The sequence below is a fragment of the Asprobacillus argus genome (assembly GCF_032248395.1).
GTDB classification, from domain to species: domain Bacteria; phylum Bacteroidota; class Bacteroidia; order Flavobacteriales; family Flavobacteriaceae; genus Polaribacter; species Polaribacter argus.
Genome location: NZ_JAVTTO010000001.1, coordinates 1 through 230,686, shown reverse-complemented (window position 1 = coordinate 230,686; position 230,686 = coordinate 1). Strand labels below are relative to the sequence as shown.

At 35.3% G+C, this 230,686-nt stretch carries 200 protein-coding genes and 2 tRNA genes (1 of these 202 cut by a window edge); 102 read left to right on the top strand and 100 right to left on the bottom strand.

The window, feature by feature from the left end; all coding sequences use genetic code 11:
* The 7 genes in view from RQM59_RS01010 to msrB are tightly spaced (at most 28 nt apart) and all read right to left on the bottom strand, a layout consistent with a single transcriptional unit that may run on beyond the window.
* Positions 1-2,922: the 5' portion of a metallophosphoesterase gene (locus RQM59_RS01010; protein ID WP_349240192.1), read on the bottom strand. The gene continues 750 nt to the left of window position 1, outside the view; the window shows 2,922 of its 3,672 coding nt (coding positions 1-2,922); its start codon is at positions 2,920-2,922; its stop codon lies beyond the left edge, outside the window.
* A gap of 28 nt (positions 2,923-2,950) precedes the next feature.
* The gene (locus tag RQM59_RS01005; protein ID WP_349240191.1) at positions 2,951-4,168 is read right to left on the bottom strand and encodes a bifunctional alpha/beta hydrolase/OsmC family protein; all 1,218 of its coding nucleotides are present in this window, start codon (positions 4,166-4,168) and stop codon (positions 2,951-2,953) included.
* Entirely contained in the window at positions 4,137-4,676 is a 540-nt protein-coding gene (locus tag RQM59_RS01000; RefSeq protein WP_349240190.1) for a peptide-methionine (S)-S-oxide reductase, read from the bottom strand. The genes RQM59_RS01005 and RQM59_RS01000 overlap by 32 nt, the downstream gene beginning before the upstream one ends.
* A 4-nt stretch (positions 4,677-4,680) precedes the next feature.
* Entirely contained in the window at positions 4,681-6,237 is a 1,557-nt protein-coding gene (locus tag RQM59_RS00995; RefSeq protein ID WP_349240189.1) for a protein adenylyltransferase SelO, read from the bottom strand.
* Positions 6,234-6,476: a glutaredoxin family protein gene (locus tag RQM59_RS00990; RefSeq protein WP_349240188.1), complete on the bottom strand. Its 243-nt coding sequence runs from the start codon at positions 6,474-6,476 to the stop codon at positions 6,234-6,236. The genes RQM59_RS00995 and RQM59_RS00990 overlap by 4 nt, the downstream gene beginning before the upstream one ends.
* On the bottom strand, positions 6,476-7,012 hold the full coding sequence (msrA, locus tag RQM59_RS00985; protein WP_349240187.1) for a peptide-methionine (S)-S-oxide reductase MsrA: 537 nt from the start codon (positions 7,010-7,012) through the stop codon (positions 6,476-6,478). Before msrA ends, RQM59_RS00990 begins: the two co-directional genes overlap by 1 nt.
* Positions 7,005-7,460, bottom strand: coding sequence for a peptide-methionine (R)-S-oxide reductase MsrB (msrB, locus tag RQM59_RS00980; RefSeq protein ID WP_349240186.1), 456 nt, complete (start codon positions 7,458-7,460; stop codon positions 7,005-7,007). The genes msrA and msrB overlap by 8 nt, the downstream gene beginning before the upstream one ends.
* A 134-nt stretch (positions 7,461-7,594) precedes the next feature.
* On the opposite strand from msrB, the gene RQM59_RS00975 reads away from it, so the two are divergent.
* Entirely contained in the window at positions 7,595-8,797 is a 1,203-nt protein-coding gene (locus tag RQM59_RS00975; protein ID WP_349240185.1) for a Pycsar system effector family protein, read from the top strand.
* Positions 8,798-8,811: 14 nt separating this feature from the next.
* Here the strand turns inward: RQM59_RS00975 and RQM59_RS00970 are convergent, their stop codons facing one another.
* The 3 genes from RQM59_RS00970 to der form a co-directional block, all read right to left on the bottom strand.
* Complete coding sequence (locus RQM59_RS00970) at positions 8,812-11,196, bottom strand: GAF domain-containing protein (RefSeq protein ID WP_349240184.1); 2,385 nt, start codon at positions 11,194-11,196, stop codon at positions 8,812-8,814.
* A gap of 77 nt (positions 11,197-11,273) precedes the next feature.
* On the bottom strand, positions 11,274-14,051 hold the full coding sequence (locus RQM59_RS00965) for an outer membrane beta-barrel protein (protein ID WP_349240183.1): 2,778 nt from the start codon (positions 14,049-14,051) through the stop codon (positions 11,274-11,276).
* Positions 14,052-14,169: 118 nt separating this feature from the next.
* The gene (gene der / locus RQM59_RS00960) at positions 14,170-15,483 is read right to left on the bottom strand and encodes a ribosome biogenesis GTPase Der (protein WP_349240182.1); all 1,314 of its coding nucleotides are present in this window, start codon (positions 15,481-15,483) and stop codon (positions 14,170-14,172) included.
* An 89-nt stretch (positions 15,484-15,572) separates the two neighbouring features.
* Between der and RQM59_RS00955 the strand changes: the two genes are divergently transcribed.
* The gene (locus tag RQM59_RS00955; protein WP_349240181.1) at positions 15,573-16,082 is read left to right on the top strand and encodes an MFS transporter; all 510 of its coding nucleotides are present in this window, start codon (positions 15,573-15,575) and stop codon (positions 16,080-16,082) included.
* On the opposite strand, the gene era is transcribed toward RQM59_RS00955, so the two are convergent.
* On the bottom strand, positions 16,079-16,960 hold the full coding sequence (gene era / locus RQM59_RS00950) for a GTPase Era (protein WP_349240180.1): 882 nt from the start codon (positions 16,958-16,960) through the stop codon (positions 16,079-16,081). The two genes, RQM59_RS00955 and era, sit on opposite strands and share 4 nt — an antisense overlap.
* Positions 16,961-17,090: 130 nt before the next feature.
* Here era and RQM59_RS00945 point away from each other — a divergent pair.
* The 4 genes from RQM59_RS00945 (at position 17,091) to RQM59_RS00930 (ending at position 20,174) form a co-directional block, all read left to right on the top strand.
* A tRNA-Met gene (locus tag RQM59_RS00945) sits at positions 17,091-17,163 on the top strand.
* A gap of 233 nt (positions 17,164-17,396) precedes the next feature.
* Positions 17,397-18,800, top strand: coding sequence for a tyrosine-type recombinase/integrase (locus RQM59_RS00940; RefSeq protein ID WP_349240179.1), 1,404 nt, complete (start codon positions 17,397-17,399; stop codon positions 18,798-18,800).
* 97 nt (positions 18,801-18,897) lie between these two features.
* Positions 18,898-19,860: a hypothetical protein gene (locus RQM59_RS00935; RefSeq protein WP_349240178.1), complete on the top strand. Its 963-nt coding sequence runs from the start codon at positions 18,898-18,900 to the stop codon at positions 19,858-19,860.
* Between the two features lie 59 nt (positions 19,861-19,919).
* Positions 19,920-20,174 carry a hypothetical protein gene (locus RQM59_RS00930; RefSeq protein WP_349240177.1) on the top strand — a complete coding sequence of 85 codons (255 nt, stop codon included), beginning with the start codon at positions 19,920-19,922 and terminating at the stop codon, positions 20,172-20,174.
* A gap of 306 nt (positions 20,175-20,480) precedes the next feature.
* Here the strand turns inward: RQM59_RS00930 and RQM59_RS00925 are convergent, their stop codons facing one another.
* The 7 genes from RQM59_RS00925 to RQM59_RS00895 all read right to left on the bottom strand — a co-directional run bounded on the left by RQM59_RS00925 (position 20,481) and on the right by RQM59_RS00895 (position 33,727).
* Positions 20,481-27,080, bottom strand: a complete 6,600-nt coding sequence (locus tag RQM59_RS00925) for a DUF8693 domain-containing protein (RefSeq protein ID WP_349240176.1) — start codon at positions 27,078-27,080, stop codon at positions 20,481-20,483.
* 427 nt (positions 27,081-27,507) lie between these two features.
* Positions 27,508-28,854: a peroxiredoxin family protein gene (locus RQM59_RS00920; RefSeq protein WP_349240175.1), complete on the bottom strand. Its 1,347-nt coding sequence runs from the start codon at positions 28,852-28,854 to the stop codon at positions 27,508-27,510.
* A gap of 91 nt (positions 28,855-28,945) precedes the next feature.
* Complete coding sequence (locus RQM59_RS00915) at positions 28,946-29,827, bottom strand: phage tail-like protein (RefSeq protein ID WP_349240174.1); 882 nt, start codon at positions 29,825-29,827, stop codon at positions 28,946-28,948.
* Positions 29,828-29,914: 87 nt separating this feature from the next.
* A complete protein-coding gene (locus RQM59_RS00910; protein WP_349240173.1) occupies positions 29,915-30,796 on the bottom strand; it encodes a phage tail-like protein in 882 nt (293 codons plus the stop codon).
* A 46-nt stretch (positions 30,797-30,842) separates the two neighbouring features.
* Complete coding sequence (locus RQM59_RS00905; protein ID WP_349240172.1) at positions 30,843-31,007, bottom strand: hypothetical protein; 165 nt, start codon at positions 31,005-31,007, stop codon at positions 30,843-30,845.
* Position 31,008: 1 nt separating this feature from the next.
* Positions 31,009-32,604, bottom strand: coding sequence for a T9SS type A sorting domain-containing protein (locus RQM59_RS00900; RefSeq protein WP_349240171.1), 1,596 nt, complete (start codon positions 32,602-32,604; stop codon positions 31,009-31,011).
* A 268-nt stretch (positions 32,605-32,872) separates the two neighbouring features.
* Complete coding sequence (locus RQM59_RS00895) at positions 32,873-33,727, bottom strand: helix-turn-helix domain-containing protein (protein ID WP_349240170.1); 855 nt, start codon at positions 33,725-33,727, stop codon at positions 32,873-32,875.
* 730 nt (positions 33,728-34,457) lie between these two features.
* On the opposite strand from RQM59_RS00895, the gene RQM59_RS00890 reads away from it, so the two are divergent.
* The 17 genes from RQM59_RS00890 to RQM59_RS00810 all read left to right on the top strand — a co-directional run bounded on the left by RQM59_RS00890 (position 34,458) and on the right by RQM59_RS00810 (position 66,472).
* Positions 34,458-36,146, top strand: a complete 1,689-nt coding sequence (locus tag RQM59_RS00890) for a helix-turn-helix domain-containing protein (RefSeq protein WP_349240169.1) — start codon at positions 34,458-34,460, stop codon at positions 36,144-36,146.
* 268 nt (positions 36,147-36,414) lie between these two features.
* Positions 36,415-37,965, top strand: a complete 1,551-nt coding sequence (locus RQM59_RS00885; protein ID WP_349240168.1) for a T9SS type A sorting domain-containing protein — start codon at positions 36,415-36,417, stop codon at positions 37,963-37,965.
* Positions 37,965-38,132, top strand: coding sequence for a hypothetical protein (locus RQM59_RS00880; RefSeq protein WP_349240167.1), 168 nt, complete (start codon positions 37,965-37,967; stop codon positions 38,130-38,132). The genes RQM59_RS00885 and RQM59_RS00880 overlap by 1 nt, the downstream gene beginning before the upstream one ends.
* Positions 38,133-38,167: 35 nt before the next feature.
* Positions 38,168-39,097 (top strand): phage tail-like protein, encoded by a 930-nt coding sequence (locus RQM59_RS00875; protein ID WP_349240166.1) that lies wholly within the window; start codon positions 38,168-38,170, stop codon positions 39,095-39,097.
* A gap of 100 nt (positions 39,098-39,197) precedes the next feature.
* Complete coding sequence (locus tag RQM59_RS00870; RefSeq protein WP_349240165.1) at positions 39,198-40,550, top strand: TlpA family protein disulfide reductase; 1,353 nt, start codon at positions 39,198-39,200, stop codon at positions 40,548-40,550.
* A 393-nt stretch (positions 40,551-40,943) separates the two neighbouring features.
* Positions 40,944-41,237 (top strand): hypothetical protein, encoded by a 294-nt coding sequence (locus RQM59_RS00865; RefSeq protein WP_349240164.1) that lies wholly within the window; start codon positions 40,944-40,946, stop codon positions 41,235-41,237.
* Between the two features lie 28 nt (positions 41,238-41,265).
* Positions 41,266-42,507 (top strand): NHLP bacteriocin system secretion protein, encoded by a 1,242-nt coding sequence (locus tag RQM59_RS00860; RefSeq protein ID WP_349240163.1) that lies wholly within the window; start codon positions 41,266-41,268, stop codon positions 42,505-42,507.
* A 27-nt stretch (positions 42,508-42,534) separates the two neighbouring features.
* On the top strand, positions 42,535-44,688 hold the full coding sequence (locus RQM59_RS00855) for an ATP-binding cassette domain-containing protein (protein WP_349240162.1): 2,154 nt from the start codon (positions 42,535-42,537) through the stop codon (positions 44,686-44,688).
* A gap of 11 nt (positions 44,689-44,699) precedes the next feature.
* The gene (locus RQM59_RS00850; protein WP_349240161.1) at positions 44,700-46,952 is read left to right on the top strand and encodes an NHLP bacteriocin export ABC transporter permease/ATPase subunit; all 2,253 of its coding nucleotides are present in this window, start codon (positions 44,700-44,702) and stop codon (positions 46,950-46,952) included.
* Positions 46,953-46,964: 12 nt separating this feature from the next.
* A complete protein-coding gene (locus RQM59_RS00845; protein ID WP_349240160.1) occupies positions 46,965-48,449 on the top strand; it encodes a TolC family protein in 1,485 nt (494 codons plus the stop codon).
* A 34-nt stretch (positions 48,450-48,483) separates the two neighbouring features.
* Complete coding sequence (locus RQM59_RS00840; protein WP_349240159.1) at positions 48,484-53,493, top strand: amino acid adenylation domain-containing protein; 5,010 nt, start codon at positions 48,484-48,486, stop codon at positions 53,491-53,493.
* Positions 53,471-58,987 carry an SDR family NAD(P)-dependent oxidoreductase gene (locus tag RQM59_RS00835; RefSeq protein WP_349240158.1) on the top strand — a complete coding sequence of 1,839 codons (5,517 nt, stop codon included), beginning with the start codon at positions 53,471-53,473 and terminating at the stop codon, positions 58,985-58,987. Before RQM59_RS00840 ends, RQM59_RS00835 begins: the two co-directional genes overlap by 23 nt.
* Positions 58,988-58,990: 3 nt before the next feature.
* On the top strand, positions 58,991-60,106 hold the full coding sequence (locus tag RQM59_RS00830; RefSeq protein ID WP_349240157.1) for a zinc-binding dehydrogenase: 1,116 nt from the start codon (positions 58,991-58,993) through the stop codon (positions 60,104-60,106).
* 13 nt (positions 60,107-60,119) lie between these two features.
* On the top strand, positions 60,120-64,106 hold the full coding sequence (locus tag RQM59_RS00825) for a non-ribosomal peptide synthetase (protein ID WP_349240156.1): 3,987 nt from the start codon (positions 60,120-60,122) through the stop codon (positions 64,104-64,106).
* Entirely contained in the window at positions 64,103-64,816 is a 714-nt protein-coding gene (locus RQM59_RS00820; protein ID WP_349240155.1) for a 4'-phosphopantetheinyl transferase family protein, read from the top strand. The genes RQM59_RS00825 and RQM59_RS00820 overlap by 4 nt, the downstream gene beginning before the upstream one ends.
* A 4-nt stretch (positions 64,817-64,820) precedes the next feature.
* Entirely contained in the window at positions 64,821-65,426 is a 606-nt protein-coding gene (locus RQM59_RS00815) for a VC0807 family protein (protein WP_349240154.1), read from the top strand.
* 11 nt (positions 65,427-65,437) lie between these two features.
* Positions 65,438-66,472: a methyltransferase gene (locus RQM59_RS00810; protein ID WP_349240153.1), complete on the top strand. Its 1,035-nt coding sequence runs from the start codon at positions 65,438-65,440 to the stop codon at positions 66,470-66,472.
* Here the strand turns inward: RQM59_RS00810 and RQM59_RS00805 are convergent.
* Positions 66,467-67,234 carry a LytR/AlgR family response regulator transcription factor gene (locus tag RQM59_RS00805; protein WP_349240152.1) on the bottom strand — a complete coding sequence of 256 codons (768 nt, stop codon included), beginning with the start codon at positions 67,232-67,234 and terminating at the stop codon, positions 66,467-66,469. The two genes, RQM59_RS00810 and RQM59_RS00805, sit on opposite strands and share 6 nt — an antisense overlap.
* Positions 67,235-67,239: 5 nt before the next feature.
* Entirely contained in the window at positions 67,240-68,343 is a 1,104-nt protein-coding gene (locus RQM59_RS00800) for a sensor histidine kinase (protein WP_349240151.1), read from the bottom strand.
* Positions 68,344-68,415: 72 nt separating this feature from the next.
* Between RQM59_RS00800 and RQM59_RS00795 the strand changes: the two genes are divergently transcribed.
* Complete coding sequence (locus RQM59_RS00795) at positions 68,416-68,898, top strand: hypothetical protein (RefSeq protein ID WP_349240150.1); 483 nt, start codon at positions 68,416-68,418, stop codon at positions 68,896-68,898.
* On the opposite strand, the gene RQM59_RS00790 is transcribed toward RQM59_RS00795, so the two are convergent.
* Positions 68,899-69,420, bottom strand: a complete 522-nt coding sequence (locus RQM59_RS00790; protein ID WP_349240149.1) for a DinB family protein — start codon at positions 69,418-69,420, stop codon at positions 68,899-68,901.
* A gap of 202 nt (positions 69,421-69,622) precedes the next feature.
* Here RQM59_RS00790 and RQM59_RS00785 point away from each other — a divergent pair, with 202 nt between their 5' ends.
* Both RQM59_RS00785 and RQM59_RS00780 read left to right on the top strand, forming a co-directional pair.
* Complete coding sequence (locus RQM59_RS00785; protein WP_349240148.1) at positions 69,623-70,291, top strand: alpha/beta hydrolase family protein; 669 nt, start codon at positions 69,623-69,625, stop codon at positions 70,289-70,291.
* A gap of 207 nt (positions 70,292-70,498) precedes the next feature.
* Positions 70,499-71,473: a PorP/SprF family type IX secretion system membrane protein gene (locus RQM59_RS00780; protein ID WP_349240147.1), complete on the top strand. Its 975-nt coding sequence runs from the start codon at positions 70,499-70,501 to the stop codon at positions 71,471-71,473.
* 2 nt (positions 71,474-71,475) lie between these two features.
* Here RQM59_RS00780 and murI read toward each other — a convergent pair whose 3' ends face one another.
* From murI to RQM59_RS00740, 8 genes are all read right to left on the bottom strand, one after another.
* The gene (murI, locus tag RQM59_RS00775) at positions 71,476-72,273 is read right to left on the bottom strand and encodes a glutamate racemase (protein WP_349240146.1); all 798 of its coding nucleotides are present in this window, start codon (positions 72,271-72,273) and stop codon (positions 71,476-71,478) included.
* A 63-nt stretch (positions 72,274-72,336) separates the two neighbouring features.
* Positions 72,337-72,867: an OmpH/Skp family outer membrane protein gene (locus tag RQM59_RS00770; protein ID WP_349240145.1), complete on the bottom strand. Its 531-nt coding sequence runs from the start codon at positions 72,865-72,867 to the stop codon at positions 72,337-72,339.
* 26 nt (positions 72,868-72,893) lie between these two features.
* Complete coding sequence (locus tag RQM59_RS00765) at positions 72,894-73,667, bottom strand: OmpH/Skp family outer membrane protein (protein ID WP_349240144.1); 774 nt, start codon at positions 73,665-73,667, stop codon at positions 72,894-72,896.
* 58 nt (positions 73,668-73,725) lie between these two features.
* A complete protein-coding gene (gene bamA, locus RQM59_RS00760; protein WP_432208128.1) occupies positions 73,726-76,266 on the bottom strand; it encodes an outer membrane protein assembly factor BamA in 2,541 nt (846 codons plus the stop codon).
* On the bottom strand, positions 76,226-76,978 hold the full coding sequence (gene uppS / locus RQM59_RS00755; protein WP_349240142.1) for an undecaprenyl pyrophosphate synthase: 753 nt from the start codon (positions 76,976-76,978) through the stop codon (positions 76,226-76,228). Before uppS ends, bamA begins: the two co-directional genes overlap by 41 nt.
* A 3-nt stretch (positions 76,979-76,981) precedes the next feature.
* Positions 76,982-77,659 carry a type IX secretion system protein PorG gene (porG, locus tag RQM59_RS00750; RefSeq protein WP_349240141.1) on the bottom strand — a complete coding sequence of 226 codons (678 nt, stop codon included), beginning with the start codon at positions 77,657-77,659 and terminating at the stop codon, positions 76,982-76,984.
* 104 nt (positions 77,660-77,763) lie between these two features.
* Entirely contained in the window at positions 77,764-78,663 is a 900-nt protein-coding gene (locus RQM59_RS00745) for an NAD kinase (protein ID WP_349240140.1), read from the bottom strand.
* A 1-nt stretch (position 78,664) separates the two neighbouring features.
* The gene (locus tag RQM59_RS00740) at positions 78,665-79,324 is read right to left on the bottom strand and encodes a CBS domain-containing protein (RefSeq protein WP_349240139.1); all 660 of its coding nucleotides are present in this window, start codon (positions 79,322-79,324) and stop codon (positions 78,665-78,667) included.
* A gap of 60 nt (positions 79,325-79,384) precedes the next feature.
* On the opposite strand from RQM59_RS00740, the gene RQM59_RS00735 reads away from it, so the two are divergent.
* Positions 79,385-80,098, top strand: coding sequence for a pyridoxine 5'-phosphate synthase (locus tag RQM59_RS00735; protein WP_349240138.1), 714 nt, complete (start codon positions 79,385-79,387; stop codon positions 80,096-80,098).
* 1 nt (position 80,099) lies between these two features.
* Positions 80,100-80,864, top strand: a complete 765-nt coding sequence (locus tag RQM59_RS00730) for an alpha/beta fold hydrolase (RefSeq protein ID WP_349240137.1) — start codon at positions 80,100-80,102, stop codon at positions 80,862-80,864.
* Positions 80,865-80,866: 2 nt separating this feature from the next.
* On the opposite strand, the gene RQM59_RS00725 is transcribed toward RQM59_RS00730, so the two are convergent.
* The 6 genes from RQM59_RS00725 to RQM59_RS00700 all read right to left on the bottom strand — a co-directional run bounded on the left by RQM59_RS00725 (position 80,867) and on the right by RQM59_RS00700 (position 85,543).
* Positions 80,867-82,609 carry an aromatic amino acid hydroxylase gene (locus RQM59_RS00725; protein WP_349240136.1) on the bottom strand — a complete coding sequence of 581 codons (1,743 nt, stop codon included), beginning with the start codon at positions 82,607-82,609 and terminating at the stop codon, positions 80,867-80,869.
* Between the two features lie 86 nt (positions 82,610-82,695).
* Positions 82,696-82,983 carry a hypothetical protein gene (locus RQM59_RS00720; protein ID WP_349240135.1) on the bottom strand — a complete coding sequence of 96 codons (288 nt, stop codon included), beginning with the start codon at positions 82,981-82,983 and terminating at the stop codon, positions 82,696-82,698.
* A 19-nt stretch (positions 82,984-83,002) separates the two neighbouring features.
* On the bottom strand, positions 83,003-83,299 hold the full coding sequence (locus RQM59_RS00715) for a hypothetical protein (RefSeq protein ID WP_349240134.1): 297 nt from the start codon (positions 83,297-83,299) through the stop codon (positions 83,003-83,005).
* A gap of 63 nt (positions 83,300-83,362) precedes the next feature.
* Positions 83,363-83,770, bottom strand: a complete 408-nt coding sequence (gene mscL, locus RQM59_RS00710) for a large-conductance mechanosensitive channel protein MscL (protein ID WP_349240781.1) — start codon at positions 83,768-83,770, stop codon at positions 83,363-83,365.
* A gap of 56 nt (positions 83,771-83,826) precedes the next feature.
* Positions 83,827-84,927 carry an alanine racemase gene (gene alr / locus RQM59_RS00705; protein ID WP_349240780.1) on the bottom strand — a complete coding sequence of 367 codons (1,101 nt, stop codon included), beginning with the start codon at positions 84,925-84,927 and terminating at the stop codon, positions 83,827-83,829.
* Positions 84,920-85,543 (bottom strand): thymidine kinase, encoded by a 624-nt coding sequence (locus RQM59_RS00700; protein ID WP_349240133.1) that lies wholly within the window; start codon positions 85,541-85,543, stop codon positions 84,920-84,922. The genes alr and RQM59_RS00700 overlap by 8 nt, the downstream gene beginning before the upstream one ends.
* Positions 85,544-85,643: 100 nt before the next feature.
* Between RQM59_RS00700 and RQM59_RS00695 the strand changes: the two genes are divergently transcribed.
* On the top strand, positions 85,644-86,453 hold the full coding sequence (locus RQM59_RS00695) for a DUF8457 domain-containing protein (protein ID WP_349240132.1): 810 nt from the start codon (positions 85,644-85,646) through the stop codon (positions 86,451-86,453).
* 12 nt (positions 86,454-86,465) lie between these two features.
* Positions 86,466-86,864, top strand: a complete 399-nt coding sequence (locus tag RQM59_RS00690) for a DUF6165 family protein (protein ID WP_349240131.1) — start codon at positions 86,466-86,468, stop codon at positions 86,862-86,864.
* A 3-nt stretch (positions 86,865-86,867) separates the two neighbouring features.
* Here the strand turns inward: RQM59_RS00690 and RQM59_RS00685 are convergent, their stop codons facing one another.
* On the bottom strand, positions 86,868-87,218 hold the full coding sequence (locus RQM59_RS00685; RefSeq protein WP_349240130.1) for an arsenate reductase family protein: 351 nt from the start codon (positions 87,216-87,218) through the stop codon (positions 86,868-86,870).
* Between the two features lie 36 nt (positions 87,219-87,254).
* Here RQM59_RS00685 and RQM59_RS00680 point away from each other — a divergent pair, with 36 nt between their 5' ends.
* From RQM59_RS00680 to RQM59_RS00670, 3 genes are read left to right on the top strand one after another with little or no spacing between them, the layout of a single operon-like run.
* A complete protein-coding gene (locus RQM59_RS00680; RefSeq protein WP_349240129.1) occupies positions 87,255-87,710 on the top strand; it encodes a DinB family protein in 456 nt (151 codons plus the stop codon).
* Positions 87,711-87,714: 4 nt separating this feature from the next.
* Complete coding sequence (locus RQM59_RS00675) at positions 87,715-88,950, top strand: cation:proton antiporter (protein WP_349240128.1); 1,236 nt, start codon at positions 87,715-87,717, stop codon at positions 88,948-88,950.
* A 51-nt stretch (positions 88,951-89,001) separates the two neighbouring features.
* Positions 89,002-90,150 (top strand): cystathionine gamma-synthase, encoded by a 1,149-nt coding sequence (locus RQM59_RS00670; RefSeq protein ID WP_349240127.1) that lies wholly within the window; start codon positions 89,002-89,004, stop codon positions 90,148-90,150.
* Between the two features lie 138 nt (positions 90,151-90,288).
* Here the strand turns inward: RQM59_RS00670 and RQM59_RS00665 are convergent, their stop codons facing one another.
* The 3 genes from RQM59_RS00665 to RQM59_RS00655 all read right to left on the bottom strand — a co-directional run bounded on the left by RQM59_RS00665 (position 90,289) and on the right by RQM59_RS00655 (position 93,524).
* Positions 90,289-91,092, bottom strand: coding sequence for a THC0290_0291 family protein (locus RQM59_RS00665; RefSeq protein ID WP_349240126.1), 804 nt, complete (start codon positions 91,090-91,092; stop codon positions 90,289-90,291).
* A gap of 72 nt (positions 91,093-91,164) precedes the next feature.
* A complete protein-coding gene (locus RQM59_RS00660; RefSeq protein WP_349240125.1) occupies positions 91,165-92,769 on the bottom strand; it encodes an Ig-like domain-containing domain in 1,605 nt (534 codons plus the stop codon).
* 68 nt (positions 92,770-92,837) lie between these two features.
* On the bottom strand, positions 92,838-93,524 hold the full coding sequence (locus RQM59_RS00655) for a ComF family protein (protein ID WP_349240124.1): 687 nt from the start codon (positions 93,522-93,524) through the stop codon (positions 92,838-92,840).
* Positions 93,525-93,568: 44 nt separating this feature from the next.
* Here RQM59_RS00655 and RQM59_RS00650 point away from each other — a divergent pair, with 44 nt between their 5' ends.
* On the top strand, positions 93,569-94,132 hold the full coding sequence (locus RQM59_RS00650; protein WP_349240123.1) for a class I SAM-dependent methyltransferase: 564 nt from the start codon (positions 93,569-93,571) through the stop codon (positions 94,130-94,132).
* A gap of 45 nt (positions 94,133-94,177) precedes the next feature.
* Positions 94,178-95,719 carry a glycine--tRNA ligase gene (locus RQM59_RS00645; protein ID WP_349240122.1) on the top strand — a complete coding sequence of 514 codons (1,542 nt, stop codon included), beginning with the start codon at positions 94,178-94,180 and terminating at the stop codon, positions 95,717-95,719.
* A 2-nt stretch (positions 95,720-95,721) separates the two neighbouring features.
* Here RQM59_RS00645 and RQM59_RS00640 read toward each other — a convergent pair whose 3' ends face one another.
* The 8 genes from RQM59_RS00640 to RQM59_RS00605 form a co-directional block, all read right to left on the bottom strand.
* Positions 95,722-96,222: a hypothetical protein gene (locus RQM59_RS00640; RefSeq protein ID WP_349240121.1), complete on the bottom strand. Its 501-nt coding sequence runs from the start codon at positions 96,220-96,222 to the stop codon at positions 95,722-95,724.
* 37 nt (positions 96,223-96,259) lie between these two features.
* Positions 96,260-96,739 (bottom strand): YybH family protein, encoded by a 480-nt coding sequence (locus tag RQM59_RS00635; protein WP_349240120.1) that lies wholly within the window; start codon positions 96,737-96,739, stop codon positions 96,260-96,262.
* Between the two features lie 133 nt (positions 96,740-96,872).
* Positions 96,873-97,370, bottom strand: a complete 498-nt coding sequence (locus RQM59_RS00630) for a DUF3575 domain-containing protein (RefSeq protein WP_349240119.1) — start codon at positions 97,368-97,370, stop codon at positions 96,873-96,875.
* 76 nt (positions 97,371-97,446) lie between these two features.
* Positions 97,447-97,956 (bottom strand): DUF3575 domain-containing protein, encoded by a 510-nt coding sequence (locus RQM59_RS00625; RefSeq protein WP_349240118.1) that lies wholly within the window; start codon positions 97,954-97,956, stop codon positions 97,447-97,449.
* A gap of 53 nt (positions 97,957-98,009) precedes the next feature.
* A complete protein-coding gene (locus RQM59_RS00620) occupies positions 98,010-101,387 on the bottom strand; it encodes a DUF8818 domain-containing protein (protein ID WP_349240117.1) in 3,378 nt (1,125 codons plus the stop codon).
* Between the two features lie 31 nt (positions 101,388-101,418).
* Complete coding sequence (locus tag RQM59_RS00615) at positions 101,419-101,898, bottom strand: methylated-DNA--[protein]-cysteine S-methyltransferase (RefSeq protein WP_349240116.1); 480 nt, start codon at positions 101,896-101,898, stop codon at positions 101,419-101,421.
* A gap of 1 nt (position 101,899) precedes the next feature.
* Positions 101,900-102,322: a doxx family protein gene (locus tag RQM59_RS00610; RefSeq protein ID WP_349240115.1), complete on the bottom strand. Its 423-nt coding sequence runs from the start codon at positions 102,320-102,322 to the stop codon at positions 101,900-101,902.
* 3 nt (positions 102,323-102,325) lie between these two features.
* Positions 102,326-103,090, bottom strand: coding sequence for a TatD family hydrolase (locus RQM59_RS00605; RefSeq protein WP_349240114.1), 765 nt, complete (start codon positions 103,088-103,090; stop codon positions 102,326-102,328).
* A 50-nt stretch (positions 103,091-103,140) separates the two neighbouring features.
* Here RQM59_RS00605 and RQM59_RS00600 point away from each other — a divergent pair, with 50 nt between their 5' ends.
* The 5 genes from RQM59_RS00600 (at position 103,141) to RQM59_RS00580 (ending at position 105,471) form a co-directional block, all read left to right on the top strand.
* Positions 103,141-103,590, top strand: coding sequence for a retropepsin-like aspartic protease (locus RQM59_RS00600; protein WP_349240113.1), 450 nt, complete (start codon positions 103,141-103,143; stop codon positions 103,588-103,590).
* A gap of 41 nt (positions 103,591-103,631) precedes the next feature.
* A complete protein-coding gene (locus tag RQM59_RS00595) occupies positions 103,632-104,078 on the top strand; it encodes a GatB/YqeY domain-containing protein (RefSeq protein ID WP_349240112.1) in 447 nt (148 codons plus the stop codon).
* Positions 104,079-104,084: 6 nt separating this feature from the next.
* Positions 104,085-104,158, top strand: a tRNA-Arg gene (locus RQM59_RS00590).
* Between the two features lie 172 nt (positions 104,159-104,330).
* Positions 104,331-104,924 (top strand): zinc-dependent peptidase, encoded by a 594-nt coding sequence (locus tag RQM59_RS00585; protein ID WP_349240779.1) that lies wholly within the window; start codon positions 104,331-104,333, stop codon positions 104,922-104,924.
* Between the two features lie 127 nt (positions 104,925-105,051).
* Positions 105,052-105,471 carry a CBS domain-containing protein gene (locus RQM59_RS00580; protein ID WP_349240111.1) on the top strand — a complete coding sequence of 140 codons (420 nt, stop codon included), beginning with the start codon at positions 105,052-105,054 and terminating at the stop codon, positions 105,469-105,471.
* A gap of 8 nt (positions 105,472-105,479) precedes the next feature.
* Here RQM59_RS00580 and RQM59_RS00575 read toward each other — a convergent pair whose 3' ends face one another.
* The 4 genes from RQM59_RS00575 to RQM59_RS00560 all read right to left on the bottom strand — a co-directional run bounded on the left by RQM59_RS00575 (position 105,480) and on the right by RQM59_RS00560 (position 109,353).
* Complete coding sequence (locus RQM59_RS00575; protein WP_349240110.1) at positions 105,480-106,850, bottom strand: exonuclease domain-containing protein; 1,371 nt, start codon at positions 106,848-106,850, stop codon at positions 105,480-105,482.
* Positions 106,851-106,853: 3 nt separating this feature from the next.
* On the bottom strand, positions 106,854-107,717 hold the full coding sequence (locus RQM59_RS00570; RefSeq protein ID WP_349240109.1) for a bile acid:sodium symporter family protein: 864 nt from the start codon (positions 107,715-107,717) through the stop codon (positions 106,854-106,856).
* 12 nt (positions 107,718-107,729) lie between these two features.
* Positions 107,730-108,389: a ribulose-phosphate 3-epimerase gene (gene rpe, locus RQM59_RS00565; protein WP_349240108.1), complete on the bottom strand. Its 660-nt coding sequence runs from the start codon at positions 108,387-108,389 to the stop codon at positions 107,730-107,732.
* A gap of 100 nt (positions 108,390-108,489) precedes the next feature.
* Positions 108,490-109,353 (bottom strand): sigma-70 family RNA polymerase sigma factor, encoded by an 864-nt coding sequence (locus RQM59_RS00560; RefSeq protein WP_105017184.1) that lies wholly within the window; start codon positions 109,351-109,353, stop codon positions 108,490-108,492.
* A gap of 345 nt (positions 109,354-109,698) precedes the next feature.
* Here RQM59_RS00560 and RQM59_RS00555 point away from each other — a divergent pair, with 345 nt between their 5' ends.
* The 4 genes from RQM59_RS00555 (at position 109,699) to RQM59_RS00540 (ending at position 111,684) form a co-directional block, all read left to right on the top strand.
* The gene (locus tag RQM59_RS00555) at positions 109,699-110,271 is read left to right on the top strand and encodes an RNA polymerase sigma factor (protein ID WP_349240107.1); all 573 of its coding nucleotides are present in this window, start codon (positions 109,699-109,701) and stop codon (positions 110,269-110,271) included.
* Positions 110,272-110,273: 2 nt separating this feature from the next.
* Positions 110,274-110,474: a hypothetical protein gene (locus RQM59_RS00550; protein WP_349240106.1), complete on the top strand. Its 201-nt coding sequence runs from the start codon at positions 110,274-110,276 to the stop codon at positions 110,472-110,474.
* Between the two features lie 14 nt (positions 110,475-110,488).
* Entirely contained in the window at positions 110,489-111,313 is an 825-nt protein-coding gene (locus RQM59_RS00545) for a mechanosensitive ion channel family protein (protein ID WP_349240105.1), read from the top strand.
* A gap of 68 nt (positions 111,314-111,381) precedes the next feature.
* Positions 111,382-111,684, top strand: coding sequence for a hypothetical protein (locus RQM59_RS00540; RefSeq protein ID WP_349240104.1), 303 nt, complete (start codon positions 111,382-111,384; stop codon positions 111,682-111,684).
* 79 nt (positions 111,685-111,763) lie between these two features.
* Here RQM59_RS00540 and RQM59_RS00535 read toward each other — a convergent pair whose 3' ends face one another.
* From RQM59_RS00535 to RQM59_RS00525, 3 genes are all read right to left on the bottom strand, one after another.
* Positions 111,764-112,378 (bottom strand): deoxynucleoside kinase, encoded by a 615-nt coding sequence (locus RQM59_RS00535; protein WP_349240103.1) that lies wholly within the window; start codon positions 112,376-112,378, stop codon positions 111,764-111,766.
* Between the two features lie 66 nt (positions 112,379-112,444).
* Positions 112,445-113,125, bottom strand: a complete 681-nt coding sequence (locus tag RQM59_RS00530) for a response regulator transcription factor (RefSeq protein WP_349240102.1) — start codon at positions 113,123-113,125, stop codon at positions 112,445-112,447.
* Positions 113,118-114,656 (bottom strand): sensor histidine kinase, encoded by a 1,539-nt coding sequence (locus RQM59_RS00525; protein ID WP_349240101.1) that lies wholly within the window; start codon positions 114,654-114,656, stop codon positions 113,118-113,120. The genes RQM59_RS00530 and RQM59_RS00525 overlap by 8 nt, the downstream gene beginning before the upstream one ends.
* 124 nt (positions 114,657-114,780) lie before the next feature.
* Here RQM59_RS00525 and RQM59_RS00520 point away from each other — a divergent pair, with 124 nt between their 5' ends.
* The 4 genes from RQM59_RS00520 (at position 114,781) to RQM59_RS00505 (ending at position 119,710) form a co-directional block, all read left to right on the top strand.
* Positions 114,781-115,146: a hypothetical protein gene (locus RQM59_RS00520; protein ID WP_349240100.1), complete on the top strand. Its 366-nt coding sequence runs from the start codon at positions 114,781-114,783 to the stop codon at positions 115,144-115,146.
* On the top strand, positions 115,143-115,982 hold the full coding sequence (locus RQM59_RS00515) for a GLPGLI family protein (RefSeq protein ID WP_349240099.1): 840 nt from the start codon (positions 115,143-115,145) through the stop codon (positions 115,980-115,982). The genes RQM59_RS00520 and RQM59_RS00515 overlap by 4 nt, the downstream gene beginning before the upstream one ends.
* A 119-nt stretch (positions 115,983-116,101) precedes the next feature.
* A complete protein-coding gene (locus RQM59_RS00510) occupies positions 116,102-116,947 on the top strand; it encodes a GLPGLI family protein (protein WP_349240098.1) in 846 nt (281 codons plus the stop codon).
* A gap of 21 nt (positions 116,948-116,968) precedes the next feature.
* Positions 116,969-119,710 (top strand): TonB-dependent receptor, encoded by a 2,742-nt coding sequence (locus tag RQM59_RS00505; RefSeq protein ID WP_349240097.1) that lies wholly within the window; start codon positions 116,969-116,971, stop codon positions 119,708-119,710.
* Positions 119,711-119,768: 58 nt separating this feature from the next.
* Here the strand turns inward: RQM59_RS00505 and RQM59_RS00500 are convergent, their stop codons facing one another.
* The gene (locus RQM59_RS00500; RefSeq protein WP_349240096.1) at positions 119,769-120,089 is read right to left on the bottom strand and encodes a hypothetical protein; all 321 of its coding nucleotides are present in this window, start codon (positions 120,087-120,089) and stop codon (positions 119,769-119,771) included.
* 111 nt (positions 120,090-120,200) lie between these two features.
* Here RQM59_RS00500 and RQM59_RS00495 point away from each other — a divergent pair, with 111 nt between their 5' ends.
* Positions 120,201-122,081: a hypothetical protein gene (locus RQM59_RS00495; RefSeq protein ID WP_349240095.1), complete on the top strand. Its 1,881-nt coding sequence runs from the start codon at positions 120,201-120,203 to the stop codon at positions 122,079-122,081.
* 4 nt (positions 122,082-122,085) lie between these two features.
* Here RQM59_RS00495 and RQM59_RS00490 read toward each other — a convergent pair whose 3' ends face one another.
* Positions 122,086-123,594, bottom strand: a complete 1,509-nt coding sequence (locus RQM59_RS00490; protein WP_349240094.1) for a GH3 auxin-responsive promoter family protein — start codon at positions 123,592-123,594, stop codon at positions 122,086-122,088.
* A 77-nt stretch (positions 123,595-123,671) separates the two neighbouring features.
* On the opposite strand from RQM59_RS00490, the gene RQM59_RS00485 reads away from it, so the two are divergent.
* Genes RQM59_RS00485 through RQM59_RS00470 form a run of 4 tightly spaced genes read left to right on the top strand, consistent with a single transcriptional unit; the run spans position 123,672 to position 127,908 of the window.
* Entirely contained in the window at positions 123,672-124,466 is a 795-nt protein-coding gene (locus tag RQM59_RS00485) for a DUF2797 domain-containing protein (RefSeq protein WP_349240093.1), read from the top strand.
* A 3-nt stretch (positions 124,467-124,469) separates the two neighbouring features.
* Positions 124,470-125,423 (top strand): carbon-nitrogen hydrolase family protein, encoded by a 954-nt coding sequence (locus tag RQM59_RS00480; RefSeq protein WP_349240778.1) that lies wholly within the window; start codon positions 124,470-124,472, stop codon positions 125,421-125,423.
* Between the two features lie 3 nt (positions 125,424-125,426).
* Positions 125,427-126,080 (top strand): NAD(P)-dependent oxidoreductase, encoded by a 654-nt coding sequence (locus RQM59_RS00475; protein WP_349240092.1) that lies wholly within the window; start codon positions 125,427-125,429, stop codon positions 126,078-126,080.
* A gap of 58 nt (positions 126,081-126,138) precedes the next feature.
* A complete protein-coding gene (locus RQM59_RS00470; protein WP_349240091.1) occupies positions 126,139-127,908 on the top strand; it encodes a glycoside hydrolase family 2 TIM barrel-domain containing protein in 1,770 nt (589 codons plus the stop codon).
* A gap of 6 nt (positions 127,909-127,914) precedes the next feature.
* Here the strand turns inward: RQM59_RS00470 and RQM59_RS00465 are convergent, their stop codons facing one another.
* Together RQM59_RS00465 and RQM59_RS00460 are read right to left on the bottom strand one after the other, a co-directional pair.
* A complete protein-coding gene (locus tag RQM59_RS00465) occupies positions 127,915-129,594 on the bottom strand; it encodes a PhoX family protein (protein ID WP_349240090.1) in 1,680 nt (559 codons plus the stop codon).
* A gap of 51 nt (positions 129,595-129,645) precedes the next feature.
* Entirely contained in the window at positions 129,646-130,026 is a 381-nt protein-coding gene (locus RQM59_RS00460) for a Fur family transcriptional regulator (RefSeq protein ID WP_349240089.1), read from the bottom strand.
* 82 nt (positions 130,027-130,108) lie between these two features.
* On the opposite strand from RQM59_RS00460, the gene RQM59_RS00455 reads away from it, so the two are divergent.
* On the top strand, positions 130,109-130,525 hold the full coding sequence (locus tag RQM59_RS00455) for a MerC domain-containing protein (RefSeq protein WP_349240088.1): 417 nt from the start codon (positions 130,109-130,111) through the stop codon (positions 130,523-130,525).
* 27 nt (positions 130,526-130,552) lie between these two features.
* Here the strand turns inward: RQM59_RS00455 and RQM59_RS00450 are convergent, their stop codons facing one another.
* The 6 genes from RQM59_RS00450 to RQM59_RS00425 are packed head-to-tail and all read right to left on the bottom strand — an operon-like array spanning position 130,553 to position 137,627.
* Positions 130,553-131,986, bottom strand: a complete 1,434-nt coding sequence (locus tag RQM59_RS00450) for an MptA/MptB family glycosyltransferase (RefSeq protein ID WP_349240087.1) — start codon at positions 131,984-131,986, stop codon at positions 130,553-130,555.
* Positions 131,986-133,476, bottom strand: coding sequence for a cellulose synthase family protein (locus RQM59_RS00445; RefSeq protein WP_349240086.1), 1,491 nt, complete (start codon positions 133,474-133,476; stop codon positions 131,986-131,988). The genes RQM59_RS00450 and RQM59_RS00445 overlap by 1 nt, the downstream gene beginning before the upstream one ends.
* Positions 133,476-134,171 carry a glycosyltransferase family 2 protein gene (locus RQM59_RS00440; RefSeq protein ID WP_349240085.1) on the bottom strand — a complete coding sequence of 232 codons (696 nt, stop codon included), beginning with the start codon at positions 134,169-134,171 and terminating at the stop codon, positions 133,476-133,478. Before RQM59_RS00440 ends, RQM59_RS00445 begins: the two co-directional genes overlap by 1 nt.
* The gene (locus RQM59_RS00435; protein ID WP_349240084.1) at positions 134,168-134,650 is read right to left on the bottom strand and encodes a toxin-antitoxin system YwqK family antitoxin; all 483 of its coding nucleotides are present in this window, start codon (positions 134,648-134,650) and stop codon (positions 134,168-134,170) included. Before RQM59_RS00435 ends, RQM59_RS00440 begins: the two co-directional genes overlap by 4 nt.
* A complete protein-coding gene (locus RQM59_RS00430; protein ID WP_349240083.1) occupies positions 134,650-136,272 on the bottom strand; it encodes a 4Fe-4S binding protein in 1,623 nt (540 codons plus the stop codon). Before RQM59_RS00430 ends, RQM59_RS00435 begins: the two co-directional genes overlap by 1 nt.
* 5 nt (positions 136,273-136,277) lie before the next feature.
* The gene (locus RQM59_RS00425; protein WP_349240082.1) at positions 136,278-137,627 is read right to left on the bottom strand and encodes an NAD(P)/FAD-dependent oxidoreductase; all 1,350 of its coding nucleotides are present in this window, start codon (positions 137,625-137,627) and stop codon (positions 136,278-136,280) included.
* Positions 137,628-137,765: 138 nt separating this feature from the next.
* Here RQM59_RS00425 and RQM59_RS00420 point away from each other — a divergent pair, with 138 nt between their 5' ends.
* The 6 genes from RQM59_RS00420 to RQM59_RS00395 all read left to right on the top strand — a co-directional run bounded on the left by RQM59_RS00420 (position 137,766) and on the right by RQM59_RS00395 (position 143,231).
* Complete coding sequence (locus RQM59_RS00420; protein WP_349240081.1) at positions 137,766-138,674, top strand: hypothetical protein; 909 nt, start codon at positions 137,766-137,768, stop codon at positions 138,672-138,674.
* Between the two features lie 37 nt (positions 138,675-138,711).
* The gene (locus RQM59_RS00415) at positions 138,712-139,713 is read left to right on the top strand and encodes a glycoside hydrolase family 113 (RefSeq protein ID WP_432208127.1); all 1,002 of its coding nucleotides are present in this window, start codon (positions 138,712-138,714) and stop codon (positions 139,711-139,713) included.
* 105 nt (positions 139,714-139,818) lie between these two features.
* Complete coding sequence (locus RQM59_RS00410; protein WP_349240080.1) at positions 139,819-140,652, top strand: universal stress protein; 834 nt, start codon at positions 139,819-139,821, stop codon at positions 140,650-140,652.
* A gap of 53 nt (positions 140,653-140,705) precedes the next feature.
* On the top strand, positions 140,706-141,443 hold the full coding sequence (locus tag RQM59_RS00405) for a hypothetical protein (protein ID WP_349240079.1): 738 nt from the start codon (positions 140,706-140,708) through the stop codon (positions 141,441-141,443).
* Positions 141,444-141,445: 2 nt separating this feature from the next.
* Positions 141,446-142,711: a BamA/TamA family outer membrane protein gene (locus RQM59_RS00400; protein WP_349240078.1), complete on the top strand. Its 1,266-nt coding sequence runs from the start codon at positions 141,446-141,448 to the stop codon at positions 142,709-142,711.
* A gap of 7 nt (positions 142,712-142,718) precedes the next feature.
* The gene (locus RQM59_RS00395; RefSeq protein WP_349240077.1) at positions 142,719-143,231 is read left to right on the top strand and encodes a pyridoxamine 5'-phosphate oxidase family protein; all 513 of its coding nucleotides are present in this window, start codon (positions 142,719-142,721) and stop codon (positions 143,229-143,231) included.
* Between the two features lie 26 nt (positions 143,232-143,257).
* On the opposite strand, the gene arsM is transcribed toward RQM59_RS00395, so the two are convergent.
* From arsM to RQM59_RS00355, 8 genes are all read right to left on the bottom strand, one after another.
* Positions 143,258-144,226, bottom strand: coding sequence for an arsenosugar biosynthesis arsenite methyltransferase ArsM (arsM, locus tag RQM59_RS00390; RefSeq protein ID WP_349240076.1), 969 nt, complete (start codon positions 144,224-144,226; stop codon positions 143,258-143,260).
* A gap of 7 nt (positions 144,227-144,233) precedes the next feature.
* Entirely contained in the window at positions 144,234-145,049 is an 816-nt protein-coding gene (locus RQM59_RS00385; RefSeq protein ID WP_349240075.1) for a purine-nucleoside phosphorylase, read from the bottom strand.
* A gap of 2 nt (positions 145,050-145,051) precedes the next feature.
* A complete protein-coding gene (locus tag RQM59_RS00380; protein ID WP_349240074.1) occupies positions 145,052-145,690 on the bottom strand; it encodes a TIGR04282 family arsenosugar biosynthesis glycosyltransferase in 639 nt (212 codons plus the stop codon).
* Positions 145,683-146,171 carry a rhodanese-like domain-containing protein gene (locus tag RQM59_RS00375; RefSeq protein ID WP_349240073.1) on the bottom strand — a complete coding sequence of 163 codons (489 nt, stop codon included), beginning with the start codon at positions 146,169-146,171 and terminating at the stop codon, positions 145,683-145,685. The genes RQM59_RS00380 and RQM59_RS00375 overlap by 8 nt, the downstream gene beginning before the upstream one ends.
* A 9-nt stretch (positions 146,172-146,180) precedes the next feature.
* Positions 146,181-147,236, bottom strand: a complete 1,056-nt coding sequence (gene arsS / locus RQM59_RS00370) for an arsenosugar biosynthesis radical SAM (seleno)protein ArsS (RefSeq protein ID WP_349240072.1) — start codon at positions 147,234-147,236, stop codon at positions 146,181-146,183.
* A gap of 4 nt (positions 147,237-147,240) precedes the next feature.
* Positions 147,241-147,576 carry an arsenosugar biosynthesis-associated peroxidase-like protein gene (locus RQM59_RS00365; protein ID WP_349240071.1) on the bottom strand — a complete coding sequence of 112 codons (336 nt, stop codon included), beginning with the start codon at positions 147,574-147,576 and terminating at the stop codon, positions 147,241-147,243.
* A 6-nt stretch (positions 147,577-147,582) separates the two neighbouring features.
* Complete coding sequence (locus RQM59_RS00360; RefSeq protein ID WP_349240070.1) at positions 147,583-148,293, bottom strand: DUF547 domain-containing protein; 711 nt, start codon at positions 148,291-148,293, stop codon at positions 147,583-147,585.
* Positions 148,294-148,364: 71 nt separating this feature from the next.
* Complete coding sequence (locus RQM59_RS00355) at positions 148,365-149,111, bottom strand: queuosine precursor transporter (RefSeq protein WP_349240069.1); 747 nt, start codon at positions 149,109-149,111, stop codon at positions 148,365-148,367.
* Positions 149,112-149,206: 95 nt separating this feature from the next.
* On the opposite strand from RQM59_RS00355, the gene fabD reads away from it, so the two are divergent.
* The 14 genes from fabD (at position 149,207) to RQM59_RS00285 (ending at position 161,861) form a co-directional block, all read left to right on the top strand.
* Entirely contained in the window at positions 149,207-150,094 is an 888-nt protein-coding gene (fabD, locus tag RQM59_RS00350) for an ACP S-malonyltransferase (RefSeq protein WP_349240068.1), read from the top strand.
* A 105-nt stretch (positions 150,095-150,199) separates the two neighbouring features.
* Entirely contained in the window at positions 150,200-150,772 is a 573-nt protein-coding gene (locus tag RQM59_RS00345) for a TetR/AcrR family transcriptional regulator (protein ID WP_349240067.1), read from the top strand.
* A gap of 76 nt (positions 150,773-150,848) precedes the next feature.
* Positions 150,849-151,919: a 1,2-phenylacetyl-CoA epoxidase subunit PaaE gene (gene paaE / locus RQM59_RS00340; RefSeq protein ID WP_349240066.1), complete on the top strand. Its 1,071-nt coding sequence runs from the start codon at positions 150,849-150,851 to the stop codon at positions 151,917-151,919.
* Positions 151,920-151,937: 18 nt separating this feature from the next.
* Positions 151,938-152,894, top strand: coding sequence for a 1,2-phenylacetyl-CoA epoxidase subunit PaaA (paaA, locus tag RQM59_RS00335; protein ID WP_349240065.1), 957 nt, complete (start codon positions 151,938-151,940; stop codon positions 152,892-152,894).
* A 1-nt stretch (position 152,895) separates the two neighbouring features.
* Complete coding sequence (paaB, locus tag RQM59_RS00330; protein ID WP_349240064.1) at positions 152,896-153,180, top strand: 1,2-phenylacetyl-CoA epoxidase subunit PaaB; 285 nt, start codon at positions 152,896-152,898, stop codon at positions 153,178-153,180.
* Entirely contained in the window at positions 153,180-153,932 is a 753-nt protein-coding gene (gene paaC, locus RQM59_RS00325) for a 1,2-phenylacetyl-CoA epoxidase subunit PaaC (RefSeq protein ID WP_349240063.1), read from the top strand. Before paaB ends, paaC begins: the two co-directional genes overlap by 1 nt.
* A gap of 1 nt (position 153,933) precedes the next feature.
* Positions 153,934-154,434 (top strand): 1,2-phenylacetyl-CoA epoxidase subunit PaaD, encoded by a 501-nt coding sequence (paaD, locus tag RQM59_RS00320; RefSeq protein ID WP_349240062.1) that lies wholly within the window; start codon positions 153,934-153,936, stop codon positions 154,432-154,434.
* Between the two features lie 18 nt (positions 154,435-154,452).
* Positions 154,453-155,238, top strand: a complete 786-nt coding sequence (locus tag RQM59_RS00315) for an enoyl-CoA hydratase-related protein (protein WP_349240061.1) — start codon at positions 154,453-154,455, stop codon at positions 155,236-155,238.
* The gene (locus tag RQM59_RS00310) at positions 155,239-156,393 is read left to right on the top strand and encodes a 3-hydroxyacyl-CoA dehydrogenase NAD-binding domain-containing protein (protein ID WP_349240060.1); all 1,155 of its coding nucleotides are present in this window, start codon (positions 155,239-155,241) and stop codon (positions 156,391-156,393) included.
* Positions 156,394-156,801, top strand: a complete 408-nt coding sequence (locus tag RQM59_RS00305) for a PaaI family thioesterase (protein WP_349240059.1) — start codon at positions 156,394-156,396, stop codon at positions 156,799-156,801.
* Between the two features lies 1 nt (position 156,802).
* Positions 156,803-158,008 carry a 3-oxoadipyl-CoA thiolase gene (gene pcaF / locus RQM59_RS00300; protein WP_349240058.1) on the top strand — a complete coding sequence of 402 codons (1,206 nt, stop codon included), beginning with the start codon at positions 156,803-156,805 and terminating at the stop codon, positions 158,006-158,008.
* Between the two features lie 2 nt (positions 158,009-158,010).
* On the top strand, positions 158,011-160,509 hold the full coding sequence (gene paaZ, locus RQM59_RS00295) for a phenylacetic acid degradation bifunctional protein PaaZ (protein WP_349240057.1): 2,499 nt from the start codon (positions 158,011-158,013) through the stop codon (positions 160,507-160,509).
* A 3-nt stretch (positions 160,510-160,512) separates the two neighbouring features.
* Positions 160,513-161,265, top strand: coding sequence for an enoyl-CoA hydratase/isomerase family protein (locus RQM59_RS00290; RefSeq protein WP_349240056.1), 753 nt, complete (start codon positions 160,513-160,515; stop codon positions 161,263-161,265).
* Positions 161,265-161,861 carry an acyltransferase gene (locus RQM59_RS00285; protein ID WP_349240055.1) on the top strand — a complete coding sequence of 199 codons (597 nt, stop codon included), beginning with the start codon at positions 161,265-161,267 and terminating at the stop codon, positions 161,859-161,861. The genes RQM59_RS00290 and RQM59_RS00285 overlap by 1 nt, the downstream gene beginning before the upstream one ends.
* On the opposite strand, the gene RQM59_RS00280 is transcribed toward RQM59_RS00285, so the two are convergent.
* Positions 161,862-162,335 (bottom strand): Lrp/AsnC family transcriptional regulator, encoded by a 474-nt coding sequence (locus RQM59_RS00280; protein WP_349240054.1) that lies wholly within the window; start codon positions 162,333-162,335, stop codon positions 161,862-161,864.
* Positions 162,336-162,511: 176 nt separating this feature from the next.
* On the opposite strand from RQM59_RS00280, the gene RQM59_RS00275 reads away from it, so the two are divergent.
* From RQM59_RS00275 to RQM59_RS00265, 3 genes are all read left to right on the top strand, one after another.
* The gene (locus tag RQM59_RS00275; protein ID WP_349240053.1) at positions 162,512-163,780 is read left to right on the top strand and encodes a dihydrolipoamide acetyltransferase family protein; all 1,269 of its coding nucleotides are present in this window, start codon (positions 162,512-162,514) and stop codon (positions 163,778-163,780) included.
* A 2-nt stretch (positions 163,781-163,782) separates the two neighbouring features.
* The gene (locus RQM59_RS00270; RefSeq protein WP_349240052.1) at positions 163,783-164,850 is read left to right on the top strand and encodes a branched-chain amino acid aminotransferase; all 1,068 of its coding nucleotides are present in this window, start codon (positions 163,783-163,785) and stop codon (positions 164,848-164,850) included.
* Positions 164,851-164,975: 125 nt separating this feature from the next.
* The gene (locus tag RQM59_RS00265; RefSeq protein WP_349240051.1) at positions 164,976-167,054 is read left to right on the top strand and encodes an alpha-ketoacid dehydrogenase subunit alpha/beta; all 2,079 of its coding nucleotides are present in this window, start codon (positions 164,976-164,978) and stop codon (positions 167,052-167,054) included.
* A gap of 57 nt (positions 167,055-167,111) precedes the next feature.
* Here the strand turns inward: RQM59_RS00265 and RQM59_RS00260 are convergent, their stop codons facing one another.
* The 4 genes from RQM59_RS00260 to RQM59_RS00245 all read right to left on the bottom strand — a co-directional run bounded on the left by RQM59_RS00260 (position 167,112) and on the right by RQM59_RS00245 (position 172,880).
* Positions 167,112-169,943, bottom strand: a complete 2,832-nt coding sequence (locus tag RQM59_RS00260) for a M16 family metallopeptidase (protein WP_432208126.1) — start codon at positions 169,941-169,943, stop codon at positions 167,112-167,114.
* Between the two features lie 92 nt (positions 169,944-170,035).
* Positions 170,036-170,641: a hypothetical protein gene (locus tag RQM59_RS00255; RefSeq protein WP_349240050.1), complete on the bottom strand. Its 606-nt coding sequence runs from the start codon at positions 170,639-170,641 to the stop codon at positions 170,036-170,038.
* Between the two features lie 94 nt (positions 170,642-170,735).
* Positions 170,736-171,749 (bottom strand): UDP-glucose 4-epimerase GalE, encoded by a 1,014-nt coding sequence (gene galE, locus RQM59_RS00250; protein WP_349240049.1) that lies wholly within the window; start codon positions 171,747-171,749, stop codon positions 170,736-170,738.
* A gap of 3 nt (positions 171,750-171,752) precedes the next feature.
* Positions 171,753-172,880: a DegT/DnrJ/EryC1/StrS family aminotransferase gene (locus RQM59_RS00245; protein ID WP_349240048.1), complete on the bottom strand. Its 1,128-nt coding sequence runs from the start codon at positions 172,878-172,880 to the stop codon at positions 171,753-171,755.
* A 74-nt stretch (positions 172,881-172,954) separates the two neighbouring features.
* On the opposite strand from RQM59_RS00245, the gene RQM59_RS00240 reads away from it, so the two are divergent.
* Positions 172,955-175,336, top strand: coding sequence for a penicillin acylase family protein (locus tag RQM59_RS00240; protein WP_349240047.1), 2,382 nt, complete (start codon positions 172,955-172,957; stop codon positions 175,334-175,336).
* On the opposite strand, the gene RQM59_RS00235 is transcribed toward RQM59_RS00240, so the two are convergent.
* The 6 genes from RQM59_RS00235 to RQM59_RS00210 are packed head-to-tail and all read right to left on the bottom strand — an operon-like array spanning position 175,333 to position 179,895.
* A complete protein-coding gene (locus RQM59_RS00235) occupies positions 175,333-175,977 on the bottom strand; it encodes a hypothetical protein (RefSeq protein ID WP_349240046.1) in 645 nt (214 codons plus the stop codon). The genes RQM59_RS00240 and RQM59_RS00235 overlap by 4 nt on opposite strands.
* 40 nt (positions 175,978-176,017) lie before the next feature.
* Positions 176,018-176,752, bottom strand: coding sequence for a nitroreductase family protein (locus tag RQM59_RS00230; RefSeq protein ID WP_349240045.1), 735 nt, complete (start codon positions 176,750-176,752; stop codon positions 176,018-176,020).
* A 5-nt stretch (positions 176,753-176,757) separates the two neighbouring features.
* The gene (locus RQM59_RS00225) at positions 176,758-177,795 is read right to left on the bottom strand and encodes an alkane 1-monooxygenase (RefSeq protein WP_349240044.1); all 1,038 of its coding nucleotides are present in this window, start codon (positions 177,793-177,795) and stop codon (positions 176,758-176,760) included.
* A gap of 31 nt (positions 177,796-177,826) precedes the next feature.
* The gene (locus tag RQM59_RS00220; protein ID WP_349240043.1) at positions 177,827-178,513 is read right to left on the bottom strand and encodes an RluA family pseudouridine synthase; all 687 of its coding nucleotides are present in this window, start codon (positions 178,511-178,513) and stop codon (positions 177,827-177,829) included.
* A 3-nt stretch (positions 178,514-178,516) separates the two neighbouring features.
* Positions 178,517-179,128 carry a ribosome biogenesis GTP-binding protein YihA/YsxC gene (gene yihA / locus RQM59_RS00215; protein WP_349240042.1) on the bottom strand — a complete coding sequence of 204 codons (612 nt, stop codon included), beginning with the start codon at positions 179,126-179,128 and terminating at the stop codon, positions 178,517-178,519.
* Positions 179,129-179,130: 2 nt separating this feature from the next.
* Complete coding sequence (locus RQM59_RS00210) at positions 179,131-179,895, bottom strand: alpha/beta fold hydrolase (protein ID WP_349240041.1); 765 nt, start codon at positions 179,893-179,895, stop codon at positions 179,131-179,133.
* Between the two features lie 202 nt (positions 179,896-180,097).
* Between RQM59_RS00210 and mraZ the strand changes: the two genes are divergently transcribed.
* Genes mraZ through ftsZ form a run of 13 tightly spaced genes read left to right on the top strand, consistent with a single transcriptional unit; the run spans position 180,098 to position 195,421 of the window.
* The gene (gene mraZ, locus RQM59_RS00205) at positions 180,098-180,565 is read left to right on the top strand and encodes a division/cell wall cluster transcriptional repressor MraZ (protein ID WP_349240040.1); all 468 of its coding nucleotides are present in this window, start codon (positions 180,098-180,100) and stop codon (positions 180,563-180,565) included.
* The gene (rsmH, locus tag RQM59_RS00200) at positions 180,552-181,448 is read left to right on the top strand and encodes a 16S rRNA (cytosine(1402)-N(4))-methyltransferase RsmH (protein ID WP_349240039.1); all 897 of its coding nucleotides are present in this window, start codon (positions 180,552-180,554) and stop codon (positions 181,446-181,448) included. Before mraZ ends, rsmH begins: the two co-directional genes overlap by 14 nt.
* 1 nt (position 181,449) lies before the next feature.
* On the top strand, positions 181,450-181,779 hold the full coding sequence (locus tag RQM59_RS00195) for an FtsL-like putative cell division protein (RefSeq protein ID WP_349240038.1): 330 nt from the start codon (positions 181,450-181,452) through the stop codon (positions 181,777-181,779).
* Between the two features lie 58 nt (positions 181,780-181,837).
* Positions 181,838-183,802 (top strand): penicillin-binding protein, encoded by a 1,965-nt coding sequence (locus RQM59_RS00190; protein WP_349240775.1) that lies wholly within the window; start codon positions 181,838-181,840, stop codon positions 183,800-183,802.
* A 1-nt stretch (position 183,803) separates the two neighbouring features.
* Positions 183,804-185,270: a UDP-N-acetylmuramoyl-L-alanyl-D-glutamate--2,6-diaminopimelate ligase gene (locus tag RQM59_RS00185; RefSeq protein ID WP_349240037.1), complete on the top strand. Its 1,467-nt coding sequence runs from the start codon at positions 183,804-183,806 to the stop codon at positions 185,268-185,270.
* Positions 185,271-186,497 (top strand): phospho-N-acetylmuramoyl-pentapeptide-transferase, encoded by a 1,227-nt coding sequence (gene mraY / locus RQM59_RS00180; protein WP_349240036.1) that lies wholly within the window; start codon positions 185,271-185,273, stop codon positions 186,495-186,497.
* 3 nt (positions 186,498-186,500) lie between these two features.
* The gene (gene murD, locus RQM59_RS00175; protein ID WP_349240035.1) at positions 186,501-187,835 is read left to right on the top strand and encodes a UDP-N-acetylmuramoyl-L-alanine--D-glutamate ligase; all 1,335 of its coding nucleotides are present in this window, start codon (positions 186,501-186,503) and stop codon (positions 187,833-187,835) included.
* Complete coding sequence (locus RQM59_RS00170) at positions 187,832-189,022, top strand: FtsW/RodA/SpoVE family cell cycle protein (RefSeq protein WP_349240034.1); 1,191 nt, start codon at positions 187,832-187,834, stop codon at positions 189,020-189,022. Before murD ends, RQM59_RS00170 begins: the two co-directional genes overlap by 4 nt.
* Positions 189,006-190,100 (top strand): undecaprenyldiphospho-muramoylpentapeptide beta-N-acetylglucosaminyltransferase, encoded by a 1,095-nt coding sequence (gene murG, locus RQM59_RS00165; protein WP_349240033.1) that lies wholly within the window; start codon positions 189,006-189,008, stop codon positions 190,098-190,100. Before RQM59_RS00170 ends, murG begins: the two co-directional genes overlap by 17 nt.
* The gene (murC, locus tag RQM59_RS00160) at positions 190,101-191,453 is read left to right on the top strand and encodes a UDP-N-acetylmuramate--L-alanine ligase (RefSeq protein ID WP_349240032.1); all 1,353 of its coding nucleotides are present in this window, start codon (positions 190,101-190,103) and stop codon (positions 191,451-191,453) included.
* Positions 191,443-192,168, top strand: a complete 726-nt coding sequence (locus RQM59_RS00155; protein ID WP_349240031.1) for a cell division protein FtsQ/DivIB — start codon at positions 191,443-191,445, stop codon at positions 192,166-192,168. Before murC ends, RQM59_RS00155 begins: the two co-directional genes overlap by 11 nt.
* A 7-nt stretch (positions 192,169-192,175) precedes the next feature.
* Positions 192,176-193,492 carry a cell division protein FtsA gene (ftsA, locus tag RQM59_RS00150; RefSeq protein WP_349240030.1) on the top strand — a complete coding sequence of 439 codons (1,317 nt, stop codon included), beginning with the start codon at positions 192,176-192,178 and terminating at the stop codon, positions 193,490-193,492.
* A 39-nt stretch (positions 193,493-193,531) separates the two neighbouring features.
* A complete protein-coding gene (gene ftsZ / locus RQM59_RS00145) occupies positions 193,532-195,421 on the top strand; it encodes a cell division protein FtsZ (protein WP_349240029.1) in 1,890 nt (629 codons plus the stop codon).
* A gap of 314 nt (positions 195,422-195,735) precedes the next feature.
* On the opposite strand, the gene RQM59_RS00140 is transcribed toward ftsZ, so the two are convergent.
* Complete coding sequence (locus RQM59_RS00140) at positions 195,736-196,275, bottom strand: hypothetical protein (protein WP_349240028.1); 540 nt, start codon at positions 196,273-196,275, stop codon at positions 195,736-195,738.
* Positions 196,276-196,641: 366 nt separating this feature from the next.
* On the opposite strand from RQM59_RS00140, the gene RQM59_RS00135 reads away from it, so the two are divergent.
* The gene (locus RQM59_RS00135) at positions 196,642-196,857 is read left to right on the top strand and encodes a hypothetical protein (RefSeq protein ID WP_349240027.1); all 216 of its coding nucleotides are present in this window, start codon (positions 196,642-196,644) and stop codon (positions 196,855-196,857) included.
* Between the two features lie 9 nt (positions 196,858-196,866).
* On the opposite strand, the gene RQM59_RS00130 is transcribed toward RQM59_RS00135, so the two are convergent.
* From RQM59_RS00130 to RQM59_RS00115, 4 genes are all read right to left on the bottom strand, one after another.
* On the bottom strand, positions 196,867-198,738 hold the full coding sequence (locus RQM59_RS00130; RefSeq protein ID WP_349240026.1) for a T9SS type A sorting domain-containing protein: 1,872 nt from the start codon (positions 198,736-198,738) through the stop codon (positions 196,867-196,869).
* 9 nt (positions 198,739-198,747) lie between these two features.
* Positions 198,748-200,841, bottom strand: a complete 2,094-nt coding sequence (locus tag RQM59_RS00125) for a phage tail-like protein (protein ID WP_349240025.1) — start codon at positions 200,839-200,841, stop codon at positions 198,748-198,750.
* A gap of 141 nt (positions 200,842-200,982) precedes the next feature.
* A complete protein-coding gene (locus RQM59_RS00120) occupies positions 200,983-202,170 on the bottom strand; it encodes a pyridoxal phosphate-dependent aminotransferase (RefSeq protein WP_349240024.1) in 1,188 nt (395 codons plus the stop codon).
* Positions 202,171-202,173: 3 nt separating this feature from the next.
* Entirely contained in the window at positions 202,174-203,265 is a 1,092-nt protein-coding gene (locus RQM59_RS00115) for a fatty acid desaturase family protein (protein ID WP_349240023.1), read from the bottom strand.
* 122 nt (positions 203,266-203,387) lie between these two features.
* On the opposite strand from RQM59_RS00115, the gene rsmG reads away from it, so the two are divergent.
* Complete coding sequence (gene rsmG / locus RQM59_RS00110; RefSeq protein ID WP_349240022.1) at positions 203,388-204,017, top strand: 16S rRNA (guanine(527)-N(7))-methyltransferase RsmG; 630 nt, start codon at positions 203,388-203,390, stop codon at positions 204,015-204,017.
* Between the two features lie 16 nt (positions 204,018-204,033).
* Complete coding sequence (locus tag RQM59_RS00105; protein ID WP_349240021.1) at positions 204,034-204,588, top strand: thioredoxin family protein; 555 nt, start codon at positions 204,034-204,036, stop codon at positions 204,586-204,588.
* A 3-nt stretch (positions 204,589-204,591) separates the two neighbouring features.
* On the opposite strand, the gene RQM59_RS00100 is transcribed toward RQM59_RS00105, so the two are convergent.
* The 6 genes from RQM59_RS00100 to RQM59_RS00075 all read right to left on the bottom strand — a co-directional run bounded on the left by RQM59_RS00100 (position 204,592) and on the right by RQM59_RS00075 (position 211,389).
* The gene (locus tag RQM59_RS00100; protein ID WP_349240020.1) at positions 204,592-204,909 is read right to left on the bottom strand and encodes a hypothetical protein; all 318 of its coding nucleotides are present in this window, start codon (positions 204,907-204,909) and stop codon (positions 204,592-204,594) included.
* 169 nt (positions 204,910-205,078) lie between these two features.
* On the bottom strand, positions 205,079-205,513 hold the full coding sequence (locus RQM59_RS00095) for a DUF805 domain-containing protein (protein WP_349240019.1): 435 nt from the start codon (positions 205,511-205,513) through the stop codon (positions 205,079-205,081).
* Between the two features lie 43 nt (positions 205,514-205,556).
* Positions 205,557-207,194 (bottom strand): DUF1501 domain-containing protein, encoded by a 1,638-nt coding sequence (locus RQM59_RS00090; RefSeq protein ID WP_349240018.1) that lies wholly within the window; start codon positions 207,192-207,194, stop codon positions 205,557-205,559.
* A 10-nt stretch (positions 207,195-207,204) separates the two neighbouring features.
* Positions 207,205-208,839: a DUF1800 family protein gene (locus RQM59_RS00085; RefSeq protein WP_349240017.1), complete on the bottom strand. Its 1,635-nt coding sequence runs from the start codon at positions 208,837-208,839 to the stop codon at positions 207,205-207,207.
* Positions 208,840-208,950: 111 nt separating this feature from the next.
* The gene (gene lysS, locus RQM59_RS00080; RefSeq protein WP_349240016.1) at positions 208,951-210,648 is read right to left on the bottom strand and encodes a lysine--tRNA ligase; all 1,698 of its coding nucleotides are present in this window, start codon (positions 210,646-210,648) and stop codon (positions 208,951-208,953) included.
* Between the two features lie 240 nt (positions 210,649-210,888).
* Positions 210,889-211,389, bottom strand: a complete 501-nt coding sequence (locus tag RQM59_RS00075; protein ID WP_349240015.1) for a DUF456 domain-containing protein — start codon at positions 211,387-211,389, stop codon at positions 210,889-210,891.
* Between the two features lie 129 nt (positions 211,390-211,518).
* On the opposite strand from RQM59_RS00075, the gene RQM59_RS00070 reads away from it, so the two are divergent.
* From RQM59_RS00070 to RQM59_RS00050, 5 genes are all read left to right on the top strand, one after another.
* Positions 211,519-211,881, top strand: a complete 363-nt coding sequence (locus RQM59_RS00070; protein WP_349240014.1) for a BlaI/MecI/CopY family transcriptional regulator — start codon at positions 211,519-211,521, stop codon at positions 211,879-211,881.
* 1 nt (position 211,882) lies between these two features.
* Positions 211,883-213,247, top strand: a complete 1,365-nt coding sequence (locus tag RQM59_RS00065; protein ID WP_349240013.1) for a M56 family metallopeptidase — start codon at positions 211,883-211,885, stop codon at positions 213,245-213,247.
* 94 nt (positions 213,248-213,341) lie between these two features.
* Positions 213,342-214,061 carry an energy transducer TonB gene (locus RQM59_RS00060; protein ID WP_349240012.1) on the top strand — a complete coding sequence of 240 codons (720 nt, stop codon included), beginning with the start codon at positions 213,342-213,344 and terminating at the stop codon, positions 214,059-214,061.
* 87 nt (positions 214,062-214,148) lie between these two features.
* Entirely contained in the window at positions 214,149-214,649 is a 501-nt protein-coding gene (locus tag RQM59_RS00055) for an energy transducer TonB (RefSeq protein ID WP_349240011.1), read from the top strand.
* Between the two features lie 42 nt (positions 214,650-214,691).
* Positions 214,692-215,159 (top strand): hypothetical protein, encoded by a 468-nt coding sequence (locus RQM59_RS00050; RefSeq protein ID WP_349240010.1) that lies wholly within the window; start codon positions 214,692-214,694, stop codon positions 215,157-215,159.
* Here RQM59_RS00050 and obgE read toward each other — a convergent pair.
* From obgE to secDF, 3 genes are all read right to left on the bottom strand, one after another.
* On the bottom strand, positions 215,156-216,145 hold the full coding sequence (obgE, locus tag RQM59_RS00045) for a GTPase ObgE (RefSeq protein ID WP_349240009.1): 990 nt from the start codon (positions 216,143-216,145) through the stop codon (positions 215,156-215,158). The two genes, RQM59_RS00050 and obgE, sit on opposite strands and share 4 nt — an antisense overlap.
* Positions 216,146-216,148: 3 nt before the next feature.
* Entirely contained in the window at positions 216,149-217,267 is a 1,119-nt protein-coding gene (locus tag RQM59_RS00040) for an adenylate kinase (RefSeq protein ID WP_349240008.1), read from the bottom strand.
* 105 nt (positions 217,268-217,372) lie between these two features.
* Complete coding sequence (secDF, locus tag RQM59_RS00035) at positions 217,373-220,378, bottom strand: protein translocase subunit SecDF (protein ID WP_349240007.1); 3,006 nt, start codon at positions 220,376-220,378, stop codon at positions 217,373-217,375.
* A 143-nt stretch (positions 220,379-220,521) separates the two neighbouring features.
* Between secDF and RQM59_RS00030 the strand changes: the two genes are divergently transcribed.
* Both RQM59_RS00030 and RQM59_RS00025 read left to right on the top strand, forming a co-directional pair.
* Entirely contained in the window at positions 220,522-222,198 is a 1,677-nt protein-coding gene (locus RQM59_RS00030) for a formate--tetrahydrofolate ligase (RefSeq protein WP_349240006.1), read from the top strand.
* Between the two features lie 2 nt (positions 222,199-222,200).
* Positions 222,201-222,713: a GNAT family N-acetyltransferase gene (locus RQM59_RS00025; RefSeq protein WP_349240005.1), complete on the top strand. Its 513-nt coding sequence runs from the start codon at positions 222,201-222,203 to the stop codon at positions 222,711-222,713.
* A 52-nt stretch (positions 222,714-222,765) separates the two neighbouring features.
* Here the strand turns inward: RQM59_RS00025 and mdh are convergent, their stop codons facing one another.
* From mdh to gyrB, 3 genes are all read right to left on the bottom strand, one after another.
* Positions 222,766-223,692, bottom strand: coding sequence for a malate dehydrogenase (mdh, locus tag RQM59_RS00020; protein ID WP_349240004.1), 927 nt, complete (start codon positions 223,690-223,692; stop codon positions 222,766-222,768).
* Positions 223,693-223,821: 129 nt separating this feature from the next.
* The gene (locus RQM59_RS00015; protein ID WP_349240003.1) at positions 223,822-224,838 is read right to left on the bottom strand and encodes a DUF6588 family protein; all 1,017 of its coding nucleotides are present in this window, start codon (positions 224,836-224,838) and stop codon (positions 223,822-223,824) included.
* A 127-nt stretch (positions 224,839-224,965) separates the two neighbouring features.
* Positions 224,966-226,906 (bottom strand): DNA topoisomerase (ATP-hydrolyzing) subunit B, encoded by a 1,941-nt coding sequence (gene gyrB / locus RQM59_RS00010; protein WP_349240002.1) that lies wholly within the window; start codon positions 226,904-226,906, stop codon positions 224,966-224,968.
* 521 nt (positions 226,907-227,427) lie between these two features.
* Here gyrB and RQM59_RS00005 point away from each other — a divergent pair.
* Positions 227,428-230,686: SprB repeat-containing protein (locus RQM59_RS00005; RefSeq protein WP_349240001.1), on the top strand; the 3,259-nt coding region annotated here is incomplete at its 3' end.

Genomic DNA, 230,686 nt, shown 5'->3' with positions numbered 1-230,686 from the left:
CGCGTCATTATCGGGTTCTAAGTTGACAGATTCATTACCGTATCCGAAGAAATTCGTGGCAAAATTAGGACTGGTAAAAGAAGCATTTATGCCCAAATTAGCTCGCCCAACCACATTGGCAAATTCACCATTATAATTAAGTTCAAAACCATTTGTAGCTAAATAATAAGCACCATCAATAGTGTGTTTATAAGTGAACGGATTTCGCTCGAAACCGTGAGCAATATACGTATTTGCCATCCCTATTTTTAATCCATCATCAGGGTTACTCCCTATAGCTGGGAGGTATTGAACAGCATTGTTCTTTAGCTTTTTATGATCATATATATTGGTTTCATAATCATCCGTTAATCGTTTTCTTCCTTTAGTGGTTAAGAATTCACTCTTCTTTGATCTATAGTCATAAATAACAACTTTCTTCCCATTTTTAATATTATAAATGTCCTTATTCTGGCCTCCGATGATCCGTACTTTAATCATGGTATCTCCCTGGCCCTGAACCACAAACATATCGTCATCATCTAAACCATAGATCCAGATCTCTTTAGTATGTTCTCTAGAGTAGGTTTTTTGATGAAAGATATCAGCTTTTTTATCTTTCTTGATACGATATCCAATTACCTTCGTTTTGCCATTAGGCATTCTTTCAATATCAAACCAGTCGTCTTTGTCAGTTCCTTTAACTACTTGAAACTTGTTTACATGTTTAAAGTATGTGTCTGATATTTTTTGAAGGTTTTTCCGTCTTCCTTTTAACTTTCGTTTGATCTCATTGATCGTTTCATCATTCACTTCAGGAGGGAAGTAAGCAAAGGCTTTTTCGATCACGTCATCCGTTAGATTCATAACAATATGAGCTACCTGAGCATCCCAATCTACTTTGGTCGATTCATTGATAAGAGCCATATCTAAAGGGTATGGTTCTAGATTGAAGCCAGCTACATTTTTGAGGTCTTCGTCGTAGGATTGCATTAACGATAAATTCGTAATTACTTTCGTAGCAAAACTCAACAAGAACCCATCCGCCATAATAGAAAAAGCTTGATCTCGATCTCTAGGAACGGGTTTGTAGATCGTTTGTTTTCCTTCTTTAAAAACGGCCCAACGCCACTGATCTTCGTGTCTGTCCCAATCACCTATCAGCATATCAAATAATCGCGCTCTTAAGTATGCTCCTTCATGTACTTTATGTTCTTCATCTGAATGGATCTTCTTTAATAAGTCATCTGTGCTGATCAGTTTATTGGAAAACCCAAAACTTTCTTTATCCCCATGACCTGAAGCTGCACGTTCTTCGATCATGTATAATTCATCTCCAAACGTATTATTAAAAACACCTAAACGTTCTTGTTTTGGAACGTAATATAGTACAGGATTTGTATGAAATACTCCTACAGCGTCTGCTAATGTTCCAATAGTAAACGGAGCATAAGGGTGTGAACCTGTAAAAACATCAAGTAATAATTTTTGGGTGTAGGTATCGTTAAACTGACCTTCAATGTACTGATCTTTAAAAGCTACTGCTTGCAAATATTGTAGCGCGTTTTTGCGCAATGCTCGCATGACATATTCTCTTCCTTGAGCATCTTCTAATCGTAGTGATTTAGATTGATGTCCACCTCCCATACGAACAGGTTTTAACCCTCCGAATAGTGTATCCAATCGAACGGTTGGTGCATGTACGTTCTTGCTGTAATATTCTCTGTAACGATCTCCCCAAAAGAATTTATACGTGTTGCCCTTGGTGGTTTCCTCTTTTGTATAAATAGGGGCAGTAACCGTTGCAGGGAAATCTACAGGGTACTGTATCAAAGTTTGCGCTTTATTCGCTTTTAAAACATAGCTTTCAAATACGGGATTCGCATCATCTAAGGTAAAGAACTGCACTTTAGACGATCCGTCTTTGTACACGATCAGTTTGGCAAAACCTTGCTCTCCATATGCAAATAATCCTCCATTTGATAGTTTTGTAGCACTTGTTTTTGATCCTGAACCGCTTACTATTTGAGGAATATTATCCTGAACCATGTATTGTAAACTATGTTCATGTCCGGATACAAAGATTGTTTTGTCATTTTCCTGAGATAAGGTTACAATTCTCCTTTTTAACTCATTATACCTTTTGTTTTGTTGATCTGCATTAGAAACGCCAGTCGTTTTTCTAAGCACATTCTTGAGCGTTCCAAGTATAGGTGCAGGAGTCATATGACTTTTAAATGAGTATTTTCCTGCATGAGAACCTTGCGTAAACATAGGGTGATGCATGGCAATAATGGTGGTTTTACCTCTTGCTTTTTTGATCAATCCTTCTAGTTCATCGAAGAATTTGGCTCTGGTTTTTATTTCACAATTATCATTGATCTTTGGGTGGTTATTCCAATTTGTAAGATACCATTGTGTATCTATTACGATCATGTCAATATCCTTTGAAACCTTTACACGGTCTAACGGGCATCCGTTTTCGGGCAAAAAAGTATTCTTTCCTAAGGCTTTTTCAACGAGCTTTTCTTGCCGCTTCAAACCATCTAAACCATGATACCAGTCATGATTTCCAGGAATCACATATGCATTTCCTTTAAAGTTTTTTGCAATATTGGTCTGGGCTTCCATTCTATATTTTGCTAAAGCATAATTTTTTGAACTTTTCGGTGGAATACCTAAAGGATATACATTATCTCCTAAAAAAAGAAGGGTTGCGTTTTCGTTTGCTTCCTGTATTTCTTTTGACAAAACATCTAATGCTTTTGTACTTTCATTCATTTCCGCATTTCCAGCGTCACCAATTAAATAAAAGGTATGAGAGATCTCTTTTGCAGGACTTTTTGGAATTGAAGCTTTCTGAGCAAATTGAGCTTTATAAGTTGCACATGCGGAAAGTAGTAAAAGACATGTAGCGAAGAGTACTTTTTGTAAATACCTCATAATGTTAGTTGATGGATTAAACCAGTATTTATACTATAATTTCTGTATAAAAGATAACACCTCTTTCCAATGTTCTATGCACAGGACACCTGGAAGCGATCTCTTTTAATCGTTGTTGTTGACTAGCATCTAAGTTACCAACAAATTTTAATTTTTTACTAATATGATCTAAATATCCTGGATTTTCAGTTTCAATATCTAGATCATCACTATGTTTCTTTAAGTTAGTAATATAGACAAACACCTCTTTCAAATCCCATTTTTTACGTTGTGCATACATCTTTAGGGTCATCATTGTACAGGCGGCTAAGGATGCATTTAAAAGATCATAAGGTGAAGGCCCGAAGTCATCACCAATACCAGCAGGTTCATCTGCGACCAGTGAATGATTTTTGGTTTGCAAGTACGACGTAAAGTTATCTTCTACTAGATTTAAATGTCCGACTAACTTTTCACCTTCCGTATCTAACATTTTATTTTCTTTTAGCGGAAAATAGCGTTGTACCCAAGTACCTATAATAGTACCGACATATCTACTATCCTTCGGATCCATTAGAAGGTGATCTGCTCCGTCTAACGATACAAAACTTTTAGGGTGATGAGCACTTGTATACAGTTGCTGTGCATTTTCTATGCCGACGGTTTTGTCAAAAGGCGCATGCATGATCAATAATGGTTTACGCAAACCTTTTACAATGTTAGGTAGATCGATTTTATCGAAATCGGCAACAAAATCCTTGTTTATATTGAAAGGTCGTCCTCCAATATTTACTTCGACATTTCCCTTTTCTGGAATCTCATCAATACCATGAGAAAATAAATGTTTCACATGACCTACGGTTGCAGGAGCTCCAATGGTAGCCACTGCTTTAACATCTTCTAGCATGGAAGCTGCTACTAGAACAGCCGCGCCCCCTAAAGAATGTCCAACCAGTAATGATGGAGCATTATATTCTTTTGAAATATATTCATGTACATCGAGGAGATCATCGACATTTGCCGAAAAATAGCTGTCTGCAAATTCACCTTCACTTCTTCCTAATCCGGTAAAGTCGAAACGGATGACTCCGAATCCATCCTGAGTTAAAGTTCTACTAACGTTTCTCACCGCTGATAAACTGGCACTGCACGTAAAACAGTGCGCAAAAATGGCGTAGTAATTTGGTCTCTGATTGGCAGGGAGCTCTAAATGTGCATTTAACGTGATCCCTTTTCTATTTTGAATGTTTAACTTTATACTCTTCATCGATTTCTAGTAAATGTGATATTTTTTCATTGTTCACTTGATCTGAAAATTGCGTTTGTAAGATCTTGATCTTTGGATCGATATACGTTTTACAAAACGGCTTTTCAGGGTTGTTATAATAATAATTTAGGATCTCCTCTCTTGATGATTTAAAAGCATGATAAGAGATTACCTCTGTTATGATCTTTGACGAAGAGCTCTTTTCTAACTTTCTTAGAATCTCTTTGGCATCTTTTCGCTGAGCATCCGAGAATGTATATATGGCAGATCTATATTTCGGACGCATCGAATGATCGCTCATACTTTTATGAGTCAATACGTGAATTTCTAATAAGATATGTAGCGGAATGATGGCTGAATCAAATTCTATAATAGCACCTTCTGAAAATGAAGATGCATATTGCTTTGAAGCAATATACCCTTGTGCTACATTCGATACTCCTTTTAGAGATTGGAAGACCGCTTCGGTGCACCAATGACATCCTCCGCCTAAACCTATTTTTTCCATGTGATTATGAACTACATGATAACATTGAGCAGCCTACTTTGGTTCTGGCCCATTCAGGCCTTTTCGCAAACCATTCGTCATACTCTGGTTGTTCGTCGTATGGTTTTTTTAACAATTGATAGAACTCTTCAATCAACCCATAATTACCTTGATTCGCATCATCAATGGCTAATTGTGCCATATAGTTTCGCAGTACATATTTTGGATTGACCAGATTCATGTTAGTTTGACGTTCCGTATCCGAGATACTTTCAATTTGTAAACGCTCTTTATATGCATCAAGCCAATTTGTCCACTTTGTAACCATAGCATCAGAGAGCTTTTCTTCATAGAAAGCATCTTTAATAATAGTTATTTGTGTTGCGTTATTCTTTTGGAATTTTGAGAGATTTCTAAAGAAAATAGTCATATCCGTTTCTGTACCTTGCAATACGTCTTCCAATTCTTGAATGAGAGAAAGATCGCTTTTGTCTTTCATCATCAAGCCTAGTTTGGCACGCATCATTTCTAACGACCTATGTTCAAAATCAATCTTATATGATTCTAAAATAGCCTCTAAAGGTTTGGCTTCTTCAACCAAAGGATATAAGGCGTTTGCTAATTGATACAGATTCCATAGTCCGATGTTTGGCTGATTGCCATATCGGTATCTTTTGTGTTGACTGTCAGTTGTATTGGGAGTCCAACCAAAATCAAATCCTTCTAACCAACCATAAGGACCATAATCTATGGTCAATCCCAGTATCGACATATTGTCCGTATTCATTACACCATGCACAAACCCAACACGTTGCCAATGAATGATCATGTCTAATGTTTTATTAGCAACTTCTTTAAAAAAGGCAATGTATCCTTCTTTGGACGGTATTCCTAGTTTTGGAAAATGATGTGTAATGGTATAATCTACCAGAGTTTTTAAATTCTTGACGTCGTTTCTTGCAGCAAAGATCTCATAGTTGCCGAAACGTAAAAATGATTCAGCTACTCTAGAAACAATGGCTCCTTTTTCATATGCCGAATTTCCGTCATACATCATATCTCGTAATACTTGATCGCCTGTTAAACTCAACGATAAAGCCCTAGTGGTAGGAACTCCTAAATGATACATGGCTTCACTACATAGGTACTCTCTTATAGAAGATCTTAAAACTGCTAATCCATCTGCAGTTCTAGAGTAGGGAGTTTCTCCAGCACCTTTTAACTGCAACATCCATGTTTTGTTGTTGTGTTCGATTTCCGTAAGATTAATTGCTCTACCATCTCCTAGTTGCCCTGCCCAATGCCCAAATTGATGTCCGCCATAGCACATGGCAAACGGACGCGTATTTGGAAAAACAGTATTTCCTGTTATGATATTCAGAAATTCTTTTGTGGATGCATCCTTTTCAGAGATTCCAAGAGTTTCCGCCATTTCCTTAGATACATGGACTAAAGAAGGGCTTTTTGTTTTTTTAGGGAGAACAAACGAAAAGCAAGCTTCTTTAACCTGTCTTCTTGTATTCGCGATGACAGGGTCAGCAGGAAGCTTTGATATAAATGTATTCTTAAGGTTTAGTTTCATGTTAATATATCAATCCATTTTAGTAATTCAGCGTCTGATGGATTTCTCAGTTTTTTATGATCCAATGTAATTGTAGGGAAATTCAGCTTACCATTCGTGTATAAGCTTCGCAAAGCAGCAGCGTACGTATCGTTTTTCTCTACATCTAAAAATACGAAATCTATGTTATGATCTTTAAAGAAGCGGATATAATGTTGTGTTTTATGACATCTGTCCGCTCCATATATGGTACTATCCATTACTTTAGTTTATCTGAATGTAGTTTTCGGAGCTTTTGTAGTTTTGGTGTAATTACAAAACTACAATACCCTTGATTCTGATTGTTTTTATAATAATCTTGATGTTCTTGCTCGGCTTCATAAAATGTAGGAACCGAACTTATTTCTGTTACTATTTTTGCATCAAAAACAGATTCCAGAGCAGTTGTCACTTTTTCTGCTATTCTCTGTTGTTGATCATTATGATAATAAATAACAGATCTGTATTGTGTTCCTACATCGGCTCCTTGTCTATTTAATTGAGTAGGGTCGTGTGTGGTCATAAATATGATCAATACATCTTCGTAGGATATAATATTGGCATCAAATGTTATTTGCACTACTTCTGCGTGACCTGTTAATCCCGAACAAACTTCTCGATAGGTTGGTTTGCCAGGAACATTTCCACCTGCATAACCAGATACTACTTTTTCGACTCCTTTTACTTCTAAGAAGACAGCTTCGGTACACCAGAAACATCCTGCCCCTAGTGTAGCTAATTGAATATCCTTAGACATTGTTTTCTGTTTTAAGCGTCATAGATTCTGAGTTGATACAATACCGTAATCCGCTCGGTTCTGGTCCATCAGGAAATATATGGCCTAGATGTGCATCACAAGTATTACATAACACTTCTACTCGAACCATTCCGTAAGATGTATCTTTTACATATTGGATAGCATTTTCCTGAATGGGCTGTGTAAAACTTGGCCAGCCAGAACTAGAGTTAAACTTAATGGTTGAATCAAACAGGTCTGTTTGACAACAAACGCATTGATAGGTTCCTTCTTCAAAGATGGAACACAGTGCTCCGGTATGAGGTCTTTCGGTTCCTTTAAGTCTAGTAATTCTGAATTGTTCAGGAGTAAGTATCTTTTTCCATTCGTCTTCAGTTTTTTCGACTCTTTTAGAAGGAACAGGGTTCCCGTTTACAGCATAATCAATGACATTTTTCCAGGTAATCATATACTTTTTATTTTAAACTAAGTTACTAATTAAATGTGGCAATATTAACCTAACTTTAGACGTTAAAGACCCTGTTTCCTTACAGATAGAAACTATCAAATAATTTATTTTTAATTTAGCATAAATACTTTTTTATGGAGCAACTTATTTTAGAGACAGAAAAATATGTTTCGTCATTATTAAATGATAGTCTTCCGCGTGAATTTGTGTATCATAACCTAAGTCATACACAACGTGTGGTGGCGGCAACGAAGCAGATTGTTGAAGCAGAGGGTGTAGAGGGAGCACAGGCTCATAAGTTGATCTTAACTGCTTGGTTTCATGATACGGGGTATACAAAAGGAAAGGATAATCATGAAGAGGCAAGTGTTGCTATTGCAAAAGCGTTTTTAAAAGAACATGACATTTCTGATGCGCTTATCGATGAGATATCGCATTTAATTATGGCTACCAAAATGGGGTATGAACCTCTAAATAATTTGGAGAAGATAATCAGAGATGCTGATTGTTCTCATTTTCCTGAAAAGAACTATTCTGAGATAAGTGAGCTATTGCGAAGAGAGTGGGAGGTTGTTCAGGATAAAAAGTATACGAATATTGAATGGATTCAGGAGAACATTTCCTTTTTTACAAAACATCATAGATTCTACACTGATTATGCCCTAGAAAACTGGCAGGCTGGAAAGGATAAAAACTTAGCTTCCCTATTCAAGTCATTATCTAAGCAAGAAAAAGAGGAAAAGAAAGCTAAAAAGCAAGCAGAAGAATTGGCGTTAAAAAAGAATAAGGCCAAGTTGCCAGAGCGTGGAATTGAAACTATGTTTAGAGTAACACTACGAAATCATATTACCTTAAGTGATATTGCCGATACAAAGGCAAACATTTTACTTTCCGTAAATGCCATTATTGTTTCACTAGCGCTTTCTAACCTATTACCTAAACTGGACAATCCTTCTAATAGCTATTTGATCATTCCAACGATTATTTTTGTATTATTTACCATTATATCTATGGTATTGTCTGTATTGGCGACCAGACCTAATGTAACGAGTGGAAAGTTCACGAAACAGGATGTTGAGAACAAAAAGGTGAACTTATTGTTTTTCGGAAATTTTCATAAGATGAAATTAGAAGAGTTTGAGTGGGCTATGAACGAACTCATGCAAGACAAAGACTACTTATACGGTTCTATGACAAAGGATTTGTATTTTCTAGGTAAAGTACTGAATAGAAAATATAGTATTTTAAGAACAACCTATACCGTCTTTATTATCGGTATAATCATTTCCGTGATTGCCTTCGCTCTTTCATTCAAGATGCAAGAGGTTGCTGTATAGCTAATGATTATAAACTATAATTGAATTTCTTTTATAAGGTCTTGAAGTGTAATCGTATCCGATTCATCAAAATTTTCTTGATATACCACTTCAGCACGCAACGCTTTCAGCCCAGATACACCTTGAAGGTCTTCCAACTCTAGTTTTTCAACCTTTCCAAGGAATTTCTTTGACTGCAAGTATTTCACATACTTTAAATATTCAATAGCATCTTTGTCTTGAGAGTAAACAATAGAGATTTTTCCAGGAACTGTTAATCGTTCATCGGTACCTTTTATATGTGCTTTGTCTATTCGTTTTTTAATGATTTCATAACGAATATTGTAAGCTCCATCTACATCGAATTGTTTTTCATCCATTCTAAATCGAATCGCCAACGGATTACTATGAACTAAGATTAGAGAAGCAACTCTAAGATCATGACTCATACATTTTCTTATGGCAAATGCGACATTTTCCATTTCACACATCAGTTGCAACTGCCACAAACGGAGATTGTACAAGTATAATGGGTCAAACGTCTTGTTTTTTACTAGGGATTGACCAATGTACATATCATGCTCTACACCATCTGTTTTATATCGTTCAAAATAATGCGGAAACATTTCTTGTGCTTCGTGCTGCTTGGTATCTATAAACTTACCTAATTTATCGTTTAGCAATGAAACACTATCCTCATATGCTTTTCTTCTTTCGTACACCACATGTAGATCCTTATCCAAACGCTCCATATAAATGTCAACTTCGTTAGCAAGCGTTTTACTAAGCTCTTTTATGTGTTTAAAAACGGGGTAAATATCTCTTTTCAAGAAATCTAGAATACCAACTTCATCACCTGCGTTCAAGCCGTCTTTAACATTCGATAGATACCCATCTACACGAAACATAAGCTCTTTATAGATTGGTAAGTTCTCGGTCTCACAGGCATGTTTTAACACATTGATCGCTAACGTGAGTTGCGTAGTCAAATCTTCCTTAATGGCTTCATTTCTTGCTGTTGAAGAACCTTTAATATCAGCTTGCCCAAATAAAGGATATACATCGTTAAAAACAATTTGATCCGGTTTTATGTCTTCTTTATGATTTTGAAGTTCTTGCTGATATTTTTCCGCAGCTTCTATAAATCGCCATTTTACTGAGTCGTGCAATGTCGTATAGTGCTCTTGAATGGTAGCTTCAATCACGTTTTGCATTTCCTCCGTGGCTCTTTCTACTGCTGCTTCAAAAGCGGGAAGTATATCTTTTAGTTTGTTCTGATTGATAGAATTTAGCTCAAAAGGTCTTGGAGAGGCAATCTCTAATACCGCCAGGTCCTGACCATTGGAAGCTTTGATCGGAATTAAAATAATACTGCCTATACCAACATTCTTCAATTGTTCGTAGAAAGGATTTTTGCCAGACATTTGACCATATTTCTCCACATCTGAAATAGCAATGGTTTCGTAGTCTTTAAATATTTTACCTATTACATGATGGCAAAAGTAATCTGAACAAGAAACAGCTGCAGTATTATTGAACAAGATACTCTCGGAGATCTTTATTCTGGCTTTATTTAAATCGTCATTAACATTGAAAACGGAGAAACCAAGCATTAAATCTTTAATAGCGAAGAATTCACGCAAATTGTGCTGTAATTCCTGATTTAGATTATCACCACTTTTTAATAAGTTGGTTCGTATTGAAGAAATCGTTTCGTCGGCAGTTACATCAAAAAGATTCATAATACCAAAACCTTTAAAAATATAACTGTTTGGCGGGAATTTTTCCTTCCAAACTTCTAAATTATCGAAGTTGTCCAATAACTCTTTATAATCTTTATCTGTAATCTTAGGAGCATTTTCTGTTGCGATCACCTCGGAAAAATCACCGTTAAACGCCGCTCTATAATGCCTTGTTGTTCCTGATTTTTGATCTGGAATATCAAAGAAGAAAGGCCTTTTTATATCCATGGAATACCCATAATAATAGCTCATAATAAACGTACAAGCCATTATGTACATGGAATCTTCTTCAAAATTACGAACGTTTAATTCATAATTCTCTCCTGCATTTTCTAAGATATTTTCAAAACGAGTTGTAAATTTAAATGAGGTAAAAGAAAACGGAACACTCGCCGCTTTAATCTCATTTAAAAGTAATGGCTCTGGAAATAAAGGCTCTAATAATAATTCTACTTGTTCTTTATATTTATCCAACAAAGAGAAGTCGGAAAAACCATCGAACAACTCAGGATATTTTTTGAACTCTGCTACCATATCTATAGCAGATTTATGATATGGATGTTCAATAAACTCCGGCGAAGCATATTTTTCAAAAACAGTAAACACTTTCTTAAAAGAAATGTTTAGCTGCATGGGCAACTCCATATCCTCGTTTAAGTTTGACTTTACTATTTTCATGATTCAATCGATTTATACTGCAAATTTACGAAATAATAAACGATTGGTCATGTTTTGCGAAATTGGGTAAAATTCACTTAGAAAATGAAGATGTCTCCACCGTATTTTTTCTTCTTGGTACCCAGCGTATTAAACTTCCAACTGAAGCTTAGCATAAAGTATTGCTTTAATACAATACTTTCGGAATCTTCAATATAATTGGCAGTAGCTCTTCTACGTGCATTGGTGTTTTGATTTAAAAGATCGAAAGCTTTTAAGCTAAGCGTTCCTTTATCTTTTAGAATGCTATATGCCAGGGTTGAATTCCAAAACCAAGCTGTCTTTTGAAACCCGTCTGCAACGTTTGGATTGTATTGGAGTGTTATGTTGTTTCGCCATTCTAACTTTTTAGGAGCAAAGGTTCGAGTTCTAATTCGCAATGTATGTCTTGTAAAGTTCTGATTCGTAAACTGATCTAGATCAAAGTCAGTTTTACTAAATGATAGCGTATATCTTGGAGATATTTCGAATGCATCTTTCCATGTAAATGTAAATCCTACATTAGGAGAAACAGCCGTATTTATAGAATTGTATTTTACATCGTTATAAAAATTAACCGACTTGTTCTTATTGGTAGACATCCCAACTCTAAGTTTGATCTTTCTAATCGTATCTAATTTTAAACTCTTACTATAGGTGGCACTCAAAAAATATCGATAATTTCCATTCACATTTTCGTAGGTAGTATTTCTAATTAGATTATCGTCTATGGTCGTTTTTGAAACAACTTGGTTGTCTGTAAAATTGGCACTTAAGTAACTGTAAAAACCGGTGCCTTTTTGAAAATTAAAATTGTTGAAACCCATATAAATTCTACTATTGTTTGCTGGTTTTAATGCAGGATTACCAGTAACAATATTTAATGGATTAGAAACATCAGTGAAAGGTTGCAGCTGATTTAATTGTGGAGGAGTATTTGACAATCTATATCCTGAATACATAGATGATTTAGGGCTGAATCTATAGTTGAAGTTCCCGTTGAGTTCTATTGCATTAAAATCTCTTTTTAAACTCTGAATTGGTCGAAGCACATCTCTATTTTCTAGGGTTCTTGATACATGTCCTATCTCAAAACTTGTAGACCATTTTTTTCGTCTATAGGTTAGATCAATACTTGGAGTGGAGCGAACATTGTCAAAAGTAAAATCTGTACTGAGATCTGTGTTAAATGTTTGCTGACTTGTTACGGGATCGATGTCATAGGTGTTCCGTTCACTGACCCTCTTGTCTTTTCTAAATGAATACTTAAAGTCAATAAAAAACTTCTTCGAGATAATCGGATATCGATAGCTAATATTGGTCCTTAGACTATTAAATGTAACTTCTTGATCGCTGATTTGATTGCGTAGTTCTTGAGAAGGTGTTGTACCAAAAATTTGAACGTCAGAATTGAAACGCGTATTCGTTTCTGTTTTATCAATTTGGTTGTCTAATCCAAACTTTATAAATGAACCTTTGTCGTTTAATCTTTTGGTAATATCCAAATTATTAGAAAAGTTGTTTGCGGTAGATTCACTAAAATTGGTGCTGGTTGAGCTATTTATCAAATTATTGCCGTTATCCGAAGACTCTTCAAATTGATTATTTAAACTCTCTCTTCTATTTTGAACAAATGAAGGACGAATGTTGATCAAGAATGTTGAATCTATCTCTATATCCAGATCCATGTTTGCCCGATGATTTCTATTTTCGTTTGAGCCTCTACTATTTGATTTGGTAAAAAATGAGCTACCATCAGGAAGAATGGTTTCACGATCTCGTATGGATTGCGTTTCTGTTTCTGTACCTGCGTAGAAATAATCCCCGTTAACATCAAACCCTTTTCCGAACTTATCGGCATAGGTTCCACCGAAATTGTTGGAAGTAGTAATGCCACTTCCACTACCAAAGGAAAGTCCATCTATACTAAAGGCACCACTACTACTAACAGAAATACTATTTCCGCCACCAAACATATCACGAATTTCGCCAAAACTAAAACCTGGGGAGTTAATGTTGTTACCACCACCTAGAAAACTAATTCTTCTATCATTATTAAACATGTTTACGATTCCAGCAAATTCATAGAGATCTTCAGTCCCCTTTCCGGCGGCGACTCTACCAAAAACACCTTTGTTATTTTCTTCTTTTATGGTCAGGTTAATTGTTTTGTTTTGATCATCTCCCTTTTCTCCTGCAAAGGCTTGCGCCTTAGTTTTTGTATCAGTGACCTGAACTTTTTCAATGATCTCTTTGGATAGGTTTTTTGTTGTAATGGTAGGATCGTTTCCAAAAAAAGGTTTTCCATTAACCAGTATTTTGTTTACACTCTTTCCGTTTACGGTGATCCTTCCTTCATCATCAACTTCTACACCTGGAAGCTTTTTAAGTAGATCTTCTACCGTAGCATCTTTTTTTGTTTTGAAGGATTTGACATTAAACTCTAACGTGTCTTTTTTAATGGTGATAGGCGCCCTTGACCGAATAACCACTTCGTCCAAAACATTATCATTGGGTTTTAGCAGAATGGTGCCTAATTGAAAAGAAGTTTTGTCAAAAACAATATTCTGTGTATACGATGTATATCCTACATAAGAAACCACCAAACGCAATTCTTTGTCAAAGGTCTTTCCTTCTAACTTAAACTTTCCGTTTGCGTCAGAAATAGTATAAGATACGACCGAACTGTCTTTAATCTTTTCTAAATGTATTGTAGCAGATTCTAGAAATGTGGTATCATTTTTTGATTTTAGCAGTCCTTCAATTGTATAACTCGTGGATTGGGAAAATGCCAAAGAGGACATCAACAATAGGAGAGAGCATATCACTTTTTTCATAGTCATTAGTTTTCTTATTCAGTCGTTATAAATTATAGACTTCAATCTTTTTAATGTGTCACAAAAAAAAGAAAAATAAGTGTAGCTAAATATTAAAAAGTGTTAAACACTGTTAAATCTACTTCTGCCTAAAGTAAATGGTAATAGGGACTCCAGTAAAATCGTAATGTAATCGCAATTGATTCTCTACATACCTTTTATAAGGATCTCTAACATATTGAGGTAAGTTACAAAAGAATGCAAACTGAGGTGTTTTGGTGGGCAGTTGCATACAGTATTTGATCTTGACAAACTTTCCTTTCGTTGCTGGAGGTGGATTGTTTTTGATGACCTCTAACATGGTTTCGTTAAACTTGCTGGTAGCAATTCTTCGCTTTCTGTTTTCGAATACTTCCACAGCCGTTTCAATAGCTTTGAAAATACGCTGTTTATTCAACACAGAAATAAAAACAACAGGAACATCCGTAAAAGGAGCGATTTGCCTTTTAATCTCGGCTTCAAAATCACGCAGTGTATTTGTTTCCTTTTCAACCAAATCCCATTTATTGATCAAAACAACAACTCCTTTTCTGTTTTTCTCGGCAAGCCAGAATATATTTTGATCTTGATTTTCAAAACCACGTGTAGCATCTACCATTAATATAACCACATCAGAATATTCAATTGTTCTAACCGCACGCATGACCGAATAGAATTCAAGATCTTCTTTTACCTTAGATTTTTTTCTTATTCCAGCAGTATCTACCAGATTAAAATCAAATCCAAAACGATTGTATTTTGTGTCAATAGAATCTCTTGTAGTTCCGGCTATATCTGTTACAATATTTCGATCCTCGCCAATTAATGCATTGATAAAGGAAGATTTTCCAGCATTAGGCCTTCCCACAACCGCGAATCTAGGGAGATCTTCTTTTTCCGATTCTTCTTCTACTTCAGGTTCAGGCATTGCATCTGTAATCGCATCTAAAATTTCACCAGTTCCACTACCATTTATAGAGGAAATGGTATGATAATCGCCTAGCCCTAAGTTGTAGAATTCAACTGCATCAGCTGCTCTCATGGCATTATCAACTTTGTTGACCGCCGTAAAAACAGGTTTTTTAACTTTTCTAAGGAGCTTTGCAACTTCAGAATCCATAGGAGTAATTCCTTGCTCTACATCAACCACAAAAATGATAATGTCTGCTTCATCTATTGCTAACTGTACCTGCTTTCTAATTTCACCTTCGAAAATATCATCAGAGCCTACTACATATCCACCGGTATCAATTACGGAAAACTCTTTTCCGTTCCAGTCAGATTTCCCATAATGTCTATCTCTGGTAACACCACTCACAGAATCTACAATCGCTTCTCTACGTTGCACAAGTCTGTTGAAAAAAGTGGATTTCCCTACATTGGGTCTTCCTACAATAGCTACAATACTATTCATGATCTGAAATTTTGCGCAAAGATACAATTTAAGCAACGATTTTATTGTAATTTGCTGTGTTTAAGTTGATAATTATACATTGATTTTTATTGAAAGAAGAAATAAATAGCGAGATTTTTCTTAGACCGAGATTTTCTATAGATGTGGAGGAGAATGAAATAATTCTTCTAGAAAGGATTCAGAATGAGTTTAAAAAAGCAGCTAAAGAATATAAAGCAAAGGTTGTAGACAGTCATATCTTCATTGATGTGCCCGAGAAAGATGCACATTTTTGGTCACCGCAATTACATATAGAAGTTGTAGAAAAGACAACTTCTTCTTCAACAGTCAAAGGATTATTTGGGCCTAAACCTCAAGTATGGACGCTTTTCATGTTTCTACACTTTATTGTTGGAGGAGCTTTCATCACATTTATATCGATGTTATACATCAAATATTCTTTAGGAGAGTCTTTGGTATTCCCAATTGTAATGACAATTACTTTGCCAATTGTTTGGACATTATTGTATGTTTTAGGAAGACTTGGAAGAGCTACTGGGAAAAAGCAAATGAGAGATTTGCATCGACTTTTAATGGATGCTATATCTAGCGAAAACTAGTCCTTATAGCCGAATCGTTTTAGCTGATTTTCGTTTGAACGCCAATTCTTGTTCACTTTCACAAAAAGTTCTATAAACACTTTTTTCCCAAAGAAGAATTCTAAATCTTTTCTAGCCTCAGCACCAACTCTTTTAATAGCAGAACCTTTGTGTCCAATAATAATTCCTTTCTGTGTATCACGTTCAACCATGATCACGGATCGAATCTTGATAATGTTTTCTTCTTCGACAAAGCTTTCTGTTTCTACTTCTACGGAATAAGGTATTTCTTTTTTATAGTGCACCAAAATGCGCTCTCGTATTTTTTCATTTACAAAAAACCGCTCAGGTTTATCTGTCAATTGATCTTTAGGATAGAAAGGAGGTGCATCCGGTAGCAATTCTATGATCTTATAAAAAACAGACTCAACATTAAATTTTTCTAAGGCAGAGATCACATAGGCAAAGGAATTAGGTACTTTATTGCGCCAATACGCAATCTTTTCGTCTACTTCTTCCTGTGTAGATTTATCAATCTTGTTTAGCAACAAGATCACAGGAATTTTACTTTGAATGATCTTGTTAAAGAACGCTTCATTCTTCAATTCTTTTTCACCTACTTCTACCATGTAGATTAACACATCCGCATCTTCAAAAGCAGATTTAACAAAACCCATCATAGATTCCTGTAGCTCATAAGCAGGTTTTATAATTCCTGGAGTATCAGAAAAAACGATCTGATAGTCGTCTCCATTAACGATCCCCAGAATACGATGTCTGGTCGTTTGGGCTTTAGAAGTTATGATGGATAATTTTTCACCAACCAATGCATTCATTAAGGTTGATTTCCCTACGTTTGGATTGCCAATAATATTTACAAATCCTGCCTTATGTGTCATGCTACAAAGATACTTTCTTTTTTAATGTGCTGAATGGAAAGATGATAAAGTTGTTAAATTGAAATTGTTAAAATATTTCGAGAATAATTTGGTTAGAAGTCGTAAAAAGGCATATATTTGCAGTCCAAATCGCGGGATAGAGCAGTAGGTAGCTCGTCGGGCTCATAACCCGAAGGTCACTGGTTCGAGTCCAGTTCCCGCTACAACGAAAACCTCTTGAGAAATCAAGAGGTTTTTTTGTACTTCAAAAAAATGAAACTAGTTTCAGTTGAGAAGAAGTGCAAAATAACATAGGCGTTTTTACGCTTTAGGTTTTCATTGGGCTGCAACCTTTTAGGCCCATTCTGGAATGAAATGGAAGAATGAATCCAGTTCCCGCTACTAAGTAAAAACGTAGATAAACAGACGGTTTAGTTCACTTCTAAGCCGTTTTTTTATGTCTATTACTGAACAAATCCTTACCTTAGAACACGAAATTGAACACAATCAGGAACACGATTTAATTTTGAAACGTAGGTATTCAGACCCAAAAATTTATATAGCATCTGGCGATCTTTCAAAGCGCTGGTATGTGTATTTTTCCTTTCGTAATCCAGTTACTGGGAGGCTAGAGCGAATGAAAAATATCTATGGCGTTACCAATAGTTACAAAACCAAAGAACAGCGTATGCGTGTATTATCTGCATATCGACGAAATCTTTTAAAACTCTTAAAACAAGGATATAGTCCATTTGAAGATAATTCATTTCTTATCGCACAAGAACAATCAAATAGCGCCGAGCAGAATATTACAAATAATAAAAACGGTAAACAAACATCCATAAGTAAGCAGGATACTATAAAGGTTGGTGTTAAACCTACGGCTTCTTTAAAAGAGGAACCTTCTAAGCCCATATTAGAGGAGCCAATTCAAAAAGAGCATCAAACAAATACGACTCCAACTAAAACTATAAAAGAGGCTTTTGAATTTGCACTGGGGCTAAAAGAAAAAGTAATCAGTGTCTCCACAAAAAGAAGTTATCAAAATAGAGTGAAGAATTTTTTAGAATGGCTAGATAAAAACCATAAAGAAATCACTACCATCGATCAGTTAGACAAGAAGATTGTAAATAATTTTTTAAACGATGTGCTAATAAAGACGAGTGCTCGAAATAGAAATAATTATCGTACAGAATTAAGTAGCATTCTACAAACGATAGAAGATAATGATTTAATAGCTCATAACTTTATTAAAAAGATACCCGTTTTAAAAACCAAACCAGAGCGTAATAAAACCTACTCTAAAGAGCTTAACGAAAAAATATTTAGCTATTTAGAAGAAAAAGATCCCATACTATTGTTATATATAAAGTTTATCTCTTATAGTTTTTTAAGACCTATTGAAGTCAGTAGACTAAAGATTAAGGATATCAATCTGATTAGTAGAACGATTCAGTTTGAGGCAAAAAATAGTCCACTAAAAACCAAGATAATTCCTGATATTTTATTAAAAGAGCTACCAGACCTTGCCAAACTTAACAAAGAAGATTATGTGTTTACTCCAAACGCAATAGGGGGAAAGTGGGAAGCAGCTTTAGAGAATAGACGTGGTTATTTTTCTAATCGTTTTAGAGAAACGGTTAAAAAACATTTTAAGCTAGGTAATGATTTTGGATTATATAGTTTTCGACATACTTTTATTACCAAGTTGTATAGGCAAATGGTAAAAGACTCTTCTCCTTTTGAAGCAAAGAGTAGGTTAATGCTCATCACGGGTCATAGTTCCATGTCGGCTTTAGAGAAGTATTTAAGAGATATAGATGCGGAACTGCCGGCAGATTTTTCACACCTACTCAAATAAGGCTCACAGAGCCACTCCATAAAAGGCAAAAGCCATATCTTTATGAATAGAGAAACTGTTGATTAAAATCAATTTGCACTTAAAAAGAAATTAGAATATGCAAGAATCCGGATCATTAGATGAGATACATACTACATTAAGAGTTTCATTATATAGTCCACTACTTATCTATATTCCTAAAACTTCCTTAATTACTTCTATAAAGGAGTTAAAGGAAATATTGTTACAAGCTGATGTTTTTGGAAGATTGCTGCTTATAGATGATACCCATGGTCTGAATATATATTTAGCTGATCAAAAAGATTATCATAAGATAGTTCATAAAGAAGCGACATTAGATCATAATATATTTCTACTTTTAGATTATAAAGGTACTCTAAAGAAACAGGCCTTTGCTTTCTTGATGGATAAATACATAGAAGACCTTTCGATATTTATCTATCTTACCAGATGGTTGAGCGAGAACCTGGTTAAATATATTGAACAAAGCAAAAACAACGCATTTGATAAGCAAGTATTCGATATTCAAAGAAGAGTCTTTGAAAAACATACATTAAAATTAAAAAAGTATTTTCCAAAAACAGAGATCCCTTACTTAAGGGAGATCAAAACAAATAATCTTATAGAAAGATTATTTCCCGAAAACATAAACCATATAGATCAGCAACTACAAAAGCGACAAAGCGATAAAAACAACACAGCTGTAAATAAGTTTAGAAACTTCTTTGAAGATAATCAACTTCCAAAAATAAATATAGACACAACAGAATCAACATCAACAACAAAACAAATCAAAAAGAAGAATCTAAAGCTTATTACAGATCAGGAGGCCAGATCGTTTTTATTGGAGCATGTTTTTAATGTTGATAGAAATTTGACGTATAAATTTTTATTCTTATGGATAAACCCATGTATACATGTGAATATTGTTTTAAAGAGTTTCGTCCAACTCGTAGAAGAGTGCAACGATATTGCAGTGCCAGTTGCAGGTCTAATGCATATCATGTCAGAAAACAACAACAACTGGGAGGTGAGACCAAATCTTCTGAAGAAAAGTTAATCACAAAAGAAGATTCTAATAACAAATTAGAAAAAAAAGAAAAAACAAGCGTTGATAAGATGAGTTTGGTAGGAGTTGGTAATTCCATGGCAGGAACATTACTCAGTGAGGCTGCGATAAACATTTTTACTAAACAAGATAATAAGCCTGCTACAAAAGCAGATATTAAAGCGCTAGAGAACAGTTTGAAAAGATTTCAGAGAATACAGAATATGGCAGCTGACTCGGAAGGAAGATTACCATACTACGATATGAGAAGGATGGAATTAGTGTATCTAAAAGCGAATCCCTTTGGCAATAATAGAAATGAATAGATTCAAGTAATGAAGGGTTATGTTATTTTTTCGATAAATAGTTATTACTAGTTTAGTAAACAGGTGCTTATTAAAACTAAAAACTACTTGTTGTTGATTCTGAGAAATTTAAATATACATATCGCTCTAAGTGAACGGTATGATATGCTCATTGAAATATTTAAAATTTGTTAGAGATTATAAAACCTTGATTTTATATTGCTCAATGACCTAAATTGACACTTAAAAAATTGAGCGCTATAAAATGTGAAAAATGCAATTCAAGGAATTGTATCCAAAAAGGGCTATGAGGTAATATGGGATTGGTTAATACTTTAGGAAGAGTTTTTTCGAAATCACTCCCTTATTGGTTTTAATCTTTATAATATAAACTCCTTCCAGCTTTTTTCTTAATTTTAATCGTAATTCTGGTCCTACCTTCAAATCTTCATCCCATTGACGAATTTCCCTTCCTAAAATATCATATAACCTTACATTTTCAAGGGTAACGCCGTTGTAGTTTTGAACTACAATTTCTTGTTGATCAGTATCTGAGAAAATGAATAACAAAGAGTTTGTCAAATCTGGCATGGACGTATGTAAAACTTCAGCGCTTAAAAGTAAAGTAAAACGATCTTTGTACTCTCCAACTTCAAGGGTTAATGTAGCTTTAGATTGGCTAATGTGATAATAAGTTCCTTCAAGTTGGTCAAATATGTACACCTCTCTGTCAATATGATCCCATTCGTCCAAAGAAAGATGTATTTCCCCTGAATAACCCATTAAAATTGTAAGTGGAACTTCCATGTTGTCTTCTATAGCTCCAACCCCTGCAATGAAATAAGGAGTATCATCTCCTAAATCCCAATAGATATCTGTGGTTCCCAGATCAAGTGCGGGAGAATCGTACCCTTTTTCATATCCAAATGTATTGCCGTCAATAAAAGAGATTCCAATTTGTCTGTGTAGTTCCAGTTCCTCGTCTTCCTTTAGATAATCCATCCCTATTTTTAGAGCGGCTAAATTATTATAAGAATTACTATTCCTAAAGAAAACTGACTGGGTCCCCTCTTGAATGAATTCACGCTGACTGTTGTTAAATTCAATAGTTCCGCCAGTGATACTTCCTCCTACAAAAAAGCCTTGACCAATAGCGATATAAGGAGCAGGTTCTTTATATACCCCTTGCCCTAAACCAGCTGCTCCAGTGCTACTATCTTCATTTGCTACATTATTGGCTGCAATTCCCATAGCTATGTTTCGAATAGCATAACCACCAACATAACCATTATGATTGTGTCCATTTTGATCTACTTCTCCATTAACACTTTCTTTTTGTTCCCAGAAATAGAGTGTTCCTGTGATAGAGCTTAAGTTGTCTTCAATAAATTTCTGTGATCGGATGGCCGATGCATATGGATTTCCTAATAAATAGGATGTATTCGCCGCTACATTGGTCTGTAGAGTGCCATCTTTTGGCGTTCCTGCAAAAGTATAGTTCTGAGCTTGACCAGGGCCTTTAAAAATAAACCCATCTGTTTGAGGAATAGTTCCATTACTAAAAACCTGATCCCATGAAGCAGAAGCACCAAAGGTGTAAATCCAGTACTCTGCCAATGAAATAGGACTCGTTGCTGCATTTCCATCAAAACCTCCTATAAAGTTAATGTTCAAAGGGGTAGATAATTCAGAGGTGGGATTTGTTCCATCCTTTAGTATATCAGCAACAGAATATGTATTACTTCCTATACTGTTTACAGGAGAGCCGAAGTAATTGTAACGATACAAACTCGAAACATCCGAATCTTGATCTACATATAATTTTCCACTTCCTGTTGTTTGTGAAATGCTGGCATGTGTTGTGATGAGTTGTGATCCATCAATCAAACGAATTTCATCATTGGTTGCTGTTAGATTAATTTGTTCGGAAACCAGCAACAAGTCATTGGTAATAGAAAATTTGCTATTGTTGTTTACAGTTAATGTTCTGGCTGTGAAGTTAGACCCTGTATGATGATAATCTTCATCTATAGAGACTCTTCTTGAACGATCTGGCTCCCCGTTAGACCAAGCGGATCCCGTTCTTGAAGTAACCCCTGTTTTATGATATCCTAATCCTTGATTTTTATTCGCTGTACTTCCTGAAACTTCAGAAATCAATGGAGCATGTGGATGACGTTCTGGCCCTCCAGAGGTTTGCGCTCTGTAAGGGTCTAAAGTATCGTCCACAAAAGCAATCCATTCTGAAGCTGTATAAATTGTATTAGGAAAAATGACCTCGTCACTTCGAACATAAGATGTGGTGTCATAAAAATTTTCGGCTACATCGAATCGATTTTGCCATGCCGTACCATCTGAAGTGTTAGAAATAATGATAATATCATCTCCTCCCTCAAAGTTCGTTATTGCGGCGTTAACTTCTCTAGTGGGTGAGTTGATAATAGTAACACCCGACAAACCTGAAGACTCTACTAATATGGTAGTAGCAGGTGCCAAAGAAAAGGGTATCGTATAAACTGCACTTGGTGTAACTCCTGTTTGGTCTCCTGAAGCATTGGTAAACAAACACAAGTGTAATGTATTTTCTGGGATGGTAGTAACGGTTCCAATATTGGTTAATTCAATAACCTTACCTCCAGTATTTTCATAGATTTGAGTGATTGCAGGATGAAAGTTATCTTCAAAATCCATCCCAGCAACACTTTGATAGGGGGTGCTACTTCCTGATTTGGTAACGACACTTGCATTTCCTCCAGCAAAGGCTAAATCGGTAAAGGCAAAAGTAAGATTGGATACATCATTTATATTATCATGAGCAGTTGCAGTCCCTGTAAAAGTAAGTGTTAGTTCGGTAGGGCTTGTAATGGTCATTACCGCAGTAAGTCCCGCAGGGACATTACCAACAGTTACCTGAGCACCGGTTAAAGTACCAGAGCCTAAATCTACAAAGGTGTCTCCGGTAAGGTCTATGGTTAAAGGATTGCTGTTATCGATTGTTCCATCATTGGCTGGGGCTTCAGAATAAATAAGTGTAGGTAAAGGATAGGTGTGGATATCACCAGATTCTCCCATTACGTATAAATTGGTTCCATTATGATTAAAGAGCATAGTTGTTGGAGTATTTTCTTGAGTACCAACATCAAGTGCAATGCTGGTGCCCGAAGTATGACTTGAAATGTCATAGGGGATCGAGAGCACATAGGCAGTAATGTCATTGTGAGAATCTCCTAACAGATAGAGGATGGTTCCATTACTATTAAAAAGCATATCTTTTGGGATTATATCCTGTGCGAAAACATTTAGTACTGATAAGGCTCCAGAGGTATAACTAGAAATGTCATAAGGAATAGGGAGTTCGTACGCATAGAGAGAATGACCTTGTAGAATATACAATGTAGTCCCATCATCATTAAACAGCATTAAAGAGAGAACAGATGCCGATACAATATCAAGTATTTCGCTGGTACCTGATGTATAGCTAGATATATCGTAAGGAGTAGGTAGCGGATAGGCGTTGATATCATCGCCATCATCTCCCAAGACATATAATATGGTGCCATCATCATTAAAAAGCATATCTTTTGGATTAGTATCTTGTGCGCTTACATCAAGTGTTACGCTGGTCCCTGATGTATAACTAGAAATATCATAAGCAATATCTAGTGGGTAGGCATTGATCTTATCACCATCATTACCTAAGACATATAAGATAGTTCCGTCATTATTAAAAAGCATTGATAATGGGCTGGATTCCTGAATGCTAACATTAAGAGCTGTATAGGTCCCAGAGGTGTAACCAGCAATGTCGTAAGCTCCATCCTTGTAGGTTAAGTATGAAATATCGTCGTTTGTAAGAGTTATGGTAGCAGTATCTGTAATGTCTACACTTGTATTGGATACATTACTCATACTTATGATGATGGTTTCATCGTCTTCTGTTTTTGCGTCTGAGGTAGGAGTTAAAGTAAATGTTTGGATCTCTCCTGCGGTTCCAGCAAAGGTGAGTATTTGATTGCTAATAGCTGTGTAATCATTATCAGCGATGGTTGCTGTACCATCTGCAGTACTAACCTCTACGATAAACCCTCCTGCAACATCATTGTCTAAGGTAGCTGTTATGGTAATGTTCCCATTATCCTCATTACTGCTTACATCTGCAATGGTTATCACGGGAGTGTCTCTAAAATCCATCCCAGCAACACTTTGATAGGGGGCGCTACTTCCTGATTTGGCAACGACACTTGCATTTCCTCCAGCAAAGGCTAAATCGGTAAAGGCAAAAGTAAGATTGGAGACATCATTTATATTATCATGAGCAGTTGCAGTCCCTGTAAAGGTAAGGGTTAGTTGGGTAGGGCTTGTAATGGTCATTACAGCGGTAAGTCCCACAGGGACATTACCAACAGTTACCTGAGCACCGGTTAAAGTACCAGAGCCTAAATCTACAAAGGTGTCTCCAGTAAGGTCTATGGTTAAAGGATTGCTGTTATCGATTGTTCCATCATTGGCTGGGGCTTCAGAATACATGAATGGAGGTAAAGGATAGGCATGAATTTCATTATTAATATATCCTATCATATATAAGATGGTTCCATCATCATTAAAGAGTATAGCTGATGGAGCGGCATCTTGTGCACCCACATTAAGTACTATACTGGTGCCAGAAGTATAGCTAGAAATATCGTAAGGAGTATCTAGCGGGTAGGCATTGATATCATTACCAGCTTGTCCCATTACATATAAGATGGTTCCATCATCATTAAAAAGCATAGCAATTGGATTGCTATCTTGTGCGTCCACATTAAGAGCTACACTTGTGCCTGTGCTATAACTAGAAATCTCGTAAGGAGTTGGGAGCGGGTAGGCGTTGATATCATCACCGCTAGACCCCATTACATATAAGATGGTTCCATCATCATTAAAGAGCATTGAGCGGAGACTAGTTTCTTGTGCGCTTACATCGAGAGCCACACTGGTCCCAGAGGTATAGCTAGATATATCGTAAGCAGTATCTAGCGGGTAGGCGGTAATATCATTACCGACATCCCCCAGAACATATAAGGTGGTTCCGTCATCATTAAAAAGCATATCTTGTGGACTCATTTCTTGTTGGCTTACATCAAGGGCCTCGCTGGTGCCCCCTGCATAGCTAGAAACGTCGTAAGGAATTGGGAGTGGATAGGCATGAATCTTATCACTATTAGTTCCTATGACATATAGAGTGGTTCCGTTGTTATTAAAGAGCATTGAGAAAGGGCTGGATTCCTGAGACCCAACGTTAAGTACTGAGCTGGTTCCAGAGGTATAACCAGCAATGTCATACAGTCCATCATTGTAGCTTAAGAATGAAACATCGTCGTTTGTAAGGGTTATGGTAGCAGTATCTGTAATGTCTACACTTGTATTGGATATACTTAAATTGCTCATACTAATGATGATGGTTTCATCGTCTTCTGTTTTTGCGTCTGAGGTAGGAGTTAAAGTAAATGTTTGGATCTCTCCTGCGGTTCCAGCAAAGGTGAGTATTTGATTGCTAATAGCTGTGTAATCATTATCTGCAATGGTTGCTGTACCATCTGCAGTACTAACATCTACGGTAAATCCTCCTGCCACAGCATTGTCTAAGGTAGCTGTTATGGTAATGTTCCCATTATCCTCATTACTGCTTACATCTGCAATGGTTATCACGGGAGTGTCTCTAAAATCCATCCCAGCAACACTTTGATAGGGGGCGCTACTTCCTGATTTGGTAACGACACTTGCATTTCCTCCAGCAAAGGCTAAATCGGTAAAGGCAAAAGTAAGATTGGAGACATCATTTATATGGTCATGAGCGGTGGCAGTCCCTGTAAAGGTAAGGGTAAGTTGGGTAGGGTTTGTAATGGTCATTACAGCGGTAAGTCCCACAGGGACATTACCAACAGTTACCTGAGCACTGGTTAAAGCACCAGATCCTAAATCTACAAAGGTGTCTCCAGTAAGGTCTATAGTTAAAGGATTGCTGTTATCGATTGTTCCATCATTGGCTGGGGCTTCTGAATATATAAGACCAGGTAAAGGATAGGCATGGATATTTTCACCATTGAACCCCATCACATATAAGATTGTTCCATCATCATTAAAAAGCATATCCACTGGAATATCATCTTGCGCACCCACATTAAGTACTACACTGGTACCTGAGGTATAGCTAGCAATGTCGTAAGGAGTAGGCAAGGGGTATGCATTGATATTATCACCATCAGCCCCCATCACATATAGGATGGTTCCATCATTATTAAAAAGCATTGAATAAGGGAGGGATTCTTGCGCACCCACATCAAGAGCTACAGAGGTCCCAGAGGTATAACTAGAAATATCATAAGGGGTAGGCAGGGGATAGGCGTTGATATCATCACCCTCAATTCCCATCACATATAAAATGGTTCCATCATTATTAAAGAGCATTGAGAATGGGATAGATTCTTGTGCACCAACACTAAGTGCCACACTAGTACCTGAGGTATAGCTAGCAATGTCGTAAGAGGTAGGCAGGGGATAGGCGTTGATATCATCACCGCTAGACCCCATCACATATAAAATGGTTCCATCATCATTAAAAAGCATTGAATTAGGGAGGGATTCTTGTGCACCCACATTAAGAGCTACAGAGGCCCCAGAGGTATAACTAGAAATATCATAAGGAGTAGGCAGAGGATAGGCGTTGATATCATCACCATTATGCCCCATCACATATAGGATGGTTCCATCATTATTAAAAAGCATAGCAGTTGGAGAACCCTCTTGTAAACCAACGTGAAGAGCTACAGAGGTCCCAGAGGTGTAACCAGCAATGTCATAAGTTCCATCATTATAGGTTAAGAATTGTGCTGTTACTATATTTAGCATAAAAAAAGCACAGATAAATAAGATTATTTTTTGATACATGTTTTTTTATTTACGTTTTATAAGGGCATTAGGAAGCCTGTTGAACTTTGTTCAATAGCATATAATCTGTATGAATTTTTTCGTAAAAAAAAGCCCTGATTACTTTGAATGGAGGTAAAGAATCAGGGCAGGTATCGGATTCTGGAAGAGTTACTTTACAGTTAAAGTAAAATCTAACCCCCACTTAGATATGAATCAACATATACCCCCCAGCATAAGTTAATTCCATTTCACTATGTTCAATATCCGATAAATATAAAATCTAGAATAACAACTCGAACACCAAAATTTTTTTCTAAAAATTAACCTTTGGACTCCTCGTCTACGTACCCTTCTAGTTTTATTATTACATACTTTACAAACCATCTATTATAAATTTTATTAATTTAAACTAGGGGTGACATCATGTTAACATGTTTTGAGTACGTTATATTTTCCCTTGAATCCATGCATTTACATGAGCAATAGATTTAGGGTGTACTAAAATTTTCAATTCTTTATCTAGCAAAAAATAGGAAGGGGTCGCATATACATGATACTCTTTTACTGCTTGCATATTCCAACCTTGAAAATTGCAATAGCTTTGCCATGGAGCATTTTTAAAGGCAGTATTAAATGTTTTTTTGTCAGTATCTAAACTTATATACACAACCTCTATGGGAGTATTATTATCTTTCCATAGAGTATAATATTGTAGTAATTGCACAGCTTCTTCTTTACAAGCCTTGCAATGACTAGATCCAAACACAAGGAGTACGTTTTGCTTTAGATCGCTCAATTTTTTTGAAGCTGTTAACTTAATATCCGGAGCTGTATTCCCGACCTTTAGCAATACATACTTCTGCATTTTCTTTTGTAAATCTTGCTCTATGACGCATCTACAATTCGTGCTATCTAAGAGCTTGCTTGACAGATGAGCCGCCGCTCTAAACAAACTACGCTTTTCGAATAGTTTAAAGAGTTCTTTAGAAGTAGTATTCAGTAGACTATCGTTTTGTTTCAATTTTTCAATTAAATAATCGGTGCTTAAATTCATTTGCACGTATATACTGTCTAATGGTTGCCCCATATTCTCCAACATAAAATAATGCCCTTCTAAGAGTTCTCTAAATAAGCCACTAGTCTTAAAATTAGGGTGTGTAAAATCTATCTTTCTAAACTGTGCAATATCCGCAGGAATACGTTCTGTATAATTTCTAAACGTTTGGGGCATATCGCTAATCAACTTTCGTAAAGGAGCATACCAAAAGAGATAACTTTCTTTAGCAATGGCGTATGTTTCTAACAAATTGCTTTGTTCTATACGCTTAATCTCTTCGTTTATATTTACTAAAGTTTTATGTTGCTTTTTGAAGTGAGCATTGGTATATATTTTTGTTAAATATCGAAGACCTGCATATGCCTGATCATTTAAAGCATTCGCTTTGGCGATCTTTAAAAACATTCTATTTTGAAAGCTGTTTTTATAGTTTAAACTATCATAATCCATTAAATGAGTACCAGCAAGTTCAATATGTTTTTTATTTAAAATAAGGAGAGTACTGCTTCTATCAATCTTTAATATAGCCACCCCTGCATACTGTTTTGGGTATGGTAGGGTAAAGTTGCCTAAACTATCAATGGTCGTTTTTCCCAACTCATAAGACTTGTAATAATCAAAGCCGGTAAGACTAATAGGCTGGTGCTTATGCTGCTGCAAGTTTCCTTTTACAACTTGACCAAAGGTTTGTTGTATCCATAATGGTATAAGTAGTGCAATCGCTATACGTTTCATAATTAATATTTTATTTACACTTTTCATTAGTTACTATGGGTTTTAAACAGCAAGTTTTCAATTTGTTTTTTAGTTTGATTCTTCTAAATGTTTAATAGGTCCTAATACAACGAATTGGAGTACCATGAGCTCTTGCAAATGAATTAAGTTCAGCAGAAGTAGTATTAAAAGATAGATGCCTGGCATTATTCCCACTAACCGTACTGGACCAATAATAAGCAACGAAACTTGGAAAAAATAACTCACCATTGATAAGTCGTGAACTAGCAAGGGTAAGTTTCAATGGGCTTGCAAAAGCACCTGAGCTATTATTAGAAGACCAGGATAATCGTTCTGCATCCCATTCAGCTATTGTAGGTACTCTAAAGTTCGTCGGGCAAGGATCATGAACTCCTTTATTGGCGCCATCCCAACGTGCATCATCCTGCACAGTTAGCCAATCTTGTTGACTTGGAACTGTAATAAAATTCGTACCCTCAGCCCCACTAGCTACCGGTCCTGCAGTTTCATTGGATTGTTCAGCATTATCGCTCGTTGTTGATGAGGTCCAGTTAATGACCTCATGCCCGTCACTAGTTCTACCCCATTGGTAAAGATTGCCATATGCCAAATAATCTGTACTAGAAGTAGCCACTTGTGTTGCTCCTAAATTACGGTCCATCCATACAGCACCCCCAGCACCAGTTACAGAGGGTGTTCCAACGCTGGCAGTACCAGCAGTATTATTAAACACAAAACCATCAAATATATACAATCCTTTAGGTGAACAATTGGTACAATAGACCATCAATCCTTCTGCAGGAGCAGAAATCGCGGACATTTGAGTCTCTGTCATTCTGGGGGGTAAGAACCCTTTGGTAGTACTCTGTACTTCTAATGCGGCAGAAGGGTCTGGTGTATTTGTGCCTATTCCGATTTGAGCATTGCATATAGTCATTACTAAAAGCGATGCTCCTACTATTATTTTTCTCATTATATTTTATTTATATTCTTTAGTTTATAAACCTATATAAAATAAGCTGTCTTCTCTTGTCAATCTTATCTAGGCTTTACATTATTATTACTCCTTAATACAACGTACAGACATACCATATGATCTGTTTAAAGTCACATTTTCAGCTTGACTACTATTGAAATTTAGTGCATTACTGACGGTGCCATCTACGGTACTAGACCAATAGAACCCATCTCCACCAATAGCGAATAATTCACCACTATTTATACGTATACCGGGCGTGGGTAATTTTAATGAGCTGGCAAAAGCGCCATCTCTATTGCTTGAAGCCCAAGTAACTCTTTCTGCGGTCCATTCAGCTTCAGTAGGGATTCTAAAGCCTAAAGGACAAGGATCATGAGTTCCTTTATTTATGCCATTCCAACGGGTATCGTCTTGTACTGTTAACCAATCTATTTGACCTGAAACTGTAATAAAATTTGTACCCTCAGCTCCACTAGCTACCGGACCGGAAGTTTGATTGGCTTGTTCTGTACCATCAGTTGTTGCTGCTGAGACCCAGGTAATAACCTCATGTCCATCACTGTTTCTACCCCACTGATAAATATTACCATATGCTAAATGATCACTACGAAAAATAGCTACACGTGATGCGCCTAAGTTGCGATCCATCCATTCATTACCTCCAGCACCTGTTACAGTATTTACAATAGATGACGTACCTGCGAAATTGTTGAATAACTCGCCATCGAATATGTACATACCCTTTAGCGCACAATCGGTACAATACACTATCAACCCTTCAGCGGGATTAGAAATAGCTAATATTTGAGCTTTCGTTATTCTAGGTAATAAAAAACCTTTAGCGGTACTATTTACTTCCAGTACAGCTGAGTTATCTGGATTACTAGTACCCACTCCAACCTGGCACATAACATTAGAGACCATACCAAATAAGGCGATACTTTGTATTATTTTTTTTCTCATTGAAATTAAATTGTTTTAGTCATTTTTATTTTAGTTACTCAAATAGTTAAAACCCAGTTCCCGGAGACTCCGGAGACATAGCCTGTGCTTTTTTAGGTTGTAATAATATGTACGTACCCATAGCGGTTAGTGCTGCATACTTTCCGTATGCTCCTATTTTAGAGAGCGCTTCTTTTCGAGTAATTCCTTTTTTTTTATCTATTTTCCCCATGTTATTCAATAATTATTTTTTTGGTCATTGTACTGCTATTAGAAACCAATGTTGCAATGTATATACCTGTTGCTAAGTGTGCTGGTAATGAAATATCCTTTACATTTTGCGAGATAAATTTGTGATTCATCACTTCTTTACCAGTAATATCATACAGTCTTATCCTTGAAATACTATGACTTTCTAGTCCAGTAATTCTTAGTGTAGTATTATTTGTTTTATACATATTTATAAACTCTAAGGAAGCTACATCATCTATACTTAATGCTGTTGAAGATGTGTGTAAGTAAAAACGACCAATTCCTGTCAAAGCTTCATCTAGGGTTACCTCGTAAGGATTCTCGCTTATTTTTTCTATTATGTTAGCTTCTTTGTCTTCGAGATATACATCTATGCCTTGAGGTAAATTACTAGCAACGACATCAAATGTTAAAGGTGTGTTGGCATTGGCTCTAATGGCTAAAGGAATCACCATTGTTTCATAGTTATTGTCAGGTAAACATTGCAACATAAAGTTGATGCCTTCACTATCTGTTACCAAATGGGTATCTATCGAAAAGCTTGGAGTATTGTTTTCATAAGTACCTGCATCATAACCAACATCAAGGCCCGTAGTTGCATTGCTTAAATATTTGATCTCTGTCCTTTTTTGCTGACTTCCATTCGATACATGCACCACAATGTTTGGTGTGCTATTTTCGTTTCTATAGAAATTGTCGGTACCACTTTGATGACTTTGTAAACTTTCTGTAAATGTGAATAACTCACTTTCATCTTTTGCTCGTACCATAAAGGCTTGTCCTGGAGAAAAATGTAAAGCTGCACTGGTTTGGTTGATTACCTCATAAGCAGAGCCGTTCCAGAAATACAATCCTGCAAAACTTGGATCTAATATGTTAATATTCTGTCCAAGAACATTAGTGCCGGCTGCGTTGTCATTTGCTGGTAAGAAAGATGGATATGGATTCCCGATACTACTCCAATAATGACCACCGCTAGATGTAGTTAAGGCAACACCAACATCTAAAGTGGTCATACTACCAGTAAATGTAAAGGCGCCAGCAGAAGTTCTGTTCATACTATATCCTTGTCCATTGACAAAGTTGGTCAGGGTTTCCTGATTTGCAGCACTTGGAGTAGCATTATGATAGGTCCATCGCTCTCCTGCCGAATTAGCGTTGTTATAATAGGCCACAGCAAAATTCCCATTACCTCCGTTGGTTGTTATACTATTACCGGCATCGCTTACAAAAGTTGGAATACTCTGATTAGTTACAGGAGGTGCCACTAAATGCCAATTCGTGTCCGGAATGTATCTGATATAGCTAATGTTACCAGTAACACTTCCTGTAACTAAAAGTGATCCGCTAGACGAAGCATTTGAAGAAATCGTTAAGTTTCCAGCAGCATTGATGCCGACATTGTTATCAACATATAAAGCGTCTCCGGACGAAACATATACGGTTCCACCTGAAGCAATATGTAATTCTTGTGCCGAGCCAGTATATAGTCCTAATAACAGAACTATAAGCATGGTTAGCTTTGATTTTTTTACAAGATTTTTTGAATTGATCTGACTTAATAGAAATCCCTCCATAATTTACTACTCTTTTAAGGTTAAAAAAAGTAATTACACTGCTGTTAATACATGCTAAATGTTACGTGATATAAAGGGCTTGTTATATAATAATCGTGACATAACACAAAACTTAATGCTTAGCACTACAATGTAATTACACCTCAAAACTAGGGTAAGGTAGAATACAAAAATGGTAAAAAACGGATAACAAATGGTAAAGTAGCCTCTTTCGATGAAAAAAATAGGAGCTGTTTTGCAGCTCCTATTTTTTTGATGAATTAATTTACTAAAACTCCAAACCTATTTTTTCTCTAAATACCTTAGGAGTCATGGATGTTTCCTTTTTGAAAAACTTTGTAAAATACGTCGTTTGCTGAAAGCCGAGCCTAAAACTAACCTCTTTTATTGGTAAATTTGTATTTATCAATAATCTTTTTGCTTCTAACAATCTTTTCTTCCTCATTAAGCCGGTAGGAGTATCTCTAAAATAATTTTTAGTGACAGTAATAATTGTTTTTTCACTTACAGATAGCATGTCGGCATAAAAGGCCAGTGTCTTAAATTCGCACTTATACTTTTCAATTGCCTTTTTAAAACTAAGAGCCAGCATAAAATTCTGGTCAATAAATGAGTTGAAATCAGGATCTCTTCTTTTCATTCGTTCTACATTCAGTAACATAATTTGGAACAAATTATAAACTTGGAGTTCATAGTTGAAGTCTTGATTTTTAATTTCATCTGAGAATTGCTTAAACAAACTTTCAAATTTATCAGATTCACTTTGAGTTATCTTTATAAAAGGGCTACCTCTTAAATTAAAGATCTGAAATTGTATTTGGTTAAGGGCATCTTTTTCATAATGATTTAAAAAATCATCGGAGAAACTCAAAACATACCCTTCATTTTTATCACTTAAAAAGCTTTGGGTCTGATTTCTATAAGAAAGAAAGAAACTGTTTTCTTGAAACGATTGTTTTTCAAAATTTATAAAATGTTCCCCTTTCTTTTTAAACCACACTAACTGGGAGAAATCGTTGTAATGGGGTTTAAAACAATAATCTTTATTCTTTTTAAAATACTCCTTTAGTGTAATTAGTTCAATTTGCAATTTTTTCCCTTCAAACTTTGTTATTAACTTCATGAATTATGTTTTTTATGTTAAATAAAGTAGGGGATATTGCTATAAACATATAAAAAAAAATGAAAAGAATATTGTGTAGTGTATATCTTCAGATAAAATTAGCCTTATATCTAGTAGTATATTGTAAGTTACTATGACTTTGTACAGTTGTATTTGAAGGAGCTAATTAAAAGTGAATAAGGATAAGTAAATTTTTTATTAAATTGCTAGTAAATTTTAAACAATCAAAGTGAACACAAAACTGAACATGTTTTGGAACACGTTTTAAAAATATAAGGGTAGCTGAGCCCAGTAAAAAGGGAGTTTAAATTTCACGATGTCAGCTCATAACCCGAAGGTCACTGGTTCGAGTCCAGTTCCCGCTACAAAGAAGCTTCTTGAGAAATCAAGGAGCTTTTATTTTGGAGTCAAGTGATGCTTGTATTGCCTTGAGGGCAAAATAAAAAATCAGATTGCAAAGCAATCGGAGCTTCATCTGTTATTTTTTAGGCCCATCCTGGAATGAAATGGAAGAAAGAATCCAGTTCTCGCTGCAGCAAGAGCAATCAAAAATAATTGCTCTTTTTTATGTTAAAATTATTGAGATTAATGAGCGCTGTTGAATTGGATGGATTCTTCATTTAATATTCTAGCGTTACTTTCTTAACGTTATTTTATGATTAATTTCACTTGGACTCACACAATTCACGTGTAAAAAAGTTATATTTGGATACGTATAAATTGAAAAGTTTTGAAAAAAATATGGCTTTTTATACCCCTACTTTTTTTAGCGATCACTAATACTACTTCTCAAAATAAAGAACAACTGTTAGATTCTTCGTATGTCTATTTATACAATCAATACTATACCTATAAGTATACTGATTCTTTAAAAGCGAAGACCATTGCAGCTATTTATTTAAAAAAAGCCGAAAGAGCCAAGGATACCATTAATATGGCAATGGGATATACGTTTAAAAGCGAAGTGTATAAAAATGATTCTATCTATATAGATTACCTGGATCATCTTATAGAAGTCACTTCCAAAAAACCAACGAAGTTGTTTCCCGCTTTTTTTCATTATAGAAAAGGCCATCTATACGCGCTGGTTAGGACAAATAAAAATGAAGCCTTGAAGGAGATATTGTTGGCAAAAAAGTATGCAGAATCCACAGGTAACGACAGTTTAGCTTATGCGATGTATACTAAAATAGGTAGACTTGTTGCTCAAAATGGTAACAGAAAAAAGGCCATTGAAATCTATAGAGAATGCTATGAATATTACAAAGATCATATGCATAAAGTAGGGAAAGATGATTTTTTTGCTTTTATCTATAACTATTCTACTACCTATTCTGATTTGTCCGAAAATGACTCGGCCTTATATTACAACAAGATCGCATATCAATACAGTTTTGAACAGAAAGACACTTTACTCGTTGCCTACTCAAAATTTAGACAAGGACAAATACACCATACATTGGAAAACCACCAGGCATCCGTTGATAGTATTAAAGGAGCTATGGATGTTCTTATTGATGATGAAAATTATCTGGCGGTATCTCAAGGATATAGCCTCATGGGGGACTCATATATAAAATTGAAAGAACACCCCAAGGCATTGGCGTATTTTGGAAAGGTGGATTCTATGTACAATACAAGTAAAATCTTTTACAATTCGGAGTCTCAAAGGACAGCATTTAAATTTCTATATCAACATTATAAAGATAAAGACGATACCCAAAATCAATTGCATTATTTGAACAAAATAATTTCTTGGGACAGTATAAAAATGGCCTCTGACGACAGGTTTGAAGAAACACTATACGATAATTATGAAAAGGACAATTTAGAAAGAAGAGAAGCGCTTATAGAGGAGTTAGAAAAAGACATTTCTATTTCAAATATCATAAAGTATGGTATGATCGGTATTTCTGTCATTGCCCTGTTATTGTTCTTTTATGAATACAACAGAAGAAAAAAATTAAAGAGGCGTTTTGATGAACTGGCTTCTGCTACAAGAAAAGAGACGGGTATTCCGAAAATGGTAGCTCAAGACAAATCTAAAATCAGCGTTCCAAAAGAAGTAATTGATACAATAGTTAAGAAACTAGAAGCGTTCGAAAGGAAAAATGCATTTACTAGCACCAGGTTAAGTCTAAACTCATTAGCCAACGATCTAAAGACAAATCCGAACTATTTGTCTAAGATTATTAACCATCGTATGGGCATCGGATTCTCGAGTTACATAAATGAGCTGCGTATTAATTATGTATTGGACCTTTTAGATAAAAACCCAACTATTCGTAAATATTCCATAGAAGCAATTGGAAATGAAGTTGGTTATAAAAATGCCCAATCCTTTTCAAATGCTTTTTACAAAAAGACCGGATTAAAACCTTCATATTATATCAAACAATTAAACAAAATTGGGGTATAAGTGTCTTAAAAACCCTGTTTTTTAATTCGGGAATAACTTTTTTTAATCAAATAGTAAGAAAAATGAATAATTCACCTGATTCAAAAGAATCAGGTGTTTTTATATCTATATAATTGATAATAAGGTGATTATAAAAAATATTGAAACTTGAAATTCATGAAAATCAACTTATAAAGGTTGCAGAGTTTAGAATGTGACGCTAGTTTTGACTCAACAATTTTCCCCTACTAGTTTTTATAACAACGTTTAATTTTTAAATACAATATTCATGGGGGAAAGAATTGCATTCGTATTTTTTGTACTGTTAGCAAATTTAGGAATAAGTCAAGAAGTGCATGTAGCGGGAGGTGGAGAACTATTCATTTCATCAAAAGATGCGCTATATATTAATAACAACTTAACGGTAAACGCATCAGGTAGCGTAACCGTAAGTTCAGATTTAACGAGTAGTGGTTCCATATTGGTATCTGGTACCACAACAGGGTCAATTATTTATCAGCGGTATGTAAACCAAAATGTACAAAATGGAAATGGGTGGCATTTAATAACATCTCCGGTAACAACACAAGGCATAAATGATTTTGCAACCAACGTAAATGGTGCCAATAGCATTGCCACGAACGGAAATAGATATGCAATAGCTGCTTATAATAACGCAATGTCATCGGGAAATCGATGGGAATATTACGACACAACGACCGCTCCGGTTGCTGGAAACTTCGTTTCTGGAGAAGGATATTCTATGAAAAGGACAGTCGGGGGGCTGCTAACATTTGAGGGAGCAATGGCTTCCTCAGATGTTCTTTCTTCATTAAGTACTGCTAGTGGGACTCATTATTGGAGTTGTATAGGAAACCCCTTTCCCTCATACCTTCCTGTTAACAACAACGCAAATGGAACGAATGTATTAGGACAAAACCTAGGCGCTCTTGATCCAAGTTTTGCTGCGTTATATTTTTGGGATGGTGCGCAATATGTAGCTGTAAATCAAATCACTAGTGCTACTTATTTGTCACCAGGTCAAGCTTTTTTTGTGAGAGCCAAAAGTAATAATGAGTCCTTTACTTTTTCAGAATCTCTAACCAGTCATCAGGCCATTGCAGATAATTTTAATAGATCTACCAATACAATTTCGAGTGTAGTAATACACCTTTCCAATGGAAATCAGCAGAAGTCTACAGAACTTAAATACCTGCCAAATGCAGATGTTGGTTTGGACGTTGGATATGATGCAGGAGCTTATCAAGATGGGCAACCAGATTTTTCTTTAGACACTCATTTGGTCTCTGATAGTCAAGGTGTAAACTTTACATTACAATGTTTGCCAGATAATGCCTATGATATTATGGTTGTGCCATTATCTGTAAATGCAGCAGCAAATCAGCATTTGATTTTTAGTGCTATTGCAACAAATTTACCAGAAGGTATAGATATCTACTTAGAAGATAAGATAGCTAATACATTTACCAAAATAAATGAAACTCCATATGAGGTAACTACGGATGATCCCATAAGTGATATTGGCCGTTTTTATATACATACCTCGCCACATACATTGTCGACTGAAGAGGTATCCGACTTCCAACCAATCAACATTTATAAAACAAACGCTTCTAATATTAGAATAACGGGACTGCAAGATGATGGAAATATTGCTATGCGTATGTATAGTATTGGTGGAAAAGAAGTACTTCGACATTCATTTGTCGGCCAACATCTACAAGATATTGCAGTGCCAAAAAGCCTTAAGGCTGGCCTGTATATTGTGCAAATTATTTCAGAAAAAAGAATCCGTACAAAGAAATTAATTATTGAATAATGAAAGACACAGATCAATATAAAGGTATTACGCGTAAGGAAGCTCTACATAAGTTGGGGGATTACGGAAAGTATGCAGCACTAACAGCATTGGGAACGTATATATTATTGCAGCCAAAAAAAGCACAAGCAATGAGTGTTCCAGATTCTCCGGGGGGAGGTTTTTAATAAAAAATCGAGAATAAATAACTAAAACAATAAAGATGGAAAAAAGAATTAGAATAATTAGAACATCAATCATGACATATTCGACTGTGATACTGATGTGCATCAGCTTTAATACTTGGTCTCAGGTAGGAGTTGGAACTTCCAATCCGGATGCTTCAGCGGCACTTGAGATTAGTAGTACGACCAAAGGAGTATTGTTACCTAGGATGACGAAAGCACAGATGGAAGCAATAACCTCTCCAGCAGAAGGATTATTGGTATACTGTACCGATTGCGATCCAAAAGGAATGTATATTTTTAATGGTATAAGCTATATCGCTTCCAGTACTGGGGTTCCGAGTGGTTTCAATGAAAACACAGATGTAGTGTCCACCACAGGAAAAATATGGATGGACAGGAACTTAGGAGCTAGTCAGGTAGCTACATCTTTAACCGATCATTTAGGATATGGTAGCTTATTTCAATGGGGAAGAGCAGCAGATGGGCACGAAGTGATTAACTGGACATCCTCCACAACAAGTGATGGTGCCGAACAAGCTAGAGAAACAGCCATAACCTCTGCAACAGATACGCCTGGGCATGATGATTTTATTACGAATATATTGAATTGGCGATCTACTCCAAATAATAATTTATGGCAAGGTGTTGGAGGTACTAATAACCCTTGTCCTACAGGATACAGAGTACCGACAAATCAGGAATTGAATGCAGAACGTGCTGCTTTTTCAACTAATGATGCGGCAGGAGCATTTGCTTCTCCTTTAAAATTTACACTTTCTGGATTTAGACTTACTTCTACAGGTGCTTTGAACTCTGTTGGAACCGCTGGTTATTATTGGTCTAGTACTGCTAGTGGTGTTCTTCTAGGTAGATCATTACGAATGCTGATTACTAGTTCTAATGTAAGCACTGGATCTACGTCAGAAGCAGGAGTTGGAGCTTCTGTACGTTGTATAAAAGAGTAATACCTTCATTTACAATGTATCCATCTATCTGTCATTCATTTAGGATGACAGGTTTTGATAACACAACCTATTTTTAACACGATTTAAGGCACAAGAAATTATGCTAACTTCATATAAAAAATTAGCAATCTCAATACTATATATAGCAAGTATAACAAGTATAAAAGCACAGGTTGTAAAAGGAGGTTTTAAGAATCATAGATCTCAACAAATTAGCTTAACAGGGTTTAGTTATTCTAACACATTTGAGCTGGCCAAAGCAGTTACCGATAGTGTGGGTAACTTTACATTGAACTATCCAAAAGAATATAAAGGAATTGCACTATTAAAAACTCAAGGAAAGAATACGTTGGTCGTCATTTTAGATGAGCCTATTCTTGAAATAGAGGGAACACATTTAAGCAAGCCTAATAGTATCTCTTTTAAAAAGAACTACTCAAATGACTTATTTTTTAAAGTAACTTCTGATTATCAAAAGAGGGCTCAAATATATAAGGCATGGCATTATTTACATTTAAAATATACGAGCTCAAACGAGTTGGGGAAAGAGATAATGGTTATTGATGCTATTCGCAAAGAAATGAAAAGAATAGAAGATAAGAATGAGTCACAGCTAACAAGTTTAGCAAGTGAAAGTTATCTTAAATGGTATATGCCAAAACGTAAATTATTAAGTGATATGCCAGAATCTATTTATGCATATAGAAAGCGAATACCGAAAAATATACAACAGTTTAGAACTATCGATTTTACGAACCAAAACTTTAAAACGAGTGGATTGTTTTGGCCTTTGATAGAGAAACATTATTTCTTATTGGAGAATATGGGTCAGTCGTTAGATAGTATATACAAACAAATGAATGTTAGCACTGATTATTTGATTGATAATCTTAAAGAAAACAGTCTCTTATTAAATATGGTATCTGAAAAATTATTTCAACTTTTTGAAAAAAGGAGTTTGTTTTCTGCTGCCGCTCATTTGTCTAAGCGACTACTTGATGAAAGTTGCGGTTGTAAGCTGGGAAATACTCTGGAAAAAAACTTGGAAAAATATAAAACTCTTAAAATTGGGAATTTGGCTCCAGATATACAATTAAATACGGACCTTAAGTTAAGTGATCTACAAAAAAATGTACTGCTGGTTTTTGGGGCTAGCACGTGTCCGCACTGTATAACCGCACTGCAAGAATTACAAAGAATTTATCCTAAGTGGAGTCGTAAAATGGAAATTGTATATATAAGTTTAGATACTGATAAAGAAGCGTTCGAAAAGGCTTACAGAAGTATGCCTTGGAAAACCTATTGTGATTATCTAGGTTGGGAAACCAAAGCAGCAAAAGAGTATTTTATAAGCGCTACTCCAACATATGTACTGATCGATAACAACATGAAAATTCTGCAACACCCCAATTCACTAGAACAAATTAATGCTTGGGTAGATTACAAACTATGAACATCAAATAATTATTTATGAAAAGAATTTGTCCTGTTTGTTATTCTACTATTGCCAAAAGAAAAAGAAGATTTTTTGCAATGAAGTTACTTTTTCCATCGAGTAAAAAATATAAATGCGGTACTTGTAAGTCTTTATATATTATGTTTTGGCAGCGCGCCATTATTATGAGAAAAGCATAGTCTCCAAATCTTTATTATCGATATGAGACTGTAGTTTTACATAATCACATCATTCATTACTTTCTTCATATTACACAGATGGTGAGTGTTATTAAAAAAACATGTCTTAGTGTTACCACGTAGTTAAATTTAGTATTTCGCACTTATTTTTGGTTTTTTTTTGGCTATATTTAAACATCCTAAATCAAAATATTAATTAATCTTACACCTCATGGAAAAATCAAAATTTAACATCCCGGCACCTCCTAGTGCACCTTCAGCACCTTCAGCACCAAACGCAAAAAGCATTCCTTCATCGGGTGGTAGCGGTGCTCCTGATATGAGTAGTATTCCAGGAATGGGAGATATGATGGAAAGATTTACCTCAATGGGTCTTTCTAAAGGGCAAATTCAAAAATTTATTGATGAGCACGATATTGATCAATATCGAGATGCGAATGGTAAAATTACATGCCCAGTTTCTCAAGAAGAGCGAGATGCATTGAAAGCTAAAGGGATGCATTAGAGCATCACTTTATTAATTTCTAAAATTTATGCAAGAATCTCAGGGCAATTCCAATAGCGGAGATAATTTGCTATTAAAGGCGCTTGTCATTACGCGTCCTATGTATTCTTATGTATTAATTGCGTTTATTGTAGCGGCAGTTATTACTATAGCATGGGGTATGTTTGGTTCCATTCCACAGAAGATTGAAGGAATTGGAGAGGTAAGTACCGATGGTGGATTACATAGAGTGAATGCGCTATATGGAGGGCAAGTAGTAAACATAAATGCTACTATTAATGACGCTGTTAAAAAAGGAGATGTCATTTTTATAGTTAGACAACCAGAAATGGAGAGTAAGGTCAAAGAGCTGGAAGCTTCTGTAAAGCAGCTAAAAGCTAAAAGAGGGCTTATCCTATCTGGAAACACCAAGAATGCCTCTCTTAAAAAGAAGGTGGATAACCTTGGGGCATCAAGACTTCGAGATAAGCTTTCGGAAAATCAAAAAACCATTGATTTTTTAGAAAAGAAAGTTGCACAGGAAAAAGAGTTATACGATAAAGGATTAATCACGTATTCTCAATATTTTTCAACGCAAAGTAGCCTTACCGATGTAAAAACCGAAAGGATTGGATTGAATGAGCAACTCAATTTAATTACACTGAATTCTGAAGAATGGAATTTGGGCAAAAATATTACGGAGAAAGATATTGTAGATCAAGTCGCCATCCTTGAGAAAGAGTTGGAAGACCTTCATAAGGAATATAAATTAAGAACGGAAGTTAAGGCTAAAACTGATGGAGTCGTTCGACAGATAAATGCCAAAGAAGGAGATATTATTTCCCCTGATTTAATTCTTGCCGTTATTAATGAAGATGAAAAAACAAGTAAAAGTTACATACTAAACTTATATGTGCCGTTTAGTTCAAATGAGCTAATTAAGAAAGGCATGGAAGTAGATATTCAGCCTTTTAATGTAGATTATAATTTGTACGGCTGGTTAAAGGGAACTGTATTGGAGGTGAGTCCATTTGTTTCTTCTTCTAAAAGCTTAGTAAATGACCTCCAAAATGGTGATTTAGTGAGTATGATAGAATCGAAAGGAGCGGTGTACAAAGTAATTGTACAATTAAATTCAGATCCGAATACGATAAGTGGGTTTGATTGGTCTAATAAGAAAGGACCTCCTTTTAAAATATACCCTGGTCAGATGACTAGGGCTTTTGTCAATGTTAAAGAGAAAGCACCGATCGACTATTTATTACCCATATTTAAAGACTACTTTAAGTAGAAGAAGCTTGTTTAACTTTTAGGAATCATGAAAAGGAAGATCCCCGTTTTTTTGCAATCTAATCAAGGCGAGTCTGGAGCAATTTGCTTGGCAATGCTTTTGGGGTATTATGGTTCTTTTCCAAAATTAAACACTGTTAAAAATGCCTGTAATGTAGGGAATGATGAGATAGCCTCAGAAAATCTGTACAAGACAGCGGAGCGTTTTAAGTTTAAAGCCGAACAATCTGCTATGACACTTGCGGAGATACCCGGAACATCTCCTGTTATTCTAAAGACTACTTCGGGAAAGTACGTAGTTCTTGTAAAAAAAGGAAAAGAGCATTGCCTCATTCACGATCCCGAAAAAGGGGAAGAGAAAATAGCAAAATCTCAGTTGGAAGAAATGTATGGAGGTTGGTCTATGACCCTAACTCCAGGGGCTGACTTTGAACAGATAGAGAAGAGCTCTACATTCTATAATGAACTAAAAAAACGAGTCTCTCCAAATTTTAAAGGAATGGTCTATGTGTTAATTGCAGGCGTCATTTTATTGATACCAGCAATCGTGATCCCTTCCTTGAACAAACTATTCTTTGACGATATTATTCTCTTATCTCAATCGCAATGGTTTCATCCAATGCTAACAGCACTGACAGCCTTTCTTGTTTTTGGATGCCTATTAGTGTATTTACAGCAATGGATATTGCTTAGAGTAGAGTTAAAATCAAGTTTGACTGAATCTGCTAAATTTGTAATGCACATATTTAAGGTTCCGTATAAGTATTTTCAAAATCATCCTACAGGCGAAACAGTTAAGAGAATCGGTCTTAACGATGCAATTGCGACCTTACTAACCAGAGATTTTGCATCTATGCTCTTAAGTTTCTTAACAGTATTCTTTTACGGATTCGTAATGTTAAAATACAATTGGATCTTGTCATTGGTAGGAATAGCAATCATGCTCATTAATATTTTTGCATTGCGTTATTTCTCTGCAAAAAGAACAGCACTTAATCAGGCATTATTTCAAAAAGAACAGGCAACCTTTAGTATTGCAACTACGGGAATAGAACAAATTGAAACACTTAAGGCATCCGGAGCGGAAAATGATTTTTTCGCACTTTGGTCTAGTCATTTAATAGCCTCCATCAATAATAATCAAAAATTAGGGGTAACCTCAAGAATACTTACGGTATTACCGGACTTTATTTCTCAATTGAATAATGTAGTTATTTTGCTATTAGGAGGATTGTTGATCATTAGAGGAGAACTAACTATTGGTGTATTCATTGCATTGCAAAGTTTTATAGCCAACTTTTCTGATCCCGTTAAGAACTTAGTTGATTTTACAGGTAATGTGCAACTAAATAAAGGGAATATCAACAATCTTATGGATTCTTTAGATGAACCTACCGATGTCTTTTGTGATAATAGCGCGAGAGAAACAATTGATACGGTAACTCCCTTAAATGCAAAACTTACCGGTCAGTTTGAGGTGAAAAATATCTCTTTTGGATATAATAAATTTAGTGAACCCATTATTCAGAATTTTTCATTGAGCGCGGATCCAGGAAAGAGAATCGCTATTGTTGGTGGCTCTGGATCTGGTAAATCGACATTGCTAAAAGTGATGTCGGGATTGTATCCTCCTTTGTCTGGAGAAATTACCTATGACGATAAACCAATAAACACTATTAACAAAGATGTTTTTAGGAACTCTTTGTCAATGGTAGACCAGGAAACGTTCTTTTTTACAGGAACGATTTCCGATAACATCACTATGTGGAATAGAGCTATTCCTAATACTGAAGTTATAGCATCTGCTAAAGATGCTGAAATACATGAGGTTGTTTCAGAACGAGATGGAGGATATCAAGCAAGAGTTGCTCCGGCAGGAAGGAATTTTAGTGGAGGACAAAGACAGCGACTTGAAATTGCAAGAGCTTTAATAACGAATCCAACTATATTATTTTTAGACGAGGCCACTTCAGCATTAGATACAGAAACAGAAAAATTGGTTATGGACAACTTCCGTAAAAGGAATTGTACTACGATAACAATAGCACACAGATTAAGCACCATTAAAGATTTTGATGAAATTATAGTGCTAGAAAAAGGAAATGTGATACAACAAGGAAATCACGAAGAATTAATGAAGGATACAAGTGGATTGTATTATAAACTGATAAAGAATTCATAGCGATATTATAAATGGGAAAACAGAATTCATCAGAACATAACGACTCTAAAAAGCTTTTTTACCAAAAGGCTATTCGACAGGTCAAGACTTCTTATTTTTTCAGGAAGCTTTCCCACGATGGAGGCTATGATAAACTGAATGAGGTTCTTTTTCCTAAAAAAGATAAGAAATCAAAGTATAGTTATGACTCTAAAGAATCGTATGATTCTTTATTATTAAAGACTTGCAAGCTTATTGGCGATATAGAGCGTATAGCGTTTGTTGCAGGTTTTGAAAATGCATCAGAAGTATGGACTCCGTTAAAGAAAATTTTGAGAGCTTCCAATATTCGATCTAGAAAGATTCAGTTAGAAAATGAGTGGTGGAAATACGATCACGGACCATTGTTAGCATTCTTAAAGGAAGATAATTCGCCAGTTGCATTGGTTAGAAAGAATAAAAAATACATCCTCAAGAATATAAAAACAGGAAAAGATAGTGTTGTAAATGAATCTAATGCAAATAGTATTAAGTCCATGGTTCATTCCTTTTTCTCTCCATTACCTAAAGGAAAAATTTCACAATTGGGCTTGTTAAAGTTTACACTGGCTTTTACTAAAAAGGATGTTGCTTTCTTCTTTGTTTTAGGTATTGTAGGAGCCCTGTTATCACTATTTATTCCAATTATGTCTGGGTATATTTTCAATGTTATTATTCCAGGAGGAGAACAAAATAGTATATACGAAATAGGGTATGTAATCTTAACACTAGTACTAATACTCGGAGTTATTAATTTGGCAAAATCAATTGCTGTATTGCGTTTCGAAGGAAAGTCCAGTTATAAATTGCAATCGGCAGTTTGGGATAGAATACTTTCTTTAAAAGTTCCCTTTTTTAATAAGTATGATGCCGGTAATTTAGCAGAAAGAAGCTTGGGAATAGAAAAGATAAGAACCATTCTTTCGGCAAATGTGATGAGCGCTCTAGTGGCTGCCATTTTCTCTATTTTCTATTTGGCATTAATGTTCTATTATGATGTAAAACTTACTATTCTGGCTTTACTACTAGGAGTGGTAGTGGCCGGATTTACATTAACCATTAGTAAACTTGCGTACAAGCACGTGGCGGGGACCATGCGTTTACAAGCCATTATTTCCGGGTTTATGATGATGATGATGGGAGGGATAAAAAAAGTTAGAATGACCGCCTCAGAAGACAAGGTATTCAATATTTGGGCCGATAAATTCTCGCAACAAAAGAAGCATTATGCAGATAAACAAAAGTTGATTATCGTCGCTTCTGTATTTACCTATGGCTTTCCTATTTTGGCAACCTTGCTAATTTATATCCGCATCTATGACCTTTTAACATTACCTGGATCCAACTTTAGTATTGGAGATTTTATTGCCTTTAACTCGGCTTATTTGAGTTTTCAAGGAGCACTGATTAGCGCTTTCATGGTTACGGTGCCAGTAATGAGTATTAAACCTACCTTAGAATTATTGAGACCTCTTTTAGAAGCAGAAACGGAGGATTATGATGATAAGAAAGATGTAGGAAAGCTAACAGGTAAAATTGAAATAGCGAACCTTCACTTTAAATATAAAGATACCGATACTTTGATTCTTAAAGACCTCAGCCTGAAGATAGAAGAAGGTCAGTTTGTGGCCATCGTAGGAGGTTCTGGCTCTGGAAAATCTACCTTGTTTAGGGTCTTACTTGGTTTTGAAGAGTATGAAAAGGGAACCATTCTATTTAACGGAATGGATATGAAAGAACTGGATATTAGAACCATTAGAGATCAAACTGGAGTAGTATTACAGAATGGAAAAATAATGGAGGGGAGTGTTTTATATAATATTATCGGAACCTCTAATTATACCGAAGAAGATGCTTGGGAAGCGGCAAGAATGGCGGGTTGTGATCAAGAAATTGAAGACTTAGAAGATAAGATGAACACTTACCTTCCTGCAGGAGGAGGAACACTTTCTGGTGGACAGCAACAACGTATTGTGATTGCAAGAGCGATGATCAAAAAACCAAAGTTGATCTTATTTGATGAAGCAACTTCAGCTCTGGATAACGATACGCAAAAGACAGTTACTGATAATTTGAATGAACTTGAATCGACAAAAATTGTGATAGCCCATAGATTAAGTACTATTAAGGACGCCGATCTAATTGTAGTCTTAGAAAAAGGAGAGATTATGGAGAAAGGGAATTACAATACACTTGTTAAAAAGCAAGGGTTTTTCTATAACTTAGTAAAGAACCAAATGAGTTAATATAAGAGAATAATGAAAGTAAGAGCTAACATATGCATGCTATTGATCTCATTGTTTTTGACTTTTCAGTCAAATGCACAAACAAAAGCTGTCTCTTTTCAGGAATTACTTCGCGAAGGGTTCAAGAATAACTACGCGATCAAGTTGGAAAATCTGAATGTAGATAAAGCTACCTATACATTATTAAGAGCCAATGGCTTTTTAAATCCGTACCTAGACTCGGAGGTAGTATATGGTTCAGGAGTTGATCCTACCATTACGAATAATGGAACACAGTATTTTCAAACTAATTTTGTACTTCCAACCAAATTAGGAATAGACTTTTATTCTGGAGCTAGACTCGAGAGGACCGATCTTATACAAGAAAGTTTTATTTTAAATAGCTCTGGAGCATGGGTTGGAGCAACGATTCCACTCTTAAGAGGGTTAGGAAAAAGTAGTGCGGCAAACACATTTATAGAAACGTCAAAAATAAATGAGAAAGCGTTAAAAGAACAGTTTTCTAACCAAGTTCTTATCTATTTTAATGAGATGCTGCTTACTTATTTGACACTGCAGGAAAATACGAAGCGATATGAGATTGAACAAAATACACTAGCCGAAGCAAAGAAATATCATGAATACATTTATTCGTTGGCTAAGAATGACCAAATCCCTCAGGTTGAGAAAAACAGAGCAGATGCCTTTGTAGAACAAAAAACACAACAAGTTACTATTGCAAACTTAGACGCTTTGGGGACCTATTATAGCACTAGAATGCTTTTAGGAAATAATGCTATTACAGTAGATTCAATTCCAAATTTAATGGATGTCATTCCTGACCCAAATAAGGAGAAAATGATAACATATATAGCGGCTAGAAAGTTTAATCTAGAAACGCTGGTGAAGAACACGCCACAATATAGGAATATTGCATTAAGAGTCGAGGAGAATAAATTATTACTTAAAAATGCTCAAAATCAAAAACGGAATCAGCTAGATCTCGATGTGAAAGTTTCTCGATTTGGTATGATCCAAAATGGAGGCTATAATTTCAGTAATACATTAAGAAGTACATACCCAGGTTATAGTGTATTGGTATCATTAACACATAATTTACCAATAAGTAATCAAAAGCAACGAGGAGCTTATTTGGAGCAACTAACGGAGTTAGATATATCAAAAACTTTTTTAGAACAATACATTTTTGAAAATGTCGTGAGCGCAAAATTAAATATAACGCTCTTAGAGCAAAAAATAGAGTTGTTTGAACAAACTAAAAAGATTGTAGCCTTAACCAAACAAAATTATTTAGACGAGAAAGAGAAGTTTAAATTAGGTAGCTCAACACAGATAGATATAACACTTTCTTTTGATAACTATTTTACGGCGATGAAATCGTTAAACACACTGAAATATGACATATGGAGAAATTATGTAAGCCTTAAATTTAAACTAGGCGAGTTGCCTAATAATGAGCAAGAATTAAATGAGTTTACATTGCTCAAATTATTTTAAGAATTGCAAGAAGATATAATATAAAAACACCGATTTGAAGAAACGGTATCCCCCAATACTATTTAGCGTTTTAGAAAACGCCAAATTGCATCCTTTGCGAACTGCGATTGTATGCGGCAACGCCAAAGTCACGTATCAAGATTTAGAGGATCGTATGAACGCCTTGACGTGCTCTTTGAAAGAAAGAAACATTAAAAAAGGGGACGCTGTATCTGTAGTGCTTAAACCCAGTATAGAATTTGTTGTTAGTATTCTAGGAATTATGAGTGCGGGAGCAACGTATGTACCCATATCGATTAATTTTCCAAAAGAAAGAATAGCACATATTATTGATAGTTCTGAAAGTAGCTTGGTTATTACAAATGAAGAGTATAAGGAGTCGTTGGTACCTGCGTCGTATGACTATTTTATCTACGATACTTTAGAGCTAACAAAAGCCTATCCTAAACCAGATCTAGCTATTTTAGAAGAAGATCTGGCGTATGTGCTTTTCACATCGGGATCTACGGGTCAGCCAAAAGGGGTAAAAATCCGTCATACAAATTTGTCGTATTACACCTCTTGGACAGCAGAGTTTTTCAAAACAACCGTCCAAAATAAACTGCCACTAACCTCAGATATAAATTTTGCAGCTGCAGTTTCTCAACTATTTTCATGTTTGTTAACAGGAGAAACCCTACATATAGTAGAAGGTTTATTGAATGATCCAGAAAAATTGTTTAGCTGGTATACCGAGCATCCTGATTTCGGACTCTATTGTGTTCCTTCAGTTTGGACACTAGCGCTAGAGTGGTTTAAGAAACGCAAAAACGGTCAGGTTTTACATCCGCCAAAAGCATTATTTCTTTCTGGAGAAGATGTATCTCAACATCTTATTCAAGAAACGCAAAACCTTTTTCCTAGTACACCTATTTGGAACCTATATGGGCCTACGGAAGCGGTGGCAAATTTAAGTTGTAAGAAGGTTACATCAGCAGAGGACATCTCTATTGGAAATCCATTACCGGGCACCAGTTTTTACGTAGTAAAAGAAGATGGAAACGAAGCGGCTTTAGGAGAACAAGGGTTTCTATATGCATCAGGACCTGGAATTTCAAATGGCTATTTAAAAAATGATCCACTTACTCAAGAAACGTTTTTTAAGTATGATTCGGAAAATGATGGTACTGTTACAGTATATAATACAGGAGATGTTGTTTCCAGGGTTGGCGAAAATGAATATCGATTTTCAGGAAGAAAAGACCAACAGGTAAAGATCAACGGACAGAGAATTGAACTCGGAGAGATAGAAAATGTGTTAACAAATTATACTGCGGTTGCCAAAACTGTGGTATTATTTGAAGAAGAAACTTTAGTAGCCTATGTAAAAAATGGAAGTTCTAAAAAAGTAGGTATTCAAGAACTACGAACACATCTGTTAGATTTTTTACCCAGTGCGGCAATTCCGGAAAAATGGAATTTTATTGATGAGTTTCCGGTTTTAGCCAATGGTAAGATTGATAGAAAACAATTGCCAAAGCTCGATTTTTCAAGACCAGAACTTAATACTGCCTATATAAATCCTTCAAATGAGCAAGAAGAAAAAATAATAGCGCTTTTTGAAAAAATAGTACAAGTTGAAGGCATTGGATTACAGGATAACTTCTTTGACCTTGGAGGAAATTCATTGAAAATGATCTCTTTACTAATCGAAGTAGAAGAGGTGTTTTTCCAAAAGATAAGCTTCCAGCACTTTTTCAAGGACCCTACTCCTGCAGCATTGTTGGCCTCTTTTTCAGAAGAAACACTCGTTAAATCCATTCCGCAAGGACCTAAAAGAATACATTCAGAAAGAATTGAACTCAGTGTTCCACAAAAGGCCCTGTTCTTTTTCTTGCAGGCAAACCCAAAGAATACCTCGTATAGCATAGCCTATTCAATAGCACTTAAAGGGGCAATAGATCTCGAGCAATTAGAACAGGCAATTCAAACCATAATAGAAAACAACGAATTACTGTCTTCTAAACTTAAAGTAGAAGACGGAAATCCATATTTCAGTAGAGAGAAGAAGGATGTTAGATTAGTCTTAGAAACGGCAGAGGATATACTTCCTTCAGAAAGAACACGATTTATAGATGATAGTATTTCTGCTATGGCAGCAACTCCTTTCACTTTTGATGGAGATTTGTTTAAGATTAAATTGTATAAGGTAAATGAGGATACTTATGTATTAGGATTTGTGGTAAGTCACCTTGTTTTTGATGGAGAATCTTTACCTAATTTTATTCAACAATTAGCTGCTCTTTATAGCGCAGGTTCGCCGAATACAGACCTGTTACCAGTGGTATCTTTTTCTGAGATCACTCAGTTAAGAGCCAACTATGAAAAGTCAGAAGGATATAAAGAAAGTATAAGCTTTTGGAAGCGATATTTAAAAGATGTGAGAGCAATACACGGCTTACCAAAGATCTATAAGGAAAAAGAACATTACTCTTTTGAATCAGGAACGATACTCGCCAATATTGATAGCTCATTAAGAAAAAAACTACAACATTTAGCAGCAGAGAAGGATGTCACCCTAAATATGCTGTTATTGAGCGCTTTTGCTTCAACCTTATATAGAATTGGTAAACAAGAAGAATACTTAATTGCTATGCCATTCGCGAATAGACTGTCTAAGGCAGAGCAAAAAAGTATAGGGTACTTTTCCAATACACTTTTTGTAAGAACGAAATGCGATAAACATAAGCCGTTTGATAAACTGGTTAATGAAATAAAATCAGATACTGTTCGAATACTAGATCATCAACAAACACCATTGGATGAATTGATGAAAATCTTACGAAAAGAAGGTGTCAATTTTACGTTGAATGCGTTTAAATTGTTATTTGCATATCATCAAACAGATCGTTATTCATTTCACAATAATGATTTACAAATACAAGCCAAAGAGGTTTCGAATGGGAATGCAAAATGTGATCTGCAATTCGAATGTTTTGATAATACCGATGAAATCACTTTAAAGGTTACCTATGATAAAGGCATAACTGATGAAGCCTTTGCATTACAGATGGTCAGAATCTTTAAACAAACGCTATCTGATGTTTTGGAAGATTTTACGGCTGAAATCGGAAGCATTCCTCAAATATGGAGTTCGGAAAAAGAAGTAGTTTTAAGAAATGGATTAGGACCAAAGGTAGATTTTCATTCGAAACTGACCTTATTTAACCTATTTCAAAAAGCATGCAGTGAGCATGGAGATGCTCCTGCAATTGAATTTTACGATACAGTTTTTACCTATAAACAACTGGAGAAAAAGATAATACTAACTGCATCACATCTAAAGAACTTAGAATTAAGAAAAGAACATCTGGTAGCCATCTATATGGATCACACTCCGGAAATGATCATTGCCATGTTGGCAATGGCTTCACAAGGAATCCCATATATCCCTCTAGACCCAACATACCCTTTTGAGCGAACAAAGTACATTCTAGAACATGCAGAAACAAATTGTGTATTAACAACCGCTAATCAATCTATTGATTTCTTAAGTGAAAATATACAAACTGTTTTTGTTGATCAACTTATTCAATCTGAAGAGGTTGGACAGAATATGGTTACGGAGGTTGTTCAAGACGACCTATTATATTTAATATACACTTCAGGTTCTACAGGGAAACCAAAAGGAGTTATGGTTCCAAATAAAGGCGTCGCCAATTATCTGTTGTGGATGCAACAAGCTTTTGGGACTAATGAAACTACTAAAATAGTAGCGAAAACGTCCATCAGTTTTGATATTTCCGCATGGGAGCTGTTCCTTCCGCTAATTTCAGGAGGAACGGTTGTATTGAAAAAAAGAGCAGATATAGAATCTCCAGAGCAAATTGCCGCTGTCATAAATGAACATAAGGTTACTATAGCTCAATTCGTACCTTCTGGACTGAGATTGTTTAATGATGCGAATATGTTTGGTTCCATAGATTCATTAAAACAGGTATTCTGTGGAGGAGAAAAAATGCCAATAAGTCTGAAAAATGAGGTTGCACAACAATTCACAGGATCATTACATAATTTATACGGACCTACGGAGGCAAGTATTTTTATGGCGCACCATAGATGTTTAGGAAGTTCTGAATATGTTAATGTTCCTATAGGAAAGCCTATTATTAACAGTGCTATGTATGTGTTAGATGATGACTTACAGTTGGTGCCAAGAGGAGTCCCTGGACATTTATATATCGGAGGAGATATTCTAGCTAAAGGTTATTGGAAGAATAAGGTACAAACTGAAAACGCATTTGTTCCTGCCTCAAAAGATATTGATTCAAAAACAATATATAAGACAGGTGATGTTGGGAGAATGTTAATGGATGGAAATTTTGAATTTCATGGAAGAAATGATACTCAGATAAAGATTCGAGGATATCGTGTGGAACTAGGAGAAATAGAAATAGCTATTCAAAAGTATCCTGGAGTTCGTCAGGCAGTTGCCTATAAGAATACCATGGATGTAGATGACGAACGATTAAATGCTTTGATTGTTTCTGATGTGAGGATAAATATCGACGATCTCAAAAGAGCACTTGGGCAAGAACTACCAAAGTATATGATCCCTTCTTTTATATACGATGTCGTAGAAATCCCAAAATTACCAAATGGTAAAATAGATTTCAACGCATTGCAAGAGAATACACAGAAAAAAGCGATCAATACAAATGGAACACATTTTAATACACAGAATACAAAACAAGATAAAAGTGATATAGAAGCATCTATTTTTAAGATTTGGAGTGAAGTAATAGGGCACGAAGATTTTTCGTTAACAGACAATTTCTTTGATGCAGGAGGGCATTCAGTGCTTTTCCTCAAAATCAAAGAGCGATTAGATACATTGTTATCGACGAACTTTTCAATTATAGAATTGTATCAGTACCCAAATATTAAAGCACTGGCAGAAGAGTATAAAAAAAGATATGCAAATGTTATTTCTGATAGGGCAAGTTCCATCAGAAATAGAACTAAATTAAAAAAACAATCGTATGGAAGATCAAGAAGAAAATAAAGACAAGATAGCAATCGTAGGGATAGACTGTCGTTTACCTGGAGCGAATAATGCACAGGAGTTTTGGGAAAACCTGGTAAAAGAGAAAGAGTCTTTAGTAGAGTTTACCGAAGAAGAATTAAAGGAGGCTGGAGTATCACCAAAGACCTATAACAACCCTAATTATGTAAGAAGAAGAGGTGTGGTTAGAGACGCAGAAATGTTTGATGCGGAGTTCTTCAATTTTACGCCAAGAGAAGCGGAGTTATTAGATCCGCAACATAGACTTTTTCTTGAGTGTGCATGGCATGCATTAGAAGATGGAGGAATCGATCCGTTTAATACAGATAAGAAAGTTGCCGTTTTCGGAGGAACTGGATCTCCATATCATCTTTTAGATACTATTGAAAACGAATCTGTGTTAAAGTATGCAAACGGTACTTCGATTATTACTAGTAATGATAAAGATTATGTTACCACACGTGTCTCGTATAAGTTAAACCTAAAAGGACCCAGTATTAATGTACAAAGTGCTTGTTCTACTTCTATGGTTGGTGTTGTTATGGGAATTGATAGCTTACTAAGCTATCAGTCAGATGTAGTGTTAGCAGGAGGAGCTACTGTAGAACTCCCAGTAACCAAAGGATACACCTATCAGGAAGGGAGTTTAGAATCTCCCGATGGGAAATGTAGAACTTTCGATAAGGATGCGCAAGGAACAGTCTTTAGTAGAGGGTGTGGTGTTGTAGCATTAAAAAGATTAGAAGATGCTATAGAAGATAAAGACCATATTTATGCAGTTGTTTTAGGTGGAGCTATTAATAATGATGGAAATAGAAAAGCGGGGTATACAGCACCGAGTGTGCAGGGTCAGGTAGAAGTGATTACAGAAGCACTTGAGTTTTCTGGCATAAGCCCTCGTTCCATTTCTATGGTAGAAGCACATGGTACAGCAACTCCAGTTGGAGATCCTATTGAGGTGTCGTCACTTACCGAAGCATTTTCTCAGTATACAGACGATAAACAATATTGTGCTTTAGGGTCTGTGAAAACTAATATTGGTCATACCGATGTGGCATCAGGAGTCGCTAGCCTTATTAAAACTTCGCTAAGTTTAAAGCACGGTATTATACCTGCTTCCTTAAATTATAACGAGTCAAATCCAGCGATCAATTTTAATGAAAGTCCATTTTTTGTAAACACAAAAACAAAACAATGGGAAAAGAACGGAGTTCCTAGAAGAGCGCTTATAAATTCCTTTGGAGTTGGTGGAACCAATGCTTGTGTAATCTTGGAAGAGCCGCCTCAACTCAAAAAAGCAGAAGAAAAAGAACAGTATGATTCCCTTTTTCTTTCCGCGCATAGTAAAAATTCTTTCGAGAATTATTGTAAAGAAGTAAAAGCCTATTTAGAAGAACACCCTGACACAAACCTAAGTCAGTTTGCGCATACATCAAGGGTGGCTAGAAAACCGATGAAATATAAAGCTGTGTTTCCTTTTAAAGAATACACTGACCTGTTACAGAGTTTGGAAAAGTCGTCACCATTAAGACAAGCTACTTTGGCAAGTAAAGATTTGGTGTTCATGTTTCCAGGTCAAGGAAACCAGTTTATAAATATGGGACGTGAACTATATGAAAACATTCCTGATTTTAAAGAATGCATTGATTACTGTGCAACAACACTACAAGCTATTATTGGTATAGATATTCGTACAATTATATTTCCTTCAGACGAAGATCAGGAAAAATCCAAAGAGCAAATAGATCATACCTATATCACACAACCTGCGATCTTTATGATCAGCTATGCCTTAGCAAATACATTACAAAACTATGGAGTAAAGCCAGAGAAGTTGATAGGTCATAGTGTAGGTGAATATGTAGCTGCCGCGATTGCTGGGATCATGTCTTTAGAGGACGCGTTAAAATCGGTTGCCATAAGAGGGAAGCTCGTTTTTGACCTCCCGCAAGGATCTATGTTAGCCGTATTAATGAGTGAAGAGGAATTGTTAAAGATTCTCCCTAAAGAACTGTGTGTTGCGGTTATTAATAGCCCTGAATTAGTAGTTGTTTCTGGCGAAACTCAACATATCGAAGCTTTTGCTAAAAAATTAAAAGAAGACAAGGTATTTAATAAGTTGCTGCCTACATCTCATGCGTTTCACTCTACCATGATGGAGCCTTGTTTAGAAGAGTACGCTAACTTCTTTAAAACGGTTTCTTTACATGTACCAAAAATTCCAGTTATAAGTACTGTTACTGGTAAGGTTTTAACCGATGAGGAAGCGCAAAGTCAAGAGTATTGGATCAATCATGTGGTAGATCCAGTAAGGTTTGGAGATGCTGCTTCGCAAGTATTAGAGAATGAATCTGCTGTGTTTTTTGAGTGCGGTCCGGGACAATCTTTAGAATCAGCAGTTAAAAGAAGGATAACGAAAGAAATGAAACACGCGGTTATCTCTACATTGCAAGATAAAACAGATGCAGTTATTTCAATGGATTATGCCTTAGGTAAGTTATGGATGGAAAATATACCTGTTGATTTTGATACTAGATACGATTCTTCTGCATATGATAAAATGCCATTTCCATTGTTACCTTTTAATCGCAAATCGTATTTGGTAGATTTTTCTGCAAAATCTTCTAATATGGCGTTAGGAGAAAACACAAAATCACCTATGGTAGAGGATTGGTATTTTGTGCCATCATGGAAAAAAACGAGTGCCATAGATTTTCTTCCGAAAATAGAAAAAGAAGCCGTATCTACTATAGATAAGTGGTTGATTTTTATCGATGGCGAATTGTCCAAATCCATCGTAGAAAAACTACAAGATCAAGGTAAAACATACTATACTGTTCAACAAGGAAGTAGTTTTGATCAAGATGGAAATATGTTTACCATCAACCCTGCAAAAAAGGAAGATTATGAAAGACTTTTTGAAGCTATTAATGAAGAAAACATTGGCTTAAAAGTAGTATACACATGGTCTTTTTCAGAAAATGATAACCTTATTTCATTGGAGAATGCGGCAGAGGAATTAAATACTAATTTCTATAATCTTTTATACTTAGAAAAAGGAATCATTACGAACAATATTATTGAGAATGTACGGGTTGTATCCTTGATAAATGATGGATTTGACGTTGTTGGAACCGGAAATGCAAGACCTGAAAAAACTCTGGCCATTGGTCCTATGAAAGTGTTGTTTAAAGAACACTTAGGGATTTCTACACAGTTGATCAATATTACAGCAACGACCCCAAATAATGTGTCAAAACTGGCCGATCAGATCGTTAAAGAAGTAAATTCAGAAACAGATGAGAATATTATTTCATATTCAGGATTGAACAGATGGACGCAGACATTTGAACAAATAAGAGTCCCTAATGATGGAGATACAAAGCTGTTAAAGGATAACGGCGTATATATTATCACGGGGGGATCTGGTGGTATTGGTAGAGTATTGTCGGAGTTGATTGCTAAAAAGGTACAAGGAGCTACTATAGTTTGGACAGGAAGAAAAGCGTTTCCTGATAGAAAGGATTGGGGTGCTTTATTGATGGATGATAACACAGATTCCGTTTTAAAAGAAAAGATCAAAACAATTCAAAAGGTAGAAGAACTAGGTTCTAAAGTTGCATATTACAGTGTTGGAGTATTGGATTTTGAGAAAATGCGACAAACTTTTGATGCTGTTGAAGAGAAATACGGAGCTATCAATGGTGTAATTCACTCTGCAGGTGTTGCTGGAGGAGGCGTTGTAGCGTCTATTGATAAAGAAAGAATAGCACCAGTAATTGAACCTAAGGTACAAGGAACGCTTATTTTGAAAGAGCTTTTAAAAGATAGAGATGTCGACTTTATTTATTTATTTTCTTCTATAACTGCCATCTTAGGTGAAGTTGGAAGAGTAGATTATATTGCTGCAAACTCATTTATGGATGCATGTGCGAATGCGCCCGGATGGTTGCATGATAAGGCCGCAGTAAGCTCGATAAACTGGGGGCAATGGGGACTAGTAGGAATGGCTGCGGATTGGAGAATGGAGACCTTAAAGAATAAGAACAATCAATCTGGTCATAAAGTGATTGGGCATTCATCTGAAAATTACCCAATAGAGCTGTCATTTTCTCATAAGACTGAGAATGAATCATGTCATCAAATACATATAGATATTGATAAGCACTGGATCTTTAAAGAACACTTATTGACCAGTATTCCAACAATGGTTGGAACATCATATATCGAAACATTGATCAAATGGAAGGAAAAAGAAGGAATAACGGGGGATCTAACACTTAAAAACACGACATTCTTATCACCATTAATGATTATGCCAAATATGCTGAGAGATCTGTATCTGTTTTGCGATCAGAAATCAGATGGACATTATACATTTACTTTTAAGAGTATTACCAGCGGAAGCTCGGTAACTGATCAAAGTGGATGGCAGGATCACTTTACTGGAGAAGTTATTTTTAAAGAACATAAAGATCTTGAAAAAATTGACGTAGATGCATTGTTAAATGCCATGCTTAAAGAGGATGATAGTCCTCATAAGCTGGTGATCACAGATGGAAATAATAAACCTACACTACAATATAGTAAGCGTTGGGATTGTAAAGAAAAGATACATATTGGAGAAGGTGAATGGCTGACAAAAATGTCCTTGAATGATGAGTTCAAAGATGACTTTTCATATTTCTTCTTACATCCGGCAATGATGGATGTTGCTACATCTGCTCACTTTGGTTATATGGATGATGTAAAGAGTAGTTATTTACCGTTCTCCTATGGAGCTGTAAATATATATGCACCTTTTAAACAAGAGTTTTATGCCTATGCGAAGGTTTCAGAGGAGCAACCAAAAGAGAATCACCTTTCTTTCGATTTCCAATTATTTGATGTAGAGGGTCAATTAATCGCAGATGTGCTGGATTATTCCTTTGTAAAATTAGCTGATGTTTCTGAAAATAATACCACCAAGGAGAGCACAGAAGAAGTTGTTTTAGAAGCATTAGAAGATGATATCTTACCTAATGAAGGCGAAGAAGTATTGGAAACAATGCTCTGTAATGATAACCTTCCACAGGTAATCATTTACGTAAAAGATCTTTTAAGAGATATGGACGACTCCAGACACTCGGTTCTAATTAAGAAGAGAAAAGAAAAGATTACAAGTGCAAAGAAAGTAGCTGACGTAGATGATAGGCCAGATATAGACACGCCTTACGTTAAACCCGAAAATGAAATAGAAGTAACTATTGCAGCAGTATGGACAGCAATTTTAGGAATTAACAAAATTGGGTTGAATGACGCTTTTAATAGTTTAGGAGGGAATTCACTATTAGCAATTCAAGTAGTATCTGGTATCAAAGATGAATTTGATGTTGCTATTTCTACGGACGAGTTTGTAAATAACCCAACCGTATTTAAATTAGGAGAATTGGTGCTGGAAAAAATATTAGGAGAACACTCAACAGAAGATCTTGAAAAACTTTTGAACGAATAATCTATGAATGATTTTTTAAAGAAAATAAAAAGCTTACCACCAGAAAAACAGGCAGAATTGTTAGCGAAGCTGACAAAGTCTAAGAATAAAACCGTAAAAAAAGAAGTAGATCTTTCTAAGAACTTTGAATACACCTTTAATTCTGAAACACCATTTGATTTCGGCTTGCGCCAAATTGAAATTTCTGACCCTGGACCAGACTATGTGCAGATCAGAGCAAAAGCTTCTAGTTTAAATTTTAGAGATGTCATGATCGCATCTAAACAATACCCTAGTTCTCCAGGTGTGCCTACCAATATGGGATCTGATTATGCAGGTATTGTAGAAAAAGTTGGGAGCAATGTGACTAATCTTAAGCCTGGAGATGAGGTAATATCTATCCATATCGGGCATACGGAGAATGATGAAACCTTACGAGATAACTGTCATTTTATCAAAACTTTTAATGTACATAAAGAATGTGTTTGTTTAAAGCCAAAGAATTTGTCTTTTGTAGAAGCAAGCTGTATTCCTACGGTGTTCTTAACGGCTTATATTGGATTGATCAAGTTAGGACGATTATCTGCTTCTGAAAACTTACTGATTCATACAGCTTCGGGAGGTGTCGGATTGTCGGCAGTTCAAATAGCAAAATGGAAAGATGCTACTATATATGCTACGGCTGGTACGGTCGAAAAGCGAGACCATCTAAAAAAAGAAGGTATTGAATATGTATATGATTCAAGATCTACGGAGTTTGCGCAGGCCTTAAACTCGGAACATATAGAAATGGATATTGTTTTGAACACGCTTGCAGGAGAATTGATGTTTGAGAGTATTAAATTATTAAATCCATTTGGTAGATTTATTCATATTGACAAAAAGGACATCGCAAAAGATACTTCATTTGGTATGAAGTTGTTCAGTAATGGTATTGTATTTCAGTTTTTGGATATTTCGTTGCTCTTTCTGAACCCTACTTTAATGAACTCTTCGCTACAAGAGATCGTTGCACTATTCGAAAAAGAAGCATTTAAACCGATTTTTCATACCGTATACCCTGTTAAAGACCTAAAAAAGGCCATTACAGCTATGTCTAGAGGAACACATATTGGTAAATTAGTGGTCAAATACGATTAAAAGTAAAAATCGAATGCAAGACTCTTTAAAAGATAAATTAAAAAACCTCAGTCCAGATCAGATACGAAAGCTCTTGGCTTCAAGAAATAAATCTGGAGGAGGTACTGTTAAAAAAGAGTTTGAAAAAATGCCGCGAAATCCTGAAAGAAGATATCCATTGTCTAGAGCTCAGGAACGGATTTGGTTTTTATCTTATTTGTTTAAAAACAGTTCGTTATACAATATCCCGATAGCAGTAAAATTGTATAAAGATGTTTCTGAGGAGACATTAAGAATAGCTCTACAACAGGCAGTTATTAAAAACGAAATACTAAGAACTACTTTTCACGAAGAGAATGGAAGTGTTTTCCAACGAATACATGAATCATATACACCTACATTAAGTTACGAGGATATTAGTAGTAACAATACTGATAAGGATAAAGAAGTAGAAGCAATTGCCTTGGCACATTCTGCTATACAATTTGATCTTACGGAGCTTCCGTTGTTTTCAGCCAAGTTGGTAAAGCTTGCTAAAAATGAGTTTGTATTGTTTTTAAACCTACAACATATTATTTCTGACGGTTGGACGAATGCATTGTTGTCTAATGATTTGAACTTAGATGCTCAAAGTGCACGATTAAGCCCTCAAAAGGAATATGGATATATAGATTTTGTAAAATGGGAGCAAGATTGGATGCGCTCAGAAACGTATCGCGAACAAATACGTTTTTGGAAAGAAAAATTATCGGATTTACCAACAACAGCGCGTTTTACAAGGGATTTTTATACTACTACAGATTCATATGAAGGAAGCTTGTTGGTATATGACTTTCCCGATGAAACATGGCAAAAGATACATTCGTTTTGCAAAAACAATAACTATACGGCCTTTCAGTTTTTTCTCGTCTGTTTTTCTGTTGTAACAAGTGTGTACACACAAGAAAAAGACTTAATTATAGGCACACCGGTTGCCAATAGGAACGCACGATATTTCCATAAGACATACGGGCTTTTCTTTAATTCCCTACCTATGCGTTTGCAAGTGGATATGAATATTTCATTCTATGAATTGATGAAAAGGTCTATTGAAAATGTAAATCAGTATATGAATAGACAAGAGGTTCCTTTTACAGAAATAATCAAAGCAGTAAATCCCAAAAGGAACTTAGAAGAGAATGTATTGTTTAATACGCATTTTGCCTATCAACATTTTCCTAAAAAGAATAAAGAAGATGAGTATGCCATGCTGCCAATAGATTATAAAATGTCGAAGTTCGATGTGAATTTATGGGTAGAAGTAGCTGGAGATGATTGCAAACTGTCATTGACTTATAAGAATACCAGAATTTCCAAGGCGAAGATTGAACGGTTTTTAAAGCATTATCAACATCTAATTGATTCCGTAATAGAGAATCCGGAACAGCTGATACGTAAGCAAACCGTATTTCCTAAAAATGAAATTTCCGTACTGTCCGGAAAGAACGTTGACCATTCGGAAGAATCCTGGTTAGAGTTATTTTACACATCATTAAAGAAGTCTCCTAATGCAATTGCTGTAGTTGATTCTAATGAAGAAACTACCTATTCGGAGTTAAATCGAAAAGCCAATGCCTTAGCAGCATTGTTTCAACAGAAAGGAATCAACGAAAGAGGTGTTGTTATATTGGATACAGGTAGAAATACAACATTCATTATTGGAATAATAGCCTGCTTTAAAAGTGGGATTACCTATTTGCCCATCGATTCAAATATTCCTGAGGAAAGATTAAATTATATTGTAAGAGATAGTAAGGCTTCTGCCATTTTTTCGAATAAAAAAATAGAAGATATTCTATGTATTTCAATAAACGAGTTGATCGATAAGTCTCTTGACGATGAGATTAATATAACGTTGAAAAAAAATGACATTGCCTATATCATATATACTTCTGGAACCACTGGAAAACCCAAAGGAGTGCAAGTCTCTCACAGTGCTTTATTGAATTACACTAAGGGAATGAAAGATGTTCTTAATGACAATCAACTACAAACGTTTGCTCACGTGTCTGCCATTCAAGCTGATCTTGGAAATACGGCTATTTTTCTGGCATTAGGTGCTGGGGCAGCTCTTTTACTTCCTTCTGAAGATATGATTGTAGATCCCTTGTTATTGCGTAATTTCTTCAAATCCTATCCTGCCGATGTTCTCAAAATAGTTCCTTCTCATCTAGAAGCATTTTCAGAGCAGATATCAGATATCTTACCCATTAAACTATTGATATGTGGAGGGGAAGCCATGTCTAGTTCATTATTAGCAAAACTTAAGGATAGTGGACCGGAAAAGCTTAGGGTGATTAATCATTACGGTCCGACAGAAACAACTATTGGTGTGCTCACGCATGAGTTGGATATGCATCAAATGGAATATCCTATTCCTGTGGGAAAACCACTACACAATACTACTATTTGCCTTATGGATGAATATGCTCAACCGGTCCCAGTTGGAGTAGAAGGTGAGATTTATATTAGCGGTAACAATTTGGCAAATGCATATATAAATGACTCCGTACTTACTTCTGAGAAGTTTTTAGAGTTAGAGGGAAACAGATTTTATAAGACAGGAGATAGAGGAGTCATTAACAATGTAGGAAACCTTCTTTTTTTAGGTAGATCTGACTCTCAAGTTAAAATCAATGGATTTAGGATCGAGTTAAGAGAAATAGAAAGTATTTTAAAAAGTCATGATGATATTGAGAACACTTGCGTATTTCTGAATGATGACGATAAGATCTTTGCCGCAGTGCAAAGCTCTAATGAGCTAACTTCGAATACGCTTGTATCTTATATGAAAAGATATGTGTCAGAACTATTCGTTCCTACCTTTTCTTTTGTTGAAAGTATCCCATTGACCAGTAATGGAAAAATAGATTATCAACAGTTAAAAGAGTTTGCCATTCATGTTAAGGAAGATGACATAGAAATAGGACCGCGAGATTTTTTTGAAATAAAATTATTAGAATTCTACAAGGAACTATTTCCAACTACTGCCATTTCTATAGAAGATAGCTTTTTTGATGTAGGAGGGCACTCTTTATTGGCAATACAATTAATGTCAAAGATTAACATAGCGTTTAATAGCGAATTGGTCATTGCCAATTTGTTTAGCCATAGCTCAATTAAAGAGTTGGCTGGATTGTTACGAAATAATTCGAAGGGCTTGACAACCACACAAAACCCGATTGCATTAGTAGACAATCAGCAAGAAGAAAAAAGTGTATGGATTCATCCAGCAGGAGGAAATGTCATGTGTTATTACCCAATTGCAACGGCACTTTCTTCAGAGATGGATACTTTTTCGTTCGATTATACATATCCCAAAGATGACAGTTCAAAGCTGTCTTTAGAAGAACTTGCGAGTAGTTACTTTAAGACATTGTTAGAACAAGAATTTACATCGAATCTGGTTTTGGCAGGCTGGTCCATGGGAGCCCTGATCGCACATCAAATGGCATGTTTATTTACGCAAGAGAATACAAAAATTCCACTAGTATTGCTGGATCAACCGGCAACAAGTATTGGAAAGGATGAGGATGTTTCTTATAAGGATCGTTTGTTTACCTATCTGAATAAAGTACACATTTTCACAAGCGGGCAATTTGATAGAAGAATTATAGAGAAAGACACGGTTGATCATCAAGGAATACTGGATGAGTTTATTAGAGTGCAATTAACCCCTGAAGAAACAACACTAGAGAATTTTAAAATTTTTCTAGATACGCTGGTAATGCATAATGAAATTGTGACTGAATTTGTACCTCGAAAATATGAAGGCCCAGTACTATTATTAAAGGCTAGTGAAAACCTTATGGTAGATAAAAATCCATTAGTCGAAACTGAGGATTTAGGTTGGAAAAACTATTGCTCAAACCTGACCATTATGCATGTACCTGGTAATCATATTACCATGATGAATACAGAAAATTCTAAGGTTATTGCAAGTACAATTCAGCACTGGCTGCAAAAACAGACTAAAATATGACACAGATAGAAACATATTTTGTCCATTTCATTGAGGGTGATCAAAAAAAACGCTTAGTATTATCTAAAGCTTTTTATGACAATACTGTTCAGGAACTTCGATCTTTACTTTCTCCCGAGGAAAAAGAGCTATTGGAAAAATTTAAAGTGGCGAGTAGACGAAATGAGTTTATTGCAGGAAGGTTACTTGCTAAGAATAGTATTGCTGCTATTGAGGACAAACTGGAGCCGAGTGTGATGAATATTACACATGGAATATGGGGATTCCCTTTACTTACTACAAAAGAAATTCAGAATATGTGGATCTCTATTGCGCATAGCAAAGCGTATGTCGCTGCTGTTGTTACTGAAACAAGTAGGTATCCGATCGGAATAGATATTGAGGAAATATCTAAGGAGAATGAATCGTCGTTGGCACATTTTTTAGCCAGCTATGAAGCAGATTTAACTTTAGAAAAAAAACATATATACTGGGCAGCAAAAGAAGCTGTAGCAAAGGCATTACGAACTGGATTTACGATTCCTGAACATCTTTTTGAAATATCAGAAGTGAACTATTCAGCTCGGATGTATACAATCAAATTCAAATACCTGATACGATTACAAGCCCTGGCATGGATTCATAATGATGTAGTAACCTGCATTGCATATCCGACAGAACTAGAGTTCAGATCTATTCAAAAACATAATTTTTCAATAACTAATACGTAACAATATGGGCAAAAGAATTTTTTTAGACGCATTCTTCTACCTGGGAGTCCCACTATTAATGTGGAACCTTTTTAGAGAAAACTTAGGCGATTACTACGCTATTTTATATGGAATGTTGCCAGCAGTGATTTATACCATTGCTATGGCGGTAATTAAGAAAGAATGGAATGTTACAGGTCTTTTCTTTCTTTCATTAATTTCATTGAATTTTGTATTTAACTTACTATCCAAAACAGCCGAACAAGAGCTTTGGAATGGTGTGTATATGAGTATTATTTCTATTGTTTTTTATCTGTTAACCATTGCTGTCAAAAGACCAATAGGTATGTACTTTTTTATAGACTATGCGTACGCAAAGGGAGTACCAAGAAAAGCATCTAAAACCTTGTATCGTTCTGCACAGAATTATCATTATTTCGTGCAGTTTACCTTGTTTTTAGTACTTAGAGAAGTAGTTGTTGGAGGTATCAAATCCTTTTTGATCTTCAATAAAGGAATTGAAGCGTTTAACACCATTCAGGTCACGAGTTCAGTACTTGGATATGTGTTTACAGGTCTTACGGTAGTCTATGTAATCTACATCATCAAAAAAACCAAACCACAATCTTAATCGTATTTTGAATGAAAAAAATGGATGATACCACACGGCAAAACCTAGGAATGGTTTCTAAAATGATCTATGGAAACTGGATGCAGCAATGCACCTATGCTTTCGCCGAGTTAGCCATGGCAGATGTTTTAAAAGAGGCTCCTAAAACCCATGCAGATTTGAGTAGAGAATTGCGCCTTAATGGAGCATATTTGAAACAATTTTTAAGATGTGTTGATGAATTAGGATATGTATCCTTTAACAAACAAACAAAGACGTATGCGCTTACAGATGTTGGAGCCATATTGGGAAGCGATCACCCATATTCTAAAAGGGCAGAAGCAAGATTAAACGGTGCCGAATACCGTTATATGCCATGGGGACACTTAGTGAGCATATTAAAAAATGGAAACGGAAAAGAATATTCACCTACAGTGGAAAATGGAACGCTTGATTTTTTACAAGACAAACCACAGCTCTTAGAAGTTTTTCATGAGGCCATGTTTAAGATATGGAAAACGGAAGACGCAAAAATTGTAGAAGCGTTCGACTTTAAACCTTTTAAAAAGGTGATGGATATAGGAGGAGGTAAAGGCTCTTTTTTGTTGTCTATGCTAGAACAAAACAATCACTTAGAAGGAGTTGTTTTTGATCTTGCAACAACATTCGATGAAGGGAATTTAAGTGAAGAAAATCAGTTAGCAGGAGATTTTTTCAATGAAGTTCCGGATGTGGCAGATTTGTATACCATGAAAAATGTAATTCATAATTGGCCCGAAAATAAGACGAAACAAATAGTAAACAATGTCAGAAAAGCAATGCTTTCTACAAATGGTATCGATACTCCTATAGGTGACAAAAGAATGTTGATCATAGAAAACATTTTGCCTGATGATGGAACTGGAGATATTTCTAATTGGATGAGTCTAAACTTTATGATTCTGGTAGATGGTCAGGAACGAAATAGGGAAGAATATAAAGAGTTGGGAGAAGAATGTGGCTTTCACTTAGAAAAAATCTACGCTACAGATACTAACAGACAGATCATCGAATATTCGTTATTATAATCTTGTTTCGGATAGATAAATCGCTATTTCGGACTTATAGGTTCTTGAAGAGGTAAGAAGTTCACCGTTTTTCAACTGAAATTGATAAGTATTATTACCAAGATACTTAGTGTCTTGTATATAGGTCTTTTTTAGAATCAGAGACCTATGAATTCGTAAAAAAACCTCGGGATTGATATTCTCATGAATAGAACGAATGGTTTTTCGATATAAATAGGTTTTTTCGTCAGTAATGATTCTCACATAGTTTCCATCACTTTTAAAATAGACAATATCGTCTATAAAGATCGTGGTTTCTCTACCTTTATTTTGAATGCTGAATTGAGATAGAAACTCGGAAGTTTTTGCTTCATAAGCCTGCATCAATTTTTTGATCCTACCTTCTATATGTGCTTCTTTTTTTTCTTTTTTAAGTGCAAATGCTCGATCCAGAGCAATACGTATACGGTCTTCGTCAAAAGGCTTTAATAGATAATCAACTGCATTTACTTCAAAAGCCTTAATAGCATAAGAATCGTATGCCGTGGTAAAAATAATATATGGATGCACCTTGAGTTTTGTTAATACTTCAAACCCGTTCATGTCTGGCATCTGTATGTCAAGAAAAATGATATCTGGTTCTTTTAAGTGAATTTTTTCGATGGCCTCGGCACCATTTTTACATTCGGCGATTACATTGATTTCATCATAAGGTTTCACCAATTTCAATAGCCGTTGTCTGGCTAAGTATTCATCATCAATAATAATACAACGAAGCTTCATAGTTATTAATTTATAGGGACACTAATTTTTGAAACATATAATTCTGGCGTGTTAAAATCGGCAGAAAACACAAAAAGATTTCCGTAAAATTGCTGCAACCTTTTTCTAATATTCAAATGCCCAAACCCTGTTCCTTCTGGTTTTACGTGATTACTTTTGACATTAAATGTATTTGATATTTGCATGGTTAACATCTCTTGTTTCAGTGTCTCATTCGATTCCAAAGTAAAGTTTATATGTATCTCTCCATCCGTTACAGTAGGAATAGCACCATATTTGATGGCATTTTCTACCAATGGTTGAAAGATCATATTCGGAATTTTTAAAGACAAAACTTCATCAGAAATGGTATATTTAATTACGACTCGATCTTGATACCTAACCTGTTCCAAATCCAGATAATCTTTTATAAAAGCGAGTTCTTCTTCAACAGTTACCAATTGTTCTGCATCGTATTCTAACATACTTCGCAATAGGCTCCCTAATTTACTCAGCATTTTTTGAGCATTTTTGGTGTCTATATCAATCATAGAAGCTATAGAATGTAATGTGTTGAACAAAAAATGAGGATGCAATTGCATTCGTAATGCATTGAGTTGTGCTGCGATCAATTGTTTTTGATTTTGGAGATATCTATTCTGATAGTCCATTGCCAAAAACAGCGCAACGATTACAAGTAGCTCAATAAAACTGGAAAAGGTTCCTAGTACTAACACTGTTCTATTATTTTGCCCCAGAAAAGTCTTCATATACCCACTACTCAGATAGTTTACAAAATCGTCTAATCTGGAAACGATCAATTGATGTAGGAATGCTAGTACAATGGCATACAAAAAGAAAGTAACTAGATTCTTTACGAAGGAACCATTACGTTTCTGTAAGTGTTTTGAGGTGGTATGGATAAAGGGAGCTAGAACGATCCAAGTGATATAGGTAATTATCAACTTAAGAGAAATAAGTAGCCAGCTGAACGTATAATTATATTGATTGATCAGATGATTTGTATATGCCTTGAGAATAAAAAAGACGGCTATCGCCAAAGCTGCGATGAACATCTTTTTTAAGGATACCGGAATATCTTTATAATATTGAACCACTTTTTTGATCATTCAAAAATTGCGTTTATTTTAACATTAGGCATGCCTAAAAATAGTTATATTTCATCGCATAATTATACTAACATGAAGTTAAAATCATTATTCTTACTCTTAACACTGTTCGTTTTCTATAGCAGCTGTAAGAACAATTCCAAACCATCAAAGAATTCGATAAACACCTCTGAAAAGAAAAGTGTAAAGAATATAAGTGAACTGACCTATGTGGAAATTTACTATGCTCTTTTTACGAATAATAACGGTGGTATGGATTTTCATGGAGATGCATTTGGTCAAGGCGCTGTTTCAAGTCTATCGATGACAGAAGTGAATGATGACTGTGGTAAAGGATTCTTTTTAACTAATACTAGTGATAAGAATATAGATTTGGCTGTAAAATCAAGTTTCAGCTTTCCAGGAAATCCAACAAATGAAATTGTAAGAGCGTATAAAATAAAACCAGCCGAAAAGATTTCGATAGGAAATTCTAAACTATGCTATGATGGTAAAGAATTTATGATACAAAAAGATGTAATTTCAGCTGGCTTCTCAACTAACCTAGAAAAATAATTACCATCCTCCTGACTTAGCAGGGGCAATATTTTTTAGCCTTGTATAAATAGTAGTTTTCCCATGTTCACGTTGTAAATGCGAAGTCATTATTAAAATGGCTTGCAATCTTGACATCGTACTTCCAAAAAACTTAATCTCCTCATTTAAATCTTGTTGTGTTAACTTTTTCATCCCAGACTTAATGAATTCAAACGAGGCTTTTAGATCTTTAACAACATTCGTTTTATCTTTTTTGCCTGATATTGGAGAGGGTTTCGGCGCAGTAAGTTTTACTACAGATGCAAATAAGTAGTTTGCTCCAGAAGTGTGCCCAATTTGATCGGCAAAACTTCGTAACTCTTTTGTAGGTTTAAATGAATAATAGTTAGCTGGCATAGCTTCGGCTGTCCCAATAACCATTGCCGACATATTATCCCAGGCTTTTAATGCTTGAGAGGGCTTGACTTGAGCAAACGTTAGATTTACCGCTAATACAAATAAAAACAATAGAGATTGTTTTTTAATAATCGAATTTTTCATGATGCATAATGATTTTAAAATGATGTGTCAAAGCTATTTCGATAAACTCTTTTTAGAAAGTAGATTGTGATGCACCGTTTAATTTGTGATGATTGGTTTTTCATAATTCCATTCGTCACAAAAGAAACCAAACAACACAATTAGATGTTTAAAGATTAGCAAGATATATACCTTGGCTACTTAATTTAATTCATATAAAATCATGAAAAATACGTTCGTGTTAATCTGTTTCCTTCTGATGGTCGGATTAGCTTTTGGTCAACATAAAAAGGAAAACACAATATTTAAAAATACAGATGGGGTGAAGATGAAATATGCGTATAATTTACCAAAAAATTATGCAAAGAATAAAGAGTATCATGTTCTCATAGCACCAGGCGGGGGAACCGCCGACGATAGCAATGATTTTCTCTTTTGGGGAAGGAATACTGCCAACTATGATTGGATATTGATAGAAACAAATGCAACGATTAGGCCTAATAATATGAAAACCCTTAAAGCATTTTTTGATCATTTAAAGCAGCAATTTAAACCGAAAGGAAATAAGTTTCACATTATGGGGTTTAGCGCAAATAGTGCTGGGGCATTCAAAACCGTGTTAAACCTTCCAGAGTATTTCCATAGCATAACGGGAGTACCTGGTCATCCAAGAACTGCAAACAAGAGGGAATTAATAAAGCTTAAGAACATAAAAGTGAATTTTATTGTAGGTGAGCATGATGGTTATTGGCTAAACAGTGCTAAAAGGTTTAATACTACGCTAAAGGAATTAGGTGTTGAGGTAAAGTTGCAAATTGTAAAAGGCGGTGGGCATGTTCTTAAGGAGATTATAGGGGATCGATTTATGAAATTTATGGAGTGGTTAAAATAATAATAAGATATATAGGGTTTTTAGAGCTGAGACTGTTTTAGTTGAATATAGAATCTGTAAAAAAAGGGAATAAGAAGGAATCTCTTCTGAACACAATATTATTGCTTTTTTTCAGTTTAGTATTTTGTTGTTAAAAGTGGAAGAAAGATATACCTATTTGATTGAAAAATAATATATTTGGTTTCACAAAAAAATTCTATAACTTTTATGAAGTTATTTCTACGATTAAAGATTACCCTTATAGCACTGTTTTCGGCCCTTAGTTTAAGCGCACAAGAAACACTTCCTATCTATTCTGATTACTTGTCTGACAATGTATTTTTAGTTCACCCTTCGGCTGCCGGTATAGGTAATACGGGAAAACTGAGATTTACAGCAAGACAACAATGGGCAGGAATTAAAGATGCACCTAGCTTACAAACAATGAGCTTTCATAATAAATTTGGAAGAAAAGCAGCATTAGGAGTTGTAGTATTCAACGATAAGAACGGATTTCATTCGCAAAAAGGGGTACAAGGAACATACGCGTATCACTTGGAATTGAATAGAGGGAACTATTTTAACCAATTATCTTTTGGTGTATCCTTTACAGGAGTTCAGAACCAAACGGATCAATCTACTTTTACAGGAGATCCAGCTGTGGCGCAATTAATAGAAAGCACAAGTTACTTTAATGCGGACTTTAGTGTTGCATACCATTATGGAGGCTTTTCGTCTTATTTAACTGTCAAGAATCTTTTATTATCTGCTAAGAATAATTTGAATAATAGCTTAGAGCCATTAGATCTAAGAAATTATATTGTTAGTCTAGGGTATTATTTTAATAATAAAGATGCGTTTGTTCAGTTAGAGCCTTCTATTATGATTCAGCTTAGAGAAAGTACAGGTGAAAGAATAGCAGACTTCAATATAAAAGCCTATAAGACCTATAATGAAACTCAATTTTGGGCGGCATTATCTTACAGAAGAAGTTTTGATTCTAACCCTATAGAAAACTTAAAATATATTACTCCTATTATTGGGGTTAACTATAAAAAAATGATGTTTTCTTATACGTACACAAAACAGTTGAACGATATAGTATTAACGAATGCAGGATTTCATCAAGTTTCTGTAGGTGTTAATTTGTTTACAAGAAGACCTAGAGCGGCTGCTTGTCCAAATATCAATGCTACTTTCTAGAATTAAAAAGCAACTTCACATATAGTATAACCTTGTCTGTATCCTAATATAGCTTGAAGTGGACGACTATCAGAATTTATAAGGATGGATTGAACACCTTTGTGTGTAATTTCTTCATTTAGAAGATTGTTCTCAGAAAGAATACGTTTTGTTTGTTTGGCAACTGCTTCACCAGAATCTATTATATGAATATCGTTTCCCACAATATTTCGAATTTGTGGAATCAAGTAAGGATAATGAGTACAACCCAAAACAATGCAATCTGCATTTTTATTGAGTATATTCTGGAGGTATTTTTTCAAAAGCAACGTCATTTTCTCTGAGTAGATTTTTCCACGTTCGATTAACTCAACGAGACCTTCTCCTACTTGTTCTACAATAGTTATACTATTATTTATAGTATTTGATGTTTGCTCAAATAATTGACTGTTTAACGTTCCTTTTGTGGCTAGTATCCCTATAACGTTTGTTGCCGTTTTTAAAGCTGCTGGCTTAATGGCAGGCTCAATTCCTATAAAAGGAACATTATAATTATTTCGCAATACTTCAATGGCATTAGTAGTAGCTGTATTACAAGCAACCACAATGATCTTACAGCCTTTTTGTAACAGATATTCCGTATTCTTAATGCTTAGGGCTATGATTTCTTCAGATGAGCGCTGACCATATGGAGCATTTGCACTATCTGAAAGGTAGATAGTATCTTCATAAGGCATGAGGTTGTTAATCTCTTTTAAGATTGAAGTTCCTCCGATACCAGAGTCAAAAACACCTATGGGTGGGTTAGCACTATTGTTCATGTGTGTAAAAATAAAAAAACCTACTTAGCTAAGTAGGTTTTTTTATTTTCTATTTAAATACTATTATTTTTTAGCTGCAGGTAACTCTACAAGTCCCAATTTAGCTTTTACCGCTGCATATAGATCTTCTCCTTTTTCAAAGGCGATTAACACACCTTTAGAAGTATCTATAACATAGATGATTCCTTTAGAATCTGCAATCTCTTGAATGGCTTTACGTGCTTTGTCTACAATAGGAGTAAGTCCGTCATTCATTTTTTGTTGCATATCATTTTGAGCCATTTGTTTAGATTGATTCAACCTTTTTTGATCATCTTGGATCTCTAAAGCTCTTTTTTCATTGATAGCTTTTGTTTGCTTATCTGACTCAGCACTATATTTAGTATACTTATCTTGTAATTTCTTCTCCATTCCTTGCAGCTCATCTTTCCAAGTTTTTTCAATTTTCTCTAAATTTTTGTTCAGAGCTTGCATTTCTGGCATACTGGCTACAACTTTACTAAAATCTATATGAGCTATTTTTTGTGCATTTGCAACACCACTCATACCCAATGCAAACACTGCAATAAATAGTAAACTCCTTAAATTTTTCATTCTTTCTTGATTTGTAATTAATTATTCTAATTTTTATTATTCTTTATCGAATCGTTCTTTTTCTTTATAGCTGCTTTTTTATCTCTTAAAAGTTTTCTTTTACGCTCTCTCTCTGCTAGCTTTGCTTTCCTTGCATCTTCAATCTTCTTCTTTTTAGCTTCTTTGTCGGCTAATTTTTTAGCCGCTAATGCAGCTTTTTTAGCTTGAGCTTGCTTTTGTTTTTCTGTTAACTCTTTTTTAGGTTTCGTTGACTTCTTTTTCTTTAATTCATCAACTTTTCTATTTCGATTTATCCTGTTTAAAATGAGATCGCTAATATCGTATTTTTTATTGGAATATAACATCACCAACTCGCTAGATTTGTCAAAAACAAAGTCATATTTTCTAATAGCAGCAATGCTTTGTACTGCATTGTATACTTGGTCCTGAATAGGTTTTACCAATTGTTTTCGTAACAGGTACATATCTCCATTTGGGCCAAAATAAAGAGATTCTAGTCTTCTAAGCTCTTGTTGCTTTAATGTGATCTCTTCTTCTTTCTCCTCAATTAAATCCTTTGTCAGAATAGCCTTTTCATTTGCCAGATCTGTCTTTAGAACCTCTATGTATCTAGCTAATTTGTCTAACTCGGCTCTCCATTTAGCTACTTTAGCATCTAATGTATTTTGTGCCTCTAAGTACTCAGGAACATTCTCGAGAATGTATTCCATATCTATATAGGCAACTCTTTGAGGCTTTTGCGCATAGGATGCTGTTCCTATACATAAGCTTAAAAAGATTAATAAAATTGTTTTTTTCATTTTAAATATATTTAGAAAAAACCATGCCAAATAAAAATATAGAGCAATATACTGCTTTTTAGAATTGCCTACCAATAATAAAATGCGTTTGCCATCCAGACTTACTGTTTGTTCCAGGTAATGTATCAAAACCATGTGCAAAGTCAATACCTAGTAAACCGAAAGCTGGCATAAATACTCTAATTCCTACTCCCGCTGATCTTTTAACATCAAACGGATTAAAGAAGCGAAAATTGTCATACGAATTACCGGCTTCTATAAAACCTAAAGTATAAATGGAAGCGGAAGGCTTATCTGTTATTGAATATCTTAATTCTAATTGGTACTTGGTATAGATGGTTCCTCCATCTATGGTAGATAAACGATTGTTCTCATATCCTCTAATACCAACAGTCTCTCTACCATCTAGTTGAAATTGAGCAATACCATCTCCACCTACAAAATATCTTTCGAAAGGAGAGTGCCCTAGTTCTCGATTATAATATCCTAAGAACCCAACTTCTGTATTGGTCATTAAAACCAGCTTTTCTGCTAACTTCGAATACCATTTACCTTTATATGATAATTTATAATACTCCAACCATTTGTATTTTTCTGCAACACTAATATTATCATAATCCTTGTTACTAAACAAAGAGTAAGGGAATGTTAGTTTTGCTCCTAAGCTAAATGTAGAACCTCTTGTAGGGAATATTAAACTTGGTCCAGCACTGTTTCTGCTAAATACAATATTATAGGATAGGTTATTCAAACTTCCATCGCTTAAAACATCAGATCCAACTCTAAATCCATAATCGTTAAGGGTAAAGTTTTGATAGCTTACCGTTTGAGAAAGTGAAAAGAAGTCATCTGGCCATCTTAATCTTTTTCCTAGTCCAATAGAAGCTCCAAGAATTCCTAAGTTTCTACTTCTGTCTACATCGAACGTTCTAGGGTTTAGTTGAAACTGCTTGGAACTATAGATAGAAAAACTTAACGATTGAGGTCTTTTACCACCCAACCAAGGTTCGGTAAATGAAAAACTATATGTATTAAAGGTCCTACTGGATTGTAATCGTAAAGATAAGCTCTGGCCATCACCCATAGGTAATGGTTTATATGCGTCTTTTTTGAAAATATTCTTCAACGAAAAGTTATTAAAAGACAACCCAAGCGTACCAATAAAGGATCCTCCTCCGTATCCCCCTTGTAGTTCTATCTGACTTCCTCCTTTTTCGACAACAGTGAATTCAATATCGGCAGTTTTATTCTGATAGTCAGGTTTTACATCTGGAACTACATTAGTATCAAAGAAGCCTAATTGACCTAATTCACGAATAGAACGAATAATCGCTGTTCTACTAAATAGATCTCCTGGTTTTACTCTAAGTTCTCTAAATATGACATGATCATTGGTTTTGTCATTACCAACAACTGTTACTTTTTTAATGGTAGCCTGCTCATCTTCTCTAATTCTGATCTCAACAGTAATTGAATCATTTACAACTTTAGTTTCGACAGCATTTACACTTGAGAAAAGGAAACCACTATCTTGATATAAAGTTTGAATATCTTCGGAACTAGGAGTTCCATCGCCAGAAATTCTTTCTTTAAGAACAGAACCATTATATAAATCTCCTTTTTGGATCTTAAGAATTTTATTTAACTGTTCATCGGTATACTTTTTATTACCGACATAAATAATTTCTCCAAATCTATATTGCCTTCCTTCTTCTAACTCAATTTCAAGATTAATGGTGTTATTATCATTCCAAGATAATTGATCATTTATGATTCTTGCATCTCTATATCCTAGTCGGCTGTATTTATCTAAAATACTTTCTAAGTCTTCTTGATAGTCCTCATCTATATATTTCGATCCTTTCCAAAATCTACCAGGAAAACTACGACGTGTGTTTTTCATAATGCCTCTAAGCTTAGAAGCGGATAACGCCTTGTTCCCTTTAAACGTAATATTCTTAATTTTTATTTTTTTACCCTTATTAACATCTACTAGCATGTTTACGGTGTTAATGTCGGAAGAATCCACTTGTGTGGTAATAGATACGTCTGTTTTTAAGAATCCTTTGTCCGTAAACTTTTTTCTAATAAAATTCTTAGAAGTAACAACTAGGTTGTCTGTTACCATAGCCCCTGTTTTAAGATCAGTTTCTTTTATCAGGTTTTTTGTTTTAGACTTACTAAGTCCGCTAAAAGTAACATTGTTTAATTGTGGTAGTTCTTTTACGTCAAATTGCAGATATACCGTATTGCCATCGATTTTTGCAAGGTAAACGTCTACATTGCTAAACTGTTTACTCTCGTATAGTTTTTTAATAGCGCTTGTAAGTTTGTCTCCGGGTAACTTAATAAGTTGCCCATCTTTTAGACCAGTAAATACCTTTACGGTGGATGCACTAAATTTTCTAAGTCCTGTAACTGTTATACCTCCTAAGATATATTCTTTTCCACTCTCATAGGAAAGGTTTGTTTTCTTTTGGGGGATAGAATCCTTAACCGTCTGAGCTGTCAAACTTAGATTAGAAGATAAAAGAATAAATAATATAGTAATTGATAAATTACTTTTTAGGTACTGTAATTTGCTCGCTTGTTTTTCCAAATCGTCTTTCTCTGTTCTGATATTCTATAATTGCATCGTAAAAATGCTCCATTCTAAAATCGGGCCAAAGTATATCTGTAAAATATAATTCGGCATAAGCCATTTGCCATAAAAGGTAATTGCTTATTCTTTTTTCGCCACTCGTACGTATCATTAAATCAACGTCGGGCAAATTAAACGTATATAAATGATTATTAATAACTTTTTCGTTAATTTCTTCTAAATGAATTTCGTTATTAACAACTTTTTTAGATATGTTTTTGATTGCATTAACAATTTCCTCTCTTGAACCATAACTTAATGCGAAAACTAGCTTAATTCCATTATAATCTTTGGTTTCTGAAATAACTGTCCTTAAAATTGTTTGTGCTTTTTTAGGTAATGAAATGATATCACCAATTGTACTTACTTGAATATGCTTTTTGTGAAATTCAGGAAGTTCCTTTTTCAATGTAGAAACCAATAAGTTCATTAGAGCATCAACTTCTAGCTTTGGTCTATTCCAATTTTCTGTCGAAAACGCGTACATGGTTACTGCTTCTACTCCAATTTCTTTTGCCGCGTCTACAGTATCTCGTATGGCAGTCATAGCATTCCTATGTCCAAAAATACGATTCATTCCTTTACCTTTAGCCCAACGACCATTACCATCCATAATAACGGCAACGTGTCTAGGAACTTTATGTAAGTTAATGCGTAGTTTTTTTTCCATAAATTATCTGCGACTTGAATAACATGCGGGTCTGCCAAATGTATAAATCAATGAAGCCCCTGTAAACATATACCAATCATTCCCTGTGCCACCGTAATCTAACTGCGGAAACTCCGGAGTAGAATAATCTAATTTATCATTGAATGTATATCTAACTCTAGTTTCAATTGCGAACGCTAATTTACCATAAATTTTGGACTTAAAACCAACACCAAAAGGTAAAGCTACTGAAGTATTCCTAGTAAATAAAAAATTACCAGGAGTTCCTGATGATTTCACGGTTCTATAATCATAAGCTGCAATACCTGCTAAAATGTATGGAGTGTATGTTTTGTCCGTAGAAGAGAGATCGTATTCAAAGAAATTAAATTCTATACCTAAAGCAAATTCATTAATTGTATTAGAAAAATTTAGCCCTCTATTTTGACGTACTAGATTGTCAGAATTAGCATCATTTGCTTTTATACGGATATATGTATAAGTTCCTCTAAAAGCTATTCTAGGATTTAAATTCCACTTGTACATTAATCCGGCTCCAACATCTTTCGGTTTTAGGTAACTTGTGCTTCCAATATCTCCAACATAATTGGAAACCCCCAAAAAAACACCAACTTCATTAATTTGAGTGTAACAATTTGTTGAAAAACAAATGAATAGTAAAATTATCGTATATCTTTTCATTCTAAAAAATAGCGTGCAAATATAGTTATTTCAATTTGCTTTTTTAAGTTATTAAAGGTCTTTTTTGAATAACTATTATTTATAATAATTATTGTTGCTAAGCTCTATTGATTAGATTGATTTCTGGTGTCTTCGCCCCAAAGTAATTTAGTACGTAGTGTCTTTAAAAACGTTTGGTTTTTAGGAATTATTGTTCGGATAGTAAAAGATGCTTTTTTCAAAAAGACTTTTGTCTCTTTTGGCAAGGTCACAATTCGGGAGTCTAATGAAATTAAAAAGTCCTTTTCTCTAGCATCAATTTCTAATTTTATTTGGGTGTCATCCGGAATTACCATTGGTCTTGCATTTAGGTTGTGAGGAGCAATTGGTGTGATGACCAAATTTTTTGAATTTGGTGAAATTACTGGTCCTTGACAACTTAAGGAGTATCCTGTAGATCCTGTGGGGGTAGCTATAATTAAGCCATCTGCCCAATAATTTGTTAGGTACTCCTGATTTAAAAATGTCTTTACCCCAATCATAGAAGTAGTATTCTTTCTAGCAATGGTAATCTCGTTTAAGGCAAAATTGAGTTCGTCTAAATCCTTATTCTTAGGTTCAGTGGATACTTGAAGTAATGTTCTTTCTTGAGTGTCGTACTTTCCTTTTACTAAAAGATCAATAGCGCTTTCGATTTCATCTTTTTTCACATTTGCCAAAAAACCAAGTCTTCCAGTATTAATGCCTAAAACTGGAATATCTAAATCTCTAACATACGTGACTGCTCTTAAAATGGTTCCATCTCCTCCAATACTAAATAACAAATCAAAAGAATTATTTAGGTCAGAAAAGCTAGAGAATTCAGGATATTTTTTTTGTATAATTTTATGTTCTTTCAATAAACCGTACAAATTCTTTTCCAAGAAAAAAACAATATTATTCTTTTCTAATGATGCAATTAAGAGCTTGATCTCTTTTGCAGCATGTACTGTATAGGACTGACCGTAAATTGCTACTTTTTTCATACTACATGTCTAGATATTTTTGCAAGTAATCTGATCTATTTTTCAGGTCTTTTAAATAAGAATCGTCATTATGTTCAGAAATGATAGCATAATTATACCTTCTAAAGGTTTGAATAACCGTATTGATTTCTTCTGAACTCACTTTTAAAGTTACTTGAAGGAGATCTGATTTTTCCTTTGAAATATAAATTCCTAGCAGTCTCGCATTATTGCTTTCAACAATTTGTGCAATTTCACTTATGGATAGATCTTTTTTAAGCTTTTCGACAGTAATAATTATTCCATGTTGATATAAAAATGGACTCGAATTAAAGACATCTAAAACGTCGTTCAATTCATAATATCCCAAATATTCTTTGTGCTCATTTATAACAGGTAGAATATTGGTGTCATTGTCTGAGAAAATAGTAATAAGATCTAATACGGTATCTGTTTCCGTTGCATAAAAAAATGTCAGCGCCTCTTTATGATTACCAATAGTATCATCTTTGTTCTCAATAGTCCTAATATCACTCTCCAAGAAACAACCTATAAGAATATTTTTATCTGCTACAGGTATATGAGTAACAGGAATTTCATTACAGATCTTTTCTGCACTATTAATACTACTCTCCAGCGAAAGCTCCTTGATTTCTTTTACGATATATTCATTCATATTCATCTATCACGAATATAGGCTAAAATGATTAAATGCGTTATTTTTGTGCTTTAAATAAACTCAATGACAAAGTTAAGTGTTAATATTAATAAAATAGCTACGTTACGAAACTCTAGAGGAGGAAATGTGCCAGATTTATTGAAGGTAGCTGTAGATATTCAAGAATTTGGAGCAGAAGGAATTACGATACATCCGAGGCCAGATGAACGCCATATTAAGTATCAAGATGCGTATGATCTTAAACCTATTGTGACTACGGAATACAATATAGAAGGAAATCCAATAGCTGATTTTATGGATCTAGTACTCGCCATAAAACCAACACAAGTTACGTTAGTGCCAGATGGAAATGATGTGCTGACTTCCAATGCTGGTTGGGATACTATTACGCATCAATCTTTTTTAAAAGAAGTAATCACGGACTTTAAAGACAATGGGATTAGAACATCTATTTTTATTGATACGGATCTCAAGCTTATTGAAGGCGCTGCTGAAACAGGAGCTGATAGAATTGAGCTCTATACTGAAGCGTTTGCAAGTCAATATGAAAAAGGAAATACAGGTGCTGTAAAACCATATACTGAGGCTGCTTTGTTAGCCCATGATTTGGGGTTAGGAATCAATGCTGGTCATGACCTTAATTTAGAGAATATTCAATTCTTTAAGCAAAACATACCTAATTTGGCAGAGGTCTCTATTGGTCATGCTTTGATTTCGGAAAGTCTGTATTTAGGCTTACAAAATGTGGTTAATATGTATTTACATCGATTACAATAATATGGATATTTTACATTCTAGGATTCTAGGTAAGGGGCGTCCTTTTTTAATACTTCACGGGTATTTTGGTATGGGAGATAATTGGAAATCTCTAGGTAATAAGTTTGCCGAATTCTATGAGGTACATTTGATCGATCAACGAAATCATGGAAGGAGTTTTCATGCCGATGAGTTTGATTATGAAATAATGGTAGAAGATCTATACAACTATATAGAACAACATAATCTTGAGGATTGTATCTTATTGGGCCATTCTATGGGAGGAAAAACAGCCATGCTGTTTGCTGTTGAATATCCAGAGTTGATTCATAAATTGCTTATTGCTGATATTTCCCCAAGGGCCTACGAACCGCATCATAATGAAATATTAGCAGCTTTAAATTCTGTAGATTTTTCTGTGCAAAAAACGAGGCAATTGGTAGATGAGAAATTAAGTGAGCTAATTCCTGAAATGGGTGTGAGGCAATTTTTATTGAAAAATGTATTCTGGAGGGAGAAAGGACAACTAGATTTTAGATTTAATTTATCGTCACTAACTGAAAACAATCCTGAAATAGGGCAGGCATTGCCGTCATTTACTTCTTACGAAGGCCCAACATTGTTTTTGGCAGGAGGGAATTCAGGTTATATTACGAAGGAGGAAAAACCGACTATTAAAGCACATTTCCCAAATTCAAATATTGTGATAATACCTAAGGCAGGGCATTGGTTACATGCGGACAATCCAGAATTTTTTTTTGAATTAGTTATGAAGTTTTTGAATTAGGTTTATAACATCTCAATTCCTTCTAAAATCAATGCCTTCAATTTAGAATTAGTAGAAGCTAACTCATTTAAATAGTTAGAGATTTTCTCGTTTAACGGAGGTTCCTCCGTCAATTCCAATATCTCCAGTGGTAATAACCATTCATTTTTATAATTATAACGTACTTCTTGAAATATTTTTTTAAGTAAGGATTCGTTTTTTGAAGAGGTTTCCCTCATTTTGCGAATGCTTTTGTAGTAGGACTCTAAAGTTAAAATACTATCCGATTTTTCAGGCTTAATCGTTAAGGTTCTTGATACATTATATAAATTCGGAAATGAATTAAAATCGGCAGCACCCGCAAAGGCCGAAACGATCTTTTTACCAACAACCATATCAAAAATACCATATTCAGGCTTAAATAGAACGTCGTCTTTGTATGTTACTGTGCAATCTTTTAATTGGATCAGCATTAATTTACCTTTTAAGTTTCGAAGACCTGTAACGTTCATGCCTTTTACCTTGATACCGCTTTCAAACTCAAAAGACAACCATTTCCCATCATAAAAATTATAGGCTTTAAGATCTACCGGCCCCATATCTTCAATAGCAAGATTGATGTTTTTTAATTTTCCTAAAGGAGAACTAAAACCATGTTTGTGGTAATCAATACCATGCCCGATTAATTCTTTTTCTCTATATGCTAATGCTGTAGGCCCCTCTGTCTTAAAAAATATAACTTCTCGGTCTTCGTTCAAAAGTACTCTGGAGAATTTTCCCGAAACTTGCAAACCTGTACTAAGCTCTATGGTACCAACCATTTGAGAATCTATCAATCGTTGTAATCCTCGACTACCTCCTTTACGCAGACTCATGCCTTTGGCAAATTCTTCTAATATTTGCATAAGATAAGAGAAATCAGGACTTACATATAGCTGAGGTTGCGGTTGCGTAATATCAAAGGATTGCTCCAATGCATCAATAGAATAAGGAATCTTTTTTACCTTATCGCTCATACACCATTTACTTTCTCCTATAGAAGAGAGTAAACCAGCACCATAAATTTTTGACGCGTTTTTATCTCCTAACAAACCATACTCTACAGTCCACCATTGCAGGTTTCGTATCTTAGCCATTTCTGAAAGCTCAACTTCTTTTTTTTGCAATAGATCTACTTCTTCCTCTGCGGCTCTTAGATCATCTGCCGCTACACTTTCGGCTTCTTTTAGAATAGATAATTTCCGAACGGCTTCGTAGAGATCTATATCATGTTTAGATAAAATAGCTTTAGCTCCTACTTCTCCTAAACGTCTCAAATATTCTGCATAATCTGGGTTCGCTATGATTGGGGCATGGCCTGCAGCTTCATGAATAATATCGGGAGCAGGAGTATATTCAATATTCTCCAATTGGCGAATGTCCGAGGCAATTACCAGAATTTTATATGCTTGGAATTCCATAAACGCATTTGGTGGAATAAAACCATCTACAGAAACTGCTGCCCAGCCAATTTCTTTTAAAATTCGGTTCATTCCATACATGCTTGGGATCTCATCAATTTTGATCCCCGTTTTCCCTAAGCCTCTTATATAAGATTCATGAGCATGCTTGGATAGATAGGCTACATTTTTACGCATTACATACCGCCAAACAGCTTGATTGATGGGAGTGTATTCATCGTAATTTTGAGGTTTTATGAACTGCTTTAAGTGAGGTGGTAACCTATCTATAAGTTCATTACTTTCATATCCTTTCGACTGTGCCATTCTAAATGGGTTTCAATAAAAAACAAAGGTAGTTAATGTGACGAAATTAACAGGTATTATAAATTGCTTTTAAAACAGCAAAATTTTTATGCAAATCGTATCGCTATTTTAATCGCAATGATAACGATTACCACTATGATAGTAACAAGAGTTCTCCATGAAAATATCATCCGGTTTAATTCGGTCTCTTCCTTTTTGATCTTTGCTCGAACTTCATTTCTTATTACTTCCGTTGGGTCGATCACATAGTCATCACAACTTTCGATAAAGTTAGGTTTTGCATTTGTAAGTGAGCAGATAATTCCAACACTCTGGTTAAAAGTTTTCTTTTCGCATTTTTTACAGAATTCTAATTGTTCTTTTGGACTCATCATTATGTAAATGTTCTTTTAATTATGCTAAACTCAGTATCAATTTAATTAGAGCAATTAACGCTAATAAAACTGTTAAAATCGTTCGCCAAGGAGGTCTTTTACTTACTTTGTCGATTGCTTCTTTAAGTTCTTTTTCAGCGACCAACATTTTATGTGCTTCTATTTCATCTTCTACATAATCATCACAACTACTAATAAAAGTGCGCCTAGTACTTGTTAAAGAGCATACAACACCGACTTTCATGTCAAATCCTCTTTTTTGACATTTTAAGCAATATTGTAATTGCTCCTCATCGGTCAGCATTTTATTTATCATGATTCGGTGAAAATTAAAACCCTAAATCATGATTTAGGGTTTTTTTGTTAACAATTTTAAAGATTACTTCTTAGATAATAAATCTCTAATTTCAGCAAGTAATTCTTCCTGTGTTGGTCCAGCTGGTGCTGGTGGTGGAGCTGGCTCTTCTTTTTTCTTAGTAGCGTTAATTCCTTTAATAATCATAAACATTACAAAAGCAACGATAATAAAATCGATTACATTAGTAATGAAATCACCATACATAACAGCAACTTCTCCCGAAACTTTTCCAGTCGCATCGGCAACTCCCTCCTTAACAATCCATTTTAAATCTTTGAAATCAGCCTTTACGACTAAGCCAATTAACGGTGAAACGATTCCCCCAGTAAATGAAGTAACCACTTGTTTGAACGCAGCACCCATTACAAAACCGACTGCGATGTCAACCAAGTTACCTTTCATAGCGAATTCCTTGAATTCTTTAACCATTCCCATATTTATAGTTTTTAGTTAGTTAATAGTGCCTTAAAAATAATAAAATTTTATTAAGCTTTCAGAATTCGCTTAACACGCTGAGAAATAGCAGTTAAAATTTCATAGGAAATAGTTTCAGAAGCTTCCGCAAAATTGTTTATGGTTTTTTGCGAATCAAAAATAATCACGGGATCGCCTTCTTTACAGTCAATTTTTGAAATATCTACCATTAACATGTCCATACATACGTTTCCTATTATTGGAACTTTCTGGCCATGAATTGTCACATACCCTTTTTCATTTCCAAGCTTCCTTGAAATACCATCGGCATGACCAATTGGAATTGTTGCTGTTTTTGCAAAACTTTTTGAAACAAAAGCACGGTTATACCCTACGGTTTCGCCTGGCTCTATCATATGAATTTGAGAAATGATAGAACTTAGCGTATGTGTGTTTTTTAATTGAGCAGTTTCTTGAGCGTCATTGCCAAATCCATATAAGCCTATTCCAATCCGTACCATGTCAAACTGAGCTTGAGAATAATTAACAACCCCTGAAGTATTCAGCGCATGAATCATGGGTTCATAATCCAAATGCTGATATATTTTCTTTACAATGGCAGCAAAATCATTAATTTGTCCAATAGTAAAATCTCTTTCATTTGCATCTTCACTCGCTGCGAGGTGCGAAAAAATTGATTGAACTCTTACATGATCAGAAGCCTTGATCTCTGACAATATTAAAGGAATATCGTTATGCCACAATCCTAATCTGTTTAACCCTGTATTAAATTTTAAATGAACAGGATAATTCATTAAAGGATGTTGATCCGCAAACTGCAGAAAAGCGCGAAGTATTTTAAAATTATAAAGACTAGGCTCTAGATGATACTTTACAATGGCATCGAAGTTTTGTATTTGAGGGTGTAATACCAGTATCGGTTTTTCTATACCTGATTCTCTTAACTCGACCCCTTCATGTGTATACGCAACGCCAAAATAGTCTATTTTGTCTTCTAAAAAAGAAGCCACTTTAATACCGTCACTACCATACCCAAAGGCTTTTACTACTGCTAGTACTTTTGTGGTAGGTTCTAGTTTGTTTTTAAAGTAGTTCAGGTTATGCTCTAAAGCATTTCCGTCAATTTCTAAGACTGTTACATGATTATTCATCATCTTTAATTTCTTCAGGGCTCGTAGCTTTTTGTTGAGCCTCTTTCATAGCTTTATAGTACGCCGCTCGACTAAGAGGTTCATATTCTTGAGTTTCTCCTAAAAATACAATATCATCGTTCTGGGCTTTTCTGAAGCTATAATTTGCTAAATTTCCTGTCCTAGTACAAACGGCATGTACCTTAGTAACGTATTCAGCGGTAGCCATTAAAGCAGGCATGGGGCCAAAAGGGTTGCCTTTGAAGTCCATGTCTAAACCAGCAACTATAACGCGAATACCTCTATTCGCAAGGTCGTTGCATACGGCTACGATCTCATCATCAAAAAATTGAGCCTCATCTATTCCAACCACATCTACATTATTCGCTAATAATCGAATATTTGAAGACGCTGGTACAGGTGTAGAACGTATCTCATTTGAATCGTGAGAAACCACCATCTCATCATCATATCTTGTGTCAACGGCAGGCTTAAAAATCTCAACCCGTTGCTTTGCAAACTGAGCTCTCTTGAGCCTTCTGATTAATTCCTCTGTTTTTCCAGAAAACATAGAACCACAAATTACTTCGATCCATCCAAATTGTTCTGTATGATTTACCGTATTTTCAAGAAACATTTTGTAATTTTAAGGCTTGTAAAAAGATTTGTCTTATTCGTTAAGAGTGAAGCAAATTTATTAAAAAAAGACTTCAAATAGGAATTAAAGGAAACAACTTATGCACAAAAAATTGGAAGCAGATCTCACTAGTTTAGCACACAGTATTTTACAAATGAAAAACAAAGAAGATGTTTTTGCTTTAAAGGATAAGGCATATGCTGTATATGAGAAATTAGCAGTGCTTGCATATGTAGAAGAATATATCAATAATACTCCTAACCCAAGCAAGACTAAAGAAGAGATTTTAGAGAAGATTGAAAACGTTGTAGAAGAAACTAAAAATGAAATAGTAGAAGAATCGATCGAAGTTGTTGAGGAAGTTGTAGAAGATAAGATTGATGAAACGATGGATGCCATAAAGGAAGAGCCAAAGGAAAAGGAAAAAGAAGTAGCGGAAGTAGAAGATGTTACTGACGTTCCTCTTGAAGGAAGTGAGGTTCTGGCTGAAAAGGAAGAGGAGCCTTTAGTACATTTTTTAGAGAATGATTTGTTTACAGATGAAGCGGATAAGGACGACGTTAAAAACGTAGGAGATAAGAAAGTTTTATCTTTGGATGAAGAGCTTCAAGATACAATTCCCGTAGATGTTGTAGCAGATTTGTTTGAGAATGCTCCGAAGAAATCTCTAAACGATAAATTACAGGGAGATATTCAAATAGGATTAAATGATAGAATCGCATTTGTAAAGAATTTGTTTGATGGAAGTCAGGAAGATTTTAATAGGGTGGTTTCTCAACTAAATACCATAAAAACAGAAAAAGAGGCAAAAAAGTTCATAAATAAAATGGTGAAACCGGATTATGATTGGACCGATAAAGAAGAACTTGAAGAGCGCTTTATAAGTATCGTAGAACGTAAATTTGTATAAAAGTCAAAGGGAATGAAAATAGAAGTTTCGAATGGAGAAATTATAGATAAGTATACGATCTTAGAGATCAAACTTTCTGAAATAAAAGATGCTAAAAAATTAAAAAATATTCAAGCCGAATATCGTGTGCTGACTCCTGTAGTACAAAGTATTTATACAGGGAGCAAAGATCAAGATCATTTAAAGAAGCTTCATAACGATCTTTTGGAAGTCAATAAAAAACTATGGAAAATCGAAGATGATATTCGAGAGTGTGAAAGAGCTAATGACTTTGGAAAAACCTTTGTAGATTTGGCAAGAGCAGTGTATTACACAAATGATGATCGTTCTGATGTTAAGAAAGAAATAAATGTATATACCGGATCTGATTTGGTAGAGGAAAAATCATACGAAGATTATAAGTCAGAATAGCATTTACTGCCCAATTCTATCTTTTAAGCGTGCTATTTCTTTTTTACTATTTCCTATAAAAATGTCTGAATCAACAATAAATACAGGGCGTTTTAAAAAAGTGTACTCGTCCAATATAAATTGTCTATAATCTAGTTCTGAAACGACCTCATTCTTCAGGTCCATTGCCTTATACTTTTTCGCACGTTTATTAAACAACCCTTCGTAACTATTAGACAACCCATACATTTGTTCGAGTTGAGTTACGGTTATTGAACTTGTTTTAATCTCTTGCCTCTCAAAACCTTCTAAATTCACTTCTTTTAAGATTCTTCGGCAGGTATCACAAGTTTGTAAAAAATAAACTTTCTTCATTTTTATAGATTATATTTGACTAAATTAATGATAAATATGAAGACACAAATTTCTGTTTTAAAAAAATCCCGAGAAATAACCTTAAAAGCGATCCAAGGATTAACATTAGAACAGTTACATAAAATTCCTACAGGGTTTAAAAATAATATTGCATGGAATGTAGCACACCTGGTGGTTACTCAGCAATTGTTGAATTACGATTTGTCTGGATTAAATTGTTTAGTTTCTGATGAGTTGATAGCAGGATACAGAAAGGGCACTTTTCCAGAAAAAGAATTTACGGAAGAAGAATTTGAAGAGATCAAAGAATTACTCATCGGGCTACCAAATACATTAGAGGAAGATTATGATGCAGGTATTTTTAAAAAGTATAAAGAGTATCAGTCGAGCACTGGATATATAATGAACTCGATTGAGTCCGCAATTTCTTTTAATAATTTTCATGAAGGTATCCACTTGGGAATAATCATGTCACTTAAAAAATTGGTCTAAAAAGATGGATTATTTTTCAATTGCGACAATACTAATTGTTCTTTCGGCAATTTTTGGATATATAAATGTACGATTTATAAAACTACCAAGTTCAATAGGGCTTATGGTTGTAACGATCCTTTTCACCTTGGTTGTCTTAGGACTTAGTTATTTTGATGATACTTTACTTCAAAAGGAGAAAGAGCTTATTACAAGTATAGATTTTAAAACCGTCCTCTTGGATGTGATGCTTAGTTTTTTATTATTTGCTGGAGCATTGCATACCAATTTCCAACAATTAAAAATACAGCGTAAACCCATACTGATATTTGCAACATTAGGGACGTTGATCTCTACTTTCCTATCAGGAGCCTTCGTGTATTATGTACTCCAATTTTTAGGTTTGGGAGTCGATTTTATATATTGTTTACTCTTTGGAGCCTTAATTTCCCCAACAGATCCGATAGCGGTTCTAGGGATTATGAAAAAAGTAGGCGCTCCGAAAAAACTAGAAACCAAAATAGTAGGAGAATCATTGTTTAATGATGGAGTAGGGGTTGTTATTTTTCTTACGATTTACCAAATTGCAAAAGGAGGCTCCGATATTAGTTTTGGACATGTGGCAGAGCTATTTTTAGTTGAAGTCGGAGGAGGGTTAGCGTTAGGAGCAATTATCGGTTGGTGCACATATAGATTAATGAAAAGCATCAATGACTATGATATTGAAGTAATTATAACAATAGCTGCTGTTATGGGAGGTACCATGCTTGCACAACAATTGCATTTGTCAGCACCGCTGGCTATGGTTACGGCTGGATTAATAGTAGGAACTGATACCGTAAGGCAATCTTCTATGAGTGAAGTCACAGAATTGTATGTAGATAAATTCTGGGAATTAATCGATATTCTACTCAATACCATATTGTTTGTTATGATTGGTATGGAAATGTTAGTACTTACATTTAATAGCTCATATATTGTGGCAGGATTTATTGTAATTCCCTTATTGCTTTTATCTAGATATGTATCATTGTTATTACCGATTAAGCTATACGCCAATAAATTAGACTTTGTTCCTCGGACGAATCTGATCATGACTTGGGGAGGATTAAGAGGAGGTATATCTATTGCACTGGCCTTAAGTTTAACACAAGTAATGGAACGAGAATTATTTTTAGTAATCACGTATATTGTTGTAGTATTTTCAATCGTAATACAAGGGTTGACCGTAGGTAAGTTAATTAAAAAATATACTTCGTAAAACTCGTAAGTTTATGGTAATTTTGTAGACCTTAAAATAAATTATTTATTCATGAAATTCAATACTAAAACAATTCACGGAGGGCAGAAGCATGAAGAAACCACTGGTTCGGTGATGCCTCCAATATTTCAAACATCAACATATGCTCAGTCTAGCCCTGGAGTACATAAAGGATATGAATATTCCAGAGCGGCCAATCCGACAAGAACTGCATTAGAAGATAATTTTGCAGCCATCGAAAACGGAACACATGGTTTTGCGTTTTCATCTGGATTATCAGCTATTGATTGTGTGTTGAAAATGTTGAATCCAGGTGATGAGGTCATTGCAGGAGATGACCTGTATGGAGGAAGCTATAGAATGTTTACGAGAATGTTTCAAAAATATGGATTGAAATTCCAGTTTGTGGATATGAACTCAGTGGAAAATGTTGGCCGTGTTGTAAGCAAAAACACAAAGTTGGTTTGGCTCGAAACACCTACGAATCCCTTAATGAAGATTGCCGATATTGAGGAAATATCAAAAACAGTAAAATCTACGAACCCAAATATTCTTGTCGCTGTAGACAATACATTTGCCACTCCGTATTTACAACAACCTTTAGATTTAGGTGCAGATATCGTAATGCATTCGGCAACCAAGTACTTAGGAGGTCATTCAGATCTAGTAATGGGAGCTTTAATGGTGAAGGATCAAAAGCTTGCAGAAGAACTTCATTTTATTCAATTTGCAGGAGGAGCGGTTGCTGGACCGATGGATAGTTTTTTAGCTTTAAGAGGAATAAAAACATTACACGTTAGAATGCAACGTCATTGTGAAAATGGAAAGGCGGTAGCTAATTTTTTAGCTGGACATGATAAAGTGGGGGCTGTATATTACCCTGGTTTTGAAGATCACCCTAATCATGAAGTAGCAAAGAAACAGATGAAAGATTTTGGAGGAATGGTTTCCTTTAGGTTAAAAGATGAACGTAAAGAAGCGGCCTTTAAATTTCTTGAAAGTACTTCAGTTTTTACATTAGCGGAATCATTGGGAGGTGTGGAAAGTTTAGTGAATCACCCCGTAACTATGACACATGCATCTATTCCGGAACCAGAAAGGTTGAAAATAGGTATTACGGATTCGTTAATTCGATTAAGTGTTGGTATTGAAGATGAAAAAGATCTTTTAGAAGACTTAGAACAAGCACTACAAGTATAATATAAAAAGGGAAATCAATTTGATTTCCCTTTTTTATTAAGATTAAACTAGGGGTTATTTAACCTTAGTGCTATCCTGAATATTAGGGGACTATTCATTTTAGCAAACTACAAATAGTTTAAGGGTACCATCCAATCATCAATAATCAAATAGCTTTAGGGGTCTACCGTAGTTTAAATTGTAAATGACGCCAAGTTGCATATTCACCAACCACTCATTGTGCCGATTTTCTGAAACATCAGCTTGCAAGCCATCCAGTGCGTCTGTGAAAAAGTACTGCCAATTAAATTGAAAATTCAAATTAATACCATCAGATAGATTATATCTTGTACCGAAGCCTAATGAAGAAGCTAAGGAAGTTCCATTTCCAATGTCTAATGCTCCTTCGGCTCTATATTTTTCTGGTAAGACATCTCTGTTGGTTGTCCAATCTCCCATTTCAGACCTTAATTTGTTATTGTAAAAAGCGTATTGAACACCAGCTAATATATATGGATTCCATTTAATGTCGTAAGAGTTATAAAGGAAATCTCCAAGCCTGTTAATATAGTACTCGAATTGCATTCCAACACTCGTAAAGCTAATAGCTCCATCCATTGCGCGAAGCTGTTCGGCCGCATAGGAGTCTCGTTCCGCCCATTTTCCGAAATGTTTTAATTTATTTCCTGTAACAATATTCAACTCAGATCGGATGGCAAGTCTACTCAAAAAGCTCTGATCTGTAGCCCATCTAGACCCTGTATTAAAGAAATGCATAGTGTGTGTAAGACTAATAGAAGTTCCTACATTTCCGTATTCGCTAAGGAAATTGCCTCGCTCTCCATAGTCAGTTTGAATAGTATTTGTACCGAAGTGTAATCCAACATCATGAGTAAGATGTTGTCCATAAGAAGTATACATGGCGCACGTGCACACGCATACTATTGTAAGTATTTTTTTCAACAGATTAGGGGATTAGGGGATTTCTGTTAGAAACAAATATATAAAATATTCCTAGGGAAACAAAAAAAGTGATTAATTTATTGAAATGCTCTGATCATAAGTGAAATTGGATCTTACCTTTAAGACCTGATCGTAATAGATAATTTCTTCTGGTTGAATCCTTTTCAAGAAGTCTCCCGTATCCCATTTTCCATTATTGTTCTTATCTATAATTACTCGAATCAAATGACTTTTGGGAATCAATAAGGGAAATTGAAGTGTAGTAGAACTATTTGTAAACTTCCTATATATCAATGAACCATCTTCATAAGTAAGTTCTACAATCAAATTCTTGGAGTTAGGATTATTTACACGAAGGTTGATGGCTCCATAATCTTCTAAATCTTTGGTCCCAAAAATGTAATTAAGACTGTCATTTTCTAAATTATAAATATCTCGAATGGCTTTGGGTAAAATGGATAAAGTGTATCTCTGTTTGTATCCTTTTTTAAAAATAAAGCCTAATTTGTTTTCCGTATTAGAGATAAAACTTTGGTAAGGAACATTAACGGTGTCTTTATCTACTAATGAAACTTTACTAGTGTCTAATGAGATAATAGGGTTATTAGCATCAATGTAGAAAGTATCCTTTAGCTCTAAGATACTTCTAGCGGCAGAACTAAAAGAAAGGGAATCAAGTTTTTTCTTTCTCAATCTTACCGTAACCGTATCTACTATGTCTTTATTTCTTACTAAGAAGTTTAGCGAATCGGCGTCTATTAATGAATGCCAGTAATTAAGGGTATCTCTTCCTTTTTCAAATCTAGAAATACTTTTAAAGTTGTCTGGAACTTTAGATAAAAGTTCTAGTTCCATGTCTTTTGCATCACCTTGATAGCTGAAAAGTAATTTTCCTTTGCGAACCTCTTTAGCTTTTTTAAAATCGTATGGCAATATTTCTTTAAAAAGAGAAATGGGAGTATTTAAAATACTGTCTCTTGGCAGCACAACGGTATCATTGTAAAAACCAATTTTATCTTCTTTTGGTGCAAAAATATAATCACTAGATTTATCTTTAAGTCCAATAAGTAAATACTTCCCTTCTTGTAGATTAGAAAAATTATATATGGTACTATCTAATGTGCTAGTAACATAATTAGGTTTTTGTTTATATATAATGGAATCTGTGAAACTAGAATCTATCCTGTATAGCAATAATTTAATATCTTCCTCTGGTTTTTTAAAAAAAGCGTCTTTAATACTTCCTCGTGTGGTTAAAGAATCTATATAGGTGCCTGTAGAGAAGACATATTTAAATCGTTCTAATTTATTTCCCTCATTATTATCTTCAACACTATTTCCAAAATCAAACGTATAGGTAGTATTTGGTTGTAAAGTATCTAGAATCTGAATGGAAATCTCTTTGCTAGCCGTTCCTTGAGGAGAAATTAAAGGAGGGTATTTTAAAGGTGGAGATACTACTAATTGTTTGTTAACGTTCTTCAGTCTGACGTACTCATTGAATGTGATTTTAATTTTCTTTGCAGTAAAATTAAGCGACTCGTAAGGAGGGTTTGCAACTACAAATAAAGGTTTATCTTCATCTTTTGGGCCACCTGTGGGTCGACCTCTTTTTGCACAACTTAAAAAAGAGCCTATAAGGATAACGATTAAAAAGTATCTAAAAAAAGAATTCAAATGATAATTTATTTTACACAAATGTACTAATATATTTCTCTTAAGAACGATAGCTTTTACCGAATATTTTATTCGGCAAAAGCCATGGTTATAATGCTTATTTTAATGCCTTCAACTTTTTGTAATTCAAGACAACAAGACGTTAATGTAGCGCCAGTGGTAATTACATCATCAACAAGTAAAACATGTTTATTTTTCAACGCTAAAGTATCTTTTAAATAGAATTTAGAAGTAGTGTTCAAAAATCTGTCCATTCTATTTTTAAAAGTTTGGGTTTTGGAGAAGGATGTTCGAACAAGAATGTCTTCTGTATATGGCTTATGAAGTATTTTGCTAATACTTTCTCCAAATGTTGTCAATTGATTATATCCTCTTTTACGTTTCTTTTTTTTATGTAATGGAACAGGAATGATTATATCTATATCGCCTAAAACATGAAGGTCCGCCAACATAGACCCAAACCAGTTTCCTAAAAAAGCACCTACCTCTTGTCTTCCTCTATACTTTAAATTGTGTATGAGTTCTTTAACTTTTCCTTCTTTTTGGAAATGCAAAAGAGTGTTGGCATTTTCAATGTGAATTTTACCATAAAAGATGTCCGTTATTTTATTTTTTTTAAAATCCGTGTAACAAATTATGGGTAAATCATGTCTACATATTGTACAGACCAAAATTTCATTTGATAGCAATAGATTTTTGCAACAAATACAAATTTTGGGATAAAATAACGAATATATATCTTTTAAAAATTGCATCTTTACACAGCTTTTTTTAGTAAGTTACAAAAAACCAATCAGAATTGTCAAATAGATTAAAATTCTTCAGAGTTGCTGTTAAGAACTTAAAAACATCAGGTAGCATTACACCTAGCTCACGTTTTTTGGCCAAGAAAATGTTGTCCGATATTGATTTTACAAAAGCAGACGTTTTAGTAGAATTAGGGCCAGGTAATGGAGCGATTACAAAAAAGATTCTGAGTAAAATGCATAAAGAAGCAGTACTAGTTTGTTTTGAAATAAACGATGTTTTTTATCAACAATTAAGAAATATAGATCATCCTCAATTGGTGGTTTTAAATGAATCTGCAGAGAATGTGATTGAAGCGCTAGGAAAATTAGGACATTCAAAAAGTTGCCATATTATTTCGAGCTTACCTTTATCAATTATTCCTGATGGAATTTCGGATAAAATCTTACATAATTCATTTTCTAGTTTAGAAATCAACGGTACTTTCATTCAATATCAATATTCTCTTACCTATTTCAAGAAACTAAAAAAAGTATTTAAAGAATCAATTTCTCTTGGATTTGAAGTTTTGAATGTCCCTCCAGCATTTATTTATAAGTGCAAAAAAGTCAACTAATTTTTATTGATAACTTTTATTGAATGCTGTATATTTGCCCACATTATGGCAAATACAGAAGATCAGTTTAAGAAGGTTATATCTCACGCAAAGGAGTATGGTTATATTTTTCAATCAAGCGAAATATATGATGGATTAAGTGCGGTATATGACTATGCTCAAAATGGAGTTGAGCTAAAGAAGAATATTAGAGATTATTGGTGGAAAGCCATGGTACAGATGCATGAAAATATTGTTGGAATTGACGCAGCTATATTGATGCACCCAACTACATGGAAAGCCTCAGGTCACGTAGATGCTTTTAATGATCCTCTTATAGATAACAAAGATTCTAAAAAAAGATATAGAGCCGATGTCTTAGTAGAAGATTATTGCGCTAAGATTGAAACAAAGATTGAAAAAGAAGTCAAAAAAGCAGCGAAACGCTTTGGAGACACCTTTAACAAAGAAGAATTTCTAACCACAAATGGTAGAGTTTTAGGATATCAAGAAAAAATTAACACCATACTTTCTCGTTTGGCAAAATCGTTAGAAAGTGAAGATTTGGCAGATGTAAAAACATTGATAGAAGAACTGGAAATTGCAGACCCATTATCGGGTTCTAAGAATTGGACAGAAGTAAAGCAATTCAATTTAATGTTTGGAACCAAGTTGGGAGCCTCTGCAGATACTGCGATGGATTTATATTTACGTCCAGAAACGGCACAAGGTATTTTTGTTAATTTCTTGAATGTTCAGAAGACCGGACGTATGAAAATTCCGTTTGGTATTGCCCAAACTGGAAAAGCATTTAGAAATGAAATTGTTGCGAGACAATTCATTTTTAGAATGCGTGAGTTTGAGCAGATGGAAATGCAATTTTTTGTAAAACCGGGAACTCAAAAAGAATGGTATGAACAGTGGAAAGAAACACGTTTAAAATGGCACCTTTCTTTAGGGATGGGAGCTGATAAATATCGTTTCCATGATCATGAAAAACTAGCACATTATGCAGATGCGGCGTCAGATATTGAATTTAAATTCCCATTTGGCTTTAAAGAACTAGAAGGTATCCACTCCCGTACAGATTTTGACCTAAAAGCACATGAAGAGCACTCTGGGAAGAAATTACAGTATTTCGATCATGAAGAAAACAAGAGTTATGTGCCTTATGTAGTAGAGACTTCCATTGGATTAGATAGAATGTTCTTATCTGTATTAGCTACTTCACTAGAAGAAGAGACATTGGAGAATAATACAACGAGAACAGTGTTGAAATTACCGGCTGTATTAGCACCTTTTAAAGCGGCAGTATTGCCGTTAGTTAAGAAAGATGGTTTGCCAGAAGTTGCACGAAAAATTGTAGAGGAGCTTAAATGGGATTTTAATGTGTTTTATGATGAGAAAGATGCAGTGGGGAAACGTTATAGAAGGCAAGATGCTGCTGGTACACCTTTTTGTATAACTGTAGATCACGATACTTTAGAAAATCAAACGGTAACTATCCGTCATAGAGATACTATGGAACAACAACGAGTAGCTATTGACGATCTTAGAGCTATTATAGATAAAGCAGTAAATGTAAAAACCTGGTTGCAGAAAATGTAATCTTACCAAAAGCATTGGAAGAAAGAGCTGGGTAAAATTTTAATCATAGCATATACCAATGCGACTAGAACAATTACGCAAAAAAAGATAACCCTCTTTATTACTTTTTCACCTCTTTTAAAAAAATCAACGACACCTACGTCGTTAAATAATTTTGAATTGGAAGATTTTAACAAATCTTGAAGTGATCTTAATCCAGTAACAAGCCCCCAGGTTATATACAGAGCGGCGCCCAAAATTGCTACGGACATGCATAAGATGGTAGTTAAGGCGATGCATTTTACATCATCTTCGACGTTTTGAGTAAATATGTATCCAAGTATACCTAGAAAAATGGTAATATAATACGTAATTCCTTTGGCCAAGACTAAGGCGGTTTCCCTTATAGCATTATATTCAAAATCATAAAGAAGCCTTATGTCTTCTCTTGGGTGATCGTGAGAAATCTTTGCAGTATCTTCTCGCCCTTTTTTCTTACTTTTTTTTTCTTCTTCTTTGGCCAATTCTTCCTATGCGAATGGTTAATAGATAGACAATATACTAAAGAAAGCTCAATTTGTCAGTCTGCTCGGCAATAATTTTCCAAACGCCACCTTCTTTTCTAAGTACATGTGTAGCGCGAATATGAACCGTTTCGAGCTTTCCTTCCTTGTCAATATTTTTACCTATTTCATCATTTACTACAACGGCCATGTCACTGCCAATAGTGTAATGAATATTTGATGGAGTAACATGCCCTCCCAATTTTAACGCGGCTTGCGATTGCCAGTCTTTTAGTACCTCATTCCAACCTATTTTGATGCCTCCGCCAGGGCCCATATAAGTAACATCATCCGCATGCGACCAAATCTCTTTTATGAGACTGATGTCTCCTGTAAACATGTCATTTAATGCCTTATATCGCTTCTGTATCAATAAGATGATTTCTTTTTTGTCTTTGGACATAGCTGAATCGGTTTTTGTACTACATCCGACACTTAAAAATAGTGATAAGAGTAGATATGTGTATGTTTTTTTCATGATTGTTAAAGATATCTTAGAAAGAATCGTATAACAAGAATACGTGAAAAATAAATGCACAGTACTTTTAATGACTTCAGTGAGCTAATAAATTACCTAAGCGGTCAAAAAAACGGTATTAAACAAAATTACGTTAGAAGCTATATCCAACACCGATTCCAACTCTGGGCACAATAATAGGCGAGTCAGAGCCAAACATATTTCGACCTAAACCTCCATGAACATCAATAGTTAGACCACCGGCAGAGGTGTACTTAGAGCCAATACCTATTCCTAAGGCACCATCTGTATAGTCTTTATACGTGGTATTTCCTCCGTTATTGATCTCTTTTTCACCAAAGTTTAACCCAAACCAGCCCTCTCCGAAAAAGTTCCATTTTGCCTCAGTAGTAAAATAATGCCTGAAAAATGGAGTAATCATTCGATCTTCATTATAACGAAAATCAGATCCTTTGCCTTCAAAATTAAATAATGCCGAGATTCCAATCGAGGATTGATCACTCAAATAGTATTCATAAGAAATATCTAGTGTTTTTAAGGCCAATGCATCGGCGATATCAACCTTGATCTCTTGTTGTGCAAAAGAAATAGAACTTATTAATAGAGTAAATGCAAAAAGTGTTTTTCTCATGAGAATCAATTTTATATATAAACAGATTTGTTACGTAGTTATTGTTGTACAAACATACTAATAATTTCGACTGGTTTTAAAAACGATACCCCAAAGAAATTCCTGCTCTACCTACTGCCTCTATGTTTAAAGAGTCACCTAAGTTCCTTCCAATTCCTGCATAAAGGTCTAGCGTAAAACCATTTTTTGAAACGAATTTCCCTCCTACCGAAATACCTAAGGCAAAGTTGGTAGTTGTTTGTTGTAAATAAAAATCCTCGTTGGTATTGAGCATACCAAACCCTTCAACATAAAATCCCTTTGCATATTTATTTGAAAAATATCTTCGATAATAAGGAGTCAGCGAAAAAGTACGATAGGTATCCCCAAAATTGTTATCGTTATCTAAGCCAAACTGAACGGCAACACCAAAAGAAGATTCGGAATTAACAAGGTATTCATAGCTTACGTCGATCCATTCAGAAGTTATTAAGCTTAGTGCGTTAATCTTAACTTCATGACTTTTGTCTGTATCTAGAATGTCAGAATCTTCCTGTGCAAAAGTGATCGCTGGAATAAATAAAAGTAATAGCATAATTTTTTTCATGATAATAAAATTTAAGTTTATAAGGGTTGAGACCTTCCAAAAAGAGTGCCAAACTAAAAAATAGCTCTTAATTGTATGCTCCCCGTATGAATAGTTTTAGAATTCTCGCTTTTACGTCCTAAATAATTAAGGTTTAAACTTAAAAAAGAGTTTAGTTTTTGATTGTACAATGCGCTCCAGGTGTAGTTTTTACCATTCTGTAGTCCTTCTAACATTTGATATCCTACAGGAGAATTAGGGTTTCCTGAAAAATCATTAAAGAAAGCAGTGAAGTTAAGGCTCAACTGGTTCTGTTTTTTACTAGTGAATAAGTATTCTACCCCAAATTTTTGTTGATTTAACTCCTCAAAATCCTGCAATTGGTTTTCTTTAAACTTGTAGTGATAAAAAACGGAAAAACGCTGGTCTTTTGTGTACAAATAACTAATCTTTGGATTGATCTCCAGCGCCTTGATTTCGTAATTACGATTGTTAAAATTTTCTGTTTCTAGATTGTTTTTAGAAGCTTTTCCGAGCAAATCGATCAGCCAGTAGGTAGACAGCTTATGAGCAAACTCTAATTGATGGAGTTTCGTTTTATTATTTTGATTTCCAATAAAAAATTGTTGCTTAGCTCTCGAAGATCCATACGTATAAGACCAACTGTACCTTTGGAGATTTCGATTAAAATAAATGCTATTTCTAAAATTTAAACTTAACCCTATTAAGGAGTTTTCATCAAAATCAAAAGGATTTAAATTAAAGGAGTTTCCAATACGTTGCTGCTCATTTAGAACATTCAAAAACGTTTGATTTTGAAAATGAGAAAGTATCTTTTTTAACCCATTTTTTGAGTTCCATTGTGCTGCATTTAAAGTAAGAGATTGACTCCATTTTACTTTTTGAGTAGCAATATATCTCAGGTTGGGTAAAGGCACTCGTAAATAGTTGGCTTGATCTTGAAACTCTGCTACTTCAAATTCATCAAAATCTTTAACTCCGTCATTATTATAATCAATCCAAGTATAAAAACCTTGCCCAGGTTCCGTTTCGATATATACATAATCTTGCCTCGCAATATTTCCAGAGGATGTTTCATAAATGGTACCGAGACTAACAAAATTGTTGAACAAAAGTTGGTTGTATGCAATTTTAGAATTTAGAGATTTTTCATCTTCGGAGAAGCTGTTTTCCGTAATTCTGTAATTTGCAAATACACTAAGATTAGTGTTTTTGTTTTGAACAAGGCGACTGTTCATATAGAGGGTTTTTCTGTTATTTATCTGGGTAAACTGATTTGTTCGGATACTATCATTATTCCTGTAATTGAACCCTAATTTTGTATAGACTTTAGTAGAATCACCCAGACCAAAATACCCTTCATATTCTTTAAAACGGTGACTGGTATTTATAAAAGTGTTTGTGCCCTTGTTTTTGCGGTCGTTAGTTTCGAAATTAATGAATCCACCAATCCAGCTTTTAGAGAAGCTTTGTTCAATACTACCTTTTGCTCTAAGAAAACTGTTTCTCTCTAATGTTGATGTATTGTGTAATAGGCTCACATCTGTATAGAAAAACGTGTTAGCTGATCTGAATTTTGACTGCAATACATGTTTACTTCCAGTAAAATTATTAGAAAAAGAAAGGTGATCGAAAGTATAGGATATAGCACTTTCTTTTTTGTTGAATAGCCTTAATGTGGTAGATAATTGTCGTTGATTCCCAGTAGGATTGACTAAATTCCAATCTCTATTAAATTCTACTGCTTGAAAACGTTGAACCGTTTGGAAATTTCGATGGATAAAAAGATAATCAACATCACTTAATAGTTGCCATTGCTTATCTAATAAGATTTGTGTCCATTTTATTTTAGTTGCGACTCCCTTATTTTGATTATCATTTATAGTTGAAAATAAGTTTTGATCATTGTTACTCAGTGCAATTTCCGCATTCACAGTGGTCTTCTTATTTGGCTTAAATTGTGAATTGACAACAGCAACCTGTAATTTAGTTGGTGCAAATAATCGAATAATGGGATCATAGTTACCCATATTTGGACCAACATATCTAAATATATTGCCAATGGCAATAGTTCTATCTAATGTGTAATCGCCATTATTAGTGCCTACATTGGTAAATGTGACTGTATAGAGTTCTTGATTTTGATCTGTAGAATATTCAAAGGTTTCAATGGCTCCAACAAACGTTTTCCTATACAGAATCTTGTTTTCAGAAAACTCATCAACAAAAGCACTTTGGGCAACCATTAAGCTTTGGTCATTACCAGCATTTGTTAATATTTGCTTTTGTTCTTCCGTTAAACTTAATTGTAACGGTTGATTTTTAGCATCGCTCTCACTATAGAAATAACCATTTATATTGAATGAATCACTTTTATAATGCCCTTTTTCATAGGTAATAAAACGGGTATAATTTCGATCTGAAAATTGAAACTCTACGCGTATCCTCATATCATTCGTAATAGGATAGGTCGTGTTGAATCGAATTTCTGCTAAGTTGTAATCGATCGTATAGTCTTGATCATCCCCCCGTTGAATTTGTACTCCGTTGACATATACCCGATCGCTACCAGCGACAATAACAATAGCGGGTTCATTGTTCGGTCCAAAGATCTTATAAGGACCTTGATTACTTTCGATACCTACAAAATTAAATGCCGTAAAACGACCTCTAACAACTGCTCCTGATGCTGATACAGCAGATTTTTCAGAGATATTGGCTTCTACTTCCAGTCCAGCCACTTGCTTTTCAAAATTTAAAAAGTAACTGTCTTTATTATTTAAACTAATATCTCCGGCTTTAATGCGCCAATTTGTACTGTATAATTCAATGAAAATACGATCGAAATCGGTAATGTTTTGCGAGTATCCATTTTGTTGTAAAGGAATATTGGTATCAAAAATGTTCGCTCTTATCGACACTTCTTTAGATAGTTTACCCTCAATAGTCAAATCCATGGCAGAATTCGTTACAGCGTTCTGATTGTTCCCAGTAGTAACCCCTCTCGTAATGTATCCACTAGTTTTAAGCCCATCAAAAAGACGAAGGTCAGAAGGTTTTTTATTGGTTGTAAGACTATAGAGTCTGCCAGTAGTGCTGGTTGTAGGAATGATGAATTTTTTGTCGAAAGGGCTATAGGTTTTTGTCAAAAAATCAGGAAAACGATAGTATTCAATAGTGATTTCGGGATACTTTTTAGCGTCTATAATAACATAAGCTTCGCTATAATTGACTTGATACTCCGAATACTTAATAGTCCTTAATTGGGCATCTAGAATTTTGAATTTAAGCGGGTTAATACTAACAGAATCTATTTGAATCGTGTCTTTAACAACCAATACCTTCTTTGATCTAAAGTCTTTTGAGGTAGTTTGAGCAGATACTAAAACTCCAAGAAAAAGAAAGAAAATAAGTAAACCCTTTTTGGTCATAAAGTATCAACGTTATGAAAGCTAAAATAGTCTAAAATAAGGACTGCTGTTTTACAGGGCTTTCATGCTCTAGCAACCATTTCTTTCGCCATATACCACCTGCATAACCAGTTAATGACCCATCTGAGCCAATAACACGATGGCAAGGGATAATAATCCAAATAGGGTTTTTGCCATTGGCGGATGCTACAGCACGAATGGCTTTTGGGTCACCAATCTTTTTGGTTTGTTCTAGATACGTTCTGGTTTTGCCAAAGGGAATATTTAATAGTTCTCTCCACACTGATTGTTGAAAGTCAGTGCCTTGTGGATTTAGTTTTAAATTAAAATTAGTTCTATTACCCGCAAAATATTCATCCAATTGTTGCACACATTCTTGGGCAAATTCGGGAGTGTTTTCAGAGGTTTCAATATCTTGATCTAAAACAGACACGGATTGGATACCTTGATCATCTCCAATAATTTCAGCAGTTCCTATAGGTGTTTTGTAGTATGTCGTTAAAGTATTCAATTTATGCTGTTCGAATTTTATGTTGTTTTAATAAAAGAAATAACGCGCTTACAATAATAATATTCTTAAAGATATATTGACCTACCAATGTAAAACTAAGAGGAGATTCTGTAAATGACCTTTCTGTAAAGATAAACAATGGTAAAAAGGTGCAAACCATATGGACCAATGCTAAATAAAGAACAGGTTTTCTGAAAATATTGGCAATAAGAAATATCCCTATTAGGCTCTCCCAAAGCGCCAACAGTACAATAGATATGTTTTCAGGAATGAGCTCAAACGTGAGCCAATTTATAACATCCAGGGCCAATTTTTCAGCAGGACTTCCTCCAGGGAAAAACTTTAAGATTCCAAACCATAGATAGACCAATCCAATGGAAACTGATAAGATAGTATAATCAGAAACACGTATTTGTTTAACCATTAGTTACTTTTTAAAAACTTCTTTTGAATTCTGGGTGGTAATTTCGGAAATTTTGTCGAAACTCAATCCATAGATATCAGCTAATTTTGCTACAACTTGAGAAATGTAAGCACTTTCATTTCGCTTACCTCTATAGGGTGTAGGAGCCAGATAAGGAGCATCCGTTTCTACGACAATATGTTTAATATCTATTTGATCCAAGAACTGATCGATCTTTCCATTCTTAAAAGTAACCACACCGCCAATTCCGAGCTTCATATTAAAAGAAATAGCCCTACGCGCTTGTTCCAGAGTTCCGGTAAAACAATGAAAAATACCAAAAAGACCCTCTCCTTTTTCAGTTTCTAAAACATCAAAGATCTCATCAAAAGCATCTCGACAATGAATAACAATAGGTAATTTTTTTTCTTTTGCCCATTGTATTTGTGTTCTAAACGCTTCTTGTTGTTGTGGTAGGAATGTTTTGTCCCAATATAAATCAATTCCAATTTCACCAATAGCCACAAAATCACGTGTATCAATCCATTCTTTTACGGCGGCTAATTCGTTTTGAAAATCTTCTTTTACCGATGTTGGATGCAATCCCATCATTAAATATACATCATCAGGATAATTTTTCTCCAAATCCATCATTCGCTCTGTATAAGAACTGTCAATGGCAGGGATGAAGAATCGGGAAACTCCAATTTCTTTGGCCCTTTTAATCATATTGCCTCTATCCTCATCAAACTGTTCAGAATATAAATGGGTATGGGTATCTGTAATCATTAAAAGCGTATTTTTGCATTTCGTTTATCAGCGCATAAAAATACAGCTAAATGGCAAGTCTAAAAAAAGTATTAGAGGAAAAGGGATATATCTCTATTAAGTTAACAAAGATCATAACAAATCACCTAGAACTTAAAGCCGAGATTAATGGTGTAAAAGGACGATTCATTTTAGATACTGGCGCCTCAAACTCTTGTGTTGGATTGGATTTAATAGAACACTTTAAGTTAGAAGCTGAGGAAAGTGAAACCAAGGCAGCAGGAGCCGGTGCAACAGATATGGAAACGCAACAGTCTAAGAATAACAAATTAAAGATTGGTTTTTGGAAAACCAAGAAATGCCACCTCGTATTGTTTGATCTCGTACACGTGAATTCTGCGTTAACGCAGCAGAAAGCGAAAGAAGTACATGGAATTATTGGTGCTGATATATTGGAAAGAGGAAAAGCAATTATCGACTATAACAAGAAGATATTGTATTTAAAAAGAGTAAAAAAATAAGTATCAGAGTTGTATCTTTGGTACCTCAAAAAATAAAGCATATGAGTTTGCAAAAACAAGTAATGGAGCAGATGAAAGCAGCAATGAAATCGAAAGATGCAGTTGCTTTACAAGCATTAAGAGCATTAAAATCAGCTTTTTTGTTGGCTAAAACTGAAGTTGGAGCAGGGGAGTTGACGGAAGATCAAGAGATGAAGATCATTCAAAAGCAAGTAAAACAACGTAAAGATAGCGCTACTATATTTGTGGAGCAAGGAAGACAAGATCTTGCTGATCCAGAATTGGCTGAAGCGGCAGTATTAGAGCAATTTTTACCAGAGGCCTTATCTGAAGAAGAGATTGAAAAAGTGGTGATAGCAACTATCGCTAAAGTGGGAGCTGAAGGTATGAAAGATATGGGGAAAGTTATGGGAATTGTTTCTAAGCAGTTAGCTGGACAAGCGGACGGTAAGACTATTTCTACTATAGTTCGGAAGAATTTAGGTTAATATAAAGGCCCTGTGGCGCAACTGAATAGCGCACTGGATTTCGGCTCCAGCGGTTGTAGGTTTGAATCCTACCAGGGTCACGAATAAATGAAAAGCAAGCAAAATCAATAAGCTTGCTTTTTTGATTTTGAGAGGTTTTTATTTTCAAAGCGGAGCTTTGTAGGATCAGCGAAGCTAATTCTAGCATAACGTTATTTGTATGCAATAACAAATTAACTACAATATAGCCATACCTTATTCCGTGAGCTTAAAATTTCATCATTTTCAGGGATTGACAGACGTTATAATTCCAACTACTTTTATCATTATAATGCAAGTAGTAAGGTAACGGATAACTGTAAAGTGATTCTTGGGTCTATTTATATTATGATGACCTTTGGAATGCGTCATTACCTTACAAACACCTTTAATAAAATTATAATCTACCCTGATGTCTTTCATTCAAAAATGAACAAAGCTTTGCACAAGGGAGAGTTTAATCCCATGCTGGGAATTGTAGTATTCTCATGGAAAGATGTAGTAGCAGGAATAGAAATAGAAAATGACAATCTTCACTTAGGAATTCATGAATTTGCACATGTTTTAAGCATTCATTCTAAAAAGTCCAATGATTCTGGAGCAATAGTGTTTTCTTCTGGCGTAGATGAACTATTGGATTATCTTTCAGTAGGAAAGAACTTGCATCATATTAAGAACTTGGGATACATAAGAAAGTATGCTTTCACAAATTCTTTTGAATTCATAGCTGTTCTGTTGGAATATTACTTTGAATCTCCTGAGGTCTTTAAAAAATTATTGCCAGATGTATATAATATTATAAGAAAGATGCTGAACAACTCGTGTTAAGAATAACATTTTTCTTATTGGTCAATCTATTTATAATAGTAAAAACAAACCTAATCTCTCATGACAAAAATCATCTTTTTCATAGTTATTCTTTTCGAAATTTGATATAGAATTTAAAACCAAAGAGATGAAAAAAAGAACACCTGTTTCCGCAATAATGACCAAAAACTTAGTGACTATTAATCATACAGATGATTTGACAAATGCTGAGAGTTTGTTTAAGGAACATTCAATTAGACATATCCCAGTAGTTAGTGGCCAAGAAATTATAGGAATGCTTAGCTATACGGATTTATTAAGAGTAAGCTATGCAGATACGGTAGATGAAGGAGAGAATGATGTAGAAACAGTCGTTTTTAATATGTTCACAGTAGAGCAGGTAATGGCCAAGAATCTGGTAAAAGTTTCTCCAGAGACTACCATTAAGGAAGTGGCAGAAATTTTATCGAAAAATGAGTTTCATGCATTACCGGTAGTACAGAATTACGAATTAGTGGGTATAGTGACCACTACCGATCTAATGAACTTTTTATTAGATCAATTTTAATAGTTTTCCTAGTGTTGTGAAGGGGCTTCTTTGGAAGCCTCTTCTTTTCTTAGATAAGCACTCAAAATACGTTGTACATCTCTATTGTCTTGCTGAGGTTGTACAAAGAACAGATAGTCTGCTGGTTCAAGAAGTTGTTGAGAAACATCTACGTAACCAAAACCTCTATAGATACCATCAGTAACCAGAGCAAAACCAGTTTCATTTTCTGTTCTACCCGCTTCTTTGATAACTAAATTATCAACTTGCAACCCTATAGATTGTATCGCTAGTTTCACTCTGTTGTTGTAAGATGTTACGTCTTCTTTTCCAGAGCAAATTCCCTTACATTGCTTAATTTGATAATGAAAACATGCATTCACATTGGTTTGTAGATGACAATATTTAGGGCACAGTTCAAATTCTTCACAAATCTTTTCTAAAACACTTCTGCATTCTGCTAGTGAATAGAATTTCATCAGCGCATTGGGTACTAATTTTAACCGGTTATAGGCTAAATGAATAATCCCTTTTTGATCCTCGTAAGAAAATAATCCTACTGCTTCGCCAGCTCTTCGTTGTGCTCTGTTGTATTTAGGGTATATGTTCTTAATTTCCGCTGATTCTAATAATAAAGCTAACAACTCACTACCTGTCTCAGTATAGGTGACATCGGCAGTCTCCAAACACATGGTGACCTCCTTTTTCTTTTTATTATAAAAATGACTAATCACGCGCTGTTTTATATTGTTGGCTTTCCCAACATAGATCGTATCATTTTGACTGTCCTTAAAATAATATACTCCATGTGTTTCGGGTAGATTGTCTACAATATGCTTATCAAGAAGCGGAGGTAATGTTGCTTGTCTTGATCTTGGATTCAAGAAGCTATTAATAATAAAGCTATCATCTCGCTGTACCAACCTTCGAAACAACTCAACAGTCGCTTCTGCATCGCCCCTGGCTCTATGTCTATCGGCAATATGTATGCCTTCTGCCGAACAAATATTTCCTAAGCTATATGAATTAAGTCCTGGAATGATCTTACGAGAAAGTCGAACCGTACATAACTTTTTTCGTTTATAATCAAACCCTAAACTTTTGAATTCTGATTGTATAATATTGTAGTCGAAATTTACATTGTGTGCTACAAAGATGGTGTCTTTTGTAAACTCCTGAACTTTTTTAGCGATCTCATAAAATTTAGGAGCCGTTCGTACCATTGCATCAGTAATACCAGTAAGATTCGTAATGAATGCAGGAATGGTAGACTCGGGATTGACCAATGTGGTATATTCATCCATTATTTGCTCTCCATCGAAAAGAAAGATGGATATTTCAGTGATCTTAGAACCTTTATATCCATTGCCAGTAGTTTCTATATCGACAATTGAATACAATGTTTATGGTTGCTTTTTACGTTGACGAGATCCGATGTAAATGGCTGCTGCTCCCGTAAAGAACATCAATACACCATAGATGGCAGATACTACTGCAAATTGTGAGCTGCCTAATAATACAACAGCTACTGTAATCCCTAAAGTACCATTTTGAATACCCGATTCAATGGCAATAGACAAGGCTCGTTTATTGTTGATACTGAACATTTTTGCAGAATAATATCCAACAAACATTACCACAAGGTTTAAAGTGATTACCACCAATCCAGCCTGCTGAAAAGATTCGGCAAGTGTATCTTTTTCTTTAATAATAATACCAACGATCACCAGAATCAAAATTAATGCAGATGCAATTCGAACAGGCTTCGCCATTTTTAAAGCAAAGTTCTCTTTATATTTTCTGATGAGCATTCCGATAGTGATTGGAATGATAATGATCATTAATATTTGTAGGAAGGTTTGCACCACATCCAATTGTATCATATTACTTTCCTCTAAAAACTGCTCTAAAGAAAAATTAACGATGAACGGGATAGTTAGAATGGTTATAAAACTACTAAAGGCAGTTAAGGTGACAGATAAGGCCGTGTCGGCACCCGCTAAATGCGCAATAAGGTTCGACGTAGCACCTCCGGGACACGCAGCTAAAATCATAACTCCAACTGCAATTTCTGGTTGTAATGGAAATATTGAAGCTAATCCAAACGCAATAAGTGGCAATAGAATAAGCTGATTGGTTAAACCGATTAGAATAGATTTTGGTTCTAGAAATATACGTTTAAAATCTTCGGCTATTAATGATAATCCCATACCTAGCATTATAATTGCCAGAGAAACTGCTAGAATAATTGCAGATGTAGAGTCCATGGTGATAAAGTTTTAAGAGTTGATAATTTGTTTTAAATTCTTTATGGTCTCCGGGGGATTATTACTTTTAAATACAAAACTTCCTGCTACTAGTACATCTGCTCCGGCCTCAATTAAGGCATTGGCATTCTGATCTGTGACACCACCATCTATTTCAATTTGGGCGTTAGACTCTGAGAATTCGATCAAATGTTTGAGCTGACTTACTTTTTTATAGGTATTTTCTATAAACGATTGCCCTCCAAAACCAGGATTCACACTCATGATGCATACCAGATCCAAATCAGCAATAATATCTTCTAAAACAGCAATAGGTGTATGAGGATTTAATGCCACTCCCGCTTTCATACCTGCCGCTTTAATTGCTTGAACCGTTCTGTGCAAATGTGTGCAAGCTTCATAATGCACAGTAAGGACATTGGCTCCAAGATCTGCAAATGTTTGAATATACCTGTCAGGGTCAACGATCATTAAATGTACGTCCACCGTTTTTTTTGCATGAGCAGATATTGCTTTCAATACAGGCATTCCAAAGGAAATATTAGGGACAAAAACACCGTCCATAATATCAATATGAAACCAGTCAGCTTCACTATTATTTACCATTTCGATATCACGTTGTAAGTTGCCAAAATCGGCTGCTAAAATAGAAGGAGCAATTAGTTTATTCATTCGTAGTTTGTTGTTGTGTTATATTCGTAAAAATAAACATATAAAAAAGAAAACTCCCGAATTATTTTCGGGAGTTTTCAATAAGATATTTACAAAAAGATTATCCTAAATATGTCATTAAGATTTTACTTCTTGACGTGTGTTTTAATCTTCTAATTGCTTTTTCTTTGATCTGACGAACACGTTCTCTTGTTAAGTCGAATGTTTCACCAATCTCCTCTAACGTCATTGGTTGGTGTTCACCTAATCCAAAATATAGTTTTACTACATCTGCTTCACGAGGAGTTAATGTTTCTAAAGCTCTGTTAATTTCAATACGCAAAGATTCGTGCAGTAATGTTTTATCTGGGTTTGGAGATTCTCCTGAATTCAATACATCATATAAATTCGAATCTTCACCTTCAATTAAAGGAGCATCCATAGATACGTGACGACCAGAATTCTTCATAGATTCTTTTACGTCGTTTACAGTCATGTCTAATTTCTTAGCAATTTCCTCAGCACTTGGTGGGCGCTCATTTTCTTGCTCTAAGAAAGCGTACATTTTGTTGATCTTATTAATAGATCCAATCTTATTTAATGGCAAACGAACAATACGGGATTGCTCTGCTAAAGCCTGTAGTATAGATTGACGAATCCACCATACAGCATAAGAGATAAACTTAAAACCTCTTGTTTCATCGAAACGTTTTGCTGCTTTGATCAATCCAAGATTTCCTTCATTAATTAAATCGGGTAATGTTAATCCCTGATTTTGATATTGTTTGGCAACAGATACCACAAAACGTAAATTGGCTTTTGTTAATTTTTCCAGAGCTCTTTGATCTCCGGCTTTAATAAGCTGAGCTAATTCTACTTCTTCATCGGCAGTAATTAAATCTACCTTTCCTATTTCCTGTAAGTATTTGTCTAATGATGCAGTTTCTCTATTAGTAACCTGCTTTGTAATTTTAAGTTGTCTCATCTAATATCAATCGGTATTTTATGATTTGTAAATGTGTTACATAAGGTTATACGTAGAGATGTCTATAAATGTTACAAAAAGGTTATTAAATATGATCTTTTTTTTAATGAAAAAAAATAATTTACTTGTTGTCAATTGTTTAAAACATTAATATATTTGCAGTATTAACATATATTAATGTAAGTATTGATGGGCGTTGGGGGGCGTCTGTCATCTTAGTTTTTCCTCCATTGATTTCCCCAAATTTTACTGATTGTCAATTAATTACGATTTTTAATGTGACTTGATTACTTTTTTTGTGTCAAAAAGGTAATTGGAGAACTATAAAACTAACTATAACAGTATTTGAAGACTACTAATTCTATTGAATTAACAGACGAAGAGCTTGTTTATAAAATAGTGGAAACAAATAATACACATTTGTTTGCTGTTTTATATGACAGGTTTTCTGGCGTAGTCTATAATAAGTGTTATGGTTTTTCTAAGTCGAAAGAAGAGGCGGAAGATTTAACGCATGATGTTTTTATCCAATTATTTATAAAATTAAGAACGTTTAAAGGGAAATCGAAATTTTCAACTTGGCTGTATTCGTTCACCTACAATTTTTGTGTGAATTATGTACAGAGAAATAGTCATAAGAAAAAAGAAAAAGTAACTGTTGTATCTGACGTAATTAAAGAGAACGATAGCGCAGTGGACGAAATAGACGATGCTACCTTATTCGAGTTAAAATCGGATAAGCTGGCGAAAGCTATGGAAATAATTGATCCTAATGATAAGGTGATCCTATTGATGAAATATCAAGACGACATGTCTATCAAAGAATTATCTCAAATTTTAGAGATTGGAGAAAGCGCAGTAAAGATGCGATTAAAAAGAGCGAAGGAGAAAATAGTTAAGGTGTATCACGAAATATAATTATGGAGAATCCATTTAAGAAAATATTACATCAGGAAGAAGTACCAGCGGTACTTAAGAAAAAGGTGATCAACGATGTTGCGATGATCAAGCTTACCATTGATGTTGCGGACTTATTCGTGATAAAGTACCCTAATACTGTAGAATCATTATTAACTTTAAATTCAAAAAAGAATAAAAAGAAACCAAAAGATAAAGACTAATAAATACACACATTATGAAACTACTACTACCATTACAAACGGATTTGTCTTCTTTAGAAGGCATTTGGAATAAAATGTTATCTGGATTACCCAAGGTTTTATACTTTTTAGGGTTTATACTTTTGGCATGGGTGCTAACTAAATTATTATTATATGTTGTTAGAAAAGCGCTAAACAAAACCAAAATTGATGAATGGTCTAAAAAATTAAGCAAAACAGAAATTTTTGGAAATACCACTATCAATATTGTATTGACAAATGTAATTTTAGGGGTTTTAAAATGGCTGTTGATTTTAATCTTTGTATTGGTAGGAGCTGATCTTTTTGGGTTAGGAATCGTTTCTCAAGGGATTAGCAGTTTTATTGCATACTTACCAAGTTTACTTACAGCATTGATCATCTTTGTAGGAGGAGTATATATTGGAACGGTGGCAAAGAAAGCAATTCAAACCATGTTCAAATCTTTGGAACTTACCGGCGGGAATTTGGTGGCAAATATAGCTTTCTACCTTATCGTTGTCTTCATTTCTTTAGCAGCTTTAGATCAGGCTGGAATAGATACCTCAGTTATTAAACAGAATTTGACGCTCGTTATAGGATCGGTATTGTTATCCTTTACAATCGCATTTGGCTTAGGTTCTAGAGATGTCATTAAACGATTGTTATTCGGATATTATTCTAGAAAGAACTTGGAAATAGGTCAAAAAATAAGAATGGATGATCTAGAGGGTGTAATTATCTCTATAGATAATATTTGTATGATTTTACAAACGGCTGAACGTAAAGTAGTTGTTCCGATTAAAGATGTGGCCGATACAAAAATTGAAATTTTAGCGTAATTTTTTCTTTTTATATGTGACTTCTTTAAAAAGTCTGTGTCAAAAGAATAACAAACAAAGTTTTTAAGATGAATTTTCAAGAGAGGGAGCGAAAATTTCAAGCTTTAAGAAAAGAGATCAAACAGCGAAAAAAGGCAATTACGAATTTAAAAGGATTAACCAGGGTTGTGGTCGTATCTTTTATAATACTTATGGGAATCGTTTTTTACATGAGTGCTGTTGCCGAAATAGAAAATGATTTTACAAGGATTTCCAAATTCCTATTATTGATTCTGTTTGCTTTTTTAGTAGCACTTAATATGATTCTAAGAAAGAATAAGCACGTAATGAAAAGAATCGATGGAAAGATTAATGTATTGATAAATATATGATAGTTGTTGGGGGCATCTATCTATGGAGTGAGTTTAGGATTCACAAAAAAGACCATCTGTAAGATGGTCTTTTTAATTTTTAAAATAATCCGTTTATTTGGGCATCTATCCGGTCAATAATGTATCCTAGATCTTCCTGATTCTCTACAAAATCAAGATCATCGACATCAATGATCAATAGTTTGCCTTTTTTATAAGTGCTAATCCAAGCTTCATAGCGCTCGTTCAATCTACTTAAGTAATCAATGCTAATAGAGTTTTCATAATCTCTACCGCGTTTATGAATTTGTCCAACTAATGTAGAGATGTCTGCTCGTAAATAGATTAATAGGTCTGGTGGAGTGACTAAATTTTCCATAAGTTCAAATAGAGAACTATAATTACTAAAATCTCTATTGGTCATTAATCCCATGGCATGCAAGTTAGGCGCAAAAATATGGGCATCTTCATAGATCGTTCTATCCTGAATAATTTTCTTTCCTGTTTGTCTTAATTCTAATATCTGACGAAAACGACTATTTAAGAAAAACACTTGCAAGTTAAAGGACCAACGCTCCATTTCACCATAGAAGTCATCCAAATAAGGGTTTTCATCTACCGATTCAAAGTGCGGTTTCCAGTTGTAATGTTTTGCTAATAACTTTGTTAAGGTGGTTTTTCCAGCGCCAATGTTTCCGGCAATAGCTACGTGCATATCTTCTAATTATTCTAAGTTTGATAAGGACGTTAAAGGTACACAAAATTTAGAATTAGAAGAGAATTAAATTAGGAGTTTATAACCAAATCCTCGAACGTTTAGAATTTGAATTTTTGGATCCTTATGAAGTTTCTTTCGTAATTTGCTAATAAATACATCCATGCTCCGAGCATTAAAGAAGTCATTATCGCCCCATAGTTTTTTTAAAATGAAAGCCCTATCCAAAATTTCATTTTTCCGTTGATACAAATGATACAGAAGTTCGGATTCTCTATGCGTTAATAGGATGGTCTCTTCCTGAAACAAAAGCTTTTGTTTGGTATAATTGAAAGAATAATCCCCTAAAGGAAGATGCTCGTTGTTTTTGGTGAGCGCTATTCTGTCCAGAAGCGCTTTTATTCTAACAATCAATTCTTCCATAGAGAAAGGCTTCTTCAAATAATCATTCCCACCAATATGAAAACCTTCTAGGACATCTTGTGTTTGAGATTTAGCAGTTAAAAATATAATAGGGATAGCCTTGTTCTCTTTTCGTATTTCTTGAGCAAGTGTAAATCCATCTTTTTTAGGCATCATGACATCTAACACCAAGATATCAGGTTCCTCTTTTTGATACAATTCATATGCAACTTCTCCGTTACTAGCATGTATTACGTTAAAGTCTCTGGTTTCTAAGCTCTCTTTGATAATTTGACCTAAACTAGGTTCATCTTCAGCTAATAGCACTTTGATAAGATTATCCATTAGGCAAGGTGATTTTGAATAAAGTTGTTTGCTTGTCTGTATTTAATAAAATAGTTCCGCCATGCTTCTCCACAATTTTCTTGGTATAGTATAATCCTATACCGAAACCTTTTACATCATGGGTATTTCCTTTTGGAATTCGATAGAACTTGTCAAATATTTTTTCTTGCTGACCCTTTTCTATTCCTTGTCCATTGTCAGCAATAATTATCTCTGTTTGGTGTAGGATGGAATTCACATTTATTTCAATAAAGTCACCCCCGTATTTAATTGCATTATCAATCAAGTTGGAGATTGCGTTTTCAATGTGAAAAACATCCACATTAATAGGTAATGCCTCAATATTAGAAGAAAAATTGATTGTTTTTTCTGTATCTATGATCCTATGTTTATCCGCTATTTTCTTCGCCAATTCAACAATGTCCGTAGGGTCTTTTTGGAGTATTAGATTTTCGGAATCTAAAGTGGCGGTCTCTAACAACTTCTCAACCATCAAATTTAATTTTTTCAATTGTACAGAAGACATTGAAATATATCTTTTGGTCTTTTCCTTATCATCAATCGCATTGAAGTTTTCGATGGCCTCAATAGCCGTTGAAACCGTGGCAATAGGTGTTTTAAATTCGTGTGTAATATTGCTTATCAGGTCGTTTTTTATTTCTGCCAGCTCTTTTTGTTTTCTAATGATCTTCAATAAATAAAACAAACTCATGATCACAGTCAGCGATAATAAAAATGATAATAATATTCCAGTTGAGCTTCTTTTTAAGGCTTCATAAGACGGATTTTCATACATAGCCAATAATTTCTCATTAGGCTTTAAATACGTAGATTTAGCCATTTTACGCAACGCAAAATTACCAGATAGATTAGGCGTTTTATTGATTAAAGAATCTTTTCTAAAAAACTCTAAAGTATAATTACTCTTTATATTATTGTTATCAAGTTGTTTGAGAAATAATGAGTCTAGTAATGTGAGGTCTAATGTATCTGTTTCGAATGCTATAAACGCAGATTGTATTCCTTTTACCAATTTTAAACTGTCCACAGCTTTTTTTCCAGTGTAGATTCGAACACCACCCGAGCTGGATGTTAAATCCATACGTTTGTGCCTTGCCTTTAAAGCGTTGTTTATATTTAGTTCATTCCCAAATATTGAGTCTAAAATAACAGGAAATTCTTCAAATTCCTTTTTATTATTCGTTTTAATTTCAATGGAATTGATTTTAAATTTAGATTTTTTCCTAGAATTCTTAGCTGTGTCATTTATCCAAAGATCCTCGAACATTACATTAGTTCTTAAAGAGTCGCCTTTAAAATCTGCAGAACCTATAATGGCAAAAAAACTTTCCTTAGAAAGATTACTGTAGTATTCCTCTACCGCATTATCCAGACTGATCTGAATTTCATTAGAAATTCGAGTTTTGTTGTTCAAATAGTTATTGTAGTTCCAATAGAACTGAACAGCAATTGTTACGATAATAGTCGTAGCAATCAAATAAAAAATCCAGCTAAATTTTTTCGTGTTCATCCCTCAAAGGTAAGTAGTTAAGGTCTATTAAAATAATCGCTTAACACTCGTTAACACTCATTAACCTTGTTTGCTTCATAAGCTTTTCATATTTGTAATGTAAAATCAAAAAAAAATCACTTACATGAAAAAACTAATCATATGTATATGTCTTTTGACATCACTATCGATGTTTTCTCAATCTGAAAAGACTGATGTAAATACAACGGTAGCTATAAACTCTTTAAAATTTTCGGCGGATAGTGTCGAGGAATTAGAAGCAATCAATTGGGAGGACGTAAGAGAGATCATTAAAGAGAATGATCCTGAAACACCATTTTCTTTGGAAATACAATTGAACACATCAAAGAAGAATACTTCAAAAGTAGCTACAAATATGAGTGCAAAGGTAAGTGATGTTTCTAAAAATTACGAATTACTTATTGCGAGAGCTGAAAAAGCGATCAAAGCAATAAAAAGAATGTCTAATAAAATCTATAATAAAAAATGAGAGTACTACTAGCAGGTATAGCTTTAATGCTAAGTGTGGCGTTAAGTGCACAGGGGTTTTCTGGAAAAGCGATCTATAAGACGTACAGAAAGTCCAATGTCAAAATTGGTGGCCAGGGACAAAATGGTGTGACACCAGAGATGGAAAAACAATTGCAAGAACGTATGAAAAAAATGTTTCAAAAAACATTCGTCCTAAATTTTAACAAAACAGAATCCACTTATAAAGAAGATGTAAAACTATCTTCTCCAGCTCCTCAACCAGGTGGTGGTGGAATGATGGTAATGAGCTTTGGTGGCGGAGGTGGAAACGATCTACTTTACAAGAACATTAAAGAAAATAGATTTGCAAACAAAACAGATCTAATGGGAAAACTATTTTTAGTCAAAGACTCATTGATACAATATGACTGGAAAATGACAGGAGAAACAAAGAATATTGGAAACTATACCTGTTACAAAGCAATATATGAAAGAGAACAAGAAAACATAAGTATGTCCATGATAGATGGAGAGATGAAAGAATCTAAAAAGATGGAAACAATTACAACTACAGCATGGTATACACCAGATGTTCCGATTAACAATGGGCCAGGGAATTACTGGGGGTTACCAGGGTTAATACTGGAAATAAATGATGGAAGGTTGACTATTGCTTGTACGGAAATTGTCTTAAACCCTGCGGAAAAGATTGAAATTATCGAACCTACAAAAGGCAAAAAAGTAAACAGTGAAAAGTTTGAAGAAATCTCTAGAAAAAAGTCGAAAGAAATGATGGAACGTTTTAGATCTAAAAGAGGAGATGGGAACGGAATTGAAATCAGAATTGGAGGGTAAAAAAATAAACACATGTTAATTTGTTTAATTTTTTTTAAAAAAGATTAAACTTTTGGCTTTTTTTTAAGTCTTACTACTTTTTAATAGCGGTAATTTTGTAAAAACTAAAGTCAATAAACATGAAACGAATTATTACACTCTTGATTCTACTGGTCTCGGTAGCTACTTTTTCTCAAAAAACATTTCAAGGCAAAGCCGTTTATATGTCCAAAACAACGATAGATATGAGTGCTTTTGGAAATGAAATGTCTGAACAGCGAAAAAAACAAATTAAGGATCGAATGAAGAATTTCCTCGAGAAAACCTTTATTCTAAACTTTACACAATCTGAGTCTACCTATAAGGAAGATGCTAAATTAGAAGCACCAGGAAGTCGAGGAGGCTTTGGACGCTTTGGAGGGTTTTCTGCTGGGGTAACCTATAAGAATACGAGACAAGGCGAAATGATTGAATCGACAGAATTTTTTGGAAAGAAATTTTTGATCAAAGAAAAAATAGAACAGCCACAATGGGAATTAGGTTCTGAAACCAAACAAATTGGAAAGTATACTTGTTATAAGGCTACCATGACCAAGGTAAATAACGATTTTGACTGGACGGTTTTTAGAAGAAGGGGTAGAAACAATCAAAAGAAAGATTCTACCAATACCGATAAGAAAGATAAAGTTAAAACCACTTTTGTAACAGCATGGTATACACCCCAGATTCCAGTAAGCAATGGTCCAGACGATTTTGGAGGATTGCCGGGATTAATTTTAGAAATAAATGCAGGAAGAACCACCATGTTGTGCACAGAGATTGTCATCAATCCAACTGAAAAGGAAGCTATTAAAGCACCTACAAAAGGTAAAGAAGTAACAAGAGAGGAATACAATAAAACCATAAAAGAAAAGACTGAGGAAATGCGAGAGCGTTTCAGAGGAAGAGGCGGTAGAGGCCGTGGAGGAAGAGGTCGAGGAAACTAAAGTTTATAATTAAGACACACAATGAAAAAAATAGTATTACTAACCATATTGATGGTTACAGGGATTACTAGTGCTCAGGTAAAGCTAACAGGAGTCGTAAAAGATAGTATAGGCGGACCGTTAGAAATGGCAAATGTGATTGCAATCAATAAAGCAACCAAAAAAATGGCATCTTATGGATTTACGGATTCAAAGGGGCGTTATAAATTAAATCTAAAGAAGAATACAACCTATAATGTAAAGATCAGTTATGTAGGAATGAAAGCTGCAGACTTGACCGTTATAACCAAAGAAGTAGATGTTGTTAAGAATGTGACATTACAATATGACAATACGTTAGATGAAATTAATATTGTTTCTAAAATGCCAGTTACGATCAAAGGAGATACCATTATTTATAATGCTGATTCTTTTAAGAATGGCTCCGAACGGAAGTTAGAAGACGTATTGAAGAAGATTCCCGGGATAGAAATAAATGATGATGGAGAGATCGAAATTGAAGGGAAAAAGGTAGAAAAGGTGATGGTGGAAGGGAAAGATTTCTTTGACGGTGATTCTAAATTGGCCACAAAGAATATCCCATCAAATGCAGTAGATAAAATTCAGGTATTAAAGAATTATGGAGATGTAAATCAATTGCGAGGAGTTCAGAATAATGAAGATAGGATTGCTCTAAATATAAAGCTAAAAGATGGCAAGAAAAACTTCTGGTTTGGAACTGTGACTGCCGGGGGTGGAGACGCAACCGATAAGTCGTTGTATATCGTGCAACCCAAGCTGTTTTATTACAGTCCAAAATATAGTTTAAATGTTATTGGGGATTTAAATAATACTGGAGAAGTAGCATTTACAAGAAGAGACTATTTCAATTTTACAGGAGGTTTTAGAAGGCCTAGCCAAAGAAGCGGAACTAATATTAGTTTAGGTAATAATAGCTTAGGGTTTTTGGCTTTACAAAACAATAGAGCTAAGGATATTGAAACGAAGTTTGGAGCATTAAACTTTAGTTATGCACCTAAAAAGACGTTAGACCTTAGTGGTTTTGCTATTTATTCAACCAATAGAAATCAATTACAAGAAAACCGTTCTGTTACCTATACCGATGCGGATCTTGGGATTCCAGATGAAGATACACAAAGTGCTACGGATCAAAGAAGTGACTTAGGATTGTTTAAATTAAGTGCTAGCTATAAACCAAATATCAATAACCAGTTAGACTATGATCTATTAGGTAGAGTATCAAAAGAAAGACAAGATCAGGCATTCAATTCATCTGTTATTGGAAATATAGGTCAAGTAGATGAGGCTACTCCTTTCAGTCTGAGTCAGAATTTGAACTATTATTATACGCTGAATGAAACTAACATTTTTGCTTTAGAAGTGCAAAGTTTAATTCAAGATGAAGATCCTTTTTACAATGCTATTTTACAGAACGATCCTTTAAGCAATACAGATCCATATGACAATACGGCAAGCGCTTTAGGCTTAGATGGAAGTCAGGTGTCGTATAATATTTCTCAGAATAAAAGAGTAAAATCGAATCAAGTAGATGCAAAGGTAGACTACTGGAATATATTGAATACCAAGAGCAATATCAATTTAACCTTGGGAACTATATATAGTAAACAAGATTTTAATTCGAATATCTTCCAAAATTTAGACAATGGAAGTATCTTTAATCCGACTCCGGATGCCGCACTTACCGGGATTGCAAATGCTTCGAATATTAACGACACCGAATATACATTCTCGGATGTATACCTAGGAGTACATTACCAATTCAAGGCGGGTAAATTCACAGTAACACCTGGTTTTACAGCCCATGCGTACAGTGCTAAGAATACGCAAATCGCGTCAAGCTTTACAGACAACTTTACAAGATTATTACCTGATTTTAATGTGCGATTGCAATTAAAGCAAAGTGAAAACATATCATTTAATTATGCAATGCAAACTCAATTTACGGATGTCAATCAAATCGCAAATGGGTTGGTGTTAAATGGGTATAATTCCATTTTCTCGGGAGTAGAGGCCTTAGAAAGTGCTATTGCTCATAATTTAAGTTTACGTTATTTTAGTTTTAACATGTTCAATTATACGAATGTAATTGCTACAATAAACTATAATAAGAATATAGATAGAATTAGAACAAGCTCTAACTTTCAGCCAGGAAGTGTTGTTTCTATTAGAACTCCTTTTAATTCAGATCTTGCGGATGAATCATTAACTAGTTTTTTCAGATGGCAAAAGTCATTTAGAAAGATTAGAACAACATTTGATGGTCGTGTAACGTATACCAAGTTTAATCAAGTGATTAACAATAGAGTTTCGATCAATGAGAATTATAATCAAACATATAATGTTCGAGTTGGGACTAACTTTAGAAAAGCTCCGAATGTTGAATTAAGATATCGATATACAGTTGCCGATAACGACCAGGGAACAACTAGAACGAAGTTCTTTACGAATGCACCATCTATTGAGTTTGATGCATACATCTGGAATAAATTAACTTTTAAAACTAGTTATTCCTATACACGTTTTAGCAACGAAGATGTAAAACTAAATGATTTTGAATTCTGGGATGCTTCATTGTCTTACCGAAAGGATAGAGATGCTAAATGGGAGTATCAGTTAAAAGCTACCAATTTACTAGATACAAGATCTCAGGTAAATAGTAGTTCTGGAAACATTTCAGTTAGTGCAACAGAATACTTTATTCAGCCTAGATTTATAAGTCTACGCTTTATATACTCGCTATAATTGTTTGACTAAATCGCTCCTTTTACTGTTCGTGGTTGATTCGGTATTAGGGGCGATTTTACAATAAGTTGTAGCAAATAATTACAGCAATAGCAACAAGAGTAAGAAATAAGGTTTGTTTTAAAAACTCTTTTCTATTAGCGCTTTTCATGGCAATCCTTACCTTGTTCCGTATTTTTTCCAACTCTATTTTGGGGATGTCTTGATGAAATTTATTGGTACTGCTACGCTCGAGGCTGTAACGCTCCATTTCATCACCATAAATAGTTTTAATTTTTTCAAAAATAGGTTTAGGCCTTCTGCTAAAAACAGCAGACAAACCGCCAAATCCGTAATATCCTAATGAGGAGTGCATTCGTCTTTTATTTTTCTTTCTCATAATACCTTTAATATACGAAATTTTCGTGATATATGCAATAAGTCGATAATGGCAGGGTTTATGTTTATCTAAATAAATATGTAAATTTAAGCTTCGAAAAATGCATAGAACGTGAAAAAAATAATCTCTTTACTATTTCTGTTATTCACCTCGCCTTGGATAGAAGCGCAGAATAATTATGGCATTTTGTTTCCTACAGATGTGCAACGTTCACAAAAATGTCGATATTTCACGCAAGTATTTCAGCAAAAACCGAAAGAAGTTCGCTTTGGTATTAAGGTAGAAAATAATCAGTTGTTTTTTGAGATCAATGATAAGAAATGGTTTGATCAATTGTTTAAAAAGTCAGGGGATGGTATGGCTATTGACGTGGTTTCAAAATCTAGATATGCCTGTGAGATCTCAACAGTTAAAAAACAACAGATAAGAGGCACCTTACTCAAGCCTGTATTTGCAAAGCAACTAAGAAAAGGGTTAAGACCTACCAAAAACAAATTATACCGTGTAAGGGTTGGAAGCTTACCTTCTGGAACAGAAAAAGATGTGCTCGAGTTCAATATTCTATTTCTCAACAACAAAACACTGTGTCAGTATTATTGGATCTATGACTTGGAATCCTATCCGTGGGATTTGTTAGATATGGGTATGTATTTAGATTCTTTGGTCTATTCGAGAAAAAAAGTGATGAGTACCAAAGATAAGTTTATCATGAAGTATAAAACACTGACATTCACCATACCATTCGAAAAGAACAAGTCAGTATATGCAGCAGAAGATATTAAACCATTGTATGATTCCCTGAGGTTGACTGATTTTAACATTAAGAAAATCAATATTAGAGCTTATGCTTCGGTTGAAGGGAGTTTGAAAAGAAATGTCGAGTTGCAGGAACAACGAGCGAATAGCATTGCTGCTGCGATGCAGTCTTTCCAAAAACCGACCATTGTTACAGAGATCAATTCCTCTGAGAATTGGGTAGAGTTCTTGAATGATATTACTGGAACTTCATATGAAGATTTAAAAGCGTTGAGCAAAGAACAGGTTAAGAAAAAATTGGTAGGCACTGTTTCTAGTGCACTAGAACCCTATTTAAAACGTCATAGAAAAGCTGTTATTACGCTCCAACTAGATAAGAAGGACAAGTATAAAGAAATGACGGTATCTACGTTAACTGGACTTTTTAGCACAGCTATTGCTGAAGATAAGATTCCGGAGGCTCTGGAGATCCAGAATTCCATTTTTGATAAGCTAAAGGGTAAAGAAACACCTCCTGACCTATTGACTCAAATGTCCGTTCCAAAGCAATTGAAATATGTGCCAATCCTGAACAAGAATAGTATGTTCAAATTTTCAAGAGACGATCGGTTTTCTTTAATTGTACTAAATGAATTGCTACAATTGGAAAAACTTGCTCCTAAAAGCAAAAAAGTAAAATATAACATTACCGTTGCAAAATTTAAATTATGGAGATTTAATCATCAATCCGTAAAAGAAAAGGATTTGAAAAATCAGATTTTAAGCTTAAAAAAACATGGAATTACCCAATCATTAATAGATAGAATGTTGGTCAATTTTCATATTATAAAAGCAGAGAAACTGATGCGACAACGTAATTATAAAGTAAAAGACGTTTCTGTAAGATATATTCAAAAGAATTATAAAAAGTTTCCGCTTACCAATTATGATTATCTGAGCTTAGCACAATTTTTCTCCTTTTATTCAAATGTAAGCGCGGCAGTGGAGTTGTTAGAGGAAAAAGCCAGAGATATTACTATTGATGAAGACCTTCTTTTTTACTATCTGAATTTGACATTGATAAATAAGCAACTAACACAATCATCGGATTATAGAACTAGTATGCTGAATGCTATCAATATGAATAAAGAACGTTTTTGCAAGATTTTCAACTCGATTATTGATGGAGGAGTTACCTTTCAGTTATTGGAAAATGAATATTTGAGAAAAACGTACTGTGAAAACTGTAGTGATTAGCAAATTATAGGATAAGTAATTCCTCTATAAAATCTCTCTTGTTAGATAATCTAGGTACTTTGTGTTGTCCTCCTAACTTTCCTTTTTTCTTAAGCCAAGAATAGAATAATCCTTGTTTAGCCTCATGGACCATTGGCATTGCTAATGTCATATTATTATAACGTTTGGCTTCATAATCAGAATTGATAGATTTTAAAGCATTGTCTAATAACTCTGTAAAATACTCTAGATTTTTAGGAGCCTTATTAAACTCAATGATCCACTCATGTCCACCTTTTTGATCATCCTTCATATAGATAGGTCCAACGGTATAGTCGGTAATCGTAGCATTGGTTTTTGTACAAGCTGATTTTAATGCTTCCTCCGCATTTTCTATGATCAATTCTTCGCCAAATACGTTAATATAATGTTTGGTTCTTCCCGTTATTTTGATCCGATAAGGGTCTAGCGAAACGAATTTAACAGTGTCACCAATCAGATAACGCCATAAGCCACTATTAGTGGTAATTAGAATGGCATAGTTTACATGCTTTTTTACGGATGATAACGGAATGGCTTTAGAGTTTTCCCCATCGTATTTATCCATAGGAATGAACTCATAGAAAATTCCATAGTCCAACATCAATAGCAATTCATCCGAGGTATTCCTGTCTTGAATTGCGAAGAAACCTTCTGAAGCATTATAGGTTTCGTAATACCTAAAGTCTTTCTTAGGAATCAATTTATTGTATTGCTCTCGGTAAGGGCTAAAATTAACGCCGCCATGAAAGTATACTTCTAGATTAGGCCAAACTTCAAGAATGTTGTCCTTACCCGTTTTTTCCAACACGCGATTCAATAATACCAACATCCACGAAGGCACACCAACTAAACTGGTAATGTTTTCATGAATGGTTTCATTGATAATGGCTTCCATTTTAGTCTCCCATTCACTCATCAATGCAGTTTCTTGTTTTGGAGCTGAGCTGAAGTCAGCCCAAAAAGGCATGTTTTCTATAATAATAGCAGAAAGGTCTCCAAAGTAAGAATCATTGTCTTCATATATAGCCGAACTACCTCCCAGACGCAATCCTTTTCCTGTAAAAAGCTTTGTTCCTTCATTATTGTTGATATACAGACATAGCATATCCTTTCCTGCTTTTAAATGGCAATATTCAATGGCATCGTCACTCACTGGGATAAATTTACTTTTTGCATTTGTCGTGCCACTAGATTTTGCAAACCACTTAATGTTTGTCGGCCAAAATAAATTTTGCTCTCCTTTTCTACAACGTTCAATTAAAGGTTCAATACTTTCATATTGCTGAATAGGAACTTCTTCAGAAAATCGGAGATAACCATCAATGTTAGAAAAGTTATGCTCTACTCCAAATTCGGTACTCTTAGCTCGGTCTAATAGCCGCATTAATAATTCATCCTGTACGTCATTGGGGTACTTGATAAAAAGCTCTATTTGATGCTTCCTTTTTTTAAGAAACCATGAGATGATAGAATTTACAAAAGGGATCGCCATTCTTTAATTAGTTGCTTTTTTTATATTAAGTTTGTTTAAGACGTTTTAATGCGTTTAAAAATAGTAAAATCTTTTGTATGGAATATCAAGGAGTTTTAAAAAAAATGCCGACAGAAAATGGAGATCAGATTCAGTATTATTTGGATATGAAAACTGATTTTTTAAACATGAACCAGCTGCTAAACAGGGATATAACCATGAGTTTTGTAACCTATGAATGTTTGAATTGTCATCGAGAAAGAGAAATTTATAGGCAAGGGTTTTGTAAATCGTGTTTTTTCGAAACACCAAATGCTGGCGAATGGATCATGAGACCTGAATTAAGCACGGCGCATTTAGATATAGAAGACAGGGATCTTGCCTATGAGAAATCCGTCCAATTACAACCGCATATTGTATATCTGGCAAATTCGAGCAATGTGAAAGTTGGAGTGACCAGAAAAACACAAGTTCCTACTAGATGGATTGATCAGGGAGCACATGAAGCAATAGAAATTGTGGAGGTTCCTAACCGATATTTAGCTGGTATTACAGAGGTTGCGCTGAAAGAACATGTTGCAGATAAAACAAATTGGAGAAAGATGTTAAAAAATGATGTGGAAGATGAAAATTTAACAGATTGGCGTCAAAAATTACGATCTTACATACCAGAAGAAGCTCAAGAATATTTTATAGAAAATAATACCGAAACACAGCTACATTTTCCTGTAAAACAGTATCCTGAAAAACCAAAGAGCTTGAACATTAAGAAGACTGGTAGTTATTCAGGGAAGTTAGTAGGCATTAAGGGACAGTATTTGATTTTTGAAGACAATACAGTGTTTAATGTAAGAGCTAACGAAGGACTGGTGGTTGGTATCAAGATTGATTAAATGATGTCAAAAGAAAACTATTTAAAAGTAGCATTAGCACAAATAGCTCCTGTTTGGTTGAACAAAGAGGCTACCATAGAAAAAATTGAAAACAATATTAAAGAAGCAGCAAAGAACGGTGCAGAGCTCGTTGTCTTTGGAGAAGCTTTGTTACCGGGCTACCCTTTTTGGATAGCCCTTACCAATGGAGCTGCTTGGGATTCTCCTGTACAGAAAGAGATTCATGCACATTATATACAAAACTCTATTACTATTGAAAAAGGAGAATTAGATAGTATATCTATGTTGGCAAAGGAACATGGCATAGCTGTCTATCTAGGTATTATGGAACGAGCTGCTAATCGAGGAGGACATAGCATTTATGCTTCTTTGGTATATATAGATGCTAACGGTATTATACAGTCCGTGCATAGAAAACTACAACCTACTTTTGACGAACGACTAACCTGGGCACCTGGTGATGGAAATGGATTACAGGTTCATCCTCTAAAAGATTTTACTGTGGGAGGATTAAACTGTTGGGAGAATTGGATGCCACTACCGAGAACAGCATTGTATGGTTTGGGAGAAAACTTGCATATAGCGGTATGGCCAGGAAGTGATCATAATACCAAAGACATTACACGTTTTATAGCAAGAGAATCTCGATCCTACGTAATTTCAGTTTCGAGTTTGATGTCAAAGAGCGATTTTCCAAGTGATACGCCACATGTAGAAAAGATTTTAGAGAATGCACCTGATGTACTAGCTAATGGAGGTTCATGTATTGCTTCTCCTGATGGCGAATGGTTGGTAGCACCTGTATTGCACGAAGAAGGGTTGATCTATCAAACCTTGGATTTTAATAAAGTATTACAAGAACGTCAGAATTTTGACCCCGTTGGACATTATTCACGACCAGACGTTACCAAACTGCATGTAAATAGAGAACGACAAAGTACTGTGGAGTTCGAATAGGTTATGAAAATATTGCTATTAGGAGCCACGGGGCGAACGGGAAAACAAGTATTAAAAATAGCCGTAGAAAGAGGTTATCATATTACATGTTTAGTTCGTAATCCATCTAAAATAAAAGCTTCTGATAGCGTAACGGTTATTAAGGGCAATCCAAACAATCAAGAAGATCTTGTGTCGGCATTACAAAATAATAGTCACATCATATCTGTACTAAATGTATCTCGTGTATCCGATTTTCCTTGGGCACCCTTACGAACTCCAAAAAAGTATATGTCAGAGGTGCTATCAAAACTGGTAGCGCTGTCTAATACAGATACTATTAAAAGAGTTGCAGTTTGCTCCGCTTGGGGTGTTTCTGAGACTAAAAAAGATATTCCCTTTTGGTTTCGATGGCTCATTTATAGCAGCAATATAGGAGCAGCCTATAGAGACCATGAACGACAAGAAAAAATATTAGAAGAATCTAATCTGGATTGGACCATTGTTCGACCAGTTGGTTTGACCAATACGACAAAGGATCAAATAGTAAAAGAAAGTTTCGATAATACTCCTAACCCCAAACTTACCATTGGAAGAAAAGCCGTTGCTTCATATTTACTAGATTGTCTGAAGATGGATAGTATGATTGGAAAGAAAGTCGTAATTTCAAAGAGTTGAAATACAACTAAGAACAATGCATTTTAAAACACTTCTTCTTGTTATACTTACTTTGACAATGTCTCTGGGTCTGTTTTCACAGACTGCAGTTAAAAAGACGGACAAAGGCTGGCACTTGTTGGTAGATGGACAACCATTTGATGTGAAGGGAGCTACTTTTGGTTATGAAAATGATGTTGAAAATTACGATACTTATTTTAAAGATTTGCAGTTTCTAGGAGTGAATACAATTAGAACCTGGGCTACTGGAAAAAACGCAAAGAAACTTTTGGATGCTGCGCATGCACATGGAATCAAAGTAATGATGGGTATATGGATGCGCCACGGAAGACCAGGTATGGAAGATGACGACAGTTTTAATTATCTGGAAGATGAAGATGGTAAAAAAGCAATGTATGCCAATGCAATTTCCGTAGTAAAACAATATAAAGATCATCCAGCAGTATTAACGTGGGGAATTGGAAATGAAGTGTATCTAAATATGACTACCAATCCTGAGAAGGAAGCCTATTCAAAATTGTTAGAAAGAATCTGTAGTGAGATCAAAAAAATAGACGCAAATCATCCTATCACTTCTGTAGAAGCATGGACCTTTGGACTGGAGTGGTGGCAGAAATATGTACCCTCGCTCGATATTTATGGATTGAATAGTTATGGACCTGGAGCGGGTTACCTGCAAGCTGAATTAGATAAAAAAAATATTGACAAACCTTATATTCTTACAGAGTTTGGTGTAACTGGAGAATGGGATATCAAGCAAGAAAAAAATGGCGTAAAAGTGGAGCCTTCTGATCAACAAAAATATAATGCAATTGCTAAGGGGTATCAAAATTGGATCAAGAATAAACCTTCGTGTTTAGGAGTTTATGTTTTCCACTATAGTTCAGGAAATGATTTTGCTTCTCCATGGTTATTGATGCGTCACAGAGATATGAATAGGCCGCAGTATTGGGCTACTCGAGAAGCGTATACAGGAAAGAAGCCAGTAAATAATGTTCCGGTCATTAAAAAATTTGAATTATCTACATCTGAGGCGAAAAGTAAGACTTGGATTTCTGTTTCTTTGGAAGTCAATGATTCCGAAAATGATAACTTCGAAGTGTCTTTTTATTACAACCAGCGAACAGGAAGTAGAAAACGAAGAAATCAAGTATTACCACTAGCATTTAACGGAAATTATAAAGATGGATTTAAAATACAATTGCCTCAAGAAGATGGGCCAGTAAAGGTGTATGTCAATGTAAAAGATAGTTACAATAATGTGGGAATAGCCTCCACAGGAATTATCGTAAAAGACAAAAAAGCTAAGAAAAAGAAATACCTAGTCCCAAAAGCAACGCTCCCATTTTATATCTATAAAGAGAACAAGGATTTACCCTATGCTGCTTCTGGATATATGGGTAATTATAAAAAATTGTCCGTAGATCTAGATTATAAGGATGATGTGCATTCAGGAAAGACCTCCATCAAGATCGGTTATCCAGAAAGAGGAGGGTGGTATGGAATAGCCTTTCAGGATCCAGCAAATGACTGGGGAAGTATTTTAGGAGGTTATAATATTGAAGGTGCGAAAACCTTTAGTTTTTGGGCAAAAGCTAATGCATGGAATGTGAAAGCAACGGTTGGATTTGGCTTGATAGACCAAGACAAGCCATTTCCTGATACGGCTAAAAAATCGATTCCCATTGTCATTGATAAAGCATGGAAGAAATATACTATCAAAATAAAAAGAGAGGACCTTAGTTGTATCAGATCTGGATTTGTCCTTTTTTCAAACGGTAATGGTACTCCACACGAGATCTATATAGATGATATTGTTTTTGAATAGACGAGTTTAGTCAGTCGCTTCAATTTGACGTAACGCATTCATTTTCTCGATCAAATCTCCCTGGATTGCCACAACTGCTGGTTTTGGAATAGTATCTGCGTCAAAGGGCCATTTACTAGTAGGTTCGTTCAAAGCTCGAGTTAGTTCTCCAGGATGTTGGACACTTAAAAACAATGTTTTTCCATCCGGAGAAAACCAGGGGCCTGTTAACTCTGCATCACGCGGAGCTGAAGCTACCTGAACAACTTTACCAGCATCTTTACCATATCTGGGAATGACGAATAGCCCATTATTTTTAAAAGGTATATATGGCTCTTTATTTATAGACCATCCCGATATGTCTGAGGTCATCCAAAGATTTCCTGACAGATCGAAAGCCAAGTTATCGGGGCAGGAAAAACCATTTTCTTCACCGCCTGCTTTATAAGTGGATGCTCTAAAAGTTAAAGAGTCAAATTTTCCATCTGTTTCCTCAATTTTTAAAATCGATCCATGATAATCTTGTTTTCCTTTGTTATTTGTTAGTGTAATAAAGATGTTTCCACTAATAGGATCTATTTCAATATCTTCAGGTCTATTAAGTGGGGTAGCTCCTAGTAACTTTGAAGCTTCACGTGCTCGAGTTAAAACTTCCGTTTGATCTTTAAATTTTTGTTTTAATACAGGTTGTGTTTCCCAATCCAGCGCAAGCCATTCCCCATTGATCGTATCTGCTACATACAATATACCTTCTTTAAAAGAGCCAGGCTTTGATGATACAAATTTATAAATGTGCTCATTTACTTTATCATCACCCGTATATGCTACTACTCGTTTATCCTCCATTTCATATACAGTACAGCATTCATGTGCGAACCTGCCTAATGCAACATGTTTTTGAGCTTCGCCGCTTTTCGGATCTATTTCAACAACCCATCCGTAATGCTCAGGCGGGTAGTCGTAAAATCGTTCCCAGCCAAGCCAACTCGGAACTTTCTTGGGAACATTATTTTCATCATAAACCGTTTCTCCAAATAGGTTATCGTAATTCTCCTCACAAGAAAGAAAAGTATTCCATGGAGTAATTCCTCCAGAACAATTACTATTGGTTCCCATAGCAAGAGAAGCACCTTTTATTGGGGAGTCCCAATTAAATTTTATCGGTGTCTGACCTGTAACACGCCTGTTGTGTTTATCATTTTCAACAATTTTCCACTTACCATTTTCCTCTTTGATTCGAACAATACTACCTCCAACATTATACATTTCTTTATCTACCTGCTCAATAGTTCTATGCTCCAAAGGGTTTTCGTAATCTCTAAAATGAAACCCTGAAACGAATAATGTACTGGCATACTCATGGTTTACCCATAGTAAACCATCCTTAGGGTTCTCTTTATCAAATGGGATAAAACAGGTAAAGTCATTATTAAATCCAAAGTAATCTTTTTCAGAAATTTTATCTCCCCATTTAGTAATGACGTGATAGTCAAGTCCAGTTGCCAAGAGAAGGTCGTCCTTGTCAGAAGGATCAATACCCTTTAATATGAAGTTTTTTAACCTTTTTAAATCCTCGGAAGAAATGTTTTTGAACGTTGTTGATGGGCTTGTAGTATTCCCACAGCTCATTAAAAATGGAGGAATAATTGCAGCTCCAATACTGGCTTTCCCTAGAAAGGAAATAAATTTTCTTCGGTTGTAATGCATTTTTGGTTTTTAAAGTTATGACTAATTGGTCAAGTATATATTGTTTTAATGTTAAGAAAGACAACTTGGACAAGTTCCTTGCAAAAGGACATCTGCAGAATCAATTTGACGATCAGAAATCGTTGGAATTGAAATATCAATAGATAGACATTCAATAGTCCCGCAATCGTTGCATTGGAAATGAGGATGCACATCTGAGTGTTCATGAGACGTACACTCAGTACATTTTGCATACCATGTTAAGCCATCTTTATCCAAGAAAGAATGCACAACCCCTTCTTGCTCTAACCGATCTAAGATTCGGTATACCGTAGTTTTGTTCATGCTAGCCTTTAAATTTTCAATCAAATGGACCACGGATAAAGCACTTTTACTTTGGTTAAAGACATTAAGTAATAGTCCAACAGATTTTGTTTTTCTTATGATTCCCATAGCAACAAATTTAATGCAACTTGCTTGCAACAGCAAATTTATTTAATATATTTGCAACTCAGTTGCATTTAATATAGATGAGATGATCAATAAACTATCAACAAATTCAGATCCTATTGGAGCAATGGCAAGCAGCTTGTGCCTATTACATTGCCTTGCCACACCGTTAATCTTTATAATTCAACCTTTAGCTGCTGAGGATGCAGCACCTGGCTGGTGGAAAAGCTTAGACTATATATTTCTGTTCGTATCATTTTTTGCAGTGGTTTGGTCTGTACAGAACACCTCAAAAAACTGGATGCGATATGCCCTTTGGATTTCCTGGATTGCTCTTACTGTGGCACTAATAAATGAGAAGTTAGAATTATTTTCTTTAACAGAGTTTTCAATTTACATCCCTGCGATAGCCCTTGTTTTTTTGCATTTCTATAACAGAAAATATTGCCAATGCGCTGATGAGGAATGTTGTGTAAATGTAAAGGAAAACGAACATTTATAAGAAATGAGTTTTTTGGGTTATTGAACCCTAAACCTTAGAGGCCATAGACCTTCTCTTTTTTAGCAGTTCAACTATTAGAAAACCGTAGACAATTACATACTCCAGTCCAACAAACCACAAATTTTCCTTCCAGGGTTCATTCGCATAAGCTTGATAGCTCAAGATCATAACAACACTCCATACTAATGGAAATCTATATTTTGTAAATACAGATAACAATAATAAGGTTGCTAAATACCATGGATGCATGGTCGTCGTCGTAAAATAATAAAATGACAGTCCAAATAACAGCGCCGTGATTAGCTGTTGTGGTGTTTTGTTCTTTCTAAAGAAGGTAATGATAGTCAAAAATGTAATAGTGAGTATAGGCATGATTTTACCTATAATAGCAATTTCATTCCACCCTCTAAATAAATACCCAATCTCTCTGGCTATAAAATAGATACTAGCATTGAACTCAAAGTTTCGGAACCATAAACCTACTGAGTTTGAGTAGCTACTAATGAGGTCTGGAGAAACAAAAGGTAGAAACAGCACAATATTTAGAGCAATAACGATAGCCGCAAAAGAAACAAATTTGAACACTCCTTGTAAAAGAAGAGTTCTCGACTCTGCTTTACCAGATAACATGTTGTCACCTCGAGAGGAGTCGAGAGGTCTCTCTGTATGATTGTTATATGACTTTGACGTAAACCACTGTAAAAACAAGGGTAAAAATAACAGCGGGATCAATTTTACGGATACAGACAGACCTAATATAATTGCAGCCCAAACCCACCTTCCAATAAGGAGCAGATATATACTCCATACTAAGAAAAATAGCATGACAGCTTCAAAATGAAGATTACCAGTTAACTCGATGATAATAAATGGGTTCAGAGCGTATAGAAAGATATGATGAATGGGTAATTGTAACTTCTCCAGTATTTTCTTTCCAAAATAAATAATTCCGATATCCGCCAAAATAATTTGAAGGCGTAATACAACAGCTGCGCCTAAGATGCTCTTGCCTGAAAACAAGGCAGCAAGGAAAAAATTTAACTGATTAATAGGAGGGTAGTTCGTATAATGACTCCCATTTAAAGGCCCCATTCCGTTGTACAAATCGATTGCTTGTGGAATAGGAAAGTTTCGTTCATTAATAAATGTTTCTGGTAAAGAAATATAAGGATTGAAACCCTCAAGTAGCATTCTACCATCCCATATAAAACGATAAAAATCCTGAGACAAATTTGGAACGGCAAACAGAAAAACCAATCTAAAGAGAATGGCTATTCCAACCAAAAAAGGGAAGTTTACATGTTCTTTCTTTATGAAATATAAAAAGGGAATAAATAAGCCAAGGTATAAAGATATGAGTTGTGTAAAATTGGTTCTGTCTAAATTGTATGCAAATAAAAAATAGAGCCCAATGCTGATAACGACAACCAAAATGGACTTATTTTTCTGGGACAATATCATTAGGCTTTAGAAAATATCGATTTACAAAAAACATAGCCGAAACCAATGAATAACATCAGGTGAAAAGGAAACAATCCAAAATCTCCACCTTGATCACCTACTACAAAGGCACTATACATACCAAAGCCAAAGTATAACGTTAATAACCCTTCAATGATCACATTAATAGATGGTTTTTTACGAATATATTTGTTGTTTTTCCAAGTATCCTGTAGTGATTTTATGTTGAATTTAGGCGTTCTGACAAATTCACTCTTTTTACCAAAATGACCCTCAATAACTGCAATGGTATTATGGAGGGAGAATCCCATGGCGATAGAGAAAAAAGTAAAGAATGTTCCTATGTATCGTATAAAATTCTTGAAGCCTCCACCATAACTTCTTTTAAACATAAACCAATAACAAATAAAGAAGATAATAGTACTAATCACAAAAAAGCTCATCATATAAAAATAAGATTTTAAGTGTGCATACTCATTCTTAATATACAGCATTGGAATACTTAGGACTGCCACCAAAAAGATCATTAAAAACATAGAACTATTCAATAAGTGTAACAAACTATGCACTTTGGTCTTTACTGAGACATTTTTAGAAGTAATAACACGTCTTGCCATTTTTTGAAAATTCTCTGCACCACCCTTATTCCATCTAAATTGTTGAGACCTTGCAGCACTTATTATCACTGGCAATTCTGCAGGAGTCTTTACGTTTTCCAGGTATTTGAACTTCCAGTTCTTTAATTGTGCACGATAACTTAGGTCCAGATCTTCGGTAAGGGTATCACCTTCCCAATTCCCTGCATCGATAATACATTCTTTTCGCCATATTCCGGCAGTTCCGTTAAAATTTATAAAATGCCCTTTGCTATTTCTTCCTACTTGCTCTAGTGTAAAATGAGCATCCAAGGCAAAAGCTTGAATTTTAGTAAGCGTAGAATAATTTCTATTAATATGCCCCCAACGTGTTTGTACAACACCAACTTCAGGGTTCTTAAAATACGGAACTGTTCGTAATAGCCAATCCGATTCTGGTAAAAAATCAGCATCAAAAATAGCAACATACTGACCTTTAGCAATAGCCAAACCTTCTTTAAGAGCTCCTGCTTTGAACCCTTGACGATTTGTTCTTCGGATATGTTGAATGTCCAGTCCGGTTTGTTTAATTTTTTCGATCTGAGTAGCAGTAGTTTTAACGGATTCATCAGTCGAATCATCTAAAACTTGAATTTCTAACTTCTCTCTTGGATATTCTAACTTAGCAATATTGTCTAACAAACGCTCCATGACATACATCTCATTGTATACAGGAAGTTGTATCGTCACAAAAGGAATTTCTTCCTCATTTTCGAAATTAAATTTTGGGCAAGTATCTTCTTTACGTTGCGCACTAACATAATTAAAAAGCAAGTTTAACTGTGCTAACGCATACATAAAGATTAAAATGAGCGCCACAGAATAAACTGTTATTATTGCATATTCTAGTACCATTATTTAAAACTATATTTAAATATCCAACCTAAGATCTTGATACCCGCAAAGATAGAGCCTTTTACAGTGCCTGAAACTTTAGAAACACCAATTCTATTTCTATACTTTACCGGAATTTCTACATAAGATAGCTTCTGTTTTAGTGCTTTTAATTGCATTTCAACTGTCCATCCATATGTTTTGTCCTCCATGTTAAGGTCTAACAATTTGTTATACTTTATGGCTCTAAATGGTCCAAGGTCTGTAAACTTCGCACCAAAAAACAGCTTCATCAAAAAAGTAGCCAACCAGTTTCCAAAAACCTGTTGAGGCGTCATAGAGCCCGGCGCTCTCAGAGCCTTTACCCTAGCACCAATAACAAGATCTACATCGTTTTTTATTATAGGATCAATGATCTCTATTAATTGTTCTGGGTAATCAGAGTAATCGCCATCCAAAAACACGATGATATCTGGTAATTCTTTCTGTTGCGCCACATAGTCCATTCCTTTTAAGCAGGCATAACCATAGCCTTTTCTTGATTCTTTGAGTACAGTAGCTCCTGCTTTTGTAGCATTTTCTTCAGTATTGTCAGTTGAATTATTACTAACGACAATAACTTCCTTCACGATATCTGGAATATCGTTTACAACGTTGGTTATGGAATCTTCCTCATTATATGCAGGAATGATTACCTTAATATTTTGTTTTATCATTTTAAATCCGACAGTTTATTCTCTTTTCTAAAAGAAGAAAAATCTGTCCATTCCTTGATTTTTTTTCCGTTTTGGTATTTTGAAGCTTTGATCAATTTTTGCTTTTCATAGATCAGGCAATACCCATTTTTTTGATCGTTCTTTAACTGGCATTTATGGTTAATATGTCCCATACTATCAAAATACAACCACCACCTATGCTGTTTGCCATTTTTAAAATGCCCTTCCTTTTCTTTAGAAGAATCTTGGCGGTAAAAATACCAATATTTACTGGCAACACCCTTTTTAAAATGCCCTTCTTTTTGTTTAACTCCGTTTGGGTGATAGAATGTCCAATAGCCACTTTTTTCAGAACCTTCTAGCCATCCTTGCGCTTTTAAAGTACCATCTTCGAAATATACTTTCTGATATTTTTTTTGACAAAACCCCTCTGCATATATGAGAAGAAAACCGATCGTGAAAAGAGAAAGTAAACGCATTATTTTTTATTTACTAATTCCATTAAATTCACATCATTTCCTAATAAAATGTCAGTCGGATTGATTCTTCCAGCTTCTGGCCCATTTTCCAATTTTAACACTCCTCTTGGACATACAGCAGAACAGATTCCACATCCTACACAACTAGAGCGAATAATATTTTCTCCTTTTTGAGCATAAGCTCTTACATCAATTCCTTGTTCACAATAGGTAGAACAATTTCCGCAAGAGATACATTGACCACCATTAGTGGTAATTCTAAATCTTGATTTAAAGCGCTGTACCAATCCTAAATATGCTGCAAGCGGACATCCAAAACGACACCATACCCTGTTCCCGAAAATAGGATAGAATCCTGTGCCAATAACACCCGCAAACCATGCTCCAATCAAGAAACTATAGGTATCCTTGATCCACTGTGACTTAATGCCTAAAAGGGTATCTGTACCTGTAAAATATGCATAGAGTGTAACCACGGTCATCACCAAAGAAAACAGTAAAACGGAATGAATTAACCATCGTTCTAATTTCCAAGCTTTCATTGATTTATCTGAATGTTGTCTATACGGATCCCCCAATGTTTCAGCCAATCCTCCACAACCACAAACCCAGGAACAATACCATCTTTTTCCAAAAAAGTAAACCATTACTGGAACAATGATCAAGGTTAAAACAATTCCCCAAACCAAAATAAATAGGCCGATGCTTCCACTTTTACTCAAACTTTCAAGGTTCCATTCAAAAAAGAAATCATAATCTAAAGGAAATGCATTTTTAAAATCGTACCCAGGCATGTTTAGACTGGTCATGATCTCAGGAATCAAGAACGCAAAGACAATTTGAAAAAACAATACAGAAGTTGTACGAATAATCTGGTATTTATTATGCCTGTATTTAATATACATTCTAGTTGCCATAACAACCATAATTGTACAATAGAGAAAACCATATACAAACCATTGACTCGCTTCTCCACCATTTAGTGATGTGCTAATAGGGTCTAAAATATAAGTCCAGTTCACCACATAATCAGCCATAAAATAAAGGACCAAATAAAATGCAACAAGGTAAACAAGAACTAGCCATGCAATCCAACCTCGATTGGTACTTGATTCCAAATAAATCCCATTGTTCTTTATTCCAGGTCCCCCGAGCAAAACATAATTTGGTAAGATAAACAACAGAGCTCCTAGTATACCGAGTCCAAAGGTAAGCCACCAAATCGTACCACTATTTTCTCGAACATAGCCATTTCCAGCTTTTTTCGCTAACTCATAACTCAAGGTATGCGGTTTACCATAAATTTTATATTGATATTGTTTCCCTTTTTCATCCCAATTCTTTTCTGCATCGTACTTTGCTATTAATGCGTCGTAATGATCATTGGATGCTTGATAAGCATTTCGAACACGGCTAGAGAATTCGAAAATACTCAATGATTCTTCTGTTACAACTGCTTTAGCAAGTTCATCTTTGATTACTTCACTTTTATATCCTTTTTCAGATACGAAAGTATCTAACTCCGCCGAAGTCAAATTAAAAGAACCTGTAAAAAGAGTTCCAGTAAAAATGGATAATCCGATTAAAAATATGATTAATCCTATTTGTTTTATTGCTTTCATATTTTTTATGCTCTTGTGAAGATTCGTTTCCAACTTTTCTTTCTTACCTGAATAGTTGTGCCATTTTCCTTGTTGAATTGTGCGACAATGTTTTTTTCATATAATCTATAAAACTCAGGATCAAAATTGGCATCTGCTAAATATTCTAGGACATGATCCACATCTCTTTCTTCGGTAAGCCAACGATCAAAAATTTCGTGTCGCATTCGAATTCCGAAAGTGTTGATCCCCAAGAATTGATTTGTTTCTTTATGGTAGGCTATGGTGATACATTTAGTACCATCAGCATGTTTCCAGTGAAAGTGCTTTTCATAATCTGGCTTATTTCTATCGGAAAAAACCCAGCCGTAGGTTTGATATTCAATATCAATAAACTTAGCCGAGTTAAACCAATGTCCAGGTTTATATTCAATTTTATTTCCGCAAATGGTTTGGGCAACTGTTTCTCCCATCATACGTCCGGTATACCAAACTGCTTCTATAGGCCTTCTGTTTCCAATCGCCTCATGTTGCTCTGCGCAATCGCCAATAGCGTAAATATCTTTTTCGCTTGTTTCCAAAAAACGATTGACTAATACTCCTCGATTTGTTTCGATGGTCGAGTTTTTAATAAATTCAATATTTGGAGATACTCCAGCGGTTAATCCAACAACATCACATTCGATTTCCTCATCAGTTTCTGCAATGACTACAGATTTTACACGCCCGTTTTCATCAGATTTGATCTCTTTAAGGTTTACGCCCAATCGAAGATCTATGTGGTTTTCCTTAATGTGTTCATTAATCATTTCGCTTTCACCTGAAGGTAAAACCCCATTCCAAAAGCTCGTTTCTCGAACTAGAAAAGTAACAGGAATGTTTCTTGAATGTAGCATTTCTGCCAATTCAATTCCAATCAATCCTCCACCCACAATGACAGCGCGTTTACATGCTTTATTGTCTGGAGCATACAGTTCTAAATTTTCCAGATCTTGTTTGTGGTACATGCCCATAACACCTTTAAGATCTTGCCCAGGCCAACCAAATTTGTTCGGCTTAGACCCTGTGGCGATGATCAATTTATCGTAGCTCATGGAACTTCCATCTGCAAATTGTAACAGCTTTTTAGCAGCATCTATTTCCTGAACATATGCTTTTTTAAGGTTGATTCTATTTTTCTTCCAGAACCAAGATTCATAAGGTTGAGTATGTTCAAATTTCAGATGTCCCATGTAAACATACATGAGTGCTGTGCGCGAAAAGAAAAAGTCTGTTTCGGCGGATATAATGGTAATTTGTTTGTCGGAGTTTTTGCGAATGTGCCTAGCCGCAGTTACTCCTGAAATCCCATTTCCAATGATGACAATGTGCTCCATAGTTGTTAGATTGTTGACATATCTGTCGAAGTTACTTAAAAAAACTTAACAAGAGTTTTTAAATTTATTTGCTTGTAAGTAATGAAAAATGCCCTCGACCTATTGACCAATAAAAAGATGAAACAAATTTTTACAAGCATGAAAAAATTACTTTTAGCGACATTATGTTTATTTTCAATAACATTATTTGCACAAGAGGAAACAGAAGAAACGACAAAGTCAAATATTCAGACGTATACGCCATCGAAACTGTTGAAAAAGGGGCAATGGGATATTAAATGGTTTAATAATTTTTATACAGAAACCGAAGATACATTCACAAGTGGAAAACAACCAAGGTCGAATTTCTATACATCGACATTTGAAATTTTTACAGGTGTTTCTGAAAATTCTAGAGTAAATATCGGAGTGGTTTTTAACGTAAAATCTACTACGGAAAGTTCACTTACCTCTAATGAAGGCTGGTTTTCAACCCTCTCTTTAGGGAATGAGACAGGAGTGTCGAGATCAGGATTAACGTCTATAGCGCCTAGTATTAGCTTCCAACCTTTTAAGAATGTTGGGAACTTCTCTATCAGAAGTTCGATCATTATTCCTTTGGTGAGTAATGAGAAAGAGAATGGGGTTTTCCTGGATAAGAAAAGTTGGATATGGGAGAACAAGTTTTTCTACGATTATACTTTTGAAAGTGGAAAATGGCAAATTTTTACTGAGTTAGATACACAGCTGCACTTTGGAGAATCTTATTCAGAAGATTCAAATGGAACTTCGACTGGTGGTTTTGCGAATAACAGTTTAGGACTTCCTATCAGCGCTTTCTTGAGTTATTTTCCCTCTAGTAAGTTTACCATATTTGGGCAGACACAACAGTATTTTTTAATTGATTTAGGTAATAATTTCAGCCAGGAATATACACAACTAGGAATAGGTGCAAAATACCAATTAACAACTGCGTTAAACATTGAGACATCCTATACAAATTTTGTTAGAGGTACAGACACTGGGCTTGGACAAACTTTTAACGTAGGTTTAAGAGCGTTATTCTAAAAGGTTTAGAAAAAAGGAATTATTTTAGGTGCATAGTATGAAGGATTTAAAACGTCTCATTATATGCACCTATTTTTTTATGGTGATGTTACCATGTCTTGCCCAAAAGATCAATGGTGTTAGTTTTGTAGCTTCTGGAGATAGCATTTCACAGGCGCATACTCAACCTGTTAAAAGATTAAATGCTAATTATGCGGCCCTAATGCCATTTGGTTTTATTAGGGAGTTATCTTCACCTGAAATACGCTTCAATGTCAAAAGGCAATGGTTTGGAGAGCGAGAAGAAGGGATAAAACAGTATGCTAAAGAATTACGTAAAAAGGGGATTAGAATCATGTTAAAGCCTCAGATATGGGTGTGGCACGGTCAATATACAGGACATATCACCATGAATTCAGAGACCAACTGGAAGAAATTAGAGAACACCTACACCGATTTTATTTTAATGTATGCCAAGACGGCACAAGAGATCAAAATTCCTATCTTTTGTATTGGAACTGAATTGGAAAAATTTATACAAAATCGACCTGCGTATTGGAAAGAGCTTATCAAAAAGATTAGAAAAATTTATTCTGGTAAATTAACATATGCAGCCAATTGGGATGAATTTAAACGAGTACCATTTTGGGGACAGTTAGATTATATAGGCGTTGACGCGTATTTCCCGTTAAGCGAACAAAAAACACCAACGGTAGCAGATTTTGAGAAGGGGTGGACTGCCCATAAGAAGGAGATCAAAAGAGTACAAAATCAATTTAAGAAACCTGTGTTATTTACTGAGTTTGGTTACCGAAGTGTCAATTTTACGGGAAAAGAACCTTGGGATTCAAAACGAGTTCAAGCATCTGTCAATTTAGAAGCACAGAAAAACGGCTTACAGGCACTATATAATCAGTTTTGGAATGAATCCTGGTTTGCAGGTGGTTTTGTTTGGAAATGGTTTCATCGTCATGATCGTGTAGGAGGAAATAATAACAACCGCTTTACGCCACAAAATAAACCTGCCGAAAAATTAATCACAAAATTATACGGGCAATAGTTAACCATTAAATTCTCAAATAAAAAGTTCTTAAAGCATGATAAATGTTAGGAAAATTGAGAAGAGTTAGTTTTAATTTTGACTATAAATTAAACACTAATATACATGAAAACAATTATTGTTCCCATCGATTTTTCGGACCATTCAGAGTATGCGTTAAAAACTGCTTCGTTCATAGCTAAAAAACAAGACGCGCAAATATTGGCTGTGCATATGCTAGATATTCAATCGGATCACTTCAATGAAAGTTCTAGCTATATTCAAGAAAAAACGGCTTTTTTATTACAACTAGCGAAGAAAAGATTTCATGCTTTTCTGAAGAAAGATTATTTGAAAGATCTCAAAGTGACTCCATTGGTTAAGCACTTTAAAGTATTCAGTGAGATAAATGACTTGGCAAAAGAAGAAAATGCAGATCTGATCATCATGGGGTCTCATGGAGCTTCTGGGTTAAAAGAGCTCTTCATAGGATCCAATACCGAGAAAGTAATTCGTTTTTCAGAAATACCAGTTATGGTGATCAAGAAAGATTTGAAAGATTTTGATTTTGAAAACGTGGTATATGCAACTGATTTTTCACTTGAATCTATTGATGCATATGTGAGAATAAAAAGTATTACAGAAGGTTTTAAAGGAAAGATACATGTGGTATATGTAAACACGCCATATGAAAATTTCAAAACAACGCCTGAGATGGAGAAAATGGCGGCTGATTTTTTTGGTATAGCCGATGGTAACATAGAAAATTTGAAGAGTACAACCTTTGTGTCTGATAGATCTGTAGAAAAAGGGATTTTAAGTTTTTCAAATTCCGTTGGAGCTGACTTAATAGCGATGAGCACTCATGCAAGAAAGGGATTGTCTCATTTTTTTAAGGGTAGTTTATCTGAAGATGTGGCAAATCATGCTAGTCTACCAATTTTGACGGTGAAAATTTAAGGTAAGTATTTTGTGATATTCTCGACTGAGTTTAAAACATTTGCTTGGTCTATATGAGAGTTCGACTGCTATTTCTTATTGTCATTATAAGTTTTGTGTCTTGTCAAGATGATGAACAAATTGAGGAATTACAAAATTTACAAGCTTATATTGATGTGAATTCTCAGAATCCATTGGATGAGGTAATCGCTTGTGCTGCCAGTAACTCTGATGATCCTGCGATTTCATATGTTTTTTACTATCCGGTTATCGGAGCTACGGATATTCGATATTATGAAAGCGAGATACTAAATATAGATCCTAACGATCTTTCACTTTATAAAAGAAAGGAACTAACTAAAGAATCTGTTTTCGGAGGTAAACTAGAGCGATTTGTAAGAGGTGGCTTAGAAGAAGCTTGGTGTGTGGTTACGTTTAAGTTACAAGGAACGTTGCATATCTCGAACCCCATCCGGTTAAAGAATAGTACAAAACCTTCAGAATGGATAAATACAGTAGCTATTGATCTTTCTCAATCGGGCTCACCAAAATTCTCATGGAATGATGGAACGATTGCAGAAAATGCTATTTATTTTCAGGTAATCACCAATGCACAGGATGATTTCCTGTCTGGTACATATACCTATGAAAAATGCTTTCAGTATAGAAATATGGCAAATGTAGTTTTGAATATTAATACGATGACTCCTCCTGATTTAGAGGTTGGGCAAGATTATAATTTTGTGCTAATGGGTGTAAGTGAAGATAATTGGGTAAATTTGGTTGTTCAAAATACATTTACAGCTCAGTAGCAATGAAGTTTAAATTCCTGTTCTTTCTCACGATGTTATTTGTAATGACATCCGTTTTTTCTCAAGAAAAAAAGGTCTACGATGTTAAAATAAAGGGCGCTAATAAGACAAAGATTTCTTTTATTAAAAAAATCTTAACCACTAAAAATGGGCGAACTTTAGATTCCTTGGTGTTAGATGAAGATATTGTTCGACTTAAGAGATTGCCGGCCATTTCGCATGCGTACTATCAGGTTTTTTACTCTCATGATGAGTTGTATAACGTGTTCATCTACTTGGAAGAGAATAAAACAGTGATTCCACTAGTGAATTTTTGGACATCTACAAATCAGCAGTTTTCTTACAAACTGGGACTGTTTGATTATAATTTCTTGGGAAGAAATATTGCTTTTGGAGGGTTTTATCAAAATAATGGGTTTGATACATATGCACTAAATTTTGGAGCTCCAAATTTATTCTCTAAACGGTTTGGGTTAGCGTTTAATTATCAGGATTGGAAAAGTGAAGAGCCTCTGTATTTTAACAATTTGTCAGCAAATTATATGTACAACAATATTTCCTATGAGGTATTGGGATTGTATGAAGTGAATTTTAAAAATACCTTAAATTTTGGGTTAAATTTCTTTAGTGAAAAGTATAAATATTTAAGTGGAGCAACAGATCCTTCGGTGCCTCAAAATTTGGATTTAGATAAGATATTGTTGAAACTGGTGTATATGTATGATAACCTAGACTATTACTATCAATATGTAGATGGATTTAAAAGCATTTTATACACGCAATACGTAACCTCAAATAATAATTTTCAGGATAAATTCTTTATTGCCTGGAATGATTTCTTTTACTATAAGAGAGTCGGAGATCGAGGTAATTGGGCAAATCGATTACGTATGGGACTATCTTCTAACCAAGAAACACCTTTCGCTCCCTTTGCCTTGGATAATAATGTAAACTTAAGAGGTGTAGGGATTTTGGTAGATAGAGGTACAGGTAGTGTGGTGTTGAATTCTGAATATAGATACACGCTTATAGAAAAGAATTGGTTTGTGTTGCAAGGAAATGCTTTTATAGATGCAGGCACCTGGAGAACGCCAGGAGGAAAGTTGAATGACTTTTTTCAAAGTGAGAACATTCGTATTTTCTCGGGTGTGGGTTTACGATTCATTCATAAGAAGATTTACAATGCCATTTTTAGGATTGATTATGGATATGGTATTACCAGAAACGAATCGAAGGGAATTGTCTTCGGAATAGGACAGTATTTTTAAACGATGTATGAAAAGACTACTTACTATATCATTACTGTCATTTTTCGTTGCCTGCTCTACGAATCCGCAAAAGGAAAAAGGAATTAAAGAAATCGCACGAGAGATCATGGTTGCTTCAAAAAATTGTGCATTAATAACAGTTGATTCATCAGGGGTTGCCAATGCTCGTGCCATGGATCCTTTTTTACCTGAAGAAGATTTTACAGTTTGGATGGCAACGAACCCCAAGAGTAAAAAAGTTCAGGACATTTTAAATAACCCTAAAGTGACATTGTATTATTTTGATAAGAATGATCCCGGTTATGTTACAATTCAAGGGAATGCTACTTTGATAAATGATGCTGATAAAAAAGAAAAATTCTGGAAAGAAGAATGGAAAAACTTTTATAAAGACAGAAAAACAGATTACCTACTAATAAAAGTTATTCCACGAAAACTTAATGTAATCAGTGAACGACATAGAATATTAGGCGACTCTATTACTTGGCGAGCACCCGAAATCAATTTCAACACCAACTAAAATTCTTCTTGTCTTTTTCAAGTTTCTTAACAACACCCGCCACCATCATAATGGAAAGTAGATTCAGAAAAGTAAATATCATCTCTTCCTAAATCTTGTAAAGCGGCTGCCGTTTTATCACAAATAGCAAGCGGTTGATTCTTTAGCAAGATATGCCCCAAGCCATCATCAAAATATTCTTCGTCGCCATAATAGATGGCTGCTTTTCCAGTAAATACACAAGGTCCATCTGTTGGCATCGGATCTTTAATCGCTGCTACCTCAATAGATTCGATATAGATCAGTTCATCTGTATCATAGTTTTTAGGATCCAGAATTCTATAAGGCTTACGAGCTCTAATCTCAATAGTTCCGAAACCAGCATCAGTGAGCATCTTTACATATTCATCAATAGGCAAACTTCCGCTGAGACATAAAGCTCTTAGACGCTCGTCATTACGTAAATTGTCATTCATGGGTTGCTCACAAGTAGGATCGCTCATTACTAATCTACCATGTGGTTTTAAAACACGATACATTTCCGCAATTGCCTTTTTAAGATCCTCCGCTTTAAAAATATTGAACAAGCAATTTTGAGCTGCCACATCTATGGAGTTGTCTTCAACAGGAAGATGTAAAGCATCTCCTTTTTTAAGATCTACGAATTCACTTTTAAACCAATCATTTTGTATTTCTGCTTCGATGAAATTTTTTCGAGACGCATCTAACATTTCATCAACCACATCAATTCCGATCACACCATTTTCTTGACGAGAGAAGTATGAGAATTGTAATAATTCCATACCACCGCCAACACCTACATATAGTATTTTTGGATTATTGGTAAGATCACGTGCATGCACAGTACTTCCGCAACCATAGTTCATCTCCTGCATGATTCGTGGGATCTTTAATCCAGGTAATTCCCAAATGGGATTTGTAGTACAACATAATCCAACATCAGGGATCAATGCAGCTTCTTTATATACATCGTGTGTCGTCTCTAAATAGCTCATTCGTTTTTTATAATTCTTTTAGTAGTTCTTTAAAAAGTGTGATCATTTTTGGTTCCGTTTTTCCTGCTATAGCAATGATATCTTCAATGTCTACTGGTTGTAGATTTTTAGGATCGCATTCGTCGGTCAAAACAGAAACGGCTAAACATTGCAAACCTATTTGATTTGCTGTAATGATCTCTGGAACAGTACTCATCCCAACCGCATCAACTTCAAGAATTTGAAGCATTCTGTACTCAGCTCTTGTCTCCAGTTGAGGGCCTACCACACTTGCATATATGCCCTCATGTAGTTGTATGTCGTTTTGTTTGGCAATAGCTTTCATTCTCGCATTTAAATCTTTATCATACGGTGCAAGCATATCTACGAAGATATTCCCAAATTCATTTGCTCCTTTAAAAGCAAGTGGCGATCCACCTTGAAGGTTCAAGTGATCATCCAATAACATAAGATCTCCCTTTTTGTAAGATAAGTTAATAGCTCCTGCAGCATTAGAAACTAACAATGTCGAAATTCCCAAACCATGCATAGTACGAATACCATAGGTTACTTCCCAGAAGTTATAGCCTTCATAAAAATGAAAACGACCAGACATAACCAATACTTTTTTTCCTGAAAGCTCACCATAAACGAGCTTTCCCGAATGAAACTCTACCGTTGCTACTGGGAAATTAGGGATATCTGTATATGGGATTTCTTTTTCAATGGTTACTTCCTGAATCAATTGTCCAAGACCTGTACCTAAAACAATACCTATTTCAGGGTTATCTATTCCGTTAGATTTTAAATAATCTACGGTTTCTTGGAGTTGTTGCTTTTTCATACTTAGTTAGTTGTTGAGTTAATGTGTTTAACGATATCCTGAATGTTCTTATTCTTTTTATAAAAATCAGATTGAATAAGGTCTTCAAAAGTATCAATATCGTTTTGAGATTCAAGTAAGGATACGGACGTCTTTTGTTCGGATAATTCCTGTAAAGTTACATCTAATAATGTAGATTGACTCCAAGGTTTATTTTCAAAAATTGAAGTGTTCATTTGTGATAGCCCTATTAGGTAATAACCCCCATCTTGTGCTGGACCAAAAACGACATCACTTTTGTCTAGCGCTTTAAAACCAGACTCAATGACCTCTTCTGTAATATTAGGAAGATCTGATCCGATAAGGACAACGTTGTCATAGTTTTGATCAAAACCTTGTTGAAATGCATTTTTCATGCGTTCCCCAAGATCTTCACCTTCCTGAACAAATTTTTCGCCACCTTCCCAGCCGGAAGTGATGATCACATCAGAAAAATAAATGTGCCTATCTGTAGTTACTTTACCAGATTCTTTTTCAGTGATAGAATACAACTGATAATAAATATTAAAGGCTCCTACATCTCCAATGGTTTTAGCAAGTCTTGTTTTTACCTTACCAAGTATAATATTCTTTACAAAAACGATTAATAAATTCTTACTCATAGATCTTCTTGCCTTTTTTTAGCCATTGGCTCCAATACGTGTTGCATACATGTACATTTTCCGTTTCATTATTCTTAACGTCCAAAACACGATATCCTTTATTTTTCCATTCGAAAATACCACCAAATAAATTCAGAACCTTCGTATATCCTGCTTTTTTCAATTTTTCTGCAATATCCTCAGATCTAACTCCCAGAGTGCAATACACTACAATGCGCGCGTTTTTATCGGGCAACATTTTTTTTACTTTTTTCAAGTCAAAGTACTGATACCCTACATAAACTGAGTTCGGTAGATGACTGACACTAAATTCCCTTTTTTCTCTGGCATCTAAAATGATTACATTCGATAGTTTTTGTAAACTATCCACTTGGATATATGGGATCGTCTCAGAATTATACTTTTTAAGTACATCACTTATTTTTTCTTGTGAGAATACAGATGTTGAAGTCAAAAAAAGAATAAAAAGAAACGTTCTCATACTACAAAGTTAAGCAACTACACCTTGACAACTACTACCTGCCCCAGCGGTACATCCATAGCAATGTTGATTAATAATGATGTTTCTATTCTGCAATAACTCTTCATTGTATTCAGAAATATGTTTGACCTTGCTATTAACCTTTAAATTCAGCATTTGATTAAAGTCGCAATCGAACAACCAACCGTCCCAACTAACTGAGATTGTATTCGTGCACATCACATTTTCAACTGCTAAAGGGTTGTAAACCTCAACTAAAGCAAACATATAGTCTTCATAGTTTTCGGAAGCGATCAAATAATCTAAGAATCGACTAATCGGTAAGTTCGTTATGGCAAACAAGCTGTGAAATTCAATATCGAAATCTTCCTTTAAGGCTTTTTTGAAATCATGCTCCAATGCCATTTGATCTCCAGGTAAAAAAGCCCCAGATGGGTTATATACCAGATCTAATTTAAGAGTACTGTCAGGCATTCCATATCCTACCGCATTCAATTCCTGTAATGCTTTTATGGATTTGTCAAAAACCCCATCTCCACGTTGCTTGTCTGTTTTTCCTCTTGTCCAGTGAGGCATAGAAGATACGACATGCACGTTATGTTTTTTAAAGAATTCAGGTAGGTCATAGTACTTTTTATTCGCACGAATGATGGTAAGATTAGAACGAACAATAAAATCTTGAATACCAGCTTTTGAGGCTTCTTCTACGAACCATCTAAAATTTGGATTCATTTCTGGTGCACCTCCTGTCAGGTCTAGAGTATGTGCCCCTGTTTTTTTTATGACCTCTAAACATTGCTGCATAGTCTCTATGGTCATAATTTCCTTCCGATCTGGTCCTGCATCTACATGACAATGTGCACAAACCTGATTACACATGTATCCTAAGTTTATCTGTAGAATCTCCAATTTTTTTGGACGTAAAGGAAACTGGTTCGTTTCCTTAATTTTTTTTGCGAACGTAGGCAATTCACCATTGGCAAAGATACCATTAGACAAAATTTCTAACTGACGTTCTGTATTCGCAAGGTCATTATTTCTTGCTAAAAGAGATTTTTTTGCCATGTACTTACATTTCAAGCTTGTCCACCTTGTTCATCATCTGAACACCATGAACTAGAGTTGCTCCACTTTTAATAGCGGCTCCTACATGAACCGCTTCCATCATTTCTTCCTTGGTAATACCTCTTTGCAAGCCATCTTTGGTATAAGCATCTATGCAATACGGACATTGTTCTGTATGTGCTACTGCTAATGCGATTAATGACTTTTCTCTAGCACTTAGAGCACCTTCTTCAAATACTTTTCCATAATACTCGAAGAACTTATTGCCAAGCTCTTCACTCCATTCTGTTATGTTTCCGAATTTTCTTAGGTCGGAAGGGTCATAATATGTTTTTGACATAAATTGTTATTTGCTATTCAAACTCCAGTCGTATGGCAGGTACTTTATTTTAGCTTTTTTACTGATGGCTACATTCGAATACCTATTGAGATAATCGATTACAGAACCATTCGTTGTAAAATCACCTTTGAACCAGTTAAAGATCTCAGAAATTTGAACACTGTTCTTTTTTAGTTTGTTTCTTGTGGTATCATTAACAAAGTCTTTCATCAATGATTCCAATGCCGAATCTACATTTTCAGCAGTAAAAGCAAAGTTAGCTAATTTCGGACAAGAACCTGATGCACAATTTACGCCTACATGAATTCTAGGGTCTTTGAATTTTTTCCTAAGAATTTCATGTTCCACATAATCTAAAGTATAGGTTTTTCCACCTGCCTTTACAAACGGAATCTTCCAAGCTGTTTTTCCATCCTCCTTAATATTAGTAATACTTTTTAAAGGATAGTTGGATAAAATGATCTTTATCGTATAAGCATTATAGACATTGATCCAAAAAGCCATTTCAGTATTGTCTGATGCAAAACTTGTGGTATTTGTCTTTTCTAATGAAGCTAAGTAAGTATCTAATTTTGCTTCATCCTTTTTAAAAGCTTTATAATCTACATCTCCTTTTTCATTAACATGATTTTGTAATAAATCATTAAATGCAGAAGTCTGTGAATGTAAATTGCCAATCGATAGTATTAATATAAGTATAAATAACCTTTTCATCATTTCTATAGTTTCATGTTGTGACATTTTAGACGAAAGGAACCAAGAATGTTTACAGAGAAATTGAATTTAGATTATTGGCTAGTATTTTCAATGTCATTCTTTAATTCAATACTTATTCTTTCATGGATTTCTTGACCAGGTTTTAAGCCAAAGTATTTTCTGAATGCATAAACGACAGCATATAAAATTGGAGTGTCTAGTGCCGCAATCATTATTTTGAAGATAATCCCACTTATTAGTAATCCTGAGAAATTCTCCCATCCAATAATTCCAAAAGAACAAAGTAGCAATAGAACCGTTAATGTGTCTATAATTTGAGAAGAGAAGGTAGAAAAATTATTTCTAAGCCAAAGGTGTTTCCCTTTTGTGAATTTTTTCCAAAAATGATAAATTCTAATGTCAATAAATTGCGCGAATAAGTAAGCCATCATCGAAGCTAAAACAGCCAATGGCGCCGCTCCAAAAACGTTAACAAAAGTAGTGTCATTTACAGGGGACCAGGGAGTTGCGGGAACTTCTTGAGAAACATAAATAATGGCTAGTGAAAAGAAGGAGGCAAAAATTCCGGCAATCACCACTTGATTCGCTTTCTTTTTTCCATAGATTTCGGATAAAATATCAGTGATTAAGAAGGTAATAGGATAGGGTAATAAACCTACAGAAACTTCAAAAAGCTTTGAGCCAAAAATTTCAACATCAAAAGGGTACCAATAGAAAAACTTTTGAAAAATTAAATTCGAAGTAACTAATGAAGCAATAAAGAGGGCGGCTAAAATTAAAAAAACAATCTCAGCATGTGATTTTTTCTGTTCAGTCATAAAGCTAAAGTACTAATTCTTGAAGAGATTCTGAAACGAGTAGAGGATGATAAGATAAATTCCTATTTTTGCCCTCACAATCAACAAAGATAAAAATGAAAGCATATATTTTTCCAGGTCAAGGAGCGCAGTTTACAGGAATGGGTTTAGACTTGTATGAAAACTCTCCGTTGGCCCAAGAGCTTTTTGAAAAAGCAAATAGTATTCTTGGATTTAGTATTACCGATGTAATGTTTGAAGGAACTCCAGAAGAATTGAAGCAAACCAAGGTTACTCAGCCAGCGATCTTCTTGCATTCAGTGATTTTAGCGAAGGTTTTAGGAAATTCATTTCAACCGGAAATGGTAGCAGGACATTCATTAGGGGAATTGTCAGCGCTCGTGGCAGCTGAGGTATTATCTTTTGAGGATGGATTGAAATTAGTGTCACAAAGAGCTATGGCCATGCAAAAAGCATGTGAAGCACAAGCTTCAACAATGGCAGCTGTTTTAGGTTTAGAAGATGAGCTGGTTGAACAAGTTTGTAATGATATTGAAGGAGTTGTGGTGGCTGCTAATTATAACTGTCCAGGACAGCTAGTAATTTCTGGAGAGGTTAGCGCTATAGAAAAAGCTTGTGAAGTATTGACTGAAAAAGGAGCCCGTAGAGCACTGGTGTTACCTGTGGGAGGAGCATTTCATTCTCCAATGATGGAACCTGCAAGAGAAGAGTTAGCGGCAGCAATAGGGGCAACAGCTTTTAATGAGCCAACATGCCCAGTATATCAAAATGTACCTGCAAAAGCAGTTACAAATGCCGAAGAGATTAAGGAAAATCTAATAGCACAATTAACGGCCCCTGTAAAGTGGACACAATCCATTCAAGCCATGATAGCAGATGGAGGAACTGAGTTTGTAGAAGTTGGTCCAGGAAAAGTATTACAAGGGTTAATGCGAAAGATAGATAGAAGCGTCGCTGCAAGCGGAGCTATCTTTGAAGGATAAACTAAAGACAATAAATAAAAAGCCCGTTCTATAACTGAAATAAATTCAGCTAAAAGAACGGGCTTTTTGTATATTTAAAGGCTAACAAAACGATTTAGTATCATCTTGAAAAAAGAAGGAAGAAAGGACGAAATACTTAAAGTGGCTGCAAGACTTTTTAAAAAGAAAGGGTATGCGGCCGTAACTATGCGAGATATAGCAAAAGCTTTAGATATTAAAGCAGCTAGCTTGTACAATCATATTAGCTCAAAGCAAGAAATTCTTAAAATGATTATTATTTCTATTGCTGAAGAGTTTACTGAAGAAATGAATGTGATATATACTAACGATGTGAGTAGTATTGAAAAATTGAAAAAGATTGTAGCCCTCCATGTTAATATTGCATACAAGAATTCCTACGGAATGGCTTCCTTAAATAATGATTGGATGCACCTTGAAGAACAATTGGAGTATTACTTAGAATTACGAAACAGCTACGAGGATAATTTTAGAAGCATCATCAAAGAAGGCATTAATGCCAACGAAATTATACATGGTAATACCGAGATTATGTTATTTTCCATCTTATCAACGTTAAGATCGTTATACCTATGGATTCCTAAAAAAGAGGAACTAAAATCAGAAGAACTTGTTAATAATCTAAATCAGGTTTTGATAGATGGGATACGAAATCATTAAAAATAAATTTTGTATTTTTGACAAGCAAACTAACAGTTGTTAGTTTTAATAATTACTCAAACAATTTTGTTTATTAATGGCTGAATTTCATCAAGTAAAAGTTGCTCAGATTTATAAAGAGACTAAAGATACTGTGGTTGTCGAATTTGATATTCCAGAACAACTTCATGCTAATTTTAGTTTTAAGCAAGGGCAGCACTTAACATTACGTAAATTAATAAACGACGAAGACATTCGTCGTTCCTATTCATTATGTACGAGTCCATTGGATAGTAAATGGAAAGTTGCAATAAAGCAAATCCCTGGTGGTGTATTTTCAAATTATGCCAATAATGAGCTCAGAGCAGGTGATACTATTGAAATAATGGAACCATCAGGAAATTTTTACATAGATATTGATGCAGCAGCTGCCAATAATTATATAGCTTTTGCTGCTGGTAGTGGTATTACGCCAATGTTGTCTATCATAAAAACGCATTTGCATGCTGAGCCTAATAGCACATTCAAGCTATTCTATTTAAATAGGACCGTAAAATCCATTATCTTTAAAGAAGAAATAGAGCAACTGAAAAATGAGTTCTTTGGACGTTTTCAGGTATTTTATTTTTTGACAAAGGAGCAACGAGATATTCCATTTTTAAATGGACGTTTTGATACAGAAAAACTAAGTGTTTTAACCAAGACATTTATAGATGTTCCAGATACAAATCATTGTTTTATTTGTGGACCTCAAGAAATGATTTTTTTAATAAGAGATCATTTAGAGGCAGCAGGGTTAAGCAAGGAGAACATACATTATGAATTATTCTTTTCTGGAGATCCAGGAGACAATACCCATATTGCTGAAGTGCTAGAACAAAAAGTTGAAGGTACGGATGTTACCATTATAGATGGAGGAAAGGAATTCCATTTTATTATGGAGGATGAGTATGATAATATCCTGGATGGAGCATTGGCGGCTGGAGCAGATTTACCTTTTGCTTGTAAAGGAGGAGTTTGTAGTACGTGTAAATGCAAAGTAGTGGAAGGTTCAGTTGAGATGAAAATTAACTATGCGTTAGATGAAAAAGAAGTAGGGCAGAAGCTAGTTTTAAGCTGTCAAGCCGTGCCAACTACAGAAAAAGTAGTAGTAGATTTCGATGTTTAAAATATAAACTCAACAGATATGAGTGAAGAACAAATAAAAAATTTAGAAGATCAATTTGAAGCGCGGATTGCCCGTGATGAAAAAATTGAACCTAAGGACTGGATGCCAGAGAAGTATCGTAAGACACATATTAGACAAATGTCTCAGCATGCGCATTCCGAAATTATTGGAATGCTTCCAGAAGGGAATTGGATTACACGTGCGCCTTCTTTAAGAAGAAAAGTAGCACTACTTGCTAAGATTCAAGATGAAGCAGGGCATGGATTATATTTATACAGTGCTTGCGAAACATTAGGCGTTTCTAGAGAAGAGTTATATGATCAACTTCACTCAGGAAAAGCAAAGTATTCAAGTATTTTTAATTACCCAACAGTAACCTGGGCAGACATGGGCGCGATTGGTTGGTTAGTTGATGGAGCGGCAATCATTAATCAAGTACCATTATGTAACACCTCTTATGGACCCTATGCACGTGCTATGATTCGTGTATGTAAAGAAGAAAGCTTTCATCAACGTCAAGGGTATGAGATTATGATCAAATTAGCGAATGGTACGCCAGAGCAAAAAGAAATGGCACAAGATGCCTTAAATCGCTGGTGGTGGCCTAGCTTAATGATGCTGGGACCAACAGACGATGTGTCTGTTCATACAGCTCAGTCTATGAAATGGAAGCTAAAACGTAAGTCCAATGACGATTTACGTCAACAATTTATAGATCAAACAGTGCCTCAAGCAGATTTAATCGGATTGACAGTTCCTGATCCAGACCTAAAATGGAATGAAGAACGACAGAGTTATGATTTTGGAGAAATTGATTGGGATGAGTTCTGGCAGGTGGTAAAAGGCCATGGGCCTTGTAATAAAGAGCGTATGAGTGCTAGAGTTAATGCTTGGGAACGAGGAGAATGGGTGAGAGATGCTGCAATGGCATACGCAGAAAAGAAAACAAATAAAAAACTTAATAAAGCCATTTAAAATGAAGAAAAACTGGCCACTTTGGGAAGTCTTCGTAAGAAGTAAAAACGGATTAGAACATCGTCATTTTGGAAGCCTTCATGCTGCTGATGCAGAAATGGCTTTAGAGAATGCACGTGATGTATATACCAGACGCAATGAAGGTGTTAGTATTTGGGTAGTAGAATCAAAAGATATTACGGCATCGAACCCAGAAAACAATGGTGAACTATTTGAGCCTGCTCAAGATAAAGTATATCGTCACCCCACTTTTTATGATTTGCCGGACGAAGTAAAACACATGTAATGAAAGAGAGTTTATATAAATATATATTAGGTATTGCGGATAATTCTTTGATTCTTGGACAAAGATTAGGAGAGCTTTGTGGACATGGTCCAAGTTTAGAAACTGATATCGCTTGCACGAATATGTCATTGGACTTATTTGGACAAGTACGTAGCTATTACCAGTATGCTGCTAAAATTGCTGATGATGAAAGAACTGAAGATGATATCGCCATGTTGCGTAAAGAGCGAGAATATGTAAATGTATTATTGGTAGAACAACCTAATATAGATTTCGCATATACTATGGCACGTCAATTTTTGTTTGACGTATATCATTCATTGTTCCTACAAGAGTTACAAAAAAGTAAAGATTTAACCCTATCAGCAATTGCGAATAAATCCATTAAAGAAGTGAGTTATCATTTACGATTTTCTTCAGATTGGATGAGACGTTTGGGAGATGGAACAAAAATCAGTCATCAGAAAATGCAGGACGCTATTGATGGACTATGGACCTATACAGATGAATTATTCCATCAAACAAAAGCCGATAAAGAAATGGTTGAAGCGGGTGTAGGAGTAGACGTGACTAAATTAAAAGAAACTTATTACAATAACGTAACGGAGATTTTAGAAGAAGCCACTCTTAAAACTCCTGAATCTAAATGGTTTCAAAAAGGAGGTAAAGAAGGAATTCACACAGAGCATTTAGGATACTTATTAAGTGATTTGCAATATATGCAACGCACATACCCAAAAATGGAATGGTAAAATGACAACTGTAGAACAGCACATAGATAATATACTCGTTCCAATATTGGAGGGTGTTTCAGATCCTGAAATTCCAGTATTATCAATTATGGATATGGGTGTTGTCCGTTCTGCGGTTATTATGAATAATATTGTGAAGGTTGAGATTACACCAACGTATAGTGGTTGCCCTGCTATGGACGTGATAGGAGATGATATACAAAAAGTATTAAAAGAGGCTGGATTTGAGTCAGAAATTGAATTAATCTTAGCCCCAGCTTGGACTACCGACTGGATTACTCCCAGAGGTAGAAAAGCGTTAGAAGATTATGGAATCGCAGCACCTTTAGATGCAGAAGCAGATAAGGATGTTTTATTACACGAAAAACGATTAGTTAAATGTACTAATTGTGGTTCTCATAATACGAAATTAGTAAGTCAGTTTGGTTCAACTGCATGTAAAGCGCAGTTTCAATGTGACGATTGTCAAGAACCATTCGATTATTTTAAATGTCTTAAATAGACAAATAATAACATAGGCATGAGTAATAATTCAATTCTTTTAAAAATTGAAAACGGTGTAGCGCAAATTGCACTGAATAGACCAGAAGTGTTCAATAGCTTTAATCGAGAAATGGCTCTGGCTTTGCAGAAAACATTTGACACGTGTGAAGCCGATGACAGTGTGAGGGCTATTGTATTAACTGGAAATGGAAAAGCATTTTGTGCCGGACAAGACCTGAAAGAGGTTACGTCTCCTGAGTTAAATCCAGGATTTAAGAAAATATTAGAGGAGCACTATAATCCGATCATTTTAAGAATACGAAATTTAAAAAAACCAGTGATAGGAGCGATAAATGGGGTGGCCGCTGGAGCAGGTGCAAATATTGCGTTGGCGTGTGATATTGTGGTAGCAAATGAAAGAGCTAGTTTTATTCAGGCTTTTAGCTTAATCGGTCTTATACCAGATAGTGCAGGAACCTATTTCTTACCAAGATTAATTGGATTTCAGAAAGCATCGGCATTAGCTATGTTAGGAGATAAAATAAGTGCAGAAGAAGCAGAACGACTGGGAATGATCTATAAGTATGTTTCATCAGAAGAGTTTGAAGGAACAATTGAAAAGTTGGCGATCAAGTTGGCGAATATGCCAACGAAAGCACTAGGGATGATCAAAGAATTATTCAATTCTTCAATGACAAACACATTAGAAGAGCAATTAGCAATGGAATCGAAATATCAAATAGAAGCTGCACAAAGTGAAGACTACGCAGAAGGAGTTGCCGCTTTTATAGAAAAAAGAAAACCAAACTTTAAAGGACAATAAATGAACGTCGGAATTATTGGTTCAGGAACCATGGGAAGTGGAATTGCACAAGTTGCAGCGACTTCAGGTTGTAAAGTAAAACTCTACGATACACATCAGAATGCTTTAGATAAAAGTAAAGCATCTTTAGAAAAGATATTATCCAGATTGATTGAAAAAGGACGGATAGATGCAGATGAGAAGTCAAGAATCCAAGGGAATATCTCTTACGTAAGTAACTTAGAAGATTTACATGATTCAAACCTCACTATAGAGGCGATCATTGAAAATTTAGACATCAAGCAAAAAGTTTTTTCAAAATTGGAAAGCTATGTGGCGGATGATTGCATCATTGCATCAAACACATCTAGTTTATCCATTGCATCCATTGCATCTTCTTTAGAAAAACCAGAGCGATGTGTTGGAATTCATTTTTTTAACCCAGCACCGCTAATGAAATTGGTTGAGGTAATTCCTGCAATACAAACATCAAAAGAAGTTTTAGATAAGTCAGTAGAAACTATTACCAATTGGAAAAAGGTTGTTGCCGTAGCTAAAGATACACCTGGGTTTATCGTAAATCGAGTAGCAAGACCATTTTATGGAGAGTCATTGCGAATTTATGAAGAAGGGTTGGCCGATTTTGCGACTATTGATTGGAGTTTAAAAACATTAGGAGGTTTTAGGATGGGACCTTTTGAGTTGATGGACTTCATTGGAAATGATGTTAATTATACCGTAACAGAAACTGTTTTTACAGCATTTTATTTTGATCCAAGATACAAGCCAGCATTTACTCAGAAACGTTTTTCTGAAGCGGGTTATTTAGGAAGAAAATCAGGAAAAGGATACTATGACTATTCGGAAGGAGCTGTAAAAGTTGCTCCAACAGAAGATAAAGATTTAGCAAAACAAATTTTCGATAGAGTATTGGTTATGCTAATTAATGAGGCAGCAGATGCGTTGTTTTTAAATATTGCTTCTGCAGAAGATATTGACAATGCAATGACTAAAGGGGTGAATTACCCAAAGGGATTGTTGGCTTGGGCAGATGAAAAAGGCATCGATTGGTGTGTAAACACATTAGATGGTTTGTATAATGAATATCACGAAGACAGATACCGTTGTAGTCCACTTTTAAGGAAAATGAATAGAGAAAACAAAAGGTTCTTTTAAATGAAAGGAGAACAAATCCCATATAAAATGCTAAGTCAAGATGCCTTTAGCCAGTGGCTGGGAATCGAAATTTTAGAATGCGAAATCGGACGGTGTAAGGTCGGAATGACGATTCGCAAGGAAATGCTGAATAGTATGGACAAAGCTCATGGTGGAATTAGTTATTCATTGGCAGATACAGCGTTTGGGTTTGCAGCAAATACACATGGCAAGTTTGCAGTATCAATTGAAACATCGATCAATCATATTGAGGCCTTGAACGAAGGAGATGTCCTAGTAGCAGAATCGATTATTGAAAAAGTAAATAATAAACTAGGCTTCAACATTATTGAAGTCAAAAGAGGAAATGAATTAGTAGCCTTATTCAAAGGCGTAGTATATAGAACACAAAAGAACTGGGAAGAATAATATGGAAGCATATATCATAGATGGAATAAGAACTCCAATTGGAAGTTATAAAGGAACTTTATCAGCCGTTCGTACTGACGATTTAGGTGCGCTTGTTATTGAAGAAATTGTTAAGCGAAACCCCAATATTCCGAAAGCGGCATATGACGATGTAATCATGGGATGTGCTAATCAAGCAGGAGAAGATAATCGGAATGTTGCTAGAATGTCATCATTATTAGCTGGGTTGCCATTTACAGTTCCTGGAGAAACCGTGAATCGTTTATGTAGTTCTGGATTGTCGGCAATCATTCATGCGAACAGAGCGATCAAGGCAGGTGATGGAGATATTTTTATTTCTGGAGGTGTTGAAAACATGACCAGAGGTCCATATGTAATCGCAAAACCTTCAAGCGCTTTTGGAAACGATTCTAAAATGTACGATTCAAGTTTTGGATGGCGTTTTATCAATCCGAAAATGCATAAGATGTATGGGACAGATGGAATGGGAAATACCGCTGAGAATCTAGTAGAGAAATATAATATTTCTAGAGAAGATCAAGATGCTTTTGCATATTGGAGTCAAATGAAAGCTTCTAAAGCACAAGAAAATGGAAGGTTGGCAAAGGAGATTGTCACAGTGGAGATTCCACAACGTAAAAAAGATCCTATTCAATTTTCAAAAGATGAGTTTGTAAAACCAACAACATCAAAAGAAATTTTAGCAAAGTTACGTCCTGCTTTCAAGAAAGAAGGCGGAAGTGTTACTGCTGGAAATTCCTCGGGATTAAACGATGGAGCGGCAGCAACGATTATTGCATCTGAAGAGGCAATTAAGAAATATAATTTGAAACCCATGGCTAGAATTGTAAGCTCTGCTGTGGTTGGAGTGGAACCAAAAATTATGGGGATTGGACCTGTTCAAGCTTCTAATAAAGCATTAGAAAAAGCTGGTTTAACCATGGATGATATAGATATTATTGAGTTGAATGAGGCATTTGCTGCACAAGCATTGGCATGTACAAGAGCTTGGGGGTTGGCAGATGATGATGCAAGATTAAATCCAAATGGAGGCTCTATTGCTATAGGACACCCTTTGGGAGTTACAGGAGCAAGAATTGCTTATTCTGCAGCTTTAGAATTACATGAGCAACAAAAGAGGTATGCATTGGTTACGATGTGTATTGGAGTTGGACAAGGATATGCAGCAATTATAGAAAGAGTTTAGTCATGAAAAAAATACAACACTACGTTACAGGGCAATGGTTAGAAGGTAAAGAAGAAGGAACGCCTATTTATGATGCAATTACTGGAGAAATAGTCTCTAACGTTGCTATTGAGGGATTAGATATTCCAGAAATTCTTCAATATGGAAGAACCAAAGGAGGAGAAGTACTTCGAAAAATGACATTCCAAGAACGTGGAAACATGTTAAAGAAATTAGCCTTGTATTTAACGAAACGTAAAAATGAATTTTACGAATTAAGTTATAGAACAGGAGCAACCAAAGTAGATAGTTGGATTGATATTGAGGGAGGTTTTGGAAACCTATTTGCCAATGCATCCTTGAGAAAATTATTTCCAAATCAATCCTATCATGTAGAAGGAGATCCTATCGATTTATCTCGTGGAGGTCGTTTCATGGCACATCATATTATGGTTCCTAAAAAAGGAGTTGCCGTACACATTAACGCGTTTAATTTTCCTGTTTGGGGAATGTTAGAAAAATGTGCTGTTAACTGGATGGCAGGAGTTCCAGCTGTGGTTTTGCCTGCACCATCGTCCTCTTATTTAGCGGAGGCTGTGGCTAGAGTAATTGTTGATTCTGGAATTTTACCAGAAGGAGCTTTGCAAATTATTAATGGAACCGTAAGAAATATTCTGGATACCGTAGAATCTCAAGATGTAGTGACCTTTACAGGATCAGCGGCCACAGGGCGTATATTAAAAGCGCACCCAAGAATCATCCAAGAAGCCGTGCCATTTACTATGGAAGCGGATTCGCTAAATGCATCTATCTTGGGAGAAGATGCTGTACCAGGAACACCAGAATTTGACCTTTTTATTAAAGAGGTTCGAAAAGAAATGACCGTAAAAGCAGGACAGAAGTGTACTGCAATTCGACGTATCATTGTACCTGAAAACTTGGTAGAAGATGTGCAAATCTCTTTAGGAAAAGCTTTGGATAAAGTTACTATCGGAGATCCAAGATTGAAAGAAGTACGAATGGGATCATTAATTAGTAAACAACAAGTAGAAGCAGTTCGAAATTCCGTACAAGATATTGCTAAAGAAGCGGAGATAGTATATGGAAGTCTGGATAAAATAGAGACGGTTGGAGCGGATGCTAAAAAAGGCGCTTTTATTAGTCCAATCTTGTTAAGAGCAGATAACCCTTTTAAAAATACCGCTATTCATGAGCGTGAAGCTTTTGGTCCAGTAAGTACCATTATGCCCTATAAAAACTTAAATGAAGCAATTACCTTAGCTCAAATGGGTAAAGGTTCTCTCGTATCTTCCATTGCGACAAATGATGATAAGATTGCTAAAGATTATGTAGTAAATGCTGCCAGTCATCATGGACGAATTTTGGTGATAAATAGAGATAGTGCAAAAGAAAGTACAGGTCACGGTTCTCCTTTACCGACGTTAGTACACGGTGGTCCAGGTAGAGCTGGAGGTGGAGAAGAAATGGGGGGAATGCGTGGAGTGAAGCACTACTTGCAACGAACGGCTATTCAAGGTTCTCCTACTACGTTAACCGAGATTACAGGAATATACCAGCCTAATGCTAAGTACAAGGAAGCGGCACAACATCCGTTTAAATATCATTGGGAAGATATTCAGCCAGGGATGTCGTTAAAGACACATAAAAGAACATTTACCGATACAGATATTATCAATTTTGCCAACTTAACCTGGGATCATTTTTATGCGCATACGGATATTACTTCTTTGGACGGAAGTATTTTCGAAAAAAGAACAGCTCATGGGTATTTCATTATTTCAGCCGCTGCAGGCTTGTTCGTATATCCGAATAAAGGACCTGTTTCAGCAAATTACGGGTTAGAAGAGTGCAGATTCTTACGCCCTTTGTATCATAATGACACGGTATATGTGCGTTTAACATGTAAGCAAAAGGTAGACAGAGATGTTGCAAATGCAGAGCATCCAAGTGGAATCGTAAAATGGTTTGTGGAGGTATTCGATGCTGAAGATGAATTAGTGGCTATTGCTACTATTTTAACAATGGTACAAAAGAAACAAGAAACATTCGTAGAAATGACCGAATCAAAGATTAAAGAATGTTTGAATAAACTTACTGAAGATACAAAACCTGAATGGGGATCCATGACAGCACAGCATATGCTAGAACATGTGGAGTATACCTATAGAATTGCTTCAGGAGAAATTCAAGATTTTGGGGTTACGACTCCAGAAAAGATCTTAGAGAAAGTACATGCGACTTTGTATAACTATGAAAAAATGCCGCGAGGATACGATTTTCCTTTAGCAAAGGAATCGGAAATTGAAAAATTGAAACATGAAAACCTTGATGAAGCTAAACAGCAATTTTTAGAAGCCCGCTCAGAATACTTAGAATATTTCAAGGAAAACCCTAGTGCTACTCTGAAAAATGCAGTATTTGGAGACTTAAATAAATATGAATGGTATTTAATGGAGCGAAAACATTTGAATCACCATTTTGAACAATTTGGATTATTATAAAAGATGACACAACCATACGTAAAACAGACCATAGAAAACGAAGTAGCTTATATTGAATTTTTTCACCCAGCTCATAACTCGTTGCCAGGAAATATATTGGCAGAATTAGCGCAAGCAATTACCGATGCAGGAAAAAACGATGAGATAAAAGTTATCGTTTTAAAGAGTGGAGGACAACGAACTTTTTGTGCAGGAGCGAGTTTTAAAGAATTGATTCATATTAATGATGAAGCAACAGGGAAAGTATTTTTCTCTGGATTTGCAAATGTGATTAACGCCATGCGTAAATGCCCAAAGTTTATCATTGGTAGAATACAAGGAAAAACTGTTGGAGGAGGTGTTGGTCTAGCAGCTTCTACAGATTATTGTATGGCAACAAAGTTTGCGGCTATCAAGTTGAGCGAGTTAAATATTGGAATCGGACCTTTTGTGGTTGGACCTGCAATTGAACGAAAAATGGGCTTAAGTGGCATGTCTCAAATTGCTATTGATGCGAATACATTTTATACGGCAGAATGGGCAAAACAAAAAGGATTGTTTACTCATGTTTATGAAAGTACGGAAGAACTAGACGAAGCTGTTAAAAAGACTGCTGAGCATTTATGCACATATAACACAGAAGCGATGAAAGAAATGAAAAAAGTATTCTGGAAAGGAACTGATGATTGGGATACTTTGTTAGCGGAACGTGCAGCAACTAGTGGGAGATTGGTGTTGTCTGATTTCACTAAGGAAAAATTGAAAGGCTTTAAGTAATGATTTATTCTTTCCAAGGATATATACCCGTTGTACACGAATCCAGTTTTGTGCATCCACTAGCAGCAGTAACTGGAAATGTAATTATAGGAAAGTATTGTTACATCGGTCCTGGAGCTGCAATTCGCGGTGATTGGGGTCAAATTATTCTGGAAGATGGTGTAAATGTGCAGGAGAACTGTACGGTGCATATGTTCCCTGGAAAATCGATAACGTTAAAGGAAAGTGCTCATATAGGCCATGGAGCTATTATTCACGGCGCTAATATTGGAAGAAATGTATTAGTCGGAATGAACACTGTGATTATGGATGATGCAGAAATCGGAGACGAGAGCATTATCGGTGCAATGGCTTTTGTAAAAGCAGAAACCAAGATTCCAAAAAGAAGTTTGGTGGTTGGAAATCCGGCCAAAGTGATCAAAGAAGTCAGTGATGAAATGATCGCGTGGAAGACGAAAGGGACTCAATTGTATCAGCAGTTACCGAAAGATTGTCATGATAGTTTAAGAGAAGTAGTGCCCTTGAGAGAAGTTCCCAAGGATAGACCAGGACAAGAAGCGGTATATAAGACGCTAAGAGAACAGTTTAAGAAATGATTAAGCGAGTAGTTTCTCCAAATCAATTTCATTGGTTTCTTTTGATGTAGAAAGTGTAATTAAACTTTGTACATTTCCTAGGTAAGGAAGTAACGTTAATTTTGTGATGATGAATTTTTCATAAGCTTCAATATCTTCCACTACTAATTTCAATAAGTAATCGAAATTCCCACTAACTCGATGACATTCAATAACCTCAGGAAAACCTTGAATTTCTTTTACAAACTTCTCAAGGTAACTTCGAGTATGACCCTGTAACGTAATACCCACAAACACGACTTGTTTTAACCCCAATTTCTTGTAGTCTAGTCTAGCTACATAATTAGATATATAACCTTCTTTTTTTAACTTCTTTATTCTTTCAAAAATAGGAGTGGTAGAAAGTCCCATTTCTTCGGCAATACTTTTAATAGTACGATCAGAATCACGTTGTAGGATTCGCATGATTTCAATATCTAGATTGTCTAATTTCATGAGTAAATGGTGAAAATATTATTTTAAACTATAAATATATGTCATTAAAAGAATAAAAATACATTAAATGTTTATTTTTTAGAATAAAAACATATATAAAGAGGTTTCAAAACGTTTTAAAACGATTTATGAGATATAATTTGTAATTTTATTCCTTGTAAAAATCAACACTATTTATGGAATTTGAACTGAAAATGCCTCGTTTAGGCGAGAGTATAAGTGAAGCAGCTATTATAACTTGGTTCAAATCTGTAGGCGACCCTATAGATGAAGATGAAATGCTTCTGGAAGTAGCTACTGATAAGGTTGATTCTGAAATACCATCCACCGTTTCTGGAGTTATTAAAGAGATTCGTTTTGAGCCGAACGCTGTGGTTGAAGTTGGCGCTATTATAGCGATCATTGAAACGGATGGTACAGTGAGTTCATCTCCAAAAAAAGAAACGGAAGAGAAAGTACCTATTCAAAAGAAAAAGAAAGCTTCTGTAAAAAAATCAGTGACTGCACGTCAAAATAACAACACGTTTTTTTCACCTTTAATTATTTCGATAGCAAAAGAACGGCATATTAGTTTTGAAGAGCTAGCTAGAATTCCAGCTACAGGAAAAGATGGTAGACTTAGAAAAAGTGATTTGTTTCAATATATTGATGATGGAAGACCTTTCCAATTTGTACAACCTTCAGCGGAACCTGATCCTACCGCATATAGAATTCCTCAGTTGAATCTGGATAAAGGAACGGGCAAAATTGTGAAAATGGATAGAATGCGTCAAATGATCGCGGATCATATGGTGTACTCAAAACATACGTCGCCGCATGTTACTGCCTATGTAGAAGCAGATCTAACCGATATGGTGGCCTGGAGAAATGCAAACAAGATTGCTTTTCAGGATAGTCATAATGAAAGGTTAACATTCACACCTTTATTTGTAGAAGCTGTTGCAAAAGCGGTCAAAGACTTTCCTATGATCAACGTTTCTGTTGATGGAGAAAACATTATTGTTAAAGAAAGTATCAATATTGGAATGGCAACCGCACTACCAAGTGGAAACCTTATTGTTCCTGTAGTTAAGCAAGCAGATACTAAAGATTTAGTAGAGCTGGCAAAAGATGTAAATGTCTTGGCAGGTAAAGCTAGAGAGAACAAATTACAAGCAGATGATATTCAAGGAAGTACATTCACTATATCCAATGTAGGAACCTTCGGAAGTGTTATGGGAACTCCTATTATCAATCAACCCGAGGTAGCGATCTTGGCGTTAGGAATTATAAAGAAACGAGCTGAAGTATTAGAAACTCCTGAGGGAGATGAAATTGCTATCAGAAGTATGATGTATTTATCACTTTCATTTGATCATAGAGTGGTGGATGGATATTTAGGCGGAAGCTTTTTACGCCGTGTTGCAGATTATTTAGAACAATTCGATACAAAAAGAACTATATAAACATGTCATATACTATAGAAATTCAGAAAGTTGCAAAATCAAAAGTTGAGGATTTAGATTTCGATCATATTCCATTAGGTACTGCGTTTACGGATCACATGTTCATTTGTGATTATGCTAATGGAGCATGGGATACTCCTAGGATAGTGCCATTAGAACTAATACCTACACATCCAGCTGCAATGGCATTGCACTATGGACAGGCTATTTTTGAAGGAATGAAGGCAACTGTAGATACCCATGGTAATCCAATGCTGTTCCGAGCAGATAAGAATGCAACGAGGTTAAATTTTAGTGCAGATAGAATGGGGATGCCGAGCTTTCCCGAAGACCTATTTGTAGAAGGATTAAAACAATTGGTAGCATTAGAACGGAACTGGATTCCACCACAAGATGGAAGTGCATTGTATCTAAGGCCGTTTATGTATGCTGATGAGCCTTTTATCGGAATGAGAGCCGCAAACAATTACAAGTTTATTATCATGGCATCTCCTGCTGGCCCTTTTTTTACAAAACGAATCAAACTATATGCTGAAACTAAATATATCAGAGCTATGGCTGGTGGAACTGGAGAAGCAAAAGCAGCTGGAAATTATGCTGCTGCAATTCGCCCTACGGAAATAGCTAAGTCAAAAGGCTATGACCAAGTGCTGTGGCTAGATGCTGTTGAACATAAGTATATACAGGAAGTAGGAACGATGAATATCTTCTTTAAGATTGACGGGAAGTTTATAACTCCAGAAAGAAAGGGAGCGATTTTAGATGGAATTACAAGAATGAGTGTAATTGATATATTACGTCATAAAGGATATGAGGTAATTGAACGCCCCATCACCATTGATGAGATAGAAAAAGCTTCTAACAATGGAATATTAGAAGAAGCTTTCGGAACAGGAACAGCGGTGGGAATTGCATACATTCAGGAAATAGGTATAGACGATAAAACGATACATGTATCTGATAAAAGCCCAGTAGGGTTAGATGTAAATGATACGTTGAATGCCATTAAAACAGGGAAAACGGAAGATGTTTTTAATTGGATGATTAAGATAGAAAAAGAATTGGTTTAATAACGCCGTCATTACGAGGAGTTGAAAAACGACGAAGTAATCTACTTAAAAGAAAAGATTGCCACGATTTTAAATAAAATCTCGCAATGACAAAAAACAAATTTCGGCTTTCTCGGAAAATAAATATGGAAAAAAAAATACTTAAAAAAGGATTTTCAAATCTTTGCACAGCTAAAGCAATGGCTGAATTATACGAGGATAATTTTAAATTGGTTTCTAAATATGTGCATGCCACCTCAAGAGGACATGAAGCGGTGCAAACCGCTTTAGGAATGCAATTATTACCGCAAGATTATGCTTTTCCATATTATCGAGATGATGCCATGTTATTATCATTCGGACTAGAGCCATATGATGTTATGTTACAATTATTGGCGAAAAAGGAAGATCCGTTTTCAGGAGGAAGAACCTATTATTGTCATCCTAGTTTGAAAGATGATGATAAGCCTAAAATCCCACATCAATCATCAGCGACAGGTATGCAAGCCATTCCCGCAACTGGAGTAGCGATGGGAATGCAATATAGAGAACTACAAAACATTGAAGATGCAGCAGCAAAGATGTCACCTCGAGCGGAGTCGAGAGGTCTCAATCCGATTACTGTTTGTTCATTAGGAGATGCATCTGTGACGGAAGGGGAAATCGCCGAAGCGTTTCAAATGGCAGCTTTAAAGCAGATGCCCATTTTATATTTAGTACAGGACAATGGTTGGGATATATCAGCAAATGCAGAAGAGACAAGAGCTCAAAATGCTTTTGAATATGCTCAGGGTTTTCATGGGTTAGAAGCAATTTCTATAGACGGAGCTAATTTTATAGAGAGTTATGAGACCATTGAACGCGTTATAGAAACGATTCGAAAAGAACGTAGACCTTTTTTAGTGCATGCTAAAGTACCATTATTGAATCATCATACATCTGGAGTTCGTATGGAATGGTATCGTGATGATTTGGAAGAAGCGCGGTCTAGAGATCCATATCCAGTATTAAAACAACAACTGTTAGACAATGGTGTTTCAAAAGAGGAGGTGATAGCTATTGAAAAAGCAGCAAAGACAAAAGTTCAAGCTGATTTCGAAAAAGCGCTACAGGCGGAAGATCCAACGCCAGAGGACCTATTTACACATGATTTTGTTCCGACTCCAATTACTGAGGAAGTAGGGGAGCGATCCCCAGATGGAAGTGATAAAGTGGTCATGGTAGATTGCGCCTTGTTTGCGGTGGAAGAATTAATGAAAAAACATAAGGAATGCTTGTTGTATGGACAAGATGTTGGAGGAAGGCTAGGAGGCGTATTTAGAGAAGCTGCTACTTTGGCTCAGAAGTTTGGCGATGATCGTGTTTTCAATACTCCTATCCAGGAGGCCTTTATTGTAGGTTCTACTGTGGGAATGAGTGCTGTTGGATTAAAACCCATTGTGGAGGTTCAATTTGCAGATTATATTTGGCCAGGGTTAAATCAATTATTTACGGAAGTAAGTAGGAGTTGCTATTTATCCAACGGAAAATGGCCTGTAAGTATGATACTGCGTGTACCCATTGGCGCGTATGGTAGTGGTGGACCGTATCACTCATCATCCGTAGAAAGTGTTTTAACAAATATTAGAGGAATTAAGATAGCATATCCAAGTAATGGAGCAGATCTTAAAGGGCTTTTAAAAGCTGCTTACTATGATCCAAATCCAGTTGTGATCTTAGAACATAAAGGATTGTATTGGAGTAAAGTTCCAGGTACTAAAGGAGCGACTTCTATCGAGCCTTCGGAAGATTATATATTGCCATTTGGAAAAGCATGGGTATTGCAGGAAATATGGAAACAAGAAGATGAGGAAACATTAACGATAGTTACCTATGGAATGGGAGTACACTGGGCCATGAATGCCAGTGCAGAATTAGGAATGAAAGACACCATTGAAGTAATAGATTTACGAACACTGTATCCTCTAGATGAAGAAACGATTCTAAAATCTGTAAAGAAGAATGGGAAATGTTTAGTGGTGACTGAAGAGCCATCTTCAACAGGTTTCGCTAGAGCCCTTTCTGGGAAAATACAAGAGGTGTGTTTTGCGTATTTAGACGCTCCGGTAATGACCATTGGAAGTGAAAACATGCCGGCTATTCCACTAAATAGTACATTGGAGCAAACAATGATCCCGTCTACTGAAAAAGTAAAAGCTAAGATTATTGAATCACTCGATTATTGAATAAGATAAATAAAAAAAGCCTGCTCATTTGAGCGGGCTTTTTTTATGTTCATCTAATTAATCTTTGATTGGAATTTCTGTTTCATTTAATAGTACAGGCTTTCCAAACCCTAATTTTTCCATTCTCTTTAACTGTGTTTTCGCATCACCTACCACTAACCAAATCATTTTGTTAGGATTTAAATATTTTCCTGATAATTCTTGAATTCTATCAATAGTCATATCATTAACAATTTTTTCTCTCCCGTTTACATAGTCAGTGGGAAGGTTGTAAGTGCTGATATTTTCCAGCATACGAAGTTTAGCTCTCATAGTTTCAAACGCTCTGGCATTACTTTTAATTAAGAACCCTTTAGTAGTTGCTAAATCTTTTTCATTATAACCTTTACCATAATTTTCTAAGATCTGTTTAACTAACTGAGAAGCTTCTAATGTCACATTACTACGAACTCCACTTGAGATTGTAAATGCACCCTTATCCTTTGTTCCTGAAAAGAATGATCCAATACCATAAGTATACCCTTTTCCTTCACGTAACTGTTGTGTCAATTGAGAAGCAAATCCACCACCACCTAAAATATAGTTCATGACTGTTGCAGGATAATAATCAGCATCGCTATATGCTAAAGCTGGTGATCCAAATCGTAATTGAGATTGCTTTGCATTTGGAATATCATAAAAATATACCGTTGACTTCTCGGGAGCGTCTGGCGTTTTAAATGAAGGAATCGTTACCTCTTTTGCAGCCCATTTAGTTTCCATGTCTTTTAGAGAGTTGATCACATCTTGTTGACTGATGTCTCCCACTACATGCATTTTAGTTACAGAAGGTGAGATGTAATTTGTGTAGTAAGACTTCAAATCATCTAAAGTGATGCTATCTACAGAAGTGATAGTTCCTAATACATTTTTAGAGCGAATATTGTCTTTTCCATAAATCAGTTCGTTATAAGCATTTGCAGCTACAGATCTTGGACTTGCCTCTTGTTGCCTTAAATTATCAACTGCTCTCTTCTTAAGTAATTCAAACTCTACAGCATCCCAACGAGGCTCTAATAACATTTCTTGTGCTAAAGTTAGCGTTGCGTTATAGTTTTTTGCCAGCGTGGTACCTGTAATTCTAATATTCTCTTTATTGGCAAAAATATTGATCGATGCTCCTAGCTGTGCCATGGCATCCTCTAATTCACTTACCGTTTTATTTTTGGTGCCTCTTTCCATAAGGTCAGCAGTTAAATTGGCAACTCCTAACTTATCCATGCTCTCTAAAAGTTGACCCCCGTCAATCACCAAATTGAATTGAACTAAAGGAACTTCGGCGTTTTGAATTCCATATACTTTTAATCCATTTTCTAAAGAACTTTCCCATACTTCTGGCACTTTTACTTCTGGAGCATTTCCGTACGGAGGCTCAGTCGAACGATCAAAAGTAGATGGCGTTTTTTTATACGTAGCAGTAATTGAAGCATCGAAATTTTCTTCAGCACCAATTACTATCTTTTCTTCTGCTACGACTGCTTCAGTAGAATTTGCCAAAGCTAAATCTTTTCCGTTTCTGGGAACAAAACTCGTCGCAATAAAGTTTTTCCCTTTAATGTATTTATTGTAGACGTTCATCACATCTTCTCTGGTCACAGATAATGTATTCTTGATATCTTGCGTTACGAAACCTGGATTGTTCGTATATGTGTTATATGAAGCTAATCTTGTTCCTTTTCCAAGTACGCTAGATAAACTACGGTAGAAAGCGGTCTCTTGACCAGCTTTGATTCTGTCCAAGTCTTTTTGAGGAATTCCGTTCTTTTCAAAATCGGTAAAAGCAAGATCAATTCCGTTTTTAACTTTGTCTAATTTTGTATTGTTGAAAGCTCTAACAATCAATTGAATTTGTCCTGCCAATTCAGAAGTGAAATTAAACATTGTTGTGGACGATGTTAGTTTCAAATCGTCAACAAGTACTTTGTTTAATGGTGCTCTTTTTCCGTCTGATAAGTATTCTGTTAATATATCTAATGCGTAAGAATCTTTATGATATTGTTCTACTGCAGGCCAAGAAAGTGTTAGTTCAGGCAAACGAGCGAAATTATCTTCGTAGTATAAATGTTTGGTTTCTTTTACAATACCTGCTCTTTTTTCAATAGGAGCAATTTCTTCTCCACGAGGAATTTCATCAAAGTATTTGTGTACCCATTTTTTAGCTTGTTCTACATCGATGTCACCAGAAAGTACTAACGTCGAATTATTAGGAACGTACCACTTCTTAAAGAAGTTTTTTACATCATCCAGGGTCGCATTTTGCAGATCTTCTAAAGATCCGATTACTTGCCAATTATAAGGATGATCTTTAGGATAAAGATTCTTTCCGATCACATATTGTCTATGTCCGTAAGGTCTATTATCCACACTTTGTCTTTTTTCATTTTTTACTACTTGCTTTTCTTTAGCCAATACAGGATTAGTCACGGTATTAATAAACCAACCTAATTTATCAGCTTCTGCCCAGATCATCTTCTCGAGAGCATCCTTAGGAATAGTTTGTAAATAGTTGGTACGATCCCTAGAAGTAGAACCGTTGGCTCCGGATCCTCCTATACGTGCACTCATTTTATCGAGTCCGCCTTTCCCAAGGTTTTCGGATTCCAAGAATAACAGATGCTCAAATAAATGAGCAAAACCTGTTCTTCCTTCTATTTCTCTTGCTGATCCGACATGTGCCATTAATTCTACGGCTACAACAGGATCAGATTTATCCACATGAAAAATAACATCCAGCCCATTATCAAGCGTAATTTTTTCATAATTAATGGAAAGCTCTGGGGTGTTTTCTTTTTTTTGATTACAAGCTATAAAGCTGATAACCATAAGGGTTAGTATGAGTTTTTTGGTCATGGTTTTAGTTTTGGTTTGTGAATGTACTAAAATCAGAACGAGTAAAATCCTAAGAGATTGTTAAAGAAGTGACAAAGAGCTTCCCTAAAAAGCTATTCTTCTTTTTTACACCATATTTTCCAAAAGACATTAGAACTATTACGTTGAGGAAAAAATGATTTTCCCTCCCAGTTAAAGCCTTTATTTGAGATATTCGAAAAAGTAAGCGTGCTAACCACTTGAATGCTATCTTGAACGGTATAAGGTCTTTTTAAAACGATATTTTCCTTTTCTTTTCCACCTATCCAAATATTTGGTGCCCTTGTCATGTTCGGTGTAAAAAAGGGAACTTGCCACTTCTTAGTTTGTGGATTGAGAATCCTAATGCTGGTAAAAGCTGATTCAATGGTGTCATTTCCATACCATCCATCATCTTGAACTCCGTTGCCGTTTAAAATGTATTTCCATCTCCATTTTAATGCTACCGTGTCTCCAGGGTTTCCATTGCTATCGTATTGAAGACTTTTACAGTTGCATAGGCCAATTAACTGATCAAAGGTTTTAATTTCTTTAAGGGATTTTTCGTTTGCTTTTCCGTAAGGGTATTCCTTGTTAGATTCGTAATTTGTAAGATTACTACTGTAAATAGATTTTTCTTTTTTTGTACAGCTCATTAAAAAGGCACATACAAGAATAATAGACAGGACTACTTTTTTCATGATAGTTGAGTTAGTTAGCCCTTAAATTAAAACAAAAAGATAAAATTTAGTATTAACGATTTGTTAAAGAAGTTTTTGCCTTGAGTAAGAAAAATTACTTCATTGTTTTTTGTTGCCATTTCCATGCAGATGATAGTGCTTCTTCTAAGGTTTTTTCGGCCATCCAACCAAGTTCTTTATTTGCTAAAGAAGTATCTGCATATGCAGCAGTGATATCTCCTTCTCTACGCTCAACAATTTTGTAATTCAATTTTGTTCCAGAAACTTTTTCAAAAGCATGAATAACTTCAAGAACAGAACTTCCTTTACCTGTCCCAACATTAAAAACTTCAAAATTTGCCTTGTTCTTGTTGTTTAACAGCCTTTCCAAAGCTGCAATATGCGCTTTTGCTAAATCTACTACGTGAATATAATCTCTTACAGCTGTTCCATCTTCGGTAGGGTAATCATCGCCAAATACAGATAATTCCTCCCTAATTCCTGCAGCTGCCTGTGTAATAAAAGGGGTCAAGTTTTGCGGAACTCCTAAAGGAAGTTCTCCAATTTTAGCACTCTCATGTGCCCCAATTGGATTAAAATAGCGTAATGCAATAGCTCTTAGCTCATTCGTCATACAACTTTCTTGAATAATTTCCTCGCCTATTTGTTTCGTATTTCCATAAGGAGATTCTGCTGGTTTTATCGGAGCATTTTCGGTAATAGGTAATAGGTCAGCTTGACCATAAACGGTACACGAAGAGCTAAATATGAAATTGGGTAATTTGTGTCTATTTGCCACTTGCAAGAGGTATACTAGGCTTCCAATATTATTTTCATAATAGGCTAATGGTTTCTGGACACTTTCTCCAACGGCCTTAAAGGCGGCAAAATGAATAATACCATCAATTTGACGATTCATAAAAAAATTGGAAACATCAGTTTTAATCCTAAGATCAATGTTGTGAAAATCAGGTTGAGTACCAGTAATTGATGTAATATTGTCTAATACTTCTATAGAAGAATTTGAAAGGTTGTCTATAATAATTACATTGTAACCAGAGTTTTGAAGCTCAACAACCGTGTGAGAACCAATAAAACCTAGACCGCCTGTGACAAGTATTGTTTTCATAAATTATCCCACGAAATCCAGCACTGTTTTGGTAATGAAAGCTAGCTGTTCTTCCTCCAGCTCCGTATGCATTGGTAAAGATATAACCGTATCAATAAGTTGATTGGTTACTTTAAAATCATCTTCATTATAGCGAGTATCTTTATACGCTTCCTGGCTGTGCAATGGTACTGGGTAATAAATAGCGTTTGGAATTCCTTTATCTAACAAATGCTTGTGCAACTCATTTCTTTTACCATTGTTGATTTTTAACGTATACTGATGGAAAACATGTGTTGAAAAAACACTTATTGCTGGAACAGTAATATTTGAACTTTCCATAAAAGCATTTGAATAATAAGCAGCTGCTTTTCTTCTGGCGTCACAATATGCATCTAAATGTGGAAGTTTTGCTTTTAATACAGCAGCTTGAATGCTATCTAATCTAGAATTCACTCCAATTACATCATGATAGTAGCGTTTGTACATTCCATGATTTACAACTCCTCTTAGGATATGAGCAAGATCATCATCGTTAGTAAAGATTGCACCTCCATCGCCATAACATCCCAAATTCTTTGAAGGGAAAAAGGAAGTTGTTCCTACATGTCCAATAGTTCCTGCCTTTTGAGTTTGTCCGTTTGAAAATGTGTAATCCGCTCCAATAGCTTGGGCATTATCTTCAATAACAAATAAATTGTGTTCATTTGCTACTTCCATGATTGCTTCCATATTCGCACATTGCCCAAATAAATGCACCGGAACAATGGCTTTTGTTTTAGGAGTAATTGCTTTTTTCAAGGCCTCAATATCCATATTAAATGTACTTGAGTCAACATCTACTAAAACAGGAGTTAACTTTAACAAACCTATCACTTCTACCGTTGCAGCGAAAGTAAAGTCAACTGTAATTACTTCATCTCCTTGTTCTAATCCTAAGCCCATCATGGCAATCTGTAAAGCATCAGTACCATTTGCACATGGAATAACATGCTTTACGTTTAAGTATTCTTCTAAATCTTTTTGAAACTCCTTAACATAAGGGCCATTAATAAAAGCTGCTGAGTTTAATACTTCATCAATAGAAGTGTTTACAGTATCTTTAATTTTAGCGTATTGACCTGGTAGGTCTACCATCTGAATTTTTTTCATAAAAGTGTAAATTTTAAGCACGTCAAAAATACGATTTAAATCTATTATCTTTGAGAAAAATCAAACTTATCAGGATGAAAATCTTAAAAAAAATCTTAAAAATAGTTATTGTTTTAATAGTAATAGTATCAGTATCTATATGGTTGTATGCAAGAACTTTTTATCCAGTCTATGATGGCGAGGTTGTATTAGATAATATATCGGAGAAAGTAACGGTCTATTATGATGATTCTGGAGTGCCTCATATTAATGCGCAAAATCAGAAAGATGCATACACTGCATTGGGATATGTTCATGCGCAAGATAGATTATGGCAAATGGAACTAATCCGAAGAATTGCACCTGGAAGATTATCGGAGATTTTTGGAGTGAAATTAATTGAAACTGATGTTTTTTTCTCTGGTTTAGGAATTGAAGAAAATACAGATAAAGTAATTGCAGCATTAGATACGAATTCTGAAGCTTATAAGTACACGATGGCTTATTTAGAAGGAATCAACCAATTTATTGAAGAAGGGAGAACACCTCTGGAATATACATTGGTGGGGGTAGAAAAACAAAAATTTACGATTAGGGATGTGTATAATGTTTTTGGGTATATGTCATTCAGTTTTGCCATGGCTCATAAAACGGATCCTTTTTTGACAGGAATCAAGGAGAAGTTGGGAACAGCGTATTTGGCTGAATTAGGAATTCCGATTCATAAGAATACTGCGATTCTTCGTAATGAAAAGAATCCAGAAATGCTAGGTGGGGTGGCAAGAGCTATGAATCATATATATGAGAGTCTGCCAGTATCTCCTTTTATAGGTAGTAATTCCTGGGTAATAGGGGCTAATAAAACTAAGAGTGGGAGAGTGCTTTTTGCAAATGATCCGCATATCGGATTTTCGCAGCCTTCGGTGTGGTATCAGTCACATATAAAAACACCAGACTACGAAATTTACGGCTTTAACTTGGCGCTAACTCCGTTTGCGCTACTAGGTCATAATAAAGATTATGCCTATGGATTGACCATGTTTGAAAATGATGATGTAGATCTATACTTTGAGCAGAACAATCCAGAAAATTCAAATGAATATAAAACTAAAGATGGATATGAAAAATATCGAATTCTGGAAAAAACAATCAAGATTAAAGATCGACCTGACTCTACTTTTCAAGTTAAAGTAAGTAGGCATGGGCCCATTATGAATACAGTTATGAAAGGGATAGATGATCCAAGGCCTCTCGCGATGCAATGGATTTATACGAAGCTAGATAATAAAATACTCGATGTTTCATATCAGTTATCGCATGCAAAATCGTTGTCAGAGTTTAAAGAAGGGGCTAAACTGTTGCACGCACCTGGTTTAAATATAATGTATGGCGATGCCAAGGATAATATTGCTTGGTTTGCTTCTGGAAAATTATACAAATACCGCGATTCATTGAATAGAAAACTCATTTTGGATGGTGCTAGTGGAGATGATGAAATAGTAGAATATTTAGACTTCGAGGAAAACCCACAAGCGATCAATCCGAGTTGGAACTATGTGTATTCGGCAAACAACCAGCCAGATACGATAGCCGGAATTTTATATCCAGGGTATTACTTGCCAGAAGATAGAGGGTATAGAATTCAACAACTATTAGAAAATAAAGATGACTGGACGCGAGAAGATGTTGAAGAGATGATCTTTGATGTAACGTCACCTGTAGTAGCTAGAAATGTTCAAAATTTAATGAATTCATTCGATCCGAAAGACCTTAATGAAAATGAAAAGAAGGCGTTGACGATTATTACTGAGTGGGATGGGGCGTATAAAAAAGAAATGAGTGCTCCCACCGTTTATACTAGATTTATATATGAATTTTTAGCAGGCACTTTTAAGGATGAAATGGGAGATAGTTTTGAAGATTTCATGAGTACGCCCGCTTTTATGAAAAAGATGATTGGAACTCAAGCGGCTAAAACAACTTCTATTTGGTGGGATGATATAACTACAGAAGATGTAGAAGAAAAAGGAGATATTGTAAAGAAGGCATTTAAGAATACTGTTGGATTTCTAGAAAATCAACTGGGAGCATCTGTTGATAATTGGCAATGGAGTAAGGTGGCATCTGTAGAACATGGACATGCCTTAGGACAAGTTCCTAGTTTGCGAGGATACTTCAATGTAGGCCCATTTGCGGTGGATGGAGGTAGTGAAGTAATAAATAATCAATTATTTAAACTAAATGATTCAGGGTTTTATAAAGTACACGCCGGACCTTCAACGCGTCGAATTGTTGATTTTTCAGATGTGGAGAATAGTGTTAGTATTTTGCCAACAGGACAATCAGGGAATGTTTTTAGTAAACATTATGATGATCAAGCTGAGAAATATCTCAAGGGTGAATTTGTAAAGATGTTATTGAATCAGCAGGAAATTGAGAAATCTAAAAATATACTGTCTTTTATACCTAAAAATTAATCCTTTGGCATTTTAACGATAGGAAGGTGCTTAGGCTTTTCGAAAATTACCGTATCTATTTCCTCTCTTTTTACGGATTGAGCAATCATCGTGCTTTTAAACTCTTCTGATTCTGAAATTACTTTAAGAGAAATTCCTCCATTTGTTTTTGTCATGAAAAAAGACCATAAATTCATATGGTGATTTTTATAGTATTCGGGATTAATTGATACTTTATCGCTATAGTAATATTGATAATTTGTCTTGTTCGTTTTTACTAACATTAATTTGCATTCGAATCCCGCAACCTTTTCTTCTGTATGCTTAAACTCATATGATATGACTTTCTCATCCTCGCTAGTTGTAACTAAATTATACATTAATGCTTCTGTGCCATTCATTTTAGTGTATACAGTATCGTTCCCATTATAAAAAAGAGTACCTCGAAGAAGTCCATTCATAACAGATTTATATTTATCTTTTTTTAAATAGTAGATTTGCTCGTCACCTATAAATTCCTTCATTTGTTGATCGCTCACTTCTCCGGTTTTATCCTTGAGTTCAACTTTGAATTTTATGATTCCTTCGAAATTTTTTTGAGCAATTAGGTTGGCTTGAACAAAGAAAAATGTAAAAAAAAATAATAGATTGATAGTTTTCATAGTCTTGTTTTTTGTTGTAAAACAAACATACAATTTATTTTTATACTCTTTTGTAAACCTCCTTAAATGGAATTCTAAAACGGTCTCCGTATACACCTTCTGGCTTGCGTATTCCACAACTGACAATCATATTTATGTTAGCACCTAAAGGAAGCCCTAAAAGCCGTTTTACGCGCCACGTATCCGAACCTTCCATCGGGCAAGTGTCGTAACCAACAGCTGCCATGCTGATCATGAAGTTTTCGGCCGCCAATGCGCAGGTTTTATGTACCACTACTCGCATATCTCTTGCACGAACTTCTCTATATATAGGTTTGAATAATCCTACTATTAATATCATAAGATATTTAAACCAGCCGTAAATACCTAGAAAATCACTGTAAGCAAAAGGGACGATTTTGCCATAATATCTTCTACTCACTTTTTCCCTATTACTTTGTTTAGATTTTGGTTGAGGAGGAAAAAGAGTGTCAATCATACCTAAATTCGCTTTCGCTCTTTTTCTCCACAAATCTTTTCTCGTTACAAAAACAACCAATTCTTGAGCTGTTTTAGCAGCATTTTGATTAAAACAATACGGAGCAATTTTCTGAATTACTTCCTTTGAAGTAATATGATAGAATTCCCATAGTTGCATGTTACTACTATTTGGAGCTAATGACGCCTGTTCTATGCATTTTCTTACAATAGTTGAGTCAATACTTTTTTCTGGATCATAGATTCTTACAGAGCGACGGTATTGTATCGCTTCTGAAACAGTTTTTTCTGAAGTCATATATCTTATGAATTTAGCTTTTGTAGTTTTTTATGCATTAGACCAAACCATAAAGGGGGAAACAAAGAAAGTAACATCATTCCAGGATATCCAGTTGGCATTTGTGGACTTTCTGGTAATGATTTTAATAATTGGTAATGCTTGCTTCCATTATAATGATGATCGGAATGTCGAGATAAGTTAAACAACATGATTTTACCAATAATGTGATCCGAATTCCATGAGTGTGTTCTCTTTACCTTTTCGTAACGACCATGATCATTTTTATTTCTTAATAAGCCATAATGCTCTATATAGTTTACGGTTTCTAACAGCAGAATTCCGAAAACAGCGGCTCCTAAGAAACACAGCAAGCCAAAAGAGCCAAAGAAATAATAAATTCCTCCCAAAACTATTAGATTGCACAATGTATAAATGATCATTCGATTCTGAATATGGAGCCAAGATCTACCATCCGAAGTTAAACGCCGATATTCCAGTTGCCAGGCTTGCATGTAGCTTGTAAAATGAGAACGAATCCAAAAAACATATAATAGTTCGTTTTTTCTTGCGGTAGCGGCATCCTTGGGTGTGGCTACATTGTAATGATGCCCTCCATTATGATATGGTAAAAAATGCGTGTTTAATGAGGTTAGTAGTAATAATTCTCCTAAAAACTCATCACCTCGATTGTTTCTATGCCCTAATTCATGTCCGACATTAATTCCTATTACACCACACATTAACCCCATGGCGGAAACTCTACCTATAATACCCGATAGTGCTAGCCCAGGTTCTTGAATGACGGTAAAAAAGTATCCAAGAAAAACCAACTGTACAGGAATCATAAGATATAGAATACCTGTATACATTCTATTTTTCTTTTCCCGCTGTTCTTGTTCTTTGGTGAAATTTTCTTTTCGTGGTTTGAAAAGTAATTCAAGAGCAGGCACAAAACCAAAGAAAACGATCAAAGGAATATAGGTCATCCAACCCGTATTGGTAAATGAAACATAAACAGTTATGGGTAGCAATAAAATAGAAAGATATTTAAGGCTTTTCATGAAATCTTTGTTTGCCTCAATATACGAAAAACTAGAGACACGCTTGCCAGATTACATCTTTTGAAGGAGGGGCAGTAATAATAACTTCATCTTTTTTTACTGGGTGTATGAATTGTATTCTTCTTGCATGTAAGTGGATGCTACCATCTTTATTACTTCTGTCAAACCCATATTTTAAATCACCTTTAATTGGGCTTCCTATATAGGATAATTGAGCTCTGATTTGATGATGTCTTCCCGTTTCTAGATCGATTTCCAATAAAGAATAATTATCTAGTTTTTTGACAGTTTTATAGTGTAGGTAAGCTTTTTTGCTTCCTTCCGTTTCTTTTGTGTATACCGTAGATTTATTATTCTTTGGATTCTTCTTTAAGAAGTGGACTAAAGTATTGTTCTCCTTTTTAGGTAGATTCTTGACCACCGCCCAATAGGTTTTTTGAATCTGCTTTTCTCGTAGCATTTTGTTTAACCTTTCCAAAGCTTTGGAAGTTCTGGCAAACATAACAATACCGCTGGTGGGCCTATCTAGCCGATGCACAACACCTAAGAAAACATCTCCTGGTTTCTGATATTTCTCCTTAATGTATTGTTTGACAATATCACTTAAAGGTGTGTCACCAGTTTTATCACCTTGAACAATGTCACCTGCTCTCTTATTGATAATAATAATGTGATTGTCTTCAAATAAAACCTGTAAAGAATCTTTTGTTGACCTCATGGGTTAGTTAAAATTTTCGGCGACATCTTTATTTACCTCTTCAATGAAACTTAAAAATTCATCTCTGCCAAGCCCCGAAGAAGATGAAGTAACAAAAGAGTTGGGTAGTGTTTCCCAGGTGTTCAGTAATTTCTTTTTATAAGAAACAATTTGCTTATTTAATTTAGAGCTTCCTAATTTATCTGCTTTTGTAAAAACAATGCAAAAAGGAATTTGATTTTCACCAAGAAACCGCATGAACTCTAAATCTATTTTTTGAGGATCATGTCTTGAATCTATCAAAACAAAAGTGCAAACTAATTGTTCTCTTTCTTTAAAATAGTTTTCAATAAAATGTTGAAAAATGGTTCTCTTTTTTTTTGAAACTTGAGCGTATCCATATCCAGGTAAATCCACTAAAAACCACGTATCGTTTATTTTAAAATGATTGATCAATTGTGTTTTTCCTGGTTTTCCAGAAATTTTTGCCAAATCCTTACGCTGCATTAGCATGTTGATCAATGAAGATTTACCAACATTTGAACGTCCTATAAAAGCATATTCTGGAATCCTGTCTTTTGGAGCTTTAGTAACATTACTATTGCTCATTATAAATTCTGCAGATTTAATTTTCATGGCTATAAGTTTCTTTTACGAAGCCAATCTTCTAACAAGTTGTTAAACTCCTCTGGAGTTTCCATCATGGCTGCATGGCCGCATTTATCAATCCAATATAGATCAGAATCAGGAAGTAACTTATGGAAATCTTCAGCAACTTCTGGAGGGGTAACATTATCTTGCCTTCCCCAAATCAAGCAAGTTGGTTGATCCATGTTAGGAAGATCATTAGCCATGTTATGACGTATCGCACTTTTGGCAATTGCTAATGTTTTAATAACAGTATTTCGATTATTAACAATTTTATATACTTGATCAATTAATTCCCTAGTAGCAATTTTTGGGTCGTAAAAAACATCTTTTGTTTTTTGCTCAATATACTCGTAATTCCCTCTTTTAGGGTAACTATCTCCCATTGCTTTTTCATACAAGCCAGAGCTACCTGTTAAAACCAAGGCACCTACGTCTTCTGGAAAATGTTTGGTATAATAAAGTCCAATATGACCTCCTAAAGAATTCCCTAAAAGTATCACATCTTTAAGGCCTTTAAAAGCGATAAAATCATGCAGGTATTTTGCGAGATTTTTAACGTTAGTTTTTAGTAAAGGCATTGTGTATAAAGGCAGTTCAGGGATAAGAACTTTGTATCCTTGACCCGAAAAGTGTTCAAAAGTTTTGTCAAAATTACTTAATGCTCCCATCAGCCCGTGCAATACAATTATTGCCCTTCCTTCACCTGCTTCTGCGTATGTAAATTTGCCCTCAGTCTTTACGTTTTCAGTCATTATTTTTTGGTTTGACTTAAAGGCAAATGTAGGCTTTTTTTGTGACAAATACGTTGATTTAGATGATTCCGTTTTTTTGCTCTTTTTGAGTGAATTTTTGCTTTAAAATTAAACTATTATTAAATTTTATTAACAATGTGGTAAAATGTGGGAAAAAGTGGTATAAATTTTCTACATTTGAATTTATTACAAAATCAAAGCCTTGATACACCTAACGGGAACATATGAATGTAAAGCAGATGCCAAAGGAAGGTTAATGCTGTCTGCTGCCTTGAAAAAGCAGTTGTCTCCTGTTCTGCAAGAAGGTTTTGTTATAAAGAGAAGTGTTTTTCAGCCTTGTTTAGAGGTGTACCCAATGAAAGAATGGAATGCGATGATGGAGAAGGTAAATGGGTTGAACAGATTTGTTAAGAAAAACAATGATTTCATTAGAAGGTTTACTGCAGGAGTGAAGATTGTAGAGTTGGATACTACGGGTAGACTTTTGGTGCCAAAAAACTTGTGCGAGTTTGCAGGAATTAGCAAGAAGATAGTGTTGTCGTCTGCAATAAATATCATCGAAATTTGGGATAAAGATAAATATGAGAAGGCGATTGATGATGCAGCTTCTGATTTTGCTTCACTAGCGGAAGAGGTAATGGGAAATACAGATGTCAATGAGTTATCATAGCCCTGTATTGCTGCATGAAAGCATAGACGCTTTAGATATAAAAGAAGATGGAGTGTATGTTGATGTCACTTTTGGAGGCGGAGGACACTCGAGAGAAATATTAAGTCGACTTGGAGTGTCAGGTAAGTTGTTTGCATTTGATCAGGATCCTGACGCTTTTGAGAATAGTATTGATGATGAGCGATTCACATTGATCCAGGAAAACTTCCGATACATTACAAGGTATTTGAAATTTCACGGAGTGAAAAAAGTAGATGGGATATTAGCCGATTTAGGTGTTTCTTCCCATCAGTTTGATGAAGCTGAAAGAGGTTTTTCTACGCGATTTGATGCGGATCTTGATATGAGGATGAATCAGAAGGCGACAATTTCGGCAAAGGAGGTGGTTAACGAATACCCAGAGGAAAAGTTAGCCGATGTACTGTTTTTGTATGGAGAGTTAAGAAACTCACGAAGCCTAGCTAAAACAATAGTCGAAGAGAGGGCGCATCAGAAAATTGAAACAAGTTTTCAGTTAAAGCAAGTGTTAAAAAGGTTTTTGCCGGCGGCAAAAGAGCATAAGATTTTAGCGCAAATATTTCAAGCCATTAGGATTGAGGTAAATGAAGAATTAGAAGTATTGAAAGAATTCTTGAAGCAGCTTCCAGGGTTGTTAAAAGAAGACGGAAGAATAAGTGTGATCTCCTATCATTCTTTAGAAGATAGATTGGTAAAGAGGTTTATTAGAACAGGATTATTTAGCGGCGAGCCCGAAAAAGATTTTTTTGGTAATACAAACGAACCATTAAAGAAAGTAGGAAAGTTAATTGTACCTACCCCCCAGGAAATTAACGTCAACAACCGGGCTCGCAGCGCTAAATTGAGAATTGCAACTTTAAAATAAAGTGTCAAAAGTTAAAAAGAACATATACGATATTCTAAGAGGAAGTTTCCTTACAGATGAGTCGGCCTTCAAAAATTGGAGGGTGATCATTTTTGTTGTAGTGCTGTTACTAATTATGATCTCTAGTGCTCACAATGCAGATAAAAAAGTGGTGAAGATATCAGAGTTAAATAAGAAAAGGATAGAGCTGAGAGAAAAATATATAGCATCCGAGACGCTTCTGATGCGAATGAAAATGGAATCGAGCGTCAGACAAAAAGCCAAAGACATAGGACTATTTCCTACAGATACACCCCCCACAAAAATAAAAGTAACACAAAAAAAAGACTAATACCTTGAAAACGTTTAAAGACAGCATACTCACAAAATTCTACATTGTAGCTGCTTTTATGACGCTTTTTTTATGTGTAATCGTTTTTCAAGTGGTGAGTATCCAATATTCTGAAGGCGATAAATACCAAAAGCTATCCACAGAAATTACAAGAAGACAAGACACTATTTATGCTAATAAAGGAAATGTGTATTCGTCCGATGGAAAGCTATTAGCGACTTCAATTTCAAAGTACACGATTCGCATGGATGTTATGGCGGTAAAAGGAAACATCTTTGAGAAAAATGTTAAAGCTTTGGCTAGTTCATTGTCAGGTATGCTAGGAAGGTCAAAAGGGTACTATGAACAAAAATTAAGAAGTGCTAGAAAGAAAAAGAACAGATATCTGCTAATTGCTAGAAATGTAGGGTATAATGAATATCTGAAAATGAAAACCTTTCCAATATTTAAACTCGGAGTATATAAAGGAGGTTTCATCGGAGAGCATAAAACAGTTAGAGAGCATCCAATAGGAAAGATTGCAGAACGAACCATTGGTTACCATGACTACAGAGGAGAAGCAGGTATAGAAGGTGCTTTCGCTGATGAAATGATCGGTGTAAACGGATTGCGTTGGAAACAAAAAATAGCAAAAGGGCAATGGAAGCCAATTAATGATGTGAATGAAAAGGAGCCTATTGATGGCTCTGATGTTATTACCACAATCGATGTTAATATTCAGGATATTACGCATCACGCCTTGCTAAGACAGTTAGAGTATTTTGAAGCAGATCATGGATGTGCTGTAGTGATGGAAACCGCCACTGGAGAGATTAAAGCGATCTCAAATTTAGGGAGAACGTCTAAAGGGAAGTATTTCGAAAAAAGAAATTACGCCATATGGGAATCTCATGAGCCTGGTTCAACATTTAAGTTAGCAAGTTTAATGGCGGCCTTGGATGATAAGATGATCGATACATCTACAGTGGTAGATACTGAGAAAGGGAGAATATATATTCATGGAGATAAGGTGGAGGATTCGCAAAGAGGAGGATATGGAGTTATCTCAGCCGGTAGAGTTTTTGAAGTGTCCTCGAACGTTGGTATTGTAAAGCTAATTCGAAAGCATTATGACCACCAACCTGAAAAATTCATTCAAAAGCTAGAACAGTTTAAGCTGACCAATAAACTTGGTGTTCCAATTAAAGGAGAAGGAAGACCTTATATCCGTACTCCAAAGGATAAAAAGAACTGGTATAAAACATCTTTAGAGTGGATGGCTTGGGGTTATGGAATTTCATTAACACCGTTACAAACATTGACTTTTTATAACGCCGTAGCCAATGATGGCGTTATGGTAAAACCAAAATTTATAAAAGAATTAAGGTATCAAAATAAGACCACACGTGTTTTTGATACGGAAATAATAAGTGCTCAAATCGCTTCTCCAAACACGATTAAAAAGGTGAAAAAGGTAATGGAGAATGTGGTGCTAAAAGGAACTGCGGATAATATCTATTCTCCTAATTTCTCTATGGCAGGAAAAACAGGGACGGCGAAAAAGTATGTTTCTGCATATACCGATGAAAATGGAAAGAGAGTGTCAGGAGGGTATTCTAATAAAAGATATGTGGCTTCTTTTGCTGGCTTTTTTCCAGCGGAAAGACCTAAGTATTCATGCATTGTGGTTATTCACGATCCTAAAAAGGAGAAAGGGTATTACGGTGCTACTGTGGCAGCTCCTGTTTTTAAAGAGATTGCACAAAAGATATATACCAATACCCCTGTAAATGATAAAGTAGATCTGAATAGTAAAAAGTTTGAAAGTATTCAAAATCTATATGCAGCTTATGATGAAAAGGCGCAAAAGGAATTTATAAAAATGCCAAACGTAAAAGGGATGCCCGCTATGGATGCCATCTCATTATTGGAAAATATTGGATTGAAAGTTAAAGTCTCCGGTGTTGGTAGAGTGAAATCTCAATCCATCAAAAAAGGAGAGAAGTTAGTAAAAGGTAAAACGATCACTTTAAAGCTATCATAGATTGAAGTTGTTAAAAGACATATTGTATAGGGTTTCAGTGAACGGGGTATTTGGAGACACGAATATTCCTGTTTCAGGAATTGCTTTCGACTCTAGAAAGGTGGAGAAAGGGATGGTTTTTGTCGCACAACGAGGTTTTATAGTTGATGGGCATGATTATATCGACGTCGCTCTAAAGTCTGGAGCTACCGTTATACTTTGTGAAGATATGCCTGTTAGTCGTAAGGAAAACATTACATATGTTCAGGTGGAAAATGCGAATACTGCATTGGCAATCGTTTCTTCAAACTTTTATGATAACCCATCATCGAAACTTCAGCTTATTGGTGTGACTGGTACTAATGGTAAAACAACCATTGCTTCTTTGTTATATCAACTATTTAAAAAAGCGGATAAAAAAGTAGGTTTATTGTCTACTGTTAAGATAATGATCGATACTATTGAATATCCAGCGACACATACTACTCCGGACTCATTGGCGATAAATAAATATATCAATGAAATGGTTGCTTCTGGAGTTGAGTATTGTTTTATGGAAGTCAGTTCTCATGGAATTCATCAAAAAAGGACAGAAGGATTGGATTTTGTCGGAGGTGTTTTTACAAACCTGTCCCATGATCATTTGGACTACCACAAAACATTTGCAGAGTATAGAGATGTAAAGAAGGTGTTTTTTGATTCACTACCTAAAAAAGCGTTTGCATTAACTAATGCTGATGACAAGAACGGAAACATAATGCTTCAAAACACACGAGCGAAGAAGAGATCTTATGCGTTAAAAACGTACGCAGATTACAAGGCAAAGGTGATAGAGAAGAGATTGGCGGGAACCTTAATTAATTATAACGGAATTGAGGTTTGGACGAAGCTAATAGGAGTGTTTAATATCTATAATTTGCTAGCTATTATTTCTGTTGCCGATCTATTGGGATTAGAAAAGTTAGAAGTATTAAGAATTGTAAGTGAGCTAGAGAGTGTTTCTGGAAGATTTGAATATGTCGTTTCTGATGAAAATGTTACCGGTATTGTGGATTATGCACATACTCCGGACGCCTTGAAAAATGTTATACAAACGATCAATGATATAAGAACTGGGAATGAAAAGTTAATCACTGTTGTCGGTTGTGGAGGTGATAGAGATACTTCCAAAAGGCCAAAAATGGCACACATTGCTTCTCAGCTTAGCAACCAGGCAATTTTCACTTCGGATAATCCGAGATCAGAAGACCCACAACACATCTTAGATCAAATGGAAGAAGGTGTAGCTTCTGAAAATTACAAGAAAACCTTAACGGTGTTAGATAGAAAGCAGGCAATTAAGACAGCTTGCAGATTATCAGAACCAGGCGATATAGTGCTTATAGCTGGCAAAGGTCATGAAACGTATCAGGAAATTAATGGGGTGAGAAATCACTTTTCAGATTTAGAAGAAATAGAAAACTGTTTTAAACAATTAAAAGATTCATAAATGCTGTATTATTTATTTGAATATTTAGAAAGTCAATTTCATTTTCCGGGAGCAGGATTGTTTCAATACATTACATTTCGGGCAGCACTAGCATTTATTGTATCCTTGCTTTTCTCATCTATTTATGGGAAGAGAATTATCAATTACTTAAGAAGAAAGCAAGTAGGTGAAACTGTTAGAGATCTTGGCTTGGAAGGACAAAGTCAAAAGGCAGGGACTCCTACTATGGGAGGAATCATCATCATTTTAGCCACGTTGATTCCTGTGCTATTGCTATGTAGATTAGATAATATCTACGTGGTAATATTACTTATTACCACGGTTTGGATGGGATTGATCGGTTTTGTAGACGATTACATCAAGATCTTTAAAAAAGATAAAGGCGGACTAAAAGGGAAGTTTAAAGTGCTTGGTCAGGTAGGTTTAGGTTTGATCGTTGGTTCAATGCTTTATTTTAATGATGGTGTAACCATTAAAGAACAACTTCCTGCAGATCAGCAAGTAATAAAAGCAAATGGTAAAAGAGTATTGTTTGGAGATGCTCATAAATCAACCAAAACAACCGTTCCATTTTTAAAGGACAATGAGCTAGATTATGCAAAAGCATTGAGTTTTCTTGGGGATGGTTATGAAAAATACGGATGGATCGTTTTCATTTTTATAGTGATTTTTATTGTAACAGGAATTTCTAATGGCGCCAATCTCACCGATGGGATTGATGGGCTAGCTGCGGGCTCTTCGGCGATAATTGTGATTTCCTTAGCCGTCTTTGCATGGATTTCTGGAAATATCATTTTTGCCGATTATTTGGATGTTATGTACATTCCAAACTCAGGTGAAATGACCGTGTTTATCCTGGCTTTTGCAGGAGCTTTGATTGGGTTTTTGTGGTACAATACCTACCCCGCGCAAGTGTTTATGGGAGATACAGGAAGTCTTACTATAGGAGGTATTATAGCAGTAATTGCTGTTGCTATTAGAAAAGAATTGCTACTTCCAGTTTTGGCTGGAATATTCATTATAGAAAATCTATCAGTGATACTACAGGTATCCTATTTCAAATACACCAAAAAGAAATTTGGTGCAGGAAGACGCATCTTTAAAATGTCGCCAATCCATCATCATTATCAAAAATCTGGATACCATGAAAGCAAAATTGTTGTTCGATTTTGGATTGTTGGGATTTTATTGGCAGTGTTTTCCATCGTAACCTTAAAACTTCGATAAGTAGTGAAAAGGTTGGTGATTTTAGGCGGAGGAGAAAGTGGTATTGGTACTGCGATTTTAGGAAAAAAACAAGGGTACGAAGTGTTTGTTTCCGATAAAGGAAAAATAGCAGATTCGTACAAAGAAGTTCTTTTACATAATAAAATTGATTTTGAAGAGAATCAACATACAGAGGGGCAAATTCTGAATGCAGATGTGGTAATGAAAAGCCCTGGTATCCCGGAAAAAGTTGCTATGGTGAAGGCATTGTTTTCTAAACAAATCCCGGTGATATCAGAGATTGAATTTGCAGCAAGATATACTGTCGCAACGTTGATCGGGATAACAGGATCTAATGGTAAAACTACGACAACTATGCTATCGCATCACGTGCTAAAAGAAGCAGGATTAGATGTAGGAATGGCAGGTAATATCGGAGATAGTTTTGCACTGCAAGTTGCTCAAAAGACATATAAGAATTATGTGTTAGAACTCAGTAGTTTTCAGTTAGATGGGATTAAGGATTTTAAACCCACTATTGCGATCATTACAAATATTACCCCAGATCATTTAGATCGATATGAATATGATTTTGAAAAATATGTTGCTTCAAAATTCAGAATCACAAAAAATCAGACAAAAGATGACTTTTTGATTTATGATGCAGATGATGCTGCCATAGATCATTGGTTAAAAGAGAATCATACAAATGCACAACTAGTGCCTTTTTCTATTGAGAAAGAATTGAGTTACGGCGCATTTTTAAAAAATAATGACATAATAATAAAATTAAATACAGCGGAATTTACAATGAGTATTTCTAGATTAACATTACAAGGAAAGCATAATACCAAGAACACCATGGCGTCAACATTAGCAGCGAAACTGTTAAAGGTTAGAAATAGCGATCTTAAAGAGAGCTTGTCCAATTTTGAAGGCGCAGAACATCGATTAGAGAATGTGCAAAAGGTGAATGGTGTGCAGTTTATAAACGATTCAAAAGCGACGAATGTAAACGCTACTTTTTATGCACTTGAGTGTATGGATAGACCTACCGTTTGGATCGTTGGAGGTGTCGATAAAGGAAATGATTATAATGACCTCTTACCGTTAGTAAGAGAAAAAGTAAAAGCAATTGTTTGTTTAGGTTTGGAGAACGAAAAGATTATTCAATCATTTAGCAATGTAGTCGAGAATATCATTCAAACAGCTGGCGCTGAAGAAGCGGCAAAAGTTGCGTATAAATTGGCACATAAAGGAGATGTAGTATTGTTATCTCCAGCATGTGCAAGCTTTGATTTATTCGAAAACTATGAAGATAGAGGTCGTCAATTTAAAAATGCAGTAAGAAGCCTGTGAAAAGTATTCTGAGACATATAAAGGGAGATAGAACTATCTGGGCTATTGTTGCAATACTAGCCGTGTTCTCTTTTATGCCAGTATATAGTGCGAGTACTAATCTTGTCTATGTAGTGGGACAAGGTTCGACTATGGGATATTTAATAAAGCATATGGTACTGTTGATCATGGGCTTTGCCATTATTTATTTTGTACACCGAATTCCTTATCGATATTTTAGCGGAGGGTCGGTTATTATGTTGCCTATTGTTTTTGTCTTGCTGATATATACACTATCACAAGGAACCACTATTGGAGGTGCTAACGCAAGTAGATGGATTCGAATCCCTTTTATTGGAATAGGCTTCCAAACTTCAACCTTAGCGGGATTAGTATTAATGATCTATGTAGCGAGATACCTCGCCAAAAATAAAGAAAAGACGATCCTGTTTAAAGAAAGTCTATGGCAGTTATGGTTACCAGTTGCACTTATTTTAATATTGATTTTACCAGCCAATTTTTCTACTACGGCGATTATTTTCTTTATGATCATCGTGTTGTCATTTATTGGAGGGTATCCTTTAAAATATATCGGATATATATTAGGGGCAGGAGTTGTAGCGTTAACACTATTTATTTTAGTGGCAAAAGCATTTCCAGATGCCATGCCAAATAGAGTACAAACATGGCAAAGTAGAATTGAAAACTTCTCTAAAGCTGATGGCGCAGAAAATTACCAAGTAGAGAAAGCAAAAACAGCAATTGCCACAGGAGGAGTCATTGGCAAGGGCCCTGGAAAAAGTGTTCAGAAGAACTTCTTGCCGCAATCTTCATCCGATTTTATTTATGCGATTATTGTAGAAGAATATGGGCTTCTCGGAGCATTACTGATCGTTTTTGTATACTTCTTATTGCTATTTAGAATATTTATTACCGTTCGAAAATCCAATACTATTTTTGGGTCTTTATTGGTTATCGGAGTTGGTTTGCCAATTATTTTTCAGGCATGTATAAACATGGCTGTGGCATCAAATATATTACCCGTAACGGGGCAGACATTACCACTTATTAGTAGTGGAGGGACATCAATTTGGATGACATGTATTGCTTTAGGTATGATCTTAAGCGTAAGTGCTTCCAAGAATGAAACTGAGGAATCTATTTTAGATGATAACCCATTAGATATTTTACATGAGGCAATCGATTAAAATACTTATTAGCGGAGGAGGAACTGGAGGTCATATCTATCCCGCAATTGCTATTGCGAATGAGATACAATTTCGATATCCAGATGCTCAATTCCTATTTGTAGGAGCGAAAGACAAAATGGAGATGGAAAAAATCCCTGAGGCTGGATATGAGATAAAAGGGCTTTGGATCTCTGGAATACAACGGAAGCTTACATTGAAAAATGTACTGTTCCCAATAAAATTGATTCACAGCCTTGTGAAGGCTAATAGTATAATAAATAAGTTTAAACCAGATATCGTTATCGGTACTGGGGGTTTTGCAAGTGGACCTACTTTGATGCGTGCAAATAGTAAAGGGATTCCCACATTGATACAAGAACAGAATTCATATCCGGGTATCACAAATAAATATCTAAGCAAAAAAGCAGAAAAAATATGTGTGGCCTATGATGGGTTAGAACGATTTTTTCCAGCGGAAAAAATCGTCAAAACAGGAAATCCTGTAAGACAAGATCTTCTAAAAGTATACAAGAAAAAGAAAATAAAAGAAGCTAATGATTTCTTTGATGTAAAAAAGAAAAAGACAACGGTATTAGTACTAGGAGGTAGCTTAGGTGCGCGAAGAATAAATCAACTTATAGAAGAAAACCTACCCCTTTTTAAAGAGCAAAAAATACAGTTGATATGGCAATGTGGGAAGTTGTATTTTGAAGAGTATAAGAAGCACAACGAGGTAAAGAATGTGCAGGTGCACCAGTTCTTAAATCGTATGGATTTGGCATATGCCGCTGCGGATATTATAATCTCCAGAGCAGGTGCAAGTTCGGTATCGGAATTATGTATAGTAGGAAAGCCTACCATATTTATTCCATCTCCTAATGTCGCAGAGGATCATCAAACAAAAAATGCACGATCTATTTCAGATAAGCATGCGGCAATTTTGTTAAAACAGAACGAATTGGATACATTTCCTCTTGTTTTTGAAACCTTGTTGAAAGATGAAGGAAAGCAAGAAAGCTTGAGTTTAAATATTAAAGAATTGGCATTGCCAGGAGCAACAGATAGTATTGTTAATGAGATTGAAAAATTATTGTAATTGGATTTAAAGAGTATACATAACATCTATTTTATTGGTATCGGAGGAATCGGTATGAGTTCTTTGGCGAGATACTTTGCTGTTCATGGTAAAAATGTAGCTGGATATGATAAAACAGCTTCTGATATTACTAAAGATTTAGAATCTTTGGGCATAGCAATACATTTTAATGATGCCGTTGATAATATTCCTGAATTGTTTTTAGAAAAAGCAAAAACCTTAGTGGTGTATACACCTGCAATTCCAGATACCCATACTGAATATACATATTTTGTGAGCCATGGATTTTCAGTATTGAAACGAGCGGAAATACTAGGAAAAATAACCGAAAACACCTTTTGTCTTGCTGTTGCCGGAACGCATGGAAAAACAACTACGTCCTCTATTTTAGGACACATTATGCATGCAGAAAAAGCAACTTCTTTTTTAGGCGGGATTACCGAGAATTATAATTCGAATTTGATCTTGGGAGAAGACAAGATATCCGTAGTGGAAGCAGATGAATTTGACAGGTCATTTTTACAATTGTCTCCTGATATTGCTTGTGTTACTTCTATGGATGCAGATCATTTGGATATTTATGAAGAGCATAATGCACTGAAAGAATCCTTTAAGGCGTTTGCCGAAAAAGTATCAAAACAACTGGTGATTGCCAAAGGATTGGATCTTGATGGGCTTACGTATGCAATTGAAGAAAAAGCAGATTATGAAGCCTTAAATGTGAAAGTTAATAAAGGAATATATCAATTTGACATAAAAACACCTGCAAACAGTATCAAGGATGTTTTATTTCAATTACCTGGAAGACATAACATAATGAATGCTTTAGCGGCTGCCGCTATGGCAGATATACATGGGATACCACCCCATACCATCAAAGAAAGATTAGAAACGTTTAGAGGAGTGCAAAGAAGATTTTCTTATAAAATTAAAACAGACGATTTAGTTTTAATTGATGATTATGCGCATCATCCAACAGAAATAGCAGCAGTAGAAAATTCTGTGAGAGAGATGTACCCGAACGAAAAAGTATTGGTAGTTTTTCAGCCTCATTTATTCAGTAGAACTCGAGATTTTATTGATGATTTTGCATCTAGTTTGTCTTCCTTCGATGAATTACTATTGCTCGATATTTATCCGGCAAGAGAATTACCAATAGAAGGCGTAACGTCAAATTGGCTTTTAAGTAAGGTGCAATTGCAGAAGAAACAGCTTGTTGCTAAAGAAAACCTTGTTGATACAATTGCGAGATCTGATGTAAGAATAATTGTGATACTTGGTGCAGGAGATATCGGAGTATTAGTCGATAATGTATGCAATGAACTTTTAAAAAGACAAGGCCATGAAATTTAAAAGGTTACTAAAATATATAGTATCTCTTGCTTTGTTAGTTTCAATAGGGCTATTATTTGGTTTTACCAACCAAAGAAATCAAACAAAAAAAGTGAAAGAAGTTGATGTTTCTTTCATGGAAGGAGAGCAGAATTTTTTGACGCATTCTATGGTTAATAAATTGTTAATACAAAACCAAGACCATGTTAAAAACCAAGCGAAATCTATAATAGATTTATACCAATTAGAAAAAACGGTTTTAGCAAATCCTTTTATAGAGCAAGCATCTGTGTTTTTATCCGTACAGAATGTTTTAAATGTGCGTGTAAAACAACGTGAGGCTATTGCAAGAGTATTGCAATCTGATCAGGTCTATTATATTGATAAGCAGGGAGTAAAGTTTCCTATTTCTGATAATTATTCGGCAAGAGTTCCGATAATTTCTGGAATAAAATCTGAAGTGGAATTGAAGGAAATTGAGCAGTTTTTAGAAGAGATCAATAAAGATGATTTTTTAAAAAGTGAAGTTGTAGGAATACACAAAACGAGCAAAAAAGAATTCGAAATTTACGTTCGGAGCGGAAATTATGTTATTCAGTTCGGAAAATGTGAACAATTGAAACAAAAGTTTTTCAATTTAAAGGCGTTCTATAGTAAAGTGTTTTTAGAAGAAAAAATGAAAACATATAAAACCATAAATCTAAAGTATCACAACCAAGTTGTGTGCTCAAAATAAAATCAAAATGGAAGACAATAAAATAGCAGTTGGTTTAGATATTGGAACTACCAAGATTGTTGCCATGATTGGTAGAAAGAATGAATACGGTAAACTAGAAGTTTTAGGAATTGGGAAAGCTAAGAGTTTAGGTGTAAAGAGAGGAGTTGTTAGTAATATTACACAAACAATTCAGTCCATACAGCAAGCTGTTGAAGAATCTGAAAGTGTTTCGGGCCATAAAATATCTAATGTTGTAGTTGGGATTGCTGGACAGCATATTAGAAGCCTGCACCATAGTGATTATATCACACGTGCAAATGCCGATGAGGTAATTGATGAAAATGATATTGACAATCTTGTAAATCAAGTACATAAGTTAGTGATGTTGCCAGGGGAAGAAATTATCCATGTTTTGCCACAAGAATTCAAGGTGGATAGTCAGGCAGACATTAAAGAGCCTATCGGGATGTATGGAGGTCGACTAGAAGCAAACTTTCATGTGGTTGTAGGACAGGTTTCTTCGATTAGAAATATTGGTCGTTGTGTTAAAAGCGCTGGTTTAGATCTTTCAGATATTACATTAGAGCCGTTAGCATCTGCATCGGCAGTTTTGAGTCAGGAAGAGAAAGAAGCTGGTGTAGCATTGATTGATATAGGTGGAGGTACAACGGATCTAGCCATTTTTAAAGATGGTATTATTAGACATACAGCGGTTATTCCTTTTGGTGGTAATGTGATTACGGAAGATATTAAAGAAGGTTGTTCTATTATTGAAAAACAAGCAGAGTTGTTGAAAATCAAATTTGGATCAGCTTGGCCAGGAGAAAATAAAGAAACTGAAATTGTTTCTATCCCTGGATTGAGAGGCAGAGAGCCGAAAGAGATTACATTAAAGAACCTTTCAAAAATCATTCATGCGAGAGTGCAGGAAATTGTTGAACATGTCTATTTAGAAATTAAGAACTATGGACATGAGACAGCAAAAGGGAAGTTGATTGCTGGTATTGTATTAACTGGAGGGGGTTCTCAGTTAAAACATTTACGGCAATTGGTTGAATATATTACAGGGATGGATGCACGTATCGGGTATCCCAACGAACATTTAGCCGGAAATTCGGATGAAGCATTATCCAGCCCTTCTTATGCTACAGCCGTTGGGTTGTTAATGGAAGGACTAGATAGAAGTGATAAAGAAGAGGATGCTGAACCAGAAGAAGAGATTACAGAAGAAGTAATTGAAGAGAAGGGTGCAGCGGCAGAAGAGAAACCAAAAGTGAAAAAGAAATCGTTCTTTGAAAAGTTTACGGACGGACTCAAAGATTTTTTAGATAACGCAGAATAAAGAACAAACAAAGAAAATTATAAAAATATAAACGTTATTATGAGCGCAGAATTTGATAACATTTTATTTGACATGCCAAAATCACAGTCTAACACCATCAAAGTTATAGGTGTTGGAGGTGGCGGTAGCAATGCCGTAAATCACATGTTCCAACAAAACATTAGAGGAGTAGATTTTGTGATCTGTAATACAGATGCACAAGCCCTGGAGAACAGCCCTATTCCCAATAAAATCCAATTAGGAGCCAACTTAACATCGGGTCTTGGTGCGGGAGCAAATCCTGAAGTAGGAGAACAGGCAGCCAAAGAAAGCATTATAGAGATACAGCAGATGTTAAACACGCAAACGAAAATGGTGTTTATTACAGCTGGGATGGGAGGTGGTACCGGAACTGGAGCTGCTCCAATTATAGCAAAGATTGCTAAGGATATGGATATCTTAACCGTGGGTATTGTTACCATGCCTTTTCAGTTTGAAGGGAGAATGCGCTCAAAACAAGCTCAGTTAGGAATCGATGCCTTACGCTCAAATGTTGATTCGTTGATTGTGATTAACAATAATAAGTTACGCGAAGTATATGGTAATTTAGGCTTTAAAGCAGGTTTTTCGAAAGCTGATGAAGTATTGTCTACAGCTGCTCGCGGGATTGCAGAAGTTATTACACATCACTATAAACAAAACATTGATTTACATGATGCAAAGACCGTATTATCTAATAGTGGAACCGCTATTATGGGATCGGCTAAAGAGTCAGGTGTTAGCAGAGCAAAAAGTGCCATTGTGAAAGCATTAGATTCGCCATTATTGAATGATAATAAGATTTCGGGTGCAAAAAATGTGCTGTTGTTAATCGTATCAGGAAGTAATGAGGTAACCTTGGATGAAATTGGAGAGATCAATGATTATATTCAAACAGAAGCGGGGTACGATGCTAATATAATTATGGGTATTGGGGAAGATGAAGCACTAGAAGATGCGATTTCCGTGACGGTAGTAGCAACAGGGTTTGCTGCAGATCAACAAAGTAATATTACGAATACGGAGGCAAAGAAAATTGTTCATACATTGGAGGACGATCAAAAAGCGACCTATGATTTTTCGGATAGTACAGTTGTAAAAACATCTAGTTTGGATGAACCACTTTCTCAAAGTTCGCCAAAGAAAATTATACATGTTTTAGAAGAAGATGATGATGAAGTGGAAGATGAGCAAATGGACTTAATATCGACCTCAGAATTAATTGCTAATATGGACGTGGTTTATGAAGAAATTGAGATTGAATCTATTTCTGAAGACGACTTCATTATTACCAATACGACTCCCGTTGAAGAGCAAGAGGAAGAGGTTGTTGAAGAAGAAGTTCAGACAGACCTGTTATTCGATTTGCCTTTAAATGAGTATGAAGAAGTAAAACCTACTGAAGAGGTTCGTTTTGAATTGACTGAGGATATCTTGAATATGGAAGTTAAAGATCCTGTTGAGATCGTAGCGGAGGAAAAAAGATATGTGCTCGAAGATTTTGATGTAGCTCCTACTATTGGAAAAAGTTCTACAATTACTGAAGATACTGAAGTAACTCTTGAAGAGGAGGAGTTGCAGTTTGAATTAAAAACAACAAAACCTCAAGCTGAAATTAATGAAATGGAGACAGAAAGTGAAGAAGTATCTCCGTTGAGCTTAACGATTTCTGAATTACAAGATAGAGCTGAAGAGCGTCGTAAAAAGATGAAAGGATTCAATTACAAGTTTACAGATCAAATGAGCAAGAACATAGATGAGATAGAACGCCAACCAGCTTATAAGAGATTGGGCGTTGATCTGGATGAAACCGACACAGCAATCAGTAAGTCAAAAACAACGTTAAGTACAGAGGATGACGATATTCAATTAAAGTCTAATAATTCTTTTTTACACGATAATGTAGATTAAGCGATCACCAAAAGTGAAATACATAAAAGAACCGAGTAAAGTGAATTCACTTTCTCGGTTCTTTTTGGTTTAAATATTTAAAAACCTTATTCTTTTTCAAATACATTTTCAACTGGAACGTTTATCTTGAAAAATTGAGCCATCTATGAGTAATGGCTCATAAAATTCATTCAAACAATTAATTGAATTTTTTTTTACTTTTAACAAACATTTAATATTACTAGTCAAATATCTAACTCTTTTTCTACTACTAAAAAAAAATGTCCTAAATAGCATAAAATATGGAACGAATGTATAAATAATCGCGATGTAACTCATATTTTATAAGCTAACCCCATAGAAAAGCGGTTATGAGAAACAAAGTTGTTATCCATTGAAGCTTTGTATGTATTTCTGAGAATTATTCCATAATTAGAATCTCTAAACCAAAAGATAAAACCTCCAGAAAAGTTTAAAGAGAAACTACTACTACCATTGAGGACCGTATTTGGCGCAGAAATATAGCTTGTTCCGATAGCAAGAGAATAATTGGTAAGACCACTAGACTTAAATCTATAACCACCGTATAGGTCTATTGAGAAATAATTTAAAGGGTTATCCCATAAAAATGTACTTCTAAGCGTACTAAAGGTGGTTCCGGCCGATACAAACAAATGGTTGTCAAACAATCTTGTGGCTTCCAGACTTAATCCCACGTTAACATTATCTCCCGTATTAAGTGTTGAATTGTTATACAATTTGGTGGCTCCCAGTGTCGCACTAACGTCCCATTTACTGTCTTTACTAATTTCTTGTGAAGTTCCAAGATATCCAATCAACAGAAATCCAATTAACATTAAAATTTTTTTGTTCATAATACTTTTTTGTTTATTAATAATATTCTTTAGTTTTTACTATTTCAGAATCACTGTGGTCTCATGTATTAATTAGCCTAAGTAAGTATTGACTTACCAATTATTAATTTAAATTATATGAGGAGTGAAATTATTTGAAACAGAACAAAATTTTGAAAGAATAACTTATATTTTGACCGAAGTACCATAGAATATCCCTCTTGAACAAAAAAATGTCGTCAATCCATGTTTTTTAGGAACTAAGACACGATATTTTGGCATGTTTAAAAGGGAAGAAAGAACTATAACATCAGTGAATTGTACTTTTTTTGTAACAATTTATTTCGTTGGACGTCTGAATAGTATATTAACCAAAACAATTATATCATGAAATCATCAGCACATCCACGAGTCATTGAGAGAGGAATTTTAACATCTGCTTATAAAAGAGAAATAAGACGAAACGCCTTAGAGACTAGAAGAGAATCTTTATCTAAGATTAAGCGTACCTTTCAAAATCAACACGAAAAATTTCAAAGTAAAGCCGCAGCAGTTTTACAGGTAGCATTCTTCGCTTTAGCAATCGTGTTCTTTTTACTATAAACCCACTTTTTAGTCAAGTACTATTTTTTTGCGATACACAACACCTTGATTCTTTACAAGAACAAAGTAAATGCCTTTACTTAAGCTATGTGGTAAGGTAATATCCTTTTCTGACTTGTTTTTAAAAGAAGTTTGTGTTACTAGTTTTCCCAATACCGAGTACAAATAAAAACTTGTCAACCCGCTATGCAAACCTTGTATGCGTATTGTTTTTGGAGTAGTTTTATAGATAGAAACTTCTTGGGATAGTACCGGGTTGTCTAGAGATAAGCTTTGCGAAGTGGTATGTATATAAAATCGACCAACACCGTTTTGATCTGAATTAAAAGTCAATGAATATGTATCACTATCAGTATTCAACGCTGTAAACACACCAAGATCTCGATCTTCTAAATAGACATTTACACTTTCTGGTATATTGTTATTTATTGCAGAAAAGGTAATTTCACCTCCAGACCGGGCATGAACACCAATAGGGATTATTGTAGTTGTGATCTCGGAGATCGGAATGCACTGTAGGGCTATAGGAACCTCATTGTTTTGCATGATCAAATGAGAATATAGCTCTAGGTCGGGGTCGATATCACCATACATTCCCGCGTCAAACCCTGGATCTAAACCATTAGTAGCTGTCTCTAAAAATTTTATTTCGGTAGATTTATTGGTCTCCCCATTTGTAATGGAAAGTGTAATACCTGGTATAGTATTGTTGTTTCTGTAAAAAAGGTCACCAGTTTGATGACTTTGCATGGCTTTGGTAATATTAACTGCACCGCCTCCTTGTTTAGATTTTACAAAAAAGCCCTGAACGGGAGCTAAATAACTGGCTGAATTAAGGTGATTGATGATGTCGTATGTGCTTGTCGTTGGATTCCAAAGGTATAGCGCTAAAAAGGAAGGGTCTAGGTTAGAAGTGTTTTCTGTAAGAAAATTATCTGTAGGCGACGCATTGCTATTGATCGCCATAAAAGAAGGGAAAGGGTTGCTTAGCAAGTTCCATCGGTTACCAGACGTAGCCGTACCGTCCGTAATTGGAAACCCAAGAAGGTCAAGGTTTCTTAATGTTCCGAAAAATTGTAAAATACCAGGAGTTATTTTTTGTAGTGTATATCCTTTTCCGACGGTGAAATTTCCAGCCAAATCTATATCGTTGCTCCCCGTATTGTCAGTATAATAGTGCCATCTGTTAGTGCTGAACCCATTTTCATAAGGAGCCAGAGCATATTTATTGCCACTACTCACCAGTAGTCCATCATTTGTAAAACTGTTAATGTTTTGGCCAGATGCAGGCACACCTACCAAATGCCATTGATCCGTTACGTATCGTTGATAGACTAGGTTGGTGCTATTTTTTGATGTAGTTGTACCTTTAACAATCAAGGAGCTGCTAGAAGTAGCATCAGAACCTACTATTATGACGTTTTCAATATAGCAATCTTCTTCTATGGTGATCGCATTTCCCGGTGAAATGTAGATCGCGTTATTCCCAAGTATGCGCAAATTTTTAATAGTATTCGTTGCTGTATTCACAAAAGGAGCCCGTGTTCCATCCGGAATAGTTGCATTATCCGAAGCAGCAGGGACTGCATTGCCAGACCAGTTGCCGGGTGTGTTCCAATCGTGGCTTACACTTCCTGTCCAATAGAAGGTACCTGAATTTGGAAACCCTTTATGAAAACCCTGACTCAGGGAATTATTTCCAGCCGTAAGTAATGATACTACAAACTCTCCGGCGGTAAAATGTAAGGTGTTTCCTGAAGAACTATTGGTGCCTCCTAGCGAACCAATGACCTGACTCTCTAAACTTTGCCCAACAGTCGTAATAGAGAAAAAACCAAGGAGTATAGGAGTGATAATCGTTAATTTTAGAACTCTTTTCATTGTTAGCATTTATTTTTGTACCTTTTTTTGGATCTCTAGGATCATCGCTTTTAATTGAGCTACTTCCTTTTTCAATTTTTCAATCTCGGCTGTTTTAGCCTCAAACTCACGCGCTGATCTGGAAGAATTAATACCTCCTGTAAGTTTGTCTGCAGTCTTTGCATGAATGGCATACGGAACACTAATTAATTGTGATGTGCCAAAATCTGTATAGCTAGTCCCTCCTGTAATGTCTGCTTCTACTTTTAAGTAATGTGTTTTGGATGACCAGCCTATAGTGTTAAAATCACCACTTACGACCGTTCCGCTTCCGATTTGAAAATGGGTCAGCCCTTTGCCTGTAGTAGTGATACTATGCGTTTCTGAATAGACTGTTGTACCTGAAACAGAGGTTTCCAGAATACTAATTCTAAAGTTTACAGACTGATTCATTACGGGTTCTCCGTTGGTATCTACAATAGAGGTTTGATAATTAAACTTTTGTGGAGTTACGTCTGTTCCACTTCCACTAGAAGCATTCTCTAATGCAGTGATTCTATCTTCTATAGACTTCCATGCCGTACCTGACCAAATATTGAGTGCATTGGTATCGGTATCATAGACCATCATGCCTTTGTCTGTAGTTGAAAGTGTTGCTCCTAAAGCCGTTCTTTGAGCTGTAGTGAGCCTGTTAAGTAGAAAACCTCTGTCTGTATCCGCTAGGTCTATACTGGCCTTTATATTTGGTGTAGCTGTACCCACAGCCACGGTAACTCTGTCTTGGGTCGTAAGCCCGCCCAAAACCATGGTATTGTTCTGAGCTGTTGTAGCCCCGGCACCAATAGCGGAAGAATATTTACCTGTAACGGTCGTTCTGGCTCCTAAAGCGGTAGACAAGGAGTCGGCAGCGGATTCATAACCCACAACGGTGGCATATAGGTCTGTAGAACTGGCTCGCGTACCAATAAGAGTAGCGTAAGCTCCGGAAGGGTTTGCATCGTACCCAATAGCAACGAGGTCCGTTTCACCACTACTTATGTCTACATTAGTACCAATACCAATACTTCTTAGACCAAAGTTATCGGCATCATACCCTATAGAAATACCATCTGTAGCGGCAGAACCATTTGCGCCAATAATGATTGCACGAGAAGAAGAACCAGAACCAGGGTCGTCTAATCTCACATCATACCCAATGGCAATATTATAGAAGTTGGTTGAGGTAACGGTGAAATCTGCTCTTGAGCCTAACATCACATTGTAGCTTCCCAGTCTATTCAAATACCCGGCTGAGTACCCTAAATATGTATTGTCTCTCGCATTGGTAGTATTGTCTTCATTGTCTCTATTGTTGTCCCATCCAGCACTTGCTCCCACAAAGGTATTATAACTGGTAAATTCTGAATGCCTACCAGTTTCTTGTCCTATAAAAGTATTAAGAATTCCCTTTGATATATCTGCACCTGCATTATCTCCTACAAAAGTATTCCTGTTACCAGTAGTAATATCATGGCCAGCCCGATATCCCAGAGTTGTATTGTTATACCCAGAGGTAATATTGTATAGAGCGTTATTACCCACTGCTGTATTAAAAGAACCGGTAGCAGGATTTGTGGTGGCAACAGTATTTGGAGAAACAGGAGCATACCCTCCAGTATCTTCTCCTATATAAACGTTATCACTTCCTGTTGTGTTTCGAACACCGGATTCTTCTCCAATAAAAACATTATCGAATCCAGTTGTATTGTTAAACCCCGACCCTTTGCCCACAAAAGTATTATCATTGGTAGTATTAAAATATCCAGATCGAAATCCTAAAAAAGTATTATCATCCCCGGAGATATTAAAATACCCGGTTTGATAACCCATAAGCGTGTTGTAATGACCACCGCTAGTTATTGAAAACCCGGAAGAATGACCAATGGCAATATTGTAGTCTGAAGAAGTTAGACTAAATAGCGCATTATCACCTAATCCCAGGTTATAATTTCCTCCAGAGCTTAGATTTGCTAAGATACCTCTGTGGGAAGAGGGTGTAGAGAGCGTAACGAAATTACCTGTTTGTGTATAGGCGGTAAAAGACAGGCACATAAATGTGCTTACTACCAAAAGCTTAATTTTCATAATTATGAAGTTTTTTTGAAATAGGGGTGTTGTTATTTTAGGGCAAGGTCAAAAAAAGATCATAAGAATTCAAAAAAGTGTCGCCAAGAGCATAAAAAATACCTCGAAGGGGTTTAAAAGAGGGATGAGTAAAAAATCAGTTTAGCTTACAGCTTGTTTTATTCGCGTAATGGCCTCTTTCAATTGTTCTTCAGAAGCAGCATAAGAGAGTCGTATACAATTAGGAGCGCCGAAAGCTTCACCGGTAACGGTAGCTACATTGGCTTCTTCTAGAAGGTACAATGAGAAGTCATTAGCATTGCGAATAGTTGTGCGATTGAGTGTACGGCCAAAGAACGATGAAATGTCTGGAAAAACATAAAATGCACCCTCAGGAACATTCAGTTTAAAACCATCTATCTCTCCAAGCAATTGCAATACCATGTCACGACGAGATTGAAACTCATCGACCATGTACTGTATTTTATTAATAGGTGCTAATACGGCAGTAATAGCTGCTCTTTGCGCAATACAATTGGCCCCAGAGGTAATTTGTCCTTGCATTTTAGTACACGCTTTGGCAATCCACTGCGGTGCACCGATGTACCCAATTCGCCATCCCGTCATCGCAAATGCTTTGGCTAAGCCATTTACAGTAATGGTACGCTCATACATGTTATCAATTTTAGCAAAACTAAACGGTGTTGATCCATAATTGATATGTTCATAGATCTCATCTGACAAAATATAGATTTGAGGATGCTTTTCTAGAACAGCAGCTAATGCTCTATACTCACTTTCAGAGTATGTAGTACCACTAGGATTGTTGGGAGAGTTGAAAAAGATCATCTTCGTTTTCGATGTAATCGCTTTTTCTAGTTGCTTCGGAGTAATCTTAAAATCTGTTTCTATACTAGATGGGATTTCTACAAACTTCGCCTCACATAAGGTAGCAATGGCAGAATAACTAACCCAATATGGAGCTGGAAGTAATACCTCATCTCCAGGATTTAATAATACCTGTGCAACATTTGCAATAGATTGTTTGGCCCCTGTAGAAACCACTACCTGATTAGGTTCGTAATGCAATCCATTATCTCGCTTAAACTTTACGCAAATAGATTCTTTTAATTCTAAGTACCCATCAACAGGTGTATACGAATTGTAGTTTTGATTGATGGCTTCAATCGCCGCATCTTTGATAAAATCGGGAGTATTAAAATCAGGTTCGCCTAAACTTAAACTGATAATGTCTTTTCCTGCAGCTTTTAATTCTCTAGCTTTTGCAGCCATTGCCAATGTTTGAGAAATTGGTAAGCTGTTAATTCTATCAGATAATGGATGCGCCATTTCTTATGCCATTTGTGGTTTTTTGCCAAGAACACCTAATTGTCTAAAGTGCTCTATAATGGCTCTTCTTGTAGTTTTATATTCGTTGTAAGGAAGGTTGAACTCCTTGGTAGTTTCTTTTACAATTTTTGCCAATTTCGTGTAATGCACATGAGAAATATGTGGAAAAATATGATGCTCTACTTGGTGATTTAATCCACCTGTATAAAAATTAACTAACCAATTGCTAGGAGCAAAATTTGAAGTTGTGTATAATTGATGTACGGCCCATGTGTGCTCTAAGTTTCCATCCTTATCAGGAGTTGGCATTTCTGTATTAGGCACTACATGTGCTAATTGGAATATCAAACTTAAGATCATTCCAGCTGTGTAATGCATTACAAAGAATCCGAGTAATACTTTCCACCAAGCAATGTCTAGTGCCAATAAAGGTAGTACAACCCACAGAGAATAGTATAATACTTTAGAAACAACTAATTTAGTCCACTCTACTTTTGGGTTCGGAAACTTACCATAGGATAATTTTCTTTTTAGATAACTATGCATTTGTTTAAAATCGGTAGTGATTGCCCAGTTGATAGTTAATAACCCGTATAAAAAGATAGAATAATATTTTTGTAGCCTATGAACTTGGAACCATCTAGCATGTTTAGAAAAACGAATAATCCTACCAGCGTCAATATCTTCATCATAATCTTTTACATTGGTGTATGTATGATGTAGTACGTTATGCTGTACTTTCCAGTTGTATACATTTCCTGCAAGGATATAAATACTACTTCCCATTAATTTATTTACCCATTTTCTACTAGAAAAAGATTCATGATTGCTGTCATGCATTACATTCATTCCAACACCAGCCATACCTATCCCTGTAATGACCATAAATACGATCATTAACCATTGCGGCATACTCACCGTAAGAATTAAAATAAAAGGCACTAAGAACAAAGAAAACATAATAACAGCCTTGGAATATAACTTCCAGTTACCTGTTCTTTTTATATTGTTTTCTTTAAAATAACTATTGACTCTTTTGTTAAGTGTTCTAAAGAACTTTGCCTTGTCAATTCGAGAAAAATTTATAGTCTTCATTATAGGATGAAAAAAATTAAGTTACAAAAATACATGTTTTAAAGTTATTGGTTGATTTATAACGTAGCTTTTTTCATGTAATTGTTCACAGGTTTAATTACTTTTGCTGTGAATTATTACCTATGGAGATTTTATTAAAATACTTTACATCACTTACAGATACTCAAATTGAGCAGTTCTCGAAATTGCAAGAATTGTATCAAGATTGGAACTTGAAGATTAATGTGGTTTCTAGAAAGGATATTGACGAATTATATTTGCGTCATGTGTTGCATTCTTTGGGAATAGCAAAAGTAATGCAATTCCAACCCGGAGCTAACGTAATGGATGTTGGAACTGGAGGAGGTTTTCCAGGAATTCCACTAGCGATTTTGTTTCCCGAAACTCAGTTTCACTTAGTAGATAGTATTGGTAAAAAGATCAAGGTTGTAAATGAAGTTTCTGAAGGCCTAGGTTTAACCAATGTAAAAACCACACATGGCAGAGTAGAAGAAGTAAAAGACACCTACGATTTTATTGTGAGTAGAGCAGTTGCGCAAATGGAAACTTTTGTTCGCTGGACGAAAGGGAAAATTAGTAAAAAGCAACAGCATGAATTAAAAAACGGAATTCTCTATTTAAAAGGAGGTGATCTGTCTGAAGAGCTGCAAAAATATACTTCCGCAACCATTTATAATCTACCAGATTATTTTGATGAAGACTTTTTTGAAACTAAGAAAGTGGTTCATCTTCCGTTGAAATATAAAGGTTAATCACAAAACATACATTATGGCACTAACACCCTCAAACATTTTTGAAAAAGGAGCAAAGGCTCCTGATTTCATGTTACCCGATACTATTTCTGGAAGAGATATTTCTTTACAAGAGATTAAAGGAAATACTGGGACTGTTGTTTTTTTTATCTGCAATCATTGTCCTTTTGTAATTCATGTGAATGAGCAATTGGTGCAATTGGCCAATGATTATCAGCCTAAAGGAGTTGGTTTTGTTGCTATTAGCAGTAACGATGTCGAAAACTATCCACAGGACGGGCCGGAATTTATGAAAACACATGCTTCTCAAGTAGGATACCCGTTTCCGTATTTGTATGATGAAACTCAGGAAATAGCCAAAGCTTATGATGCTGCATGTACCCCAGATCTATATGTTTTCGATGGTGACTTGAAATCCGTGTATCACGGACAATTGGATAGCTCTAGGCCAGGTAATGGAGTACCCGTTACTGGAGAAGATATGAGAGCTGTTTTGGATGGCTTGTTAAATGGACTTCCATTTATTGGTCAGGAAAGACCAAGTATGGGCTGTAACATTAAGTGGAAATAGCTTTTAAATATTACGTTCCTTGTTGGTAGATATAAACAGTATTACTTTGTGTAAATAGAGTAAAGCAGGAATAAGACTGATGGCAGTCAGGACTGCCCACAGCAACATTAATTTATAGCCAATAAAAGGAATTTCTTTTCCAATACTTTTAAAAGAATCACTGTCTTTATATAGGTAAAATGTATATATCAACGAAATACCTAAGAAGAAAAAGATAAACCCTAAAGGAAAAATAGATTGGAACCCGCTGTAAGTCGGTTGATGCATTGTATAAAAATAATACAGCCCTAAACCAATGAGACCACCAATAAAAACAATCATCAGAGTTATTCCATCTACAAATTTTCCTGACTCCTTAAAAATTTCCCTCCTACAGGACGGACATAAAGTAGGGTGTTCACTAATACAACCTGAACACATAGAGCTTTTGCATTCATTGCAATAACCTTTTGAAGATCTGTTAGGATGCGCTAAGCAAAAATATTTTGCGTTAGTGTGTCCCAAGATTGTCAATGTTTCTTTGAATTGTCATTTTAGGGTCTCGACCATATTCGTTATCACCTCGATCACCTTCTGTACAATAATAGACCAATAACAAGATAGGGCCAACTAAGGGGATTAAGGCAAATAAAATGGTCCAACCTGATTTTCCAACGTCATGAAGGCGTCGCACTTGAACTGCCAAATTTGGAATAATGCAAGCAATGTTAAAACCCAAGATAACAAACCATAACAAGAAGCCTCCAAGAAAAATAAATACAAAGGATAAGATCCATGCAGATAGTGTTAGTATAAAATTGAAAAGGATGTAGTACCAATATTCAGATCTTCTTGCTCTTCCTTCAAAATTTGCGTAATTTTCAATAAAGGCTTTTTTCCACCAGTCCAACATTGAAAATTGAGATTCGTCTTTAATAATTTCCATAGTTGTAAATGTAGTTGTTTTTTCATATATGAAAAAACATCATTTAAAGCTTTAGGATCTTGTGAGTCTCTTTTTTGTTTTCGGAAAAGATTTGAATAAAATACACGCCTGAAGCTAACGGTAGTACGTCAATTGCTAGATTGCCATCTAATAATTCATAACTTCCTTGCAATATGATCTGACCTGAACTATTAAAAACCTTGTATGCAAAGTTACTATATGTTAAGCTTGAGTAAACGTAAAGTGTATTTCCAACAGGATTTGGATATATAAACCACTTTTTATTTGGATCTTGCGTATTAAATTGATCTGCACTGAGCGTTTGACTGTAACATCCTTCATCTACGGCATGAGAGTCTTTGATAAGTTCGTTGATTTTTGAATCGCTAAAACTCTGATTAGCGGTATGGTTAAAGAAAGCAGCGTCGATTACTGCATCATTTGCTCCTAGAAAGTTTTGTAAAAGTGTACCAAAAGTTTGTCGATAATCAAACTGTACAGTTTCTATTTGATAATTATTAGTAGCTGTTGCTTCAGAAAGGTCTACGTTGGTTCCTGAGATACCACCATTAACGGGTTTTCCAAAAACAAACATAGGTGCAATCTCTCCATGATCCGTTCCAAAGTTTCCATTTTCTTTTGCCTTTCTTCCAAATTCAGAAAAGGTGAGCCCAACCACATCATCTGCTAAAGTTTGAGCATCTAGATCATCAAAGAACGTTTTAACCGCGCCCGAAACCTCTTTGAGCAATTCATTATGGGTTCCTTCAATAGTATTTATTCCTTGACTTTGACTATTGTGTGTGTCAAAACCTCCTATTCTAACCATATATACTTTAGATTCGAGGCCTCCACTAATCAATCTAGCAACGGTTTTTAATTGATTTGAGAGGTCGGTGTCAGGATAAGAAGATGCATTATTTCCATTATTGAAAGCTTCTGAAATAGCCTGAGAATATTGATTGGATAAATTATCGGTATCTATGATGTATTGTAATTCTAATCCATAATCACTGTTAGGAATCACAGATGGAGGAGATCCTCCCAAACCATTGAGTTCGGTGTAAAAACCTGATGGGTCTTGACCTGATATATTAATCGCTAACCCATGTTCAACTTCCCCATGAAAGCCCAAAGACGTTTTATTGGAGCCTATTTGCACAGCTAAAGGGTAGGTGTCGCTTAGTTCGTTCGCATAATACATTTCCATAAATCTACCTATCCAACCAGAATCTGTACCGTTGTTCCAACTATTCCCATCATTCCCTGTAGCATATAGATCGGTTGAAGCAAAATGACTTTTGTTTTGTGAAGGGTACCCAACAGATTGGAGTACTCTCATCCAACCTTGGTCGTACAACGTTTTAAATTCTGTAAGGGCCGGATGCAATCCAACCAATTGATTATCGCCTAAGGTATTATCTAAAGTAATGTAAGGATTTGATCCTGTATTTGAAATCTTTAGTGTGGGCCTTAGATTGGCGTATTGATCATACACATTAATAGGAATAATCGTATTTAAACCATCATTGCCTCCTGCTAGATTTATTAAAACCAGCTTTCTGTTGTTAATGTCACAAGAATTTAGATTTACAGATCGCAACATAGCATTTAACTCGAAAGGCATGAGCCCGATAGCTGATGCTGTAGCCGACAATTTTAAGAAATTTCTTCTTTTCATGACATTCGATTTATGTTAGTTGAAACTCTGCGGCATTCATCATTGCCGTAATTAATGCGTCTAACCTAGATCGAACAACTGTATCATCCATGGTATTGGTATAGTCTATCCAGGCACCAGTCCAGTAATAGGCCGGGAACCCTTCAAGTAGGTTTTCGGCGAAATAATCTTTTCTTTCTTGATCGATACTTTCAGGGTAGAGTAGTTCTGATATTTCAGTAATTACATCAATAGCATTCGATGGGTTTGCCATGTGATCACTGATATACAAAACGATGTCTAATTGTGCTCTTATCAGATTGTTGTTACCAATCTTGTTTCTGCCAGAAATTAGGCTTTCTATAAGCTTATATCTGCCCAAAACAGTATTGGAAGAAAACCAGTGTCTGTCATAATCTGGTTCTTGATAATGTGCGGGATATCCAGCAACTGAATCTGGGCTGAATAAGTACATTCCGCTACTCAGTAAAAAATAGTCATGAACAAATGAAAAGAATCGATAAAAATCAAAGTTTTGTGTTGTTGGATCTGGGATGTTTAAGTCAAAATGAGAACTCATTTCCGATACTAGTTGTAATGGACTTTTTACCTGAGATCCAAAGATTTCATCGCTTGCATCTGTATCATCGGCATCAAAGAAGTGTTCAGAAGACAATAAGGTTTCCACTGTAGGTAAGATCTCATAATTATTATTCTTTAATGCTGTGGCTAAGGGAGTAATAATATCAGTTTCTATTTCCGAGGTAATCTCGTTCTTTATAAAGAAACGATATAGTTTTCTGCAAAATGACTTGGCTGTAGCATCCTGTGCGAATACCATTTCTACAAAGGCATCTAGCTCATCAATAATTTCTTGTTCTGTGTTACCTCCTGAAATTATCTGATTGTTAAATGCATGACTAAATGTTTTATCATTAGTGTCATGCTGACCAATTGCAATTCTACCTTTGGGAAGATTTGTATCCGAATCAATAATACTTCTATCTGCCATTGTTTTTATACCAGAAAAAACTTTGGCTGTCTGCTGTACATCTAGTTCAGTATAATTGGTATAGTCTCCATTAGCAATTTGAGGACCTTTTAAGATCGTAAACAACTCTAAAAATTCCCGAGCATAGTTCTCGTTTGGGTTATTGGCATTATTAGAGGTGTTGTCCAAGTAGTTCAACATCGAATTATCAAAAGTGATCTTTTTCGCCAATGTTTTAATATTACCGTATCTATAATGCTCTAGTAATCTTAGATGATCATAAAAATGGGTAGAGGTTCCTGAACCACTGTCTTTAGATACGGTAAAGGACGTATGTAGAAAGAAGGTCAATTTATGCTTTAAGGTGCTTTGCTTGATACTGTTAAACCACCACCAGCTGGCAATGATCTTTCTTTTCCTACCTTGCCCCGAAAAAGAGTTTGGATGTTCGGTTGACGCTAACCAATATCCATCTGGACTACTTGTTGGTAATGGATCATATGGTTCAGACCAGATATTAGGTTGTTCAGTGGTTAGTATGTTTAAAGCCTCCGTGATGGTTTTGCCAACAAAGTTTTCTATAGAAGATTTCTCGAAATTGTAAGATGCTCTACGCAAAAGATGTTTAGCCTTTCGTTGGTCTAATGTGCCAGATATGGAAGCTAAGGAGGCCATGATATAAAAGTACGGTTACTTGAATAGTTTGACCCTTAAAATAAGAAAAAGTTTAATTTCAGAAGTACAACCAAAAAAATAATCTCTGTTGAGATCGGTGTTTTGAATCCGTTAAACTATTTGGACAAATAACCCTTCTTCAGTTTTTGAAACCTTAGCAACTTCTTTCTTTGTAAGGCCTTTAATGGCTTTATCCCATTTTTTATTAGATAAGCCAGATTGCGTTTTTAATTCAACTAAATCAATTTTCTCTGCTTTAGTAATGATTTCTAAAACTGCTTTTTCTTCATCGTTCAATGCTACCGTAGGAGCTTTTTTCTCTGGTCTCATTTGTGGAAAGAATAGCACTTCTTGGATGGACTGATTATTTGTTAAAAACATAATTAATCTGTCCATACCAATCCCCATTCCGGATGTAGGAGGCATCCCATATTCTAGCGCACGTAAGAAGTCATGATCAATAAATTCTGTAGCTTCATCATCTCCCTTAGCGGCTAATTTTAACTGTGCCTCAAAACGCTCTCGTTGATCGATAGGGTCATTTAATTCAGAATACGCATTTGCAATTTCTTTTCCGCAGACCATCAATTCAAAACGTTCTGTCAACTCTGGATTATCTCTATGCTCCTTACATAATGGACTCATTTCTTTCGGATAATCTGTTATAAACGTTGGTTGGATATAATTTCCTTCACACTTTTCTCCAAAGATCTCGTCAATTAATTTTCCTTTACCCATGGTGTCATTGACTTCTATACCCATAGATTCGGCAGCAGATCTAATCTCAGCTTCTGTTTTACCATTAATATCAAATCCTGTAAAGTGTCTAATAGAATCGGCCATGGTAACACGAGCGTAAGGCGCTTTGAAATCTATTTCATGTTCTCCAAATGTAGCTTTTGACGTTCCGTTTACAGCAATAGCACAGTATTCCAACAAACGTTCTGCAAAATCCATCATCCAGTTGTAATCTTTGTACGATACATAGATTTCCATGGCAGTAAACTCAGGATTATGGGTTCTGTCCATTCCTTCGTTACGAAAGTTCTTAGAAAACTCGTATACTCCATCAAAACCTCCAACAATCAATCTTTTTAAATATAATTCATTGGCAATTCGCATATATAACGGAATATCTAATGAATTGTGATGTGTAACAAACGGTCTTGCTGCTGCACCACCAGCAATAGGTTGTAAAATGGGTGTTTCTACTTCAAAGTAACCTGCATCATTAAAAAAAGTACGCATTGCGTTAAACAACTTCGTTCTTTTTACGAAAACCTCTTTTACATGTGGATTTACCACTAGATCTGCATATCGCTGTCTATAACGCAATTCAGGATCGTTAAATTCATCAAACGTATTTCCTTCTGCATCTGTCTTCGGAAGAGGTAAAGGTTTTAGGGCTTTACTTAAAAGCTTAAAATCTTTAACCATGATTGTTTTTTCACCTACTTTGGTGGTAAATAAATCACCTTCTATACCAACGAAGTCTCCAATATCTAGCAACTTTTTGTAAACATCATTATACAAGGCTTTGTCTTCTCCGGTACAGATCTCATCTCTATTAAAATAAACTTGTATCCTTCCTTCACTATCCTGTATTTCTGCAAAAGAGGCTTTTCCCTGAATTCTTCTTGACATTAATCTTCCGGCAATAACTACACTAGAGCCTTCTACAAACTTTTCCTTAATTTTTTTAGAATCTGAATCTATTGGAAATAGGTCTGCAGGATAAGGGTTGATTCCTAATGCTCTTAGCTTTGAAAGCTTTTCTCTTCTAACAATCTCTTGTTCTGATAATTGCATGTGTACTAAAAATATCTGATGTGAATTTAAGGCGCAAAGATAATCAATTGCAAGAATTGTAGCGATAATTAAAAAAAGAAAAATTGTTGGGTGTACACAAAAAAACTACTATATTTGCCGGCTGCTTTGTATTAAGTAGCATTAGTTGTGTTGTTTGGCACTTTAGAAAAAGTGTCGTGGTTTTGTTAACCAATGGAAAGCTTCCCTGAAATGGGTTGCTTTTTTTTTGCCCGTTAATTTCTAGAAGAACAGTGATTTGTGGTCCCAAAATTTGGAGATATAGAGTCCTGTAAATATTAAGCTTACCATAAACTTCAAACCAGTAGAAAATAAAAAGCCTACGAACGCCCCGAAAGCAGCTTTAAGTGCTCTGTTAGAATCTTTGTTATCATACATCATTTCTCCAATAAAAGCACCAGCAAAAGGACCAATGACAATCCCAAGCGGGCCTAAAAAGAATAGGCCTATTATTAATCCAATGGTCGTTCCGTAAATGCCATATTTACTGCCGCCAAATTTTTTGGTTCCCATAGCAGGAATGATATAATCTACAAGCCAAATAAGTATGGCCACCCCAAGAGTAATCCCTAGAAATACCCAATTCATTTCTATTACGGAGGTCATGTGAAGGATTAAAAGCCCGAACCATCCTGTTAGTGGTCCTGGTAAAATGGGTAAGAACGACCCAATGATTCCTAAAATAATAAAGACAAAGCCCAATAAGGCTAAAAATATATCCATGAGGTTGTTAGTTGTATATATATAACGAAGAAATGAGAGGTTTGTTACAAAATAAATCAACTAAAAAATTAGTTTAAACTAAAAATTTAGTTATATTTGAGCACTATTAACTAAAAAATTAGTTGAAAAATGAGTAAGCAATTAACAAAAGCGGAGGAGCAGATCATGCAAGTTCTTTGGGATTTGAACGAAGCATCTGTCAAAGATATCATAGAGATATTGCCTAACCCGAAACCCGCATATAATACGGTTTCGACTATTGTCAGAATTTTGGAGTCAAAAGAATTTGTAGGCCATACTTCGATTGGCAGGGGTTTTGTGTATCATCCTATTGTAAAGAAGGATGACTATAGTAACCAAAGCTTACATAAATTGATGAATGGATATTTTGAAGGCTCTTTTAAGAGTATGGTGTCTTTCTTTGTAAAAGAAAATAAAATGGATGTTTCTGAATTAGAAAATATTTTAAAGGAGATTAATAAAAAGAAATAACATGCTTACCTACATTATTCAAGTGATTCTTTTTCAAGCTATATTTTTGGCAGTCTATGATTTCTTTTTGAGCAAAGAAACATTCTTTGTAAAAAACAGATGGTATTTAATTACAACTGCTGTGGCATCCTTTATAATTCCGTTCATTAGAATACCAACTTTTCAAAAGGTAGCTTCGGAAGAACTTTCTGTGTACCTCCCGGAAATTGTACTGTCACCTCAATCGGTTATAGAACAAACGACCGTATATAAAACGGTGTCCGAATCAACAAATTACCTATCTCTTGTTTTTTTTATTGGTATCGGTCTATTTATGTTATTGTTTCTTATGAAGCTAGGGAGGCTTATCCTTTTAATTTATAAACACAAAAAAGAACGAAAGTATAACCATACGTTGATCGTATTACCAAACTCAAAAAAGGCATTTTCTTTCTTTAATTATATTTTTTTAGGAAAAGATATTAGTAAAGAAAAGATCGATAACATAATATCTCATGAATTAGTGCACAGTAGACAGAAACACACTATAGATCTAATGCTTTTTGAGCTTCTAAAAATAGGAATGTGGTTTAATCCAATGCTGTATGTATACCAAAAAAGAATCGCAGTGATCCACGAATATATTTCGGATGCTTCGGTAGTAGAGGAAACTTCGAAAGAGACCTATATAAATAAACTGATCAATGAACTATTTGATGTGTCAAATATGTCCTTTGTCAATCAGTTTTATAAACACACACATATTAAAAAGAGAATAAAAATGATCATGAAAGAACAATCTGCACAAATGAAACAAATAAAATACTTGTTACTTATACCAATGTTGTTGGGAATGTTAGCATATACATCATGCTTAGCATCAAATGATAACACGCTCGCTAAAGAGAATAATAGTTTAAAAGAATCAGTAACAAAACTGAATAGAAAAGACTCTATTCAAGTAGCTCTGATAAATCACATGAAGGAAAAGATAGTTTCAGAAGCATATAATGATTCTGTAATTGTAGGAGATACACTGGAAGAAGTTCCTTTTACGATTATTGAAACATCTCCAACCTTCCCTGGCTGTGAAGATGGAGATAAGAAATGTTTTAATAAAAACCTTCAAAGACATGTTTTTAAAAATTTCGATTCAGATCTTCCTAATGAATTACAATTACCAAGCGGTAGAAAACGAATTGTCATGCTATTTAAAATAGATAAAAAAGGCAACGTTATTGATATTAAAATTAGAGCTCCTCATAAAGAACTTGAGAAAGAATGTACAAGAGTTCTTGAGATGTTACCTATGATGAAACCAGGTAAGCAAAGAGGTAAAGAAGTAACTGTAAAGTATACGTTACCCATGCGTATAGATGTGAAATAGCTAGAAATACTTACGTATAAAATAGTGCCTTATAATATCGATGATCTCCATTGATACAGGGATATCCATGCGTTGTTTTAAATAAATTATAGATATGAATATTAAGAAAAACCCTAAATCGAACTTAGAAAACTATAATAAGATCTTCATGCAAATAGGTTTAGTTCTGGCTCTTTTCGTTACGTATGTGGCAATAGAAAAGAAGACTTTTGATAAAAAATTTGCTGACTTAGGTGCGATAACTATGAATGCTGATATGGAAGAGGAAATTCCGATTACGGAAAGAGTGGAGCCTGAACAGCCGAAAGCACCGCCCCCACCAACACCAGAAAAAATTGAAGTAGTGGAGGACGAAAAAGAGGTAGAAGAGACCATTATTGAAACCACAGAAACAGATGAGACTGAAGCCGTGGAGGTTGAAGAGATTGAAGAAATAGAGGAAGAGGAAGAGGTTATCGAGGATGTGCCATTTACGATTATAGAAGAAGCTCCGGTATTCCCTGGCTGTAGAGGAAACAAAGAACAATTGAAAAAATGTTTTAGTAGGAAAGTTCAGAAGCATTATTCTAGAAAATTTGATGCTAACTTGCCTAATGAGTTGGGTATTGCTCCAGGTAGAAAGCGAATTTTAATGCAATTTTTAATTGATGAGAACGGAAACATTACTGAGATTAAATCGAGAGCACCTCATCCTAGATTAGAAAAAGAAGTAAGTCGTGTGTTAAAATTACTTCCTAAGATGAAGCCTGGCAGACAAAGAGGTAGGAATGTTCCAGTAAGATATTCTTTTAGAGTTCGTTTAGATGTGGAATAAATAGCCCTATTGAAAGTAAAAAGATTGGTCATTCTTGTATTGAAGTACGGTTTAATTGTTATTTTCATGGCGTCAAAAAAAATCATTATGCGGAGTATTTTAACCTTTCTATTTTTAATATCGATAACTACTGCTTTATCTCAGAACAAAGAAGCACATGATTCTTTAAAAAAGCCTGAAACAGTTTCAATTCGTGTTATAGAAAGAGTGCCTGTATATAAAGGGTGTGAGGATGATCTTAATAAGAACAATTGCTTAAATAATAAGATCAGAAGATTTATAGGAAGGCATTTTAATGTAAATGATGCAAAATGCTTGGAGTATAAAACGGAGTATGATAAAAAATTAAAGAAAGAGGTTAAAGTTTGTACGAAAGAAGTTAAAGCTGGTAGGGTTACTATTAAAACAACTTTTGTAATCGATACCATAGGTTACACTACCGATATTAAAGCATTGAGCCCTTATCCGTTGCTAAACGAAGAAGCTGTTCGGGTAATAAAAAAGTTACCTAAGTTTAAACCAGGGTTTCAAAGAGGAAGAAAAGTAAGGGTTCGGTACAGACTTCCAATTATGTTCAATATACTCTAAGTATAATTTCTTATTTTCACAGAGTAATACTGTAATAGCTCTGTGCGTTTTATACTAATCATAATTATTGTCTGTTTTCTTACTTCTTGTGAATTTTTCACAAAGAAGAAAGTAGATGATGAGCAAAAACTAGATAGCATTAGCTTTACCTCGGTTGATAAGGCGCCGTCATTTAAAGTTTGCGATTCTATTTTTGAAAAAACAGCAAAGAATGATTGTTTCAGAAACACCATGTATCTTGAAATTACAAAAAGCTTAGGCGGTAATGAAATAAAAGTAAAGAAAGATATTGATGAGATTATTCAGGTAGTTATTACTATAGGATCTGATAAAACTATCTCTTTAAAATCAATTGAGGCTTCTCAAAATGTATATGTAGAAATTCCTAATATTCAGGAAATTATTAAAAAAAGCATTCTTGATCTACCCAACGTTTTTCCAGCAAGAAAAAGGGGAATACCTGTAACTTCGGAATATACCCTGCCTATTAGAATACAACTTAAAAACTAATTGAGCATTTGCCAAAGCTTATCTTTGAGCTCCTGTAGGCCTTGTTGGGCAATTGACGAAATAAAAAGGTGTTCAATACCTTCAGGAAGTTCGTTTACCATTTCTTCTTTCAGTTCATCGTCCAGCATGTCAGATTTTGAAATACATAGAAAACGTTGTTTGTCCAGTAATTCAGGATTGTGTTTTTTAAGCTCATTTAAGAGTATTTCGTACTCTTTTTTGATGTCGTCACTGTCGGCAGGAATTAGGAAGAGTAGGGTAGAGTTACGTTCTATATGACGTAAGAATCGATGCCCTAGACCTTTACCTTCAGCCGCTCCTTCAATAATTCCAGGAATATCGGCAATGACAAAACTTTGAAAGTCTCTATACTCTACAATCCCTAGATTCGGTTTGAGAGTTGTAAAGGCATAATCTGCTATTTTGGGTTTGGCAGCTGTAATGACTGAAAGTAGCGTTGATTTTCCTGCATTTGGGAAGCCAACAAGACCAACATCTGCCAATATTTTTAATTCTATTTGGAACCAACCTTCTTTACCATCAATACCAGGTTGTGCATACCTAGGTGTTTGGTTTGTAGAAGATTTGAAATGCCAATTCCCTAGTCCACCTTTACCGCCTTCTACTAATATGACTTCTTCTTGATCTTTGGTAATTTCAAATAAGATTTCATTAGTTTCTGCATCTCTAACTATGGTGCCTAAAGGGACATCAACATACGTATCTGCTCCATCATGTCCTGTACTTCTACTTTTACTTCCATCTCCACCGTGTTCTGCCCTGAAATGCTTTTTAAACTTTAAATGAAATAATGTCCACATATTTTTGTCGCCACGGATAATAACGTGACCACCACGACCTCCATCACCACCATCTGGTCCACCTTTCGTGATATACTTTTCTCTATGCAAGTGTGCAGAACCTCTACCACCTTTTCCAGAGGAAGCGTATACTTTTATATAGTCAACAAAATTTCCTTCAGTCATTTCTTATAGTGTATCGAAAACCTCTGTTAAGTTTTTTGTAATTTCTTCTATTGAGCCTACTCCGTTTACATCGTAGTATTTTCCTTGTGCTTCGTAATAGTCTTTTAAAACAGCAGTTTTTGTATTGTACTCGTTAAAGCGGTTTCTGATTTTTGTAACATCCATATCATCAGTACGCCCGCTTGTTTTTCCTCTTTCTAATAAGCGCTCTTCTAATACCTTTTCTGGCGCAACAAGAGCTACCATACCATTTATTTGCTCTCCTTTTTCCGTAAGAAAAGTATCTAAAGCTTTAGCCTGAGAATGTGTTCTAGGAAAACCGTCAAAAATAAATCCGTTAGCATCTTCATTTTTATTTACCTCAGCTTTTAGCATATCTATGGTTACTTCGTCAGGAACAAGATCACCTTTGTCCATGTATGTTTTTGCTAAAAGCCCTAATTCAGTTTCGTTTTTAATATTAAATCTAAAAACATCTCCGGTTGAAATATGGATCAAGTTATACTTTTCTTTTAATAAAGTAGCCTGTGTTCCTTTTCCTGCACCTGGAGGGCCAAATAAAACAATGTTTTTCATTTTTGGTTTTGTTGTTAATTGATATATAGCTGGGTAATTTCTACCTAAACCATTATAATCTAAGCCGTAACCTACGATAAACTTATCTTCTATACTTTGTCCGATATAATCTATAGGAAGTTCTTTTTTGTACACATCTGGCTTAAAAAATAATGTTGCTATTTTTAGTTGTGCTATATTCTTTTTTCTAAAGATATTGTAAATTTCCTGTAGTGTAGTTCCAGTATCGATAATGTCTTCCAATATGATAACGGTTCTTCCTGTTAGGTCTTCGTTAATCCCTACAAGTTGACTTACCTTTTCTGTTGATGTTGTCCCTTGGTAAGAAGCTAATTTCACGAATGAGACTTCGCAATCACCCTTAAATTCACGGATAAAATCTGCAGCAAACAAAAAGCATCCATTTAAAATCCCTACGAAAAGAGGAATCTCGCCCTTAGGAAGGTCTGCTTTGACCTGAGCAACTAAATCTTTCACAATAGATTTTACGTCCGTTTCTGTAATGAAAGGTTTAAAATAAAGATCGTGAATTTTAACAATGCTCATAATAGTACAAATATAGTTGCTCGTCCTTGAATGAAAAAACCGTTTTGCTGGTGCTGATTTTATTTTCAGTAGTGCAAAACGGTTTCTATATCATTGAAAGGAAAGTTATTTCCGTTTTTCTTGTTTTTTAGAAGTGTCGTACATAATTGGTGTAGCTACAAATAAAGAAGAATATGTACCAACAACAACTCCGATAATCAATGCAAACATAAATCCTTTAATAGAATCTCCACCGAATAAGAAGATCGCCAACATTACTAATAATGTGGTTAATGAAGTATTGATTGTTCTTCCTAAAGTACTACTCAATGCCTTATCCACTACTTCACTATATTTCCATTTTGTATGGATACCAGCAAACTCTCTAATTCTATCAAAGATAACCACGGTATCATTTAAGGAGTATCCAACTACTGTTAGAATGGCGGCAATAAAGGATTGCCCTATCTCCATGTCAAATGGCATGAACTTATATAGAATAGAGAAAATACCTAATACGATTAGTACATCATGGAATACCGCAATTACTGCACCTAAACTAAATGAGATTTTTCTAAATCGAATAAAGATGTATAGGAATACCACTAGTAATGATCCAAATACTGCCCATAATGCAGATGTTTTAATATCATCCGCGATAGTAGGTTCTACTTTAATATAGCTCATGATAGCATTTCCTGACTTTTCAAATCCAGGCTTAAAGTTTTCATAAGTAGTACCCTCTTTTAAGTATGGTTTTAAACCATCAAATAAAGTTTGTTGTACTTCATCATCAACATTTTCTCCTTCATCTTCAATCTTATAAACGGTTGTTATCTTTAATTGAGCACTTGATCCATATGTTTTTACTTCAGGTAAAGATCCAAAAGAAGGTTGTAACGAGCTTGCAACGTCAGAAGCATTTGTAGGTTGATCAAAACGAACAACGTAAGAACGTCCTCCTTTAAAGTCTACACCCTGCTTTAATCCAATTTGATAGATAGAGAATAAACCAGCTAAGATAATAGCCCCTGAAATAATATAGGCAATCTTACGCTTTCTTAAGAACTCGATATTGATGTTCTGGAACCAGTTCTTAGACAACGAAGTGTTAAAAGTGAGATTTGTTCCTTTGTTGATAGATCCATCTATTAACAAACGTGTAATAAATACAGCTGTTAAGAAAGAAGTAATAATACCTAAGATAAGTGTATAAGCAAATCCTTTAATAGGACCTGTTCCAAATACATAAAGGATAATACCTGTCAATAGCGTAGTAATATTCGCATCAATAATAGCAGATAATGCTCCCTTGAAACTAAATCCTTCTTCTACAGATTGCTTAAGACCTTTCTTCTTAAATAGCCCTTCTTTAATTCTTTCAAATATAATTACGTTGGCATCTACAGACATACCTATTGTTAAGATAATACCTGCAATACCTGGTAATGTAAGTACTGCACCTTGAGAAGCTAACCATCCAAAGATTAGTAACATATTTAATGCTAATGCAACATTAGAGTATAAACCTGCTTTACCATAGTATACAACCATCCAAGCTAATACTAATAAGATTGCTAAACCAAATGATCTAAAACTCGCATCAATTGCTTCCTGGCCTAAAGATGGTCCTACAACTTCTGCTTGAATAATTCTTGCTTGAGCTGGTAATTTACCTGCTTTCAAAACGGTTGCAATATCCTGAGCTTCTTCTACTGTCATACTTCCTCCAGAGATAGAAGTACTACCTCCTGTGATAGGTGTATTTACAGATGGAGCTGTATATACATAATCATCTAAGACTACAGCAACAAACTTTCCTACATTTTCTGTTGTCATTTTACCCCATTTCTTAGCACCATCACTTTTCATGGTCATGCTAACTTCTGGGTTGTTCAATTGATCATATACTTGAGAAGCGTCTGCGATTACATCACCTTCTATAGGAGCAATGTCTCTTCTGTTAGACTTGATAGCGTATAAATTAATACGTGCTGCATTATCAAATGCTTCCGCAGTAACGTTTTCTGGTTTTACTGGGGTATATGATTTATAATCCCATAAAAACTTTGTGTATCGTTGTGCCGCTGGCAAAGAACCTCTTACCTGAGGGTCTCTCAATAGTCCATTAATTCTAGCTGTATCTGCTACTTTCGCAGTTGCAATTACTGAGCTGTTTGCTCCAGTAGGAGCCAAATATGTGAACAACCTTTTTTGTGTTGCAACAGTTGCAGAGTCCTTGTCAGATTCTAATAAGTCATCTAGGTTATCTGTATTGGTTGTGTCTTTTTTCTGTTCAGTTGCGGTATCATCTTTCAACATATTAGCTACCGTCGCATCTGCCTGAATGAAGAAATTATATAACTCTGCGCCAGTATATACTTCCCAGAATTGTAATTCTGCTTTACTAGTAATTAATTTTTTTACACGCTCAATATCTTTAGCGCCTGGTAGTTCGATTTGAATTCTACCTGAAGTACCAACTCTTTGAATGTTAGGTTGAGTAACACCAAACTTATCAATTCTACTTCTTAATACATCAAAAGCTGTTGAGATAGAAGAGTTTATTTCCGCTTGTAAAACAGGTTTTACCTCTTCGTTTGTGTTCTTAAAGTTGATTTTATCGCTTAACCCTTTATTCCCAAAAATACTAGGATCACTCAATTTAACATTTCCATTTGCTTGAGAAGTAACTTGAAATTCATCATAGAAAATGTCTAAATAGTTATCATTACTATCAGTTAACTTTTTATCAGCAGCTTGAAGTGCCTGTTGGAAAGCAATGTTTTTAGAATCATTAGATAGCCCAATCAAAATCTCTTTTACAGAAACTTGTAAAATAGCATTGATACCACCTTTTAGATCCAGACCCAAGTTCAATTCCTTGTCCTTGATATCATTATAGTTAAAGCTTGTAATTCCTAAATCTAAAATATCTTCAGTGGCAACACTGTCAATATATTTTTTTTCAAAACGAGCAAGCGCTTTACCGTCATTCTCATCTGCATATAGTTTTGCATACTCCTTCGCATCATTCTCCACACCACTAGCAAAATATGTAAACGATAATTGGTATAAACTTACCAATCCGAAAAGGATAGCAAATAATTTAATAAGTCCTTTGTTTTGCATCTTCTTTTAATTTATATCGACTTCTTTTTTAAAACGTGCAAATATAGTATTTCAAAAAAGATTAGCCTAATGAAATTGTGTATATTTACTCGCTTTTTATGTAAAAGCGTAAAGAACAAACAACCTAAAAATAAATAAATAGAATGGCGCATTTATCTGATATAGAAATTGCACAGGCAAAAGAACTGCAGCACATTACAAAAATTGCAAGTAAATTATCAATCAAGGAAGATGATTTAGAATTGTATGGGAAGTATAAAGCAAAACTACCACTTCATTTAATTGATGAAGAAAAAGTAAAAGAGAACAATCTAGTACTTGTTACGGCATTAACACCAACACCAGCGGGAGAGGGTAAGACAACCGTATCTATAGGTTTAACTGAAGGGTTAAATAAGATCGGTAAGCAAGCTACCGTAGTTTTGCGTGAACCATCCTTAGGACCTGTCTTCGGAATTAAAGGAGGAGCCGCTGGAGGTGGATATTCTCAAGTGGTACCAATGGAAGACATTAATTTACATTTTACCGGAGATTTTAATGCAGTAGAAAAAGCGAATAACTTATTATCGGCATTGATTGATAATAACCTTCAAAGTAAAGTAAATAACCTAAATATCGATCCCAGAACCATTCTATGGAAACGTGTGATTGATATGAATGATCGCGCATTACGTCAGATAACGATCGGGTTAGGAGGTACGGCAAATGGTATTCCAAGAGAAGATGGTTTCAATATTACACCTGCTTCCGAAGTGATGGCTATTTTATGTATGGCTACAGATTTTGATAATTTGAAGGAGCGATTAGGAAATATTTTTATTGGATTTACATTTGATAAGAAACCTGTATTTGCAAAAGATTTAAATGCAGAAAATGCAATGGCGATTTTGCTGAAAGATGCAATTAAGCCAAATTTAGTGCAAACGTTAGAGGAGAATCCAGCAATTATTCATGGAGGACCTTTTGCAAATATTGCACAAGGAACAAATACGATAATCGCCACTAAAATGGGATTGTCATTGTCAGATTATGCGGTTACCGAAGCCGGATTCGGAGCAGATCTTGGTGCTGAAAAATTCTTAAATATTAAATCAGCTTTTGCAGGATTGAATCCTAAGTGCGTAGTTTTAGTTGCAACAATTAGAGCATTAAGACATCATGGAGGAGCACAAAAAGAAGAATATAATACTCCGAATGTAGAAAGAGTAGCTGAAGGTTTTAAGAACCTTGAAAAGCATATCGAGAACATTAGAAAATATAACATTGAACCAGTTGTAGCTGTGAATTCCTTTATTTCAGATTCTGATGAAGAGGTGAAGTTTGTAGTCGAAGCATGTAGTGAATTAGGTGTGCACGCCGTGGTATCAGAAGGCTGGGCAAAAGGAGGTGAGGGGACACAGGATCTAGCTAGAGCCGTGGTAGATGTAGTTGAAAATAAGGCAACTGAGTTTAAACCACTGTATGACTGGAAAAGCCCTGTAAAAGAAAAAATAGCAACCATAGCTAAAGAAATTTATGGAGCTGATGATGTAATCTATGACAAAAAAGCAATGTTAAACTTACGTAGAATAGATAGACTTGGTTTTAATGATTTTGCGATTTGTATGGCTAAAACGCAGAAGTCTTTTTCAGATGATGATAAACTAATTGGAAGACCTACAGGTTTTTCAGTAACGGTTAGAGAAATAGAAATCGCAGCAGGTGCAGAATTTATCATTCCTATTTTAGGAAAAATGATGCGAATGCCTGGATTACCAGGAAAACCAGCTTCGGAAGGAATGAGTATTGATAATGAAGGTGTTATTTCTGGATTGTCGTAAGAATGTACGAATTTAGGGAAGCAAATAGCACTGAATTTGAGTCACTAGGAGCCTTAATGGTTAAGGTGTATTCTCAATTGGAAGGGTTTCCTTCTGAAGAAGAGCAGCCAGACTATTATCAAAGGTTACGTGAAGTCGGTGTGTTTACTTCCTATCCAAAGGCAAAATTGTTTGTAGCTGTTTCCGAAAAGGGAGTTGTCGATGGAGGTGTTGTATATTTTGGAGATATGAGATTCTATGGAGCCGGAGGAGAGGCCACGATAAACCAAAATGCTGCCGCTTTTAGGTTATTGGCAGTAAATCCAGAAATCAGAGGAAAGGGTTTAGGAAAAGGACTGATAGACTCTTGTCTTGAGCAAGCAAAGAAAGATGGTCATAGAAGTATGGTAATTCATTCTACCAAAACGATGATGGTTGCTTGGAAAATGTATGAACGAATGGGATTTAGACGGTTTACCGAAATTGATTTTGTTCAAGAAGATCTAGAAGTTTATGGGTTTCGTCTCAAGCTTTAAAAAATAAAAAAAACCAGCCATTAGGCTGGTTTTTTTATAATATAGTTAGGACTTAAAATTCTAGTAGCCCATTTGTCTTTTGAACACCAGCTGCAGATTCTGCCATATGCGCTTTTTCCGCATCACTTAGGTCAATAGAAACGATGTTTTCAATACCGTTTTTTCCTAACACTACAGGAACACCAATACATAGATCTGACAAACCATATTCACCCTCAAGCAAAGTAGAACAAGGGAATATTTTCTTTTGATCACATGCAATTGCTTGTACTAAACCAGATACAGCTGCTCCAGGAGCATACCAAGCAGAAGTTCCTAACAATCCAGTTAAGGTTGCTCCACCTACTTTAGTGTCTTGTAATACTTGTTCCAGTCTTTCTTCAGAAATAAACGCTGAAACAGGTACTGAGTTTCTAGTTGCTAATCTAGTTAAAGGAACCATGCCTTTATCAGAGTGACCTCCAATAACCATTCCATCTACATCAGATATAGGAGCGCCTAATGCCTCAGCTAATCTGTATTTAAAACGAGCAGAATCTAATGCTCCACCCATTCCGATGATTCTATTTTTAGGTAATCCAGTAGTTTTGTGAACTAAATAGGTCATAGTGTCCATTGGGTTAGAAACTACAATAATAATGGTGTTTGGAGAATGTTCAATTAAGCTAGAGGAAACTGATTTTACAATTCCTGCATTGATTCCAATTAACTCTTCACGTGTCATTCCAGGTTTACGAGGAATTCCCGAAGTAATTACACAGATATCAGAATCTGCAGTTTTAGCATAATCGTTTGTGCTTCCTGTAATTTTAGTGTCAAAACCGTTTAAAGAAGCTGTTTGCATAAGATCCATTGCCTTACCTTCCGCATATCCTTCTTTGATGTCTAATAAAACGACTTCAGAAGCAAAATTCTTGATAGCAATATATTCAGCACAACTTGCTCCAACGGCACCAGCTCCAACTACTGTAATTTTCATGTGTATAAATTTAGATTTGTTACTTTTTTAGGAGTACAAAAATAGGATAAATTATTGGAAATTAGGATGCATAGAGAAACAAAAAAAGGAACCTAATTAGGTTCCTTTTTAATCGTTTTTTTTATTAAATTATCGGATGCCAATAGAAATTCCAGCCGTAATAGTGTTGTATTCTTGTAAAGTATAATCTGCGAAAATTTTAAAGAAACCTAAACTTAATCTTGCACCTACCGTTGTTCTAAATCCTGAAGCGTCAAAATCTTGATTGATAGGATCCGTTACGGTCCTTGTTATTGTTCCTGCATTATAGTCTAAATCATATTGCCCAAGCATTTTAAATGTAGAGTTACCTCCTGTATACCCAAAACCTCCATAAAAATTAATTATTGGAAAATTTAACGAAGCAATGGCTTGCATGGTAAATGAACTTAATTCAAACTCTGCAGACTGATTATTTCCAGCTACAGAACTGTCATTTTGTAGATCGTAGTCTACATTCATACTAGTATAGGCCGCTAAAAGAGAAACATGTAAAGGTGTTTTTTCCATAGGTCCAAACCAACTTGTAATCTCCTTTTTCAATCCTAAACCGATCAGGTTTCCTTTTACATCATCTGAACCAACTTTTGGAACCAGACGTAACATAGCCTCAAATTTTGCAGGCAATCCAAGATTAAATTGAACAGCAGGTGTTGGCACAGCATTCAATGGTAGGTCATCCTTTACACCTCCTGGCATGGTAAATGTTGCCGCAATGGGAGTACCATTAAAGGTATCTGCAACAGTTAAGGTAGGCTTTAAATTATTCGGACCTGCAACAGTTGCTCCTGTTGGAGATGAGGTACTGGTGATAGAGGTTAAACCTAGATCAGCAAAATTAAACATCTCATCTTTGCTAGGGACAATAGATGCGTTAAGCCCGATGGTAATATCAAAGCCTAAAACTTTATGAACTTTAGCTGTGTGATACCAGCCACTGTTCATACCATATATTAATCCTTTCATGGCTGGATTAACATAGGCTTGCGTAAGTTTATTTGCGTCTGCAATGTTGGCTTGTAGGATTCCTTCTAAACCATCTTGAGCTTTAGCGTTAAAACTAAACGCAAAGACGCTCATAAAAATTAAAATGTACTTTTTCTTCATGTATTTAATGTTTGGTTAATACTACTAATACATAGGGGAGTCTGGGGGTTATAAGAGTAAATATATAAAAAAAAAGCGTATTCATACTGTAGAATACGCTTTTCATTTGTTAATCTTGAGTTATATATTATACATCAATATTTGCATATTTTGCATTTTTCTCAATGAATTCTCTACGAGGAGGAACCTCGTCTCCCATCAGCATAGAAAATACTCTATCGGCTTCAGTTAAGCTATCAATAGTTACTTGACGTAGTGTTCTGAACTCTGGATTCATGGTAGTATCCCATAATTGTTCAGCATTCATCTCTCCTAAACCTTTATATCGTTGGATATTTACGCCTCCGCCCATTTTTTGAGCAATTAGATCACGTTGATTGTCATCCCATGCATATTCTCTCTTTTGTCCTTTTTTAACTAAATATAATGGAGGCGTAGCAATATAAATATATCCTTGCTCGATCATTTCTCTCATGTATCTAAAGAAGAATGTTAAGATCAATGTTGCAATGTGAGAACCATCTACATCGGCATCACACATAATTACGACTTTATGATAACGAACCTTGCTCAAATTTAAAGCCCTTGGATCTTCTTCTGTTCCAATAGAAACTCCTAAAGCTGTAAACATATTTTTGATCTCTTCATTTTCGAAGACTTTATGCTGCATTGCTTTTTCAACATTTAAAATCTTACCACGTAATGGCAGGATAGCTTGAAAATTACGATCTCTACCTTGTTTAGCAGTACCACCTGCCGAATCTCCCTCAACCAAGAATATCTCACAAGCTGCAGGGTCAGTTTCAGAACAGTCAGATAGTTTACCAGGTAAACCACCAATGCTCATTACTGTTTTACGTTGTACCATTTCACGTGCTTTACGCGCAGCATGACGCGCTTGAGCTGCTAAGATTACTTTCTGTACAATTGTTTTAGCATCGTTAGGATTTTCTTCTAAGTAATCTGTTAACATTTCAGATACTGCCTGAGATACTGCAGAGGTAACTTCTCTATTTCCTAACTTAGTTTTTGTTTGTCCTTCAAACTGAGGTTCGGCAACCTTTACAGAAACAATGGCTGTTAATCCTTCACGGAAGTCATCACCAGCAATTTCAAACTTTACATTTTTTAATAAACCTGAATTATCAGCATACTTTTTTAAGGTTCCGGTCAATCCTCTTCTAAAGCCAGAAAGGTGCGTTCCTCCCTCATGTGTATTGATATTGTTTACATAAGAATGTAAATTTTCTGCGTATGAAGTATTATATACTAAAGCCACCTCGACAGGGATGCCATTTTTTTCACCTTCCATAGAAATAACTCCAGCAGTTAACTGCTCACGAGTACTATCTAGGTAGCGAATAAATTCTGGTAAACCTTCATCGCTATAAAACGTTTCTTTAACGTCATTGCCTTCGTCATCTTGATTACGTTTGTCCGTAAGGGTAATGGTAATACCTTTATTTAAGTAAGATAATTCCCTCAAACGTGTAGCTAGAGTATCATAATTATACTCTATGGTCTGAGTGAAAATTGTTTTATCTGGTGAGAACGTAACAATAGTTCCTGTGAAATCTGTTTCTCCAATAGTTTTAACAGGATATAAGGTTTTACCACGCTCATATTCTTGTTGCCAAACTTTTCCTTCTTTATGTACAGTGGCTGTTAAATGTTCAGACAACGCATTTACACAAGAAACACCAACACCGTGCAATCCTCCTGATACTTTATAGGAATCTTTATCAAATTTACCACCTGCTCCAATTTTCGTCATTACAACTTGTAGTGCAGACACTCCTTCTTTCTTATGTATACCAACGGGAATACCACGACCATTATCTTTGGTAGTGATAGAATTGTCTTCATTAATAGTTACATCTATGGTGTCACAATGTCCGGCTAAGGCTTCATCGATAGAGTTATCTACTACTTCATATACTAAGTGATGTAGACCTCTTACACCGACATCTCCAATATACATGGATGGACGCATTCTTACGTGCTCCATTCCTTCTAATGCCTGAATACTGTCAGCTGAATAATTGTGTTGCTTTTGTTCTTCGCTCATACTTGTTTGTTCTATAAATTCGTAAAAAATCATCACTAAAACTAGTGATGAAATTATCTAAACAAATTTACGAAAAAAGCAATTTTTATGAAAGGGAAAAAGGGTTTCAATGTGCTAATTATTAACATTTGTTGATTACTCTAAAAGTGGCTTAAAAGTCTTAAAAATGACTTTAAACTTGATTTGCATTTTTTTGAAAACAGCGATTTTTATTGTTTGATAAAAAAGCCTCGTAAAAGGGCTAATTTGAGTCTCGTAAAATTGTGCTTTTTGTTGAATTTAGCCCAAGATAAAGCACTTTTGACCGAATTGATTGTATTTCAAAATCATGTAAAGGCATGCTTATTGTCCAATAAACTTTGATTTAGAGCGTTTTATTTTAAACAAATATTAATCTACTGTTCATGCATTATTACTATTTTTCTTCATATATTTCCAGTCTGAATAATTGTTAAAGGGGGCTTGAACAATAAAATAGCACGAAAGTGCTATGTAAAAGGTATTTTTAAAAATAAACAATTATGTGTAACCCCCGCAATAAAGGACACTACGGCAAGCTATATAGAAAGGCTACTTTCACCTTGCTATTTTTATTATTTAGTTCTCAAGTTTTTTCGCAACTTAGTATCGTTACGGCTGTAGTGAGCTCATGTAATGGTCAGATTACTATATCTGCTGCAGGAGGCACCACGCCATATACATACGAGTGGTTTGTGTATAACAATGGCACCATGGCTTGGGATGTTATTCCTGGAGAAACCGAACGAATTATTACAGGGTTAGGAGCCGGAAACTACAGAGTAGAGGTTACAGATGCTGCGAGTGCTACTGTTTCAGGTGAATATAGTATTACTGCTGGATTTAATATGCTCGGAACTATTGATTTTGCAGGATTAATATGTGCAGAAGATACAGACTCAGGAGCTATTCGATTTACTTTTGTAAATGGAGTCCCATCATATACGTGGGAACTTAATACACTAGGAGGTAATACCATTCGGAATGGAACCACAACGGATTTGAGTATTACAATTTTAGATGTTCTTGTAGGGAATTATGAATTGGTGTGGGTAGACGCAAATGGATGTGAGGGATCAGAAATGATTGCCGTAACAGCACCACCAACTAGAACACTTACTGTAGATAGTGTGAGTAATGTGAGTTGTTTTAACGGGAACGATGGCTCTGCGGAAATTACCCTTGCGGGCGGCTGGGGTGACGACTATGGAATCCGATTAGTTAGGGTTGTAGGAATCACTGAAGTTCCAGTATTAGGATGGACAAACATTGGTGCAGGACAAAATTATGTAATACCGAATTTAATTGCAGGCGATTATCGAATTTATCATCAAGATAGATTACTATTCCCTCCTTTTTCAACAGATTATGGAATAGATCCTACTGCATATCCTTTATGCGATAAATTTGAGGAATTTACTATTACGGAACCGACGGAATTAACCTATACAGTTTCTGGCGAAGCCTTAGCCTGTTTTGGAGATACAGATGGTAATGTTACTGGAACCATTTCTGGCGGTACTCCACCTTATACTATTCAATTAGATGGCACAGCAACTGTGATTAACGTACTCACCGATGGAGGAGCATTCGATTTTTCAGGATTAGGAGCTGGAAATTATACGTTCACCATAACTGATGACAATGGCTGTATTGCGAATCCGCAAGCAGATATAACACAACCGACTCAACTGCAGAGCGCTTTTATATCTGATCAAGATCCCAGTTGTAATGGAGCTACGGATGGAGAGATTATTGTATCTGCAATTGGAGGAACACCTCCGTATGTTTTTACGGTAAATAGTGTTGTAACAACACCTACATTTATCAACGGAAATAACTATACGTTTGGAAGCCTTGGAGATGGAAGTTATACGATCGTAATTACGGACCAGAGTGGGTGCGCTGCAACACAAATTATTAATGAGGTGCTTCAAGAACCCGCAGGAGTCAATGTCACCATTGCGGGAGAAACTTTAACGTGTTTTGGAGGCTCTGATGGTAATGTTACTGGAACCATAAGTGGAGGAATGGCCCCTTATACCATTCAGTTAGATGGTACAGCAACCATTATAAACGTTCCTACTGATGGAGGGGCTTTTGATTTTATGGGACTTGCTTCTGGCAACTATACATTCACTATTACGGATGCAAATAATTGTACTTCTAATGCAATGGCTTCGGTTGCTCAAAATGATTTGGTAGCAAATGAAGTAATTACAGATGTAACTTGTCCAGCTGGTGCCGATGGGTCTATAACAATAAACCCAACGGGCATTACTGCACCTTTTTCATATTCTTGGACTGCATCGAATGGAGGAATAGTTCCTGCAGGTCAAGAAAATAATCAAAATATTACAAATTTATCAGGAGGAGATTATACGGTAAGTATTACAGATGGGAACATGTGTGTTTTTATGAGAACTTTTACTGTGGTCGAGACCAATGTATTAACGTTAACCGGAGTCCCAACTGATTATAATGGTTTCCAGATTTCAGGTTTTGGTTTGAGTGATGGAGGAATAGATATAACAATGACTGGTGGAGCTATGCCTTACACCTATGCTTGGGTTGCATCCAATGGAGGCGTGATTCCAGTGGGACAACAGACTCAAGAAGATTTAACGGGATTGGTAGCAGGTGATTATCAGGTAACCATTACGGATGCAAATGGCTGTATGATTGTTCAACAGTGGACCCTTAATGAGCCAGCCGATTTGTTAATATCAGAAGTGTTAGCATCTCATCAGAATGTATTGTGTTTTGGAGATACTACTGGAGTTATTGAAGTATCTATAGATCAAAACTCAGTACCTAACTATACGATCACCTTATTAGAAGGTGGAACCGCCAATGTAGTGCAGCAGGCCACCAATCAAGCAGGGCCAACGTATACGTTCAATAACCTAACCTCGGGAACTTATGATGTTACGATCGTAGATGCAAATGGCATCACCAGAAACATCAATGGTATCTTGATCAGTCAACCGGCCAATGGATTAGCAATAGATAGTGCTGTAGTTTCAGATTTCAATGGATTTGGTATTAGCTGTAATGGTGCGAATGACGGAAGTATTGATTTAACGGTTAGTGGAGGAACACCAGGTTATACCTTTTCATGGACTGGTCCAGGAGGCTTTACAGCAGCAACAGAAGATATTAGTGGCTTGGCCTCTGGTACGTATACTGTAACGATTACGGATACGACAGGTGTTTGTGTTATCAACCAACCTTATACGATTACCGAACCCACAGCTTTAGGCTTAACAGCAAACATATCAGATTACAACGGTTTCCAGATCTCAGGTTTTGGTTTGAGTGATGGAAGTATTGATATAACCGTAACAGGAGGTGTAACACCTTACACCTATGCTTGGGTTGCATCCAATGGAGGCGTGATTCCAGTGGGACAACAGACTCAAGAAGACTTAACGGGATTGGTAGCAGGTGATTATCAGGTAACCATTACGGATGCAAATGGCTGTATGATTGTTCAACAGTGGACCCTTAATGAGCCAGCCGATTTGTTAATATCAGAAGTGTTAGCATCCCATCAGAATGTATTGTGTTTTGGAGATACTACTGGAGTTATTGAAGTATCTATAGATCAAAACTCAGTACCTAACTATACGATCACCTTATTAGAAGGTGGAACCGCCAATGTAGTGCAGCAGGCCACCAATCAAGCAGGACCAACGTATACGTTCAATAACCTAACCTCGGGAACTTATGATGTTACGATCGTAGATGCAAATGGCATCA

What these genes read in the sequence shown, in the direction of transcription:
- RQM59_RS01005 (WP_349240191.1), bottom strand. Translation starts at nt 4,168, where the DNA reads ATGAAGAGTATAAAGTTAAACATTCAAAATAGAAAAGGGATCACGTTA.
- RQM59_RS01000 (WP_349240190.1), bottom strand. Translation starts at nt 4,676, where the DNA reads ATGGAAAAAATAGGTTTAGGCGGAGGATGTCATTGGTGCACCGAAGCG.
- RQM59_RS00995 (WP_349240189.1), bottom strand. Translation starts at nt 6,237, where the DNA reads ATGAAACTAAACCTTAAGAATACATTTATATCAAAGCTTCCTGCTGAC.
- RQM59_RS00990 (WP_349240188.1), bottom strand. Translation starts at nt 6,476, where the DNA reads ATGGATAGTACCATATATGGAGCGGACAGATGTCATAAAACACAACAT.
- msrA (WP_349240187.1), bottom strand. Translation starts at nt 7,012, where the DNA reads ATGTCTAAGGATATTCAATTAGCTACACTAGGGGCAGGATGTTTCTGG.
- msrB (WP_349240186.1), bottom strand. Translation starts at nt 7,460, where the DNA reads ATGATTACCTGGAAAAATGTCATTGATTATGCTGTAAACGGGAACCCT.
- RQM59_RS00975 (WP_349240185.1), top strand. Translation starts at nt 7,595, where the DNA reads ATGGAGCAACTTATTTTAGAGACAGAAAAATATGTTTCGTCATTATTA.
- RQM59_RS00970 (WP_349240184.1), bottom strand. Translation starts at nt 11,196, where the DNA reads ATGAAAATAGTAAAGTCAAACTTAAACGAGGATATGGAGTTGCCCATG.
- RQM59_RS00965 (WP_349240183.1), bottom strand. Translation starts at nt 14,051, where the DNA reads ATGAAAAAAGTGATATGCTCTCTCCTATTGTTGATGTCCTCTTTGGCA.
- der (WP_349240182.1), bottom strand. Translation starts at nt 15,483, where the DNA reads ATGAATAGTATTGTAGCTATTGTAGGAAGACCCAATGTAGGGAAATCC.
- era (WP_349240180.1), bottom strand. Translation starts at nt 16,960, where the DNA reads ATGACACATAAGGCAGGATTTGTAAATATTATTGGCAATCCAAACGTA.
- RQM59_RS00940 (WP_349240179.1), top strand. Translation starts at nt 17,397, where the DNA reads ATGTCTATTACTGAACAAATCCTTACCTTAGAACACGAAATTGAACAC.
- RQM59_RS00935 (WP_349240178.1), top strand. Translation starts at nt 18,898, where the DNA reads ATGCAAGAATCCGGATCATTAGATGAGATACATACTACATTAAGAGTT.
- RQM59_RS00930 (WP_349240177.1), top strand. Translation starts at nt 19,920, where the DNA reads ATGAGTTTGGTAGGAGTTGGTAATTCCATGGCAGGAACATTACTCAGT.
- RQM59_RS00925 (WP_349240176.1), bottom strand. Translation starts at nt 27,080, where the DNA reads ATGTATCAAAAAATAATCTTATTTATCTGTGCTTTTTTTATGCTAAAT.
- RQM59_RS00920 (WP_349240175.1), bottom strand. Translation starts at nt 28,854, where the DNA reads ATGAAACGTATAGCGATTGCACTACTTATACCATTATGGATACAACAA.
- RQM59_RS00915 (WP_349240174.1), bottom strand. Translation starts at nt 29,827, where the DNA reads ATGAGAAAAATAATAGTAGGAGCATCGCTTTTAGTAATGACTATATGC.
- RQM59_RS00910 (WP_349240173.1), bottom strand. Translation starts at nt 30,796, where the DNA reads ATGAGAAAAAAAATAATACAAAGTATCGCCTTATTTGGTATGGTCTCT.
- RQM59_RS00905 (WP_349240172.1), bottom strand. Translation starts at nt 31,007, where the DNA reads ATGGGGAAAATAGATAAAAAAAAAGGAATTACTCGAAAAGAAGCGCTC.
- RQM59_RS00900 (WP_349240171.1), bottom strand. Translation starts at nt 32,604, where the DNA reads ATGGAGGGATTTCTATTAAGTCAGATCAATTCAAAAAATCTTGTAAAA.
- RQM59_RS00895 (WP_349240170.1), bottom strand. Translation starts at nt 33,727, where the DNA reads ATGAAGTTAATAACAAAGTTTGAAGGGAAAAAATTGCAAATTGAACTA.
- RQM59_RS00885 (WP_349240168.1), top strand. Translation starts at nt 36,415, where the DNA reads ATGGGGGAAAGAATTGCATTCGTATTTTTTGTACTGTTAGCAAATTTA.
- RQM59_RS00880 (WP_349240167.1), top strand. Translation starts at nt 37,965, where the DNA reads ATGAAAGACACAGATCAATATAAAGGTATTACGCGTAAGGAAGCTCTA.
- RQM59_RS00875 (WP_349240166.1), top strand. Translation starts at nt 38,168, where the DNA reads ATGGAAAAAAGAATTAGAATAATTAGAACATCAATCATGACATATTCG.
- RQM59_RS00870 (WP_349240165.1), top strand. Translation starts at nt 39,198, where the DNA reads ATGCTAACTTCATATAAAAAATTAGCAATCTCAATACTATATATAGCA.
- RQM59_RS00865 (WP_349240164.1), top strand. Translation starts at nt 40,944, where the DNA reads ATGGAAAAATCAAAATTTAACATCCCGGCACCTCCTAGTGCACCTTCA.
- RQM59_RS00860 (WP_349240163.1), top strand. Translation starts at nt 41,266, where the DNA reads ATGCAAGAATCTCAGGGCAATTCCAATAGCGGAGATAATTTGCTATTA.
- RQM59_RS00855 (WP_349240162.1), top strand. Translation starts at nt 42,535, where the DNA reads ATGAAAAGGAAGATCCCCGTTTTTTTGCAATCTAATCAAGGCGAGTCT.
- RQM59_RS00850 (WP_349240161.1), top strand. Translation starts at nt 44,700, where the DNA reads ATGGGAAAACAGAATTCATCAGAACATAACGACTCTAAAAAGCTTTTT.
- RQM59_RS00845 (WP_349240160.1), top strand. Translation starts at nt 46,965, where the DNA reads ATGAAAGTAAGAGCTAACATATGCATGCTATTGATCTCATTGTTTTTG.
- RQM59_RS00835 (WP_349240158.1), top strand. Translation starts at nt 53,471, where the DNA reads ATGGAAGATCAAGAAGAAAATAAAGACAAGATAGCAATCGTAGGGATA.
- RQM59_RS00830 (WP_349240157.1), top strand. Translation starts at nt 58,991, where the DNA reads ATGAATGATTTTTTAAAGAAAATAAAAAGCTTACCACCAGAAAAACAG.
- RQM59_RS00825 (WP_349240156.1), top strand. Translation starts at nt 60,120, where the DNA reads ATGCAAGACTCTTTAAAAGATAAATTAAAAAACCTCAGTCCAGATCAG.
- RQM59_RS00820 (WP_349240155.1), top strand. Translation starts at nt 64,103, where the DNA reads ATGACACAGATAGAAACATATTTTGTCCATTTCATTGAGGGTGATCAA.
- RQM59_RS00815 (WP_349240154.1), top strand. Translation starts at nt 64,821, where the DNA reads ATGGGCAAAAGAATTTTTTTAGACGCATTCTTCTACCTGGGAGTCCCA.
- RQM59_RS00810 (WP_349240153.1), top strand. Translation starts at nt 65,438, where the DNA reads ATGAAAAAAATGGATGATACCACACGGCAAAACCTAGGAATGGTTTCT.
- RQM59_RS00805 (WP_349240152.1), bottom strand. Translation starts at nt 67,234, where the DNA reads ATGAAGCTTCGTTGTATTATTATTGATGATGAATACTTAGCCAGACAA.
- RQM59_RS00800 (WP_349240151.1), bottom strand. Translation starts at nt 68,343, where the DNA reads ATGATCAAAAAAGTGGTTCAATATTATAAAGATATTCCGGTATCCTTA.
- RQM59_RS00795 (WP_349240150.1), top strand. Translation starts at nt 68,416, where the DNA reads ATGAAGTTAAAATCATTATTCTTACTCTTAACACTGTTCGTTTTCTAT.
- RQM59_RS00790 (WP_349240149.1), bottom strand. Translation starts at nt 69,420, where the DNA reads ATGAAAAATTCGATTATTAAAAAACAATCTCTATTGTTTTTATTTGTA.
- RQM59_RS00785 (WP_349240148.1), top strand. Translation starts at nt 69,623, where the DNA reads ATGAAAAATACGTTCGTGTTAATCTGTTTCCTTCTGATGGTCGGATTA.
- RQM59_RS00780 (WP_349240147.1), top strand. Translation starts at nt 70,499, where the DNA reads ATGAAGTTATTTCTACGATTAAAGATTACCCTTATAGCACTGTTTTCG.
- murI (WP_349240146.1), bottom strand. Translation starts at nt 72,273, where the DNA reads ATGAACAATAGTGCTAACCCACCCATAGGTGTTTTTGACTCTGGTATC.
- RQM59_RS00770 (WP_349240145.1), bottom strand. Translation starts at nt 72,867, where the DNA reads ATGAAAAATTTAAGGAGTTTACTATTTATTGCAGTGTTTGCATTGGGT.
- RQM59_RS00765 (WP_349240144.1), bottom strand. Translation starts at nt 73,667, where the DNA reads ATGAAAAAAACAATTTTATTAATCTTTTTAAGCTTATGTATAGGAACA.
- uppS (WP_349240142.1), bottom strand. Translation starts at nt 76,978, where the DNA reads ATGGAAAAAAAACTACGCATTAACTTACATAAAGTTCCTAGACACGTT.
- porG (WP_349240141.1), bottom strand. Translation starts at nt 77,659, where the DNA reads ATGAAAAGATATACGATAATTTTACTATTCATTTGTTTTTCAACAAAT.
- RQM59_RS00745 (WP_349240140.1), bottom strand. Translation starts at nt 78,663, where the DNA reads ATGAAAAAAGTAGCAATTTACGGTCAGTCCTATACAGTACATGCTGCA.
- RQM59_RS00740 (WP_349240139.1), bottom strand. Translation starts at nt 79,324, where the DNA reads ATGAATATGAATGAATATATCGTAAAAGAAATCAAGGAGCTTTCGCTG.
- RQM59_RS00735 (WP_349240138.1), top strand. Translation starts at nt 79,385, where the DNA reads ATGACAAAGTTAAGTGTTAATATTAATAAAATAGCTACGTTACGAAAC.
- RQM59_RS00730 (WP_349240137.1), top strand. Translation starts at nt 80,100, where the DNA reads ATGGATATTTTACATTCTAGGATTCTAGGTAAGGGGCGTCCTTTTTTA.
- RQM59_RS00725 (WP_349240136.1), bottom strand. Translation starts at nt 82,609, where the DNA reads ATGGCACAGTCGAAAGGATATGAAAGTAATGAACTTATAGATAGGTTA.
- RQM59_RS00720 (WP_349240135.1), bottom strand. Translation starts at nt 82,983, where the DNA reads ATGATGAGTCCAAAAGAACAATTAGAATTCTGTAAAAAATGCGAAAAG.
- RQM59_RS00715 (WP_349240134.1), bottom strand. Translation starts at nt 83,299, where the DNA reads ATGATAAATAAAATGCTGACCGATGAGGAGCAATTACAATATTGCTTA.
- mscL (WP_349240781.1), bottom strand. Translation starts at nt 83,770, where the DNA reads ATGGTTAAAGAATTCAAGGAATTCGCTATGAAAGGTAACTTGGTTGAC.
- alr (WP_349240780.1), bottom strand. Translation starts at nt 84,927, where the DNA reads ATGAATAATCATGTAACAGTCTTAGAAATTGACGGAAATGCTTTAGAG.
- RQM59_RS00700 (WP_349240133.1), bottom strand. Translation starts at nt 85,543, where the DNA reads ATGTTTCTTGAAAATACGGTAAATCATACAGAACAATTTGGATGGATC.
- RQM59_RS00695 (WP_349240132.1), top strand. Translation starts at nt 85,644, where the DNA reads ATGCACAAAAAATTGGAAGCAGATCTCACTAGTTTAGCACACAGTATT.
- RQM59_RS00690 (WP_349240131.1), top strand. Translation starts at nt 86,466, where the DNA reads ATGAAAATAGAAGTTTCGAATGGAGAAATTATAGATAAGTATACGATC.
- RQM59_RS00685 (WP_349240130.1), bottom strand. Translation starts at nt 87,218, where the DNA reads ATGAAGAAAGTTTATTTTTTACAAACTTGTGATACCTGCCGAAGAATC.
- RQM59_RS00680 (WP_349240129.1), top strand. Translation starts at nt 87,255, where the DNA reads ATGAAGACACAAATTTCTGTTTTAAAAAAATCCCGAGAAATAACCTTA.
- RQM59_RS00675 (WP_349240128.1), top strand. Translation starts at nt 87,715, where the DNA reads ATGGATTATTTTTCAATTGCGACAATACTAATTGTTCTTTCGGCAATT.
- RQM59_RS00670 (WP_349240127.1), top strand. Translation starts at nt 89,002, where the DNA reads ATGAAATTCAATACTAAAACAATTCACGGAGGGCAGAAGCATGAAGAA.
- RQM59_RS00655 (WP_349240124.1), bottom strand. Translation starts at nt 93,524, where the DNA reads ATGCAATTTTTAAAAGATATATATTCGTTATTTTATCCCAAAATTTGT.
- RQM59_RS00645 (WP_349240122.1), top strand. Translation starts at nt 94,178, where the DNA reads ATGGCAAATACAGAAGATCAGTTTAAGAAGGTTATATCTCACGCAAAG.
- RQM59_RS00635 (WP_349240120.1), bottom strand. Translation starts at nt 96,739, where the DNA reads ATGAAAAAAACATACACATATCTACTCTTATCACTATTTTTAAGTGTC.
- RQM59_RS00630 (WP_349240119.1), bottom strand. Translation starts at nt 97,370, where the DNA reads ATGAGAAAAACACTTTTTGCATTTACTCTATTAATAAGTTCTATTTCT.
- RQM59_RS00625 (WP_349240118.1), bottom strand. Translation starts at nt 97,956, where the DNA reads ATGAAAAAAATTATGCTATTACTTTTATTTATTCCAGCGATCACTTTT.
- RQM59_RS00620 (WP_349240117.1), bottom strand. Translation starts at nt 101,387, where the DNA reads ATGACCAAAAAGGGTTTACTTATTTTCTTTCTTTTTCTTGGAGTTTTA.
- RQM59_RS00610 (WP_349240115.1), bottom strand. Translation starts at nt 102,322, where the DNA reads ATGGTTAAACAAATACGTGTTTCTGATTATACTATCTTATCAGTTTCC.
- RQM59_RS00605 (WP_349240114.1), bottom strand. Translation starts at nt 103,090, where the DNA reads ATGATTACAGATACCCATACCCATTTATATTCTGAACAGTTTGATGAG.
- RQM59_RS00600 (WP_349240113.1), top strand. Translation starts at nt 103,141, where the DNA reads ATGGCAAGTCTAAAAAAAGTATTAGAGGAAAAGGGATATATCTCTATT.
- RQM59_RS00595 (WP_349240112.1), top strand. Translation starts at nt 103,632, where the DNA reads ATGAGTTTGCAAAAACAAGTAATGGAGCAGATGAAAGCAGCAATGAAA.
- RQM59_RS00580 (WP_349240111.1), top strand. Translation starts at nt 105,052, where the DNA reads ATGAAAAAAAGAACACCTGTTTCCGCAATAATGACCAAAAACTTAGTG.
- RQM59_RS00570 (WP_349240109.1), bottom strand. Translation starts at nt 107,717, where the DNA reads ATGGACTCTACATCTGCAATTATTCTAGCAGTTTCTCTGGCAATTATA.
- rpe (WP_349240108.1), bottom strand. Translation starts at nt 108,389, where the DNA reads ATGAATAAACTAATTGCTCCTTCTATTTTAGCAGCCGATTTTGGCAAC.
- RQM59_RS00560 (WP_105017184.1), bottom strand. Translation starts at nt 109,353, where the DNA reads ATGAGACAACTTAAAATTACAAAGCAGGTTACTAATAGAGAAACTGCA.
- RQM59_RS00550 (WP_349240106.1), top strand. Translation starts at nt 110,274, where the DNA reads ATGGAGAATCCATTTAAGAAAATATTACATCAGGAAGAAGTACCAGCG.
- RQM59_RS00545 (WP_349240105.1), top strand. Translation starts at nt 110,489, where the DNA reads ATGAAACTACTACTACCATTACAAACGGATTTGTCTTCTTTAGAAGGC.
- RQM59_RS00540 (WP_349240104.1), top strand. Translation starts at nt 111,382, where the DNA reads ATGAATTTTCAAGAGAGGGAGCGAAAATTTCAAGCTTTAAGAAAAGAG.
- RQM59_RS00535 (WP_349240103.1), bottom strand. Translation starts at nt 112,378, where the DNA reads ATGCACGTAGCTATTGCCGGAAACATTGGCGCTGGAAAAACCACCTTA.
- RQM59_RS00530 (WP_349240102.1), bottom strand. Translation starts at nt 113,125, where the DNA reads ATGGATAATCTTATCAAAGTGCTATTAGCTGAAGATGAACCTAGTTTA.
- RQM59_RS00525 (WP_349240101.1), bottom strand. Translation starts at nt 114,656, where the DNA reads ATGAACACGAAAAAATTTAGCTGGATTTTTTATTTGATTGCTACGACT.
- RQM59_RS00520 (WP_349240100.1), top strand. Translation starts at nt 114,781, where the DNA reads ATGAAAAAACTAATCATATGTATATGTCTTTTGACATCACTATCGATG.
- RQM59_RS00515 (WP_349240099.1), top strand. Translation starts at nt 115,143, where the DNA reads ATGAGAGTACTACTAGCAGGTATAGCTTTAATGCTAAGTGTGGCGTTA.
- RQM59_RS00510 (WP_349240098.1), top strand. Translation starts at nt 116,102, where the DNA reads ATGAAACGAATTATTACACTCTTGATTCTACTGGTCTCGGTAGCTACT.
- RQM59_RS00505 (WP_349240097.1), top strand. Translation starts at nt 116,969, where the DNA reads ATGAAAAAAATAGTATTACTAACCATATTGATGGTTACAGGGATTACT.
- RQM59_RS00500 (WP_349240096.1), bottom strand. Translation starts at nt 120,089, where the DNA reads ATGAGAAAGAAAAATAAAAGACGAATGCACTCCTCATTAGGATATTAC.
- RQM59_RS00490 (WP_349240094.1), bottom strand. Translation starts at nt 123,594, where the DNA reads ATGGCGATCCCTTTTGTAAATTCTATCATCTCATGGTTTCTTAAAAAA.
- RQM59_RS00485 (WP_349240093.1), top strand. Translation starts at nt 123,672, where the DNA reads ATGGAATATCAAGGAGTTTTAAAAAAAATGCCGACAGAAAATGGAGAT.
- RQM59_RS00480 (WP_349240778.1), top strand. Translation starts at nt 124,470, where the DNA reads ATGTCAAAAGAAAACTATTTAAAAGTAGCATTAGCACAAATAGCTCCT.
- RQM59_RS00475 (WP_349240092.1), top strand. Translation starts at nt 125,427, where the DNA reads ATGAAAATATTGCTATTAGGAGCCACGGGGCGAACGGGAAAACAAGTA.
- RQM59_RS00470 (WP_349240091.1), top strand. Translation starts at nt 126,139, where the DNA reads ATGTCTCTGGGTCTGTTTTCACAGACTGCAGTTAAAAAGACGGACAAA.
- RQM59_RS00465 (WP_349240090.1), bottom strand. Translation starts at nt 129,594, where the DNA reads ATGCATTACAACCGAAGAAAATTTATTTCCTTTCTAGGGAAAGCCAGT.
- RQM59_RS00460 (WP_349240089.1), bottom strand. Translation starts at nt 130,026, where the DNA reads ATGGGAATCATAAGAAAAACAAAATCTGTTGGACTATTACTTAATGTC.
- RQM59_RS00455 (WP_349240088.1), top strand. Translation starts at nt 130,109, where the DNA reads ATGATCAATAAACTATCAACAAATTCAGATCCTATTGGAGCAATGGCA.
- RQM59_RS00450 (WP_349240087.1), bottom strand. Translation starts at nt 131,986, where the DNA reads ATGATATTGTCCCAGAAAAATAAGTCCATTTTGGTTGTCGTTATCAGC.
- RQM59_RS00445 (WP_349240086.1), bottom strand. Translation starts at nt 133,476, where the DNA reads ATGGTACTAGAATATGCAATAATAACAGTTTATTCTGTGGCGCTCATT.
- RQM59_RS00440 (WP_349240085.1), bottom strand. Translation starts at nt 134,171, where the DNA reads ATGATAAAACAAAATATTAAGGTAATCATTCCTGCATATAATGAGGAA.
- RQM59_RS00435 (WP_349240084.1), bottom strand. Translation starts at nt 134,650, where the DNA reads ATGCGTTTACTTTCTCTTTTCACGATCGGTTTTCTTCTCATATATGCA.
- RQM59_RS00430 (WP_349240083.1), bottom strand. Translation starts at nt 136,272, where the DNA reads ATGAAAGCAATAAAACAAATAGGATTAATCATATTTTTAATCGGATTA.
- RQM59_RS00425 (WP_349240082.1), bottom strand. Translation starts at nt 137,627, where the DNA reads ATGGAGCACATTGTCATCATTGGAAATGGGATTTCAGGAGTAACTGCG.
- RQM59_RS00420 (WP_349240081.1), top strand. Translation starts at nt 137,766, where the DNA reads ATGAAAAAATTACTTTTAGCGACATTATGTTTATTTTCAATAACATTA.
- RQM59_RS00415 (WP_432208127.1), top strand. Translation starts at nt 138,712, where the DNA reads ATGAAGGATTTAAAACGTCTCATTATATGCACCTATTTTTTTATGGTG.
- RQM59_RS00410 (WP_349240080.1), top strand. Translation starts at nt 139,819, where the DNA reads ATGAAAACAATTATTGTTCCCATCGATTTTTCGGACCATTCAGAGTAT.
- RQM59_RS00405 (WP_349240079.1), top strand. Translation starts at nt 140,706, where the DNA reads ATGAGAGTTCGACTGCTATTTCTTATTGTCATTATAAGTTTTGTGTCT.
- RQM59_RS00400 (WP_349240078.1), top strand. Translation starts at nt 141,446, where the DNA reads ATGAAGTTTAAATTCCTGTTCTTTCTCACGATGTTATTTGTAATGACA.
- RQM59_RS00395 (WP_349240077.1), top strand. Translation starts at nt 142,719, where the DNA reads ATGAAAAGACTACTTACTATATCATTACTGTCATTTTTCGTTGCCTGC.
- arsM (WP_349240076.1), bottom strand. Translation starts at nt 144,226, where the DNA reads ATGAGCTATTTAGAGACGACACACGATGTATATAAAGAAGCTGCATTG.
- RQM59_RS00385 (WP_349240075.1), bottom strand. Translation starts at nt 145,049, where the DNA reads ATGAAAAAGCAACAACTCCAAGAAACCGTAGATTATTTAAAATCTAAC.
- RQM59_RS00380 (WP_349240074.1), bottom strand. Translation starts at nt 145,690, where the DNA reads ATGAGTAAGAATTTATTAATCGTTTTTGTAAAGAATATTATACTTGGT.
- RQM59_RS00375 (WP_349240073.1), bottom strand. Translation starts at nt 146,171, where the DNA reads ATGAGAACGTTTCTTTTTATTCTTTTTTTGACTTCAACATCTGTATTC.
- arsS (WP_349240072.1), bottom strand. Translation starts at nt 147,236, where the DNA reads ATGGCAAAAAAATCTCTTTTAGCAAGAAATAATGACCTTGCGAATACA.
- RQM59_RS00365 (WP_349240071.1), bottom strand. Translation starts at nt 147,576, where the DNA reads ATGTCAAAAACATATTATGACCCTTCCGACCTAAGAAAATTCGGAAAC.
- RQM59_RS00360 (WP_349240070.1), bottom strand. Translation starts at nt 148,293, where the DNA reads ATGATGAAAAGGTTATTTATACTTATATTAATACTATCGATTGGCAAT.
- RQM59_RS00355 (WP_349240069.1), bottom strand. Translation starts at nt 149,111, where the DNA reads ATGACTGAACAGAAAAAATCACATGCTGAGATTGTTTTTTTAATTTTA.
- fabD (WP_349240068.1), top strand. Translation starts at nt 149,207, where the DNA reads ATGAAAGCATATATTTTTCCAGGTCAAGGAGCGCAGTTTACAGGAATG.
- paaE (WP_349240066.1), top strand. Translation starts at nt 150,849, where the DNA reads ATGGCTGAATTTCATCAAGTAAAAGTTGCTCAGATTTATAAAGAGACT.
- paaA (WP_349240065.1), top strand. Translation starts at nt 151,938, where the DNA reads ATGAGTGAAGAACAAATAAAAAATTTAGAAGATCAATTTGAAGCGCGG.
- paaB (WP_349240064.1), top strand. Translation starts at nt 152,896, where the DNA reads ATGAAGAAAAACTGGCCACTTTGGGAAGTCTTCGTAAGAAGTAAAAAC.
- paaC (WP_349240063.1), top strand. Translation starts at nt 153,180, where the DNA reads ATGAAAGAGAGTTTATATAAATATATATTAGGTATTGCGGATAATTCT.
- paaD (WP_349240062.1), top strand. Translation starts at nt 153,934, where the DNA reads ATGACAACTGTAGAACAGCACATAGATAATATACTCGTTCCAATATTG.
- RQM59_RS00315 (WP_349240061.1), top strand. Translation starts at nt 154,453, where the DNA reads ATGAGTAATAATTCAATTCTTTTAAAAATTGAAAACGGTGTAGCGCAA.
- RQM59_RS00310 (WP_349240060.1), top strand. Translation starts at nt 155,239, where the DNA reads ATGAACGTCGGAATTATTGGTTCAGGAACCATGGGAAGTGGAATTGCA.
- RQM59_RS00305 (WP_349240059.1), top strand. Translation starts at nt 156,394, where the DNA reads ATGAAAGGAGAACAAATCCCATATAAAATGCTAAGTCAAGATGCCTTT.
- pcaF (WP_349240058.1), top strand. Translation starts at nt 156,803, where the DNA reads ATGGAAGCATATATCATAGATGGAATAAGAACTCCAATTGGAAGTTAT.
- paaZ (WP_349240057.1), top strand. Translation starts at nt 158,011, where the DNA reads ATGAAAAAAATACAACACTACGTTACAGGGCAATGGTTAGAAGGTAAA.
- RQM59_RS00290 (WP_349240056.1), top strand. Translation starts at nt 160,513, where the DNA reads ATGACACAACCATACGTAAAACAGACCATAGAAAACGAAGTAGCTTAT.
- RQM59_RS00285 (WP_349240055.1), top strand. Translation starts at nt 161,265, where the DNA reads ATGATTTATTCTTTCCAAGGATATATACCCGTTGTACACGAATCCAGT.
- RQM59_RS00280 (WP_349240054.1), bottom strand. Translation starts at nt 162,335, where the DNA reads ATGAAATTAGACAATCTAGATATTGAAATCATGCGAATCCTACAACGT.
- RQM59_RS00275 (WP_349240053.1), top strand. Translation starts at nt 162,512, where the DNA reads ATGGAATTTGAACTGAAAATGCCTCGTTTAGGCGAGAGTATAAGTGAA.
- RQM59_RS00270 (WP_349240052.1), top strand. Translation starts at nt 163,783, where the DNA reads ATGTCATATACTATAGAAATTCAGAAAGTTGCAAAATCAAAAGTTGAG.
- RQM59_RS00265 (WP_349240051.1), top strand. Translation starts at nt 164,976, where the DNA reads ATGGAAAAAAAAATACTTAAAAAAGGATTTTCAAATCTTTGCACAGCT.
- RQM59_RS00260 (WP_432208126.1), bottom strand. Translation starts at nt 169,943, where the DNA reads ATGACCAAAAAACTCATACTAACCCTTATGGTTATCAGCTTTATAGCT.
- RQM59_RS00255 (WP_349240050.1), bottom strand. Translation starts at nt 170,641, where the DNA reads ATGAAAAAAGTAGTCCTGTCTATTATTCTTGTATGTGCCTTTTTAATG.
- galE (WP_349240049.1), bottom strand. Translation starts at nt 171,749, where the DNA reads ATGAAAACAATACTTGTCACAGGCGGTCTAGGTTTTATTGGTTCTCAC.
- RQM59_RS00245 (WP_349240048.1), bottom strand. Translation starts at nt 172,880, where the DNA reads ATGAAAAAAATTCAGATGGTAGACCTACCAGGTCAATACGCTAAAATT.
- RQM59_RS00240 (WP_349240047.1), top strand. Translation starts at nt 172,955, where the DNA reads ATGAAAATCTTAAAAAAAATCTTAAAAATAGTTATTGTTTTAATAGTA.
- RQM59_RS00235 (WP_349240046.1), bottom strand. Translation starts at nt 175,977, where the DNA reads ATGAAAACTATCAATCTATTATTTTTTTTTACATTTTTCTTTGTTCAA.
- RQM59_RS00230 (WP_349240045.1), bottom strand. Translation starts at nt 176,752, where the DNA reads ATGACTTCAGAAAAAACTGTTTCAGAAGCGATACAATACCGTCGCTCT.
- RQM59_RS00225 (WP_349240044.1), bottom strand. Translation starts at nt 177,795, where the DNA reads ATGAAAAGCCTTAAATATCTTTCTATTTTATTGCTACCCATAACTGTT.
- RQM59_RS00220 (WP_349240043.1), bottom strand. Translation starts at nt 178,513, where the DNA reads ATGAGGTCAACAAAAGATTCTTTACAGGTTTTATTTGAAGACAATCAC.
- yihA (WP_349240042.1), bottom strand. Translation starts at nt 179,128, where the DNA reads ATGAAAATTAAATCTGCAGAATTTATAATGAGCAATAGTAATGTTACT.
- RQM59_RS00210 (WP_349240041.1), bottom strand. Translation starts at nt 179,895, where the DNA reads ATGACTGAAAACGTAAAGACTGAGGGCAAATTTACATACGCAGAAGCA.
- rsmH (WP_349240039.1), top strand. Translation starts at nt 180,552, where the DNA reads ATGAGTTATCATAGCCCTGTATTGCTGCATGAAAGCATAGACGCTTTA.
- RQM59_RS00190 (WP_349240775.1), top strand. Translation starts at nt 181,838, where the DNA reads ATGACGCTTTTTTTATGTGTAATCGTTTTTCAAGTGGTGAGTATCCAA.
- mraY (WP_349240036.1), top strand. Translation starts at nt 185,271, where the DNA reads ATGCTGTATTATTTATTTGAATATTTAGAAAGTCAATTTCATTTTCCG.
- murG (WP_349240033.1), top strand. Translation starts at nt 189,006, where the DNA reads ATGAGGCAATCGATTAAAATACTTATTAGCGGAGGAGGAACTGGAGGT.
- RQM59_RS00155 (WP_349240031.1), top strand. Translation starts at nt 191,443, where the DNA reads ATGAAATTTAAAAGGTTACTAAAATATATAGTATCTCTTGCTTTGTTA.
- ftsA (WP_349240030.1), top strand. Translation starts at nt 192,176, where the DNA reads ATGGAAGACAATAAAATAGCAGTTGGTTTAGATATTGGAACTACCAAG.
- ftsZ (WP_349240029.1), top strand. Translation starts at nt 193,532, where the DNA reads ATGAGCGCAGAATTTGATAACATTTTATTTGACATGCCAAAATCACAG.
- RQM59_RS00140 (WP_349240028.1), bottom strand. Translation starts at nt 196,275, where the DNA reads ATGAACAAAAAAATTTTAATGTTAATTGGATTTCTGTTGATTGGATAT.
- RQM59_RS00135 (WP_349240027.1), top strand. Translation starts at nt 196,642, where the DNA reads ATGAAATCATCAGCACATCCACGAGTCATTGAGAGAGGAATTTTAACA.
- RQM59_RS00130 (WP_349240026.1), bottom strand. Translation starts at nt 198,738, where the DNA reads ATGAAAAGAGTTCTAAAATTAACGATTATCACTCCTATACTCCTTGGT.
- RQM59_RS00125 (WP_349240025.1), bottom strand. Translation starts at nt 200,841, where the DNA reads ATGAAAATTAAGCTTTTGGTAGTAAGCACATTTATGTGCCTGTCTTTT.
- RQM59_RS00120 (WP_349240024.1), bottom strand. Translation starts at nt 202,170, where the DNA reads ATGGCGCATCCATTATCTGATAGAATTAACAGCTTACCAATTTCTCAA.
- RQM59_RS00115 (WP_349240023.1), bottom strand. Translation starts at nt 203,265, where the DNA reads ATGAAGACTATAAATTTTTCTCGAATTGACAAGGCAAAGTTCTTTAGA.
- rsmG (WP_349240022.1), top strand. Translation starts at nt 203,388, where the DNA reads ATGGAGATTTTATTAAAATACTTTACATCACTTACAGATACTCAAATT.
- RQM59_RS00105 (WP_349240021.1), top strand. Translation starts at nt 204,034, where the DNA reads ATGGCACTAACACCCTCAAACATTTTTGAAAAAGGAGCAAAGGCTCCT.
- RQM59_RS00100 (WP_349240020.1), bottom strand. Translation starts at nt 204,909, where the DNA reads ATGATTGTTTTTATTGGTGGTCTCATTGGTTTAGGGCTGTATTATTTT.
- RQM59_RS00095 (WP_349240019.1), bottom strand. Translation starts at nt 205,513, where the DNA reads ATGGAAATTATTAAAGACGAATCTCAATTTTCAATGTTGGACTGGTGG.
- RQM59_RS00090 (WP_349240018.1), bottom strand. Translation starts at nt 207,194, where the DNA reads ATGAAAAGAAGAAATTTCTTAAAATTGTCGGCTACAGCATCAGCTATC.
- RQM59_RS00085 (WP_349240017.1), bottom strand. Translation starts at nt 208,839, where the DNA reads ATGGCCTCCTTAGCTTCCATATCTGGCACATTAGACCAACGAAAGGCT.
- lysS (WP_349240016.1), bottom strand. Translation starts at nt 210,648, where the DNA reads ATGCAATTATCAGAACAAGAGATTGTTAGAAGAGAAAAGCTTTCAAAG.
- RQM59_RS00075 (WP_349240015.1), bottom strand. Translation starts at nt 211,389, where the DNA reads ATGGATATATTTTTAGCCTTATTGGGCTTTGTCTTTATTATTTTAGGA.
- RQM59_RS00070 (WP_349240014.1), top strand. Translation starts at nt 211,519, where the DNA reads ATGAGTAAGCAATTAACAAAAGCGGAGGAGCAGATCATGCAAGTTCTT.
- RQM59_RS00065 (WP_349240013.1), top strand. Translation starts at nt 211,883, where the DNA reads ATGCTTACCTACATTATTCAAGTGATTCTTTTTCAAGCTATATTTTTG.
- RQM59_RS00060 (WP_349240012.1), top strand. Translation starts at nt 213,342, where the DNA reads ATGAATATTAAGAAAAACCCTAAATCGAACTTAGAAAACTATAATAAG.
- RQM59_RS00055 (WP_349240011.1), top strand. Translation starts at nt 214,149, where the DNA reads ATGCGGAGTATTTTAACCTTTCTATTTTTAATATCGATAACTACTGCT.
- obgE (WP_349240009.1), bottom strand. Translation starts at nt 216,145, where the DNA reads ATGACTGAAGGAAATTTTGTTGACTATATAAAAGTATACGCTTCCTCT.
- RQM59_RS00040 (WP_349240008.1), bottom strand. Translation starts at nt 217,267, where the DNA reads ATGAGCATTGTTAAAATTCACGATCTTTATTTTAAACCTTTCATTACA.
- secDF (WP_349240007.1), bottom strand. Translation starts at nt 220,378, where the DNA reads ATGCAAAACAAAGGACTTATTAAATTATTTGCTATCCTTTTCGGATTG.
- RQM59_RS00030 (WP_349240006.1), top strand. Translation starts at nt 220,522, where the DNA reads ATGGCGCATTTATCTGATATAGAAATTGCACAGGCAAAAGAACTGCAG.
- RQM59_RS00025 (WP_349240005.1), top strand. Translation starts at nt 222,201, where the DNA reads ATGTACGAATTTAGGGAAGCAAATAGCACTGAATTTGAGTCACTAGGA.
- mdh (WP_349240004.1), bottom strand. Translation starts at nt 223,692, where the DNA reads ATGAAAATTACAGTAGTTGGAGCTGGTGCCGTTGGAGCAAGTTGTGCT.
- RQM59_RS00015 (WP_349240003.1), bottom strand. Translation starts at nt 224,838, where the DNA reads ATGAAGAAAAAGTACATTTTAATTTTTATGAGCGTCTTTGCGTTTAGT.
- gyrB (WP_349240002.1), bottom strand. Translation starts at nt 226,906, where the DNA reads ATGAGCGAAGAACAAAAGCAACACAATTATTCAGCTGACAGTATTCAG.